At 70.9% G+C, this 200,377-nt stretch carries 172 protein-coding genes, 2 tRNA genes and 1 pseudogene (1 of these 175 running past the window's edge); 86 read left to right on the top strand and 89 right to left on the bottom strand.

The window, feature by feature from the left end; all coding sequences use genetic code 11:
- Positions 1-419 precede the first annotated feature (419 nt).
- Complete coding sequence (locus WME75_RS11035) at positions 420-2,807, bottom strand: glycoside hydrolase family 9 protein (RefSeq protein ID WP_437489594.1); 2,388 nt, start codon at positions 2,805-2,807, stop codon at positions 420-422.
- A gap of 318 nt (positions 2,808-3,125) precedes the next feature.
- Between WME75_RS11035 and WME75_RS11030 the strand changes: the two genes are divergently transcribed.
- On the top strand, positions 3,126-3,392 hold the full coding sequence (locus WME75_RS11030; protein ID WP_437489591.1) for a hypothetical protein: 267 nt from the start codon (positions 3,126-3,128) through the stop codon (positions 3,390-3,392).
- 336 nt (positions 3,393-3,728) lie between these two features.
- Here the strand turns inward: WME75_RS11030 and WME75_RS11025 are convergent, their stop codons facing one another.
- Positions 3,729-4,943, bottom strand: a complete 1,215-nt coding sequence (locus WME75_RS11025; protein ID WP_437489589.1) for a metallophosphoesterase — start codon at positions 4,941-4,943, stop codon at positions 3,729-3,731.
- A 550-nt stretch (positions 4,944-5,493) separates the two neighbouring features.
- On the opposite strand from WME75_RS11025, the gene WME75_RS11020 reads away from it, so the two are divergent.
- A complete protein-coding gene (locus WME75_RS11020; protein ID WP_437489586.1) occupies positions 5,494-6,780 on the top strand; it encodes a trypsin-like serine protease in 1,287 nt (428 codons plus the stop codon).
- 123 nt (positions 6,781-6,903) lie between these two features.
- Here WME75_RS11020 and WME75_RS11015 read toward each other — a convergent pair whose 3' ends face one another.
- On the bottom strand, positions 6,904-9,435 hold the full coding sequence (locus WME75_RS11015; protein ID WP_437489583.1) for a DUF3656 domain-containing U32 family peptidase: 2,532 nt from the start codon (positions 9,433-9,435) through the stop codon (positions 6,904-6,906).
- A 201-nt stretch (positions 9,436-9,636) separates the two neighbouring features.
- On the opposite strand from WME75_RS11015, the gene WME75_RS11010 reads away from it, so the two are divergent.
- A complete protein-coding gene (locus WME75_RS11010) occupies positions 9,637-12,048 on the top strand; it encodes an MXAN_6577-like cysteine-rich protein (RefSeq protein WP_437489581.1) in 2,412 nt (803 codons plus the stop codon).
- Positions 12,049-12,098: 50 nt separating this feature from the next.
- On the opposite strand, the gene WME75_RS11005 is transcribed toward WME75_RS11010, so the two are convergent.
- The 6 genes from WME75_RS11005 to WME75_RS10980 form a co-directional block, all read right to left on the bottom strand.
- Positions 12,099-13,778: a methyl-accepting chemotaxis protein gene (locus WME75_RS11005; RefSeq protein WP_437489578.1), complete on the bottom strand. Its 1,680-nt coding sequence runs from the start codon at positions 13,776-13,778 to the stop codon at positions 12,099-12,101.
- Positions 13,757-14,752: a CheR family methyltransferase gene (locus WME75_RS11000; protein WP_437489575.1), complete on the bottom strand. Its 996-nt coding sequence runs from the start codon at positions 14,750-14,752 to the stop codon at positions 13,757-13,759. The genes WME75_RS11005 and WME75_RS11000 overlap by 22 nt, the downstream gene beginning before the upstream one ends.
- Positions 14,749-15,303 carry a chemotaxis protein CheW gene (locus WME75_RS10995; RefSeq protein ID WP_437489572.1) on the bottom strand — a complete coding sequence of 185 codons (555 nt, stop codon included), beginning with the start codon at positions 15,301-15,303 and terminating at the stop codon, positions 14,749-14,751. Before WME75_RS10995 ends, WME75_RS11000 begins: the two co-directional genes overlap by 4 nt.
- A 55-nt stretch (positions 15,304-15,358) precedes the next feature.
- The gene (locus WME75_RS10990; RefSeq protein ID WP_437489569.1) at positions 15,359-17,047 is read right to left on the bottom strand and encodes a chemotaxis protein CheA; all 1,689 of its coding nucleotides are present in this window, start codon (positions 17,045-17,047) and stop codon (positions 15,359-15,361) included.
- A 5-nt stretch (positions 17,048-17,052) separates the two neighbouring features.
- Positions 17,053-17,448, bottom strand: coding sequence for a chemotaxis protein CheD (locus WME75_RS10985; protein WP_437489566.1), 396 nt, complete (start codon positions 17,446-17,448; stop codon positions 17,053-17,055).
- Between the two features lie 217 nt (positions 17,449-17,665).
- The gene (locus WME75_RS10980; RefSeq protein ID WP_437489563.1) at positions 17,666-17,980 is read right to left on the bottom strand and encodes a response regulator; all 315 of its coding nucleotides are present in this window, start codon (positions 17,978-17,980) and stop codon (positions 17,666-17,668) included.
- A gap of 250 nt (positions 17,981-18,230) precedes the next feature.
- On the opposite strand from WME75_RS10980, the gene WME75_RS10975 reads away from it, so the two are divergent.
- The gene (locus WME75_RS10975) at positions 18,231-21,629 is read left to right on the top strand and encodes a DNA methyltransferase (protein WP_437489560.1); all 3,399 of its coding nucleotides are present in this window, start codon (positions 18,231-18,233) and stop codon (positions 21,627-21,629) included.
- Positions 21,630-21,812: 183 nt separating this feature from the next.
- Here the strand turns inward: WME75_RS10975 and WME75_RS10970 are convergent, their stop codons facing one another.
- The 4 genes from WME75_RS10970 to WME75_RS10955 all read right to left on the bottom strand — a co-directional run bounded on the left by WME75_RS10970 (position 21,813) and on the right by WME75_RS10955 (position 27,280).
- A complete protein-coding gene (locus WME75_RS10970; RefSeq protein WP_437489557.1) occupies positions 21,813-23,861 on the bottom strand; it encodes an OmpA family protein in 2,049 nt (682 codons plus the stop codon).
- A gap of 113 nt (positions 23,862-23,974) precedes the next feature.
- On the bottom strand, positions 23,975-25,132 hold the full coding sequence (locus WME75_RS10965) for a hypothetical protein (RefSeq protein WP_437489554.1): 1,158 nt from the start codon (positions 25,130-25,132) through the stop codon (positions 23,975-23,977).
- Between the two features lie 25 nt (positions 25,133-25,157).
- Positions 25,158-26,321 carry a hypothetical protein gene (locus WME75_RS10960; protein WP_437489551.1) on the bottom strand — a complete coding sequence of 388 codons (1,164 nt, stop codon included), beginning with the start codon at positions 26,319-26,321 and terminating at the stop codon, positions 25,158-25,160.
- A 98-nt stretch (positions 26,322-26,419) separates the two neighbouring features.
- On the bottom strand, positions 26,420-27,280 hold the full coding sequence (locus tag WME75_RS10955) for a hypothetical protein (protein ID WP_437489549.1): 861 nt from the start codon (positions 27,278-27,280) through the stop codon (positions 26,420-26,422).
- Positions 27,281-27,562: 282 nt separating this feature from the next.
- On the opposite strand from WME75_RS10955, the gene WME75_RS10950 reads away from it, so the two are divergent.
- Positions 27,563-28,651 (top strand): hypothetical protein, encoded by a 1,089-nt coding sequence (locus tag WME75_RS10950; RefSeq protein ID WP_437489546.1) that lies wholly within the window; start codon positions 27,563-27,565, stop codon positions 28,649-28,651.
- Positions 28,652-28,676: 25 nt separating this feature from the next.
- On the opposite strand, the gene WME75_RS10945 is transcribed toward WME75_RS10950, so the two are convergent.
- The 4 genes from WME75_RS10945 to WME75_RS10930 all read right to left on the bottom strand — a co-directional run bounded on the left by WME75_RS10945 (position 28,677) and on the right by WME75_RS10930 (position 32,370).
- A complete protein-coding gene (locus WME75_RS10945) occupies positions 28,677-30,098 on the bottom strand; it encodes a right-handed parallel beta-helix repeat-containing protein (protein WP_437489543.1) in 1,422 nt (473 codons plus the stop codon).
- Between the two features lie 441 nt (positions 30,099-30,539).
- Positions 30,540-31,232, bottom strand: coding sequence for an SCO family protein (locus WME75_RS10940; protein WP_437489541.1), 693 nt, complete (start codon positions 31,230-31,232; stop codon positions 30,540-30,542).
- 240 nt (positions 31,233-31,472) lie between these two features.
- Positions 31,473-31,913, bottom strand: a complete 441-nt coding sequence (locus tag WME75_RS10935) for a DUF3574 domain-containing protein (protein WP_437489538.1) — start codon at positions 31,911-31,913, stop codon at positions 31,473-31,475.
- 85 nt (positions 31,914-31,998) lie between these two features.
- Positions 31,999-32,370 (bottom strand): DMT family transporter, encoded by a 372-nt coding sequence (locus WME75_RS10930; protein ID WP_437489535.1) that lies wholly within the window; start codon positions 32,368-32,370, stop codon positions 31,999-32,001.
- Between the two features lie 198 nt (positions 32,371-32,568).
- On the opposite strand from WME75_RS10930, the gene WME75_RS10925 reads away from it, so the two are divergent.
- The 4 genes from WME75_RS10925 (at position 32,569) to WME75_RS10910 (ending at position 36,410) form a co-directional block, all read left to right on the top strand.
- Positions 32,569-33,669 carry a type III polyketide synthase gene (locus WME75_RS10925; protein ID WP_437489533.1) on the top strand — a complete coding sequence of 367 codons (1,101 nt, stop codon included), beginning with the start codon at positions 32,569-32,571 and terminating at the stop codon, positions 33,667-33,669.
- Positions 33,663-34,256: an isoprenylcysteine carboxyl methyltransferase family protein gene (locus tag WME75_RS10920; RefSeq protein WP_437489530.1), complete on the top strand. Its 594-nt coding sequence runs from the start codon at positions 33,663-33,665 to the stop codon at positions 34,254-34,256. The genes WME75_RS10925 and WME75_RS10920 overlap by 7 nt, the downstream gene beginning before the upstream one ends.
- The gene (locus WME75_RS10915; RefSeq protein ID WP_437489527.1) at positions 34,253-35,404 is read left to right on the top strand and encodes an NAD(P)/FAD-dependent oxidoreductase; all 1,152 of its coding nucleotides are present in this window, start codon (positions 34,253-34,255) and stop codon (positions 35,402-35,404) included. Before WME75_RS10920 ends, WME75_RS10915 begins: the two co-directional genes overlap by 4 nt.
- 106 nt (positions 35,405-35,510) lie before the next feature.
- Positions 35,511-36,410 (top strand): OmpA/MotB family protein, encoded by a 900-nt coding sequence (locus tag WME75_RS10910; protein WP_437489524.1) that lies wholly within the window; start codon positions 35,511-35,513, stop codon positions 36,408-36,410.
- Positions 36,411-36,445: 35 nt separating this feature from the next.
- Here WME75_RS10910 and WME75_RS10905 read toward each other — a convergent pair whose 3' ends face one another.
- Positions 36,446-39,046, bottom strand: a complete 2,601-nt coding sequence (locus WME75_RS10905; RefSeq protein WP_437489521.1) for a VIT domain-containing protein — start codon at positions 39,044-39,046, stop codon at positions 36,446-36,448.
- Complete coding sequence (locus WME75_RS10900; RefSeq protein ID WP_437494787.1) at positions 39,043-39,522, bottom strand: helix-turn-helix domain-containing protein; 480 nt, start codon at positions 39,520-39,522, stop codon at positions 39,043-39,045. Before WME75_RS10900 ends, WME75_RS10905 begins: the two co-directional genes overlap by 4 nt.
- 224 nt (positions 39,523-39,746) lie before the next feature.
- Between WME75_RS10900 and WME75_RS10895 the strand changes: the two genes are divergently transcribed.
- From WME75_RS10895 to WME75_RS10875, 5 genes are all read left to right on the top strand, one after another.
- On the top strand, positions 39,747-41,243 hold the full coding sequence (locus WME75_RS10895; RefSeq protein ID WP_437489518.1) for a lysyl oxidase family protein: 1,497 nt from the start codon (positions 39,747-39,749) through the stop codon (positions 41,241-41,243).
- Positions 41,244-41,449: 206 nt separating this feature from the next.
- Positions 41,450-43,894 carry a TonB-dependent receptor domain-containing protein gene (locus WME75_RS10890; RefSeq protein ID WP_437489515.1) on the top strand — a complete coding sequence of 815 codons (2,445 nt, stop codon included), beginning with the start codon at positions 41,450-41,452 and terminating at the stop codon, positions 43,892-43,894.
- A 326-nt stretch (positions 43,895-44,220) separates the two neighbouring features.
- Positions 44,221-45,477: a hypothetical protein gene (locus tag WME75_RS10885; protein ID WP_437489512.1), complete on the top strand. Its 1,257-nt coding sequence runs from the start codon at positions 44,221-44,223 to the stop codon at positions 45,475-45,477.
- A 315-nt stretch (positions 45,478-45,792) separates the two neighbouring features.
- Positions 45,793-46,017 (top strand): hypothetical protein, encoded by a 225-nt coding sequence (locus tag WME75_RS10880; RefSeq protein WP_437489509.1) that lies wholly within the window; start codon positions 45,793-45,795, stop codon positions 46,015-46,017.
- On the top strand, positions 46,014-46,376 hold the full coding sequence (locus WME75_RS10875) for a hypothetical protein (RefSeq protein WP_437489506.1): 363 nt from the start codon (positions 46,014-46,016) through the stop codon (positions 46,374-46,376). Before WME75_RS10880 ends, WME75_RS10875 begins: the two co-directional genes overlap by 4 nt.
- Positions 46,377-46,994: 618 nt before the next feature.
- On the opposite strand, the gene WME75_RS10870 is transcribed toward WME75_RS10875, so the two are convergent.
- From WME75_RS10870 to WME75_RS10765, 22 genes are all read right to left on the bottom strand, one after another.
- Entirely contained in the window at positions 46,995-48,104 is a 1,110-nt protein-coding gene (locus WME75_RS10870) for a tyrosine-type recombinase/integrase (protein ID WP_437489503.1), read from the bottom strand.
- A 702-nt stretch (positions 48,105-48,806) separates the two neighbouring features.
- Positions 48,807-49,124 carry a hypothetical protein gene (locus WME75_RS10865; RefSeq protein WP_437489500.1) on the bottom strand — a complete coding sequence of 106 codons (318 nt, stop codon included), beginning with the start codon at positions 49,122-49,124 and terminating at the stop codon, positions 48,807-48,809.
- 1 nt (position 49,125) lies between these two features.
- Complete coding sequence (locus WME75_RS10860; protein ID WP_437489497.1) at positions 49,126-49,719, bottom strand: hypothetical protein; 594 nt, start codon at positions 49,717-49,719, stop codon at positions 49,126-49,128.
- Positions 49,716-51,074 carry a hypothetical protein gene (locus tag WME75_RS10855; RefSeq protein WP_437489494.1) on the bottom strand — a complete coding sequence of 453 codons (1,359 nt, stop codon included), beginning with the start codon at positions 51,072-51,074 and terminating at the stop codon, positions 49,716-49,718. The genes WME75_RS10860 and WME75_RS10855 overlap by 4 nt, the downstream gene beginning before the upstream one ends.
- A 58-nt stretch (positions 51,075-51,132) precedes the next feature.
- Positions 51,133-51,705: a hypothetical protein gene (locus WME75_RS10850; protein ID WP_437489491.1), complete on the bottom strand. Its 573-nt coding sequence runs from the start codon at positions 51,703-51,705 to the stop codon at positions 51,133-51,135.
- A 3-nt stretch (positions 51,706-51,708) separates the two neighbouring features.
- Positions 51,709-52,404 carry a hypothetical protein gene (locus tag WME75_RS10845; protein WP_437489489.1) on the bottom strand — a complete coding sequence of 232 codons (696 nt, stop codon included), beginning with the start codon at positions 52,402-52,404 and terminating at the stop codon, positions 51,709-51,711.
- A gap of 5 nt (positions 52,405-52,409) precedes the next feature.
- Positions 52,410-52,883: a hypothetical protein gene (locus tag WME75_RS10840; RefSeq protein WP_437489486.1), complete on the bottom strand. Its 474-nt coding sequence runs from the start codon at positions 52,881-52,883 to the stop codon at positions 52,410-52,412.
- Between the two features lie 8 nt (positions 52,884-52,891).
- The gene (locus WME75_RS10835) at positions 52,892-54,385 is read right to left on the bottom strand and encodes a baseplate J/gp47 family protein (protein ID WP_437489483.1); all 1,494 of its coding nucleotides are present in this window, start codon (positions 54,383-54,385) and stop codon (positions 52,892-52,894) included.
- The gene (locus tag WME75_RS10830) at positions 54,385-54,780 is read right to left on the bottom strand and encodes a hypothetical protein (protein WP_437489481.1); all 396 of its coding nucleotides are present in this window, start codon (positions 54,778-54,780) and stop codon (positions 54,385-54,387) included. Before WME75_RS10830 ends, WME75_RS10835 begins: the two co-directional genes overlap by 1 nt.
- Positions 54,781-55,172: 392 nt before the next feature.
- On the bottom strand, positions 55,173-55,952 hold the full coding sequence (locus tag WME75_RS10825; protein WP_437489479.1) for a hypothetical protein: 780 nt from the start codon (positions 55,950-55,952) through the stop codon (positions 55,173-55,175).
- Position 55,953: 1 nt separating this feature from the next.
- Entirely contained in the window at positions 55,954-57,363 is a 1,410-nt protein-coding gene (locus WME75_RS10820) for a hypothetical protein (RefSeq protein WP_437489477.1), read from the bottom strand.
- 3 nt (positions 57,364-57,366) lie between these two features.
- A complete protein-coding gene (locus WME75_RS10815) occupies positions 57,367-58,260 on the bottom strand; it encodes a DNA circularization N-terminal domain-containing protein (RefSeq protein ID WP_437489474.1) in 894 nt (297 codons plus the stop codon).
- Positions 58,260-60,143, bottom strand: a complete 1,884-nt coding sequence (locus WME75_RS10810) for a hypothetical protein (RefSeq protein ID WP_437489471.1) — start codon at positions 60,141-60,143, stop codon at positions 58,260-58,262. The genes WME75_RS10815 and WME75_RS10810 overlap by 1 nt, the downstream gene beginning before the upstream one ends.
- A gap of 23 nt (positions 60,144-60,166) precedes the next feature.
- Entirely contained in the window at positions 60,167-60,793 is a 627-nt protein-coding gene (locus tag WME75_RS10805; RefSeq protein ID WP_437489468.1) for a hypothetical protein, read from the bottom strand.
- A 174-nt stretch (positions 60,794-60,967) separates the two neighbouring features.
- On the bottom strand, positions 60,968-61,342 hold the full coding sequence (locus WME75_RS10800; RefSeq protein ID WP_437489466.1) for a hypothetical protein: 375 nt from the start codon (positions 61,340-61,342) through the stop codon (positions 60,968-60,970).
- Positions 61,343-61,398: 56 nt separating this feature from the next.
- Positions 61,399-62,916, bottom strand: a complete 1,518-nt coding sequence (locus tag WME75_RS10795; RefSeq protein ID WP_437489464.1) for a hypothetical protein — start codon at positions 62,914-62,916, stop codon at positions 61,399-61,401.
- A gap of 36 nt (positions 62,917-62,952) precedes the next feature.
- Complete coding sequence (locus tag WME75_RS10790) at positions 62,953-63,237, bottom strand: hypothetical protein (protein ID WP_437489461.1); 285 nt, start codon at positions 63,235-63,237, stop codon at positions 62,953-62,955.
- Complete coding sequence (locus tag WME75_RS10785) at positions 63,234-63,938, bottom strand: hypothetical protein (RefSeq protein ID WP_437489458.1); 705 nt, start codon at positions 63,936-63,938, stop codon at positions 63,234-63,236. Before WME75_RS10785 ends, WME75_RS10790 begins: the two co-directional genes overlap by 4 nt.
- A complete protein-coding gene (locus WME75_RS10780) occupies positions 63,935-64,315 on the bottom strand; it encodes an HK97 gp10 family phage protein (RefSeq protein ID WP_437489455.1) in 381 nt (126 codons plus the stop codon). Before WME75_RS10780 ends, WME75_RS10785 begins: the two co-directional genes overlap by 4 nt.
- Positions 64,308-64,793: a hypothetical protein gene (locus tag WME75_RS10775; RefSeq protein ID WP_437489452.1), complete on the bottom strand. Its 486-nt coding sequence runs from the start codon at positions 64,791-64,793 to the stop codon at positions 64,308-64,310. Before WME75_RS10775 ends, WME75_RS10780 begins: the two co-directional genes overlap by 8 nt.
- Before the next feature lie 3 nt (positions 64,794-64,796).
- The gene (locus WME75_RS10770) at positions 64,797-65,207 is read right to left on the bottom strand and encodes a hypothetical protein (RefSeq protein ID WP_437489450.1); all 411 of its coding nucleotides are present in this window, start codon (positions 65,205-65,207) and stop codon (positions 64,797-64,799) included.
- Positions 65,208-65,210: 3 nt separating this feature from the next.
- The gene (locus WME75_RS10765; RefSeq protein WP_437489448.1) at positions 65,211-65,756 is read right to left on the bottom strand and encodes a hypothetical protein; all 546 of its coding nucleotides are present in this window, start codon (positions 65,754-65,756) and stop codon (positions 65,211-65,213) included.
- A gap of 19 nt (positions 65,757-65,775) precedes the next feature.
- Here WME75_RS10765 and tnpA point away from each other — a divergent pair, with 19 nt between their 5' ends.
- The 3 genes from tnpA to tnpC are packed head-to-tail and all read left to right on the top strand — an operon-like array spanning position 65,776 to position 68,203.
- Positions 65,776-66,114, top strand: a complete 339-nt coding sequence (gene tnpA, locus WME75_RS10760) for an IS66 family insertion sequence element accessory protein TnpA (protein WP_437476348.1) — start codon at positions 65,776-65,778, stop codon at positions 66,112-66,114.
- Positions 66,108-66,530: an IS66 family insertion sequence element accessory protein TnpB gene (gene tnpB, locus WME75_RS10755; RefSeq protein WP_437476351.1), complete on the top strand. Its 423-nt coding sequence runs from the start codon at positions 66,108-66,110 to the stop codon at positions 66,528-66,530. The genes tnpA and tnpB overlap by 7 nt, the downstream gene beginning before the upstream one ends.
- Positions 66,527-68,203: an IS66 family transposase gene (gene tnpC / locus WME75_RS10750; RefSeq protein ID WP_437480407.1), complete on the top strand. Its 1,677-nt coding sequence runs from the start codon at positions 66,527-66,529 to the stop codon at positions 68,201-68,203. Before tnpB ends, tnpC begins: the two co-directional genes overlap by 4 nt.
- Before the next feature lie 245 nt (positions 68,204-68,448).
- Here the strand turns inward: tnpC and WME75_RS10745 are convergent, their stop codons facing one another.
- The 11 genes from WME75_RS10745 to WME75_RS10695 form a co-directional block, all read right to left on the bottom strand.
- Positions 68,449-69,489 carry a phage major capsid protein gene (locus WME75_RS10745; protein WP_437489445.1) on the bottom strand — a complete coding sequence of 347 codons (1,041 nt, stop codon included), beginning with the start codon at positions 69,487-69,489 and terminating at the stop codon, positions 68,449-68,451.
- A gap of 39 nt (positions 69,490-69,528) precedes the next feature.
- Positions 69,529-70,182: a hypothetical protein gene (locus WME75_RS10740; protein WP_437489442.1), complete on the bottom strand. Its 654-nt coding sequence runs from the start codon at positions 70,180-70,182 to the stop codon at positions 69,529-69,531.
- A gap of 46 nt (positions 70,183-70,228) precedes the next feature.
- Positions 70,229-71,725, bottom strand: a complete 1,497-nt coding sequence (locus WME75_RS10735; protein ID WP_437489439.1) for a DUF4055 domain-containing protein — start codon at positions 71,723-71,725, stop codon at positions 70,229-70,231.
- A 50-nt stretch (positions 71,726-71,775) separates the two neighbouring features.
- Positions 71,776-73,149: a terminase large subunit domain-containing protein gene (locus WME75_RS10730; RefSeq protein WP_437489436.1), complete on the bottom strand. Its 1,374-nt coding sequence runs from the start codon at positions 73,147-73,149 to the stop codon at positions 71,776-71,778.
- Entirely contained in the window at positions 73,146-73,475 is a 330-nt protein-coding gene (locus tag WME75_RS10725; RefSeq protein WP_437489433.1) for a hypothetical protein, read from the bottom strand. The genes WME75_RS10730 and WME75_RS10725 overlap by 4 nt, the downstream gene beginning before the upstream one ends.
- The gene (locus WME75_RS10720; protein ID WP_437489430.1) at positions 73,472-74,035 is read right to left on the bottom strand and encodes a hypothetical protein; all 564 of its coding nucleotides are present in this window, start codon (positions 74,033-74,035) and stop codon (positions 73,472-73,474) included. The genes WME75_RS10725 and WME75_RS10720 overlap by 4 nt, the downstream gene beginning before the upstream one ends.
- A gap of 66 nt (positions 74,036-74,101) precedes the next feature.
- A complete protein-coding gene (locus tag WME75_RS10715) occupies positions 74,102-74,362 on the bottom strand; it encodes a hypothetical protein (RefSeq protein WP_437489428.1) in 261 nt (86 codons plus the stop codon).
- Between the two features lie 9 nt (positions 74,363-74,371).
- Positions 74,372-75,115, bottom strand: a complete 744-nt coding sequence (locus tag WME75_RS10710; RefSeq protein ID WP_437489425.1) for a LamG-like jellyroll fold domain-containing protein — start codon at positions 75,113-75,115, stop codon at positions 74,372-74,374.
- A gap of 3 nt (positions 75,116-75,118) precedes the next feature.
- Entirely contained in the window at positions 75,119-75,604 is a 486-nt protein-coding gene (locus WME75_RS10705; protein WP_437489424.1) for a hypothetical protein, read from the bottom strand.
- Between the two features lie 78 nt (positions 75,605-75,682).
- A complete protein-coding gene (locus tag WME75_RS10700; protein WP_437489421.1) occupies positions 75,683-76,114 on the bottom strand; it encodes a hypothetical protein in 432 nt (143 codons plus the stop codon).
- A gap of 293 nt (positions 76,115-76,407) precedes the next feature.
- Entirely contained in the window at positions 76,408-77,343 is a 936-nt protein-coding gene (locus WME75_RS10695; protein ID WP_437489418.1) for a hypothetical protein, read from the bottom strand.
- Between the two features lie 429 nt (positions 77,344-77,772).
- On the opposite strand from WME75_RS10695, the gene WME75_RS10690 reads away from it, so the two are divergent.
- On the top strand, positions 77,773-78,879 hold the full coding sequence (locus WME75_RS10690; RefSeq protein WP_437489415.1) for a hypothetical protein: 1,107 nt from the start codon (positions 77,773-77,775) through the stop codon (positions 78,877-78,879).
- A gap of 253 nt (positions 78,880-79,132) precedes the next feature.
- On the opposite strand, the gene WME75_RS10685 is transcribed toward WME75_RS10690, so the two are convergent.
- Positions 79,133-79,735 carry a GIY-YIG nuclease family protein gene (locus tag WME75_RS10685; protein WP_437489412.1) on the bottom strand — a complete coding sequence of 201 codons (603 nt, stop codon included), beginning with the start codon at positions 79,733-79,735 and terminating at the stop codon, positions 79,133-79,135.
- A 632-nt stretch (positions 79,736-80,367) separates the two neighbouring features.
- Here WME75_RS10685 and WME75_RS10680 point away from each other — a divergent pair.
- The 5 genes from WME75_RS10680 (at position 80,368) to WME75_RS10660 (ending at position 85,228) form a co-directional block, all read left to right on the top strand.
- The gene (locus tag WME75_RS10680; RefSeq protein ID WP_437489410.1) at positions 80,368-80,547 is read left to right on the top strand and encodes a ribbon-helix-helix protein; all 180 of its coding nucleotides are present in this window, start codon (positions 80,368-80,370) and stop codon (positions 80,545-80,547) included.
- Between the two features lie 163 nt (positions 80,548-80,710).
- Positions 80,711-83,410 (top strand): hypothetical protein, encoded by a 2,700-nt coding sequence (locus WME75_RS10675; RefSeq protein WP_437489407.1) that lies wholly within the window; start codon positions 80,711-80,713, stop codon positions 83,408-83,410.
- An 82-nt stretch (positions 83,411-83,492) separates the two neighbouring features.
- Positions 83,493-83,744 carry a hypothetical protein gene (locus WME75_RS10670; protein ID WP_437489404.1) on the top strand — a complete coding sequence of 84 codons (252 nt, stop codon included), beginning with the start codon at positions 83,493-83,495 and terminating at the stop codon, positions 83,742-83,744.
- Complete coding sequence (locus WME75_RS10665; RefSeq protein WP_437489401.1) at positions 83,741-83,908, top strand: hypothetical protein; 168 nt, start codon at positions 83,741-83,743, stop codon at positions 83,906-83,908. Before WME75_RS10670 ends, WME75_RS10665 begins: the two co-directional genes overlap by 4 nt.
- Before the next feature lie 702 nt (positions 83,909-84,610).
- On the top strand, positions 84,611-85,228 hold the full coding sequence (locus tag WME75_RS10660; RefSeq protein ID WP_437489399.1) for an RNA polymerase sigma factor: 618 nt from the start codon (positions 84,611-84,613) through the stop codon (positions 85,226-85,228).
- Positions 85,229-85,246: 18 nt separating this feature from the next.
- Here WME75_RS10660 and WME75_RS10655 read toward each other — a convergent pair whose 3' ends face one another.
- Entirely contained in the window at positions 85,247-86,116 is an 870-nt protein-coding gene (locus WME75_RS10655) for a restriction endonuclease (RefSeq protein WP_437489396.1), read from the bottom strand.
- Between the two features lie 104 nt (positions 86,117-86,220).
- On the opposite strand from WME75_RS10655, the gene WME75_RS10650 reads away from it, so the two are divergent.
- Complete coding sequence (locus WME75_RS10650) at positions 86,221-86,460, top strand: hypothetical protein (RefSeq protein ID WP_437489395.1); 240 nt, start codon at positions 86,221-86,223, stop codon at positions 86,458-86,460.
- A gap of 72 nt (positions 86,461-86,532) precedes the next feature.
- On the opposite strand, the gene WME75_RS10645 is transcribed toward WME75_RS10650, so the two are convergent.
- The 3 genes from WME75_RS10645 to WME75_RS10635 all read right to left on the bottom strand — a co-directional run bounded on the left by WME75_RS10645 (position 86,533) and on the right by WME75_RS10635 (position 88,461).
- A tRNA-Arg gene (locus WME75_RS10645) sits at positions 86,533-86,605 on the bottom strand.
- Between the two features lie 170 nt (positions 86,606-86,775).
- On the bottom strand, positions 86,776-87,795 hold the full coding sequence (locus tag WME75_RS10640) for a hypothetical protein (RefSeq protein ID WP_437489392.1): 1,020 nt from the start codon (positions 87,793-87,795) through the stop codon (positions 86,776-86,778).
- Between the two features lie 231 nt (positions 87,796-88,026).
- On the bottom strand, positions 88,027-88,461 hold the full coding sequence (locus tag WME75_RS10635) for a VOC family protein (RefSeq protein ID WP_437489389.1): 435 nt from the start codon (positions 88,459-88,461) through the stop codon (positions 88,027-88,029).
- A gap of 164 nt (positions 88,462-88,625) precedes the next feature.
- On the opposite strand from WME75_RS10635, the gene WME75_RS10630 reads away from it, so the two are divergent.
- Positions 88,626-88,699, top strand: a tRNA-Pro gene (locus tag WME75_RS10630).
- Between the two features lie 158 nt (positions 88,700-88,857).
- Positions 88,858-89,427, top strand: a complete 570-nt coding sequence (locus WME75_RS10625) for a serine protease (protein WP_437489386.1) — start codon at positions 88,858-88,860, stop codon at positions 89,425-89,427.
- A 126-nt stretch (positions 89,428-89,553) separates the two neighbouring features.
- Here WME75_RS10625 and WME75_RS10620 read toward each other — a convergent pair whose 3' ends face one another.
- Positions 89,554-90,342, bottom strand: a complete 789-nt coding sequence (locus WME75_RS10620; RefSeq protein ID WP_437489383.1) for an MXAN_2562 family outer membrane beta-barrel protein — start codon at positions 90,340-90,342, stop codon at positions 89,554-89,556.
- On the bottom strand, positions 90,339-91,814 hold the full coding sequence (locus tag WME75_RS10615; protein ID WP_437489381.1) for a hypothetical protein: 1,476 nt from the start codon (positions 91,812-91,814) through the stop codon (positions 90,339-90,341). The genes WME75_RS10620 and WME75_RS10615 overlap by 4 nt, the downstream gene beginning before the upstream one ends.
- Positions 91,815-92,173: 359 nt before the next feature.
- On the opposite strand from WME75_RS10615, the gene WME75_RS10610 reads away from it, so the two are divergent.
- The 3 genes from WME75_RS10610 to WME75_RS10600 all read left to right on the top strand — a co-directional run bounded on the left by WME75_RS10610 (position 92,174) and on the right by WME75_RS10600 (position 98,254).
- Positions 92,174-95,749: a HEAT repeat domain-containing protein gene (locus WME75_RS10610; RefSeq protein ID WP_437489378.1), complete on the top strand. Its 3,576-nt coding sequence runs from the start codon at positions 92,174-92,176 to the stop codon at positions 95,747-95,749.
- A gap of 228 nt (positions 95,750-95,977) precedes the next feature.
- The gene (locus tag WME75_RS10605) at positions 95,978-97,576 is read left to right on the top strand and encodes a DUF6600 domain-containing protein (protein WP_437489375.1); all 1,599 of its coding nucleotides are present in this window, start codon (positions 95,978-95,980) and stop codon (positions 97,574-97,576) included.
- A 45-nt stretch (positions 97,577-97,621) separates the two neighbouring features.
- Entirely contained in the window at positions 97,622-98,254 is a 633-nt protein-coding gene (locus WME75_RS10600) for a hypothetical protein (protein ID WP_437489372.1), read from the top strand.
- 60 nt (positions 98,255-98,314) lie between these two features.
- On the opposite strand, the gene WME75_RS10595 is transcribed toward WME75_RS10600, so the two are convergent.
- Together WME75_RS10595 and WME75_RS10590 are read right to left on the bottom strand one after the other, a co-directional pair.
- The gene (locus WME75_RS10595; RefSeq protein ID WP_437489369.1) at positions 98,315-99,886 is read right to left on the bottom strand and encodes a M16 family metallopeptidase; all 1,572 of its coding nucleotides are present in this window, start codon (positions 99,884-99,886) and stop codon (positions 98,315-98,317) included.
- A complete protein-coding gene (locus WME75_RS10590; RefSeq protein ID WP_437489366.1) occupies positions 99,883-101,325 on the bottom strand; it encodes a M16 family metallopeptidase in 1,443 nt (480 codons plus the stop codon). The genes WME75_RS10595 and WME75_RS10590 overlap by 4 nt, the downstream gene beginning before the upstream one ends.
- Positions 101,326-102,000: 675 nt before the next feature.
- On the opposite strand from WME75_RS10590, the gene WME75_RS10585 reads away from it, so the two are divergent.
- A complete protein-coding gene (locus WME75_RS10585) occupies positions 102,001-102,951 on the top strand; it encodes a hypothetical protein (protein ID WP_437489363.1) in 951 nt (316 codons plus the stop codon).
- A 280-nt stretch (positions 102,952-103,231) separates the two neighbouring features.
- Here WME75_RS10585 and WME75_RS10580 read toward each other — a convergent pair whose 3' ends face one another.
- Both WME75_RS10580 and WME75_RS10575 read right to left on the bottom strand, forming a co-directional pair.
- A complete protein-coding gene (locus WME75_RS10580) occupies positions 103,232-103,678 on the bottom strand; it encodes a hypothetical protein (RefSeq protein ID WP_437489360.1) in 447 nt (148 codons plus the stop codon).
- Positions 103,679-103,756: 78 nt separating this feature from the next.
- On the bottom strand, positions 103,757-105,136 hold the full coding sequence (locus WME75_RS10575) for an MFS transporter (protein WP_437489358.1): 1,380 nt from the start codon (positions 105,134-105,136) through the stop codon (positions 103,757-103,759).
- Positions 105,137-105,493: 357 nt separating this feature from the next.
- On the opposite strand from WME75_RS10575, the gene WME75_RS10570 reads away from it, so the two are divergent.
- From WME75_RS10570 to WME75_RS10545, 6 genes are all read left to right on the top strand, one after another.
- Positions 105,494-106,765, top strand: a complete 1,272-nt coding sequence (locus tag WME75_RS10570) for a hypothetical protein (RefSeq protein WP_437489355.1) — start codon at positions 105,494-105,496, stop codon at positions 106,763-106,765.
- A gap of 133 nt (positions 106,766-106,898) precedes the next feature.
- Positions 106,899-108,140: a hypothetical protein gene (locus WME75_RS10565; RefSeq protein ID WP_437489352.1), complete on the top strand. Its 1,242-nt coding sequence runs from the start codon at positions 106,899-106,901 to the stop codon at positions 108,138-108,140.
- The gene (locus tag WME75_RS10560; RefSeq protein WP_437489349.1) at positions 108,141-109,181 is read left to right on the top strand and encodes a diacylglycerol/lipid kinase family protein; all 1,041 of its coding nucleotides are present in this window, start codon (positions 108,141-108,143) and stop codon (positions 109,179-109,181) included. It begins immediately after the preceding gene.
- Positions 109,182-109,259: 78 nt separating this feature from the next.
- A complete protein-coding gene (locus WME75_RS10555) occupies positions 109,260-110,882 on the top strand; it encodes a serine/threonine-protein kinase (protein WP_437489346.1) in 1,623 nt (540 codons plus the stop codon).
- 7 nt (positions 110,883-110,889) lie between these two features.
- Entirely contained in the window at positions 110,890-113,502 is a 2,613-nt protein-coding gene (locus WME75_RS10550) for a Kelch repeat-containing protein (protein ID WP_437489343.1), read from the top strand.
- Positions 113,499-114,485, top strand: coding sequence for a hypothetical protein (locus WME75_RS10545; protein WP_437489341.1), 987 nt, complete (start codon positions 113,499-113,501; stop codon positions 114,483-114,485). Before WME75_RS10550 ends, WME75_RS10545 begins: the two co-directional genes overlap by 4 nt.
- Before the next feature lie 22 nt (positions 114,486-114,507).
- Here the strand turns inward: WME75_RS10545 and WME75_RS10540 are convergent, their stop codons facing one another.
- From WME75_RS10540 to WME75_RS10505, 8 genes are all read right to left on the bottom strand, one after another.
- On the bottom strand, positions 114,508-114,960 hold the full coding sequence (locus WME75_RS10540; RefSeq protein WP_437489339.1) for a hypothetical protein: 453 nt from the start codon (positions 114,958-114,960) through the stop codon (positions 114,508-114,510).
- Between the two features lie 241 nt (positions 114,961-115,201).
- Positions 115,202-116,335 carry a hypothetical protein gene (locus WME75_RS10535; protein WP_437489336.1) on the bottom strand — a complete coding sequence of 378 codons (1,134 nt, stop codon included), beginning with the start codon at positions 116,333-116,335 and terminating at the stop codon, positions 115,202-115,204.
- A gap of 108 nt (positions 116,336-116,443) precedes the next feature.
- The gene (locus tag WME75_RS10530; protein WP_437489333.1) at positions 116,444-116,818 is read right to left on the bottom strand and encodes a response regulator; all 375 of its coding nucleotides are present in this window, start codon (positions 116,816-116,818) and stop codon (positions 116,444-116,446) included.
- Positions 116,819-116,904: 86 nt separating this feature from the next.
- On the bottom strand, positions 116,905-118,281 hold the full coding sequence (locus WME75_RS10525) for a HAMP domain-containing sensor histidine kinase (protein WP_437489330.1): 1,377 nt from the start codon (positions 118,279-118,281) through the stop codon (positions 116,905-116,907).
- Entirely contained in the window at positions 118,278-118,964 is a 687-nt protein-coding gene (locus WME75_RS10520; RefSeq protein WP_437489327.1) for a response regulator, read from the bottom strand. The genes WME75_RS10525 and WME75_RS10520 overlap by 4 nt, the downstream gene beginning before the upstream one ends.
- Before the next feature lie 58 nt (positions 118,965-119,022).
- A complete protein-coding gene (locus WME75_RS10515; protein WP_437489325.1) occupies positions 119,023-119,253 on the bottom strand; it encodes a hypothetical protein in 231 nt (76 codons plus the stop codon).
- Between the two features lie 11 nt (positions 119,254-119,264).
- Entirely contained in the window at positions 119,265-119,816 is a 552-nt protein-coding gene (locus WME75_RS10510; protein ID WP_437489322.1) for a Spy/CpxP family protein refolding chaperone, read from the bottom strand.
- A gap of 305 nt (positions 119,817-120,121) precedes the next feature.
- Positions 120,122-121,741, bottom strand: a complete 1,620-nt coding sequence (locus WME75_RS10505; protein WP_437489320.1) for a hypothetical protein — start codon at positions 121,739-121,741, stop codon at positions 120,122-120,124.
- Between the two features lie 313 nt (positions 121,742-122,054).
- On the opposite strand from WME75_RS10505, the gene WME75_RS10500 reads away from it, so the two are divergent.
- The 4 genes from WME75_RS10500 (at position 122,055) to WME75_RS10485 (ending at position 126,493) form a co-directional block, all read left to right on the top strand.
- Positions 122,055-122,654: a hypothetical protein gene (locus WME75_RS10500; RefSeq protein WP_437489318.1), complete on the top strand. Its 600-nt coding sequence runs from the start codon at positions 122,055-122,057 to the stop codon at positions 122,652-122,654.
- Positions 122,651-124,225: a GMC family oxidoreductase N-terminal domain-containing protein gene (locus tag WME75_RS10495; protein ID WP_437489316.1), complete on the top strand. Its 1,575-nt coding sequence runs from the start codon at positions 122,651-122,653 to the stop codon at positions 124,223-124,225. Before WME75_RS10500 ends, WME75_RS10495 begins: the two co-directional genes overlap by 4 nt.
- 64 nt (positions 124,226-124,289) lie before the next feature.
- The gene (gene ltaE / locus WME75_RS10490; protein WP_437489313.1) at positions 124,290-125,384 is read left to right on the top strand and encodes a low-specificity L-threonine aldolase; all 1,095 of its coding nucleotides are present in this window, start codon (positions 124,290-124,292) and stop codon (positions 125,382-125,384) included.
- Positions 125,381-126,493, top strand: coding sequence for a tetratricopeptide repeat protein (locus tag WME75_RS10485; protein ID WP_437489310.1), 1,113 nt, complete (start codon positions 125,381-125,383; stop codon positions 126,491-126,493). Before ltaE ends, WME75_RS10485 begins: the two co-directional genes overlap by 4 nt.
- Before the next feature lie 48 nt (positions 126,494-126,541).
- Here the strand turns inward: WME75_RS10485 and WME75_RS10480 are convergent, their stop codons facing one another.
- On the bottom strand, positions 126,542-127,081 hold the full coding sequence (locus WME75_RS10480; RefSeq protein WP_437489307.1) for a hypothetical protein: 540 nt from the start codon (positions 127,079-127,081) through the stop codon (positions 126,542-126,544).
- Between the two features lie 134 nt (positions 127,082-127,215).
- On the opposite strand from WME75_RS10480, the gene WME75_RS10475 reads away from it, so the two are divergent.
- The 8 genes from WME75_RS10475 (at position 127,216) to trxA (ending at position 137,887) form a co-directional block, all read left to right on the top strand.
- Positions 127,216-127,983 (top strand): hypothetical protein, encoded by a 768-nt coding sequence (locus WME75_RS10475; RefSeq protein ID WP_437489304.1) that lies wholly within the window; start codon positions 127,216-127,218, stop codon positions 127,981-127,983.
- A gap of 73 nt (positions 127,984-128,056) precedes the next feature.
- Positions 128,057-130,030, top strand: a complete 1,974-nt coding sequence (locus WME75_RS10470; RefSeq protein WP_437489301.1) for an FHA domain-containing protein — start codon at positions 128,057-128,059, stop codon at positions 130,028-130,030.
- Positions 130,027-131,868 carry a Stp1/IreP family PP2C-type Ser/Thr phosphatase gene (locus tag WME75_RS10465; RefSeq protein WP_437489298.1) on the top strand — a complete coding sequence of 614 codons (1,842 nt, stop codon included), beginning with the start codon at positions 130,027-130,029 and terminating at the stop codon, positions 131,866-131,868. The genes WME75_RS10470 and WME75_RS10465 overlap by 4 nt, the downstream gene beginning before the upstream one ends.
- A 16-nt stretch (positions 131,869-131,884) precedes the next feature.
- Positions 131,885-132,979 carry a S1 family peptidase gene (locus WME75_RS10460; RefSeq protein WP_437489295.1) on the top strand — a complete coding sequence of 365 codons (1,095 nt, stop codon included), beginning with the start codon at positions 131,885-131,887 and terminating at the stop codon, positions 132,977-132,979.
- Positions 132,979-134,523, top strand: a complete 1,545-nt coding sequence (locus tag WME75_RS10455; protein ID WP_437494785.1) for a trypsin-like peptidase domain-containing protein — start codon at positions 132,979-132,981, stop codon at positions 134,521-134,523. The genes WME75_RS10460 and WME75_RS10455 overlap by 1 nt, the downstream gene beginning before the upstream one ends.
- Positions 134,524-134,539: 16 nt before the next feature.
- A complete protein-coding gene (locus WME75_RS10450; RefSeq protein ID WP_437489292.1) occupies positions 134,540-136,069 on the top strand; it encodes an ABC transporter permease in 1,530 nt (509 codons plus the stop codon).
- The gene (locus tag WME75_RS10445) at positions 136,066-137,061 is read left to right on the top strand and encodes an ABC transporter permease (protein ID WP_437489290.1); all 996 of its coding nucleotides are present in this window, start codon (positions 136,066-136,068) and stop codon (positions 137,059-137,061) included. Before WME75_RS10450 ends, WME75_RS10445 begins: the two co-directional genes overlap by 4 nt.
- A 184-nt stretch (positions 137,062-137,245) precedes the next feature.
- Entirely contained in the window at positions 137,246-137,887 is a 642-nt protein-coding gene (gene trxA, locus WME75_RS10440; RefSeq protein WP_437489287.1) for a thioredoxin, read from the top strand.
- 159 nt (positions 137,888-138,046) lie between these two features.
- Here trxA and larC read toward each other — a convergent pair whose 3' ends face one another.
- Both larC and larB read right to left on the bottom strand, forming a co-directional pair.
- Positions 138,047-139,429 carry a nickel pincer cofactor biosynthesis protein LarC gene (larC, locus tag WME75_RS10435; RefSeq protein ID WP_437489284.1) on the bottom strand — a complete coding sequence of 461 codons (1,383 nt, stop codon included), beginning with the start codon at positions 139,427-139,429 and terminating at the stop codon, positions 138,047-138,049.
- A gap of 68 nt (positions 139,430-139,497) precedes the next feature.
- Positions 139,498-140,250, bottom strand: coding sequence for a nickel pincer cofactor biosynthesis protein LarB (gene larB / locus WME75_RS10430; protein WP_437489281.1), 753 nt, complete (start codon positions 140,248-140,250; stop codon positions 139,498-139,500).
- Positions 140,251-140,446: 196 nt separating this feature from the next.
- Here larB and WME75_RS10425 point away from each other — a divergent pair, with 196 nt between their 5' ends.
- Positions 140,447-141,199, top strand: coding sequence for a hypothetical protein (locus tag WME75_RS10425; protein WP_437489278.1), 753 nt, complete (start codon positions 140,447-140,449; stop codon positions 141,197-141,199).
- A gap of 135 nt (positions 141,200-141,334) precedes the next feature.
- Positions 141,335-142,699, top strand: a complete 1,365-nt coding sequence (locus WME75_RS10420; RefSeq protein ID WP_437489275.1) for a TldD/PmbA family protein — start codon at positions 141,335-141,337, stop codon at positions 142,697-142,699.
- Positions 142,700-142,953: 254 nt separating this feature from the next.
- Here WME75_RS10420 and WME75_RS10415 read toward each other — a convergent pair whose 3' ends face one another.
- Positions 142,954-143,583 carry a helix-turn-helix domain-containing protein gene (locus tag WME75_RS10415; RefSeq protein ID WP_437489272.1) on the bottom strand — a complete coding sequence of 210 codons (630 nt, stop codon included), beginning with the start codon at positions 143,581-143,583 and terminating at the stop codon, positions 142,954-142,956.
- 200 nt (positions 143,584-143,783) lie between these two features.
- Complete coding sequence (locus WME75_RS10410) at positions 143,784-145,379, bottom strand: lamin tail domain-containing protein (protein ID WP_437489270.1); 1,596 nt, start codon at positions 145,377-145,379, stop codon at positions 143,784-143,786.
- Between the two features lie 77 nt (positions 145,380-145,456).
- Between WME75_RS10410 and WME75_RS10405 the strand changes: the two genes are divergently transcribed.
- Entirely contained in the window at positions 145,457-145,801 is a 345-nt protein-coding gene (locus WME75_RS10405) for a helix-turn-helix domain-containing protein (RefSeq protein WP_437489267.1), read from the top strand.
- A 42-nt stretch (positions 145,802-145,843) separates the two neighbouring features.
- On the opposite strand, the gene scpB is transcribed toward WME75_RS10405, so the two are convergent.
- Both scpB and WME75_RS10395 read right to left on the bottom strand, forming a co-directional pair.
- Positions 145,844-147,616: an SMC-Scp complex subunit ScpB gene (scpB, locus tag WME75_RS10400; RefSeq protein ID WP_437489264.1), complete on the bottom strand. Its 1,773-nt coding sequence runs from the start codon at positions 147,614-147,616 to the stop codon at positions 145,844-145,846.
- Complete coding sequence (locus WME75_RS10395) at positions 147,603-149,084, bottom strand: segregation/condensation protein A (protein WP_437489261.1); 1,482 nt, start codon at positions 149,082-149,084, stop codon at positions 147,603-147,605. The genes scpB and WME75_RS10395 overlap by 14 nt, the downstream gene beginning before the upstream one ends.
- Positions 149,085-149,209: 125 nt before the next feature.
- Here WME75_RS10395 and WME75_RS10390 point away from each other — a divergent pair, with 125 nt between their 5' ends.
- The 4 genes from WME75_RS10390 (at position 149,210) to WME75_RS10375 (ending at position 154,066) form a co-directional block, all read left to right on the top strand.
- Complete coding sequence (locus WME75_RS10390) at positions 149,210-151,471, top strand: protein kinase domain-containing protein (RefSeq protein WP_437489258.1); 2,262 nt, start codon at positions 149,210-149,212, stop codon at positions 151,469-151,471.
- Positions 151,472-151,625: 154 nt separating this feature from the next.
- Positions 151,626-152,321, top strand: coding sequence for a hypothetical protein (locus WME75_RS10385; protein ID WP_437489256.1), 696 nt, complete (start codon positions 151,626-151,628; stop codon positions 152,319-152,321).
- A 122-nt stretch (positions 152,322-152,443) separates the two neighbouring features.
- A complete protein-coding gene (locus WME75_RS10380; RefSeq protein WP_437489253.1) occupies positions 152,444-153,292 on the top strand; it encodes a MaoC/PaaZ C-terminal domain-containing protein in 849 nt (282 codons plus the stop codon).
- Positions 153,293-153,343: 51 nt separating this feature from the next.
- Positions 153,344-154,066, top strand: coding sequence for a peptidylprolyl isomerase (locus WME75_RS10375; RefSeq protein ID WP_437489250.1), 723 nt, complete (start codon positions 153,344-153,346; stop codon positions 154,064-154,066).
- A 79-nt stretch (positions 154,067-154,145) separates the two neighbouring features.
- On the opposite strand, the gene WME75_RS10370 is transcribed toward WME75_RS10375, so the two are convergent.
- Positions 154,146-155,330, bottom strand: coding sequence for a DUF6599 family protein (locus tag WME75_RS10370; protein ID WP_437489247.1), 1,185 nt, complete (start codon positions 155,328-155,330; stop codon positions 154,146-154,148).
- Here WME75_RS10370 and WME75_RS10365 point away from each other — a divergent pair.
- The 9 genes from WME75_RS10365 (at position 155,303) to gcvPA (ending at position 165,959) form a co-directional block, all read left to right on the top strand.
- On the top strand, positions 155,303-156,136 hold the full coding sequence (locus tag WME75_RS10365) for a pilus assembly FimT family protein (protein WP_437489245.1): 834 nt from the start codon (positions 155,303-155,305) through the stop codon (positions 156,134-156,136). The two genes, WME75_RS10370 and WME75_RS10365, sit on opposite strands and share 28 nt — an antisense overlap.
- Positions 156,133-156,744, top strand: coding sequence for a type IV pilus modification PilV family protein (locus tag WME75_RS10360; RefSeq protein ID WP_437489243.1), 612 nt, complete (start codon positions 156,133-156,135; stop codon positions 156,742-156,744). Before WME75_RS10365 ends, WME75_RS10360 begins: the two co-directional genes overlap by 4 nt.
- Positions 156,741-158,081 carry a PilW family protein gene (locus WME75_RS10355; protein ID WP_437489240.1) on the top strand — a complete coding sequence of 447 codons (1,341 nt, stop codon included), beginning with the start codon at positions 156,741-156,743 and terminating at the stop codon, positions 158,079-158,081. The genes WME75_RS10360 and WME75_RS10355 overlap by 4 nt, the downstream gene beginning before the upstream one ends.
- A 50-nt stretch (positions 158,082-158,131) precedes the next feature.
- Positions 158,132-158,671, top strand: coding sequence for a hypothetical protein (locus WME75_RS10350; RefSeq protein WP_437489237.1), 540 nt, complete (start codon positions 158,132-158,134; stop codon positions 158,669-158,671).
- Positions 158,672-158,687: 16 nt separating this feature from the next.
- Complete coding sequence (locus WME75_RS10345; RefSeq protein WP_437489235.1) at positions 158,688-162,302, top strand: hypothetical protein; 3,615 nt, start codon at positions 158,688-158,690, stop codon at positions 162,300-162,302.
- Positions 162,299-162,844: a hypothetical protein gene (locus tag WME75_RS10340; RefSeq protein WP_437489232.1), complete on the top strand. Its 546-nt coding sequence runs from the start codon at positions 162,299-162,301 to the stop codon at positions 162,842-162,844. The genes WME75_RS10345 and WME75_RS10340 overlap by 4 nt, the downstream gene beginning before the upstream one ends.
- 104 nt (positions 162,845-162,948) lie before the next feature.
- Entirely contained in the window at positions 162,949-164,070 is a 1,122-nt protein-coding gene (gene gcvT, locus WME75_RS10335; RefSeq protein WP_437489229.1) for a glycine cleavage system aminomethyltransferase GcvT, read from the top strand.
- A 78-nt stretch (positions 164,071-164,148) separates the two neighbouring features.
- On the top strand, positions 164,149-164,550 hold the full coding sequence (gene gcvH, locus WME75_RS10330) for a glycine cleavage system protein GcvH (RefSeq protein ID WP_437489226.1): 402 nt from the start codon (positions 164,149-164,151) through the stop codon (positions 164,548-164,550).
- A gap of 44 nt (positions 164,551-164,594) precedes the next feature.
- Positions 164,595-165,959 (top strand): aminomethyl-transferring glycine dehydrogenase subunit GcvPA, encoded by a 1,365-nt coding sequence (gene gcvPA, locus WME75_RS10325; RefSeq protein WP_437489223.1) that lies wholly within the window; start codon positions 164,595-164,597, stop codon positions 165,957-165,959.
- A gap of 49 nt (positions 165,960-166,008) precedes the next feature.
- On the opposite strand, the gene WME75_RS10320 is transcribed toward gcvPA, so the two are convergent.
- On the bottom strand, positions 166,009-166,452 hold the full coding sequence (locus WME75_RS10320) for a helix-turn-helix domain-containing protein (RefSeq protein ID WP_437489221.1): 444 nt from the start codon (positions 166,450-166,452) through the stop codon (positions 166,009-166,011).
- A gap of 488 nt (positions 166,453-166,940) precedes the next feature.
- Here WME75_RS10320 and WME75_RS10315 point away from each other — a divergent pair, with 488 nt between their 5' ends.
- The gene (locus tag WME75_RS10315; RefSeq protein ID WP_437489218.1) at positions 166,941-167,159 is read left to right on the top strand and encodes a hypothetical protein; all 219 of its coding nucleotides are present in this window, start codon (positions 166,941-166,943) and stop codon (positions 167,157-167,159) included.
- 1,092 nt (positions 167,160-168,251) lie between these two features.
- Here the strand turns inward: WME75_RS10315 and WME75_RS10310 are convergent.
- From WME75_RS10310 to WME75_RS10300, 3 genes are all read right to left on the bottom strand, one after another.
- On the bottom strand, positions 168,252-168,818 hold the full coding sequence (locus tag WME75_RS10310; RefSeq protein ID WP_437489216.1) for a hypothetical protein: 567 nt from the start codon (positions 168,816-168,818) through the stop codon (positions 168,252-168,254).
- Between the two features lie 37 nt (positions 168,819-168,855).
- Positions 168,856-169,623, bottom strand: coding sequence for an esterase/lipase family protein (locus WME75_RS10305; protein ID WP_437489213.1), 768 nt, complete (start codon positions 169,621-169,623; stop codon positions 168,856-168,858).
- Positions 169,624-169,693: 70 nt separating this feature from the next.
- Positions 169,694-171,742 carry a hypothetical protein gene (locus WME75_RS10300; protein WP_437489210.1) on the bottom strand — a complete coding sequence of 683 codons (2,049 nt, stop codon included), beginning with the start codon at positions 171,740-171,742 and terminating at the stop codon, positions 169,694-169,696.
- Between the two features lie 61 nt (positions 171,743-171,803).
- On the opposite strand from WME75_RS10300, the gene WME75_RS10295 reads away from it, so the two are divergent.
- From WME75_RS10295 to WME75_RS10275, 5 genes are all read left to right on the top strand, one after another.
- Positions 171,804-172,331: a tetratricopeptide repeat protein gene (locus WME75_RS10295; protein WP_437489208.1), complete on the top strand. Its 528-nt coding sequence runs from the start codon at positions 171,804-171,806 to the stop codon at positions 172,329-172,331.
- A 44-nt stretch (positions 172,332-172,375) separates the two neighbouring features.
- The gene (gene sthA, locus WME75_RS10290) at positions 172,376-173,773 is read left to right on the top strand and encodes a Si-specific NAD(P)(+) transhydrogenase (RefSeq protein ID WP_437489205.1); all 1,398 of its coding nucleotides are present in this window, start codon (positions 172,376-172,378) and stop codon (positions 173,771-173,773) included.
- Between the two features lie 149 nt (positions 173,774-173,922).
- A complete protein-coding gene (locus tag WME75_RS10285) occupies positions 173,923-174,564 on the top strand; it encodes a Uma2 family endonuclease (RefSeq protein WP_437489202.1) in 642 nt (213 codons plus the stop codon).
- Between the two features lie 182 nt (positions 174,565-174,746).
- Entirely contained in the window at positions 174,747-174,977 is a 231-nt protein-coding gene (locus WME75_RS10280; RefSeq protein ID WP_437489200.1) for a hypothetical protein, read from the top strand.
- Complete coding sequence (locus WME75_RS10275) at positions 174,974-175,276, top strand: type II toxin-antitoxin system RelE/ParE family toxin (protein ID WP_437489197.1); 303 nt, start codon at positions 174,974-174,976, stop codon at positions 175,274-175,276. The genes WME75_RS10280 and WME75_RS10275 overlap by 4 nt, the downstream gene beginning before the upstream one ends.
- Before the next feature lie 33 nt (positions 175,277-175,309).
- On the opposite strand, the gene WME75_RS10270 is transcribed toward WME75_RS10275, so the two are convergent.
- Both WME75_RS10270 and WME75_RS10265 read right to left on the bottom strand, forming a co-directional pair.
- Positions 175,310-176,071, bottom strand: a complete 762-nt coding sequence (locus WME75_RS10270) for a hypothetical protein (protein WP_437489194.1) — start codon at positions 176,069-176,071, stop codon at positions 175,310-175,312.
- Positions 176,068-178,080, bottom strand: coding sequence for a hypothetical protein (locus WME75_RS10265; protein ID WP_437489192.1), 2,013 nt, complete (start codon positions 178,078-178,080; stop codon positions 176,068-176,070). The genes WME75_RS10270 and WME75_RS10265 overlap by 4 nt, the downstream gene beginning before the upstream one ends.
- A gap of 493 nt (positions 178,081-178,573) precedes the next feature.
- Here WME75_RS10265 and WME75_RS10260 point away from each other — a divergent pair, with 493 nt between their 5' ends.
- From WME75_RS10260 to WME75_RS10210, 11 genes and pseudogenes are all read left to right on the top strand, one after another.
- Complete coding sequence (locus WME75_RS10260) at positions 178,574-179,335, top strand: SDR family NAD(P)-dependent oxidoreductase (RefSeq protein WP_437489189.1); 762 nt, start codon at positions 178,574-178,576, stop codon at positions 179,333-179,335.
- Positions 179,332-179,793 (top strand): RidA family protein, encoded by a 462-nt coding sequence (locus WME75_RS10255; RefSeq protein ID WP_437489186.1) that lies wholly within the window; start codon positions 179,332-179,334, stop codon positions 179,791-179,793. The genes WME75_RS10260 and WME75_RS10255 overlap by 4 nt, the downstream gene beginning before the upstream one ends.
- Positions 179,790-180,365 (top strand): MarR family winged helix-turn-helix transcriptional regulator, encoded by a 576-nt coding sequence (locus tag WME75_RS10250; protein ID WP_437489184.1) that lies wholly within the window; start codon positions 179,790-179,792, stop codon positions 180,363-180,365. Before WME75_RS10255 ends, WME75_RS10250 begins: the two co-directional genes overlap by 4 nt.
- Before the next feature lie 34 nt (positions 180,366-180,399).
- Positions 180,400-181,311, top strand: a pseudogene (locus WME75_RS10245) (enoyl-CoA hydratase family protein); the annotation flags it as partial.
- Positions 181,308-182,591, top strand: a complete 1,284-nt coding sequence (locus WME75_RS10240) for an acyl-CoA dehydrogenase family protein (RefSeq protein ID WP_437489181.1) — start codon at positions 181,308-181,310, stop codon at positions 182,589-182,591. The pseudogene WME75_RS10245 and the gene WME75_RS10240, both read left to right, overlap by 4 nt.
- A 2-nt stretch (positions 182,592-182,593) precedes the next feature.
- Complete coding sequence (locus tag WME75_RS10235) at positions 182,594-184,078, top strand: NADH:flavin oxidoreductase (RefSeq protein WP_437489178.1); 1,485 nt, start codon at positions 182,594-182,596, stop codon at positions 184,076-184,078.
- A gap of 2 nt (positions 184,079-184,080) precedes the next feature.
- A complete protein-coding gene (locus WME75_RS10230) occupies positions 184,081-185,778 on the top strand; it encodes a benzoate-CoA ligase family protein (protein ID WP_437489175.1) in 1,698 nt (565 codons plus the stop codon).
- A gap of 3 nt (positions 185,779-185,781) precedes the next feature.
- A complete protein-coding gene (locus WME75_RS10225; protein WP_437489172.1) occupies positions 185,782-186,576 on the top strand; it encodes a creatininase family protein in 795 nt (264 codons plus the stop codon).
- Positions 186,577-187,217: 641 nt separating this feature from the next.
- The gene (locus WME75_RS10220; protein WP_437489169.1) at positions 187,218-189,029 is read left to right on the top strand and encodes an SUMF1/EgtB/PvdO family nonheme iron enzyme; all 1,812 of its coding nucleotides are present in this window, start codon (positions 187,218-187,220) and stop codon (positions 189,027-189,029) included.
- 187 nt (positions 189,030-189,216) lie between these two features.
- Positions 189,217-191,154: a L,D-transpeptidase family protein gene (locus WME75_RS10215; protein ID WP_437489166.1), complete on the top strand. Its 1,938-nt coding sequence runs from the start codon at positions 189,217-189,219 to the stop codon at positions 191,152-191,154.
- Positions 191,155-191,262: 108 nt separating this feature from the next.
- Positions 191,263-192,447: an acyl-CoA dehydrogenase family protein gene (locus WME75_RS10210; protein WP_437489163.1), complete on the top strand. Its 1,185-nt coding sequence runs from the start codon at positions 191,263-191,265 to the stop codon at positions 192,445-192,447.
- Between the two features lie 18 nt (positions 192,448-192,465).
- Here the strand turns inward: WME75_RS10210 and WME75_RS10205 are convergent, their stop codons facing one another.
- Complete coding sequence (locus WME75_RS10205; protein WP_437489160.1) at positions 192,466-193,083, bottom strand: SAM-dependent methyltransferase; 618 nt, start codon at positions 193,081-193,083, stop codon at positions 192,466-192,468.
- 77 nt (positions 193,084-193,160) lie between these two features.
- Entirely contained in the window at positions 193,161-193,862 is a 702-nt protein-coding gene (gene rplC / locus WME75_RS10200; RefSeq protein WP_437489157.1) for a 50S ribosomal protein L3, read from the bottom strand.
- 352 nt (positions 193,863-194,214) lie between these two features.
- On the opposite strand from rplC, the gene WME75_RS10195 reads away from it, so the two are divergent.
- Positions 194,215-194,721 carry a hypothetical protein gene (locus WME75_RS10195; RefSeq protein WP_437489155.1) on the top strand — a complete coding sequence of 169 codons (507 nt, stop codon included), beginning with the start codon at positions 194,215-194,217 and terminating at the stop codon, positions 194,719-194,721.
- Positions 194,722-194,758: 37 nt separating this feature from the next.
- Here WME75_RS10195 and WME75_RS10190 read toward each other — a convergent pair whose 3' ends face one another.
- Both WME75_RS10190 and WME75_RS10185 read right to left on the bottom strand, forming a co-directional pair.
- On the bottom strand, positions 194,759-195,154 hold the full coding sequence (locus WME75_RS10190) for a cupredoxin domain-containing protein (RefSeq protein ID WP_437489153.1): 396 nt from the start codon (positions 195,152-195,154) through the stop codon (positions 194,759-194,761).
- A 142-nt stretch (positions 195,155-195,296) separates the two neighbouring features.
- A complete protein-coding gene (locus WME75_RS10185; protein WP_437489150.1) occupies positions 195,297-196,043 on the bottom strand; it encodes a Bax inhibitor-1/YccA family protein in 747 nt (248 codons plus the stop codon).
- A 443-nt stretch (positions 196,044-196,486) separates the two neighbouring features.
- Here WME75_RS10185 and WME75_RS10180 point away from each other — a divergent pair, with 443 nt between their 5' ends.
- From WME75_RS10180 to WME75_RS10165, 4 genes are all read left to right on the top strand, one after another.
- Positions 196,487-197,608, top strand: a complete 1,122-nt coding sequence (locus WME75_RS10180; RefSeq protein WP_437489147.1) for a DUF4419 domain-containing protein — start codon at positions 196,487-196,489, stop codon at positions 197,606-197,608.
- Between the two features lie 170 nt (positions 197,609-197,778).
- Complete coding sequence (locus WME75_RS10175; protein WP_437489145.1) at positions 197,779-199,038, top strand: hypothetical protein; 1,260 nt, start codon at positions 197,779-197,781, stop codon at positions 199,036-199,038.
- A gap of 54 nt (positions 199,039-199,092) precedes the next feature.
- The gene (locus WME75_RS10170) at positions 199,093-200,187 is read left to right on the top strand and encodes a hypothetical protein (protein WP_437489142.1); all 1,095 of its coding nucleotides are present in this window, start codon (positions 199,093-199,095) and stop codon (positions 200,185-200,187) included.
- A 25-nt stretch (positions 200,188-200,212) separates the two neighbouring features.
- Positions 200,213-200,377 carry the start of a DUF2169 domain-containing protein gene (locus WME75_RS10165; protein WP_437489139.1) on the top strand. 2,265 nt of this gene lie beyond the right edge of the window, so only the first 165 of its 2,430 coding nucleotides appear in the window; its start codon is at positions 200,213-200,215; its stop codon lies beyond the right edge, outside the window.

Genomic DNA, 200,377 nt, shown 5'->3' with positions numbered 1-200,377 from the left:
GAACGGGAGCTGCAGTCCAGCTCGGTTCGACGGCCTCGGCGATTCGTCAGGACCTACCCTATACCCACGCCGCGAAACTGTCAACGCTCCCGCGCCACGCGCGGCTCCAGCTCGTTCCACCCGGCGGTTCCAGCCAGCTCGTTCCAGCCAGCTCGTTCCAGCCTGCGAGCCTGCCGGAGACCTGCGGGAGAGGAGAAACCGAGCGACCTGAAGAGATGCCGGCTTGTTCTGTTCACCGGCCTCTTCAGGTTCTCAGCGCCGCCGCACGGCAGCGCTGCTGCGCGCCAGCACCGACGGCTGTTTCTATTTGAGGCTTGACACAGGGATGTCAACCGTTGTGACGGCCCCGGCAGGGGCGGGCGCCCCCAGGGGCAGCCGACACGAGAGGGCGGCCGCGCTCGCTCGCTCGCTCGACCCGGCTACTGCCGTGCCTTCTCGTCGAGGAAGCCGGTCACCCACGCGAACGGCGCGTTCCAGTTGATCGTGATCTCGTTGACGCTCCAGGCCTCGATGTGGTCCACGAAGCACCGCTGCGCGACGCACCCCTTCAGGCCGGCGCTCTGGACATGGGGGTCCTGGAGCGAGGAGTTCGGGCCGCCGGACACGGCGCCGGGCGGCGCCTTCGGGTATTTGCTGTTCGCCTGATGGGCCCAGAACCGGTGGTGCGGGTTCTCGAGCGGCTTGTCGCCATAGCCCGTCACGTACGACTGCCCGAGCGGGTTGCGCCCGAGGAGGTAGTCCATGCCGAGCACCACCCCGTCGAGGTACTTCGGCTGCTTGGTGAAGTCGTGGGCGAGCGCCACCACGAGCATGTTGTTCAGCACGCCCGAGTTCGAGCCCCAGTCGTACTTGCCTGCAGGCGTCCGAGCGACGAGCGTCCGGTACCCTTCCTTGTCGGCGATGGCGAGGTACTGGTCGGCCGCCTTCGCGATGCGGCCGCGGATCTCCTTCTGCCACGCCGCGTCCACGTGGCCGGGCACGATCGCCATCGAGATCTGGCCGAGCCCGTCGGTGACCCGCCAGTTCATCGACGCCGCGCCCCCTTCGATCTCCGTCGGGAACCGCGCGTTGAGCGGCGAGGCCTGCAGGAACTGCTTGTACTCCGGCTTCCCCGTCGTGACGAAGAGCTCCGCCGCGGCCCAGTAGAACTCGTCCTTGGCGTCCGTGTCGTCGTAGGGCCCGCCGCCCTTGTCGCCGCCGGGCGGCGCGTAGAGGGCCGGGTTCTGCTTCGCCGCCGCCCAGGCGCGCTCGGCGGCCTTCAGGCACTTCGCCGAGAACGCCGCGTCCACCGTCTTCCAGATGCGCGCGCACTGCGCCCCCGTGGCCACGACGTTGAGCGTCGCCGCGGTGCTCGGCTTGTGGAGGAAGCGCGCGAGCTTGTCCTCGTGCGGCGCGAGGCCGAGGCCCGTCCACGACTCGTCGTGCATCTTGTGGTGGACCATGCCGGCGAGCGGCTTGCCTTCCGGCACCTGCATGCCCATCAGGAACTCGAGCTCCCAGCGCGCCTCGTCGAGGATGTCGGGCACGCCGTTCTTGCCCTCGGGGATGTTGAGCTTGCCGTCCGCGAAGTCGGCGCTCGAGGCGCCGAGGTGCTTCGTGCGCTCGTACCAGTTGAGCAGCGTCCACACCGAGATGCCGCCGTTGACCACGTACTTGCCGTGGTCGCCGGCGTCGTACCAGCCGCGGGACGCGTCGAGCGCATAGTCGCAGCCGCTGTCCTTCAGGCAGCGCGTGCTCTTGTCGTGGAGGTGCCCCGCCGGGCGCGCCAGCTCGGGCTTGCCGGCATAGGGCATCTTGATCTCGATGCCGCTCCGGTTGTGGTAGAAATACGCGAGCGCGTCGACCTTGAGCTTCTGGTAGATGCCGGCGCCGATGTCGAACGGGAAGCTCTTGTCCTCCCCCACCTTGAGCACGTAGCCCTGGCCCGGCGCCTTGACGATCGTGAAATCGACGAGGTGGACGTGATCGCCGGAGGCGCCGTCCTTCCCGAAGACCTTGGTCTGGCCGCGCACGACCGGCTTGCCGGCGCCGTCGAGCAGCTCCCACGCGAGCGGCGCGGTCGCCGCGTTGCTCACGCTCGCGACCTTGATCGCGCCCGGCAGATACCCGATCTGATTCACGGCGACCTTCGGCGCCGCCACGGCGGTCGCGGCCGCGCTGGCCTTGAACTCCGCGTCGTCCAGGCGAATGTCGTCGATGCAGACCTCGAACGGCTCCTTGGACGACGCCATCGCGCCGCCGATGTGGAACGCGAGCTCCGCCGTGGGGTCGTCGGCCTTCGCCATCGAGAACTTGCCGGAGAGGGTCCTGGGCTCGGTGCCGAGCTCCACGGTGTCCGACCAGTACTCCTCGTAAGGCGGGCCCGACATGCCGACCTTCGGGCGCGCCTTCGTGGGCGCGGACGCCCAGGCCTTGTACTGAATCGTGTAGCTGTGACCCTTCTGGATCACCATCTCCCGGTGGCGAAACTGGGCGTCCCAGTTGTTCGACCCCTTGTTCGTCACCGTCACGCAATAGGCGCCACTCTTCACCTCGGCGCTGCCCGCGCCCGGCGCGGTGAACGAGGTGGTCCAGGGCAGGCTCTTGTTGTCGTTGAAGTCGGAGGCCTTGAGCAGGTTGGTCTGCGCGGCCCCGGGGCTCCCCGCGGCGCCCGTGTCACCGCCGGCGGAGGGCGCGACCTCCGGTCCGGTGCCCTGCGAGATCGCGCATCCAGCGCTCGGTCCGAGCGCGCCGAGCGCGCCGAGCACGAGCGCGGACCCCCGCCCCGCTCGGCTGAGGATCCACGGCTTGAGAATGGGGTGGTTCATAAGTCCTCGATTCACGGCTGGGTGCAAGAAGCGCACAAAAAGCGGCAAATTCGCCCATCTTGTCAAGCCCAATCCTCGCCGGCGCGTTGAATCCCCCCGGGGGGCGCGCGCCGTCCTGCGAGCCCGCGGCCTCCGGAGGCCGCGGAGCCGGCGCGCGCGCCCCGGAGGCCGCGGAGCCGGTGCGCGCGCATCCGTGGTGCTCGGGCGTGGTGCTCGGGCCCCGGTCGATTCGCGCTGGTACCGCTGGCGCGGCCACACTAGGCTCCGCCGAGCATCGCGTCGCACCAGGATCGCGACCGAGCACTCCAAGGAGACGACATGGCAAAGCACAGCTTCTCAGTCCCCTTCAGCGGTACCTCTCAAGACATCGTCGCGAAGGCCAAGGCAGCGATCGAGAAGGCCGGCGGCAAGTTCAGCGGCAACGAGGGCAAGGGCGATTTCTCGGTGCCCACGCCTGCGGGGACGGTGAAGGGGACCTATTCCGTCGCCGCGCAGAGCTTCTCCGTCGACATCACGGACAAGCCGTTCATCGTCCCCGGCAGCACCATTGAATCCGAGGTGCGCAAGTTCCTCGGGAAGGCCTGAGCGGCCCTCGCGCACCCGGGTGTAGTGGTCGCATCTGCCCGGAGAGAGTTCACATGAAGGCGTGACTCCTCGCGGCTTGCAGGAGACGAGAATTCAACGCAAAGGCGCAACGGCGCAAAGACGCTAAAAGGAAAAGATATGGGGTGGGGAATTCCCACTCGCAGACCGCTGGACACGTGAGCGTCGCCGCGTCCACGACGACCTCGGCCATCTCGCTCTGGCGCACTCAATCCCTTTCTTTTTGCGTCTTTGCGCCTTTGCGTCTTTGCGTTAAATTCACCCCTCGCGATATCCGCTGCACAACCGCCGGCCGGCAGGGCGACAGCGCCCGACCCGTCATGCGCCGTCGCCGGCGAGGTGCACCTTGAGGACGCTCTCCTCTGCGGGCACGCCGAGCCGCAGGGGAAAGCCGTAGTGTCCTGTCCCGCGGTGCACGTAGAGCCGGTCGGGGCCGCGGGCCCACAGGCCGTGATCCGGCATGTTCACGAAGAGCCGGAGGATGGTCCAGGAGCCGCCGAGGCTGACGAGGCCGAGCTGCCCGCCGTGGGTGTGGCCCGAGAGCACGAGATCGCCCTCGCCCTCGCCGAGGAGGCGGAACGCGCCTGGATCGTGGAGCAGGATGAGCCGGAGCGCCCCCTTCACGCGCGGGTGCCGGGCGCAGACCGCCGCCATGCGCTCCGCGCGATCGCGGTAATGGAAGTCCATCCCGAGGACCTGGACCGGCCCTGCGGCGGTCTCGACGAGCGCCGCCTCGTCGACGAGCAGGCGCGCCCCCACCCGGGCGAGCGCGGTCGCGACGTGGCGGGGCGACTCGTGATCGTGGTTGCCGTGGCACGCGAACACACGGCCCTCGAGGGCGCGGAGCGGGGACAGGGCCTCCGCGAGGTGCTCCGCGGTGTCCTGCGACTCCATGGTCAGGTAATCGCCGGTGAGCACGATGAGATCGGGATCGCGCTCGACCGCGCGCTCACAGATGCCGCGGAGCCGCGCGACGGACATGAAGGGACCGATGTGAGGATCGGTGATCTGGACGATGCGAAGGGGGCGGCGCGCGCCGAGCGGCTCCTCGCGCGGGAGCGGGTGGCGGCGCAGCCCCTCGACCGGAGCGCGGTCGACGACGAGCTCGACCTCCTCGCGGCGGGCGGTGAGCGACTGGACGATGCCGATGCCGGCGAGGGCGAAGGGCACCCAGAGGCCGTACGGCGTCGCCCCGAGGCCACTCGCGATGGCCCACGGGAACGACAGGAGGATGGCCGCCACGAAGTAGGACGCGGGGATGCTGACGAGCAGCCGGTAGGCGAGCGGGCGCATCCGCGGGCGCGAGAGCAGGAGAAAGTGCAGGTACACCGCGCCCTGGAGGACCGCGAACGCCGGCGCGAGCGGGCCGGCGTGGCGGAAGAGGGCGCACGCGATCAGGGTATGGATGCCGAGCAGCACGCCGACGAACCGCGCGTAGAGCGGGCCGCGGCGGCGCCTCGCCGCCACGACGACGAGGAGCCAGGCCAGGACGGAGGCCACCCAGAACAGGACGACGGGGGAGAGGGACTTCAATCGGCGGCTCCAGGCGACCCAGGCGCGCAGAGCCACCGCGGTCTGCCTTGCCTGGTCGGATGCCAAGTCTCCCGCGTCCAGCGCGTCCGCGCCAGGCGCCCGGGGCCGCTCGAGGGGTCGAACGAGCCTGTGAGCTCGGCGGTCAACGCCGAGCCCAGGAGCACGCCGCCGCGGCCGTCCGACAGGCCGCGTGTGGCGCAGCGCTCCCCTCACCGCGGAGGTCCGGGAGCGCTAGCTCACGCATCATAAAGATGCAGCTCGATGCGAACAGCGGGATGGCCCCTTGTTCCACGCCTCGAACGCGGCCGTTCCAGATCGCCGCCTGGCGCCGCTCCGGGTAACGCACCATACTCCGTATGTGATTCTTGAGCGTTCGCGCGCGGGTTTCGTACGCGCGCCGCCGAGCCGGGCATGCCGTCATCACAGGCCCCATCCATCGGCTTGCTGACAATCGCTGGCTTGACCTCGATGGCGCTGGCAGCCGCCTGGCCGAGGCGGACTCCCGCGGCGCGAACGATCCTCCGAACATGAATGATGATGTGGAGACAGAATGAAGAAGAAAGAACTTGGTAACAAGCTTTGTCTCGTGGTCTGCGCGGGCGCCGCGCTCGGCCTCTCCTCGGCCTGCACTGGCGCCGATGCGTCGGACGAGCCGCTCGGGTCGCACTCGTCCGCGATCGTCGGCGGCGAGGTCGCCGAGGCGAGCCCCTGGGCCGTCCAGGTCTTCGACGTGCGCGGGAGCACCGGCGACTTCTACCAGTGCACCGGCACCCTCGTCGCGCCGCGCTGGGTGCTCACCGCGCAGCACTGCATCGCGGACGAGGGCGAGACGTCGGCGGTGCGCGTCGGCAGCAACACGTACGGCCAGGGCCAGCGCATCGCGGTCGACGCCGTCGAGGTGCCCTCGGCCGTCGCCGACATCGCGCTGCTCCACCTGACCGAGGACGCCGATGGACCGTTCGTCCAGCTGGCCGAGGCGACGTCGGACGCGGTCGGCAGCAGCGCGACGGCCTACGGCTGGGGGAGCGAGGGCACGCCGCTGGTGATGGCGCCGTCGCTCAAGAAGGCGACGCTCCACATCGATGGCTGGCGCAACGACGAGGAGCTCCTGGCGACGGGCGTGACGGGCGCGGGCTGGAGCGGCGACTCGGGCGGCCCGTGGTTCGTCGACGGGCGTCAGGTCGCCGTGTTCTCGGCCTCGAACGGACAGGACGGCACGAACCTGCACGCGACGGTCACCGGCGTCGACGTGGCGCGCCACCGCGCGTGGATCGACGCCACGATCGCTGGCGGCCCCACCGTCCATCCCGCCGGCGAGGTCGTGCTCCACGATCTCTCGAACTTCTCCGGCATCTCGCAGGGCTTCGGGCTCGGCCACCACAACCTCCCGAACTTGACGGTCATCGGCGACAACCGCGCGAGCGCCATCCGGGTCCCCGCCGGGCTCCGGGTCACGGCCTTCATCCACCACCACTTCGGGGGCGAGGTGCGCATCTTCACCTCGGACACGGACCTCGTGGCCGCGGGCTTCAACGACGCCATCTCGAGCATCGTCGTCTCGAACGCCTCGGACCCGCAGCTGGACGTCGTCACCTTCTACGAGCACGCCAACTACTCGGGCGCATCGTTGATGTACGGCGTCGGCTCCGGCTACTTTTACAGCACCCCATGGGACCAGACGGTCAGCTCCGTCCGCGTCCCCCCCGGCTTCCAGGTGACGCTCTACGACGGGCTCTGGGTGTACTCGCTCGAGTCGCGCGTCTTCACGACAGACGCGAACCTCGCCCCCCACAACTTCGACGACAAGGCCCGGAGCTTCCTCGTCGAGCGTTTGTAGGAGCGAGGGCGCGAAGCGCATCTCGCCCCTGTCCGCGGGCGTCACTCCGCCGTCGCCACCGGTCCGGGGAGGTGCGCCCGAGCAGGCGTGAGCCGGCCCGCGACCTCGCTCCCCCTCCCCCGCTCACGCCTGCAGCACCCGCAGCGACCCCCTCACCACTCCATAGCTCCCCTCGGCCCGCAGACCGCGCGTGACCTCCGCGGGCGCCGCCTCCCCGGCGAGCAGCCGGCGGTACGCCTCCACCACCCGCCGCGCCCCCTCGGCGTCCTCGCGCACGAGCTCGATCCGGAACCGACGCACGCCGCTCTTCGCGAGCTTCGGCACGAGGTGCGCCGCGCTCTGCGGGGCCGCGTGAAACACCGTGTTGCGACACCCCACGTCCGCCTCGAGCGGGTGATCCATCCCCGCCCGGTCCCGCAGCGACAGCGCGTGCTCGTCGCACGGACGACCGCAGGTGCGATGATCCTTCCCCTCCGAGAGGGTCGCCGCGATGACGCAGTGCTCCATGTGGAAGAGCGGCATCGGGTGGTGCACGACCACCTCGGCGAACGGCGCGAACGGCGAGTCGAGCAGCGCCACGAGCTGCGCGGCGTCGAGGTCGAACGACGGCGTGAACGCGGCGAGCCCCCGCGAGAGGACCTCGCGCGCGGCCAGCTTGTTCGTGACGTTGAGCGAGAAATCGCCGATCCGGGGCACGCCCGGCGAGGCGTCGAGCAGCGCGCCGAAGCTGCGGACCAGGATCGCCGCCGGCCCGAGCGAGAGGAGGTACCTGTCGATCTTCTCCTCGCCCGGCTTGCGGATCCGCGGCGGCGCGACCGCCACGGACGCCCCCGCCGCGATGAGCTCGCGCGCCGCGGCCCCGAGGCCGACCATCTCCAGGAAATCGAGGTAGACGCCGCTCGCGCCGGCGTCGAGCGCCGCGCGCGCCTGGCGCACGTTGCGGCACAGCACGAAGAGGCCGGGCGGCGGCGGCTCGATGGCCGGCGGGACGGCCCCGGCGACGAGCCCCTCGGCCGGCAGCGGAGCGCACGCATGGGGGCGGTGCGACGCCTCGAGGAGCGCCGCGACGAGCGCCCGGCGGGCGCGGTTCAGCGCCGACGGCGGCACGAGCGCCGGCCCGTCGAGCGACAGCCCGACGCCGCGCAGGACGAACGGCGTGTCGCCCAGCCGATCGAGCTGCTTGCGCAGCGTGGCCTCGTCGAGCGGCGACCTGTCGGCGCGGCCGAGCGCGGCGTCGACCTCGACGGCGGCCGACGCGCCGTCCTCGGTCGCCGCCGAGAGCCGCGGGCGCTCGCCGAGGCGGCCCTCCAGGCGGACGTCGATCGCCACGCGGCGCGGGGCGCGATCGAGCGCCTCGCGGACCGCGCGCGCGCCGGCGGGGTCGCTCGTGCGGAAGACCCGGCGCCCGCGCAGCCCGCGCGCGCCGCGCAGCACGTCGTCCGGCAGGGGCCGGTCCGGGCCGAGCCACACCTCGACGTCGCCGCCCGCCGGCGCGCGCTCGACCTCGCGGCCGTCGGCCCACAGGCCCCAGATGCGGCCGCCGATCTCGCCCTCGCCGGCGAAGCCGCCCTCCACGAGGATCCCCTCGCCGCGCGCGAACGGCCGGGCGGCGCGCACGACAACGACCTCGTGGCCGCGCCGGCGCCCGACGCCGCGCGCCTCGCCGACCTCGATGCCGCGGTGGTCGCAGGTGCGGCCGTCGACGAGGCGCTGGTGGTCGACGCCGCGCAGGAAGCCGGGCCCCGAGCCGCGCGAGAACGCCTGGAGCGCCGCCTCGCGGTCCATCGCCCCGGGGCCGGCCCCGGCGCCGAGCGCCGCGTCGATGGCGGCGCGGTAAAGCCGCGCGGTGGCGCCGACGTACTCGGGGCCCTTGAGGCGCCCCTCGATCTTCACCGAGGCGACGCCGAGCGCGACGAGGTCGGGGATGACGTCGGTGGCGTCGAGGTCCTCCGGCGAGAGGAGGTACGCCGCGTCGCCGAGGTCGCGGAGCGCGCCGTCGACGACGAGGCGGTAGGGCAGGCGGCAGGCCTGGGCGCAGGCGCCGCGGTTGGCGCTGCGGCCGCCGATCGCCTCGCTCGTGAGGCACTGCCCCGAGTAGGCGATGCAGAGCGCCCCGTGGACGAAGACCTCCAGCTCGACGTCGGTCGCCCGGCGGATGGCGGCGATGTCGTCGACCGAGAGCTCCCTGGCGAGGATGACCCGCGCGGCGCCGAGCGACCGCGCGAGCTCGACGCCGGCCGCGTCGGTGCAGGTCATCTGCGTGGAGGCGTGGATCGGGAGCCCGGGCGCGAGCGCCCGCGCGAGGCGCATCACCGCGAGGTCCTGGACGATGACCGCATCGACGCCGGCCGAGGCGCACGCCTCGATCGCGCCGCGGACCGCCGGGAGCTCGTCGTCGAACACGAGCGTGTTCAGGGTGACGTAGCCCTTCACGCCGTGGGCGTGGAGGAAGCGCATCGTCTCCGCGAGCTCCGCTGCGTCGAAGTTCGCGGCCCGGGCGCGGGCGTTGAAGGGCGAGGCCGCCGCCGCGCCGGCGCCGGCGGCGCCCCCCCGGAGGCCAAAGTAGACGGCATCGGCCCCGCCGCGCACGGCGGCTTCGAGGGCGGCGCGATCACCGGCCGGGGCGAGGACTTCAGGGCGCGCGGGCCGCATCATGCGGGCGGTTCTAGCAAGGGGTGGCGCCGTTGTCGCCCTGACACGAGCGGCGTCCTGGAAAGCGGGAAAGCGCCTCGTCCGGCGGGCTCGGCCGCGCCCGGGCGCCTTGACCTGGCTTCCCGAGGTGGGGCACGATCCGCTAGAGCACCGATCCGCCGCCCGCCCAGGCGCCCCGATGGCGCATGCCGCAGAGGGATGCCGATGAACAGAGACGGTCTTCGCTTCAGGTACGCGCTGTCGGCGGCCGTGCTCTGGCTCCCAGCCGCGGTCCTCGCGGCGACCTCCGCGTGCTCCAGCGACGTCAGCTCGGCGGAGGTCTGCGCTCCTCCCGATTCGGCCTGTGACGGGGTCTGCGTGGCGCTGCGCTCCGATCGCGCGAACTGCGGCGCGTGCGGCGTGGCGTGCCCGGCCGGGGAGGCGTGCATCGACGGCGCATGCGAGGAGGGGGGCAAGGGGGGAGGTGGCGGCGGCGGCGGCGGCACCGACGGCGTGGGCGGCGACCCGCTGGCGTGCGGCGACGACCGCCACGTGAAGCGCTGCGACGGCGCCTGCGTCGACACGCGCACCGACCCGAACCATTGCGGCAAGTGCGGTGAGCCGTGCGAGCCGGGCCGCGCGTGCGCCGGCGCCCTGTGCCAGCGGACGTGCCTGGAGGGCCTCACCGACTGCGCCGGCGCCTGCGTCGACCTCACCGCCGCTCCGCAGCATTGCGGCCGGTGCGACCGCGCCTGCGACCCCGGGCGGCCGTGCGAGGACGGCCGATGCGGGTGCAGCGCCGAGCCTTCCCAGGACATCGGCTCCGGCGTCCCTCAGCGGGTCGGCGGCACGACATCCGGCGCCGACGACGGCCGCTCGCTGAGCTGCGCGGGGTCGGGCGCGGCCGATCAGACGTTCCTGTTCACCGCGCCCCACGCGGGGACCTACCTGTTCGACACCTTCGAGGCCTCCCACGACACGGCGCTCGGGGCGCTGCGGGCGGACACCTGCGCCGAGCTGGCCTGCAACGACGATGCGGGGAGCCTCCAGTCGCAGATCGCCGTCGATCTCGCCGAGGGCGAGCCCGTCCTGGTGGTGGTGAGCGGCGCGGAGGGCGACTTCACGCTGCGCGTGACCGAGCCGGGGCCGATCGTGTGCGCGCCGACCGCCCTGGAGGCCGTCGTCCCGCAGACCGTGACGGGCTCGACCCTCGGGCTCGAGGACTCCGTGTACGCCGAGTGCGACATCGCCTCGAGCCAGGACGCCACGTACACCTTCACGGCCCCCGAGGACGGCCTCTACGTCTTCAGCGGGCGCGCCGCCTCCCGTGAGCTGATCGTCGAGGTCCTCGACGACGGCACCTGCACCGGCAGGTCGCTCGCGTGCGCATACGGCTCCAGCCAGACGAGCGCGGTCGCGGAGCTCGAGGCCGGGAAGACGGCGCTCGTCGCCGTGGCGAGCCCGAGCGGCCCACTGCCCGAGTTCACGCTGGAGATCTTCGAAGCCCCGACGTGCCCGGCGGTGAACCTCGGCTCGAGGGTCCCGCAGACGGTGACCGGGAACAACGAGGACCTCCCGAACGTGTTCTCGGCGTGCTTCTCGCCCACGAGCGGCGGCGAGGCCACCTACGGCTTCACCGCGCGGCACGACGGCGTGTACGTGTTCGATGCGACGGAATCGAGCTTCCCCGTCCTCCTGGAGGTGCGCCGCGAAGGGTGCCGGGGCGAGGTCATCACGTGCCTCGACGGCTCGTCCCAGCCTGCGCGCGCCGTGCTCCCGCTCGCGGCCGGCGAGACCGCGGTCATCGCGCTGGACAGCTACGGCGAGACGGGCGACTACGCGCTCGAGGTCACCGAGGCGGCGTGCCCCCTCATCGATCTCGGCTCGACGGCGCCGCAGACGGTCACAGGCACGACCGCGGGGCTCTCCGATGCCCTCGCGCCGGTCTGCGGCTACTTCGGGGCTCCCGAGGCGACCTACCTGTTCACCGCCCCGGCCTACGCCCTCTATACCTTCGACACCGAGGGCTCGACGTTCGACACGCTCCTGGACGTGCGGGACGGCGCATGCGCCGGCCCCTCGCTCAAGTGCAATGACGACGCCGACCCCGAGGGGGCCGTCACCCACTCGCGGTTGACCCTGCCCCTCTCCGCCGGTCAGGCCGTGATCGTCGCCGTGGACAGCTACGAAGCGAGCGGGGAGTACACGCTCCACGTCACCCAGCAGGAGGTGCCGCCGTGCCCGCTCTTCGATCTCGGCGATTCGGTCCCTCAGACGGTCACGGGCAACAATGAAGGCTCTCTCGATGTCCTGACGCCCGAGTGCGGCGGGGACCCCGGCGGCGAGGTGACCTATGCCTTCACCGCGCCCGCGGAGGGATATTACGACATCAACACCGTGGGCTCCACGATCGAGACGGTCCTGTCCGTGCGCCTGGGCGGGTGCAGGGGTCCCGAGATAGCCTGCGCCAGCGACGGGAGGAGCTCGCGCGCGCTCGTGCGGCTCGACGCCGGCCAGGCGGTCCTGATCAGCGTCGACACGAGCGGCGAGGAGGGCGACTACGCGCTCAACGTGAGCCAGTTCGACGGCTCCGGCACGTCGGACTCCGGCCATTACGAGCTCAACATCCATCTTTGACCCGCGCAGCGCCGCCGGGCGGCGCCGCGGATCCCCCTCTCCGACAGGAGCTAGAACGGGACGAAGTCCTGATCGCCCGCGGCGTGCGGCACGCGCCCGTTGCTCGATGCGCCGCCGCTCGGGGGGCCCTTCTGCGGCGGCCTCCACAGCGCCCTGCCGCCGCGGCGGTCCGGTAGACGCCCCGGCGCCGCGGGCCTGTGGCCCGGGTCGCCGTCGCTCTCCTGCGCGAGGCGGAACGACGCCATCACGTTCTGGAGCTGCTCTGCCTGCGCCGAGAGCTCTGCCGCCGTGCTGGCGAGCTCCTCGGAGATCGCCGCGTTGCGCTGCGTGGACTGCTCTATCATCTCCACCGCCCCGCTGATCTGGGCCACGCCGTTCGACTGCTCCTTGGATGCCACGGCGACGCCCTGCACCAGCTCCGCGGTCTCCCGGATCGACGGGACGAGCTCCGCGATGAGCTGTCCCGAGCGCTCCGCGACGACGATGCTCGACGCGGCGAACGAGCCGATCTCCTTCGCCGCATCCCGGCTTCGCTCGGCCAGCCGCCGCACCTCCGTGGCGACCACGGCGAACCCCTTGCCGTGCTCGCCCGCGCGAGCCGCCTCGATCGCGGCGTTCAAGGCGAGCAGGTTCGTCTGGTACGCGATCTCCTCGATGATCACGATCCGCTGGGTGATCGCCTTCATCGCCTCGACCGTCTCCCGGACCGCCTGACCGCTCTGCTCCGCGTCCCTCGTCCTCCGGTGCGCCGTCTCCTCGACCTGCTTGCAGTTGGCGGCGTTCTTCGCGATCGTGCCGCTCAGCTGCTGCAGGCTGGCCATCGTCTCCTCCACGGACGCCGCCTGCTCGCTGGTGCCCTGCGACAGGCTCTGCGCCGTCGCCGAGAGCTGCACCGAGACCGAGGAGACCGAGATCGCGCCGCTCCGGACCTCGCCGATGAGGCCCGCCAGGCGCTCCGACATGGCCTTCACGGCGCCGAGCATCTGGCCGAACTCGTCGGAGCTCTTCACCTTGACGTCGCCCGTGAAGTCGCCCTCGGCGATGCGCTGGTGGATCGACACCGCCTGGGTGAACGGCAAGAGGATCATCCTGCTGAAGACGACGGCGAGCACGGCGGCGACGACGATCGCGAGCAGACCTCCTATCTGCAGCGTCACGTACATCGTCTTGACGAGCGCGTTCGTCGCCGCCTGCCGCTGGCCGAGGAGGGCGATCTCCTCGTCGTCGATCTCCTTGAGCGCCGCGCGCATCCGGTCCATGAGGCTCTTCTCGCGCCCCTTCCTGACCTCCTCGACGGCGCGATCCGCCGGCGCCTTCACCTCGTCCGCGCTGCGGCGTTGCTGGATGATCGGCTCCAGCACGGAGGAGAGCCACTCGTCCTGGAGCTTGTCGATCTTCTCGAGGCGCGCCTGCTGGCGCGGGTTGTCCCTGGTGAGCTCCCGGGCACGACTCATGCTTTGCTCGAACCGATCGCGCCCGCTGCGGTACGGCTCCAGGAACGATTCCACCCCGGTGATGACGAAGCCACGCTCCCCTGTCTCGATGTCGAGCAGCGACTCCATGATCTCGCTCGTCGTGAGCATCACCTCGTACGTGTGCTGGTCCCATGAGCGGGCCTCGTCGAGCTCCGCGAACCTCTTGTAGGCCGTGCCCGCCAGTCCGAGGACGATGACGACCATGGCGGCGAAGCCGAGGTAGAGCTTCCGGCCTACTCCGATATGCGCAAGCATGATGCATGCTCCGGGCTAGATGTGTTGCGGCTTCCTTCGAGCCCCGCCGGGGGCTGGAGCCGATAAACGGATGGCGCGACGCACCGCACGCGGTGGTCCGTCCCGTGGAGGCCCTCGGCGTGTCCGAGGAACAGGTACCCTGAAGGCGCGAGGCTGGCGATGAGCCTCGCCACGATCGACGCCTTCGTCGCGGCGTCGAAGTAGATGAGGACGTTCCGGCAGAAGATCAGATCGAACAGGCCGAATCGCCTGGGTGCCGCGTCGAGCAGGTTGAAGCGCCGGAAGGTGATGAGCCTGCGCAGCTCCGGCCGGGCCTTCATCAGGCCCGCGCTCGCGCCCGTCCCGCGGAGCATGTAGGTGCGCAGGCGCTCCTCCGGGATCTCCGAGGCCCGCTCGATCGGCCACACCGCGCGTTGCGCCTGGTCGAGCGCGCGGACGGACAGGTCCGTCGCGAGGATGCAGATCCCCGGAGCGCCGGTCGACGCGACGCCGGTCCATGGCGGCGCCTGTCCCGCCGCGTCGCTGCGATCCCGGGAGGGCAGGCTGTCGAGCAACGACATCGCTATCGAGTAGGGCTCTTCCCCGGTCGAGCAGGCCGCGCTCCAGGCGCGCAGCGGGCGGCGGCCGCGCGCGAAGGACGCTCCGTGGCCCGCGCTCTCGTGCCACGCCGGGAGGATCTCGCGCTCGAGGAGCTCGAACTGATCGCGCTCCCGGAAGAAGTGGGTCTCGTTCGTGCAGATGCAGTCGAGCATGTGCACGAGCTCGCCCTCGCCGCCCGGCGCGGTCACGCGGCGGTAGTACTCGCCGAAGCTGCGGAGCCCGAGCGCGCGGAGCCGGGGCCCGAGGCGGCAGAGCAGGAGCGGCTTCTTCTGCGGGCCGAGCGCGATGCCCGAGACGCGCTTGACGAGCCTCTGGAACAGCGCGAACTCCTCGTCACTGAGGACGCGCGGGCCCAGCTCGGCGAGCGAGATCATGGCCTGTCCCCTTCGCCGGCCGGCGCACCGTGGCTGCCTGGGAGCGCCGGCGGGGCCCCGGGGGCCGAGGGGCCGGGCGTCGCCGGGGCCAAGAGCTCCGCCGGAGAGAGGATGCGGTCGATGTTGAGCAGCAGCACGAGCTTCTGGCCCACCTTCGCCATCCCGAGCAGCTGATCCACGCGCACCTGCGCGCCGAAGGCCGGCGCGCGCTCGATCTCGTCCTCGGAGAGCGTGAGCACATCGCCCACGCCGTCGATGAGCAGGCCGAGGCGGGTGTTCTCGCCGTCGAGCTCGGTCTCGACGATGAGGACGCACGTCCACCGGCTCACCCTCGTCGGCGGCAGCCCGAGCTTGACCGCGAGATCGATGACCGGCACGACGCGGCCCCGAAGGTTCATGACGCCGACGATGCACGCTGGCATCATCGGGACCCGCGATGTGACGCTGTGCTCGACGATCTCCCGCGCCCGGAGGATGTTCACCGCGTACTCGTCCCCCGCGATGATGAAGGAGACGTATTGCGTTACGGGGCTCGACGCGTCGGAGATCATGACGCCTCCATTGGGAGAGATGGTAAACAGGCGCCCTGCGCGCCGGGACGCCGGCTCATCCTGGGCTGCCTCCGGCGGCCGATGGCGCTGCCCTGCGCTCGTCGGGGGCATCGACCGGGCCGAGGTCCCCGAGGACGCCGCCGAGCAACGCGTCGACGTCGAGGATCATCGCCACGCTGCCGTCGCCGAGGATAGTCGAGCCGGAGATGCCCCGGACACGGCGAAACAGCTGGCCCAGCGGCTTGACCACCGTGCGCCCCTCGCCGTCGAGGAGGTCGACCACGAGGCCGGCCTCGGCGCCGTCGTGCGCGACGATGACGACGCGCTCATCCGGCGGGGGAGATCCGCCGAGCCCGAAGAGCGCCCGGAGGCGGACGCACGGCAGCGCGCGTCCGCGCCGGATCATGAGCCCCTGGGCGCCGCCGTGCGCGAGCGTGCCGCGAGGCAGATCGCAGCAGGCGAGCACCGCGCGGAGCGGGATCACGTACCGCTCGCCGCCGATCCCGACGGAGAGCCCCTCGATGGTGGCCAGGGTGAGCGGGAGCTGGATCGACAGCGACGTGCCGTGCTCTTCACGGCTCTCGATCCGGATCGTACCCTGGATCGACTCCACGCTGCGCCGCACGACATCCATGCCCATGCCGCGCCCCGCCAGGTGGGACGACTCCGCCGCCGTGGAGAACCCGGGCTCGAACACGAGGCCGAAGAGCTCATGATCGGGGAGCGTCTCGGGCGCCGGGTGCCTCCCCAGCGCGCAGACGCGGGCGGCGATGCGCTCGCGGCTCATCCCGGCGCCGTCGTCGGAGATCCGGAGCGCGATGCCGCCCCGCTCGTGCGCGGCGTGCAGGGTGATCATGCCGCAGGGGTCCTTGCCCGCGGCTCGCCGCGCCTCGGGCGGCTCGATGCCGTGACAGATCGCGTTGCGCAGGAGGTGCGTCAGGGCGTCCCGGAACCGCTCGACCACGGCCGTGTCCACCTCGACGTCGCCGTGCACGACGAAGAGGCGCGCCTGCCTGCCGTGCGCGTGGGCGAGATCGCGCACCGTGCGCTCGTAGTGCCGGAACCAGGGGCCGACCGGCACCATGCGCGCGGCGCGCACCGCCTCCTCCAGCTCCTTGCAGAGCCGATCTTGCTCCTCCATCTCGTCGCGCAGCGCAGCGCCGGCATCGCCGCGCACCGCGCGGAGCGTCCGAGCGATCCTGTTCCGGCCCAGGGTGAGCTCTCCGATGAGATCCGCCATGCGATCCAGCTTCTCGACGGCGACACGGATGCTCTTGAGGCTCGTCGCTCCCTCCGCGTCCTCCTCGGTCGCGCGGCGCGCGCTCGCCGCCCCCGCGTCCTCTTTCGCCTTCAGCCCTCCGCGCCGCGCTTCCTCCAGGCGCGCGACGACCTCTCTGTACGAGGTGCTGCGCTCGGCCTGCCCCCGCTCGACCTCGGCGACGAGCCGGCGGGCAGCGTCCACCGTCTCGAGCAGCAGCGAGACCACGGGCGTCGAGAGCGGGAGTTCGCCGCGGCAGAGCGCCTCGATGACGTCCTCGGCGGCGTGCCCGAGCTCGCTCAAGCCGCCGAGGCCTACCGAGCCGGCGCTCCCCTTGAGCGTATGGGTGGCGCGGAAGATGCGCTGGAGGACCTCGTGAGCGTCGCGGCCAGTCTCGAGTTGCAGCAAAGCGCGCTCGATCTCGTCGAGGATCTCGTGCGCCTCTGGCATGAACGTCTGGAGCAGCTCGTCGCGATCGCAGTCCATGCGGCTCACAGAGGCTGGATCGAGATGGCGCCGTCGCTCGTCCGGAAGACGATCTTGCGTCCCCGGTCGCCGCCCGTGTCCAGCTGGGCGATCCATATCCGCTCCGCGCGCAGGAACGCGAGCCCGGCATCCACGTTCTGGGCGCCGAGGTGGGTGCCGCGCTCCCGGAACGCGGAGATGAGGCAGGCGCCCCCGACGACGCGCGCTTGCATCGCCCGGCTGGAGGCCCCGAGCTCCACGAGGCGCTCGAGGAGGCGCTGGCATGCGAACTCGGCGAAGCGGGCCGAAGCCACCCTCTGGCCTGGACATTCCGGAAGCGCGTAATGGTTCATCCCGCCGACGCCGGTGGTAGCGTCCCAGAGGCAGATCGCCACACAGGACCCAACGATGGTGGTCACCATGGTCGGCTCATGCGAGGCGAACAGCTGGCCTGGCATGATGTGTTGGGCCTCCGCCGGCAGCGAGCGCCAGCTGGGCGGTCCAACCGACGCGGAGGGCGCCCTTGGGTCGGACGGACTGGTCCTCTCCTCTCCGCCGACATCGTCGGGCAGGGGTACGGATCCATCGTCGCCGCTGGAAGGGGCGAGACGTGTGCCCTCGGATGCCCTCGCCGCCGTGTCAGTCGCCAAGGCAGTTCCTGACCTTTTCCAGGAGCTCCATCGTGTCGATGGGCTTCGTGACGAAATCGGAGCAGCCGCACCGGAATCCCTCTTCCATGTGCGCGACATCGCTCCGGCTGGTGACGAGCAGGATCGGCGTGCTGCGCGTCGCATCATCCGCGCGCAGCTGCCGACAGGCGTCGAACCCGTTCATGTGCGGCATGACGACATCAAGGAGGATGAGATCCGGCCATCGCGCATGGCCACCATGACTCCCCCTCTTCCACCTACCTACAAACCTACCTACAGGGCGTCTCCCCCGGAGCAGGACCACCCCACCATGAGAGTCGGCGGGGCCTTCAATAGAAATTTGCAACAGGCATGCACCATCACGGCGCCAGGAATGAGCTTGGGAGATGCCCTATTGGGCTCCGCCCGACGGCCGTCAAGCGCCCGGGGAGCGCGCGCGAGGAAGACTGAAACAGCTCCATTCGAGTTCGGCCGGCGGTCCGGCCGCTCGTGACGTTCGTCAGGCAGAACCTGCAGCAGATCGCGCGACGCTCGCGTACACTCCGGGGCTCGGCATGGATCAGCCCGTCCCCGGGGACAGCAGGGCGCAGCAGGTAGACGTCGCGGGCGCGCTCGCGGATCGGGCCTTTGACGCGCTCGGCGTCCTGCTCCGCGGCTTCGAGGACGCGGCCGAGCGCGACGGGCCGGACGCGCTCGAGGACGCCCTCGCGCGCGGTCCGGAGCACCTCTACGGCGGGCTGCTCACCGCGCTCCTCCGGCTCGTGTTCCTGCTCCACGCGGAGGCCCGCGGGCTCCTGCCGGTCGAGCACCCGCACTACGCGGCGCACCTCGGCGTGCTCCCGCTGTTCGGGGAGCTCGAGGCGGAGCACGTCGCGCGCCCGGCCGCGATGCGGCGGCGCTTCGGGGCGTGGGCGCGGCTCGTCGCGCTGTTCCGCGCCGTGTTTCACGGGATCTCCCGCCCCGAGCTGACCCTGCCGGCGCGGCGAGGGCAGCTCTTCGACCCCGAGCGCTACCCGTTCCTGGAGCGCGCGGGGGGCGGTGGTCCCTGGCAAGCGCCGTCGGTGGACGACGCCACGGTGTGCGCGGTGCTCGAGCGGCTCCTCGTGCTCGACGGGCGGCCGCTGTCGTACCGGGCGCTCGACGTCGAGCAGCTCGGCGGCCTCTACGAGGCGCTCATGGGCTACCGGGTCGAGCGCGCCGCCGGTCCGACGGTGTGCCTCCGGCCCGAGCGGGTCTGGGTGAGCGCGGCCGAGGCGCTTGCGCAGCCGGCGGCGCGGCGGGCGGCGTGGCTCGCCGAGCGGGCGGGGCTCTCGCGACGCGAGGCGAAGAAGCTCGGCGAGGCGCTCCCCGGCGCGAGGACCGAGGCCGAGCTCCTCGAGGCGCTCGGTCCGCTGCGCGCGAGGGACACCGAGGTGCTCGGGGCGGGGCGGCTCTTCCTGCAGCCGGGCGCCGAGCGGCGGCGGACAAGCTCTCATTATACCCCGCGCAGCCTGTCCGCGCCCATCGTCGCGCGGACGCTCGATCCGCTGCTTCCGCTCCTTCCGCCGCTTCCGCTCGATCCGCCGCTTCCGCTCGATCCGCCGCTTCCGCTCGATCCGCCGCTTCCGCTCCTTCCGCTACTTCCCCTGCTCCGGCAGATGGGCGAGGAGCCGCCGTCGGCGCGGCTCCTCGGGCTCGCGATCTGTGATCCGGCGATGGGGTCCGGCGCGTTCCTCATGGAGGCGTGCCGGTACCTCGCCGACCTGGTGGTGGCCGCCTGGACCCGCGAGGCGGCGCGCGGCGACGCGGCCGCGGCGGAGCGGCTCGCCCGGTCGGGCGAGGACGTCGTGGGCGAGGCGCGGCGGCTCGTGGCGCGGCGCTGCCTGTACGGCGCCGACAAGAACCCCTTCGCCGTGAGCCTGGCGAGGCTGTCGCTCTGGCTCGTGACGCGCGCGCGGGACGAGCCGTTCACCTTCGTCGATCATGCCCTCCGGCACGGCGACTCGCTTGTGGGGCTCGACCTCGCCCAGCTGCGCGGCTTCCACTGGAAGCCCGCCGCGCCGCTGCCGGCGGGCTGCGAGGCGATCGACGCCGCCATCGAGCGGGCGCTCGCGCTGCGGCAGCAGCTCGCCGGGCTCGGGGACGGCGGCGCGGCGCGCGAGCGGGAGCGGCTCGCGCGCGCGGCGGAGGAGGCGATCGGCCGGGCGCGGCTCCTCGGCGACCTCGTGGTGGGGGCGTTCTTCGCGTACGCGAAGGACAGGGACCGGCTGAAGGAGCGCGACCGGCGGGCGCAGCTCGCGATCGCGTGGCTCCGCGGCGGGGGGCCGCCTCCGGAAGAGCTCCTGGCCATGCAGCGGGCGCTCCGGGAGGGCGCGCCGGGGGAGGGCGCGCCGAGCGGGGCGCCGCCGCTGCCGCCGCTCCACTGGGCGCTGGAGTTCCCGGAGGTGTTCCAGGAGCCGCGCCCGGACCGTCCGGACGGCGATCGCGCCCCGGGGCCGGCGCGGCTCGACGCGTTCGTGGGGAACCCGCCCTTCCTCGGGGGAAAGCGGATCTCGACGGATCACGGGGACACCTACGCCGCGTGGCTCGAGCAGCTGCACGGCGCCACGAAGAACACCGATCTTGCCGCCCACTTCTTCCGCCGCGCGGCCGCGCTGCTCGGGGATCGCGGCACGGTGGGGCTCATCGCCACGAACACGATAGCTCAGGGCGACACCCGGCGATCCGGCCTGAAGCCGCTCGTCGAGGCGGGGCGGGCGGTCATCTACCACGCGGTGCGGAGCGTCCCGTGGCCCGGGGATGCCGCCGTCCACGTCGCCGTCGTCCACCTCGCCGTGGGCATGTCGCCGGCCGACGGCGTCCCGCCGCCCCGGCTCGACGGGCTCCCTGTCCGCCACATCAACTCCCACCTGCGCGCGATGCCGGAGCGGCCCGACCCGAGGCCGCTGGAGTCCAGCCGGGATCTCTGCTTCATCGGCTGCTTCCTCCGCGGCGACGGCTTCGTCCTCACCGACGGCGAGGCGCGGGCGCTCTGCGCGGGCGACCCGGCGGCCGGCGAGGTGCTCCGCCCGTTCCTGGGCGGCGAGGAGGTCAACTCGTCGCCTTCGCACAGCCCGCACCGCCACGTCATCGATTTCGGCGAGCGCGGGCTGGAGGACGCGGGGCGCTGGCCCGCGCTCCTGTCGATCGTGCGGAGTCGGGTCAAGCCGGCGCGGGATCGCCTGAGGCTCACCGGGGTCGACGCGGGCCACCGGGCGCGATGGTGGCAGTTCGCCAACCCGCGTCCGGAGCTCCGGCGCACGATCGCGCCGCTCGGGCGTTGCCTCGTCGCGGCGCGGGTGACGAAGCACCTGTGCTTCGCCTTCCAGCCGGCGGGGCGGACGTTCTCGGACCAGCTGTGCGTGTTCGCCATCGACGATTACGCGCGCTTCGCGGTCCTCCAGTCGCGAGCGCACGAGTCGTGGGCGCGCCTGCTCTCCTCGACGATGGGAGAGGGCCTCCGGTACGCGCCGTCGGATTGCGTGGAGACGTTCCCCTTCCCTCCCCCGGAGCACCTCGCCGCGGGCGGGCGCGTCGAGGCCGCCGGCGAGCGCCTCTACACCGCGCGCGCAGCGCTGATGGTCGAGCTGGGAGAGGGCCTGACCGCGATGTACAATCTCCTCAAGGCCCCTGCCTGCGCGCGCCCGGGCGTCGCCGAGCTCCGCCGGCTCCACGAGGAGATGGACCGCGCGGTCCTCGCCGCGTACGGGTTCGGCGACATCGAGGTTCCGCCGTACACCACGCCGGTCACGCCCGGCGAGCGGAGCGCGGCGAGCGCCTTCGAGGACGAGGTGATCGACCGGCTCTTCGCGCTGAACGAAGCGCGGGCCGCCGAGGAGGAGCGGCGGCGCGGGGAGGCCGAGCAGCGCGGCCCGCGGCCCGGCGAGCCGCCGCGCGCGCCGGGGCCGGGGCGCCGGGGCCGGTCCGGCGGCTAGCACCAACCGCCCCGATCACGCGCACATCACCTATTGCGCAGGGCTCGCGAACCCGGTCGCGGTGAAGATCTCGCCGACCAGTGAACGTGCCGATGATGGGGTCGGCGTACGGTGCGCGCGCCGTGAGCGATTGCGAGCAGGTCCTCGGCCTTGCGTGGCCCGCCGGATTGAGATCGTCGACCGTCAGTCGTGGAAGGTCGCCACGAGCGCCCCGTTGATCATCAGATCCACCCGGCGGTCTTCGCGGTTCTTGACCTGATCCGGCCGCAGCTTGGCGATCGCCATCCATTCGCCGAAGCCCACCGCGCTGATGCGGCCAGGCGGTACCCGCAGGGTGGTGCCGAGGATGTCCTCGAGCGCGGTCTTCACGTTCTTCGCGCGCAGCTCGGACAGGGTCCGATTGCGCTCGATCGTGTCGCGCCGATCGGTGTGGCCGAGGATGAAGATCTGACTCTCCGGGTTCGCCAGGGCCGCGAGCTGATCCGCGCACGTGACCCGCAAGAGCTGGCGCGCGGCCGGCGTCAACAGTGAGCTGCCGAAGCAGAAGTGCGGCGCGGCTGTCAGATGCCCGGTGACGTTCTTGCTGGCGGCGAAGTAGGTCGCCAGGTCGATCAGCTTGTTCTTCTTGTGGCGCACGCTCCCCACCAAGAGCTCGGCGCCGAACTTGACCTTGGGCTTCTTCGACTTGCCGCGCCCCGGCCCGACCGACACGTCGAGGTCCTCGTCGATCGCGAGCGTGAGGCCGTTCCTGCTGCGCAGGTAGCCGCCCGAGCCGGTCGCGCCGCCCTTGACCCACTTGTTTCCCGCCGACACACCCACTTCACCGAGCCACAAGGTGCCCTCGAAGTCGTCGGGCATCCATTCCTGGTCGGTAGCCAGGACCAGCTCGAACAGCACGTCGCGATCGGGGAGCTTGGGCTTGAGCGTGCCGCCGACAAAGGTGACGTCATAGGCGCGCGGGCCCGGCCACTTCGGCGCGCTCAGCTTCTCGACCACCAGCGTGCCCTCCGCATACTGCAGCACCACGCCAAAGCTCGCGACCTCCAGCTTGAGCCGATACTGATGCTTGCCGGCCGAGCGCGAGAGGGTGAGCGGCACGTCGAGCAGCTTGGCCAGCCGGGTCTCCTGCCGCTCCTGCGCCAGCTTCGTCAGCCAGTCAAGGAAGCTGCGCTTCTCGCCCGCATGGTTCAGCTTCTCGTGCGCGAGCCACATCTTGGCCACGTGCTGCGCGAGCACGGCGTTGTTGTGGTGGCCCTGCGGAAGCACCTTGCGCGCCTTCTCCCCGTGCGCCTTGAGCGGTTGCGACGGCACGACGTCGGGCCGTAGCGCGGCATCGCCGTTCCACAAGAGGTGCTCGACGTAGTTGACCAGCCTTCCAGCCGCCGTCTGCTTCGCCTGCTGCTCGGCGTAGGTGATGCCCTTGGGTGTCTTCAGGTAGTCCGTCAAGAGGTCGCGCAGCACGTCGGCGCGCGCGCCCTCCTGGACGAAGTCGGCTGCCGGCGTCGTGAGCGGAAACCACTCGCGCTGCTGCAGCAGGACGCTCAAGTAGTTGTCGTCCGACGTGTAGAGCGACATCATCATGGTCGGTCGATTGTCGGCGGACAGCTGCAGGACCTCGTCGTGCTCGGAACCGCCGTCGACCAGCACGCGCTTCTTGTCGGCTCCGAGATAGCTGCCTCTGTGCCAGCGCATCGTGCGGTCCGGTTGCTGCTGCAGGTAGCCCCAGAGCTTGTCGGGCTTGTCCACCTGGAACAGCACCGCCGTGCCATCGGCCTGGACATCGCCGCGCAGCTCCCAGTACTCGGGCTTCTTCATGTAGCCGCGCGCGGTACGGATGGCGATGATGGTATTGCCAGCCTGGTTGATGGCCCAGAAGTAGCGGTGGCCCGAGGCGCGCTTCGACTCGTAACGGCCGGTGAAGAGGATCGGGGGGCGGTCGGGGCTCGCGGTCGCGAGATCGCGCACGTTCTTCTCGCAATCGACGCCGCCGGCCTGCGCGGGGTTGGGGAAGGGAACGCGCAAGAGGCTCAGCACGCGGCTGCGCAGCGTCTTGGGGTCGCGACCGCCGGCATCGCGCCCGATCTTGAGCAGGGTGTTGATGCGGCGCTCGCCGCCCCAGAGCGCCTTGAACAGAGCCCGCTCCCAGCTGGCCTGTCCCTGCTCCTGCTCGCGCTCTGATTCGCTGCCCAGGAGGAGCTCGAGCTCCCGTTCGAACCGGATGCGATCCTTCATGGCGCTACACCTGCTGATCGTTCACAGGGTTGGCAGACAGCAGCTCGTCCGTGCATGGTCGAAACGCCGCGCTCAGACCCCGGATGCGGAGCCCGGCGCGCCGCTGCCACGCATCAGGCGCGCTGGGCGATGACCGCCCCGGACTGGCCGAGGTCGACTCCGGTCATCGCCTTGTAGCCTGTGCGGTAGGTCTCGAACTTCGGCTCCACCTCGTCGAGCCACGTCTCGATTGCGCCCTCGGCGGGCACGGCCGGGGTGGCGTCCTCGAAGTCCATGCCCTGCACGTCGAGGAGGATGTCGCGCCCGGTGACCGCACAGTCGCGGTGCATCGTGAAGCGGTTCCTGTCGGACGGCTTGCCGCCGCTGATGAGCAGGTCGTACGCCGCGGGGATGAGCTCGTCCTCGCGGTTGTACGGATCGGGGACGCCGAGCTGCGTGCGCAGGCGCGCGATCAGGTCGAGGCCTGCGAGCGTCCAGACGATGCCGCTCAGGGTGTGCGTGTGGTTGCGGCCATACTTGAACGGATCGAAGGCCTTGCGCAGCAGCACCACCGTGTCGCGGATCGAGGTGAGCGTGGCCACCGACGGCTTGCCGGCGTTGGTCGTGTTCTGGATGGCCACGGCCAGGCGCTTCTCCTGGTAGTAGCCGAGCGCCAAGTAGACGAGCCGATGGAACTGCTCGTCGAAGGTGGCGTTGACGGGCGCGTCGTTGCTGAGCTTACCGCCGGCCTCGGACGTCCAGCCCAGGCAGCGCCGGTAGGAGGTGTCGCGCTCGCGCACCGTGGAGGAGAGCCCCGCCTTGAGCTCGCGCACCATCACCTCGAGGACCAGCCCGGTCAGCCCCGCCGGCCGCAGCGGGAACTTGCCGCGGCTCACGAAGTCGTCAAGCAGGGCGCCGACCATGCGGTGGATGCCCATGCGCTCGAAGTAGAAGAGCCACACCAGGTCGCCGGTGAAGACCTGCTGGAAGAGGAGATTGAAGGTGCCGCGGTTGCCGTGGACCTGGGGGCAGTCCGGGGGCACCGGCCAGGTGCGGATTGGCCCGCACGGCCCGGATGCGGACGCGGCCAGGCGGCTCTCGCGGCCGTAGCGGAAGTACTCGTGGAACCGCGCCAGGGCCGGCTTGGGCATGGCCGGGTCCAGCCAATAGGGCAAGAGCAGCGTCTGCGCCGCCGGATCGAGCAGGTCGATGGCCGGGTCACCATCGGGCATCTGCGCCGCGATGTACTGATTCTGGAAGAGCTCTTTCAGTTGAGCGACGGTGACGTCCATGGGGACCCTCTCTCATCGGTGCTGGTTAGTTCGAGCGGCGGGGAAGCTCTCGGAGCCAGGTGGTCATGGCGCGCGCCAGCGCGGCGTCGGGCACCAGCGAGCGCTCGCGCAGCAGGCTGAAGGCGGCGAGCTGCACGCACGGGCGCAACCGCAGGAACTCGGGCGAGCAGGTGCTGCGCCCCTGGAGCACGGAGGCCAGGCGCGCGGGGGAGACGGCCTCGAGGTCGAAGAGGCGCGGGATGCTGCCCACGCCGAGGTTGGGGAAGGACTGCACGAAGAGGACGCGCGTCACCACCGGGATGGCGTCGGCGCACGCCGAAAGCAGCGCGCGCGAGGCCGAGCGGCGGCGCTCGAGCGGATAGGCGATGCGCCAGTCGCGCTCCCACTCGTCCCACGGCCCGGCGCCGAAGGCGTGGCGGCACCAGTCGAAGCCGAGCAGCGCACGCACGAAGGGGACCGGGTGCGGCTCGCCGGGCTGGATGCGCGTCACCTGCGAGGGCGGCAGCGCCAGGATGTCTCGCATCGTGGCGGCGTGCGCCATGCCCGTCGCGCAGAAGGCCCAGAAGTCGGGGAAGATCTCCGATACCCAGCCAGCGAACTGCGACTGCACCTGACGCGGGGCGCCGGCGCGCGCCAGCGCATCGGCGACGGCGCGCGCGAGCGGCAAGCGCAGCTTGAGGCGCACCTGCACCTCGTGCCCGACCTCGTGGAGCACCGAGGTCAGAGTGTGCTTCTCCTGCAGGCGCGCGTACGGGATCTGGATGAGCGGCAGCGGGTTCACGCCGCCCGCGGGCGTGGGGACGCCCTCGCGGAGCACCGACGCGCCGAAGCCGCGGTCGCAGTTCACCACGGGTGCCTCGACGGCATCGAGCGCGGAGTGCCGGCCGGAGAGCGCGTCGAGCGCCAGCGCGTCGCAGCCCTTGAGCAGCGGCCCGAGCTCGGGCGACAGCCGCTGGGTGAGCACGTCCATCAGGGTGTCAAAGAAGCTGTAGGCGCGGGCCAGCTCGATCTCGGCGCTTCCCAGGCGTCGCGCCATGCGGCGGCGCACCTCGGGACGCGCGGCGTCGGCGAGGTCGTCGACGGCGACGACGCGCACCGGTCGCACGATGCGCTGCGCGGCGTTCGCCAGCTCGAGCTCGATGAGCGTCCACTGCCGCGCGGACAGGTCCGCCTCCGGCGCCAGCGGCACCAGCTTGCGAAGCCCACGCAGCGCGCGAGCTCGGGAGAGCAAGCCCTGGATACGACGGGCTGCGTCCCGCGGACCTCGGACGACCGGCATCCGGGCCTCTACCGCGCCTTGATGATCAATCGCTCGCCGCGCTGCAGGTAGACGACGCGCGTGCGGCCCGCGGGCCGGTCACCGCCCGCCTCACCGCGCGGGCGACGACCACCGAGCGGGGCCGCGCGGCCGCCGTGCTTGCGCCGGACGTTGGCGCGCTGCAGGGCAACTCCGTAGGCGCGGCCGGCGACGCGCGCCGCCTCGGCAGGCCGATCCGAGTCGGCGGTGAGCCCGGCGGCGAGCTCGTGGTAGGCGTCCTTGCCCATGCGAGCGAAATTCGACCACGCCTCGCGGTTCTCGGGACCCTCGGCGGCCTTGGCGGGATCGAAGCCGATGGCCTGCAGCGCCGGCATGATTGCCGCGAATGCGGGGTGCGACGAGAGCGCGCCCATGGCCGCGCCGGCGAGGCTGCCGAGCGCGCCCTTGAGGTTGCCGCGGGCCAGCGCGGTCACGCCCTTGATCACAGAGCCGATGGGCACCTTTTTCTTTGCGTAGTTGAGCCCCTTCTTCACCAGGCTCTTGCCGGCCTTGGAGACGAGCTTTCCGAGGCCGCCAAAGAAGTACTCCCGCTCCATTTCACCGATGATGCGGTCGACCTCCTGCTGCACATCGCTCTCGGACTCCATGTCACGGAGCGACAGCTCGTAGAAGCGCTCGCCGAAGCCGCGCACGTCGGGCTCGACGAGCTCCTGATCGACCTCGTCGTCGGCCTCGGAGTCGAGCTCCAGCTCGCTGTCGAGCTCGCCCTCGTCGCCCTCGTGCTCCTCGTCGCCCTCGAGCTCGCCCTCGAGGCCCTCCAGCTCCTCGTCGGCCTCGGACGCGTACGGATCCTCATTCTCCATCTCCAGCTCGAACTCGAGCTCGGACATGCCACCTCCACGCATCGCTGGCCTCCCGCGCGCGGGTTCTTGTCGAACGGCCCCCGCAGCGCGATGATGGAACAGCATGGAGCGTTCCGCGTCAAGGCGTCCTGAGCGGCGAGTAATCGCTTCGCGCGCGTCAGGGAGAGTGATAGCGTTGCGCGCGTGAGAGAGCGCAGCCGTTTCGAGATCGAGCTGGCCCACCTGGAGATCGAGCCCGAGCGCCAGCAAGGCGAGGGCGAGGGCTGCCCGCGCACCGTCACCATCGGGAATGGGCGCAGGAAGATGAAGATGGTCGTCGGCAAGGTCCGATTCACCAAGGAGGCGAAGACGGACCTGATGGCCGATCGGGGCATCATCGACGGCCCGGACGCCGGCGCCCTTGGGTGGTTGCCGGACGGCAGCGACTTCCTGCTCGGCTACAAGCTGGCGTACAAGGCGCCGCACGACCCATTCCGCTGGAGCAAGCTCAAGGAGCTCGTCGACAGCTGCGAGGACATTGTCATCGACAAGAAGAACGTGGCCACCGACACGTTCGAGGTGCTGAGCATCCAGGGCAAGACGCACAAGATGGTGAAGCTCACGCTGGGGCGCGCCGGTGCTGCGGGGCTGACCCTGGTGCCCGAGAGCGTAGAGCGCGCGATCTTTCCCAAGCTAGCGGACATGATCGTCAGCGCGGACGGCAAGTTCCGCATCTTCTACACGGTGCTGCTCGGCAAGGCGGACACGAGCGCCCTGGCGCACGAGCTCTTCGGTCACACATGGCTGGCCGTGAAGCGCGTGCCGTACAAGCATCGCAAAGCCTCCAGCAAAGCCGCGGTCGCCGCACAGGACACGCTGGACGCCAAGCACGGGATCCTCGATCCGTTCGGTGACCCGTTCGTGGGCACCGCGGATACCTTCATCACCAGCTTCGTCGATCCCGACTCGATGCGCTCCATGCCATCGAAGACGCAGAACGTCGGCAAGACGCAATACAAGGACGCGCTGGCCAAGCTGACGAAGCTCGCCGGCGGCAAGGATCTGAGCGCGACGAAAATCGACGGCACCTGGCAGGCGACGCCGGCCTTCTTCGACACGCTGGATTTCGTCAGCAACAACCACGAGCGCGCCAGCGCGACCGGTACGGTGATCACCCCGTCCAGCATCGAGGCCGACGTGACCGCGCTGTACAAGAAGCTCGCGCCCGTGAAGCAGTATGCCTTCTTGCAGGTGCTGAACGACGTCGCCTCCATCGGAACCAGGCGCTCGAATCTGGCCAGGGCGCTGCTCGGACAGCTCGCGCTACCGCGCGGAATGCAGCCGTTGCAGCCTCCGTCGGTTGCCCCGAGCAGCCCAGCCGGGTTCGGTAGCGCGCCGTCCGGTAGCTCGCCGCCCTGAGTCGGCTGTGGGCGTCGCTCCTGCCTCAGCGCTCGTCGGCGCCGATGTCGATGCGCGCGCCGCCCGTCCGCGGGGCGCCGTCGATGTCGGACGTCCCGCTCTGACCGCCCAGATCGATGCCTGCGTCCACGGCGGGTGAGCCGCTGGTCAGGTGAAGGTCGGACGGGGGCCCGACCAGCCGCGGGTCGACGAACCTCGCGCGCGGGTCGGTGAAGTCGCCTGCCGAGCTGCGGCTCGCGCCGAAGAAGATGTTGTTGTCGACGCGCACGTTCCTGTTGTTGCTGCCGCTGCTCACGTAGTCGTTCCCCGATCTGGCATACAGGATGTTGTTCTGGATGAGCACGCCGTCCGAGTTGTTCTGGAGGATGATCTCGCCGCCGGCGGCCTGGTAGAGGGTGTTGTTGAGCACCGAGATGTTCGCCGCGTTGCCCACGCTGGTCTCGTAGCCGCCGACCATGATGTTGCCCTGGTAGCTCCGCGACACGAAGTTGTTCCGCACCGTGATGTTGCTGGTGGTCCTCCCCCGGTGCTCGCTGGCGACCTCGATCCCGATGTCGCTGTTATCGACCTTGTTCCGTTCGATGACGATGTCTCTGCCGCCGTCGACGTAGATGCCGTCGGCGGCCCGCTCGCCGTCGTAAGCGGGGTTCCGGGCCGAGGTGATGTTGTAGACGATGTTGTCCACGCAGACGCCGTTCCGCGCCTGATCCGAGCCCGCCGGGCCGTGCCCCTCGAAGCCGATGAAGTCGATGCCGATGTTGTCGTTGTCGTGGATCGTGTTGCGCGAGACAACGAAGTTCGTGACGTTGCCGTTGAGGACCAGCGACTCGCTCGATCCGAGCTTGCAGTCCCGGATCTCGTTGCCGTCGATGAGGATGTCCGTCATCGGCGTCGAGGACGTGCCATAGAGGGCGATGCCGTGGGCGTCCTCGGAGCTCTCGATGTGGTGCACGACGTTGTCGCGGATCTCGAGGAAGCTCGAGCTGCCGCTCGCGCCGATCCCGATCGGCGTGTCGGCGCCCTTGAAGTTCTGCACCGTCATGCCGGCGACCCGGATGTAGCTCTTGCTCGAGATGTTGATTCCGACCCCCCTCTTGCCGCTCCCGTCGAGGATCGCGCCTGCCTCGCCCTTCAGGGTGATGCAACCGGCCGCGGCCGTGCCGCTCCTCCTGAAGGAGACGTTCTCGTTGTAGGTGCCCGCCTTCACGAGCACGGTGTCGCCTGCGGCCGCCGCATCGAGGCCGGCCTGGATCGTCCTGTGGTCGCCGCCCGAGCGAGCGACGGTGAGGGTCCTGCCGCTCGATCGCTCACCGCACGGCCCGGGCGCTGCGGCGAGCCCGCCCAGCAGCTCGTCTGCGCCGGACTCGTCCGCGCTGGGTTCCACGGCGCACGCGGGAGAGAGCCCGACGGCGAGCAGCAGGACGCCGGGCGGAGCGAGGCGATGCATCGTTTGCGATGTTCGGTTCTGGCGCGATCGGTTCATGAGTCGTTGTCCTCGATGTGTGGCTCGTCACGTTGAAGTCGCGTTCCCGGCGGGCCGGGAGCTTCGACGCGAGGACATTGCAAGCTGGCGGCCATGCTGCCGGTCGCGAGAGAACGCCGAGGCGGTGGCCGCAAAGGTCCTTCGACGCCTCGGCCCGATCACGAGATCTTGCGCAACGATCGTACAGCTGCGCATCGTGCGGACAGCAGCTCGGCCGGCGAGGCGCCGGATCGCGCAACAATCCAGCGACGCCGGACAGGACGCGACTTCCAGGCGACTTGCGACCTGTCAGCGTGGCGAGAGTGGGCTACTCCGACCCTGGAGTAGGCATCGCTGAGCCGGCACCGGAGGAGCAGGGCCCAGGGGCGCACTCGATCGACAAGGGACTGGGCCTGATCCCGCGCGTCAGAAATTCCGCCATGGATCATCCAGCCGCCGCCCGCCCGCGCTCTGCGCCGCCGGCCATCGCGAGAGGAAGGCCCGGACCTCCTCGGCCAGGCGCGCGGGCGGCGCGATGCCGTCGATGCGCGTCCAGCGCCCCTCCGCCGCGCGGCCGATGAGCGTGATCGGGGTGTGCTGCTCCTTGATGGGCGCGCGTCCGCCGAGCGCATCGAGCACCCGGCCCACGCGCTCGCCGCTGCCCGTCAGGAACACCCAGCCCGGCCGCCGGCCGAACTTCTCCGCATAGCCCTTCAGCCGCTCCGGCGTGTCCGTCGCGGGGTCCAGCGAGATGGAGACGAGCCGCACCTCCCGCTCCAGCGCGTCGCCGAGCTCGGCCTGGAGCCGGCCGAAGATGGCCGTCATCGGCGAGCAGATCGTGGTGCAGGTCGTGAAGACGAAGTTCACCACGAGCACGCGATCCTTCGCGAGCTCGCGGAGACGCACCGGCGCGCCGTCCTGATCCACGAGCTCCTCGTCCGGCACCGCGACGCCCAGCGCCCGGGCCGATCGCACCGCCGCCGCGCCGCCCTGCGCCGGGAGCGGCGGACCCGGATCACCGCCGGCAGCCGCCGGATCGCTCCCGCGGCCGCACGAGGCGGCGGCGAGCGCGCCGGCGAGGAGCAAGGCGTTCGGCACGGAGAGCGAGAGAGATCGCATATCGGCCTCACTGCGGGCATGGCCTCATCGGAGCCCGCGAGGGGGCGCTCGCGTCGAGCGCCTTGGGTTCGAGCGCCATCCTCGGACGAGCGAAGAGCGGGCGCCACGCGGCGCCGCCCTCGATCGTGGGTGATCGAGGGCTGGCCAGCGGACGAGGAGCTTTGTCGCGCGATCCCTTCAGGTCAAGAATCTTCGCCGACCGGCTCACGCCAGAGAGACGAGACAGCCATGTCCCGCCCGTCAGAAATCGACGCAGACGGGCTCGTCGATCCGCAGCACGGACTCCTGGTTGAAGCGTGCCTTGTACTCCTCGCGGATGGCCTCGATGCTGTCCGAGACAGCCTGGCTGCCGTCGTGGAGGAGCATGATCAGCCGGCTGTCCTCGCGGATCAGCTCATCTGTCGTCGCGAGGTACTGGCCGTCGACGTCGAACTGCGTCAGCCCGTCCCTGAAGCGCGGGGTCACGACCGTGTCGACGAACGCCTGCCACTCCTCCTGGGTGACGGGGGGCTCGTCGAACCGATCCAGACCGAAGAAGAGCTCGGTCCGGATCATCGGGTCCCCGCCGTCGCAGGTCATCCCGGGCGCCGGCTGCGCGCTGTCGTCTGCCGCGGCGCTGCCGCAGCCGGCGGTCGCGAGGAGCACGGCGAGGAGGGCGCGCGGGATCGATCGGTCGGGCATGGATGTTTCCTCCGAGGCGCGGGCGCACGGGCGCACGGCGATGTGCGACGTGCGACCGGCAAGCTATCACAGCCGCCGCGACGGATTAGCTCATGTTGTACGCGACCATCGCGATGCCCGCCGCGATCAGGACGATGCCGCCGATCTGCAGCGTCGTGAGGGTCTCGCGCAGGTAGTAGACGGAGAAGACCGAGATGATCAGGAAGCCACCCGAGGACATGATCGGATAGGCGATCGACAGGTTGATGCGCTTGAGCGCCAGGACGTAAAACAGGATGTTCGACGCGAAGAGCACGAGCCCGAGCACGAGGTGGTAGTTCGTCGCGAGCGCCAGCCCCTTCTCGACGAGCGTCAGCCCTTCCATCGGAGGGACGCGCCGCGAGGCGAGCTTCATGAGGATGTTCGCGGTCGCGTTGAAGACGAGGGCGATGATGAGGAAGAGGTAACCTTGAGCCATGTCTGCTGTGCGACGAGCGCCGGCGCCCCGGAGGGCTCGTCCTTCCCGGGAGACCTCTGGCGCAGCGGGCGGCATGGATCAACCGTGAAGCGCGCGCCTTCCTCGCGCCTCGCGCAACGCTCGGTGAAGCTTCGCCGGCGAGCCCAGGTGAAATCGCCGTGGCCGGCCGCCTGCCTCGGTGCGAGACTGCCGCGCGCCATGAGCTGCGAGGGGGGGGTGGAGATGTCGTTTGCGCCGACGATCGCCGCGGTGGGGACGGCGCTGCCGCCGCACTACGCGACGCAGGAGGAGACGTGCGCGGGGCTGCGCCGGCTCTGGGCCGGCAAGGGCGACGCGCTCGCGCTCGTCGAGCGGGTCCGGCGGTCGATCGAGGTGCGGGGGCGGCACCTCGCGCTGCCGCTCGAGGCCTACTACGCGGCCTCGACGTTCGCCGAGCAGAACCGCCGCTGGAACGCGTGCGCGCTGGAGCTCGGGGAGCGCGCCTGTCGCGCCGCGCTCGAGCGGGCGGGGCTCGGGCCCGAGGACATCGATCACATCGTCTTCGTCTCGGTCACCGGCATCTCGGCGCCGAGCCTGGACGCGCGGCTCGTCAACCGGCTCGGCTTCCGGCGCGACATCAAGCGCACGCCGATCTTCGGCCTCGGGTGCGTGGCCGGCGTGGCCGGCGTCGGGCGCGTCACCGACACGCTGCGCGCCTTCCCGGGGCACACGTCCCTGCTGCTGTCGGTCGAGCTCTGCTCGCTCACGCTGCAGCACGACGACACCTCGGCGGCGAACGTGATCGCCGCGCAGCTCTTCGCCGACGGCGCCGCCGCCGTCGTGGTGCGCGGCGCGCAGGCCGCCCGCGAGGCCGGCCGGCCGGCCGGGGCGGCGGTGCTCGACGCGCAGGCCGTCTTCTACCCCGAGACAGAGCGCATCATGGGGTGGGACGTCGTCGACACCGGCTTCCGGGTCGTCCTCTCCGCCGGCGTCCCGGCGCTCGTGCGCGAGCACGTGCGGCGCGACGTCGACGCGTTCCTCGCGCGGCACCGCCTGTCGCGGGGCGACATCCGCCACTGGATCGTCCACACGGGCGGGCCGAAGGTGCTCGAGGCCATCACCGAGACGCTCGAGCTGCCCGAGGACGCGCTCGCCCGCTCGTGGCGCTCGCTGCGCGAGCTCGGCAACGTGTCCTCCGCGTCGGTGCTGTTCGTGCTGCGCGACGTCCTCGACGAGGCGAGCGCCCGGCCCGGCGACTACGGCGTGATGATGGCGTTCGGCCCGGGCTTCTGCTCGGAGATCGCGCTGCTGCGATGGTGACCTCGGAGCTCCTCTACCTCGGCTTCCTGGGCGCCGTGTCGCTCGAGCGGCTGGCCGAGCTCTTCATCTCGCGCCGCAACGCGCGGCGCGCCTTCGCGAAGGGCGGCGTCGAGGTCGGGCAGGGGCACTTCCGGGTCATGGCGCTGATGCACACCGCCTTCCTCGCGGTGTGCGCGCTCGAGGTCGGCGCGCTCGACCGGCCGTTCCCTGGGCTCGTCGGCCTCGCGGCGCTCGCCGCCGCGCTGCTCGCGCAGGCGATGCGGTACTGGGTCATCGCCACGCTCGGGGAGCAGTGGAACGTGCGGATCATCGTCGTGCCCGGCGCGGCGCCGGTCTCCGGCGGGCCGTACCGTTATCTGCGCCACCCGAACTACGCGGCCGTGATCGTCGAGATGGTCGCGATCCCGATGATCCACGGCGCGTGGCTGACCGCGCTCGTCTTCAGCGCGCTCAACGCGGCCGTGCTCCACGTGCGCATCCGCGCCGAGGAGGAGGCGCTCGGGCCCTCGTACGCGGCGCGGATGGGCGGCCTGCCGCGGCTCGTTCCGGGCCGCCGCCCTGCACCGGAGCGCCCCTCGGCGCCGTGATCGCGCGGTGCGACATCGCGGTGGTCGGCGGGGGGCCGGCGGGCCTCGCCGTCGCGATCGGCTGCGCGCTGCGGGGCCATGACGTGCTCGTCCTGGAGCAGTCCACGTGGCCGATCGACAAGGCGTGCGGCGAGGGCGTGATGCCGGAGGGCTGCCGCGCGCTCGCGGAGCTCGGCGTCCTGTCCGAGCTCGATCCGGCCGAGCGAGCGCCCATCGAGGGCATCCGGTATCTGCGCGCGGACGGCCTGCGCGTCGAGGCGCCGCTGCCGGCGCCCGGGGGGCTCGGCGTGCGCCGCACGGCGCTGTCCGCGGCGCTCTCGGCGCGGGCGCGCGCTGCCGGCGCGCGGCTCGCTGCGGGCGAGACGCTGCTCGATGTCGAGCGGACGGCGGACGGCGCGCGGCTCACCACGCGGCGGCGCGTCGTGGAGGCGCGGTACGTCGTCGGCGCCGACGGGCTCGGCTCGCGCGTGCGCCGCGCGCTCGGCTGGGACGCGCCGCCCTCGGGGCCGCGCCGGCTCGGCCTGCGCCAGCACTTCCGGTGCGCGCCGTGGTCGTCGTTCGTCGAGGTGCACCTCGGCGACGGGGTCGAGGCGTACGTGACGCCCGCGGGCCCGCAGCGCGTCGGGGTGGCGTTCCTGTGGGACGGCGCTCGCCTCGAGGGTCGCGCGTCGACCGAGCGCCTCGTGCGCCGCTTCCCGGCGCTGGCCGAGCGGGTCGCGGGCGCGCCTGTCGACTCGACGGCGCGGGGCAGCGGCCCGCTCGAGCGGGCGTCTTCGCGGCTCCACGACGACCGCTTCGTGCTTGTCGGCGACGCGGCGGGCTACATCGACGCCATCACCGGCGAGGGGATCTCGCTCGCGCTCGTCGGCGCGGCGGCGCTGTCGACCGCCCTCGACGCGGCCCTGCGCGGCGGCGGCGCGGCCCCGCTCGCCGCCTATGCCCGCGTGTTCCGGCAGGCCTTCCTGCGTTACGCGGTGGCGACGCGCGCGGTGCTCTTCATCGCGCGGCGCCCGCGCCTCCGTGACGGCCTCCTGTCCGCGCTCGCGCTCGCGCCCGGGCTCTTCCGGCACGCGGTCGGCGCGGTCCTGCGCCCGCGCGCTCCGGCGGGGCCCGGCGGGCGCCTTGTGGGACCAGGACCGCTCGGATAGGCTCCCGCCGCTCAGCGCCCCGGCGCGTGGAGGATGGATCCGGATGATCCGGCGAGAAGGAGCCTGCCAAGTGCAATTGCCTGCTTTGGGTGTCGCAGAGGTGAGCGTGAAGGAAAGCGCCGGGGTCTCCCCTTCCCTCCCCGTCCGGACCGCTCGTGTTGCGCGCCGGCTTGCCGCGCTGCTCGCGCCCGCGCTCCTCGTCGGGTGCGGTTACACCGAGTTCGAGATGCAGGCCCAGCTGGACCGGTCCGAGCGCCTTCAGCGCGAGCTGCAGACCACCCAGCAGCGCGTTCGCCGGCTGGAAGACGACGCCGCGCGCGGGGGCGCTGCGGGGGTGTCGGCGGAAGATCCGCTGGGCGCGGAGGGCCTCGAGCTCGGCGCCGCGCCGGGCGCGCCGCGCGGAGAGCCGACCGGGGCTCGCCCGCCGTCCGAGCGCGACAGCGGTGTCCTGAGGGCGTTCCTCCCGGTCGCCGCCGGGGAGGTCACGGTCGCGCCGCGCGACGGCCGCGTGGTCATCTCGATCCCGACGCGGGTCCTGTTCAAGGGGAACCGCGACGCGTTCTCCCCGGCGGGAGAGAAGATCCTGCGGGACATCGCCGCGATCATCCGCAGCAACGAGCCGCTCAAGGGCCTCGACTACCAGGTCGTCGGCCACACGGCGAGCGGCACGCCGGGCGTGGCGTGGCGCAACGGCTGGGATGTGACGGTCGCGCAAGCGCGCGCCGTGCTGCTCTTCCTCGCGCAGCCCAAGGAGGCCGGCCTGCCGGTCGCGCGCTTGAGCCTGGCGAGCTTCGCCGACCTTCCGCCGGCCGACGCGGGCGGCGGTGCCCCCGCGCAGCCGCAGGATGCGCGCCTGGAGATCGTCGTGGAGGGGACGGCGCAGATCTCGGAGAGCCCGGCCGGAGAGGCTCGTCCGGCCGGAGAGGCCCGCCCCGCCGGAGAGGCCCGCCCCGCCGGAGAGGCCCGCCCCGCCGGCGTGAAGAGCGGGGAAGATACGTATCCCTGAAAGCGAGCCGCGGGCGGTCGTCCGCGGCGAGCCCGTCACGCGCCCCGCAGCGCCTCGACCCTTCTCCTGAGCGCCGCTGCGTCCCCGAGCTCGCCCAGCACCGCGCGCACCGCGTCCGGCGCGGCGGCCGCCACGGTGTCGTGGATCCGCGCCCGTAGCCGCCGGCCGCTCGCCACCAGGTAGGCGGCCGCGAGCGCCGCGGCCACTTCCCTGTCGGCGCCGCCGCGCTGGAGGAGCGAACCGGCCAGCCCGCAGAGCGCCTCGACCGCCTTGGCCACCTGGGCGCCGTAGATGGGGTGCGCCGAGTCGATGCCCTGCTCGTGGCACGCCGCGAGGCACAGCGCCGTGCTGGTGAGCCGGCCGAGATCGGTCGACTCGCCGCGCTCCCAGAGCCCGGACGCGAGCTGCTCCTCGAAGACGCGCCCCGGGCCGGCTCCCTGCGGCTCGGCCCCTCCGGAGGCGGCGCTCGGCGCCGGCGCCGGGGGCGCTCCCGGCCCGGACCCGTGCTGCGGTCCCCCGGGTCGACCCCCTGCGACGGCGCCCGCGGGGGCCGCGGCGCCCGCCGATCCGGCCGCGGCGCTCGGCTGGAAGAGCTGCTTGGCGCGCGACAGCAGGCCGCCGCGGGCGGCCGGCGCCGACTCGATGGCGTCGATCGGCCGGTCGTGGACCGCCATCGGAGCGGGCGCGACGGCCCTGGCCCTCATGACGGCAGGACCGCCCAACCTCGGACCGCCGCTGCTCCTCGGCATCGCGGCGAACGCGGCGGCCGGACCTGCCGGGCCGCGGCGGCTGGACATCCCCCACCCCGCCGGAGCGCTCACCGGCACCGGCCTCGCCTCGGGCTGCCCGTGGGCTCGCCGGTCGCCCGTCCGCCGCTCGATCACCACGAACGACGCGTGCTTCGAGGCGACCCGGTGCCGGACCGCGAGGTCCACGATGCGCTTGCGCATCGCCTCGGCGCGCTTGCCGGACAGCCCTCGCTCCGACGCCTCGAGCTCCCGCACCCGCGCGCCCGCCCACAGCGCCTCGAGCCCGGGCCGCGACGCCTCCGCCGCGAGCTCGACCGGCACCTCGAGGTGGAAGCGCTCTCCGCGCAGGCTCCCGCGCAGCGCCACGCGCCCCATCCCCGGCTGCCCGTAGCGGCCGTGGAGCACCCACGGCTCGCCGTCGACGAGCGCCGGGAGCTCGGCCGGCGCGAGCTCGCCGACGTCGACGCCCTCGAAGCGCGCCTCGAGCCCGGTGACCCGGATCGCCGTCGCCCGCGCGAACTGCGCCGTCACCTTCTCGTCGATGCGCTCGCCCGGGTGGATGAGCTCCGCGGCGCCCTGCGTCCGGCGCGCGAGGTCGTTCACGAGCAGATCGCTCACGTTCGTCCCGATCCCGAACGTGTAGACGCGCACCCCCTTGCCCAGCGCGGCGACCCGATCGACGATCTCGGCTTCATTGCCCACCTGACCGTCCGTCAACAGCACGACCACGCGGTCCCGATCCGTGTCGCCGAGCAGGCCCACGGCGGCGAGCAGCGGCTTCAGCATCTCCGTCCCGCCGGACGCGACGAGGCCCTCGACGAACGCGTCGGCGGCCTCGAGGGTCCGCTGCGTGAACGGGGCGAGCGACGGCTGCATGGCCCGGAAATCGTTGGAGAAAGCGATCACCCCGAACCGGTCTCCCTCGGCGAGGTGGCGGAGGCACAGGCGGAGCGCGCGCTTCGCCTGGTCGATCGACTCGCCCTCCATCGAGCCCGACACATCGACGACGAACACGACGTCGCGCCGGGCGGACGACCGCTGCGCGTCGAACAGGTCCGGCACCACGGTGAGGGCGAAGGTCCCCTCCCGGCCGGCGGCCCTGTCGCAGACCAGGCCCGCCTGCACACCCGGCGCGCCCGCGGCGATCAGCACGATGTCCCGATCGAGCGCGGCCTTGTCGCTCCGGAGCGACACGCGCTGTCGCCCCCCCTCCTCGCGGCGCACGGCGAGCGCGTGCGAGGGGCTCTCGATCGCGACGTCGCGCCCGAGATCGAAGACGATGTCCACGGTGATGCCGTAGTCGACCCGCGCGATCTCGGGGGAGATGCGGTCGGCGTCGGGCACCTCGTCCGTCGGCTCGTGGACGCCGTGCGCGGTCCGCTCGCCCCCGGTCGCGCCGGGGATGTAGCGGGGCGCGACGAGGGTCGGGATCATGAGCCGCAGCGCCCCCTCGTCGGCCTTCAGCGGCTGCACGAACGCGACCTCGACGACCGTCTCCTCTCCGGGCAGGAGGTTGCCGACGCTGGCCGTGAACACGTTGCGCCGCTCCTCGTCGAGCAGCGCCACGCCGTGGCCTGTGGCGATGGCCTCATCGTAGGCCTGGAACGCCTCTTCCCGCTCCTTGACCTCCCCCTCGAGCCTGCGGCCGGCGCACTCCATGGCGAAGCCCGCGATGCTCGCCTCGCTGGGCAGCGGGAAGGTGTAGATCGCCTCGATCGGCCGGCGCTCCTCGTTCCGGTAGCGTTGTCGCACCACGAGCCGCGCCACCCCGCCGAACACCTCCCCCGAGAGGGAGACGCCGAGCAGCGGGACCGGGTGGCCCTCCGAGGAGCGTAGACACGACATCGGCGTCGTCGCCGGGCGCGAGGGATCGGTGGACGGAATCATCGCGAGCCTTTCGGGGCAGGGGTTGCGTAACGAGACTCGATGTCGCGGGCGATGCGTCGCGAGGGCTCGGGCGCGTCGCTCCGCACGTGGAGCTCCACCCCGTCGGCGATCTCGACCCGCTCCCAGCGCCCGCCGCGCGGCGCTCCGGCGGCGGGGGGCTCTGCCGCGGCCGCCGCCGCCGGACCGGCGCAGCGAGCCGCCTGCGCGGCGGGCGGCCCCCCCGCGGCGAGCCGCTCGATCTCGTCCAGGCCGGCGCCAGCGAGGCGCGCCTGGATCTCCTCGAGCGGCAGGTGCGCCTGCTGGAGGACCTTGATGGCGCGGAGCCGGGCGAGGTGCTCTCGCCCGTAGGCGGTGTCCTTCCCGCGGAACTCGGGGGCCGGCAGGAGGCCGCGCTGCACGTAATACCGCACCGTGCGCGGCGCCACGGCCGCCTCGCCCGCGAGCTCGTCGAGCTTGTACGTCGTCACGGGGAGCATCCTGGATCGCGACACTAAAACTGTCAAGTAGACACTCGCCTCGATAGAGAGCCCGTCGAGAGAGCTGCTTTTCGTCGGACGGCGTCCTGCGCGTCGGTGGACAGCATCGGAAACCTGTGAGCATCTGACAATTCCGGGCGTACCCCGATCTCCCTGTGAAGGACCTGGTGCGTGACGGCATCAAGGGTCCTGGGGTGGAGTGAATGAGGAGGACCGCGGCTCACATGAAGCTCACGAAATTTGCGCTCTTTGGGATGATCGCTCTCGCCGGGTGCGTAGGGGAGGAGGAAGGAAAGGAGGAGCAGACCGGGCAGATCGAGCTGAACCTGATCGGCTCGGCGGCCTCTGGCAACGCGTACCGCCTGCGCGACGGGATCGTGATGGTCCAGGGCCCTCAGGACACGATCTTCTTCGATACCGAGGACGACCCGAACCGGTTTCGCCTGAGCGCGGCCGTCCCGCCCGGCGGTTATTACACGTTTCTGCAGGAGGGTTGGCGGCTCGAGCGCCTGAACCTGGACAGCTCGATCGAGCCGGTGGAGGCGCAGCTCCTCTCGCCGAACCCCGTCTGGTTCGACGTGTTCGCGAACCAGAACACGACCGTCGCGCTGCGCTTCCGGGTCGGGGCGGACGACGTGGTGCTCGACCAGGGCTCGTTCGACATCGTGATCGAGGTCGAGGAGGAGCAGGGGCCCGCCGAGTCGGTGCTGTGCACGGACGACAGCGAGTGCGGGGCGGGCGAGACGTGCTGCCTTGCGGGCTTCATGGGCACCTGCACGGGCCTCGGGCCGGGCGAGACGTGCCCGCTGCCCGACCTGACGGTCTCCGCGGACGAGGCGCAGCTCAGCCTGAGCATCGGCCACGAGGCCTTCCCGGCGGACAGCTGCGCGATCGTGGAGGGCTGCGTGGGCGGGGCGGGCGATCGTCGCCTGATGCGCTTCTCGACGGAGACGCCGAACGTCGGCGGGGCGGACCTGATCCTCGGCGATCCGACGCTCGTCGAGGGCTTCGAGTTCTCCTCGTGCCATGGCCACTATCATTTCGAGGGGTACGCCCGGTACGAGCTCCTCGACGGGACCGGCGCGGTCGTCGCGACCGGCCACAAGCAGGCGTTCTGCCTGCTCGACAGCTCGCCCGTGGGCATCCCGGGGTCGCCGACGACGCCGCGCTATCACTGCGGCTTCCAGGGCATCCAGCGCGGCTGGAGCGACATCTACGGCGCCGGCCTCGACTGCCAGTGGGTCGACATCACCGGCGTGGTCCCGGGGGACTATGACCTCCGCATCACGATCAACGCCGATCGCACGCTGCCGGAGAGCGATTACGGCAACAACACGATCGAGGTCCCCGTGACCATCCCGGAGGATGTCCCGGCGGTCCCCGGGGATCCGCTCGCGGCCTGCTCCTCTCCGGTGGGCGGCGAGGGGCGCGACTGCGGCTGGTCGATCGCGCCCGGCCACGAGGGCGTGGCGTGCGCCCCTGGCGCGCCGATCACCGTGGGCTGCGGCTGCCCTGCCGGCACCTGCGGGGGCGACCCGATGCTCCGGGTGTGCGACGGCGCGTCCGGGTGCGCCGCCCTCGAGGCCCTGGCCTCGGTGGATGACGCGTGCGGTTACTGCCCGCAGGCGTCGTTCGTGTGTCCGGAGAGCGGCGTCTACACGGTGCTCGTCGCGTCGTTCGACCCGTTCTCGTCCTTCACGTGCGACGTCTCCGCCCCGTAGGCAGCGACCTTCGCGCGGTCCATCGCCTTCCTCACGGTCTGCCCGCGCGCGTGCTACGAGAGCGGCGCGCGGGCGGCAGTGCGCTCGCGGAGCGGCGCGAGAGCCGCTCACAAGAAAGCCCGATGATCTCGCTTCCTTGGCCACCGAGCTCCACGGCGCAGCGCTCCGCTCGGGTCCTCGCTCGGTCGCCTCTTCACGGCGCGGCGATGCGCTTCCTCCGGAGATCCACGACCGCCGCAGCGCTGCTCGCAATCACGCTCGCGCCGTGCCCCGCCGCCGCCGCCCCCGACACGCCGCTGCCCCATGCCAAGCCGCCGGCGGAGCCGTCCGGCGATACGCCGCCCGCCGCGCCGTCCCACGACACGCCGCCCGCCGCGCCGTCCCACGACACGCCGCCCGCCGCGCCGTCCCGCGATACGCCGCCCGCCGCGCTGGTCCCGCCGACGCCGCTCACGGCGCTCGGCGCCGACTACCCGGACGGGGCGCACGGCGACGCGACAGTTCGCCTCGTTCTCACGGTCAACGCGGACGGGACCGTCCGCTCCGCGGTCGCCGAGGAGGGGCCGGAGCCGTTCGCATCGGCCGCCGTGGCCGCCGCGACGTCGTTCCGCTTTGCGCCGGCCACCCGGGACGGCGCGCCGGTCGCAGCCAGGATCCGCGTCGAGGTCCGCTTCACCGAAGCCGCGCCGCCCGCGCCGCCCGACGCCTCCGCGCCTGCACCTGCGCCCGCGCCTCCGGCAGCGGCCAGGGCGCCCGGGCTGCCGCCGGAGGCGCCGCGGTCGCTCGAGGTCACCGTGCGCGGCGAGCTGCCGGCGCCCGGCGTCTCCAGCTTGAGCCGCGGCGAGGTCAGGATCGTCCCCGGCGCGTTCGGCGACCCCTTCCGCGCCATCGAGATGCTCCCCGGGGTGACCCCGATCGTCTCGGGGCTCCCGTTCTTCTACGTCCGCGGCTCGCCGCCGGGCAACGTCGGTTACTTCCTCGATGGCGTCCGCGTCCCCTACCTCTATCACCTCGGGCTCGGGCCTTCCGTTGTCCATCCCGGGATCGTCGATCGCGTCGACCTCTATCCTGGCGGCTACCCCGCGCGTCACGGGCGGTACGCGGGCGGGATCGTCTCCGGCGAGACGACGCCGCCGCTCCCCTACTGGCGCGGTGAGGGCATGCTCCGGCTCGTCGACGTGGGCGGGCTCGTCGAGGGCCCCTTCGCCGGCGGCCGCGGGGTCGCGCTCGTGGGCGGCCGCTACTCCTACACGGCGTTGCTCCTCTCGCTCGCCGCCCCCGAGGTCGCGCTCGATTACTGGGATTACCAGGCCCGGCTGTCCTACGAGATCGTCCCGGAGGGCCGGGTGAGCCTCTTCGCGTTCGGCGCCCACGACTTCCTGGCGACTGACGAAGACGGCGAGAAGACGACCCTCTTCGACACGACATTTCACCGGATCGATCTCCGGTACGACCATGCGTATGGCCGGGGCAGCGCGCTGCGCGGCGCGCTGACGCTCGGCCACGACGAGACGGGGATCGGGGGAGACCTGCAAGCGCTGACGCGGAGCCTCGGCGCGCGCCTCACGCTCGCTCATCGGCTCCCCGACGAGACGACGATCCGCGCCGGCATCGACGCTGTGGTCGACGTCAACCAGCTCGATCTCGACACCGACGCCGGCGGCCCCCCGGGCGACGTCGCGCCGGACGACGATGTCCCCGTCGACGACTTCCTCTCGAGCCGTGTCGACCTCACGGTGGGCGGCTACATCGAATCCGACATCGCGGTCACCTCGCGCCTGCGCATCACTCCGGGGCTCCGGCTCGATCTCTACCATTCGGACGATACGGTCGCGCTCGCCGTCGATCCGCGGTTGTCGGCGCGGCTCTCCCTGGGGCGCGGCGTGACGTTCGTGCAGGCGCACGGCCTCGCGTCCCAGCTGCCGAGCTTCGTCGTCCCGATCCCCGGCGTCCGCCCGGGCCTCGACGGCGGCCTCCAGCGGAGCTTCCAGTCGAGCGCCGGCCTCGAGCTCGCGCTGCCGGAGGACATCACCGCGACGGTCTCGGTGTTCCACAACGCGTTCTTCAACATGACCGACGCGCTCGGCTCTCTGGGTCTGGATTCGGTCGAGGACGCCCTCACGCTCCGCGCGCTCGGCGCCGCGACCGGCGTGGAGCTGTCGGCCCACCGGAAGCTCACGCGGCGCGTCGGTGGATTCGCGTCGTACACGCTGTCCCGCTCCACGCGCAGCATCGGCCGCACCCGGCAGGTGAGCTCGTTCGATCGGGCCCACGTGGCGAACGTCGCGCTGACCTACGACCTCGGCCGCGGATACAGGGCAGGCGGGCGCTTCGTGTTCTACTCCGGGCTTCCGCAGAAGATCGGCGGCGCGACGCTTTCGCCGATCGGCGGCGTCCCTGGAGGATCCGGGCCCCTCGCCGGCGGAGAGACGCGGTGGGAGCGGCTGCCGTCGTTCTTCCGCCTCGATGTCCGCCTGGAGAAGCGCTGGCCGATCGGGAAGTCAGGCTGGCTGTCGCTCGTCCTCGACGTGCTCAACTCCACGCTGTCGAAGGAGACCATGCCGGGGATGTGCGATGCGTTCTCGTCGTGCGAGCCGACCGAGTTCGGGCCGGTCACGATCCCGAACTTCGGCCTGGAGGGCGGCTTCTGACGGACGCAGCGGGACGAGATGGGCGTGTCGGATCCGTGCCCGGCACGCCGGTGGCGGGGTAGATGTAGACAAGGACCCTGTCACGGAGCAGCTCACCCAGATTCCATTTCTTACCGTCGACCCCGCGCAGATGGTGGGGTCGAGGAGACGGGGGCGAAGGCCTCGCGGCGTCGCCGCCTGGCAGCGGTTGCGGCCGGCCTGGTCGCGGGCGCTGGCCGTTTTCGGGTCGAAGATCCGGGGCATGCACGGCGATCGGCGAGCCTGGCACGGCCGGGTGACGCGATTTGTGTTCGGGTCCGGGTCTGCTGAAGAGACAATTCCGCCGCATGCCGGCGACCTCCAGCCCCTCCTTCGAGCTCACGAGCTCCCGCGTTGCGCAGCGCCACCCTGGCGTGGGACGCGTCGTCGGGGCGCTCGCGCTGCTCTCGATCGCGGGCCCCATGCTCGTCAGCGAGCTCGCCGCCGTCCTCGGGCGGAAGCTCGCCTCACCGCTGTTCGGCCAGATGGCCCGCGACGTCGGGGCCTGGCGCGGAGCCGGCATGCTCGCCGGCATCTTCCTCGCGCTGCTGAGCGCTTCCATCACCGCGGCTCCCCTCACCCGGCGCGGCACGGTGCGCGTGGCGGCCTGCGCGACCGGCCTGCGCCTCACCCGCGGCGCCGCGGCGCGCTGGATCCCGCGCGCCGCGATCCGCTCCGGCCTTGTCGTGCCCGAGCCGCGCCCCCGGGTCGTGCTGGAGCTCCGCGGCGGGCGGCAGCTCGAGGTGCAGGTCGAGAGCGAGGAGGAGGGCGCGCGGCTGCTCGCGGCCCTCGGCCTCGGCCCGGCGGCGCGGCGCGTGGCGGTCTCGCTTGGCAGCGCCAGCCGCGAGCTTGCGGTCGGCTGTGCCTTCCTGCTGGTCTCCATGCTCTGCTGGCGCTGGCTGTTCTTGAGGGCCGACAGCCTCCGCATCTCGCCCCCCAACTACGCCTGGCTCGCGGCGAGATGGCTGGTGGTCTCTCTGCTGCCTGCCTGGCTCATCAGCCGAGCCGCTCGCCCCACGCGGGTCATTGTGGGCAGCGACGGCGTGATCGTCGAGCGCGACTTCTCGCGCGACTGGCTCCCTTACACCGAGCTCACCGCGATCCAGACGCGCGACGACCGCCTCTACTTGTTCCGCCAGGGTGACGATCTCCCGGTCGAGCTCCGGGCGGGGCGCGACCTGGCCGAGGCGCTCGCGCAGCGCATCCGCGAGGCGCACGAGCGCGCCGCGGGGGGCGCGGCCCCGCCAGGCGCCGAGGCGCTGGAGCGGCGCGGCCGCGATCCCGCGGCCTGGCGCGAGGATCTCCGCAAGATGCTCACCGCAGGCGACTACCGCGCGACCGGCCTGACGCCGGAGGACGTGCTCCACACCCTGGACGACGCCGGCGCCCCGCCGGAGCGCCGGATCGGCGCTGCCCTCCTCCTGCGGGTCACCGGATACCCCGAGGCGCAGAGCCTCATCCGCGTCGCCGCCGAGTCCACGGCTGATGACGAGCTCCGCGCCGCGCTCGAGCGCGCCGCCGAGGACGAGCTCGACGAGGCATCGCCCTCGCGGACCGTACGCTGAGCCCAGCGCCGGGCTACGCCGCCCTGTCGGAAGCCGTCGAGGTGCTCGACCTGCCGCCCCCTGCCGCACCGGTCGTGCTGACAGAGCGCGAGCACCTTCCGGAATGCGCCTTTTCCCGCGCAGCGCATCCGTCACCCACCCTGCGACCCCGTTACGGTCCGAGCTCTCGCTCTGGGGCCGGTCGACATTGTCCGTGAACTCTTCCTTCCAGCCAGCCCTCCATGGCCCCTGCCCCATGGCCCTTGGAGGCGCAGAGTGCGGCACGGCGTACGTCGCTCGCTCGCCTGCGCCCCGGGGACGCGGTAGGCTTGACGGGTGGCTGCCGCAGACCCGACGCGATTGGCGGAGAACCTGCGCCTGGCATTCGAGCTACACGACGCCGGCGTGGCACTGATGCGGCAGAATCTCCGGCGCCGGCTGCCCGAGGCGAGCGAGACAGAGATCGACGAGCGCCTTGCCGACTGGCTGAGGGAGCGTCCCGGCGCCGAGTTGGGCGATGCAGAGGGGCGGCCTGTCCCCTGGCCGCGACGCGCCCCGTGAGCACACTTCAGGACGCCCTCGGCCGCGTAGTCGCGGACCTGGAGGACCTCAACAGGCGACTCGCCCTCGTGAGAGGCCTTGCGGTGTCCGTACGGGCGGAACCGCGGTTCACGAGGGAGGTTGATCTCGCCGTGGTGGTCACCGACGACAACGACGCGGAGGTGCTCTCACGCGAGTTGCAGGCGCGGGGCTATCAGGTGCTCGCCGTGGTCGAGCAGACGGCACAGGGACGGCCTGGCGACGGTTCGACTCCAGACGCCGAGCCGGCCACCACGGGGCGTGGTGACCGACCTGCTGTTCGCCTCCTCGGGCAGGAAGTACTGACCGCCTGCATGGCAGCGCGCTGGATCAGCTGGTGAGGTCGCGCGCTATCACCGGCCAGAGTTGAAACTCAAACCGGAGCCTCTCGAGAGCCGCAGGCCAGAGTTGAAACTCAAACCGGAGCCTCTCGAGAGCCGCAGGCCAGAGTTGAAACTCAAACCGGAGCCTCTCGAGAGCCGCAGGCCAGAGTTGAAACTCAAACCGGAGCCTCTCGACACCCGCTCAATTGAATTATTCCAACACCACGGCAGCGACGTCCCGGTGCGGCCAGCCCCGTCCCCGAGCTGCGCCACTGTTCCCGCCAGCCGCGCAGGCACGGATCTCCAACCCCCGCGCGCATCCTCGCTCGCGGCCGGCTGGCGCGTCCGTTCGTGGTCCTTCCGGCAGTCCACGAAGCTCCGGCTACCGCGCGCTGACCGCCACCTCGCCGAGGCGGCGCTGCTCGCTGCGGTCCGCGACACGCACCAGGCGATCGAGGCCGCGGAGCCATCTGCCCGCAGCCTGCTCGGCCATCTGGTGCGGAGCCAAAATCCCTCGGGATTTCGAGCACCCCCGGCAAGAATTGAACTTGCGACCTTCGGTTTAGGAACTAGCTTTTCACGCTCTCGTAATCAGCTGAAATCCTTCGCTTTTCGACCCACCCGACGGCGACCACGCTACCCCGTTGCCCCAGCGTTGCCCAACCGGGCGATGGCTGCCCGGAGGTCCTCCTGGACCGCATGCGCGTACCGCTGGGTCGTCGCCAGCTCCTCGTGGCCGGCCAGCTCCTTCACGGCGAGCGTCGGGGCGCCGCTGGCGAGGAGCCGGGTCACGAAGAAGTGCCGGAGGTCATGGAACCTCCAGCCGTCTTCCAGGCCGGCCCGCTTCGCGGCTCGCTTGAACGCCTGAAGCAGGCCGTACTCCCCCCAGGGCTTCCCTTGCCCGGTCAGAGCAACCTCACCCCAAGGGCTGGCCTTCTGCTTCGAGGCCAGCTCGAGGATGGGACGAAGCGGAGCGGCGATCGGGATCCGCCGCTGGTGCCCGCTCTTCGGGGCGGCCTCCTCCCCCTTGCACCGGGCTCTCCTGACGACGATCTCGCCGGCCTTGAAGTCGGCGTCGGTCCACCTGAGGCCCCTCACCTCCCCTGCCCTCAGCCCCGCATAAGCCGCGAGGCTGAAGGCGAGCTTGGCCGAGGGCTTCGAGACCGCGAGGATCCGATCCACCTCCTCTTGTCGCAGGACCCGAAGGATGGTCCGGCCGACCTTGGGAAGCTTCGGCAGCTTGGGGAGCTCCTTCAGCTTCCCGAGGTCGTGGGCGGCCCCGAGGACCGACCGGAGGACGATGACCACGTTTCTCCGGGAGGACGCTCCGAGGCCCGCCTGAACGAGCTCAGCATCGAGCTTCTGGACCTCCTCGAAGATGATCTCGTCCAATCGGAACTTGCCGAACCTGGGGAGAAGCTTCGCCTCAAGGACGTCCTCGTAGGTGCTTCTGGAGCTGGGCTTCAGCTTGACGATCGCCTTCCCCTCTCTGAAGAGGGCCACCGCCTCGCCGAACGTGATGACCGACGCCGCTTCCGCCTGAGCTTCGGCCTTCGGCTCGTACGGGGATCCATACTGCGCCATGTTGCCGAGGAGCCGGCGCTCCTCCGCTCGGGCCGCGGTCATCGTCTGGACCTCGGCATCCTTGCGGAACCGAGCTCTCGTGCCGTCGGGCTTCTTGTACGAGATGTCAATGAACAGGCGGAGCTCTCCCCGCCGCTGCACTTTACGGATCATGACCGGCATCCCTTCCGGCCATCCCGCAGGGTTGGTGTCGACCCTACAACATCCACCCATCTATCGCCAAGCCGAACCCTCCAGAGCCGGCCCAGCTTCCGGGCACGCACGCCATCAAGATCGGCCTCGATGCCCCCGTCTGGAGCCCGGACGGCCCGGCGCTCGAACGCCTTCCTGAGCGCGGAGGGAGTCAGCCCGAGGAAATCGGCTGCCGCTTGGAGGGAGATCCAGCGGGTCGTTGTGTCTCTGTGAGTCACGTCGACGATTACACCGACTCGACCCGTCGCCCACGTGCCTCTCTATATCCCACATGCACGCACAGGTAGGACCCGTACACGCCCACATTGTCCGCTGATATCTACACGTGTGGCTGTGGGGGAGCCGGAGCCGCGCTTTCACGCGACATCGACAAGCTCCGTGAGGTGGAAACTGCGTGTGGAGCTCTCGACGCTAGCGGGGCATAGGTGACCTCCTCGTCCAACTCACGTCATCGCCCCTTTGGGGGCAGTGGGCGACGTAGTTCACGAACGGGACCGCGTACGCAGCCGCTCTCGTGCTCGTATGAGGTCCGCCTGAGCGTGAAGGATCTCTTCCTCCAGGGCGTCGAGATGGAGGCCGAGCCGGACGGTTCGGACGATGACTCGGATCAGGAGGCAGACGGAGATCGTGGCACACGCGAGTGTTACCGCAGTCGGCACGATCTCCACATCATCACCCACCCCGCTTGTTGCTCATCGGTGGTATGGTGTCATCGGCGGGAAGGCGACGACGCAGTTCTTCCTTGAGATCATCGAAGCGCCTCTCCTCGATCTTCGCGAGGATCTTGGTTTCGGACGCCGCCAAGCGTTCCTCGAACTTGTCGAGAGCCTGGGGGATCCGTTCGACCGCGGTGACGAGAGCTTTCGTTCGTTCGTCCAAAGTTGAAAGGATCTTGGGGACGACCGACTTCACGACCCACACGATCAAGCCCGTCAGCCCCGTGAGGCCGGTGCATAGAGCCCCGACGAGGACCTCTTCAAGAGGAGACATTTCACCCACCATAGACTTCCGCCTCGATGAGGCTCTGGACGTCGACCCAGCCGACGATCTTGCGGCCACCCACGAGCTCGGCCCCGGGGTCCTTCCCGTCGATCACGACGTCCCGGCCGCCTACCCACACCCTCTTCTTGGGCAGGATGGCTTGATGGCCATCGACCCGCTGGCCGCCGTCCATGGAGGCGATCATCACCCGGTGATTGGTCGCGACGCCGAGCACGACGTAGAAGTGCTCGACCTCGCTCTTGCTGCCGTCGCCCACGAGGACGGCATCCCCCGGCAGCGGGATGGCTCCCTGGCGGTACGGTCTCCACGCGCCCCGAGCTCGGGCCACCTCGACGAGCCGGGAGATGGCCGTCCCGACCTTGTAGGGCGCGCATAGGAGAGGGTGCTCCAGCCCGAGGCGACGCCAGAGGCCGGCCACGACGAGGCCGCAGCCGCTCATCCGGGCCATGTCCGAAGCCCTGTGGGGCTCCTCCTCGGAGGCGACGAGGTCGAGGTACTCTCGGCGGGCCTTCGGGCTCTTCGGGTCGGCAGAGAGGCCGGCCAGGGACCGGGCGATCTCGACGGCCCGGGCGCGGGAGGTCACTGCGGCCTCTCGGCCGGCTGCATCCGCTGCTCGGGCGTGACCTCCGGGTTGTGCTTCCTCCGGGAGGCGAACCCCATGTCGACGCCGAGCTGCTCGAGCGAGCGGAGCATGCAGGGCAGGCAGATTGTGAGCTCGTCACCCCAGGTCGCGTTCTCGAACTCCAAGGCGAAATCCGAGCCACACGTGGCACAGTGAGGTTCCGCAGGGGCGAGGGTCGTCACCGTGCCGCTCGACCCTCTCCATCGAAGGGAGCCAGTCTGCGCGTAGAGGCACCCACCACCGACGGGGTTCGAGGTCGGGATCGAGGTGACGTTCCCGATCCCGATGACCCCCTGCCCGTTCGCGACCGTTTGGCTGGGGGTCGCAGTCTCGATCAGGACAATATTGCCACGGGTAGCCCCGCTGCCTGCGGAGCCAGGTACGAGGAAGATATCCCCGGATTTGTTTCCACCACCCGAGGCCACCCCCGAGTGAAGATAAATAAAACCCGAACTGTTTCCCGCCGTGCCAGTCTCAAGGAATACAGCTCCGCTAGGGCCGACAAAATTATTGCCCGTGAACACCTGGACTGCGCCGGTCTCGAACGCGCTGTCCTTGTCGAACGACTGGATCGTAACGTTTCCGGATCCCTTACCCGATGACGGAGTAGAGGCGACGCCGCTCCTGATCGTTATTCCGCCGGGGCTCCCCGTCGTCGCGTTACTCCCCGAGACGAGGAGGTTTGTCCCCGCACTCGCCCCCGTGTCGGCCGGCTTGACCGTTGGCGTCGTGACCGACACAAAGGCGCATCCACCGGAACCATCCCTCATCGCCACCGTGTTCGCCGTGGCGCTGGACGTGGCGTTGTTCAGAAGGCTTTGGTAGGCCGGCTTCAGCTGAATGTCGTCCGCGTTGACGACGATCGATCCATCCGCATTTTGCCCCACATTGTACGCTCCGGCGGCGAAGCTCATGCCGGTCCCGGCCGAAGCTGGATTCACCACCACGCCGCGGATCAGCTGGTTGAACTTCGAGATCCAGCCGAACTGACTGGAGCCTTCCAAGCTTTCGTCGAAAGCCCCGACCCGGTATCCGGTCGCGGTCAGTACATAGACGCCGAACGTCGTCGCCAGGCTGGGATCCTGACGTCCGTTCGCGTCGAGTCCGTTGTTCACCTTCGACTGGAAGATGAGAGCGGAGCCCGCTGCTGGGGCGGTGAACGTGGCGGTCTTCGCCACATGGTCGATGGTCAGCCCGGTCGTGACCGTGACCGCGGAGAGGAGTTCATCCGTATTGATGCACGAGATGGCCCAGCTCTTGACCCCCGCGGCATCCGCGAGGGAGATGGTCACCGTCGAACCCGCGGTGACATCCACCCCGTTCAGGGTGCTCGAACCATTTACAAGGCAAGTCGGCAAAGCCATCGCGAACACCTCAAGCGTCTGTCGAGTAGTCCACGCCCGACGACGAAGCGACCAGTCTCCATACGCCGGAGACAAGCTGGACCTCTGCGAAGCAAGGCTGGAAGATCCGAGCCGTGACGTTGCTCGTGCCGGCCCCCTCGTCTACGTCGATCACGTGCTCGACGTACCCGTTAATGAAGGCAAGGTCGTTGCCCGACCCTTCACGCCTGAGCGTATAGTGAAACGGCGATGCTCCGAGCTTCAGATAGAAACGCATCCAATCGCCATTCGTCGGCAAAGGAGCCGATGTCTGCCTCAGGGTGATGATGCGCGTTGCGGCAGGATTGCCCGCCAGGATGAAGACATTCCCCTGCGAGACATCAACCGTCTGGGTCGCATCCGTCAAGAAGACGGGAGCTCGGCGCCGGGTAATGTTGCTAAACGCCATGACGCCGGTCACCGCGACATTCGAGGCAAGCGTGTCCGTCTGCCCCGCCCGCTTGTCGAGAGCGTTCGTGACGTTCGCGTCGAGCGCATTGATCTGACCGCTCGTGAGCTTCTCGTTGACGCCCCAATCCGGATTCTTGATTCTCGTAAGCGCCATAAGCTATGCCTCAGTCAAAGCTTGATTGTCGAGGTTCCGTTCCTCATCGAGGTAGAATCCCGCTCCGTGGGCACCATCGAGGAACCAGTCGAACGTTACCCAAGCGGGCTTCAAGTCATCGAGGAACAACGCGATCTGTGCGACGGCATCGTAGAATGTTGCATCATCGACACCGGCCGGTTGCACCGCCTTGATCGCCACGTGTGCGATGGTCGAGTACCAATCGCCATCAGCCAGGGTGACACCCCCAGGGACGGTGGCTCCTCCAGGGACGCGGCCTATCGCCTGCGATGAAGGCGTATGAACGAGGCCGGCGTAGATGTTTCCGAGCACGACGGTCAGGAGGTCGTTCACCACCTGCTGCGTTGGAGGTGCACCGTAAGCCTCCATCTTCGCCCGGACCTTCGCCCGTCGCGCCACATCGGTCTCATTGGGAAGAGGGCGAATGCCGAGGATCTTTTCCCACCGCGGAAGAAAGTCCGTCATCCGGAGCGGGTCCCACTGATTCGTCATCCTCCGGTTCAGGTGCCAGAGGTAGGAGAGCGCACGAGCTTCGGCGTTCCGCTCGGCCCAGACGAAGGAATCGACCTCCTTGGTGAGGGCGGACCCATCCGCTTCGAGAAGGGAGTTGAGGAGATGCTCCTCGATGTGCCCTTCTTCGGCGCCGAACTTGTCGGGGGACGGGTTGAAGTTCCCCATCTACTTCACCAGACGATCATGGTGATGACGGTCGAGGCATCCGGATCGGTCGCGGTGTTGTTCTGCGTGATCCGGATGCGCATCGAGTTGGCTGAGACGCGAACGACCGATGCGAAGAAGAGGCTCTCCCCCACGTTCCCGACCCCGAACCGGAGGTTCAGGCTTCGGGTGACACCGCGAGCATCCGCCACGGTCGTCGGCCAGGCCGCGAGGTAGTTGCCCGCTCCCGTCCTTGAGATGGTCGGCTTGTACTCCAGCGCGTTACCCCAGACCGCGTCATGGTCGGTGACCGTGGCCGTAGACCCATTTGTGGTGAACGAGACGAAGGCTCGCTCGATCATGCGGGTCATGGCCGCCGTGTCCGCTCGGGCTTCGTTCGACGCCTCGGCCGAGAGATCCGTCGTGGGATCCTCCACCGGCGAGTAGTCGACCAACTCTCCCCCGAGCGCAGCGAAGTCGTTCTTGTCTGGCAAGCTCATGGCGATGCTCAGACCGGGTAGAACCCGATCTGCCGTGGAACGAAGATGTAGGGACCGTCCGTGATGGCGGCCGGCAGAGGTGGCGTTACCGAGCTCTGATAGAGGTACTGAGCATCGAAGACTTCATCCCCTGCGTCCGAGAGGTTCCTCAGGAACGACTTCTTCAACTCGGCCGGCCAGCTCGAACTAGCCAGAGGGCGGCGGTAAGCACAGGGGAGCAGACTCGCGTTGTTGGTTTTCTCGTACGGCCCGAGCTTGCCGAACCCATCGAGCACAGCCGCCACGTACGCCGGCATGTTCTCCGCGGCCGGGAAAATGTAGTCTCCAACCGCCACGGAGACGCCGTTGGTCGAGACGAAGGGCGTCTCGATCGTGATGTCGTAGTTCGGGGCAGCCATGAAGGACGTCACCTTCGCGGTCCGCAGCGTCCAATCATCGCGGCTCAGCCAGCATACCTGGGACCCGACGATGGGCGGGATATCCGAGGCAACAACGAACCTCGTCGTGTTCGTCACCGCCAGGACAGCCGAGTAGCCAGGCGATGCTCGTACGGGGAACGGGTTCGCGTCGGTCCATCCCCCGCCCGGCCCCGCTGGGCTTGCCTTCGGGGAGGCTGGCAGGGCGAGGCCCATCGAGAGGTCGACCTCCTGGTTCTGCACCGTGGTGACGACCACCTCCACGAACTCGGGGAACGCGGCGAGCACGGCCGGGACGATCGTTCCGGAGAGCACCAGGGCGTCGACGTCCCGGTGCTTGTTCGTGCTCGTCGGCGCTCTGACGACGGCAACGTGGACCGTGCTCGGACCGTTGCACGCGGAGTAGGCGAACGCCTTCTGAACGGCCGTCGATGCCTGCTCGGCCGCCAAGGTGATGCTCGGCCAGTTCGTGCCGTTGGGAGGCGACTGGAGCCGCTCCAGGAGCCGCGCCCGAAGGCCCTCGTAGTCTTCGGCGTCGACGCCGCCGGTGAGCCCTCCCGTCCCGACGACCGCGATCGGCTGGACGAACGGCGGGGGCGCCGTCCACCGGAGGACCGTGCCGGCCGGCAGGTTCGTCGACGCCCCGGTGTCCACGCTCGCGATCGGGATCTCGTCGCCGTCGGAGTACGAGCCACCGACCTCGACCTTGTAGGTCAGGCCAGCCGGGTCCAGAAACTGCGCCCCCGTGGGGATGGCGATCGGTGTGCTGACCGTCGCGTCGAGAACCACAGGGCCGGAGGATGGGCCGGCAGGACGCAGGGCCAGCTTGTACAGGCGGGCGACCCGAACGAGATCATCGCCCTGTGCCGTGTCCGCCATCTGAGCGTTCGCCGCGAGCGGGACGTTGCTCGAGGCGACGTAGATCTGCTGGGCCAATGCCGTAGCCCGCAGGAAGATCTCCGTCCCCTCGGAGACGTTGGGGTTTGCAATCCCCCTCTTGATGAGGGAGTTGCGGTAGGTCCTCAGGAAGTCGTCCCGGATGTCTTCCAGCGACTTGATCCTCAGGGATTCGACCGTCGTTGCCATCAGACGAACGTCGTCTCGACCTTGCCCGTCGAGAGCGCCTTCCACTTCACAGCGACCTGAACACCTGACTGAGCGACCCTTGTCATGGTCACATCAAGGATGCTGATGAGGTTCCGTCCCGTCATGGACTTGAGGGCGGCTTCGACGGCGTTCCGGGTCCGGGTCGCGGCATTGTCCGTGATGACCCCCGTCGGAAGCTCGATGCCCATCGTCTGCACCGCTGAAGAACCAACGGCCGTCCGAACGGCGAGGTAGACCATCTGATTCAGCGAATCCCACCCGATCTTGTTTCCTGCATCGTCGAGCACGAAATCGCCCGAACGGGTATCTATCAGCGCGCAGTCGCCATAGGTACCGTCCGGCCTTCTCAGAAGCTTGGCCGTGGAAGAGTTCACCTGCGCAGGCGAACCGAACCCATACCTGGAGGATCCCAAGGCGCAGGCACCAATACCCAAGTTGCTGCTCATAGAGGACACACGGGTTGTGGGGGCGTGATCGTGGGCAGCAGAGGAAGGCTGACGCTCGGCAGTACGATCGGCGGCATCGAGAAGCTAAGCGAAGGCAAGGTGACCCCGATGTCGAAGCTCAAGCTCAACGAAAGGGTCGGCAACGGAGGCAGGCTGATGCTCGGTAATGTGATCGGCGGAACCGAAAAGTTGAGCAAAGGCAAAGTGACCCCGACGTCGAAGCTCAGTGACAGGCTGACCGTCGGGAGCGGCGGAACGCTTGGGATCGCTACGGCGATCGGTGGAAACGAGAACGTTGGGAAGTCACAGACGCCCAGGCATTACCTCGCCGACTTCACCGATGTGCTGATGGCAGTAGCGGCCAAGACCGGAGGAATGGCCGTAACCGACCCGGGAGCGAGGCCGTTCACGGCAGCGATGAGCTGCCCGAGCAGCGTCGTCAGGCTGGAGATGTACGCCTGAAGACCCGGACCGAGGACCACGCCATCGGAAGCAGAAGCCCCAAGGGAGATGGCTCCGGCATTCAAGGCCATGGCCGCACCGATGATGGCCACGTTCCCGGACGCGCCCACCTGGACATCAGCTGCGGAGGCCAGCTTGATGCCGTTCGCGTCGATTGTGACGGCCCCTCGCGCCCCCGCGGTAATGACGACCTTCCCCTCGCTCGAGAGCTGGAGCAGGATGGGCTCTCCGGACGCTTCGTTCCCCTGCTGTGTCAGGGCAGTGATCGTCGACGTGGTGCCGTCATCCTTAAGCAAGATCCGGCCGGTCCCCGTGTTGCTCGGACCACCAGCGTATACGCAGGCTTCCCCCTCTTTGAGGCTGCCATAGATCTTGGTACCGCGGGTGTCCCGAGAGGCGATGCAGAGATCGTTGCATCCCTGGTTCAGCGTGATCCCTTGGCACGCACGCTTCCCCGGCTCGGCCTTCGCAGGACGAGAGGCGAATCCTACGTGCTGCCACCACTCTGCATTGTCCGAGAGGACCTCCGAGTTCACCGCGTCGCCCGTCTGTGCGAGGATGACCCCTCGGCTATCGATGGTCGTCCCGAGAACATCGGCACCGTTCTCGAAGATGTCGGACAGAAGATCTACGGGCATATCAATTGATCTGGAAGGTCTTGGGCCGAATGAGCTTGATCGTGGTGGTAGTCCCGCCCGCACGCGACTTCTTGAACGTCTTCTCAACGCACCACATCGGCTCCATCACATCCTGGACCTCATCGAACACGTCGACCATCGTGTTCACCGCCCAAGGGAAGTTCCTGTAGGTGTGGCCAGCCACCTCGTACGTCGCGACCAGGGACTTCTGTTGCAGCTCGGCCATCTTCCTTTTGACGAACGACTCCAGCTGCTCCATGTCATAGCTCTCGTCATCCTTGATAAACATCGGGGCGGGACGATGTTTCCCGAGAAATTCAAGACCGATCACCTCTGCACGCGGAGGAATCACCTTGGCACCCTTGTATCGCGCCTTGATATCCTGCACGAGATCGATCGGCTTGAGGTTAAGGTCTGCGTCGTAGTCGTAGGCTACAAGCTCGTTGACCATGATGACCTTGTTCCTCGTCTTGTCCGCAGTCTGTCCACCCCCCGTGGCGAAGCCGACGATGAGACTTGGCTGGCCGATGACATCGCGCACGACGGAACCTGTGAGGACGTTGTTCTCGTCGGTTAACCCATTGCGATGTGTGATCCCGTGGATCGTGCTCGACGTGTCGAACGTCGGCACGTCCACGACAACGCCGCTACCATCTGCCGCTGCCCAGATCATCAACCCGAACCGGCGTAGGATCCGGTCAAGGAAGGCGAAGACACCTTCACCCATCTTCGGCTTGATCTGCTTGACGGTGATCCGTCTGAGGTCACGACGGCGCGCATCAATCACGACCGTACTGTCCTTCGTGTCGTACTGAAGCTCGATGGTTCCGTCCGCCCTGGCTACCCGCTTCGGGATCTTCACCTTGACCCTCTGACGCGTCCCGGAAGCGCCCTTAGGCAACCCTGTGATGACCGACACGTTGAGGTCGTCGGTAGTGTACACGGTATCGATCCCGAAGGGTGCGAGGACACCGAGGATGCAATCGAGGATCGTGGAGCCCGATGTGAACTTGTAGGCCGGGTCGATGCAGGCATCAACGACGGGACCGAGGATGTCGCGGCCCTCGACCGTGTAGAGGGTCCCGCCATTCGGCGTTACCTCCGACGTGATCTTCTCGATGTACCCCGTGCATTGAACGCGATCGTTGAGAGCGATCTCCACCCGTGCTCCGGTCTGCATCCCTGTGAGGAGCTCCTTCCCTGGGCCTGACGCGCCCGTGGGCTCGGGATCATCGAAGCTACTGTAGCTCCCCCCGGCTACCGATGGCGGCAGGGTAAATGACCACGCTGCTGTTGGGATCTGAAAGTTCTGGGTGAACCTGTAGCTCGTCCAATTCTTGATCTCGATCCCCTCGTCCGGCAGCCGTAGGACGATCTGGTCGAGCGCGCTCTGCCCGTCACGCAGTGGCATGGTTCACTTGATGTAGTAGCGAATCGCCGTGTGTCCGGAGACAACGGGCGACCCCGCCAGCAGAGGGTTGAGGCTCAGGATCTCGGGTACGGAGTTCCTGAACCGAAGAGCCACCGAGGCGACCGTCGTCGACTTCGGGACGACGTAGAAGCCCTTGTCCGTGCTCTTCGTTGCCAGCGACTGCTGCATCGAGTGCATGGCCGAGATGAAACGGTTCGACGTGTCCCGGAATCCCGCGTTCACCCGTCCGTAGGTATCCTCTAGCTTGCGCACCTGGGAGACGACGCGATCGATCTTCGCGACCGCCCTCGACCTCGCTAGGTCGATCTGGTCCCCGACGGCTTGAAGGCTGCGGACGAATTCGGTGAAGGACCCGAAACCGTCCAGGTTCGGCTTCTGATCCGGGGGGAGGATCCCGACGACGTTGTCCAGGTCGACAGCCGAAGAAGCAGCAATAGCGAAGTCGGAGCTCAGGCCGGCGAATGCCTTGTCCTCTTCCGCCGTCTCCATCCATGTCACCTGAACAGTGGGTCCGCCGCGAAAGTCGGGGTCGAGAACAACCTCCCAATCGACCGTGGAGCACAGCCGCTCGCCGTAGTCCGGATGAACCAAGGTGCCCGGCTGCCGATCCTCAAGGGCAGCGGTGAACTCTCTGCACGTCTTGGGGTACAGCTCGCTCCATGTCTCGTTCGGCCCCCGCGCGATCGTGTTGATGAAGGGGATCTTGAAGCTGAAGATCGCGCTGTTCCGCCCGGTATTCTCTACGAGCCACCCATCCCGGTCCATCCGCTTGTGGGCAACGACCCCGTGCCCGCCCTTCGTCGTCACGAGGACGGTGGGCACAGAGATTCCGCGCCACGAAGCTCCGAGCAGCTGAGAAAGAACGTCAGCGGCCATCAGCGCTTCGTGAAGGGATCGCTACGGTTGATCGCGTTGATCTGCGCATGGAAGTCGTCGAGCGATTTGTTCAGCCGGTCCAGCTTATCGGCCGTCTTGTCGGCGTTGACGTCCACCTTCTCGAGGTTGAGCCGAAGCGGACCGCCTACTGTCCCGAGATCAGGAGGCTGAGGAGGAGGCTCGCTTGGACTGGGCTCCGGCTTCGGGAGAGCCAATCGTTCCCCCATCTTCCGCTGCTCATCCTTCGTGAGCCCGAGCGGGTTCAGAACATCGTCGGTCTTGCGAAGCTGCGACGCAGCAACGAACTCGATCTGGCCGCTCTCCGGGTTGATCTGGTACTTGCCGCGCCGGCCTGGCTCCACAGCGTCGTCGTCCGTCGAGGCAAAGGGCTTCAGGATGGTGCGAATGATATCCGCCACCCAGAGCATGGCATTGGCGAGGGTCAGAGCAGCGTCCGCGATGTCCGGAGCAGCCTTGGCGAAGTCGTCGATGAAGCCTTGAACCGTCGGCATGATCTCAAGGAGCTTCTCCTTGATCTGATTCATCGCGGTTTCCCACTTCTCACCACTGGTCTGGAGGACGGCATTCCGCTTCTTCTCCTCCTCCATCATCGTGGTGTTCGCGGTGACGAAGCCCTTGATGAACTGCTCGACTGCCTGAGCTGCCTCTTCGCGCGAGTCCTTCTCGTTCTTGCCTGACGCCCGGGATTTGTCGAACGCCGCGTCAAACGTCTCCTTGTAGGATCCGATGAAGTTCCTCGAGATTACGTTCTTGTACCCGATATCCTTGAGGGCTCCGACGTTACCGGACGTCTTCCGGTAGATGTCCGCGATCAGCTTGGCGGGGTCGACGATCTTCTCGACCCCGCTCTCGTCCTTCATGATCGAATCTGGCGCGAACCCCTTCGCAAACTGCAAGCTCTCGGAGGTGAACCGAGCGAGACCGGTCGCAGCGTACGCTTCAGACCCCATCTTGGGTTTGGTCGTCTGTAGCAACGCTCCGGCCATGGCAATCCGGGTCCCGTAGTCTCCAGCGAAGCTCTGCGTCGGTGCGGTAAATCGACCACCAAGACCAGCGAGCTTCCCGAAGGTGATGCTGCTCCCCTCCCTCTCACCTTGCCCGATGAGCGTGAGCATGAGGTCTTCCAGCTCACCCTGCTTCATGCCGGGTTTCCAAAGGGTACCGAGCATGTTGGTCATGACGGGAAGCTCGAAGCCACGTCCCTTCGCGATCGTGGCTACCGAATTCATGATGCCCAAGCTGAGCTTGGGATCTCCGGTGAGGTCCTGGAAGTCTCCGGCAGCCTTCAGGATGGCCATCGGATCCATGTTGCTTCGGATCGAGGTGGCCCTGACGCTGTTCTCGATCTCCTTTGCCATGAGCTTCCCGCCCGAGTTGTTGGCCATCTGGACGGCAGCCGTCTCCAGCTCGAGTGATGGCTTGATGACGTCACTGAGGACGAAGCTGGCGAACTGCTTCAGGGCAGCCGCTGCGAGATCGACAGCCTTGCTCAGCGATGCAATGGCAAGCCCGGCAACCCCAGCGGCTTTCGCCATGCTGGCGAGCCCCTCTCCCTTCATGAAGGAGTCGAGGACCGTGGATCCTGTATTCGTACCTGTGATCGCCGACCGGGCAGACGGACCCGAGCGGCCGAAGGCTCGGTCCAGATCATCGTGGTCTCGTCTCCTCCTCGAATCCCGCCTGGAAGTTCGGTGAGCTTCGAGCTCGACCTTGTAGAGGTCGATGCGCCTCTTGGACTCCCGGAGCGCAGCGGCGGTCGCCTCCTGCTCCATCTCGACCCACGCCTGCCGGATGCCGCGGATCGCCGAATGGACCTCGGCAACCCCTTCGGCCCGGAGGATGATCGAAACGGGAGTCGACATCTACTTCGCCGCCTGTTGCTTCTTCAGGAAACGGTCTCTGGCTGCGTACCAGGCGAGGAGCTGGCCATCCGTGAGCTGTACAACTGAGAGGCCATATACAGCATGAGCTGACTCCGTGCTGCCAATGACAAGGAATCTAAAGGGAACGAGCTGCCTCCTACGGCCAGCCGCTCGATCCAGGCGTCCATCTCCTCTTGGCTCATCTTGCTGACGATGGGTCCAAGCTCGCTTTGGACCCTTGTGTAGTTGAACATCAGGACGCCGATCTCATCGGTCGTGAGCTTCTGGGCGACCGCCTCGATACTCGGGAAGAACGGTCGCGAGATGTCCTCCTTGCGCTTGCACGAGCGGAAGAGCACCTCACACGAGCAGCGGTTCTCGAAGAGCGTCGAGTAGCCGGCCGACACCTCTCCGTTCTGAGGGAGCGCTCCCTGATCTTTGAGCATCTTGCGAACGAAGCGCTCCGTCGAAGCCGTGGCGGCCATCGACTCCTCTTGCGTGAGCACCACCATGGCGATCTCGCCGATGGGCTTTCCGTCGGAGGTCTTCCTCGGGAAGGGCACGAGGCGGTACGGCCGAGGAACCGATGTGATCTGAAGCCACAGCTCGGCCGCGGAGATCTCGGATTCGGGGGGAGGCATCTGGCTCATATCTGGTTGACCTCAAGAACGAAAAAAGCGGGAGCGACCGTGAAGAGGGCGTCCAGACCACGCCATCCCCAGCAGTCGCTCCCGCAGGGTAGTCACTCGGAGTAGACGACCCCGAGTGCATTAGGTTGTGATGTACGCGGCCGAGGGGGTCTGGTCCCCGGCTACGTCAATGAGTCAGTCCCACTCGGGGAACTGGCCGACGAACGTGAAGTCCAGCTTGCTGGCCGTGTCGACCGCGTGGCTGAAGTTGTCGTCCGTGATGAAGCCCTTCGAGGTGGCGGTTCGGCCGGCAGCAAAGATGGTCACCTCGACCACCTCGAGGTCCTTCATGAACTGCCCGGGGTCGAGCTCGAAGTCAGCCGAGGGGACTGCGTTGCTCACCGAGATCTCACACATGGGCGAGCCCGGCGAGAGACCAGCGAACCCCTTCGCAACCGTCTTGACCTGCTGTGCACCGGTGCTCCGCTTGATGGAGACAGAGGCTTCTTCTGCCAGAAGAGCGCTGTTCACGTAGACCTGCGCCTTCGTGTAAAGGTCGAGGTTAGCCATATCTCAAGTCCTGTTGCTGTAAGGAAGTGCTCAAATTGGAACGAAGCCGCCGAAAATCAGGCCACCTGGTTCACCTGAAGGGCGACCTGATCCAGGATGTCGATCGGCTGGAGCGGGATCTGCGCCGAGAGCCTGGTGGTGGGAGACGCTTCCCGGATGGCGAGCGTCCCGTTGATGATCTCGCCCACACGCTGGAGCAGGTCGTTCTCCGCGTAGTCTCGCGTGAGTCGGTTGATCAGCGCCTTCAGAACTCGGGGCGTGATCACCGTCGAACCGGGGACGGGCTCGTTTTTCTTCGGGTCGTCGGCAATCTGCTTGCCGCGAAGCGAAGCAGCCGCCTTGGCGATCAGGTCGTCCGTGTAGCGGTCGCAGATCGTGACCTTGTGCGCGTCCCGGATGCGGTAGTCGACGTTCGACCCGTTCAGGAACCGCGTCGTGATGCGCTTCACGACGTAGGTTGCCCCGCTCGTCCGGACGCCGATCGGCGTGAGGCCGGAGTTCAACGCGCTGAGGATCTGAGCCCTGGTCGGGGCGGCCCCAGAGAGGGGCGCCTTCACCTTCCAGTTCGTCTGTGTCTTCGCGTCGTCGCCGTACGAGCTGAAGTTCAGCCGGGGGACGAGCGGGGCCTCCTCCAGGGCGTAGACCGCGGCCATATTGGCGGCCAGCTCGCAGGGAGGCACGTCACTCTGGGCAAGCCATACCAACTCGGCGCGGGCCCCGTTGAGGGCCGTGCTGATGGTGATGGCGTTGCTCAGCGTGTCCACCGAGCCGGCGAAGACCCGCTGCCGGATCCCGGTGACTGCGAGCGCCTGGGTGTTCACCTGGCTGAGGAGGGCGGTGAGCTGCGTCGAATCCTCCGCGGCCGAGACGATGTAGTAGAACCTCTTGGCCAGGATCGTAGCCAGGGCCGTGGCGTTGCTGTCGCCCACCGCCCCGCTCGAGGTGAGCGTCGAGGCCGTCGGGCTGACCGTGGTACCGACCCCGCCCGGCCGGATCTGCGCGAAGTAGCGGACGAAGTTGGACCGCAGGCCGGCCTGCTTGGCCGTGATGGTGAGGACGCCGGATGAATTGTCCGCGGTCACCGGCCAGTGGGTCTTCGCGTTGATGGCGTTCTTCGCGGCGACCGCGATCGTGGTCACCGAGTCGCCGGTCGCGATCCCGAACTCGCAGAACTCATCGCCGACGTAGATCCGGCCCGTGGCAGCTCCGGTTGCCGAGTTCGTGAACGTGATCGTGCCGGTGGCGGCTCCCGGGCTCGACCCCTCCGGGATGGCGATGGCGTAGACGGGGGTCGTCGTGTTGACGGCCGTGAACCTGCGCCACATCCTGTGAAGCTCGGAGCCGGTTCCGAAGAGGGCGATCACGTCCGACTCGGTGCTCATCGACACCGGGGTGTCGGGCCCGTAGATCACCGTGTTCGCAGTTGCGGAGCCCGCAGAGGTCTTCCCGCCCAGGAGGAGCGCCGGGTAGACGCCGGTTCCGAGGGAGGCTTCCCCCTGCGCGAAGTTGATCTCGGCGAACTCGCCGGGGATTGGGTCGCTGGAGGACAGGCCGACGAGGCTGATCGAAGTCATGTTGGGGTTCCCGTAAGAAAGTTGAGAGTCAGCCGATCACTCGGGCTTCGAGCGCAGCTTCTTCGCTTCAGTCGAAGCCTTGAAGAGGACGCCGCAGATCCGGGCCGTCTCTTCGTCAGCCGGCACAAGGCTCCCGGCCTGAACCTCTTGGACGTACTCGGCGCGGAAGGGCACGGTGACGGGCTCCTCGGAGGGAACCCATCCGCCGTTCTTTCCGACGGTCGGATCGTGCTTGCGTCCGACGAACCGGAGGATGCCGGCCTCCATGGCCTCGAAGTCCGGGACCATCGCGGCCCCGACAAGCAGAACTCTAAGCTTCATGTAACGTCCTCTTGGAACTCGATGAGGTCCTCAGACCCCTCGGCGTCTGCAACGCTGATCGTCCCGCCGATCTCGGTGAGGTTCTCCACGCCGGGCGCGTCCATCCTCCGCTCGAAGACGGTCAGATCCATCTCGACGGTCGGGAAGAAGAGCTCCGTGTTCAAACTCTGAAGTGAGCCGTAGCGAGCCTCGGAGATTTGTATCTCCTCGATGCCGGCGAGGTTGAACACAAGGGCGCCGCTCTGGTACGTCGGGTCGTATCCCTGCTCCGTGCGATCGAGGATGACCTTGGCCACCGCTCGAAGGAACGGGTAGAGCTGGAGGTACTGAGCCGGGCCAAGCGGCGGCAGGACCCACTGGAGCTTCCAGGTCTCCTCCAGGTGATACCAGTTGCTCGTCTTCTCGCTGGGTCGCTCCGAGACGACGAAGAGAGCCAGGAACGGCGGCGTGAGCTGCGCCTGGGTCAGGAACGGCAGCGGGTCATACGGGATGGCCAGCGTCGAGATCCTGCCCGAGAGATCTGGGAGCTCCGCCCTGGTGACCTCCGCGTCGAACCTCGCTCCCAAGTGGGTCGTGAGCACTGCCTGGTAGTAGGCGAGCACCGTGTGGAGCGCGGGGTCCGCATCCTGGAGCAAGCTGTTCGTCGTCGCGCTCGTGAGGGGCGACGTGAACTGACCGATACGGAAGCCAGCGTAGCTCACCGGAGCACCTGCCGAAGCTCCTGCTCAAGGATGGCCGGGCCCTCCGCCTCGAGGAACTTCGCCGCCGGAGCCATGAACGGCCGGGCCTTCGCCGGGCCGACGCTCTTCGCGAACACTTCCTCTCCGTTGACGAAGAAGTGGAGGACCTTGTTCCTCATCTTGAAGCCGGGGCGCCCGTTCTCAACGAACCCGGCGTAGTGCTTGTCCGTCGAGATTTCTCGCTCGAACTGGCCAGTCCGTTTCGCCTGTATAGACTTGGCGAGTTCGCCCTTGGTGGCGAGCCCAGCGAAGCCAGCCCCTCTCTCGGCCGCTTTATCGAGTCCAGCCTCAACGGCCCGATCGAGCTCCCCGATGAGTGCTTCGAACGGGTCAGACATGCTGACCGGCCGTCTTCCTCACGATGAGGTAGTAGGAGAAGTTCGCCTTCGGGATTTCCTGCCCGAACTTCTTGAACCAAGCTCCGGCGGGGTATCCGGGGCCGGTGATCTTGAACATCACTTCGGTGTTGCCGCCGGAGATCACCGGATCGAACACCGTAGGGTCCGTGCCTGCTGGTAGCCCCTGCGCGTTCGTGTACGGAGGCGTCAGAGGACCGATCTTGAGATCCTGATCCTGGTAGAGCCCACCGGACGCGATGATGTCACGCTGCGTGAGCTGCTCGACCTTGACGCGCGCTCCGTTGACCAAGAGCGGGGTGTCGACGGGCCCCTTCGTCGACCCCTGGGCTCCTGGAAGGGTTCCAGGGGTCCACGTGTTGATCCTCACCACGACGTCGTACCGACGCAGATCCCACACCGTATGGAGCATCCCCCGGTACTCGTCGAGGATGGGGAGGTAGACGTCGCGAATGCTCACAGATCAGCCGAGCCCCGTGAGTGAGGAGCGACCGTTCCGCATCATCCATCTGTCGTCCTGATACCCGAATGTACCAAAGATGTCCGTGTTGATCGGGACGCCGAAGATGCTGGAGAGCTCCGCCACATAGGAGCGCCCGATGCTTCGCATCCCCTGCGTCTGCTGGTTATCCGGGTAGAGTTCCACATCACCCTTATCGAGCGCCTTCAGCCCGGCCCCAGCGAGGGCCGTACCTTGGATCTGAGTGCGGACGGCCTCGATCTGCGTGAGGAGACCCTGAACGATCGTGGTCGCATCAGGGTCTCCCCCCACCACCATGATCGCCGATTCGAGCCGAGGATTCTGAAAACGCCAAAGCGACGGGTATCCCAAGTAGTGGCGGATCTTCGTCGCTTCGATCGAGGTGAATGCCATGGCTCAGGGCGAGACGAGCAAGATTGCCTGTGCAGTGAACGCAGCAGTGAAATGCGAGTTCAACCGGACCTTCACCTGGTTCCCGAGGGTCGCCAGCGTGGCCGCGTTGGTCGCATCCGAAGCAGCAACCGTGTTCGTCGAGTCCGCCACCGGGTGGAAGGTCGTCGAAGCGCGGTGCAGGTTGTAGTCCGCCTTGAGCTCGTTCATCCTCGCGTTGCACGAGGCGAGATCTGTCGGGTCGGGGGTCGTCAGGACGTTCGTTGCGTCCGCTGCAAGGTGAGCCCCCTGCCCCGTGGTGGCACTGCACGCGGAAGCGATGTGGGCCGCGTAGGCGACAGAGCAGGCAGTCGTGAAGGCGACCTGGTCTGCCGTCGAGGAGCCAGCCGTGAGATCCTCCAGCGAGACGCCCGTGGTGGCGTCGGCATGGAAGATCGCACCAGCGCGGAGCTTGAGCAGATCGAGCCGGAGGGCGTTCTGGACCGCGATGGCCGTAAGCGCCCGGCCAAGGGCATCGTGACCGTCCGCGTGGCGTCGGTTACCTGTTCCCATCGCGACGAAGGAGGAAGCGATGGCGACGAGAATGGAGTGGGCCGAGCGGGTGGGTCGATGGGAGCGGAGCGGGCTGAGTGCCGAGAAGTTCGCGCGCCGCGAGGGCTACAAGCCCAAGCAGCTGTACTGGTGGCGCTGGAAGCTGCGGGCTGATGGGCCCGCGCAGCCGGCGCCGTCGTCGCTGGCGGAAACGCCGCGCTTCCTGCCGGTACACGTGGTGACCGACGCATCGCCGGTCGCGTCGGAGCCGATCGAGATCGCGCTGCCCAACGGGCGGGTGGTCCGCGTTCGGCCGGGCTTCGACCCGGCCACGCTCGAGCGCGTGCTGGCGCTCGCTGCCGAGGAGGTGCCGTGCTGACGCTGCCGCCGTCGGTGCGCGTGTACGTCGCGGCCGAGCCTACCGACCTGCGCAAGAGCTTTGATGGCCTGTCGGTACTGGTCGCTCAGTGCTTCGGAGCCGATCCGCTCTGCGGCCATCTGTTCGTGTTCAGGAATCGGCGAGGCGACCAGGTGCGAGTCTTATTCTGGGACCGCACTGGCTACGTGATTGTGGCGAAGAAACTCGCCCGCGGCCGATTCCACCTTGCCCGCGACCTGCCCAAGGGAGCGACCCACATTGAGGTCGAGGCGGCCGAGCTGTCGCTGATGCTCGAAGGCATCGACCTGTCGCAGGCCGTACGGCGCAAGCGCTGGAGGCCCGGCGTGAGAAATTTCGACGCGTCGAAGCAACGCTTGATGGATGCGCGCGGGATAGATATCCAACGCGCCACGTGAGCAGTCCCCCTCCGTCCCAAGCACAGCTCCCCGCCGATCTGGCCGATGTGCGACGCAAGCTCGAGCAGCTCGCGGCCGACGGGCAGGTCGCGGCGCTCATCGAGCTGGTACTCGGGCTTCTGGTCCAGCTGCGCGACAAGAACACCGCGCTGTCGGCGAGGCTCGCGAGCGCGCTGCGTGAGCTGTACGGCCGCAAGAGCCAGAAGGTCTCTACCGAGCAGCTGATGCTGCTGTTCGCCGAGCTCGGCGCCCAGACGCCGCAGGGGGGCGGTGACTGCGCGCCCTCGTCAGACCCTGGCGCGGAGGCTCCTGAGCAGCCGGGGCAGGGGCTGGTGCCGCAACCTCCTGAGCCGCCGAAGCCGCCGCGAGGACGGCGTGGGCGCGCGCCGCTTCCCGCACACCTGCCGCGCGAGACGCGCGTTGTGCCCGTCGCCGAAGCCGAGCGGAAGTGCCCGCAGTGCGGCGCGGACAAAAAGTGCATCGGTCACCGTACGAGCGAAGTTCTCGAGTTCGTCCCTGCACAGTTCCGGGTCATCGAGGAGCAGAGGGAGAAGCTCGCCTGTCCGCGCTGTCCCGAGCAGGGGGTGACGACGGCGGACAGCGAGAAGGTGATGGATCGGGGTCGCCCGGGGCCGGGGCTGCTCGCGAGCATCATCGTCGAGAAGTTCGAGGACGCGATGCCGCTGTATCGGCAAGCGCAGCAGTATGCCCGCTTCGGCGTGTCGCTGTCGCCGTCGACGCTGGGTGAGTGGTCGGCGTTCGCACTCGATGTGCTCGCCTCGGTGGCCAAGAGGATCCAGGAGCGCGTGCTGGGCGCATGCTACCTGCGCGCCGATGACACCGGGATGCGCGTGCTGGATCAGGATCATCCAGCGGGGGTGAAGCGAGGGCACATCTGGGCCTTTGTCGGGGCTGGGCTCGTCGCCTTCCTGTACGCACCGGACTGGAGGGCGAAGCATCCGGCTGCCCAGCTGCAGGGCTTCACCGGCTACCTGCAGGGCGATGGTTATGCAGGGTACGGCGCGATGTTGCGCGGAGACGACGGTGGCGAGGTGATCGTGCCCGAGGAGCGCCGGCTCGGCTGTGGAATGCACATCCGCGCGAAGTTCGAGAAGGCGGCGAAGGGCGGCGACGAGCGAGCCGCTGTGGCGCTTGCGTACTTCAAGGCCATCTACCGCATCGAAGCTGCCTGCAAAGCTGAGGCGCTGTCCGCGGAGGCACGCCTGACGCGCCGGCAGGCGCTGTCGCTCCCCGTGCTCGAGGAGCTCTATAAGTGGATTCACGATCTGCACCTGCGGCTCGTGCCAAGTACGCCGCTATACGTCGCGACGCTGTACGCCATCAACCAGGAGGCAGCGTGGCGGCGCTGCTTCACGGATGGGCGCTTCGAGATCGACAACGGTGAAGTCGAACGGCGAATAAGATGTGTGGCGCTCGGAAGGAAGAACTACTTATTCGCGGGCTCGGACAAGGGAGCTGAACGCCTCGCCGTCGGCTACACCGTATTTGGCTCGTGCCGGATGCACGGAGTCAACCCGCTCGCCTGGGCGACGGAGGTGATCGGCAAGCTGCAGGCGGGCTGGCCGCGCGAACGGCTGGACGAGCTGCTGCCCGACGCGTGGGCGCGAGCGTCGCTCGCGGCTCCGGCCGCTGACGACACCGACACGTCCTGAACGACGCGAACCTCAATCTTTGCCGCTGGGGGTCCGGGGGGAGAGCACCTCGCCGGCCCTCTCGTGTCCGCCCGCGTCTGCCCGGACCAACGGTAGGCGCCGCCCCGCGCCCAGCATCGTCGACCCCGGTGAGAGCCGCAAGGGGCCGCGCCCATGGCGATGGCTGGGCGCTTACCGATGGCCTGCTCCGCCTCGAGCCTCGTGAGCCGCCGAATAGAGGTTGCCATATCGTGACCTCAGTTCGCTCAGGCGATGTTGCTGCGCTTGCCGAACGCGTTGGGGCGCTCTACGACGAGCTGGGGGTAGACCTTCAGGTATGCCTTCTGGGAGTCCCCCGTCTTCGCAAGAACTTCGAGCATCGTTCCGAGGGGGATGGTGTCGAAGCCATCGGAGAGTCCACCAATCATGGTGTCACCACCACCGAACGGGATGACCGAGTTGGCCGCGTCCAGGTACTCAATCCGCATGTAGCGGCTGTTGCAGTAGTAAATCGAGTTGGCCGGAGTGAACGAGTCTTCGATGAAGGTGCATCCATCGAACTTGAGGGCACCAACGCCGCCGTCGAGCGTAACGAGACCAGACGCCGTGTTCACCACGTCGACGTTCGTCTGAAATACGTATTGCTTCTGAGGATCGAAGAGGGCCGAGAGCTTATTGAGGGTCAGGCTCGACACCATGGCGAAGTCGGGCTTGTAGCCGCTAGCCGTCTTGATCGCCGACAGATCGCTACGAACGAGATCGAACGTAAGCGCCGTGGCAGAGACTGGAGCGAAGACGTTCGGGATCCAGAACGAGTTGGCGCCAACGGTGCGGTCGATGGTCGCGTACGTGTTGTTGGTCGTTCCGATCGCAGCATCGAGGCCGACCAGATCGTTGCCCCCCGCTCCCACATAGAGGTCGGTGTTGAGCAGCTTTGCCAGCTTCTCGGCACCGTTCTCCATCTGTCGCTTCCACAGCTGGACGTTGCCAGCAGGGGTACGAGACGAGGCAGCAGCAGCCATCGCGTCGCCGTTGACGTGGAAGGGGGCCCAGTAGCGGGCATGAGGGATGGTTGCGCTGGTCTGCGAGTCAGAGCCGAAGTTGGCCGGGTCTGCACCGGACGCAAACGACTCCGCGACTGCTCCGTCGCCCTCAGCGACCCATGCCGCGTTCTTGCCTTCCATTGGACGGAACGTCGGAGCGAGAAGCTTGAGGAAGACAGAAGTACGATTGATCTGCCGAACGATATCGCCAGCGTAGTTTTGCGCGATGACGATCAGGGCTTGGGTAAGCGGGACATCAGCCATTGTAAGGTCCTTGAAGAAAGAACGTTGTCAGAACGGGGTTCAGGCGAGGCCCAAGTCCCGAAGAGTCTTTGCAAGTGGATCTTCGCGTTCGCCGCGCTGAGACGCCGAAACGGGTCGAGCCGGAACCACTGGGGCCTTCCTCGCCACCCCCGGAGAGGGAGCCGGTCGAAACAGTGCGGACTCCGTGCTCTGGAGGTACTCGGCTACGCCCTGCCGGAGGTCGTAGTCCGTGTCTCCATGCTTGAATGAGACATGGCCGTGATTGTCGACCGTAACCCGCTTCTCGGCGTGGAAGAGAAGCTTTGCAACAACGTCGACAGCCTCAGGACGAACCTTGCCGGTCAGCTCAGAACGGAGTTCGCCGTACGCCTTCTCCTCGCGAGCTGCCTGGCGCTCTCGGGCCCGGGAGTCCTCGGACTTCCTGAGCTGAGCTCGGAGCTCCTCAAGTTGCCGGGTCACCTCGGGGTCTCCGCTGGGCTGTGCTGCCTTGGGCTCGGGCTTCGGCTGAAGCTGCTCCCTCAGCGACACAATGTGAGGTCCGAGAGCTTCTTCGAGAAACTTTGGCAGGGTTCGCTTGAGCTGCGATCCCACCGCAGCATTCACGTGGTTCAGGAGCCTCTGGTCGTCGATGGCGGATACATCTCCGCCCTTCGGATCGGTCGTGACCTGTCCGTCGGTCTGCACGTCAGCCATGTGAGTTCCTCCGCCCTGTTCCCCGGCCGTAGGGGAACAGTGGATGTCAGTTCAGATCGGAGCCTGAACCGTGGGGTTGCGAGGATTGCGCGTCCTCGCTCGCGTCGCCCGAGGAATCCTCGGTCGTTTCCGTGGTGGAGCGAGAAGCCGAGTTCTCGATCTCCTCACGGATAAGGTCCTTCACCTCTTGCGAGGCGTTCGGCAGCAGGAGGTCCGCCGCCTTCATCCCGAGCTCTCGGTAGAGCGTGGGGCTCGGAATGCCGAGGGTCTTGGCCGTCTGAATGTTCGCGAGCGTGACCGTCACGGCGTCGAGGTTGAATTTGTCCATGCCCTCGATGCTGAACGTCACATCGAAGTCCCCTCGGCCATCGGAGATGAGCTCGAAGGTCTCCTCGATCGCCTCCTTGACCTCGGTGGCGTACGCATGGAGGCAGATCTCGGTCGCCGCCATGTCCGCCTGCTTGCTCTCACCGGAGCGGGTCATGGCCGCCGCCGAGTTGTTCACGGACGCGGCCATCTGCTGGGCGATCCTGTAGATCTCGTCCTTCTGCGCAGCGATCTCGTTTTGGAGGATGTCGAAGGACGCAGTTGAGGGGGAGACCCACTCGAACGACTCTCCGACGTCGATCATCTGCAAGTACCCGGCGCCGGTGACCGGAGGAGACTCCTTGTCCTTCGCCTTGAACACGGCCATCGGGTAGCAGGTGCGTTTGATCGCCCACCCCATGGCCGCGCTGAGCCTGAAGTGCTCGATCTGAGCATCGGCCGCCCGGTTCATCAGCCAGAGGCCCTCGGGCAGCCTCATGCAGACGACGGGCACCCGGGTGAACCTGTGGGGGACGGCGCCCAGGCTGGGGATCTCGTCCTCCGGGCTCAGCTTGCGCTTCTTGGGGTCGTACTTGACCTGGAAGGTCTCGACGGTCTCGCGATCGAAGATCCGCCAGGTCTCGGTGACGACGGCCCGCTCCGTTCGGGGATCGTCCCGACGCATCTCGCGCTTGTGGGTGATGACCCACAGGAGCCCGTCGTCGTCGCACTCCCAGTCGAGTACGTCCTCGGGCTCGAGCGGGCAGAGCCGAACCCGGCCGAGCCCCCGGGCCTCCCAGTCCACCCGGGACTCCGCGGGGAGCCCGCCGTCGTCGGGCAGCTCGGCCAGCCACCACGAGCAGCCCTTCACGAGCGCCGTGACGAGCCTGGACCTCATGAAGCTCGTGAGGTCGGTCCCGACCTGGTCGACGTCCTCCCGCAGCTCCGCGTAGAACGGGTCGGGGGCTTGGGTCTCGCCGTCTCGGGTCGCCCTCACCAGGAAGGGCGAGGAGAAGAGCTGCGCGGCGAAGAAGTCGATGATCGGGCCGACGTAGCTGCGGTACGCCGCCTCTCGCTTCCGGAGCGCGTAAGCCTCAGCGGGCTCCAGCGGGTTCTGGAAGAGGAACGCCCCGATGGCCTTCCGGAAGGCCGAGCCGCCCCTGTAGAGGGCGTCATACCTGCGGAACACCTCCGGGTCGCAGCAGGGGTGCCGCTTGGAGATCGTGGAGAGCCGCACACGTCATTTCGTGTAGGACCGTGCGCGAAATCGCACGACCGGGCTGGGAATCACCAGAAGCCGGGGATCTCGAGCTTACCCCTCGCCACCTGGATCGCGGGAAACAGCTCTGTCACGGCGTGCACGTAGGCATCCATGCGGTCTGGGGAGCGCTTGTCCCGCGGCGTCCAAGTGCAGCACTGCATCTCGAATTCCTTGAAGGTCCCGACGAACTTGATCTTCCCGCCCTGGGTAAGAGCCGAAACGGGCAGGGCGCGCTCGCTCTTGGTTCCTTTTGCTGGAACGGGCTTGAATTTGGCGTTCAGCTTCATCTGCCGGAACATCGTGGGGATCAATTCTCCGCCATAATTTGATTCGTACAGGATCTCGTTCGCCCCGTGCTCCTGATAGACCCTATACATCTCCTTCGCCCACTCCTCAGGCGAAGCTCGGAGGCTAAAGTCTCCTAGCATGTACGCCGTCTGCCCATCCTCGGAGAGTCCCATGAGGATGATCCCACATTCCGCTGCGGTCTCCTTGCCGGATCCTGACGTATCGACGGCGACGATCTTGCGCTTGAATTTGAGGGGTCTCGATGACCGATTGCCGTCGAACCATTTCTGGCGGAAGAGCGCCCCGGGCTCGTTACCCAAGAGCTGACCATGCAGCTCCTGGCCAGCCATGTCACTATCGCCGTAGATGAACTCGATCGCCTCGATCGTTCCAGGGGGCAGGTTCTTGATGTTGTCCCTCGATGATCCCTGCGTAAGGACAGTCCTTGGATCGTCCAGAAGGTCGTGAAGGACCTTCTTGTTGCGCGGCGTCGTCGTGAAGATCGCCTGCGGGTTGCCGCCCTTTGGGGTCGTCCCCGACAGCGCCGGGTTCATCAGCAACCAGCAATCGTCGATGCTGTAGAACGAGGCGAACTCATCGACCCATCCCGTGTCCCACTCGAAGCCGCGGAAGCCGTCGGGCTTCTCGCTCGTGCGGACATCGGCCACAGGAGCGTCATCCGTGTAGGGCCAGAAGCGAAGCTCAAGGTTCGATTGGATGTACCTCGGTCGGCGTTCGGGCGGGAACACAGCCTGTAGACCGCCGACCTGGATCTTACGGACGTCCTGATAGTTCGCGCCCGCCAAGAGAATTCGGCGAGCGTTGCCCGTTTCGACTCGATGGCGGATCCACTCGGCCGCAGTCTTCGACTTGCCCCATCGGCGACCTGCTAACACCACCCAGTAGCGCCATTCATGGCAGGCAGGGATGGTCACGTCCACCGAATGCGGTGGGAGCTGACGCGGGCGGGCCCAGAAGTCCCAGCAATGCGGAAGCGCTGCGAGCTCCTCTGGGCTCAAGGACGCAAGGAAGCGTTGCCGCTCAAGAGCGGGCAACGAGGCGAGCTGGGACGCCCGGGACTCGCCCTCCGGGTTCCACAGCCGCGCCCTCATGCCACCTTCTTGGCCTCCGTCTGGAGGCGGAAGATGGTGTTCTCGAGCACCTCTGTCTTCTTCTTGAGGTTTTTGACCTCGGAGACGAGGGCCTCGATCCTGGAGCGCATCGAGTCGGCGTCCCGCTCCTCATGCGTGAAGAGCTCGGGGATGAGCCGGCGGAGATCCTCTTCGGTCGTGTAGTAGAACTTCCCAAGCCGGAAGAACTGGAACTCCGTTTGCCGTTCCGCGGCGTACACCCTGAGCCGCCGCTGGACGAAGCGGTGCTCGAGGTGATCCATGTTGAGGATCTGCGCTACCTGGTCGACGCTGAGGAGGCGGTTCATACGCTGACCGCCTCCTGCTCCCGAGCTCGTAGCTGATTGGCCCGGCGGCCGTACGCAGCGAGGGCGCCTTGGTAGAGGGAGGATGCCTCCTGCTGGAGCTGCCGGACGATGGGGTCCTTGCGCACGATCGCCGAAGCGACCCATGCCGGGCTGAAGCGCTTGATCCCCTGCGCCGTCCGCGTCAGGTGGAGGACGCCGGCCAGGCCGCCGAAGACCTCCCGGACCTCGGGCGGGTACCGCCGGGGCTCGTAGTACGCCTCCAGGACGGCCTTGGCCCGCGGCGGGAGGGCGCAGTAGATGACCATCACACGGCGGTTCTTCGAGGCCGCAGCCATGCGGCCGAGGGCCCTACGGGTGTCGAGGGCGTCGATCAGGGTGTCCTCGTTGAAGAGGTCCTCTTGTATGCCGTTGACGAGCTCGCCGTCCTCGATGCGGGTTCGCTTCGTGCCGTACTTGGAGGCCAGGATCAGGGAGTTGAAGTTCGATTTGAAGCCCATCTGGGACTCACAGTCCCAGAAGAGCCATTCGAGATCGTCGTGGTGTGTCGAGCGCTTCTTCACGGTGGGAGCCTCGCCGTGGTCTGGGGGGACGAAGCTGTGATTCGATCTACATTTGATGGTTGAGGATCAGCCCGGCGGGATCCACACGGGAGGCCACCAACTCTCGTCGATCTCCACCGGCACGTGATCGCCCAGTGCCGGCTCGAGCTCAGGAGCATAAGGGACGGCCCAGAGGTCCTGGGAATGGTGCTTGATCGGCTCAGCCCACGTCTGCGTGAGGACAACGATCTGACCGTTAACGACACCGGTAGCCGGGTACCCGAGGAGGGCATCGACCTGCGCAATGAAACTGATCGCCTCGGATTCATCATCAAAAACTACGAACACGGACACCTCCTAACGCGCCAAAAGGTAGGATACGAGCTGCGCCGTCTCCGCCGGCAAAAGGACGCGATTGAACACGACGAACTCCCCCAGGTGGCCGCCGAACCGCGTCGCGCCGCCGCTTGACCCACCGAGTACAAGCGCCCCGGGCGACGTGACGGGGCCCGTTGCCGTTGCAGCCGTACTAGGGGCTAGCGTCTGGCCGTCGATCTCGACGGTCGCGTTCGTAATGTCATTCAAGGCGACGCCGGGGACGGTAGTGACACATGCGTGGAGCTGACCGTCGGACTGCTTCGAGGAGCCTGTGAAGTACCGATAGTTCGAGGAACCTGCCATGAGTAGCGGGCGCGTCCCGTCGAAGCAGAGGCCGAGGAGCGGGTAGGTCGTCGTCTGCGTGTCGAAGAGGCGGTTCTGCGTAACCTTCGTTGCCGAGAACGCGAACCCGTACGTGCGGGTCGTGAGCGTCGACGGTGACGACGCGGTCATGAACGTCAGGCTCCCGTCGAAGAGGAGGCTTGGCTTACCGCCGAGTCCGGTCGCGGTCCACGTCGGCTGGGCTGACCCCGACGCCTGGACCGCGTCCCCGCCGCCGACGCCGAAGCTCCTCCAGAGGGCGACCTTCTCATCAGACAGGGTGACGCCGCGATCGGCTCGGAACCAGTGGACGAGGCCGGGGAGGAGCGCAGGAGTGAACCCCTCGCTCCGGTACCCCTCCAGGGGATCCGCAATCGATCGTGCGATGGATCTGCGGATCATAGGTCAGTACGCCGCCGTCAGAGCGATGGCGATCGTCCCTGGGGTTGCCGTCACGCCGTGTTCCGCGGCGATCATCCGGATCGTGGTCCAGCCGCCGCGTACGAGGACCATCAGCTCGCGGCTGACCGGGTTGGCGTCCTGGGGTACGGCTCCGAGGATCACCTGTGCGTACGCGCTCTGGAGGCCGAACGGCTGTGACGCTACGACCACGGGGTCGATGACGCTGATGTCGCCCTCCTCCGTGCCGTTCCCCACGAGGATCCGGAACTTCGGCTGCCCGTTCGCAACTCCCCTCGCGTATGTCGTGATAAAGCTGACGGCGGAGACCCCGTCGGGGATCGCGTACGCCGCCTGGTTGGTCCAGGCGCCGGCCGCAGGAAGGGCCGCCGAGGCCAGATGAACGACCCTCGCGATCCGAGCAGGCTTGGGAGATGCGCTCGGCTGCTGGACCGTGACTCGAAGGGACCGGTCCGCCGCGACGGCAGGCATCACCTGCTGCTTCCCCTGGCTGTCGACCAGGTTGCTCGTTCCTGTCGGGTAGTACATCGCACTCATAGGCCAAGGACCTCAATGAACCGCGGGGGCGGCGTTCTCTGAAGGAAGCGAAGGGGACTCGGCGTCGGTCTGGGACGCCGAATCGTTAAGCTTGTCGAGTTTGTCGAGGATCGAAGCCGTCAGGGCCGAGGCGTCTGGCCCCTTGGGGGTCGCAGGCTGCTCGACCTTCTCGATCGAATCGATGTCGAGGATCAGCGCCTTGGCCTGCTTCAGGGCCTCAAGGCGACTGAATTCCGGCCCTGCGTTGACCAGTCCCACGGTGAGTTCGAGCAGGGTTTCGAGGCGTTCCTTGGCCGATTTGCCGGAGAGATCGATCTGCTTGGTGGTGAGGGGGGCGCGCCTCGTCCGCTGGACGGGGACGTCATCTTCCTCGCCCGGATAGCTGCTGATCGGGACGACGGGGGCACCCGGCATGCAATGCTTCTTGTGGTTCCACACCAGCATGTGGTCGGAAATGCCGAACTTCCGAGCAGTACGCCGGAGGGAGAGCTCGTTCGTGCGGAGGATCCGCTCGATCTCCGCGCGAGCCTCATGTCTGCAAACTGCACAAGCCATCGTACGTCTGGAAGTATGACGTACGGAATCGAACAAACAAGCAATTACAGCTTGCCTGCGTCAAGATTTCACGCCAACGAGGGAGATGGAAGAAGAAAGGCCCCTCCCGAACCCATTCCGAGAGGGGGCTGGACCGCGAGTCTCGATCGCCGATTACGCTCTGGGACGGGGATACACCGGGGTCACTGCATCACGAAGTGAACGATCCCGTCGAGCACCGGGAGCTGCACGTTCGCCCCCTGGTCATCTCCCTTGTCCTCCGTGGACTTGAGCGCTTCCTCCAGGGCAGCACGCGGTACACGGATGCTCACGACACGGATCTGATGACGGCACCTCTTCCGGCCGTGCATCAGCTCGAGTTTGGTCCACTCGCCCGGATGGATCCTGCCGCAGACCCGCACAAGCCCAACTCCGCTTTCGAGCGGATCCATCTTGCGAAGCGCCGACCGCTTGGCCCGGACCTTCTCCTGTTCGATGGCATCGCGAACTTCTCCCACGGTGGCGTAAGCCGACAGCTCGGGGATGCGCTCCACCAGGTCAGGCGGGGTCGGAAGCTTGGCATCGAGGCCACCAAGCCGTTTGGCGTCGTGGAAGCTTTCGAGGACGGCCTGGAGCGCGGGGTCCCGCTCGGCCCGTTCGAACAGCGGGCTCGTCTCGACGGCCTCGGCGACAGCCCTGGGGGCGGTCATCCTCGCGATGACCTTCTCCGGATCTGCCTCGCGAACGAGCTCCAGGAGGCCCGTGACGTTCGCCGTCGCCTCAGGGTGCTCAAGGAGCGCCTGGCGATGGAACGACGACATCCGTGAGATCCGCAGGTACTTCTCGATCGTGGACGTTGAGAGCCCCGCGTCGCGGGCGCACGCCTTGATGAAACCCGGAATCCCTTCCGGGTTTCGGCGACCCACCCGGCCGGTGCGGTGTTCGGCGTCGTAGGCGACCTTGGCCGCTGCGACGAGATCGGCGATCTCCAGGTAGTTGCGGGTGAGGAGCTGGTTCAGCTCGTGGGTCCGTTGCCGGATACGCGCGCAGGCGTCCCGGTAGGAGGAGGAAGGGGATTGCGCTTCGCTATCGCTGTCTTGGACCGAGCGGCCCAGGCTCTGAGTCGTGGTGGTCGCCATGGCGGCCTCCTGGATGGAGTGATCTGCACCCACGAGCCACGTCGGCTCGTAGGGGCGGGGGCAACCAGGGGGCGAAGGCGGGCACGATCCTTCTGTACACCGACGGCTTCGGATTCGAGCCCGAGGATCCAAACGAAAGACCGTCGGCATGACGATTTCCTCTTGTGGTCAGAACTGCCACGAAATCGGCGGACCGAGTTGATCGGCTCGGGGTTCGACTTGTAGGAGGCGCGCCGATGGGATCGGTCGACATACCCCTCCTACAGGTCGAGAGACGCGCCGATCACGCGATTCCGGTCGATTTTCGAAAAGTTTGTAGCAGGACGTGGGACAGCGGCCCCATCAGTATGCAAGGCGCCGGGGTGGCGGGTCGCAGACGCAGATCTGGGCTGGAGATCCTGGACGTTTACCTTGTGGTAGTCTCCAGGGATGGGAACCGAAGCCTGGATCTACATCGATGAATCGCAGGCCCCTAATATGAAAGGAACGGCCATGGGGCGCCCGTTTCGAATCGGGGCACTTCTCGTGGAGGCGCCCATCGCTGATGATATCATCAGGGATGGTCTCGCTCGGCTCGACACGAGGCAGTATTCGCCTGATAGGGCGCTCGTCAGAGGCCATTTCCACGCTTCAGAGGATTCGGAGAACGCACATGCCGCCTTCGCGGATGCCATTAGCAACGCCAAGCTCAATGCGCTATTTGTGGACGAGCGATGGCACTTCGATCGCGACGATTCGCACGAGTTCGACGGAGCCCTCTTGCATTCGTTTCTGATTATGATTCAATCGCTACGCGTTCATCAAATGGAATACGACGCGATACACATGCTTGTAGCTCGACGCCAGGGTACCTTTGAGGAGCGGCACGCAAAACATTGGGAGCGCACATGGCGCAACGATACCCTAACTGCAATATGCAGCAGTCCAGAATTTGTCACTCGCTTCCCCCGCTTAACGATGGATGTCGTGAACGGTTCTGACCTGGGGGTTCAAGTGTGCGATTTTGTGCTGTGGGCCACGCAAAGAGCACGAATCGGAGAGTCTTCGCTTTCTGGAAACGCCGATTTCTACGAGCGAGTGGGGCTGAAAACCATCAAATCTGGTGGCATCGAGGGCGGCGCCAGTCAAGAGTCAATGTCGATTATCGGTCGCTTCAAAATGCGATACTTCCGCTCCGATATGAGCAGGGGTCCGGGTCGTTGGCCTCAAGATATCGGCACCGCGGAGCTGGGCATCATACTCAAAGAGATAGAAGAACAAGTCCGAAAGGCCGCGAGGCTAGCTCCCGGGAACTCGCGGATTGGGCACTTGGAGGCGGAGTTGCGTGCTGCCGTCGAAGTGCTGAATGATTGCGCCTCCCCGCCCTCGCTGCAACGCGTCGCCGAGGCATTTCTTCTCGCGTGCGACACACTCCCTCTATACGACCCAACGGACGCGGACGAATGCGTTCGAGTACGAGAACGCCGTATCCTCGCGGCTGCTACGATTTCGTCATCTCAGTATTTGGACCTTTGGATGCGGTATCGGAACTTTTGACCTGAATGTGCCTGCGCGTTCTCGCCTGCGAAGTGGCCACGCCCCGCCCATCAGGAAGGCGAACGCGGCGCAATGCGTCAGGTGTGTCATGGTTCTGATGGCCGCCGGGCTGGGCCGGAGAGCTCGGTCAGGGCGCCCGGGTGAGCGGTCTACAGGAAGGAGGACGCGGCCGTTCCCCGGTCGAGCTCCCGACGGGCAGGCGGCTCGCTAACGATCGAGGCGGAGACGAGGGGCGGGCATCCACCGGTGGTGGTTACGGCACCTTCTGCTTGAGCACGAGCGTGTTGTACAGTTGCTCAATCATCTCGGCCTGCGTAGCAGAAGCATGATCTGAGCGGATCTGAGTGAAGAGCCAAGTGTGATCGCCGAAGGATGGATTCTGACGATTGTCGAGTGGCTTGGCGAGGAGGATCAGCAGAGCTTCAACCTCGTCGAGCCACTTATCCATGGATCCACTGACAGGCGATCCTTGGGGCAACGGAACCTGCTCGATATCCTGCGGCTTGGTGGAGTCTATCTTTTCAGCGATATCCACTGGAGATACCCAGGAGAAGGCGTCCCACCGCCCCACCAAGTGATCCGTCCGGTAGTGAGCAAGTAATCTGTCGCCGATCCTGTTCGCCTGGCCGACGTAGACAGTGGTGTCCCCCTTGTAGAGAGCGTATACGCCAGGCACGTCCCAGAAGTTGAGCGTCTGACGCTTGCGCTGAAGCTCCGACAGCGCCCCTCTTCCCTGCTGCGCACTGAGTTTTCCAGCATAGTACCCGAGGAGTTCACATGTAGGGTTGCGCCCTGGAGACCCCCATCCGACCAGCTCCGAGCTCCACATCAGTCCCGCACTGTTGAACATTCCCATGTCCACCACCTATACGCACGCGTGCGCCCGCATCCAGCCCTCTCGGTCATGACGCAGTCGATTGCGCATCGCGTCATACATGCCTCGCCTCAAGCGAAGCTCGGAGCTGGGTGAGCTCGGCCGGTTCCTCCCCGGGCGGGGAGGAGGACACAGACGGAGGAGGCGCGCGCGGAGGGGCGGCGGAGGCCAGGTGCGTTGACGGTCGTGCTGACGGTCGCTTAGTGTACTTCGTACCATCGACAGCACAGAGATGCCGTGAAACATAGGCTTGCTGCCTGTGCTGTCTGTGCTGCCTGTTCGAACCGCCTCTTCCCCGCCCAGGGTTCTCCGGCTGGCCGTAGGCCACCCCCTCTTTCTTTTTCGATCGAGAGTAGGAAGCAACAGGCAGCACAGGCAGCACGGTCAGCAAGAGCCACTTTGAAGCCATTTTCGTGCTGTCGATGGTAAGAAGTACCATAAGGCAACAGGCAGCACAGGCAGCAGAACCGCCAGCACCTGGCTGACGCCGAACGGTCGGCGTGCTCCGAAGCGACCGGCGACTCGATGCCTCGCAAAAGAAATCGTATCTGGACGTACGAAGGATGTTGCAGGTGCAACATTCGTAGCTAGACTGGATACGAGGAGATGGGCAGATGCTGATGATCCGCTGCACCGACGATGTACATCGGCGATACCGCGCCCTGGCGGTATCGCATGGCCTGACGAACGACGGCCTGCTCACCCGCCTGCTCGATGCTGAGGAGGCTCGGATCGAGCAGGAGAACGCCAGGGCCAACGAACGGAGGGTGGAGACGCCCCCCGTCAGCACCTGACATTTCTTCCGCGCCGATCCGCCTCTCCGCCATCCCGGCGCATGGGAGGGGACCCCAGGACACGCGGCGACCCTGGCGTGTTGGCCCGACGTAGAGGGCCAAACAGACGAAGACCCACCCCCTGCTTGCGACGGCGCGGGGCGGGTCTTCGATGGGTCGAGAGATGTCCGAAAAGAATCGTAGCACCACGTCAACGACGGTCAACCAGGTTAACAAGCCGCTGATCGCGTGGGCGCCCGATCGTCACGGCCGGGCGGATGTTAGCAGGGTATGGGAGCGAACTCCGGGAGACCCGCTCCCTGAGTTCCTGGTGGAGGAGCTCTCCGTCGCGCTCACGACTGAGTACCCGAGCGACGCGCATCTCGTGACGTATATCGTGTCGGGGGCCGTGACTCCGGGCCGGCAGCCACGGATCAAGAAGACGGACACCAGCCTAGCTCAGCTCCGGGCGCGGGGGTGCGACGTCCAGCACTACGTCCTGGTCTCCGACGTCGATCTACCCCAGCACAAGGGTGGGCGCATCACGTCGGCAGATATCGAGGACGCCAAGGCCAAGCTCGCCAGCCTCTCTACGATCGGCTGGTTCACCTCCCGCGCAGGTCTGCGGATCCTCCAGCCGCTTACTCGGCCGATCTCCCCGGAGCACTACGAGCACGCTATCGGCCTGTGGCTCCCGCAGCTCCAGGGCGTCCTCGGAGACTCCTGGGTGGTCGACCCCAAGTGCAAGGACTGGACGAGGTACTTCCGACTGCCGTTCGTCATTCGCGATGGCGTGCAGACCCGGCCGACAACGCACATGGATCTCTCCCGCATGAAGCCGGTTGATCCGTGCGCTCCTCCTGCCCCTCGTCCGCCCCGTGCTGTCGAGGACCGTCCTCGCCCGACGCTCACGTCGGACCGTCCTCGCATCGTCGAGCGCGCTCGTCGCTACGTGAGCCAAATCGAGCATCCCCAGTGCGGGACTGGCTCCTGCGACGCCGCGGTATGGAACGTGTCCGTCCACCTGCGTGGCTTCGGGCTCGACGAGGACGACGCCCTGGAGCTCCTCACCGAGTGGGCCCTGGGGCTCGGGGCCAACTGCGAGCACCGTCGGCCGGAGCGCCTCCGCCGCAAGGTCGAGGACGCCTCCAGGGCGAGCACTGTCGAGGCAGGCTTCCATCTGGGGGACGACAGCCCCGCCCGCGTCGAGACCAGGGACGAGGGCCCCGGGTTCAGCGTCTCGGAGCTTGGCGAGGAAGAGGAGATCGCCGCCCTCCTCTCTGGCCCGTCGGGCACGAGGAGCAAGGCCGATGATGACAGCGGGGATGAGGACGACACCGGCGGCAAGAAGGGCGGGCTCACTTCCATCATCGGGCGGCTCCGTTTCTTCCGAATCCTGACCGGCCGCGTCTTCACGCTGATCTCGGGCGAGGCGGTCCCCATCGACTCTGAACGCTACATCGAGTGGATCTCCGCCGCAGCCCTTCGCACCCTCAAGAGCGTCGTCACCAGGGACAAGATCAAGAACGCGACCACGGCGGTTGTGGGCCCCCGCAATAGACTGCCCCTTGGGGACGCGCCGATCCGGTACGCGTACGACCCCAAGGATCTCACTATCTGGATCGATCTCGCCGACCCCCAAGGGCGCACGGTTCACGTGACCCCCAATGGGTCCAAGGTGTGCGCCAAGGGCGAGTGCCCGATCGCCTGGTACCGCCCCGATGGGACGGCTCCGATGCCCGTCCCCGTGATCCCCGCGTCCGACGAGGAGTGCCAGGCGCAGTGGGCGGAGTTCTGGGGTTACCAACAGAAAGAAGACGAGACAGAACGTGTGGCGTCCTTCGCCTGGCTGATGACCGCGGCTCGTCCGATGGTCCAACCTCAGACAGGAACGCTCACGCGGTACCCCGTCGGCGCGATGACCGGAGAGCAGGGCGCCGGGAAGACGTCCGCCATGGAGATCCTCCGGACGATCGTCGATCGGAGGGAGCCCGCCTCGGTGAAGCTGCCGCGCCAGGAAAAGATCGATGACATGACGATCCACGCGGAGCAGGTCGCGGTCCTGGCGTACGACAATGCCTCGCATCTGTCCGCGGAGCACAGCGACCACCTCTGCCGGATCGCCACCGGAGCGGGCGACGTCAAGCGCAGCCTCTACTGCGACCGGGATCTTGCGGTCTTCCGCGGGAGCCGCCCCGTGATCATCAACGGGATCACGGATATCGTCACGAGGGACGATCTGCTGGATCGTTCGGTCCTGATCCGCCAGACGAGGCCGAAGGTCCGGAAGCTCGACTCCGTGCTGGCACGGGAGTGGTCGCGCATCTACCCGAGGGTCCTCGGCGCGCTCGTCTACTGCATGGCGATCTCCCTCGCTGGTGCCGAGGAAACGATCGTGGACCCCGCGATCCGCATGCTCGAGGCCGCTCAGTGGGCCGCTGCATCTGAGCAGGCTGCCGGGTTCGCGGAGGGTGCCGTCTCCCGGTGCTACATGGCCACCCGCCAGCACGCGACCGACATGGCCGCTGAGGACACGTTCGTCGAGGCGCTCCTGGAGATCGTGCCGCGGGGGTCGTCCGTGACCGATACGGGCGCAGGGATCCTCAGGAGGATCCTCGAAACCTGGGAGAACGAGCACCCGAAGACGAAGGCGCCCGCCGAGTGGCCGAGGACTCCCCGAGGTCTTCGAGCCGCCCTCGACCGAAGGAAGAGCGCCATCGAGTCGCTCGGGCTCACCATCTCATACGCCACGGGACAGCGGACCGAAGCGTCCAATTCGGCGAAGACGATCACGCTGTCCCGCGCGAAGCCCGGCCTCTACTTGGCCGTCGACAACACTCGGACTCCGGTCGAGATTGCCAGCGAACTCTTCGAATCCGTCTGATCCCCAAGACCGAACACCCAACGAGAACGGGGGCGCCCCCGCTCTCAATAAACTACTTATAAAAGCGCTCATGGCGAAAGCGGTGAAACAGAATCGCCGCTCGACGAACGAGGAGACACCGACCATGGCGTACAGGACCGAGATCGACAGCGTTGGTTTCCACCTGGTCAACACCGAGACCGGGCAGAGGACGACGTACCCGAGCCGCGATCACCTTTTGCTCGCTGTCCTCACCATCAGCGTCCGTAGCTGGGATCGGATTCTCGAGGGGATCACGAGGATCCTGGAGTCCTACGATCGCCCGGCGAGGCAGACGACGGAGGTCGAGCCATGAGCTACGCGGGGTTCACGCTCGAGCGTCGCGGATCCACATGGATCGCCCGCCGCAAGACGCGGACGGCGATTTTCCAGCTCGCCCCGGCGAGATCCCGAAGGGAGATCGAGGCGGCCATCGATCGCCACAACGCGAGGCTCACGTGGGAGGAGTTCGTCGCATGACGTCGAGGATCGAGCAGGCCCGGGCCCGGGCGCTCCTCGAAGCCATCCGAGCCGAGGAGGAGGGTTCGGCCTTCCCCGCGCGCGTACGAGCCAGGCAGGAGGACATTCTGTCGTCGCGTGAGCGTGGCCAGTGGGTCCAGATCGACCCCGAGGCCCTTGCGCGGCTCGTGAAGCGGCTCGACGGACCGAGATCGACATGCCGTCATCTGTCGATCGCAGTCTCGACGCTTCGGCGATGGGCGGCTGAGGGTCGGATCCGGCGATGGGCGCTCCATCGGCTAGAGGAGCTGATCGCCACCGGGGCACGATCTCTTCGACGGAGAAATCGAGCCGCGGACCGGAACTACCGACGTGAGGAGGGGACGGATGGACCATGACGCGCTCATCCGAGAGATCGAGTCAACGATTGCCGTGTGCGGAGCCTCGGACACCGCCCGCGCTCTCGGATCGACCCCCCGAAAGCTGAGGGCGGTCTTGAAGGGCGGGGCCATCCCGCCGGAGCTCGTCGAGCGGGCCCGCGAGATCGGCCTGATCCCGGCGGACGATCCCGGACCCCGGGGTGGATCAACAGAGATCTAGCAAATCCATCCAACATCCACTTCTTGCATCCCACGCGGGAATCGCATCCACACGTAAGTGAGGCCCGCGGCGGCTCGAACCCGCCCGGGCCTTGTGGTCGTTCCCCTACACGCGAGGTCCGACATGCTCCTTTTACACCCTGCGCCCAGCGCGCAGGATCGGGATTCGTCTGTCCATCGATCTGCCCCTCCCTCTCACAGGAGAGGAACTCGCCGCTATCCCTCGACGTACCCGACCGTCGAGGAACTCGCGGCCCTCGGGCCGCAACTGCGCCACGTGCTCGCCCGGTACGGCGTCCCGCGGCAGGACATGGCCGACATCCTCCAGGAGGTTCTGCTCGGCGCCTGGACCTCGATCGGCAAGGGCCGCTACCGACCTCAGCCGGGTGCGGACCCGCAGACAGCCCTTGCGAGCTGGCTCTTCGGCGTCCTCTGGCGTCACGTCGCGCACTTCCACGAGCGCGCCTTCAGACGCCGGGAGATCGCCGTGGCCGACCCATGGATGGCGGTCCCCGAGCCGGTCCTCGAGCACGACCCGGGAGACCGCATCGACGCCTTCGATGCGATCCTCGCGATCTGCGGGCTGCCGCCTACGCTGCGTGAGGTGCTCGGCTTGGCCGCCGTCGGTGCCGGGCCGACCGAAATCGCCGGCATCCTCGGCCTGCCGGTCGGGACCGCGGCTTCCCGGCTGCGGAGAGGGCGGCAGCTCTTCGTGGAGATGTTGGCCCGGGGGAGGCGATGACCGCCTTGAGGCTGAGGCTCAAGGAGTATCTGTCCGCTTTCTCGTGGAGATGCGTGACTTTTTCGGGGGCCGTTTGAAGCCATCGGCGCCCTGTTGCAGCTCCCTAAATTCGAAGAAGACCTTCTCCTCGATCGTTTTATCGGGGAGGCACTTGAAGAACACCCAGTCCTCAGGACGGTCCAGTACCCCCTCGGATACCATCCCACCGACGCGCGTCGGCTTGCAATATATGGCTGCGACTGGCTTTAATTCGATTCCGTGGCTGTAGAAGAGTGGAGAGTCGGGGTTTAGCTCCACCAGTTGATCCTCATACTGCGGATTGTCGGCTAGCCACTTCTTGACAATACGATCAAAGAAGAATTCTCGTCCGTCTTGCGTGAGGAGCTTCACGCTGGCCGCGGAAAGGATCTTGTGTCTTTCGCCATTCGCAAGCCTGATCTCAGCATCCTCGCATAGGATGGGGGTGCTATGAACTGCGACCTGTAACCCTCGTACGTGCCCCTCCCAGTCCTTATCGGTGGCTTCTCTCAGAACGTATGTATCGATCCCGAGTCGCTTGGCCTGCTTGAGAGCACCACGCTGGAACCCATGGCTGGATACGACGATTCCCTTCTGCGCGCCGACGGTAGCGGCCGTCACATAAAAGGCACCGACAGTATCGATGTCGATGCTCTTCTGCCAGTGCTTGGCCTCTACAGCAATGAGAGCGGTCTTCGATGCATTCCCGACACGTACGATCACGTCGATCTGGCGACGAACCCCGCAGTCAGACATAAGTTTCCGGTCCCATTCGACCTGCGCGTCAGGACCGATCGCTTGCTGGACGGCGGCGACGAGCCGCTCGAAGGCTTTCCCCTTCGACTCTTGCTTGGGACGGGGCTCGGACATCCTGGCGAACGTAGCACCCATCCGGCCGTGCGGCCTGGACACTAGTCGCGTGTGCAGTAGACTTTTGTATGGACCTGGACGATTTGATTCGTAAGTTGAATCACATGGCTACTCCACAGGGCCAGGCGGAGCTCCTGGAGAAGCACTACGCGCACATCCGGTGCCCCGACCATGGCGGCTCGACGATGGCCGAGCCGGACCCCGCGGAGGAGGGGGTCTTCTTCCACTCGTACTGCTGCAAGAGGCTCCAGAAGCTCGTCCACGCCGAGGAGGCTCGTCGGGCTAACCGTGGCCCAGGTCGCCGATCCCGTTGCCTCACTGTTGCCACGCCGGGTGGGTCGTAGCGTCCCGTTCTGTCGCGTTCCGTCCGGTAGCCGAGGGGGGCTAACCCTGCGGAATGACCTAGTTTTACCTAGCACCCCCGGCAAGAATTGAACTTGCGACCTTCGGTTTAGGAAACCGCTGCTCTATCCACTGAGCTACGGGGGCAGGGGCAACAGCCGCTACGGGGGCCGGACCCTCGCACACCTCGCCTCACGCATCAAGCCCGATCCCCGGCCACGTCTCGTTCAGCCCGCTCTCCCGCCTCCACTCCTCCCGCTCCGCTCTCCCGCTCCGCCTCCCCACCTTCCCCCTCCGCCGCCCTCCCCGCTCCTCGATCACGTCCACGGCGCGCCCCAGAGCGCCGCCCCGATCGCCAGCGCGACCCCACCCCGCGCCAGCCCTGCCCGCAGCGCCCCCGCGGCGCGCTCTCGGCTCCCCCGCACCACCCGGGCGATCTGCGGCGCCCCCCGGTAGGCGTGGGTCGGCCGCACCACCTCGACCTGCACCTCGTCCCCGAGGCCGAGGTCGATCTTCTCCCCCCTCGCCTCCATCATCGCCGCCGCCTCGACCTCGTCCACCCCTCCGTCTCCCGCCTCCCCCGCCCCCGTCTGCCGCCGCGGCAGCGTCAGCACCTTCGCCAGGGCCACGGCGTCGACCACGAACAGCGCCGCCACCACGGCGATCCCCAGCGCCGCAACGAAGCGCCCCACCTCGGGCGCCGCCGGCCTCTCGAAGAGCACCGGCGTCATCAGCGCTCCCACCGCGATCACCGCCGCCGTCGCGGACCCCACGGCGCGCCGATCGGCCCGCGCCACGATCGAGCCTGCTCGCGCCCTCCCGACGCGGTTCGCTGCGAGCAGCACCACCGCGAGCGCCGGAACGAACGGCAGCGAGCACACCGCACCGAACGGCGCCCCGAGGATCATCCCTGCCGGCCCCAGCACGAGCCCGACGGTCATGCCATTCACGACGCCGGCCACCACGATGGCCCACAGCACGAGCAGGCTCGCCACGATCGGCCCCCGCCGGGTCCACCGTCCCGGGCCGTCCGCCCAACCCGGGCCGTCCGCCCAGCCCGGGCCATTCGCCCAACCCGGGCCGTCCGCCTCTGCCGCGCCGGCGCTCGATGCCACCGCGCCGCCGCTCCCCACGCCGCCGATCCGCCCCGTCAGGTAGTGGCCCAGCAGCCCCGCGACGACCAGCGTCACGCCCGCGAGCAGCCAATGGAACGAGCGGTCCGGCAGAAGGAACCTGTCAGCCGTGAGCCAGCCTCCCACAAGCCCGATCGCCCCGAAGGGGAGCGCGAGCGACACAGGAGCATCAGGCGACACGAAATCGGACGTTGAACGCGGCATCTTGAAACCTCCGGCTCGATCGTTCCCCTTCGACGCGCTTGCCCTCGAGCAGCTTCCAGCAGCCTGGCTCGCCGCCCGATCTTCCACCTTCCCATCACGGCGCTCCACGCGCACTGCACATACAGGCCCCGCCGCCCGCTCCGCATGCGCCCGCGCGCCCGCCGCCCGCTCCGCATGCGCCCACGGGCCCCGCGCGCCGGCCCTCCCTCTCCGCTCCGCACCGGCACGCCATCAGCCCGCTCCCACCTGCGGCACCTGCGGGTGCGGGTAGTGGCTGAGCGCCACAAGGTTCCCCTCGGGATCGCGCGCGTACATCGTGTAGGCGCTCTCCCGCTCGACGGCCACGCCCCCCGCAGCCAGCCGGTGGCGCCACGCCTCCCGCTCGGACGGGGCGATCCCCAGGGCGACGCAGTGCCAGCCCGGCGCCTCGTCCGAGCGCGTCGGCCCGGCGGCCGCGGCCCGCTCCACGGCCAGAAAAGCGCCGCCCCCGAGCCCGAGCCACACCGACCGCGGCGCTCCGGCCTCGTCCGTCCAGCGCCGCACCACCGGCAGCCCGAGGACGCCCGCGTAGAACGCCTCGGCCCGCTCCAGATCGCGCACGACCACGGCCAGGTGATGGACCGATAGCGACAACAGCGACGACAGCGACGGCAGCATCTCGCTCATGCGGCGCCCTCATTCCAGCGCCTTTCGCGCGGTGCCGCACCTGAAAAACCGCACGAAAACCGCGCGTCCCGCGCCTCGCCGGCCACGAGCGCCCGACCGCCGCAGCGAGCCGTCTTGCCCAGGCAGGACACCTCGTCTATGGTCCCGGTCGCGGACGCTCCGCCCGGGGAGTCGCACAGTCCGGTAGTGCACGAGCTTTGGGTGCTCGTTGTCGCGGGTTCAAATCCCGCCTCCCCGACCCTCTCCGACGATCTCCGTCCCCCTCGCGAGCCCGACGAGCCCCGGCCAGGCCGCTCCCCTGGTCTGCCGCTCGTCGCCCTCGCCGCGCCTGCAGCTTACTTGGCCCCCCCGGGTCCCCCGCGCATAGTCCCGCCGATGTCGACGCGCGGAAGGCTCATGCTCGGCGCATGTCTCTCCTTGTCCGTCCTCGCCGGGTGCGGCGGGCAGCAGGCGGCCGCTCCGGCGGCGGAACCGGCCCCGCGAACGACGGGCGCGGCCCCGGCCAAGCAGGCGGCGCCCGCCGGGCAGCTCGCCCGCGCCGACGTCGACCGGGTGCTGCTGCAGGGGCCGCCCTGGATCCTGCGGCGCGCTCCGGTCGAGGAGGTCGTCCGGGCCGGCGCGTTCATCGGCTGGAAGATCCTCGCGCTGCCCGCGGACTGGAGCAACGTCGAGCTCAAGCCCGGCGACGTCGTCACCCAGGTGAACGGCAAGGCGCTGGAGCGCCCGGACGACCTGTTCGCGGCCTACCGCGCCCTGGCCAGCGCGAGCGAGCTCAAGATCGCGTACGAGCGCGAGGGCACCGCGCGCGAGCTCGTCGTGCCCATCTTCGGGCCGCCTTCTCCGGAGACCGTCAAGACCTTCGAGAGCGACAGCCCCCCGCGCCGCCCGCCCACGAGTCGGCCGCGGGGAACGACGGTCATCGAGGAGGACGACGGCGCCGCTCCGCTCGAAGACGGCGCACCGTGAGCGAGCCACCATGAGCGGGCGCCCGGCGCCGCGCTCCCCCGCGCCGGCGCCGCGCTCCCCCGCGCCGGCGCCGCGTTCCCCCGCGCCGGCGCCGCGTTCCCCCGCGCCGGCGCCGGGATCGGCGTCTCACATGTCGAGAGCCAGCCCCAGGATCCACGTCGAGGTGCCGACGTGCATCTGCGGGCTCGAGCCGAGCCCGTCGAGGTTCGCGTACATCCACTCGCCGAAAAGGTAGGTGTGGTTGATGCCCGTCGTCACATCGAGCTGGGACGACGAGCGGCGGTCCATCCAGTTGAGCGCGAGCATCGCGCCGAGCGCGAGGTGCGTGCCCCAGCTGATGCCCTCGCCCCGGACGCCATCGACCTCCGCCGTGACAGGGCCCGACGACGTGTACCAGAGCCCCATGCCGAGGCCCGCCTTCGCGTAGGGCACGATCGGAACGCCCGTCCTGCGCATCAGCTCGTCGGCGCGGAGAACCGCGGACAGGTGCATCGGCATGATGGTGAACGACGTCTCCTCCGCCTCGGCCCTCGTGTCGGTCCCCACCTCGAACGCCTTCGCCGACGTCGACGTGTACCCCCAGCCGAACCCCGGGCCGATCACACCGACGTACGGGATCCGCAGCGGCAGCCAGTCGAGCTCCATCCCGAAATAGAACTGCGAGCCGTCGCCGAAGGTCCTCTCGAAGGGGCCCGCGCCGGAGAGCTCCTCGTCGACCTCCGGAGAGTACGGGGCGAAGCGGAGCTCGAACGCGAAGCTCTGCGGCGAGCCATAGCGCTCCTCCCGCTGGATCCTCGACCGATCCTGCTGCCGCCAGTCGCTCCGGGTCGACTGCGCGCCGGCCGCGGAGACGACGAGGAGCGCCGCGCTGCCGGCGAGGCACGCAGCCGCCAGATGACGGAGATGACAGTTCATTCGCTCTCCTGCGTGATGGAACGCGCGCGCCGCCGACGGCTCCTGCGCCACAAACCGAGCGCCGCGCCGGCCACGACCGCGCCGAGCGGCACCGAGACCCACTGGCCCGCCCCGACCGGCCCCTCGACGCTGCAGAAGCCCCCACCCGCTTGCCCGCCGGCCTCCCGGTACTTCTCGAAGAACCCGTCGACGTCGACCGGCGTCGCACAGGACAGCGCCGACAGCGGTCCGGCATTGCCGACGAGGTCATAGGCCGCGACGCCGACGACGTAGCGCTTGCCGTTCTCGAGATTCACCGCCTCGCCACGATTGGCCCTCCCCACCTTGCCGCACCGCTTCGAGACGTCCGGGATCTTCCCTGGCGCCAGCACCGTCGGCTGGCATCCGGAGCTGCCGTCTCCGGTCGCTCCGCCGCCGCCGTCGCCTCCGCCGGCCCCGGCCCCACCGCCGGTCGCCCCCGCGCCGCCGTCGCCTCCGCCGGCCCCGGCCCCGCCGCCGGGCGCTCCGCCGCCGTCGCCTCTGCCGGCCCCGGCCCCGCCGCCGGTCGCTCCGCCGCCGCCGTCGCCTCCGCCGGCCCCGGCCCCGCCGCCGGTCGCCCCCGCGCCGCCGTCGCCTCCGCCGGCCCCGCCTCCGCCGCCGGTCGCCCCCGCGCCGCCGTCGCCTCCGCCGCCGGTCGCCCCCGCGCCGCCGTCGCCTCCACCGGCCCCGCCGCCGGTCGCCCCCGCGCCGCCGTCGCCTCCACCGGCCCCGCCGCCGGTCGCCCCCGCGCCGCCGCCGGCCCCGCTCGCGTCGGCAGAGGACTGCCCCTCCCCGTCGCAGTAGAGGTAGTAACCCTCGACGTCCTCGTCCTCGTTCTGATCGAAATCGACGAGGAGGCGCCCCTCGCCGGGGTGCGCCACGACGTCCGCGGGTGGGTTCGGGCCCAGGAGGTCCATCTGGGTGGTCTCCCACTTGTCGGAATCCGGCTCGTCCTGGTCGTTGGTCTCGAGCCGCATGAAGTACATGACGACCTTCATCGCGCCGGTGCTGGCCCTGGTGACCTCGCAGCTCGGGGCGCCGAGGGCCTCCGCGATCGCCTTCGCCGGCACCGTGACACCCATCGTGTCACCCCTGATGGGCTCTCCGAAGACCTGCCGGCACCGCGTCTCCATTTCGCGGTTCGAGTAGAACCTGCAGTCCTGGGACTCGCTGACCCAGACCGAGAGCTCCTGGCCCCTCGAGAAGCCGCTCAGCGTGATCGTGAACTGCAGATCGTTGTCCGTCAGGCAGTCCTCGCGGCTGATCCACAGCGGGTTCTGCGCGTCCGGGCGCCTGTCCAGGGTGCGATCCACGTCGGTGCTGATGGTCACCGTCGCATCGGCCCGGCGCGCGCCTCCGGCGAGCGCCGCCGCCGCGAGCGCCGCCGCACACAGCCGGGGGAGGTGCCGCCGCCCTCGCGGCCGGGGCCGCACGAGATACCTTGTCGAGTCCATGGGCGCGTCCTTTCAGCACAGCTCGTACCACGCCGCAAATGCCCCGCACAGCCCCCGGAGCAGCCGCGAAGCCGGCGCCTCTGCCCCAGTCGGAGCCGCGTCCGAGGGCCGCCTCCGGCGCTCCCGGAAGCACCGGGGGCGCCCGCAGACGCCCGCACCGCAGGCGCCCGCGGAGCCCACGTCGGAGACGCGCGAAATGACGAGCTGGCCCTCCTCGCTGTCCGTTCCTGACAAGTTGGCAGCCGCACCGCGCCGCGCCGGGGCGAGCGGACCGGCGCGCCGCGCCGCGCCGCGCCGCCGGACGCGCAGCGTGGCATGCAGCACGCGCGCCTCGCGAGAGCTCGGCTAGTTTGAGGCACGTGGATCCGACCGACACCGCCCCCCCGGAGCCGAGCGCGAAAGAGCGCGCCGCCGCTCCGGAGATGACGCGCACCGGACAGCTCAGCGCGCGCCCGGACGGCGCCCCTGCGCCCGGATCCGCCCCGTCGGTGCGCCCGACCTCGAACCGGCCGAGCCGGCTGCAGCCGACCGGCGCCGCGCCGGACACAAGCACCGCCGTCCTCGGCGTCACCCTCACCCGCGTCGAGCTGCACCGGACCGCGCTGCTCTTCTGCCTGCTCTTCCTCGCCGCCCTCATCTTCGTGGTCGGCCGCTCGGCGCGCGACGCGCTCTTCCTCACCAGGTTCCCGGTCACCTGGATCGCGCCGATGTGGATCGTGTACGGCGCCGCCTCCGCGGTCGCCGCGCTCGCCTACGACCGCATCGCCCGCCGCCTGCCGCGCGCCCGCCTGTGCGTCGCCTTCGCCCTGTTCGGCGCGGCCACGTTCGCGCTGCTGCGCGTCTTCATCGGCCAGGAGGTGCGCGCCGCCTACCTCGTCTTCTACATCTGGTCCGAGATCATCGCGAACTTCACCGCCGTCCTCGTCTGGGCCGTCGCCCAGGACCTGCACGACCCGCGCAGCGCCAAGCGCCTCTTCGGCCTGATCGGCAGCGGGCGCGTCGTCGGCACCGTCGTCTGCGGCTTCGCGACCGGCGGCATCGTCACGTGGATCGGCACCGAGAACCTGATCTTCGTGCTCATCGCCGCGCTCCTCGGCATGGCCTCGCTCACCACGGTGCTCGCGCGGCGGCACCCCCTGGAGCGGCCCCCGTCCGTCGACGAGGAGCTCATCCAGGCCCACCTCCCCCGCATGGACGTGTGGCGATCGCGCTACGCCCTCACCGTCGCGCTCGTCACCCTCCTCCTCTTCACCGTCCTCACGATCGGCGACTACCAGTTCAAGGCGATCGCCCTCACCGCCTACCCCGACCGCGACGATCTCGCCCGTTACATGGGGTTCCTCTACGGCGGCATCGGCGTGCTCGGCCTCCTCGTGCAGCTCGGCGCGACGCCCATCGTCCTCCGGCGCCACGGCGTGCTCGGCGGGCTGCTCGCCCTGCCGGCCGCGTTCACCGCCAGCACCGTCGCGCTGATCGCGAGCCCCTCTCTCGCCTTCGGCTCCATCCTCAAGCTGAGCGACAACGCGCTCCAGCTCACGATCTACGACGCGACGATGCAGCTGCTCTTCTTCCCGTTCCCGCCGGCGCTCCGGGAGCGGGTGCGGACGCTCGTCTCCGTGATCGCCAAGCCCCTCGGCTACGGCGTCGGCGCGCTGATCGTGCTCGCCGTCGCGCCCACCGCCGCGCCGGGCCCCGCGCTCGTCGAGGAGGCCGCGCGCCTCGGCCTCTACTCCCTGCCGCTCTGCGTCGCCATCATCGCCCTCCTCCCGCTCGTGCGGCGCGGCTACTTCGACGCCATGCGCCGCACCTTGATGCGCCGCCAGATCGCGCCGGACAGCGTCGTCTACGGGCCCCAGACGCGCGCGGTCCTCAAGGAGGCGCTCTACAGCCGCGCCGTGACGCAGGTGCTGTTCGCCGTCGACCAGCTCCGGCAGCTCGACCCCACCGTCGTGCGCGAGGCCGTGCCCGCGCTCGCGCGCCACGGCTCGGCCAGGGTGCGCGCGCTCGCGGTGCGCCTCGGGGCCGAGCTCGCGCACGACGCGGGCGCCGAGATCGCGCGCGCGGCGATCCGCGACAGGAACACCGCGGTCCGCGTCGCCGCCGTCGACGCGCTTGCCGCGCAGCTGCGGGAGGACGCCCACGACGAGCTGCTCGCGCTCGCGCGGGAGAGCAACGCGCCCCGGCGCGCCTCCGCGGGCGCGCACGGCGACGAGGAGCTCCGGGCCGCCGCGATCGCCGCGCTCCTGCGCTACTGCGGCCTCGACGGCATGCTCGAGGGCGCGCCGCGGCTGCGCGCCCTGCTCGACAGCCCCGCCCCCCGCGACCGCCTCGCCGCCGCCCGCATCCTCGGCCTCGTCGGCCACGCGTCGCTCCAGCGCGCGCTCGCGCGGCTCATCGCCGACCCCGACCCCGCGGTGCGCCGCGCGGCCGTGCGGTCCTCGTCGAGCGTCGCCGATCCGCGCCTGCTCCCCCTGCTCGCCGACGCCCTCGCCGAGCGCGCCCTCGCGCCGGCCGCGGCCCGGGCCATCGAGGCGCTCGGCGACGACGCCATCCCCGAGCTCGCGGCGCGCCTCGGCGACGACGGCACCCCGCGCGCCGCGCGGCTCGCGATCCCGCGGGTGCTCGCGCGGCTCTCCAGCCACGACGCCCTCGACGCCCTGCTCGCCCAGATCGACCACCCGAACGAGGCCCTCCGCCAGAAGGTGCTCGCGTCGGCCTCACGCCTGCGCCTCACGCTGCGCGCGCCGCCGGTGCCCCTCCGGACCATCCGCGCCTGCATCGACGACGAGACGGTCGAGCACGTGCGCATGCGCGAGGCGTACATCGCGGTGCGCCCCCGCGTCGCGGGCCCGCTGCTCGATCAGCACCTGCTCCGCCGGCTGCGGAAGGGGCTCATCCGCGTGCTCCGGCTGTGCGAGCTCGCCTACCCGCGCGAGGTCGTCGCCCTGGTGCGCACCCACGTCTTCGGCCCCGATCCCGCGCTGCGGGCCAACGCCTTCGAGGTGCTGGAGTCGCTCCTCGACCGCCCGCTGCGCGAGCGCCTCGTCTCCCTCGTCGAGCGCCTGCTCGAGCTCTCGGTCGCGTTCCCCCGGAGGCCCATGCCGCCGGAGGCCGACACCGTCGCCTGGGTCCGCCGCGAGCTCGATCGCGGCGAGCCCTACAGCGCCGCGCTCGCGCTCGACGCCGTCGCCCGGAACGCCATCGCCGGCGCGGCCGGGGACGCGCTCGCCGCGACCCACGACCCCGACCCGCTCGTCCGCGAGGCCGCCGCCATCGCGATCGCCGTCACGTCGCCGCCCGGCGCCCGCGAGCGCCTTGTCGCGCTGCGGGCCGATGACGACCCCGCGGTGGCCCGTTACGCACGATACTGGGCGGTCACCGGCGGCACCGGTATCGAGCCCCAGGACGAGATGTACACAACCATCGAGAAGGTCCTTTTCCTCCAGCGTGTCCCGCTCTTCTCCCGCGTGGCCGGCGACGATCTCGTGGCGCTGGCGCGCGGCTCGCTCGTTGTCTCGCTGGTCCGGGGCGACGTCATCTTCCGCCAGGGCGAGCCGGGCGGCGCGCTCTACTCGATCATCTCGGGCGAGGTGAGCCTCACCCTGGACAGCCGCGAGATCGCGCGCCTCGGCGCGAACGACGTCTTCGGCGAGATGTCGCTGTTCGACAGCGAGCCGCGGGGCTCGACGGCCGTGGTCACCGAGGACGCGGAGCTGCTCCGGGTCTCCGCCGAGGATTTCCACGAGGCGGTGCGGGAGACGGCCGAGATCGCCGACGCCGTGATCCGGGTGCTGAACCGGCGCCTGCGCGAGGCCGACCGCAAGCTGGCCGACGCGCACGCGCGGCTGTCGCTCCTGCCGAAGGCGCTGCCCGCGCGAGAGCCTCCGCCCTCGGGCGAGGCGGCGCCGGCGCTCGACGACAGCGATCTCGAGTGAGGCAGCGGACGCGATGGCGCGCCGCGCGCGACCCCGGCGGCGCGCCGCGCCGCGCCGCGCCGCGCCGCGCCGCGCCGCGCCGCGTGGAACGAACGCCGGCGCCGAGCTCCGGAACGAGGCTTGCACGGCGCAGTGACTGTTCCGGCGCGCGAGGACGTCTGAAGAGGTCCGAGGACGCCCGAGGCCGGCCCGACCTCTGCCTGGCATCCCTTTCGAGAAGGACCCATCATGCACCCGATGCCTCTCCCCCCGTCCGCTTCCCCTACGCGCCCTGCGCCTGCGGCGTCGGGCATCTTCAGGGCCCGGCTCCGCCGGCTCGGAGGCGCGCTGCCGCTGCTGGCCACGCTGCTCGTCGCGTTGATCGCCGCGCCGCCCCGCGCCGCCGCCCAGGGCCTGCCGCAGGGCTACACGACCGACGAGCCCGCCGCCGCCGGTGAGACCGCGCCTTCACATCCCGTCGAGACCCAGCCGGTCCAGGCCGAGGTCGGCGTGAGCGCAGAGATCGCGGTGGACGCGTACGAGGACACCGACCCGAGCGTCCTTGTCGAATTCCAGGAGCCGCTCGCCCCGTACGGCACCTGGGTCGACGACCCGAGCTACGGCAGGATCTGGGTGCCTTCCGCGGTCGTGGTCGGCCCGGATTTCGCGCCCTACCAGACCGCGGGTCGCTGGGAGCTGACCGACGACGGCGAGTGGATGTGGGTCAGCGACTACGCGTGGGGTCACATCCCGTTCCACTACGGCCGCTGGGTCTGGATCTCCGCCCACGGCTGGTCGTGGATCCCGGGGCGCGTCTACGCCCCGGCGTGGGTGGTCTGGCGCGTCGGCGACTACGGCTACGTCGGCTGGGCGCCGATGCCGCCCACGTATTACTGGAGCAGCGGCGTCGCGCTGTCGCTGTGGACCGTGCCCCCGGCGGCGTACGTCTTCTGCCCGACGACGCACGTGTTCCACCACCACGTCCACCAGCACGTCGTCCGCGATCGCGAGATCGTCCGGCGCATCGCCGCGCACTCGCACACCTACAAGCCGGCGCGGCCGACCGTGAGCCGGACCGGGCGCGACGGCGTCCGCCCGGACGGCAGGCGAGGCGCGGGGCGCTCGGGCTCGCCCCACGGGATCCGCCCTGGCAGCTATCGCCCCGCGTCGCCCTCGCTCGCCGAGGCCGGCGTCCCCTCGTCGTCCGCGCCGAGGCACCGCGGCAAGGCGGATCCTCGCGCCCTCGCCTATGCACGCAAGAGCGCGGCGCCGAGCGCGCGCCCCGCGCCCCCGCCGTCGCGCCGCCCCCTCCTGGCGCCCTCTTCGCCGGTCGGCGACCGGCGCGCGGCGCCCTCGCTGCGCACCCCGAGGGCGCACGACGGCGGCGCTCCGGCCCCCGTCGCCAGGCCCGGTTTTCGGCCGCGCGGCTTCTCCGATGGAGGCGCCCTGCCCCGTGCCGGCGCGAGCGCGCCGCACCGCGCGTCGCCGGCGACCGTCGCGCCCCCGTCGCCTGCCCCCGCTCCGGCGCCGCGGGGGGTCCCAGCGCCGCGCGTCCGCACCACGCCGCGCTTGCACACCGCGCCGCCCGCGCCGCGCGTCCACACCGCGCCGCCCGCGCCGCGCGTCGACACCACGCCGTCCACGCCGTCCACGCCGCGCGCCGTCCCGCACCGGTCGGCGCCGGCGCAACGGCCGCAGGTGATTCCGGCGCCGCAGCAGAGCGCGCCGGCCGCCAAGCCGCGCGCCTTCCCGAGCGCGCCGTCGTCCCCGCGCCCCAGGATCCACATCCCGTCGGGCCCGGCCCCGGGCAGGGCGGCGCCGGCGCCGTCTCGCCCGCGGTCGCGGTAGCGCTTGGTCCACGTCTTGCGATGTCCACGGGCAGGAGCAGATCCGATGACGTTTTTCGCTGACTTCGTGAAGCATCGTTCACTGGGGCTGTGGTCGTTCCTTCTCGTCGCCACGCCCCTCGCGTCGGCCGGCTGCATCGTCGTCGACGAGGACGGCCGCCACGACGACCACCACCAGCAAGACGACTGGGACGACGAGGACGACGAGGACGACAACGCCCCGCCGCCGCCCACGGACGAGCCGAGGCTCGTCGCCCTCGACACGGACGCCGTCCTGAGCAGCGAGCCGGGCGAGGGCGTCGGCATCTTCGTCGAGTACGCGGCCGGCGGGACGTGGAAGCTCTGGACGACCTGCGACACAAACAGCTCCAAGGTCGTCTGCAGCTTCGACCTCTACGCCTCGGTGGACACGTCGTCCGAGCTGTTCGACATCGTGGGGACCGACCTCGAGAAGACGGACGCGACGCGCCTCGTCGACGAGGGCATCGCGTACCTCCACGCCGAGACCGGCTCGGACATCGACGCGATGACGTTCACCACGACCGAGGGCGCCATCGTCCGGCTGGAGGCCTACCTCGACGGCGTCCAGGAGCCTCGTTACGTCTACTGGTTCGGCGACGGCATCCTGCACGAGGGCGCGCCGAGCAACCCGCTCGACTTCGAGCCGACCTCGCCCTGAGGGCGCGGCGACGGCGGCCGCTCCTCCCGCTGCCCGCGCGGCGGGAGGAGCGCGCGCCGCTCAGGGCGCCTTCTTCGGCTGGATCGGCTGCCCCTCGACGTCCCACGCCTCCGGCTCGCCGAGGCCGATCGCCTGGAGCTGCGGCAGGATCTCCTGCCGTGGGCCCACGACCACGAGGGTCGCCTCCTTGGGATCCACCGCCCTCGCCAGCTCCGCGAGGCCGGCGAGCGTCGCCTTCTGCCGCGCCTCGCTCGCGGCGCCGTCGAACGTCTCGGGCAGCTGGAGCCGCGCCAGCGTCCCGAGGCGCTGGGCGGTGCGGTTCGCCGTCTCGTAGGCGGAGACGAGATCCGCGCGGTCGTGCGCCTGCACCTTCGCCAGCTCGTCCCGGGTCAGCCCGGAGTCTGCCATCTTGGCGAGCTCGGCGAGCATCTCCTTCAGGGCGGGTCCGGTCGCCTCGGTGACAACGGACGCCCGGGCCACGAAGACGCCCTGCTGCTTCGTCTCGCTGAACGCCGACGCGGCGCCGTAGGACCAGCCGTGGTCCTCGCGCAGGTTCTGGTTCAAGCGCGACGTGAACGAGCCGCCGAGCGCTGTGTTGATCAGCTGGAGCAGCGGCCGCCGCGGATCGCTCGCGGCGACCCCCTCCCGCACGACCCCGATCACCGACTGCGGCGCCCCCGGGCGGTCGACGAGCACGAGGCGCGGCGGCTTCCAGGCCGGCGCGGCCTGCGCGGCGCCGGCCGGCGCGGCCTTGGCGGCCGGCGCGGCGCCGGCCGGCGCGCCCTTGGCGGCCGGCGCTGCGCCCTTGGCGGACCACGTCCCGAGGTCGCGCGAGATCGCCTGCATCACCTCGTCCCGGGTGATGTCGCCGACCACCGTGATCACCGCGCGATCGGGGCGCCACGCCGTCTTGTAGAACGCCTTGACGGCCGGGAGCCCGATCGACCTGGCGTCCGCGAGCAGGCCCTCGACGGGGTGTCCGTACGGCGTGCCCGGCCCGTAGAGCGCGGCCGTCGAGACGAGCGCCGAGACCCGCGTCGGGTCGTCGCCGCGCTTCCTCAGGTCGTTCTGCCAGAGCTCGCTGACGCGCTTCCACTCCTTCGCCTCGAAGCGCGGGCGCGCGACGACGTCGGCGAGGAGCGTGAACGCCTTGCCGAAGTTCTTCTTCAGCACGGAGAGGGTCGCGAGGCTCCCGTCGGCGCGCGCCCCGACCGAGAGCGTCGCGCCGAGGTCGTTGATCGCGCTGGAGAGCTCGACCGCGCTGCGCTGCCCTGCGCCCTCGTCGAGCATGCTGGCCGTGATGTGGGCGAGGCCCGCCGCGCCCTTCGGATCGTCCGCCGATCCCGACGCGACGGCGACGGACACCGACACGATCGGCAGCGTGTGGCGCTCGAGCAGCCACACCTTCGCGCCGTTCGGCCCGTCGAGCACCACGGGCGCCGGCGGCGTGAACGGCTGCGGCCTGGGCAGCTCCGGCCTGGGCCCGATCGGGTCCGCGGGCTGGGCGGCCGTGGCCGGGGCGCTGGGTCGCGGCGCCTCCGCCCGGGCCGGGGACTGCGCCGGGGCCTTCGGCTCGCAGCCGGCCGCCGCGGCGAGCAGCGCGATCATCGCGCCTGCGTTCCTCGCTCTCATTTCGTCACCGCCTTCTTCGTCTCGTCGCTGCCCTTCGGCACGACCCGCAGGATCACCCGCGCGTCCGGGTCGAGCGTGCTCTTCGCGACCGCCTGCAGCGACGCCGCGGTCGCGTCGCGGTAGCGCTTCAGGTCCTGCTCCACGAACCCGGGCTGGCCCGTCCACGTCTCGTAGCGGTTGAGCATCGAGGCCCGGCCGGCGACCGACTCGAGCGCCGTCACGAAGGCGGTCTCGTACTGGTTCCTGGCGCGGTCGAGCTCCTCGCGGCTCAGCCTTTCGTCGCGCACCCGGGCGAGCTCGGCGTCGATGGCGGCCTCGAGCTTGTCGAGCGGCACGCCCGGCCGCGCGATCGCCTCGACGGTGAACGTCGAGCCGAGATCGCCGGAGCTCTGCAGGGCGCTCACCTCCTGGGCGAGCGCCTTGTCGTAGACGAGGGCCTTGTAGAGGCGGCTCGCCTTGCCCTGCTCGAGCGCCGTGGCGAGGAGGTCGAGCTCGGCGTCGCCCGGCGCGAAGCGCGCGGGGCTGTGCCAGGCCATGACCACCTTGGGGAGGTTCACGTTGTCCTCGATCGTCTGCCGCACGACGCCGCTCAGCTTCACGGGCGGCGGCGTGGGCGCCGCGGGGACCGGCTGCCCCGGGATGCCGCCGAAGTACCGCTCGATGGTGTCGCGCGCCTTCTGCGGATCGAAGTCGCCGGCCACGACAAGGGAGACGTTGTTCGGCACGTACCATCGCCGGAAGAACGCCGTCACGTCGTCGACCGTCGCGGCCTGGAGGTCCTCGTGCGAGCCGATCACCGGGTGGTGGTAGGGGTGTCCTTTCGGGTACATCAGCGAGGGCAGGAGGAGCCCGACCTTGCCGTAGGGCTCGTTCTCGCTGGTCTGGCGGCGCTCGTTCCTCACGACGTCGCGCTGCGCGTTGAGCTTGGGGGCGTCCATGCTGTCGGCGAGGGACGCGAACCTGTCGGCTTCGAGCCAGAGCAGGAGGGGCAGCGCGTGGGCCGGCGCCACCTCGTGGTACGCGGTCCGGTCCTCGCTGGTCCACGCGTTGTTCGAGCCGCCTTCGGCCTCCATCCACGCGTCGAACTGCTTCGTGGGGACGCGGCGCGTGCCCATGAACATGAGGTGCTCGAACAGGTGCGCGAAGCCGGTGCGCCCCGGCTCCTCGAAGCGCGAGCCGACCTTGACCATGAGGTTGAGGGCGACCATCGGCAGCGCGTGATCCTCGTGCAGGATCACGGTGAGGCCGTTCTTGAGGGCGTACTTGGTGAACGGGACGTCGAGCTTGGGCGGCGGCGAGGCGGCGGGCGGCGAGGGCGCAGCTTCGGGCGGCGCTGCCGGTGCGGGCTTCGGTCCGGAGAGAGAGAAGGCCGCAGCCACGGCTGCCAGGAGCGGCCCGGTGGAGCGCGGGAGCGGCGAGTGACGCGCGCGGGTCTGCATGGGCTCGAGGGTTGTGCCGGTCGCGGGTGGGACGCAAGCGGCCGGGAGCATCGACGGCGAGATGCAGCCCACGAGGGCGCCGTTGTCAAGTTGTCACGGAAAGCGGACGCACCGCGGAAGGGAAGCGCGGCCCGAACGGGGGGGACGGCCGGGCTCAAGCTCGAGCGGGCGACGGCCGGGCTCAGGCCGGGCGGGGGACGGCCGGGCTGGCGGGCGCTGCGGGCGTAGGCACCACCCCCGGCCGGTTCTCGACCGGAGATGATGGAGGCACGTGTCCAGATGGCCGGGCGGCGTGTCCAGATGATGGGGGCACGTGTCCAGATGGCCGGGCGGCGTGTCCAGATGCCAGGCGGCGTGTCCAGATGCCAGGCGGCGTGTCCAGATGGCCGGGCCGGGCGCAGCGGTGCCTGGCCGCGGCCCCTGGCCACCGGCGGGCGTTGACGATGGCGCGGGACGCACGTTCACGATGCGCGAAACACGCAGGCTCGCCGGAGGCGAGAACGCGAGGGAGGCGGGCCCCTCGTCGCATTTCCAAATCGTCCGCGCCTGCTGCCCGGAATCCATAACGAGAGCACCTCGGACGGCACAGGGCCGGTCGAGGGTCGAGGTGGAGCGCTGGGGCAGCCGGGCGCAGCGGCCTCTCTCGCCGCGTGCGCCCGGGTGGAGAGCGGTTGAATGGGTCAGTACGACATCGCCTTGCGGCACATCGCGCTGCGCTGCGGCGACGAGCTCGCTCACGGTCTGACGTTGGCATTCGAAGTAGACTCGGTCGCGTGGGTCGAGACGCAGCTGACCGCGCTGGAGCGCAGGATCGACCGGGTCCTCGAGCTCCGCGGCGGCGGTCAGCGGCGCCTCGTGCAGCTGGAGTTCATCGTCGCTCCGGAGAGCGACCTTGCGCTCCGCATGTTCGAGTACGCGGTCCTGCTCGTCCTCTCGCTCCGGGCCGCGGTCGACTCGGGCCGGGGCGCCGGCGCCATTCCCCCGGTGGAGAGCGTGGCCGTCCTCCTCAGCGGGCGCGCGGCGCCGTGGCCCCCCGAGGGCCAGTTCCGGACGAACTGGCCCGAGAGCGAGCGCTTCTGCGGCCAGCGCTTCCGCATCGAGGCCGTCTACCAGCGCAAGGTGGCCGAGCTGATGGCGCGACCGGGCGTGTTCTGGCTCGTCTTCACGCCCCTCGCCGTGGACGCCACGGAGGGCTCGATACGGCAGGTGGTCGAGGAGATCCTCCGCCGTGAGCCCCGCGACGAGCAGCGCGCGGAGCTGTATGCCGTGATGCAGGTGCTGGCGGAGCTGGCCCCATGGGGGCACACTTGGCACAAGGAGATCAGGATGCGAGTACAGGAGCTGGATCAGCAATCGATCCTGGCGAGCGAGACCCTGCGGGAGGTGTTCGAGCAGGGCATCGAGAAGGGCATTGAGAAGGGCATCGAAAGAGGCCGCAGGCGGGGCATCGAGGAGATGCTGCGGGGCGTGCTCGCGCGCAGGCTGCGTCGCGAGCTGAGCGCCGCGGAGCAAGCCGCCGTGGCGAACAGGGCCAGCACCCTGGACGATCCCCTGGCGGCTGCCGCCGTGTTCGAGCTGGACACCGAGGCGCTCCTGGCCTGGCTCCTGGGGCCAGACGCGGAGTGAGCGTGCGCTCAGGCGTCTTCGCCACCGCAAGCAGGTAGGCGCGCGCGGGAGCGCGGACGACCGGAGGGCGCCGGCTGGTCGGATAACACGTCAACCGCTTCGCCTGGCGTGTCAGGAAGCGTGGTGGCGACGGTCGGATGCGGGGTGGGGCGAGCAGGGCGCTCGCTGCGCTTGGGCGTGCCCCGGCGCGCACCTTGCACTGCCGCTGGCGGAACGCGCGCTCACGAGCGCCTCGAGCTAAGGCACCCCCACACGCACCGTCGCCTCGACCAGATCGAGGTCAGGCTCCACCGTCTCGCCGATGGAACGTCACCGGCGGCTGCCCGCGGACGGGCTCGATGTCCAGGAACGATGCGGCGCCGTCCCAGCTCGGGACGAGGCAGCTCCGGCCGCCTGTCAGGCAGCGAGGTGCGTTGTACTGTGCGAAGAAGTCCTCCTGGCTGGCGAAACCTCGCTCCTCCGTGACCAGCCTCGTCGACAAGATCGCGCGATCGCCGATCGTGAGTAGCCAGAGCTGCTCCTCCTGCAGGTCGCCGGGCCTGGCGGCGACGAGGAACCCCAGGGGCGAAGCGTGCTTGTCAAAGGCGAGCAGGCGGGTGATGTGGAGGGCCGGGTCGTTCCCGGCGAGCGGCACCGGCATCTCGCGCCTCGTGCGGCTGACATACACGGCGCCGTCTCGCAGAAAGAAGAACCACGGATCGCCACCAGGCGCCGGCAGGAACGCCATCGCCTGGAAGCACCCCGGGACGACCGGCCTGGCCCCGAGCGACTTGCCCGCGGGCGGCTTCGACGGCAGCGCGAGCAGCTAGTCCCGCGGCACCCAGCGCGACAGGACGACCCCCGGGATCGACGCCGCGAAGGCGATCGCGAAGAACGCCGTGAACCCCACGCCGGCGGCGAGGTAGCCGCTCACGCTGCCGGCGAAGGTCGCGGAGACCGACATGAGCGCCGAGCCGATCGCGAAGTGCGACGACTTGTACCCGTCCACGCAGCGCCGCATCAGGAACACGACGAGCACCGCCGTACCGACGCCGGCGGCGAGCTGCTCGAGCGTGACGAGCGCGATGATCCACGGGAGCGTCGGCCGCGACCACGAGAGCGCGACGTAGAGCAGGATCGCGAGGCTCTGCACGAGCGCGATGGGGAAGATGGTGCGCGCGAGCCCCCACCGCTTGATGAGCACACCGCCGAGGGTCGCGCCGGCGATCGAGGCGACCGTCCCGATCCCGCCCACGTTGCCGCGCGCCGCCGTGTCGAGGCCGAGGCTCTTCAGCAGCGGCGACGACATCGCGAACATGAGCGCGTCCCCCGCCCGGTAGCAGAGGATGAACGCCAGGCTCGACGCGATCCGGGGCTGCCGCAGGAACACCCGGAACGGCTCGACATACCGCCGCAGCCCGGCGGCACCGGGCGTCGCCGCTGCTCCGGACGCCGCCGCAGCTCCAGGCGCCGCCGCAGCTCCGGGCGCAGGCGCAGCCGCCGGGCGCGGCAACCCCACGGCGTGGGCGCCCGCGAGCAGCACGAGCCCGGCCGCCGCGACGGCGAACGACGCGCCGAAGGACGCCCAGCCCGCGAACGCGACAAGCAGCGCGCCCGCGAGCAGCGCGAGCCGGTACGCTCCGACCCGCAACCCGGAGAAGCCAGCCTGCGCGTCCTTGTCGAGCGCCTGCAGATAGAAGCCGTCGACCGCGATGTCGTGCGTCGCCGCGGCGACGGCGACCAGCCCGAACAGCGCGGCGACGAGCCAGAGCGCGCCGCTGTCCGCCGTCGCGGCGAGCCCGAGGAGGATCACCGCGAGCGCGATCTCGGCCCCCAGGAGCCAGCGCCGCGGGCTGCCGTGGAGGTCGACAAGCGGGCTCCAGAGGAACTTGAGGTTCCACGGGAGCCCGTAGAGCGACACGAGGCCGATGATCGGAAGGCTCGCCCCCGCCGCCGTGAAGAACTCCCCCGCCACCTTGTGCGCGATCGCGTAGGGCAGGCCCTCGGCGAAGTAGGTCGACGAGATCCACACGCCCCGGCTCGCTCCCCGCGCGGCCGGGGCTCCGGACGCCACCGCCACGCCGGGCTCCCCCGCCGCACCGGTCGCCCCCGCGGGGGCGCCGCGCCTCGCGGCCTCCGCTCCCTGCTCGGGCAGCGCGACGACAGCGGGCTCGACGGACTTGTGGGATGTGACGGCAGCCTCCACGCCTTCTCCGCGCGTTTTCCGCGCCTTCTCCGCGCCTTCTGCGCACCCTTACACGAGGCGCCCCCGGGCTGAGCAAGTTCCAGGGCGCTCGGGAACGCAGACCACCGCGCCGGGCCGCGCGGACGCCGACGCGAGGGGAAGCCGCGGACTCCATTGCGAGCGACGCTGTGGTATCGGTCCGGCATCTGGTTTAACGGTGATCAGCATGCGACGGGCCTGCGCTCCTTCGGTGTCCCCCTGCCGTGACGGCCGCGACGCCGATCGCGGCGCTCCGTGGCGGGCCGGCCGCGCGGTCGCCCCCGCGCGCGACGCCCTCGCGCCGACCTGCCCATCTCCGGTCTTTCCGAGGGAGCGAGCGTGAACGAGTACACCCGGCGCGAGGAGGTCCGCGCCACCTTCATCGCCTCGGCCATCCTCGTCCTGTGCATCGCCGTGGCGGTCCTCCGGCTCGTGACCGTGGACGGCAGGCTCGTCCTGGACCCGGGCGCGCGGCGGCAGGCAGAGGAATCCGAGGCCCGCCTCGCCCCCGCGCGCGCGTGCGCCCTCGCCGGCGAGAAGCTCATCGTCGAGATCGACCTGTTCAAGAAGGCCGCGAAATCCGCGCGCATGCCCGCCCCGGGCGAGGTGCCCCCGGCGCCGCCGCCGGTCACGAGGACGCGCGCGCAGCGCAACACCCCGCCGCCGCCCAAGCCCAAGGAGCCGGACAAGCAGGGCGCGTGGGCCTCCGCCCAGCCGCTCCACAGGCAGGTCAAGACGCTGGCGGGCTGCCGCGAGGCGACCGAGGCGCTCCTCGGGGCGCGGGTGAGCGCGATCCCCGCCTGGGACGCCATCGTCAAGGCGGCCGCTATCACGCCGCCGGCCGCCGAGGAGGCCGAGCAGTTCGAGGCGGCGAAGCAGCTGCTCTCGCTCCTCGCCGACATCCCCGCCGACAAGGTCGCGCAGGCCACGAAGGACGCCGAGGCCGCCTACAAGGCGGCCGCCGAGCGCGACCGGGAGCGCGCGACCACCGCGGTGGTCCGCGAGCCGCTCCCCCAGGGCGTCTTCTCCCGGCGCGTGGCGGTGAGCGTCGGCGTCGGGCTGACCGTCTGCGCCCTGCTCATCAGCTACCTGGGCGTGCGCGCCGCCTCGATGCGCCGCCTCGCGACGCTGCTGCCGCTGCGCGACGCCGTGCGCAGCGGGCGCCCGGGCATGCAGGCCGCCGAGATCCTGAAGACCGCGGCCGCGTACAACAGCGGCGAGCCCGGCATCGTGATCGGCGCGGCCATCGGCGGGCTCTCCGCCGCGCTCCTCGCCCCGAAGGACGCCGATCTCTTCGTCGCGGGCGTCATGGCCGGCCTCCTCATCGGCCTCGGCGCGCAGTGGGCCTTCCGCCTCGCCATCGGGGCGAGCCGCTGGCGCGCCCGCTCCACCGAGCTCGCCGAGGTCGAGAAGCCGGCCATCCCGATCGTGCTCGTCCTGAGCGGCGTGAAGCCCGGCCTCGAGCCGGAGTTCATCCAGTTCCTCCGCTCGCTGCCCCCCACCGACGCCGCCGCGGCGGTCGAGAAGCTCGCCTCGCAGGCCGAGGAGCGCATCCTCGCCGCCGCCGACGCGGGCGCCGCCTTCCTCCAGGGGAAGCCGCCGCCGGGGTGACGCCCCCTCGAGCAGGGCGCCCCGCCTGCCCCCTGCCCCGTCGCTGAACGCCCGCGCGCCGTCGCGGAGGACAGCGCCGGTGCACCGAGCGCTCGATCCGCACGCCGTTTCATGGAATGGAGGCCGTCCCGACATGAGACATCCTCTGCAGGCCCGCAGGCCCCCCGGGCGATGGGCGCTCCTCTCGCTGCTCGCCGCCACCTGGTGGCTCGCCGCGCCCCCTGCAGCGGCGCAGGACCCGGCCGCCGGGCAGCCCGGCGCGCCGCCGGAGCCCCCGCCCGCCGCGCAGGCCGCCCCGCAGGCCGCCCCGCAGGCCGCCGCCCCGCAGGCCGACAGCGCAACGCAGGCCGACAGCCCGGCGCCGACCGACAGCCCCCCGCCGGCCGACGGCGCGCCGCCGCTGCACGCCGACGGGGCGCCGGCGGCGGACGGAGCCGGCGCAGGCACCCCACCCTCCAGCGCGGGCGGCGCAGGCCAGCGCGTCGAGCGCAGCCCGGCGCGGCGCGACAGGCCGGGGGCGACGAGCAGCCTCTCCGCCCCCTCGAAGAAGCGCCGCGGCGACATCAACCCGTGCATGACGCCCGATCCGGGCTGGGGCGTCTACGACCGGTGGTCCCGCGCGCCCTCGATCGGGCAGATGATCATGCCGCACCGGGGCGGGGTCACGAAGCGCGGCGGCTTCGACGTCCTCATCCACTTCCACGGCCACGAGGCGCTCCGCAAGGAGTTCGTGAAGACGGCCGACGGCGCCGTCCTCGTCGGCATCGATCTGGGGATCGGCTCGGGCGCGTACTCGAGCACGTTCTCGGCGCCCTACGTCTTCGAGCACCTGCTCGACAGCATCGAGCGCGCGGTGGCGAAGAAGACCGGCAAGAAGAAGGTCTACATCCGGAAGCTCGGCCTCTCGGCGTGGAGCGCGGGCTACGGCGCCATCGAGCAGATCCTGCGCCAGAAGGCCGGCAAGCGGGTCGACGCGCTCGTGCTGCTCGACTCGCTGCACGCGGGGTACGCCGACGAGCAGCAGCGCAAGCTCAAGGTCGCGCAGCTCGAGCCGTTCATCGCGTTCGCCCGGCGCGCCGCGGCGGGCGAGGCGTTCATGTTCATGAGCCACTCCTCCATCCTGCCGCCCGGCTACGCGTCGACCGAGGAGACGGCGAGCTTCGTCGTGCAGCAGCTGCGGGGCAAGCCGAGGGGCTCCTCCCGCCGCGACGTGCTCGGCCTCGACATGACCCGGCGCTACGACCGCGGCGACTTCCACCTCCGCGGGTACACCGGCGACGACAAGCCCGACCACTGCGCCCACCTCGGCCTGATGGCGGACGTCATGCGGGTCCACCTCAACCCGCGGTGGAAGACGCCGCGAGGCCGGCGCTAGATGGGCGGCATCGGCGTCATCATCAACCCCCGCTCGCGCCAGAACCAGGGCGATCCCCGCGCGGCCGTCCGGCTCGCGCGCACGCTCGGCGACCACGGCGTGGTCCGCACCGCGCGCACCCGCGAGGACCTCGCCCGGATCGCGGAGGACTTCAGGAAGCTCTCCATCGACGTGCTCGGCATCTCGGGGGGCGACGGCACGAACCACGTCACCATCACCGGCTTCCTCGACGTCTACGAGGACGAGCCGCTGCCGCCGATCGCCTTCCTGCGCGGCGGGACGATGAACACCGTGGCCAACGCCGTCGGCGTCCCCCGCGGGCGCCCCGACGGCCTGCTCGCCGGGCTCATCGCCCGCTACACCGACCGCGGCCGGGACCCGTTGCGCTGGATCGAGCGCCACGTGATGCACATCGGCGCCCACTACGGCTTCATCTTCGGCACCGGCTGCGTCCACGGGTTCATCGCCGAGTACAACCGCAGCGAGGAGCGGAGCGCGCTCTGGGCCGCGAAGGTCCTCGCCCGCGCGAGCGCCGCCGTGCTCCTCAAGACCGACACCCAGGTCGCCGCGCGCTGGGAGGGCCGCGTCCACTTCGAGGACGGCACGGCCTTCCCGGACCGCGATTACCTCGCCGTCGCCGCCGGCACCGTCGACCAGATCGGCCTCGGGTTCCGCCCGTTCCACCGCTACGACGAGCGCCCCGAGAGCTTCCACATGCTGGGCATCCACACCTCCGCGCTCGGCTTCGTCAGGAAGCTGCGCGACATCTGGCGAGCACAGCCGATGGGCGAGGCGCACACGTTCGAGAAGATCGCCCGGCGCGCGGTGCTCGAGGCCCGCTCCGGTGTGGTCCGCTATGTGTGCGACGGCGACGTGCACGAGCACGTGGGCCCGCTCACGGTGCGCATCGGCCCGCGGGTAAAGATCCTCGTGGAGCATAAATCCGGCCATCGCCCTGTCTCAGCTCGTCGCACGTTGCACGACGTGTGGGCTCCCGGCGGGGGGGCGCGCGCCGGCGCTGACCGCGCTCCCCTGCGCTGACCGCGCGCTGCTCTGCGCGCGCGGTCAGCGCGAGACCATGGCTGTGGGAGGCCAGCAAAGTTAGAATACCCTCGCTCCATGTCGCCGCGCTCAACCTCCGCGCCCGCACCATCGACGGGCTCGACGCTGCGGGCTGAGGGCGCGAGCCGCTCCTCCCCTTCCTCTGCGGCCTTCCCGCGCGGCAGCGCTCCCGACTCGGAGGACCCGGAGTCGCTCGATCTGGCGCTCCTGTCGTCGCTCCGGCAAGCCAGCGCGCCGTCGCCCGGCGCGGGGCGGTCGACGCGGCGCACCTACCGCGAGGGCGACGTGATCGGCGGCAAGTACCGGCTGCGCTACGTCCTCGGCGAGGGCGGCATGGGGATGGTGTGGCTGGCCCACAACGACGTGCTGAACATCGACGTCGCGCTCAAGTTCATCCGGCGCGAGGTCACCTCGACCGAGGCGACGCTCCGCCTCCAGCAGGAGGCGCGCGCCGCGGCGCGGATCGATCACCCCTCGATCGTCCGGGTGCTCGACTTCGGGGAGTCCGATCACCTCGATCCGTACATCGTGATGGAGGTCCTCCGCGGCGAGCAGCTGGTCGAGGCGATCGAGCGCAGGAAGCGCTTCTCGCCCGCGGTCGCGCTCCGCATCCTGCTGCCGATCGCGAGCGCCCTCGCCGCGGCGCACGACCGCAGGATCGTCCACCGCGATCTCAAGCCAGAGAACATCTTCCTCGTGAAGAACGATCGCGGGGACGTCACCCCCAAGATCGTCGACTTCGGCATCGCCAAGGTGTGGAGCGAGACCGCGGGCGGCGACGTGACCAAGGCGGGTACGGTGCTCGGCAGCCCCGACTACATGTCGCCCGAGCAGGCGCGCGGCATCACCGACGTCGACGGGCAGACCGACATCTGGGCCTTCTCCGTGGTGCTCTACGAGACGATCACGGGCCAGAGGCCGTTCCTCGGCGGCAACTACCACGAGCTCGTGGCGGCGATCCTCGTCAAGGATCCGGCGCCGATCACCGAGCTCGGGGTCGGCGACGCGACGCTGTGGGGCATCATCGAGCGCGGGCTCGCGAAGGAGCGCCGGGAGCGATGGCGGACCATGCGCGACATGGGCGTGGCGCTCGCGCGGTGGGCGACCGAACACGGGGTCGAGGAGGACGTGGCCGGGACGTCGATCGCCGTCCACTGGCTGAGCGACGGCGGCCAGCGGCGCCTGTCCGAGCGGCCGCCCGCGCGCGCGTCGGCGAGCGGCGCGGACGTGGAGACGGCCGTGCGCGAGGAGAGCGCGCGCGCGGGCGGCGGCCGGCGGCGCGCCGCCGTCCTCGCGCTGGCGGCGGTCGCGGCGGTCGCGGCGCTCGTGACGATCGGCCTCGCGCTGTTCTCCCTGCGCACCGAGACCGCGCGGGACGCCGGCGCCGCGCCGCCCCCGGCGGCGCCGCCCGCCGCGCCGCGCGACCCGTCCGCGCCCGCCGCGACCGCGCCGCTGCCCGGACAGGGCGCCGGGAGCCAGGGCCACGCCGGGCCGGAGCGCTCGACCAAAGCGCCGCCCGCAACCGGCGAGCCGCGCCGCGGGCCCGCGGATAGCGGCGCCGCCGAGCGGGAGCCCGCGGCGGCTCCCCGGAACCCGGGCGCGCGACGGAGCGCGGTCCCGCGGACGAGCTCGAAGACCCCTGGCGCTGCCCTGCCGGTCCCGGCTCGGCCGAACTTCTGAAGCCGCGATGCCGCCGGAGGTGAGACCCGCGCGCGAGACGCGACATCGCGAGCCCACGCTCGGCGCGCGCTGGCCGCTGCTGCTCGCGCTGGCCGTGCTCACCGGCGCCTGCTCGCTGCTCGCGGAGAGCGCCCTCTCCGACAAGCCGTCCGAGGACGGCACCGAGACCCCGAACGGCGGCGCATGCGCGCCGGGCTGCGCGGCGGACGCCTGCTGCGGCGGCGCGTGCGTCGACCTGAGCCAGGACGGAGCGCACTGCGGCGCCTGCGGCAACGCCTGCGGCGCCGGGGAGTCGTGCTGCGGCGGGTCGTGCACCAGCGTGCTGAACGATCCGACGAACTGCGGCGCGTGCGGCGCGCCGTGCCTGCACACGCTGTGCGTGGGCGGCCACTGCTCGTCCGAGTGCGTCTTCGGCTTCGACAACTGCGACGGGAACATCGTCACCAACGGCTGCGAGGTCGACCTCACCAGCGATCCCGAGCGCTGCGGCGGTTGCTCCTTCCGCTGCCCTTCGGGCGCGATCTGCGACGAGGGGCAGTGCGCCTGCGCGCCGCCGCTCCTCGACTGCGACGAGCGCGACGACACGGGGTGCGAGACCGACGGCTCGTCGAACCCGGCGAACTGCGGCGGGTGCGGCGTCACCTGCGGGCCGAACATGGAGTGCCAGGCGGGCGTGTGCGGGTGCCAGCCGGGGTACGACGACTGCAACGGTTCGCCCGATGACGGCTGCGAGTCGACGCTCGGCACGAGCGAGCGCTGCAGGGCCTGCGGCGACACCTGCGCGGACGGCATGATCTGCGACCCGGGCGGCGGCTGCGCCTGCGCGAACGGGCTCCTCGACTGCGACGGCCTGCCCGGCTGCGAGTCGCCCGCGGCCGATCCGGCGACCTGCGGCGCCTGCGGCGCGCAGTGCGCGCCGGAGACGCCGTTCTGCGACGGCACGGCGTGCATGGCCACCTGCGCCGCGGGCCTCACCGCGTGCGGCTTCTCGTGCGTCGACATGCAGACGAGCCCCAGGCACTGCGGCGCGTGCGACGTGGCCGCGGGGCCGCACCAGCACTGCGATGCGGGCGCGCTGGCGTGCGACGCGGGCTTCGCCGACTGCGATCCGGCCGTCCCGGGCTGCGAGTCCGACCTCGCCAGGGATCCGCAGCACTGCGGCGCGTGCGGCACCGTCTGCAAGCCGGGCGCCGCGTGCGCCGCCGGCGCGTGCGCGTGCGGGGGGTTCACGCCGCACGACTGCGGCGCAGACTGCCGCGCCTGCTGTTCGGACGCGGACTGCTCCGATGGCGACGGCTGCACCGCGGACGTGTGCGCCGACGGCGGCACGGTGTGCCGGAGCACGGCCTGCGCCGAAGGGCAGCAGTGCTGCAGCCTCGTCGCGTGCCGCCAGTGCTGCACGAGCGCCGACTGCAGCGGCGACGAGATCTGCTCGGGCGGCGCCTGCATCCCGCCCTGCGGCAGCGGCCTCGCGGCGTGCGACGGGGCGTGCGTCAGCCTGGGCTCGGTCGAGCACTGCGGCGCGTGCGGAAACGCCTGCCTGAGCGGGCGCGAGTGCCGCGACGGCGCGTGCACGCCCGCGTGGGTCCTCATGACGAGGATCGGCGCGCCCGCGCCGCGGCAGCTGGCCGCGGCGACCTGGATCGGAAACGCGCTCTTCGTGTGGGGCGGCCGCACGGCGAGCGGGGACGTGGACGACGGGGCGCTCTACGATCCGGCGCGCGACGCGTGGTCGCCGGTGGGCGGCGAGGGCGCTCCCTCGGCCCGCGTGGTCGCCGGCGCGGCGTGGACGGGCTCCCGGGTGCTCGTGTGGGGCGGCGGCACGTTCGCGAGCACGTCGGGCCTGTCCACCGGCGGCGCGTACGACCCGGTGGCGCAGACCTGGCGCGCGATGAGCACCACGAACGCCCCCACGGCGCGGCGGTCGCCGTTCGCCGTGTGGACCGGCACGCGCCTCCTGATCTGGGGCGGCACCGCGGGCGGCGCCCCCGCCGCCGGCGGCGGGCTCTATGACCCCGTCGCCGACGCGTGGGCGCCGGTCTCCAGCGCCGGCGCGGCCCCCGCGCGCGACGGCGTCGCGTGGGCCTGGTCGGGCACGGAGCTCTACCTGTTCGGCGGGCGCGCCGGCGAGGCGACAACGAACGAGGGGTACGCCTACAACCCCACGACGGACGTGTGGCGAGCGCTGCCCACCGCGGGCGCGCCGGGCCCGCGGGCCGATGCGTTCGCGGTCTGGATGGGCAACCGGCTGCTCGTCTGGGGCGGCCAGGACAAGAACGACGACCTCCTCGACGACGGCGCGAGCTACGACGCGGCGGCGGGCACCTGGCTCGCCGTCGACAAGAAGGACGCTCCCTCGCGGCGCAGCCGCAGCGAGCGGCGCACCGGCTGGACCGGGTGGACCGGCGCGCGCGCGCTCATCGCAGGCGGGCGGAACGACACGGCATTCAGAAAGGACGGGAAGCTGTACGATCCCATGGCAGGGTGGGGCGCGAGCATGTCGCCCGCGGCCAAGCAGCACAGCTACGGCGTGGGGGTCTGGACGGGGACCGAGCTCATCCTGTGGTCCGGGCTCGACGGGTTCTCGCTCGTGGCCGACGGGGAGCGGTTCAGGCCGTGACGCCGCGGCGGACGCGAGCGCTCGCGGGCCCCCTCGCGCTGCTCGTCGCGGCGGCGGGGCTCCTCGCCGCGCCGGCGCCCGCCGCGGCGCAGAGCGCGGCCGACGTCGCGGTCGCGCGCGAGATCTTCATCGAGGGCTCCGAGTTCGCCGAGCAGGGCCGCTGGGAGGAGGCGCGGAAGCAGTACGAGCGCTCGCTCGCGATCAAGCGCGCGCCGATCACGCTCTACAGCCTCGGGGTGGCTCAGCAGCAGACCGGCCAGCTCGTCGAGGCGCTGGAGAGCTTCCGCGCGTTCCTTGTCGAGCCGTCCGCGCCGGCGACGAAGGCGTACGAGAAGCTCGCGCGCCAGGCGGTGCAGGAGCTCGAGCGCCAGATCGCAGCGCTCGATCTGAGGTTCTCCCCGGCCGACGTCGCCGGCCTCGCGGTGAAGATCGATGGGGTCGACGTGCCCGTGGCGGCGCTCGATCGGCCGCGGCCGCTCAACCCGGGGGACCACACGGTGATCGCGCGCGCGCCGGGCTACCGCGAGGCGCAGCGGACCGTCGCCGCGACGCCGGGGAGCCGTCTCGTCGTCGTGATGAGCCTGGAGCGCGACGCCACGCTGGACGCGTCCGCCGGGCCGCGAGCGCCCTCGGCGAGCGCGCGGCCGCGTGGCGCGGCGCTCCGCTCCACGCCCGACGCCGCGACGGTCCGCGTCGTGCCGATCGCGCTGCTCGCCGGCGGCCTGGCCACCGTCGCGGCCGGCGTGGCGATCGGCCTCCTCGGCGTCGCGAGCGCGTCGGACGCGCCGACGCGGGACGGGGACGCCGCCGACGCCGCGCGCGCCCAGGCGCTCGCGGGCGACATCGTCGCGGGCGCCGGCCTCATCGCGGCGGGCGCCGGCGTGCTCGTGCTGGTCCTCGATGGCGACCCCGCCGGCGCCCCGCGCAGGCAGGCCTCGCCGCGCGCGGCCCTCGGCCCGCTCCGCCTCACCGTGCGCTTCTGACCTGCCCGCGGAGGGCCGGTCGCTACGCCGTCGGCATCTCGCTGCGGTCGAGGCTCACCACCATGAACGCGCCGTAGTTCAGGATCGTGAGCGAGTCCTCGTCCACGATGAGCACTCGGACGCACTGGGGCGGGGATGGAGCGAGCAGGTCGGCGTAGGGGTCGAACGGCGCCTCGTCCACGGGCGGCAGCGCGGCGTGCAGGAACGCGTGGAGCCGCGCGCGATGGCCGACGATGACGCTCGCGCCCGGCGGCTCCGCGCAGCCGGGCGCGGCGCTGCGGAAGAACAGCCGGCGCGCCGCCGGAGACACGACGAGGATCGCCGCGTCGGTCACGTCGAGCCCGCTGCACGTGCACAGCTGCTCCACGCGATCGCTCGCGGCGTCCTCCACCGTGCGGAACAGCCGCAGCCGCCTCCGCTGTCCCTCGGTGAGGCCCGGCTCCTCGAGGTAGGCCTCGAGACTGCACCCGTGCATGTTCCGCCCGCACCCGTAGGTCATGCCGCCTGCGCCGTGGCGCCGCCTGCCCGCCCGCCTCTGCCAGCCGGGTCGGACAGCCGCCACGCCTCCCCGCATGGGCGCTCATGCACGGGATTAGCCAACGCCCCCGGGCACCGCCGCGCCGCTCCAGGGCAGGGCGCGGTCGCCAGGCTCTCCACGGTCCACGGGCGGCGACCGGGACGCACGCCGCCCTCGCCCCTGCGCGGCGGGCCGGCGGCTACTGCGCTGCCGCCGGCGTCGCGAACTTCGCCGTGAGCTCGACCTGGGCCACGCTGCGCTGGGCGGCCTGCTGGGCGCTGGCGCCGGGGGGCACGAGGAGCGCCTGGAGCCGCTGCGAGGCGTCGGCGGTGCCCGGCGCGTAGCTCGACGGCGACCAGGTGAACGTGCCCTTTCCGGAGGAGTCGACCCGGTCGATGGTCAGCGTGACCTCGCCGTTCGGGCCCGGCAGCTTGAGATCGGCCCCCTCCGCGTACTGGCGCGTATCCACGCTGAACGAGACGAGATCCCCCTCCACCTTCTCGATCTTGAAGACCCGGTACCGCAGCACCGGCAGCTGCGCGCCCGACACCACGACGCGGTCGGCGACCATCCAGTAGGCCCCCGCGCCGACGGGCTTGTCCGGCAGCGGCGGCGTGAGGAGCGCGATGGCCTCCCCGAGGGCGGCGAGCACCGGCTGGAGCCCGGGATCGGCGTCCTTGGCCAGCTCGGGCCTGTAATTGCTGGCCACGTTCGCCGGCGAGAGATCGTAGCGCAGCGAGCTGCCCTTCAGCTTCGCCAGCGCGTCGGCGAGCTCCTTCGGCGGCCCGCCGACGGACATCGACGCGAGCGTCGCCGACGTGACCTTCGCGGTCACCTTCGTCGGCGCCGCGCCTGCCGCGGGTGCGGCCGCGCCGTCCTTGGGCGGGTCCGCCGGCTTCTCCGCCTTGAGGCTCACGCCGAAATCGAGGTTCGGCATTCCCTGCGGCCCGCCCATGCGCAGCCCGAGCGTGATGGTGAGCTTTTGCTCGGATTTCGGGTCGATCTTCGGGGCGAGCCTGGCCCGCGGCTCGCTGCCGTCGTCGATGACCTCGAGCTTGTAGGGCACGTCCTTCGGGAGCGCGGCGAGCGCTGCTTGCGGCGAGAACACGCCGTTCTCCGGCGGGCCGTCCGCCGCGCTGCCCGGCGGCGACCGCTTCTCGGGGCCGCCCGGCGCCGCCGCCTCGGCGAGCGCTGCGCCGAGCTTGCCGCCGACGACCGGCAGCGCCGGGCCGGCGTCGAGCGCGCCCGCATCGACGGCGACCTGCGCCTTGCCCTTGTCCCCCTCGCAGCCCGCGAGCCCCGCCAGGGCGACCGCCGCAAGCATCGAAGCCATAACCCCGCGCCACCGAGTGTGCATGACCGCGGGTGTAGCCAAAACCCGCGCCGCGTTCCAGCACGCTCTTGCGCCGGCCGGGGAGCCGCCGTCGCGGCGGGGAGCCGCTCAGCGCCGCCGCGCGGCCTTGAGCCCGCCGATGTACTCCAGGAGCTCGAGAGGCCGGAACGGCTTCGCGTAGTACGCGGTCGCACCGAGCTCCTCGGCGCGGGCGCGCGACTCGCGGTCGTCGAGGGCGCTGATCACGATGATCGGCAGGCTGGCGGTGGCCGGGTCCGCGCGGAGGCGCGCGCAGACCTCGAAGCCGTCCATGCTCCCGGGGAGCATCAGATCGAGCAGGATCACGTCGAAGGGCTCGGTCAAGGCGCGCTCCATCGCCTCGCGGCCGGTGCCGACGCCGATGACCTCATGGCCGCTCGCGCCGACCAGCGCCTCGATCATGCGCCGGATCGCGTCCTGATCTTCACAGAGAAGGATACGCATGGTCGCGAGCTCACGGAGCGTCGCACCCGCGCCATCGCGCGGTCAAGCGGGAACGCCCCCGCCGGCCCGGTCCGCTCGCGATCGGGCTAGGCGCGGCGAGGGCGGTCGGCGAGCCGCGCGAGCCGCGCGGCGCTGGCGGGCGGACGCAGCGCGAGCTCGATGCCCACGCGCGCCCCGCCGCCCTCGCGGCTCTCGGCGAACGCGCGGCCCCCGTGCGCCTCGGCGATGCGCTTGCACAGCGCCAGGCCCAGGCCGAGCGAGCCGCGCTCGGCGCCGCTCTCGCTTCCCTGCACCCGCTCGCGCCGGAAGAACGGCTCGAAGATGCGCGTCTCCTCCCCGTCCGTGAACCCGGGGCCGCGGTCCTCGACCTCGAAGACCACACGGCTCGGACCGCCGGGACGGACCCGCAACCGCTCGGCCCCGCCCGCGTGCGCGCGCGCGTTCTCCAGCAGGTTGGCGAGCGCGCGCGCCAGCAGCGTCGCGTCCGCCGCGAACGCCGGCGTCCCCTCGGCGACCTCCAGCAGCGTCGGGTCCAGCCCCGCGCGCTCGAGCGCGCGGATCGCGGTCTCGGCCGGGCTGAGGCGCGACACGGTGAGGGCCGCGAAATCGATGCGCGAGCTCGCCAGGAGATCGCCGACGAGCGCGTCGATCTCCATGACCTCGCGATCGAGGTCGTCGAGCACGGACACGCTCGGCCCGCCGTTCCCGCGGGCCAGCTCGGTGAGCAGGCGGATCCGGGCGAGCGGCGTGCGGAGCTCGTGCGACACGGCGGCGAGGAGCTCTCGCTGGTCGGCGATCTGGCGCTCGATGCGGCCCGCCATGTCGTTGACCGCCTCGGCGACCACGCCGACCTCGCCCTGGCCGTGGCAGTCGAGCCGGACCCGGCTCGACAGCTTGCCGGCGCCGATCTCGTGGGCGACGTGGGCCAGATCGACGAGCGGGCGGGCGAGGCGGCGCGAGATGAGGCCCGAGGCCCCCCACAGGACGACGCCCACGGCGAGCAGCGGCAGGGCGAGGCGGAGCGGCGCGCCGGACCGGCCGCGCCCGGGGCAGAGGAGCACCGTGCCGAGCGGACCGCCCTCGCCGCGGACCGATGCGACAAGGGTGTGCACCCGGCAGGGCTGGCCGTACCGCGCGAGCCTCCGCCCCGTCGCGTCGCGGAGCTCGAGATCGGTGTCGAAATCCTCGGCGATCACGCGGGCGAGGGCGTCGCGGGCCACGGGATCGGCCCAGACCCGCTGGAACTGGTGGCTCACGAAGGACCGGGCGCGGGCGTGCTCGTGCCGCCAGCCGGAGTTGCCGACGCGATCGATGGCCCCGACCGTCGCGAACGCGGCGAACGCGGTGATGAGGATGGTCGCGCCGAACCACATGAAGATCCGGCGATGCAGCCGCGCGCTGAGGAAGCGGCCGATCGAGACCTTCCGCCCGTTCTCGTACAGCCAGGACCGGTAGCGGATCACGCGCGGTCCTTGGCGAGCACATAGCCGACCCCGCGCACGGTCTTGATGAGCTTCGGCGACCTGGGATCGTCGGCGAGCTTCTGGCGCAAGTGCGAGATGTGCACGTCGACGGTCCGCCCGCCGACGTTGACGTCGCCGCGGCCGGCCTCCTCGAGGAGCGCGTCGCGGGCGACGACGCGGCCGGCGCGCCGCGCGAGGGCCACGAGGATATCGAACTCGATGCCGGTGAGCTCCGTCGGCTTGCCCGCCACGCTGACCACGCGGCCGGGCACGTCGATGGCGATGTCGCCGGCCACGATCCGCTCGCCGGCGGCGTCGGGCGTGGCGCGCCGGAGCACGGCCCGGAGGCGCGCGAGCAGCTCGCGCGGGCTGAACGGCTTCGCGATGTAGTCGTCGGCGCCGATCTCGAGGCCGACCACGCGATCGGCCTCGTCGCCGCGGGCGGTGAGCATGAGGATCGGCATCGAGCTCTTCTGCCGGATGCGGCGCACGACCTCGATGCCGTCCATGCCGGGCATCATCACGTCGAGGAGGACGGCGTCGAAGGTGCCCGCGGCGAGCGCCGCGAGGCCTCGCGCGCCGTCGCTCGCGACGGTCACCGTGAACCCGTTCTGCTCGAGGTAGCTCGCGAGCAAGGCGTGGAGCCTCGTGTCGTCGTCGATGAGCAGCAGCCGCAGCGCCATGGAGGACCCCGGGGAGCAGGGGCGGCAGCGCGCGGCTGCCGCCTCCCTTGTGTATAGCTCAGCGGCCCGCGCCGGTGTCGGGCTCCGGCGCTCCGGGGCGCGCGGGCGCGGCGCTCCGCCACGAGGAGCGCTCGGCCCCCCGCGCGGCGTCCACGCACAGGGACGCGACGTGGCGCTGGAAGGCGTCGCGGCGGGCCTCTGCGCGGCAGCGCAGCGAGGAGAAGCCGGAGGCGTAACCGAAGACGGTGCCGAGGACGAGCAGCGTGATCGTGATCTGGCGTCGCATCATGGTCTCCTCCTTCACGCCCAGTCGCCGTGGGTCCTGTAGGGATCGGCGCGGTGGCCGCGCCCACCGGCCCTGCCGGACGACCACAGGTCGCGGAAGGCGGCCGGCCCGATCTCGATGAGATCCGCGAGCTGCTCGCGCTGGCGATCCTCGAGCACGGCGTGGACCTTGCCGAGCGCGCCGACCGCGGCCTTGCGCAGCGACTCGATGGCGGTGTCGTGCCGCGCGAAGAGCTCGCCGAGGCGCGTCTCGTCGAGGCTCGGGCTCCGCATCGCGGCCGCGACGTCCGCGCGCGTGCTGCGGAGCTCGCTGCGGTGCGCGTCCGCGGCGGCGCGGAGCTCGTCGACGGCCGAGACGATGACCTTCTCCTGCGACGGCGTGGTGCCGAGCCGGTCGAAGAGGAACGACAGGAAGAAGCGACGGCGGAAGCCGAAGCCGCCGAAGCCGCGCCGACCGAAGGAGCCCGGCCCCGCGCCCCAGTGCCCGCCGCAATCGTACCGGCCGCCGCGCCTCAGGGTCATGATCAGGCCGATCAGACAGGCCGTTCCAACGACGAATCCCAACATGATGAGTACCCTCCGTGAGCGTCTCCGCTGTCAATACGTGCACGGGGCATGTCCGCGCGGCCCCGGTTCGTCCGGACGCGAGCGCGGCCCCGGCCGCAGGTGACCGGAGCCGCAGACGCGCGGCCCCGAGCCACGACGAAGCTGCGCAGGGCGTGTGAAGGATGTGCAGGAAGGCGCGTGAAGAAAGATGAAGACAGCCGCTCGGCGCTGGGCGGCGCGGCGCGGCGCGCCGTGCTGCGGCCGCGCCGTGCTGCGGCGGAGCGGTGCGTCGTGTCGCGCGGGCGGCTTCGCGCCCTCGGACAGCTTTACTTCGCCGGCTCCACCTCGCCGATGTCGTCCAGGTCGTCCTTGGCCTTCTCGTCGCCCGAGACCGCCCACGGATTCGTGCGCTCGCTGTCGGGCGCAGCACCGTCGGCTCCGTCGCCGTCCTCCTCTTCTTCGAGGTCGTCGAGCGACTCGACCCCGGCCGGCGAGGAGCTCGGCCCGGGCGGCGTCGACGCGCGGGGCGCCGGGGGCGCAGGCGGCGTCGACGCACGGGGCGCGGGCGGCGCGGGCGGCGTCGACGGGCGCGCCGGGGGCGCGGGCGGCGTCGACGGGCGCGCCGACGAGGTGCCCGGGTCGCTGGGGAGCCTGCCGCGCGGCGGCTCGGCCACCTGCGACGAGACGAACGCCGCTGCGGGGCCCGCCGAAGCCGACGGCTTCGCCACGATCGCGCTCGGGGACGTGATGCTCCCTGCCGGCCTCGGGCCCGCGGGAGAGCCGATCGGCGGGCTGCTCACCGAGGGCGGGAGACCTCCCGACGGCGAGCTCGCCGCCCCGGAGGAGGCCCCGCCCGGAGCGGCGCCCACGGCGGGCTTGGCGGCCTGGCCCAGATCAGGCGCGACGCCGGACAAGACGGAGGCAGGCGCCACCGGCGCCGACGCGCCGCCGGACGAGGCGGGGGCCGGCGCCGCAAACGCTGGCAGGGGCGCACCGCCCGGCGAGACGGGCGCCGACGCCGCCGGTCTGGACACGGGCGCACCGCCGGACGACACCGACGCCGCCGGAGCGCCCGCCGCCGACGCTGCCGGCGCGGGCGCGCTGCCCGGCGCGCCGTTGCGGCCTGACGACAGCTCCGCCGGCGCCGCCCTCGGCGTGGCGGCGCGCAGCGTGTCGAAGCGCATCGCCTTCTGCGCGAGCTGCACCACGGGGAGGATCTCGCGCGGCGGGATGTTCGCTGCGATCACGTCCGGCCCGGCGATCGCGAGCTCGCCGTCGGCGTGGAACGGCACGCCCGGGCGCTCGCGCTCCTGGTTGAGCCGCGCGTTGTCGATGGCGACGCGGACCTCGAGCGGGATCCGGGTCTGCCAGAGCCGGCCGTCGATCGCCGTGCGCACGTCCCACGGCGTCAGGATCGGCGTCCTGCCGATGCCCTCGAACGGGCTCCGGTCCGCGAGCAGCGCCTTGAGCAGCCAGGCGACGATCTCCTGGTGCTGCGGCGTGTCCTGATCCCACGGCATCGACTCGCGGAAGAACTGCCAGTAGCCCCCGGCCGGGCCGTACACGGAGAGATCGCGCGGATCGAACGCGGCCTCGAACGCGCGCGGGGTGATGTCGCCCTCGTCGATGACGGAGTCGATGAGCGCGCCCTGGAAGTCCGGCGTCTTGCGGCGGGCAGCCCGCGGCGAGAGGCCGGTGAGGGAGGTCGTGATCTGCTGGCGAACGTCGCTCCGCTCGCGGAACCAGTCCATCCGCTCGACCGCGCCGAAGCGCTCGCGCAGCTTGACCGGCGTCCACCACGGCAGATCGAGCTCGCGCAGCCGCGCGATCAGCTCGGCCACGAGCTGCAGCGCCGGCTCGCTCGCGAGGTGTACGCGCGCCTCTCTCCTCAGCGTCTCGTCGTCCTTGCTCTCGGAATCCCGGTGCTGCAGCGATCGCTCCGCCATCGTTCCTCCGTGTTCCCCCGGCCGTTCAGCTGAATATCAGAACCGGATCCGCGACGGCCAGCCCGCGCGCGCGACGGCCGAGCGCGCTCCGGCCCGGCGCGACCCGGGCCTCGACGCGAGCGCGCGGCGCGCATCTCCCGCGGACCGCCAGGATGTCGTTCTGCAACGACGCGCGAACGCAGCGGCGAGCAGCGGCCGATCTTCAAGGGCGCCCCCTCTGCGTGGCCGAGGCCAGCGCCCGAGACCACCCGGCCGCGACGCGCGCCGCCTTGGATCTCGGCGCCGGGTCGATCCGGGCTAGGCTCTCGCGGCCATGCAGGAGGACGCGGGAGAGGGCGCGCGCGAACGCGCCGCGCGAGGGTTCGATCGGCTGGACCGCCCCGGGCGCGGGCTCTCGCCCTGGGCGCGCCGCGTCGCGTGGTCCGCCGCCGAGGCGATGCTCTGCGACGAGGACGAGCGCGGCGAGCTCGCCCCGCCGGGCGCCGAGGTGTGCGAGCGCGCGGTCGCGGCGCTGGATCTCTCCCTCGGGCAGGCCAGCCCCGAGACGCGGCGCGGCTTCGCGCTGCTGGCCGCGTGCCTCGAGCTGCTGCCGCTCTTCGTGATCGGCGCCTTCGGCCGGATGAGCCGGCTCTCGCTCGGCCGGCGGCTCGCCTACCTCGAGGCGCTGGAGTCGAGCCGCTCCGGGCTCCTCGCGATGCTGCTCGTCGCCTTCAAGGTGCCCATGTGCATCTCCGCCTTCGAGGAGGGCGCGGAGCTCGCGCTGACGGGCCTCGACCGCGAGAGCACCGCGGCGCGGCGCAGGTTGCCCGGGCTCCGCCCGGCCGCGGTCGCTCCGGCCGCGCCGCGCGGGGAGGCGGACGAGGGCCCGCGCGCGCAGCCCGCCGCCACGTCCGGCGCAGGCGGTGGCGCGTGACCGGCGCCATCGCGTCGAGCGAGCCGATCGTCCGCGGGCGCGACCTGCCGGCCGGGTTCGACGAGCCGTGCGACGTCGTCGTGGTCGGCTCCGGCGCCGGCGGCGCGGTCGTCGCGGCGCTGCTCGCCGAGGCGGGGCGCCGCGTCATCGTGCTGGAGGAGGGCCCCTACTACCGCCCCGACGACTACCAGCGCTGGAAGCCCAGCGAGTCGCTGCGGCGGCTGTTCCGCGAGGGCGGCATGGTCACGGCGTTCGGCGTGGGCCAGACGCCGATCATCTCGCTCACGCAGGGGCGCGCCGTCGGCGGCTCGTCGGTGGTGACCGGCGGGGTCTGCTTCCGCATCCCGGGCGGCGTCCACGCGCGGTGGGTGCGCGACCTCGGCCTCGACGAGCTGTCGGAGCGCGCGCTCGAGGCGGCGTACGAGAGCGTCGAGCAGCGGCTCGACGTCCGCGAGGTCCCCGAGGCGATGCGCTCCGCGTCGACGGCGCGGTTCGTCGAGGGGGCGAGGCGGCTCGGCATCCCGATGCGCCCGCTCCGCCGCAACACCGGCGACGCGTGCGAGGGGAACGGCCGGTGCAACTTCACCTGCCCCGCCGGGGCGAAGCGCTCGGTCGACGTCGCCTACCTGCCGTCAGCCACCGCGCACGGCGCGCGCGTCGTCGCCGACGCGCTGGTCGAGCGGATCGACGTGAAGCGCGGGCGCGCCGCCGGCGTCGAGGGGAGGCTGCTCGGCGGCGAGCCGGGGGCTCCGCCGCGCCGGTTCCGCGTGCGCGCGAAGGCCGTGGTCGCGGCGTGCGGCACGCTGCACACGCCGCTGCTCCTCCGCACGGCGGGCGCCTTCAAGGCGAGCGGCGCGCTCGGCAACGACGTGACGCTGCACCCCGCGGTGCGCGTTGTCGCGCGGTTCGACGACGCGCTGAACGGCTGGGACGGCGCGCTCCAGAGCGTCTACTCCGACCACTTCGACGCCGAGGGGATCAAGCTCGTCGGCGTCTACTCGGCGGTGAACGTGCTCGCAGCGGGCCTCCCCGGCGTCGGGCCCGCGCTGCGGCGGCGGGTCCGCGCGCTGCCGCGCTGCGCCGTCTTCGGCGCCATGATCCACGACGAGGGCGGCGGCCGCGTCCGCCCCGGCCCCGGCCGCGAGCCGCTCGTCTCGTACGCGATGGCGCCGCGGGATCTCGCGCGGCTGCGCCGCTCGATCACCCTCCTCAGCGAGATGGCGATCGCCGCCGGCGCGCGCGAGGTCTACACCGCGATGATCGGCGAGCCGCCGATCACGTCGATGGACGCCGCGCTCGCGGCCGAGCGCGCGTCCATCGACGCGCGCCGCATCGAGTGCATGGCGTTCCACCCGCTCGGGAGCGCGCGGGTGGCGAACGATCCCCGGCGCGGGATCGTTGACCAGGACGGCGAGTGCTTCGAGCTGCCGGGGCTCTTCGTGGCCGACGGCTCCATCCTCCCCACGAGCATCGGCGTGAACTCGCAGGTGCCGATCATGGCGATGGCGACGCGCATCGCGTGGCGGATGGCCGAGCGCTTCCCGCGGCTCGCGGCGGAGAGCCCCGCGTAGGGGCGCAGGGCGCGGTGCTAGCATGTCGGCGCGGGCCGACAGCCGAGGTTTCAGGAGGCAAGCGATGATCGATCTCCGCTCCGACACGGTGACCCGACCGACCGCGGCCATGCGCGCGGCCATGGCGGCGGCCGAGGTCGGCGACGACGTGTACCGGGAGGACCCTACCGTGCGCAGGCTCGAGGAGCGCGTCGCGGAGCTGACGGGCAAGGAGGCCGCGCTGTTCGTGCCGAGCGGGACGATGGGCAACCAGATCGCGCTGCTCTGCCACACGCAGCGCGGCGACGAGGTGATCGCGGGCGAGGGCGCGCACTGCGCGTTCTACGAGAGCGGCGCCGCCCCCGCCTGGAGCGGCGTGCAGTTCGTCTTCGCCGGGCGCGGCGGCCTGTTCAAGGCGGCGGACGTCGAGGACGCGATCAAGCCGCCGCAGTACTACCTGCCGCGCACGCGCGTCGTCGCGATCGAGAACACCCACAACCGCGCCGGCGGGCGGGTCTTCCCGCAAGATGACGTCGTCGCCATCGCGTCCGTCGCGCGCGCGCACGGGCTCGCGCTCCACCTCGACGGGGCGCGCCTCTGGAACGCGGCGGTCGCCTCCGGCCGGACGGTCGCCGAGCTCGCGCGGCCGTTCGACACGGTGAGCGTGTGCTTCTCGAAGGGGCTCGGCGCCCCGGTCGGCTCCGCGCTGTGCGGCGGCGCCGACGTGGCGCGCGCCGCGCTGCGCTTCCGGAAGATGCTCGGCGGCGGCATGCGGCAGGCCGGCGTGCTCGCCGCCGCCGCCCTGTACGCGCTCGCGCACCACCAGGGCCGCATCGCCGAGGACCACGAGGCCGCGCGCGCCATCGCGCGGGCGATGCGCGACGCGGCGCACCGCGCCGCCCGCTCGGCCGGAGCAGAGGCGCCGCCCGCGACGATCGACGAGCCCGAGACGAACATCCTCTACGTCGACGCGCCGGGGATCCCGGCCGAGCGGCTCGTCGACGCTGCGCGGCGGCGCGGCGTGCTCGTCGGGGCGACGGGCAGGTGCACCGTCCGCGCCGTGACCCACCTCGACGTCGCGCCCGAGCAGGTCGTGCCCGCGGCGAGCGCCCTCGCCGAGGCGCTCGCCGAGGTGCTGTCTTCGCCGCGCGATCGCGGCGCCGCGGGCGTGCGCGCATGAGCCGTCGCATCGCCGCGAACGCCTCCGCCGCGGCGCTCGCCCTCGCGATCGCCGCGCTGCTCGGCCCCGCGTGCGCGCCGGCGCGCGGCGACGCCTACCTCGCCGCGATGGGCGCCGGTGAGCGCGCCTACCACGCGGGGCGCTACCGCGAGGCGGCCCGCTCGTTCGACGGCGCCGCCTCGCGCGCGCTGCGCGTGAAGGACCGCGACGAGGCGCGGCTCATGCAAGCGCGCGCCTTCGAGCGCGCGGAGGCCTGGGGCGAGGCGCGCGCGTCGTACGAGCGGCTGCTCGCCGACTCGCCGCATGGGCCGCGCTCGGTGCGCGCGGAGTTCGAGCTCGCCGATCTCGCGATCGAGCACGGCGACACCGACGCGGGCTTCGCGAGGCTCCTCGCGGCGACGCGTCGACACCCGTCGCACGGGCTCGCGCGCAACGCGCTGAAGCGGCTCATCCAGCGCGAGGAGGAGCGCGCCGGCGCGGGCGGCGCGCTCGCGTGGCTGCGGCGACAAGGCCCGTCGTTCCGCGGGACAGCGCTCGACCAGGACGTCGCCTACCACGCGGGCTTGCTCCTCGAGCGCAGCGGCGATCGCGAGGGCGCGCTGCGCGCGTTCGTCGCGACCGCGCGCGCGCACCCGTACCCCGCCGGCAACCTGACGGACAACGCGCTGTTCCACGCGGCGGAGATCGCCGCCTCCCTCGGGCGCCCCGAGGAGGCCATCGGCTACCTGAGGGAGATGCTCGCGCCGCGCGAGTCCGCCGTGACGGGCAGCTACGACCGCGAGAAGTTCGACGACGCGCAGCTGGAGATCGCGCGCCTCTACCGCGACGCGCTCGGCGATCGCGCGGCCGCGCGCCGCGAGCTGCGCAAGCTCTACACGAACCACCCCGCGTCCATCCTGCGCGACGACGCGCTCTGGGCCGAGGCGAAGCTGTGGCGCGAGGAGGGCCGGACCAGGGAAGCGTGCGCCACCGCGGCGTTGATCACCCGGGAGCTCCCCGACTCGCGCTACGCGCGTTGCGCGCACGCGATTTGCCCGTCGCTCCCGGCGGCGCAGCGCCCGTGCGCGGACTACATCGTCCGCGAGCTCGACGGTGAAAAAGCCCCTTGACGCGGGGGCGCCGCCCGGCGCGTCGCCGTGGCGGCGGCCCGCCCGCGCTCAGTCGTCCTCGTCGTCCGCGGGCTCGAGCTCGGCGTCGTCGTCCTCCTCGTCGTCATCGTCGGCGAGGTCGTCGTCCTCGGCCTCGTCGACGTCATCGTCGTCCTCGCGCGGCTCGGACTTCAGATCGATGCCGATGTCGCCGAGCTGCGTCTCGAGGAGCTCGAAGAGCTCGTCCACGTCGTCGCCCCCCCACTCGTCGAGCACGTCGGTCAAGAACTCAAAAAAATCACCGCTGTCCAGACGACGCTCGATCTCTTCGACCTGCTCTTCCGAGAACGCTTCGAGGACGTCCTCGCGCAGCGCTTCGGTGTCGCCTTCCTCAACGGCATCCGCCGCAGAGAGGCGGATCTGCTTTACGGCACGCTTGTCGAGGTGAATCTCCATGAAGGTGGCTTCGTTTAGGCGACCCTCGCAGCCGCCGTCAAGCGGCGTATGGCGTTGAGCTCCAAGAGACCGCTCGCCTCCCCTTCCCGTCCCCTCTTTTCCTGGGGCGTGCCGCCGGCGCGCCGAGAGGCCCGGGGCCGGACGGCCGCCCACGGGCCCCGTCGCCCGCGCCGCGGAGGGGCGTTGCCGGCGGCAGATCTCTCGCGTATCTCAAGCAGCTCGTGCGTTTACGACCTCCGCCCGGCGCGCTCCCGGCTGCGACCCTCGCGGCAGGAGCCCTGCTGTCCTTGACAGCGCCGGCCGCTCCGCCGGATCGCGAGACCGAGAGCGACCTCCCCCGCGCCGCGCCGGACGTACCCGCCGGCGCCAGGACAGGCGAGGCCGCGGGCGAGAGGATCGACGCCGGCCTCGCCACGCCCACCGAGGGCGCCGCGCAGGGGAACGAGGCCACCCCCGCGCAGCCGCTGCCGCCTCCCGTCAAGCCGGGCGTCGAGCTCGCCGCCCGGCCGCCGCCGCTGCACGTCGAGTACGTGCAGTACGGCGTCGCCCTCGTGGCGGAGATCAGCCTCGACCCCGGCGCCGTCTGCCCGCGGTCGGGGCCCCTGTACTCGTGCATCCTGGGCAGCGGCGGCGGGCTCGCGATCCGCGGCGGGTACCGCTCGCCGGGCCCCTGGTACTTCGGCGGCGCGTACCAGTTCACCAAGATGGACTCGAGCAACCTCTACCGGCTTGGCATCTTCCAGCAGCTGCGCGCCGAGATGAGGTACCTGCCCGACATCGGCTACCGAGCGGCCCCGTATTTTTCCGCCGGCATCGGCGGCATCGTCTACGGCAACGAGTGGGGCGTCGAGACGGGCGGCGCGCTCATCTTCAGCGGCGTCGGCGTCGAGCTGGAGGTGTCGCGCCGCGCCGTCCTCGGCGTCAGCTGCGTCTACCGGCCGGTGCTGATCTCGGGCTGGAAGGACACGGCCAACTACGAGCGGGCCACCGCCATCGCGCAATTCGTGGGCTTCGAGCTCCTGCTCGAGGTGCGGACCGAGCTCGGTCGGCGCTGAGCGGCGCCCCTGCCGATCGAGAGAACGCACCGCCTACTTGACTCGACCGTCGCTCCGCGGTCCCCTCGGCAGCGTGATCTGCGATGTGTGCGGTCGCGACAACGCGGGCGATCTGACGTTCTGTCAGGATTGCGGCCGACGGCTCAAGGTGCGCGAGGCGCGCGTCGCCCCGCCGACGCCGCCGAGCGGCCTGCCGCAGGTGTCGCTCCCGGCCGTGTCGGCGCCCGCGCAGGGCGACGCGCCGCCGGCGAACGACGCCCGCGCGAGCGCCCGGGCGCCGGGCGCTCGCGGCGTCCCGGGGCGCCTTCGCCCGGAGGCGCCGGTGTTCTCGTTCAGCCCGATCGGCTCGGCGAGGACGGAGCCCGCGATGCCGGCGATGCACGGCCGCGCGGAGATCACCGCCCGTCCGGCGCGCGAGGGCGCCGCGACGCCGGCCGCGGGCGCGCTGGACAGCGCCATCCAGATGGCGCCGGCGCTGCAAGGGCCGAGGATCACGGACCGGGGCGACGCGCCGGTGCCGCCCGCGGCGTTCGCGACGCCCTCGATCACCGATGCGCTGCTGGGGCTCTCCTGCCCGAGCTGCGGCGTCGACAACCCGCCGGGCTACCGCTTCTGCGTGACGTGCGGCGCGCCGCTTCACCGGAAGGACGGCGCCGCGCTGGCGGGCGCACCGCAGCCGGCGAGCGTCGCGTCGAGGAGGGCGAGGGGCGGCGAGCCGGACGCCGCGCTCTCCCCTGCCGCGCCGTACGTGGCGCACCCGCCACTCGAGGAGACAGGGACGACGGCGCGGGGGGTCCAGGACGCCGCGCTCCGGCACGCGCCGCCGCCCGAGGCCGCGCCGCCGCCCGAGGCCGCGCCGCCGCCCGGGCCGCGCGACGAGCGCCCCGGCGGCGGGGACACGCAGCGGCAGGGCCCCGGCGCCTCGCCGCCGGGCCGAGCGGTGCCTCCTCCGCTGCCCCCCGTCGCCCTGCCGCCCCCGCGGCTGCCCCTTCCCGCGGCCAGCGGGAGCACCCCCGACAAGATCGTCGGCTCGCCGGTGCTCGACATCGCGTCGTCGCGCCAGACGCCGGCCCCGCCGATCGCGTGTGCGCGCTGCCACGGCCAGTGCCTTTCGGGCACGCGGTTCTGCAAGTACTGCGGGGCGCCGCTCGACGGCGATCGGCCGGTCTCCGACCGCCCGTCCCGGGCCGCCGCCGACCGCCCGCAGCCTGCGCCCGTCCCCGAGGTCGGGCGCGACCCGCCTCGGCCGCCGCAGGGCGACGCCGCCGGGCCGAGCCCGATCGAGACGGGCAGCACGCCGCCGCCCTCCCAGGCGCCGCTCGCTCCGCTGCGGGCGTCCTATTCGGTGCGCCCGCCGGCGTGGGTCCCGGCCGACACGCGGCCTACCCGGGCGCCCGAGGGCAAGCTCATCGTGATCGTCGAAGACGGGACCGAGGGAAAAAGTTTTTCCCTCACCGGCCCGCAGATCGACATCGGCCGCAGCGAGGGGGATATCGTCCTCGAGGACGACCTGTACGTCTCGCCGCGGCACGCCCGGCTCATTCCGCAGAGCGGGTCCTGGGTTCTCCGTGACCTCGGCAGCGTCAACCGCATCTACCTGCGCATCCGGAAGACGCACCCCCTTCGAGATGGCGACTTGCTCCTCCTGGGCCTCGAGGTGTTACAGTTTCAGACCGTGAACGACGGGGAGCGAGGCCTCGGCCATGCCATCCAGCATGGAACGTTGCTGTTTGGCTCGCCCGCCATCCACCGGCGGGCGAGACTTTGCCAGCGGACGGTGGAGGGCGTGACGCGGGACGTGTACCACCTCTACCGGGATGAGACGGTGATCGGACGGGAGACGGGAGACATCGTGTTCACGGCCGACCCGTTCCTCTCGCGACGCCACGCCGCCATCCGGAGGAACCCGGCCACGGGGGAGTACGCGCTCACCGACCTGGAGTCGTCGAACGGGACGTACGTCGCCATACGCGAGGACGTCAGCCTCCTGGATCGCGATTTCGTGCGCATCGGGCAGCACCTGTTCCGCGTGGATCTCTCCCGATGAGCGACCAGACCGTCCGCGAAACGCCGACCGAGGCGCTGGAAGTCGAGGGGCTTCCGAGCGCGGCGTCGGTAGGGACCGACTCGAGCAGCAACGCGGGCAAGGCCCTTGGTGACTCCCCGCACGGCGCCGCGTCGCTCGAGTCCGGCAAGGCGGGGTCTCTGGAAGCAGGCAAGCCCGTGAACTGGAAGCCACCCACGCCGCCCAAGATGCGCTCGGCCGTGAACGCCGCGCGCGAGCAGAAGGCTGGCATCGCCGTGAAACCCATGAAAGCGCCCAGCGCCCCGAGCCCCGACAAGGTCGGGAGGAAGCTCCCTCCACCGCCGCGGGTGCGGCTCACCGCCGGCGGGCTGCGCGACGACGACGCGGATGGAAGCGCGACGAGGTCGGACGACCTCGCGGACGCGGCCACCCCCGACGCGCCGCCGGCCGCCGTTCAGGCGCAGGCCGCCCGCGCGGCCCCGGCGATCGCCGCGTCGCGCAACGACGGCGCGCTCGACGAGACCCCCGCCGTGGAGGCCGCCGTCGGCGACGGCTCGACCGGGCGCCCCCTTGCGGGCGAGGCGGCGGCGAGCGGCGAGCCGGCCGAGGGCGCGCAGCGCCCCGACGACATGGACAGCGAGGCAGCAACGCCGGCCGAGCCGCATCGACCCGAGGTCGTGCTGCGGCTGTTCGGCCGGACCGACGTGGGTCAGGTCCGCGAGCACAACGAGGACAACTTCATCGTCGCGGATCTCACCAAGGCGAGCCGCGGCCTGATGGAGATGGACCGCTACCAGGTGGTCGGCGAGCGCGGCGCGCTGCTCGGCGTGTGCGACGGCATGGGAGGCGCCGCGGCCGGCGAGGTCGCGAGCCAGCTCGCGGTCGACATCATCTACCAGCGGATGAGCGCCGGCGGCCCCCCGCAGGATCACGACGAGCTCGCCGCGCGGCTCGTGCAGTCGATCGAGGCCGCGGGCCTCAGGATCTTCAGCGAGGCGAAGCTCGATCGGACCCGGCGGGGGATGGGGACCACCTCGACCATCGCCGCGCTCATGGACGATCACCTGTTCCTCGGCCAGGTCGGCGACAGCCGCGCGTACGTCCTGCGCGGCGATCGGCTCGTGCAGGTGACGCGCGATCAGTCGCTCGTGAACCAGCTCATCGAGGCCGGCCAGCTCACGGAGGAGGAGGCCGAGACCTTCGAGCACAACAACATCATCCTCCAGGCGCTCGGCACGGCGGACTCGGTGCAGGTCGACCTCACCTTCGTCGAGCTCAAGCGGGGCGACACGCTGATGCTCTGCTCCGACGGGCTCTCGGGCATGGTGCGGAACGAGGAGATCCGCGAGGTGCTGCGGACCGTCGACGATCCGATCGAGGCCTGCAAGGTGCTGACGGATCGGGCCAACCAGGCCGGCGGCCACGACAACATCACGGTGGTCGTCGCGAAGTTCGACGGCGACGGGCTCGCCGAGGCGGACCTCGTGGACATCGAGGAGCTCCGTTACCAGAAGTACTCGCTGCCCGATCACCTCCTGGCCCAGAACGCCGTCGCGTCCGAGCCGGCGCGCAAGGTGAAAGAGCTCGATGAGAAGAAGATCTCGCAGCGCCCCCCCTCACCGAAGTCGTGGCTGACCGGCGCAGACGGCGATCTGGGCGACGACGGCGACGACTACGACCCCGTCATCGCGGCGCTTCCCCCGGACGAAGCGCTGGAGGAGCGCAAGGCCCGCGCGCCCGTCCAGGGCGACGAGCCGATCATGATCCCGACCGACGGCGCGCCGCAGTGGCTCGTGATCTTGATGATCGTGAGCGCCGTCGCGTGCGTTACCATCGCCGGCTACTACCTGCTCCGTTAGGGCGCGCGCAGCGCACGTGCGCGCGCCCCCCACCGCGATGCTGCGCAGCAACGACAAGCGTGGCCGGCAGACTCCGGCCGCCCCCCAGGAAGGGTCCGCCCCGCGACGATCGGACGCGGACGGCCGCGTCGACGTGGAGACCGCGCAGCGCATCATCAAGGATGCCGTCGTGCAGGCGATGCAGCGCGAGGAGAAGGCGCTCGCGCTCGTGCGCGCCAAGGCGGGCGAGGCGCAGCGCCGGGTGGCGCGCCACAACGTGCTCCTCGGGCTCGGCGTCGCCGCGGCGCTCGTCGCCGTGGGGGTGGCGGGCGTGGTCGCGTACCGGTCGCGCCGGGCGGCCGACGCGCTCGCGCGCGAGGTCGGGCTCGGGGTCGCGCCCGCGGCGCGGCCGTCGGGCGCGATCCCGGAGCAGGTGCTCTCGGGCCGCGCGATCTTCGAGCAGAACCGGCTGGCGCTCTACGTGATGGGCTACAAGGTGGACAACCGCATCGGCGGTTGCTGCTCGGCCTTCGCCATCGCGCCCGATCTGCTCGCCACGAACGCGCACTGCGTCCGCGACTGCCGCGCGCGCGGCGGCACCTCGATCGCCACGCAGAACGACTCGATGGGGAAGACCCGCCTCCGCATCGTCGCGATGTCGGCCCACCCTGCGTACAAGCCCGGGCAGGCGGGGGCCGGCTCGCCGGACGTCGCCCTGCTCCGCATCGACGGCAGGGCGTCGCACACGGTGAAGCTCGCGAACGACGCCGAGCTGCGGGCCATCGGGCCGGGCGACGACGCTTACGTCCTCGGCTTCCCCGGTCGCCTGATGGACCCGCTGAGCCCCTCGGCGACGTTCCTGGAGGGCCGCATCGGGCGGGTGACCGGCATCGACGAGGAGGCGACGACGCCGGACCGCGCCGTCCTCATCCAGCACGATGCGGTCACGCGCGGGGGCAACAGCGGGAGCCCCATCTTCAACCAGTACGGGCACGTGATCGGCATCCACGCGGCGCACATCGACGACGAGAACGACGTGACGATCGACGGGCGCAAGACGACGGTGACGCAGAGCTCGCCGTTCCGGATCGGGATGCGCATCGATCTGCTGAAGGGGGTCCCCGCGCCGTGATGCTGCGCGTCGTGCACACGTTCGGGCGCAACGCCGGGTCCGTGGAGCTCCATGACAGGCGCGTCGTGCGCTTCGGTCGCGCGCCGGACAACGACGTCGTGTTCGACCCGAACCACGATCGCGACGCGAGCAGCCACCACGCCGAGGCGCGCCTCGAGGCTGCGGGCTGGGTGCTCTACGACCTCGACAGCCGCAACGGGACCTACGCTGGCGGGCAACGGATCAAGCGGCACCCGATCGCCTCGGGCGATGAGCTCACCTTCGGCACGAAGGGCCCGCGGGTGCGGCTCGAGCTCGTCGAGCGACACGCGCCGGGATCGCCGCATGCACACGCGCCGCCGCCCTACCCTGCGCCCGCCGCGTACCCCGCGCCTGCCGGCTATCCCGCGCCCGCCGGCTATCCCGCGCCCGCCGCGTACTCCGCGCCCACCGGCTATCCCGCGCCCGCTGCGGGCTATCCCGCGCCCGCCGCTGCTTACCCCGCGCCCACCGCGGCCCACTCCGGGAACGTCGCCGCCGCGCCGCCGGCCGGCGTCCGGCGGGTCGGCGAGCGGACGATCGCCATGATGATCTCCTCGGCCGTCTCGGCCGCCACGGGGCGCGCGAAGCCCCGCGGCACCGTCGAGATCAACGCCATGCTCCACAAGGAGGTGCGCGCCGCGACCGCCGGCCAGCGCCGCACGACGTACGTCCTCGCCCTCCTCCTCGTGGTCGCGCTCGCGAGCCTCGCCGGGCTCATCGTCTATAACCGCTCCTCCCACGACGAGATCAGCCAGCTCCGCGCCGAGCTCGCGCGCCTCCCGCCGGAGGACCCGCGGCGCAAGGAGATCGAGCGGCGCCTCGGCACGCTTCACCCCTCGAACGCGAACTTCGGGCGCAACCTCCACGACCGCGTCAGAAAGGGGATCTTCATGCTCGCCTCGGGGCGCGAGGGGTTCTGCACGGCGTTCGCGGTGCGGCCCTCCGTCCTCGTGACGAACGCGCACTGCATCTCCGCGGCCAAGCGCCGCGGCGGCGCGATCGTGGCGCTCGAGAACGAGGGCCGGGGCCAGGTAAGCTTCGCCGTGACCAGCATGCGGCCACACCCCCTGCACCGCGAGATCGCGGACCAGCTCACCCCGGACATCGGTATCGTGTCCATCGCCGGGCGCGCCGCCGCCGTCCTGGAGCTCGCCGCCCGGGAGGAGCTCGCCGCGGCCGGCGCGGGCGACGACGTGTACCTGATCGGCTTCCCCGAGCGCCTCACGGACGCCGCGAACCCCGTCGCCACCTTCCTGGCCGCCAACATCGGCCGGATCACCGGCGCGAACGGGCGGCCCGTGGCCGCGGCCGACGCCTGGCTGATCCAGCACGACGCCCGCAGCACGAGCGGCATGAGCGGGAGCCCCATCTTCAACGGCCAGGGCAAGGTCATCGGCATCAACGCCGGCGGGTACCTGGAGGGCAACGACGAGACGATCTCGGGCCAGAAGACGGAGGTGGTCAAGGCCTCCCCCTACAAGTTCGGGATGCGCATCGACCTGCTCGACGCCATCCTGCGCTGACCCCCGCGCGAGAGACATGCTCCGCCACGCGCTCCGCCGGCTCCTCTGGACGCTCCCCACCCTCGTGGGCGTCTCGCTGCTGACCTTCTTCGTGCTCTCCTTCGTCCCGGATCCCACGGACGATCCGCTCCTCGCCAGCTCGCTCTCCGGCGCGGAGCTCGCGCGGCTCCGCCGGGAGCGCTTCCTCGATCTCCCGCGCTTCATCAACCTGGAGCCGCGTGACGTGCGCCTGCGCGCCCTCGCGGCCGCGCAGGCCATCGCGGCCGGCGGCGACGGCGCGGCCGCCGCGGCCGAAGAGCTGCGGCGCCTCGGCGGCGCCGCGCTGCCGCACATCCTGCCGCTCGACGCGCTCGCGCCCGAGCCGCGCACCCGCGTCGCCCTCGCGCTCGCGCCGGTCGCGGCGCGGATGGGCTTGCCGCGCGCCGAAGAGGCCGCCGACCCGGCGCACGCCGTCGCCTTCTGGACGCGCTTCTGGGACGACCGGGGCATCGAGTTCCGGAGCGCGTCGGTCCGCAGCGCGGTGCGGCGCCTGGTCCGCTACGGCTCCGCGTCGCGCGCCTCCGAGCTGCTCGAGCTCGACACGTTCGCCCTGCAGCCGGTGATCGCCGCGCTCCAGCCGCCGCGCGACGCGGCGACGCTCGATCAGGCGCGCGCCCTCGTCGAGGTCGCGGCCCACATCGCGGAGATCGACGACCGCATCGCCCCGGGCGACGACCTCGCGGAGGCCCGCGCGTGCGTCACGCGGTGGAGGTCCTTCTGGAACGTGTACCGCAGCGACTTCGAGGTGTTCTCCGGCCCGGCGCGGCTCGCGGCGACGGTGCTCGAGACCCGGTACGGCAAGTGGGCGCTCGGCGCGGTCACCCACCGCCTCGGCGTCGCGGCGACCGGCGAGCCGGTGCTCGACGAGCTCGCGCGCCGCGCGCCGGTCACGCTCACGCTCGTGTTCGGGGCGATCGCCCTTGCCTACGCCGTGGCCGTCCCGCTCGGCGCGCTGAGCGCGGCCTCGCGCGGCCGGCGGAGCGACTCCGCCCTCGCGGCCGCCGTGCTCACCCTCGCCGTCCTCCCGACCGCCGTCGTGGCCGTGGCCGCCGCGCTGCTCTCGGGCGGCGCGCGGTCGCTGCTCCTGCCGACGTGCCTCATCGCGCTCTCGCTCATCGCCGCGCCGACGCGGCAGCAGCGCGCCGCGCTCGTCGCCGTCCTCACGCAGGACTTCATCCGGGCCGCGCGGGCGCGCGGCGCCGGCACCGCGCGCGCCATCACCGTCCACGGCCTGCGCAACGCCGTGCTCCCGGTCGTGACGCTCGCCGTGCTGGAGCCGCCGATGGCGCTCGGCGGCGCCTTCGTCGTGGAGCGCGTCTTCGAGCTCCACGGGCTCGGCGAGCTCACCCTGCTCGCCGTGCAGGCGCGCGACGTGAGCTGGCTCATGGCCATCTCCATCGGCGCTGCCGGCATCGCCGCGCTCGGCGTGATCGCGACCGATCTCGCCTACGTGCTCGTCGATCCGCGGCTCGGCCCGGCGGTGCTCTCGCGGAGGAGCGGGGCGTGACGCACGCCGCGGCGTTCCTCCGCCGGATGGTCGGCAGCAAGCGGGTCGCCGCGGGCACCGTCCTGCTCGGCGTGCTCGCGCTGCTCGCTATCTTCGCCGAGCTCCTCGCCGCCCCTGCGCCGATCGCCCGGTTCGGATCGGACGGCACCGAGATCCTGCCCGCGGTCACCGAGGCCGCGGAGCTCGAGTCGCTCACCGAGGCCGAGCTCCGGGTGCGCTTCGAGGTGGGCGTCGCGATCTGGCCGCCCATCCGTTACGGCCCGGAGCAGCGCACCGACGCCGGCCCGAACGCGTCGCCCTCGCTCGACCACCCGCTCGGCACGGACTTCGAGAGCCGCGATCTCGCCGCGCGGCTCATCTACGGCGCGCGCACCGCGCTCGGCCTGTCGCTCAGCGCGGTGCTCGTGGGCATGTTCCTCGGCGTCGTGCTCGGCGGGCTCGCCGGCACGCTGCGCGGCGCCTGGAACGACGGCCTCGTCCGCCTCGTCGAGACGGTCGACACCTTCCCGGCGATCCTCGTCGTGGCGATCGTGCGCGCCATCGAGCGCGAGCCCTCCGCGCTGTCGCTGGTGCTCGCGGTCGCCTTCGTCCGCTGGGCGGAGATCGCGCGCCTCGTGCGCGCCGAGGTGCTGCGGGCGTCGAGCGAGGAGTACGTGATGGCCGCGCGCGCGCTCGGCAGCACCCGGCTGCGCGTCTTCTACCGCCACATCCTCCCGAACGCGCTCGGCCCCACGATCGTGAGCTCGGTGCTCGGCGTGGCGTCCGTGGTCCTGCTCGAGGCGGCGATCTCGTTCCTCGGGATGGGCGCGCCCACCCGCGTGGCGTCGTGGGGGGAGACGCTGGGCCAGGCGGCGCGGCACCCGAGCGAGATCCGGCTGCTCGTCTTCCCCGGGCTGCTGCTCCTGGCGACGGTCGGCGGCTCCTACCTCATCGCCGACGCGCTGCGCGACGCCGTCGACGCGCGCACCGTGCGCGCGCGGATGCCGCGCTGAGGGCGCGGGCAGCTGGACGGAGCGCCCGCGGCCGCGGCGCCGCCGTCCGGGGGCGCCCTGCGCCGAGATGGCGCCGAGGTAGCGCCGAGATTTCGCCGAAATCGGCCTCATCTCTGCGATCTCGGCGGCGAGGGCCTCGCGCCACTCGATCTCGATGGGAAGGCCCGCTATGAATTCGCCCGCCATGGCTGTTCCCGAGATCAGCGAGCAGGAGTTCGAGCGCGAGGTGCTCCGCAGCGAGTTGCCCGTGCTCATCGATTTCACCGCCACCTGGTGCGGACCGTGCAAAACGGTCGCGCCGGAGGTCGACGCCATCGCGCGCGAGCTCGAAGGCAAGGCCAAGGTGGTCAAGGTCGACATCGACCGGTCGAAGCGCATCGCCACCACGCTGCGCATCCAGTCCGTCCCGACGTTCATGGTCTTCCACCGGGGCCGCCCGGTGGCCGCCGAGCAGGGCGTCCTCAACCGCAAGCAGCTCCGTGAGCTCCTCGATCCGTTCCTCCCGCGCGCCGAGGGCGCCATCCGGGCGGTCGAGCTGGCGCAGCTGATCCGCGAGGGTCAGGTGGTCGCCGTCGACACGCGCGAGGGCCCCGCGTACGGCCGCGCCCACATCCCCGGCGCCGTGCACATCCCGATGGACGAGATCGAGGGCCGGCTCGCCGAGCTCCACATGCTGGCCGGCGCGCCGGTTCTCTACTGTCGCTCCGGCGACAAGTCGAAGGATGTGGCCACGAAGCTCGCCCAGGAGGGCGTCCCCGTCGCGTTCCTCGAGGGCGGCTTCCTCTTGTGGGAAGCCGAGGCGTTGCCGATCGAGCGCCCGGACTGAGCGCTCCTGCGCGCGCCCAGCCCGGCGAGCGCGGCGCGTCACGGAGGCAAGCGCGCGGCGCTGCAGCGGGGCGTCACCGCTCGGCGGCCGGCGGCGTCTGCCGCCTGGCCGCGGCGTCTGCCGCCTGGCCGCGGCGTCGCCGCTCGGCGGCCGGCGGCGTCACCCCTTGGCGGCCGCGAGCGCCGCCGAGAGGACCTCGCGCACCGGCACGCCGTGCGTCCTCGCCGCCGCGGCGCAGTCGTCGAACTCCGGCTTGATCTGCGGCGGGCCGAACGGCCCCTCGCTGATCTTCACCCGGATGGCGCCGTACGCGGTCTTCACGGTCGTGATCCGCCGCGGCCGTTCCGTGCGGGCGACCGGGATCTTCCGGAGCCCGATGCTTGTCGTCTCGCGGAGCAGCGCCGTCGCGACCGCATCGGCCTGGGGGGCGGCGGCGAGCGCCGCGATCGTCAGCGCGGGCCGTCCTTTCTTCATCGTGATCGGCGCCGCCCACGCGTCGAGCGCGCCTGCCACGAACAGCGCCTCGATCGCGTGCCCTGCCACCTCGCCCGTGAGGTCGTCGACGTTCGCCTCGATGATCACGTGCGATGCGCTGCCGAGGCTCTCTTCCCCGCCAGAGCGCGTTCCCAGGACGACCCGCAGCAGATTGGGGCGGTCCGGCAGCTCTCGCTGGCCGGCGCCGAAGCCGATCCGGTCGGGCGCGAACGTCGGCCAGCGCTCGAACCGGGTCGCCAGCGCGGCGATGATGGCCGCACCGGTGGGCGTGACCAGCTCGGCGTCGAGCTCCACGCCGTAGGTCGGGACGCCGCGGAGGCAAGCGACCGCGGCAGGCGGAGGCAGCGGGAGGATCCCGTGTCGCGCCTTGACGAACCCGCGCCCCATGGGCAGCGGCGATCCGACGACCTCCGCCCCGATGTGCGCGATGGCCGCGGCGGCGCCCACGATGTCGACGATCGCATCGACGGCGCCGACCTCATGGAAGTGCACGTCTTCCAGGCGGATCCGGTGCACGGCGGCCTCCGCCTCACCGAGGCGCCGGAAGATCCGGCGCGCCAGCGCGGCGACGGGGGGATCGAGCGGCGCTGCGGCGAGCATGGCGTCGATGGAACCGTAGGTGCGCTCCGGCTGCGGCGTCTCGACGTGCACGTCGAACGAGGTCGCCACGATGCCGCTCCGGTGGGCATGCCCACGGTGCAGGTGGAATCCCTCGATGGGCAGCGCCGCGACGGCGCGCTCGATGACGAGGAGCGGCACCCCGAGATCGAGCAGCGCGGCGATGGTCATGTCGCCCGCGATCCCGCTGAACGCGTCAAAGAACAGGATCTTGCCGGCGCCCGCGCCTTCCTCGAGGAGCGGCGTGCGCGGGTGATCATGCCCGTGCTCGTGCGCAGGATCGTGCTCGTGCTCGTGCGCATGGCCGTGTCCGTGCGCGTGATCATGCTCGTGCGCAGGGTCGTGGGCGTGCGCGTGGTCGTGCGCAGCGTCGTGCGCGTGATCGTGCCCGTGCGCGTGGTCGTGCCCGTGATCGTGCCCGTGTCCCATATCTCGCCTGCTCCGTTCGCCGGGCGCCTGCGCTCCGCGGCGATCCCGCGGTCGCGCTCGTTCCGCGCTCACTCCTTCGGCAACATGCGATGCACCACCATCGCCGCGCCGAAGCCGCTGTCGATGTTGACCACGGCGACGCCGGAGGCGCACGACGTGAGCATGGAGAAGAGCGCGGTGAAGCCGCCCAGCGCCGCGCCGTAGCCGACCGAGGTCGGGACCGCGACGACCGGGGCGGCCACGAGCCCGCCGACCACGCTCGGCAGCGCGCCCTCCATGCCCGCGACCACGATCACGGCGGACGCCTTGCGCAGCTCCTCGAGGCGATGGAGGAAGCGATGCAGCCCCGCGACCCCGACGTCGTACAGCCGTTTCGCTTCGAGCCCCACGGCGCGCAGCGTCTCGATGGCCTCCTCGGCGACCGGGAGATCGCTCGTGCCCGCGGTCACGACCGCGACCGGCCCGGCGGCGCGCTTCGGCGTGGGCGCGACCTCGATGCTGCCGGTCCGCGCCAGGGGAACATAGCGAAACGCCGGCAAGAGCGACGCCACCGCCGCGCCCTTCGCGGCGTCGACCCGGGTCACCAGCACGTTCTGCCCGACCCCCGCGATCTCCTGGGCGATCAGAACGATCTGCTCCGGCGTCTTCCCTTCGCCGAAGATCACCTCGGGCACGCCCTGCCGGAGCGCGCGGTGGTGATCGACGGTCGCGACGCCCAGGTCCCGGAAAGGCAGGCCTCGGAGCGCCTCCAGCGCCTCCTCGACGGCGAGCTCGCCGGTTCGAACGCGCTCAAGCATTTCCCGGACGAGGCGCGGCTCCATGTGCGCAGCCGCTTAGCGCGGCGGCGCGGCCAGGGCAAACGTTCCGCCCCGTCCGCCCGTCCCCCCTGGCTGGCCGGGCGAGCGCCTGTACGCCTCCGGAAGCTCGGCGCGCGCGTGCTCCTCCGGATGCGGGCCTCACTAAAATCTTCCAGTCTCTTTGCGCAAGAGGGGGCGACAGGACTATTTTCCGCGCCGCGTGCCCGCCTTCGTCGCTCCCCTTGTCGGCTTTGCTCTCGGCGCGCTGCTCGCCTGGTTCAGCGCTGCAGCCCCTCACCGCCCAGGCGCGCTGCGCGCGGCGGAGGCTCGGCTCGCGCCCGGCCCGCGCGATCGGCCGCTCGCCCTCGTCTTCCTGTTCGCCGTCCTCGTCTTCGCCCCGGTCTGCGCCTACTTCCTCGTCTTCGCGCCCGACTGGAGCTTCGCGTACCTCGTCGACACCCGCCGGATCCCGTCCGCCGTCGACCTCGTGCTGCTCCTCCTCGACGTCGTCTCGGTGCCCGCCGGGTTCGCCGCCGCGCAGCGCTTCGCCGCGAGCGCCGGCGGCAGGCCGACCGCGCAACGATCGGTCCGTGCGCTGGCCATCTTCGCCGGCGCGCCGCTCGCGATCGCCCTGATCGCCGTTGTCGCCCTGTCCCGGCGCCTCGGGATCGACGGCACCTACCGGCAGGTCGAGGGCGACTTCGGCGTCCACCCGGTCGCCGGCGGTCCGCTCGGCTACGCGCTCCTCTGGATGCACACCATGCTCGCCGCCGGATTCGCGGTCACCGTGAGCGCCCTCCTCCGGCGCGAGCCGCCGGGCGGCGGGCAGAAGGCCGGGCCCGCCCTCGGCCCGAGCCCCCGCGCCGTCCGGAGCGAGCCGGCGCCCACGGTCGATCCGCCCCGGCCTGCCTCGACGCGCCCGCAGCGCCGGCTCGGCCTCGGCAAGGGCGGCCGCTCCAACCGGCCGGGCTGAGACGCATCCCGCGGGCGCGGCCGGCCGCGTCACCGCGTCGACGGAGCCACCGCGGTGAAGCGACCGGCCGCGTCACCGCGTTGACGGAGCCACCGCGCTCCACCACCCTGTCGCCCCATGTCCGAACGAGCCCGCATGGATCAGCAGATCGCAGAACTGACGGAGCTGGCCGAGCAGGTGGTGACCCGCGCCAGGAAAGGCGGCGCCGACGTCGCGGAGGCGATCGCCCGCTCCGGCTCCGAGCTCACCACCAAGGTGCGCCTCGGCGAGCCCGAGCTCGTCGAGGAGGCCGTCCACAAGGGCCTCGGCATGCGGATCATCAAGAAGCAGCGCGTCGCGCTGACCTCGACCTCCGACCTCACGCCCCGCGGCCTCGATCGGTTCGTCGCGGACGCGCTGGAGCTCGCCGACATCTCGCAGGAGGACGAGTTCGCCGGCCCCGCCGATCCGGAGCTCATCGCCAAGGGGAACTTCCCCGCGCTCGATCTCTATGATCCCTCGGGCGGAGACGTCACGGCCGCGCAGGCCATCGACATCGCGCGCCGGGGCGAGCAGGCCGCGCGCGACGCCGACCCCCGCATCACGAACAGCGAGGGCGCGACGTTCTCGCGGAGCGCGGGCGCCTACGCCCTCGTCCTGTCCGGCGGGTTCCGCGGCGGCATCGCCGGCTCGTACGCGCAGCTCGTCGTCTCTCCGATCGCCGACGACAGCGGCGACAAGAAGCGCCGCGGCTTCTACTTCACCGGCCGGCGCCACCTCGCGGACCTGGACGCCCCGGACGCCGTCGGCCGCGAGGCAGCCCGCCGGACGCTGCGCAAGCTCGGCGCCCGCAAGGTGGCGACCTGCGAGGCGCCCGTCGTCTTCGACCCGGACGTCGCCCGCTCGATGCTCGGGCTGCTCGGCAGCTGCATCATGGGCAGCTCGGTCTGGCGCAAGTCGAGCTACCTCGCCGGCCGCGAGGGGACGCGCGTCGCCAGCGATCTCATCACGGTCGTCGACGATCCCCTGATCCCGCGCGCGCCCGGCTCGCGTCCGTTCGACGGCGAGGGCCTCCTGGCCAGGCGCAACGTCGTGGTCGAGCAAGGCATCCTGAAGACCTATCTCTGCGACAGCTACAGCGCCCGGAAGCTCAAGCGCACCTCGACCGGCAGCGCCTCGCGTGGCGGCGGCGGCGGCGTGGGCCCCTCCACCTCGAACTTCATCCTGCAGCCCACCTCCACGCCGGCGGACGAGATCGTGCGCTCCACGCCGCGCGGGCTGTACGTCACCGAGATGATGGGCTTCGGCTTCAACGCCGTGACCGGCGACTTCTCCCGGGGCGCCTCCGGCTTCTGGATCGAAAATGGTGAAATATCTTACCCAGTTAGCGAGGTCACGATCTCGCTGAACCTCGACGAGCTCTTGCAGCGGATCGACGCCGTCGGAAGCGACCTGGATCTCCGGACGGCAACGTCCTCTCCGACCTTCCGGGTCTCGGCCATGACCATCGCCGGAAGCTGAGCCGCTTCCGTTCGAGGAGCCGCGCTCATCGATCTCTTCGTTTCCAGCTCATCCAGAAAGCGCAGGAGCGGACTCGACAGCAGGGTTGCGAGCGACCCCTCAACCGGCCCCGGGTTGTGCTGCGGGAGGGGGGATTCTGTCCTCAGCGGGTCGCTCTGCAGTGCTGCGTCCGTCCTTTGGCGGGTCACCTGTCCGCCGCCGCGGCCGTCCTCGCCGAGCCTCTCCTGCTGGCGTAGGACGGCCGGGGCCCTCGCTCAGCGCGAGGACCCGCCTGCGGCCAGGCTCCGCGGCGGCTCTTCCGAGGCCCCGCCGGCGGCCGCCTGGAGCGGCGCTCCAGGCTGCGCGGCCGCTTCGGGCATCAGGAACGCCTTCAGCTGCTGCGCGTCGTTGCGGCCGATCCTGCCCACGAACGAGGGCAGGTTGATCGGCTCGTCCGACAAGGCGACGAACGTCCCCTGGGAGTTCGCTCGGTGGAGCGCCTCGAAGAGAGAGGTGACGTCCACGTCGCTGGACACCGCCCGAACGTCGACGATGTACACGTCCGCGGGGTCCGCCCCCGCGAAGATCAGCGCGTCGTACGGGTGGCTCGCGTGCCGGATGGGCACGCCTTCCCCCAGGGATCGCGCCACGTGGGCCATCGTGTCCTTGGTCCCGATGGCCATCATCGACTTGGAGCTCGCCTTGGCGAGCTCCCGGGGCACCGAATAGCCCCAGGCACGGAGGAACTCAGCCACATCTGCCGCCTTGAAGCGCAAGTGTCTCCCTGGCGTACGAAAATGGGCAATCCTCCCTCGATCTACCCAGTTATGGATTGTCTTCAAGTCGACCTCGCACAAGGCTGCGAGGTCCGATGCCGTTAACAGCTTTTCACGAACACCAGCCATCGCCGAACTCCACGCGAAAGGCACCTGCCGCACAGCTCGCGTTCACAGCGCGGCAGCGTCTCCTCAGGTGGCGGCCCCCCCCACCCGTCTGTCTACTCGATTGAAACCTAGCTCTCATAGACGGGTCCGTCACCCGCTTTGCTCGAATTTTCTCGGCCCCTCGGAGAGATCGCCCTGTACGGAGGCAAACTCCCCATCCTTCAGGGGATCTCCTGGTTCATTATGTTCACGCGACCGGGTGTCGGCCAGCTGGTCATGAAAGAGCCAGCCGAACCGTCGGGAGCGCGGGGCCCGACGCGAGCCAGGCTCATCCCCGCTTTCGGCTCGGGCGTGGCGGGCGACCTGGACAAGACTGCACCTCCTCCATCCATCAATTTGAGCGGTTCTCCCGAGTTGGACAGCCCATGGCTACCAAGTCTTGGCACACGGAGCAGGAGCGTGTCGGGAGGAGCCGGAGGATCGAGCTCATCATCGGAGACGAATCCCTCGTTGACGACCAGCGCGTACGCGCCGGGCTCCAGCGAAATAGAGGGCAATTCGGTTACTCCGCCCACATCGGCAAGGACATACCCTGTAAGCTCAGCTGGGACCCCACCGTCATTGTAGAGCTCGACCCACTCCTGTCCCGGCTCCGGCCCGACGGGATTTGCCAGCACCTCGTTGATGATCACGTGGGGCATGGGCGCGAGCGTCATGGCTGAGAACGCCCGTCGCTCCACGCGCCCGGCGTTATCGACGGTGGCAATGGCGAGCTCCACGGGCGTGAGGGGCGGCAAGCGGGCGAGGACGAACGGCTCGCCCGGCGCCAGGGCGAGGACTTCGTCCAGCCCCTCGCCCGCGATCGCCCAGAGCAGCGGCACGTCCGGCGAACGGACGCGGATTCGATCATCGGCGATCTGAGCGCAACCCGGCCCCAGAGGCACTTCGTCCAGCGCGCACGCCGCCGCCACGGCGGGGAGGGGCTCCGATTCCAGCGCAAACGGACGGGGGTCGAGGCTCACGGCCGCCGGCTCGCCCGGGAATGCGACGGGCGGCCCCACGAGACGCAGCTCGTCTGCTTCGCCTGGCGCCGTGGGGAGCGGCTCCCCCTCGAAGCGCAGGCAGCGCGCGCCGATCTCGTCGACGGCGCCGCGGCGCAGCTCGCCCGCCGTCCCGCTCGGCTCGAGGGTCACCGCGGCGACCGTCTCCGGGAGGGGCGTATCGCCGCACCACACGCCGAGGCCAAGGCTCGCCCCGACGCCGGGCGGCGGCCAGAGCCGCGACAGCACCGGCGGTGAGCCTTCCGTGGCGATCTCGATGGTGTGCGAGAAGACGGGGCTGCCGCTCGCGACGGCGTAGGTCTCGCCGGGCGCGAGCGGGGCGAGCGGGGCGACGGTCAGCGAGAGCTCACCCGGGGGCGTCCCGTTCAGCCAGGCGATCGACGGGACGACGCGCTCCGAGAGCGCCTTTGACAGCTCGCCTTGCTCTATCTGCCGGAGGTGCGCCGCGCCGATCTTGCCGCGGAGGACCAGAGCACGCGCGGGATCGACTCCCTCGAGAGAGGCGCCCGGGAGGCGCACCCGCAGCCGCAGCACCGGAGGCGCTGCATGCAGCGGCGCTTCGGGCTCGATCTGGAGCTCGGTGGCTGCGTCTGCGGGGTCGGCGGTCTCGGGTTCCGCTTCCTCATGGAAGCGAGGGGGAGCCGCGAGCTCCGGCGCGCAGGACAGGGGCGAGGCCACAAGCGGCGCGAGCGCGAGGGGCAGGGCGCGGAGAGCGCGGGGAGTGCACGAGGGGCGCGTCGGGGGGTGCTGGGTCATGACGCGGAGTTCGGCGGGAGCTCGCCGCCGGTTGCTCGGCATCGCTTTTTTTTTCGAGGCCGCTACCCTCGCCTCGCATGGCCCCCGAGGACATCAAGAAGCTCCGGCAGGAGCTTGGCTGCACGGCCCGCGAGCTCGCCGGAGCGCTGGGCATCGAGCAGGAGACGGTGCTCGCCTGGGAGCACGGCGACCTCTTTCCAACGAAGCGCTTCGTCGGGAGGATGGAGGAGCTGCGGAGCAAAGGTCCGGAGGCGATCCCCCGCAAGAAGAGGAAGCAGGCGCCCGCCTCGCCGCTCCAGCTGCTCTCCGACCCCGAGCTCTGGCGGCTCTTCCGCAAGCTCCTCTCCCACCCCGAGCTGAGGAGCGCCGCGATAAAGCTGGCCGAAGCCTATCCGGACCCGACGGACGCTCCACCGTCGTGAGCGACGGGCCGATGCGCCTGAGGACCAGCAAGAGATGACGATTCAGTCGTCCTCGTCGTCCTCGTCGTCGTCGTCTTCGTCGTCGTCCTCTTCGTCCTCGTCGTCGTCCTCGGCGTCCTCGCCCTCTTCGTCCTTGTCTTCGGCGTCCTCGCCCTCTTCGTCCTTGTCTTCGGCGTCCTCGCCCTCTTCGTCCTTGTCTTCGGCGTCCTCGTCCTCGTCCTCGTCCTCGTCCTCGTCCTCGTCCTCGTCCTCGTCCTCGTCGTCGTCCTCGTCCTCGTCGTCGTCCTCGTCGTCGCCCTCTTCGTCGTCGCCCTCGTCGTCGTCGCCCTCGTCGTCGTCGCCCTCTTCGTCGCGCGACGCATCCTCCTCGACATCGTTGTCGTGCCGGACAGCGTCCTTCTCGCCAGCCCCGGCATCCGCCCCAGCGACCGAGCGCTCCTCACGCACGTCGTTTTCCATCGCTTCCATCGCGACATCTCCCTCCCGCGGCGCAGTAGGCGACACGCCGACGTCCTCCGGTAGCTCCTCCCCCGCGCTGGTGACGGTCGTCCGGATCGATCCCTCCGCGCCGGCGAAGCTCTCCTGTCCCGCTGTCGCCACCGCCACCTCCGGCGGCTCCTCCCCGAGCTCGCGCTCGTAGGTGCGGCGCGACTCGTCCGTCAGCTCGGTGAACTCGCGTAGCGTCGGCAGCTCGCCGAGCGCCTTGAGGCCGAAGAACTCGAGGAACTGCGCCGTCGTGCCGTACAGCATCGGGCGACCGGGCTCGTCCTTCTTGCCGAGGATCCTCACGAGCTCACGCTCCAGGAGCGACTTGAGCGCCGCACCGGAATCGACGCCGCGGATCTCATCGATCTCGGGCCGCGTGATCGGCTGCCGGTAAGCCACGATCGCGAGCGCCTCGGTCTGGGCGCGAGACATCTTGACCGGCTTCTGATCGGTCACCTCGCGAACGAAGGGCGCAAATGCAGGGCTCGTCCGGAAGACGTACCCTCCGGCGATCTCGTCCAGGCGGAACCCCCGCCCGTCGTACTCCGCGACGAGCTCGGCCAGCAGCTCGCGCACGACGCGGTGCTCTGCGTTCGCCGAGCGCGCGAGCTCGCGGGCCGGCACCGGTCGCTCCGCCACGAAGATGAGCGCCTCCAGCACTCCCTTCAGGTGCTTGCGCGCGACCGCAGAGAGACCGGGCGCAGGCGCCGAGGTCACGCTCCGGGCAGGAACATCGGTGCGGCGCGCCGGATGGCCGAGCTGGGCCCAGGCGCCGGCGCGGAGGCGAGCGGCCGGATCCTGTCGCACCCCCCTCGGCGCTCGCGGCTCCTTTTTCGCGCCCCTCGGCCGCTTCGTTCCGCCGAGCCACGCGTGCGCCGCCGCCCTCAGCCGTGCCGGCGTGCCCTGCGCGCCCGCTCTCCCCGGCGCGCCCTGCCCGGCCGTCTTCGGCGCCCGCGGCTCCTTTTTCGCGCCCCTCGGCCGCTTCGTTCCGCCGAGCCACGCGTGCGCCGCCGCCCTCAGCCGCGCCGGCGCGCCCTGCCCGGCCGTCTTCGGCGCCCGCGGCTCCTTTTTCGCGCCCCTCGGCCGCTTCGTTCCGCCGAGCCATGCGTGCGCCGCCGCCCTCAGCCCCGCCGGCGTGCCCTGCGCGCCGCCTCTCGCCGACGCGCCCTGGCCGGCCGTCTTCGGCGCCCGCGGCTCCCTTTTCGCGCCCCGCGACCGCTTCGTTCCGCCGAGCCACGCGTGCGCCGCCGCCCTCAGCTGCGCCGGCGCGCTCTGTCCTGTCGTCTTCGCCACACGCCGCCGCTTCGCCACGGCATCAGCCACCGTCACGGCCACTCCCTGCGTCCACCTCATCTACCTCGGTCGGCGGCGCTGCGGTGTCCTCCGAGGCCGGCAGGTCGCTCGGGTCCGCGAGCGCATCGCGCTCCGTCTGCTCCAGCGCGGGGCTGGCTTCTGCTTCCAGCGCGGGGCTGGCTTCTGCTTCCAGCGCGGGGCTGGCTTCTGCTTCCGTCGCAGGCTCGCCCCCTGCGATGTCGTGTGCACGACTCGCCTCCTCCGCCGGCCCGGCGAGCTCCGCCCCTGCCGGTTCGCCGCTCGACTCCTCGGCTGGCTCGGCCACCTCCGGCCACCCCGGTTCGCCGCTCGGTGCCTCCACAGCCTCCGCCGGCTCCGTTCCCGCCGGTTCCCCGCTCCTCGGCTCGATCGGCTCGACCCCCTCCGGCCATGCCGGCTCGCCGCCCTCCACCTCCGCGGGCTCCGCCACGCCGCCCTCGCCGGCAGCAGGCGGCGCTCCTGCCTCTTCCCCCCCGGCCGCCTCGATCCGCTCCACCGCCGGCGCCCCGTCCTCGATCTCGAAATCTACCGCAGGCGCGCCGTCTGCCGCCGAGAGCTGGATGTGGATCGGCGCCAGCGGGTCCGTCTGGTGGACCCGGATGAGCCTCAGCTTGCACATCTCGAGCACGGCCAGGAACGTGATGACCAGCTCGAAGCGCGGGATGACTCCCCCCTTCGACACGCTGTCGAGCAGCAGATCCTCGAAGCGCATCGACCGCCGCGCCGAGAGCTTCTCCGTGAGCTCCACCATGCGATCCGTGATGCTGATGCGATCGAAGACGACCTCGTGATCGATCTGGACGTTCGTCCGCTTCAGCACCCGCTCGAAGGCGTCCAGCAGGCTGAAGATCGGCGTCGACGTGAATGGAGCCGGGCCCTGGGGCACCTCGCTCTCGCTCATGCCACGCGTGAACACGTCGCGCCCCAGCGTGCCGCGCTCGCTCAGCTCGGACGCGGCGACCTTGTACTTCTGGTACTCCAGCAGCCGGCGGACGAGCTCCGCCCGCGGATCCTCCTCCTCGCCCGGCATCCCGTCGTCGTCCTGCCCCGCAGGCACGCTCGGCAGCAGCATCTTCGACTTGATGTGCACAAGCGTCGCCGCCATCACGAGATACTCGCTCGAAAGGTCGATCGACAGCGAGCCCATGACCTTCAGGTACTCGAGGTACTTTTCCGTGACGAAGCTCACGGGGATGTCGAGGATGTCGAGCTCGTGCTGCTGGATGAGGTGCAGCAGCAGGTCGAGCGGCCCCTCGAACGAGGGAAGCGTGACGACGTACTCGCCCTCCCGCGGCCCCGCGTCGGCCGCCGCCTCGCGGGCCTGCGAGGCGGCGTCGGCGGCCTGCGAGGCGGCGTCGCGGGCCGAGGCGGCTCCCTGGCGGGCGGCGGGCGCAGGGGTGGCGCCCGCGTTGCCGCGCCCTTTGCCGCTGCGCGCCCTGGCTGCGCCCGCCTTGGAACCGCTCACGCCGCGACCGTAATCGCAAGGCGCCGGTCGGTCCACGCCCGAGCGCCCCCGGGCGGCGCGACGCGCCAAAACGCGGCTCCGTGCGAGAATTTATGGCGGGAGCGGTGCTAGGATCAGCGCGGTCGATGAAGCCGTCCCCCGCGAAGAGCTGCCCCTCGTGCGGAGAACGCTACGACGCGGGCGTGCTCTATTGCCCGCTCGACGGCACCCCGCTCGCGAGCTCGCGCAAGAGCGCCTCGTTCAGCGCCGCCGAGCGCGACCCCTACGTGAGCCTCACGCTCGGCGGGCAGATCCAGATCCGCCACCTCATCGGCATCGGCTCGATGGGCCGCGTCTACCGCGCCTTCCAGGCAGGGATCGAGCGCGACGTGGCCGTGAAGGTCCTCCACCGCGAGCTCAGCAGCAACGCCGAGCTCGTGAGCCGCTTCCACTGCGAGGCCAAGATCGCGAGCCGGCTCGTCCACCCGAACGTCGTCCAGGTGCTCATGACCGGGAGCATCCCCGCCACGACCGACGCCCGGATCGGCGGCGAGCTCTACCTCGTCATGGAGCACCTCGACGGCCTCTCGCTGCTCTCCGCGCTCGCCGCCGCCGGGACCGCGGGCGAGAGCGAGGCGCTCCCGCTGCCGAGGGCGCTCCACATCCTCCTCCAGGTCTGCGACGCGGTCGGCGAGGCGCACGCGCAGGGCATCGTCCACCGGGATCTCAAGCCCGAGAACATCATGCTCGTCCGCCGCGGCGAGGACCCGGATTACGTGAAGGTGCTCGACTTCGGCATCGCCCGCCTCGACTGGGCCGACAAGGCGATGACCACCCAGGCCGGGCTCATCTTCGGCACCGCCAAGTACATCTCGCCCGAAGGCGCCGAGGGGCAGCGGGTCGGCCCGCCGGCGGACGTCTACTCCATCGCGACGATGCTCTACCAGTGCCTCGCCGGGCGCGCCCCGTTCGAGGGCGACTCCCCCGTCGCGCTGCTCGTCCAGCACACGCACGCCCCGCCGGCGGATCTGCGCAGCATCGCGCGCTCGAGCTACGTGCCCGCGCCCATCGCGCAGCTCGTGATGCAGAACCTCGCCAAGAAGCCCTCGGAGCGCGCCCCCGACGCGCGCGCCCTGGGCCGCGACCTCGCCCTCGCCGTGCGCGCGAGCGGCCTCGACCCCGACGAGATCGCCGCCCAGCCGGGGCTCCTGCGCGCCAGCGCGGTCATGAAGCTGGCCTCGAAGTCGCGCACCAAGTCGCTCGACCTCTCCCCCGCCCTCGCCGCCCAGATCGGAGGCATCCCCGCGCCCACGCTGGAGAGCGCCCACGTCGGCGACCTCGATCCGCTCCTCCCGGGGAGCGCGGCAGCGCTCTACGGAGACCCTCCGTCGCCTCGCCACGAGGAGGATCGGTCCTCCGTGAGCGACGCGGACCGCGCCTCGTCGCCCCGATCGAGCGGCGTCGCGCGCTCCTCCGTGAGCGACGCGGACCGCGCCTCGTCGCCCCGATCGAGCGGCGTCGCGCGCTCCTCCTTCGGCAGCGCGGCGGACTTCAGCAGCGCGGCGGACGAGCCCGCGCGGACGCCGGTCGGCCTCGGCATCGACCCCCTGCGCGACTCCGCGCCCGCCCCGTCGACCATGCAGGGCGTCGCGTCCGCGGCGCCGCCGCTCCCCCGCCGCGCGATGATCGCCCGCGCCACCGCCCTCCTCGCGTGCGCCGGCGCGGTGGGGTTCGTCGCGTTCCTCGGCGGGCGGCACCTCGGCGCCTTCGGGGGGCCGGCTGCGAGCGACTCCCTGGAAGGACACATCGAGCGCGCACGCGACTGCATGGGCAGGCACGCGTGGGACACCCCGCCCGGCGAGAACGTGAGGGACATCGTCTCGCAGGCGCTCGCGCGGTGGCCCAGGGACGCGCGGCTCGTCGAGCTCCGGCGCGAGTCGTCCGAGCGCATCGTCGCCGACGCCCTCGGGCGGAAGTACGCCGGGGACAGGGCCGGCGCCATCCGCCTGGCCAGGCTCGCGATCGAGCTGCACCCGGAGCTCACCACGGCCCAGCACCTCGTCGCCGAGCTCACGGACCGCCCGCCGGCCGCCGCCCCAGAGCCGCCCCCCCAGATCGCCCCGCAGAGCGCCGGGCGCCCGACCGCAGGCCCTGACCGCAGGCCGCCGCCGCGCCGGCCCCCGCCGGCCGAGGGCCGCGGCGCGCCCCCGGGCCAGCCGCCGGCGCCGGGTCCCCGGGGCGCGACGGCCTCGCCGCCGGCGCCGAAGGGCTCAGCCGCGCCCGCCACAACAGGCGCCGCCTCGCCGCCGGCCAGCGACACGCCCGCGCCGGTCTTGCCCCCCTCGCCGCCGCCGCTGCCCACCGACGCCACGTCGCCGCTCCCCTCGTCCACAGGTCCTTGGCTATAATTCAATGAAGGTGAATCCAGGCGGTTGGTACCCGAGATCGCGAGCGCCCACCCACGTCCGCGCTGGGGAGGGCGACCGAGCGGCACCGCCGCGCCGTGAGAGCGCCCGACCGAAGCGCGGCGCCGCGGGCGCAGCGTGCGGCGCCGCGCTCGCCGTGCTCCTGCTCGCGGCCCCGGGGCGCGCCGACGAGAGCAGGGCCGCCCGCCGCGCCGCCGCCGCGCGCGAGCGCGATCGCCCCTACACCATGGTGGAGGTGAGCGGCGGCGTGATGACGCTCCCGGGCGCCGACGTCTGCCCCGTCTCGCTGTTCCCCGACACGTGCGAGCAGGGCGAGACGAGCATCTCCTTCGGCATCCACAATCTCTTCCGCTGGGGCGACATCGGCTTCGGCGCGGGCATCTTCTGGGCGGCGACGCTGAGCACCGACGCCGCGCGCGGCGCGCGCAGCCTCGAGCGCGATCACTCGCGCCGCTACTTCATGCTCGATGGGGTGTTCCGCTACTACGCCCTCCGCACGCTCAAGTCGGAGTGGTGGGTCGGCGCGACGCTCGGCGGCGTCGTCGTCAACGACTCCTGGTCGGTCGAGGCCGATCGCAACCCCTACTCGGACACGGCCTACGTCGGCCCGAGGGCGGCGACGATCGGCACCGAAGGGGTCGCCGCGGGGCTCGCGATCGGCGGCGACTGGGCCTTCGCCGAGAACTGGAGCGTCGGGAGCCACCTCCGCTACTCGAGCTGGTTCCTCCCGGAGCAGCGCAAGGTCTCGCCGACCGGCGATCGCGCCTCGCTCTCCGAGCGCGTCGACATGTTCAACATCGGAGTCCTCATCGCGTACCGCGTGGCGCTCTGATCCCGCTGCCCGCCGCGATCCCCCGGCGGCCATGCCCGCGATCGCCCGGCGGCCGGCAGTTGACGCGACATCGCCAGGTCTGTACGCCTCCTCGGCCGTTCTCATCCAGCGAGGAGCCCCCGATGCCGCTGAATCTCTCGAAGGTCGGCCACACGACCCAGCCCAGCGCCTTCACCGTCAACTGGAAGACCCTGGCCACCTATGCGCTCGGCATCGGCGCCCGGCGCGAGGAGCTCGAGTACCTCTACGAGGGCGCGCCGGGAGGCATGAAGGTCTACCCCACGTTCGGCGTCATCCCCACGCAGAACGCCGTGTTCGAGGCGCTCGAGGTGGCCGGGGCCGAGCTGCCGCTCATCGTCCACGGCGGTCAGACGCTCCGCGTGCACCGGCCGCTCCCGACCAGCGGGACGCTGCTCACGACCGCCACCCTGACGGCCATCTACGATCTCAAGAAGTTCGCGCAGCTGATCGTCGCGACGAAGACGACGCTCGACGACGAGCCGCTCTTCGACACCGTGTGGTCGATCATCGCGCGCGGCGTCGGCGGCTTCGGCGGGCCGCGCCCGCCGCACAGCGAGTCGGAAGCCCCGGTGCCGAAGGACCGCGAGCCCGACTGGGTGGTCGAGCAGGCGACCGCGCCCGAACAGGCGCTGCTGTACCGGCTCTCGGGCGACGAGAACCCGCTCCACGCCGACCCGGAGGTCGCGGCCAAGGCGGGCTTCACGCAGGGCCCCATCCTGCACGGCCTCTGCACGTACGGCTTCGCGGCGCGCGCGATCATCCAGAAGGCGGCGGGCGGCGACGCGAGCCGGCTGCGGGCCTACGGCGCGCAGTTCCGCAAGCCGGTGTGGCCCGGCGACACCCTCATCACGCGGGGCTACGCGCTCGACGGCGGCAAGGTCGCGGTGGTCACCGCCGTCAAGGATCGCCCTGATCCCGTGCTCACGAGCGCGTGGGCGGAGATCGGCTGACGGCCGGCGCGGCCGCGTGCTAAGTGCCGAGGCCCGGATCAGGGAAGCGATATGAGCAAGAAGACCGAGAAGGACAGGGCCAAGGACGACGAGGACCTCGACGAGGACGAGTCGACCGACGAAAGCAACGACGACGGGGAGGAGGAAGAAACGAAGGCCACCGCGGTCCGCGGTCACGGCCACGCTCACGACGACGACGACGACGCGGAGGACGACGGCGTCGTCGCGGAAGATCCGTCCTGGTGGGCGCCGCACGCGGTGCTCAGCGCGCTCGTGCTGATCGGGCTCCTCGGCTTCTTCGGCATGTTCAACAAGACGCCGCTCTCTCGCCTCGCGGCCCCTGTCGCCCCGGAGCCGGACGATCACGCGCACGCGGTCGCCGCGTCTCCCTCGCCCGCGCCCGCGCAGGCGCAGCCCCGCCCGGCGCAGTCGGCGCAGGCGCCCCGGGAGATGTTCGGCGCGAAGCACCTGCTCGTGATGTACACGGGGAGCCGCCGTGCGCCCCCGACCGTCACGCGCACGAAGGACGAGGCGAAGGCCCGCGCGACCGAGGCCATGACGAAGGCCAAGGCCGACCCGAGCAAGTTCACGGACATCGTGAAGGAGTACTCGGACGAGCCGGGCGCCGACAGGCGCGGCGGCGACCTCGGCAAGTTCCCGAAGGGCGCGATGGTCCCGGAGTTCCAGGTGGGCCTCGAGAAGATCAAGGTCGGCCAGGTGAGCGAGCTCGTCGAGACGCCGTTCGGCTTCCACGTCATCCTCCGCACGCAGTGAGCGCGCGGCGCCCCGGCTCGCGGCGCCGAGAGCGCCGCAGGCCCCCGGGGCGCGCCGTTCTCCAACCGCGCCGCGGCGCTCAGCGCGCCGGCGCGGTGACGAACTTCTTCAGCCTCGCCGACTTCTCTTCCTTGGGCAGCGTCAGCTTGGCGTGCTCGTCGGCCGTCATGCCGCTGCGGAGCACGCGGGCCTCGTCGCCCACCCCGTAGACGGTCTTGTCGGCGCGGGCGAAGATCCACTCGGTGGCGGGGCCCTCGCCTTCCTTGTGCATGAGGCGCACCGAGCCGTCGCCGATGCCCTTCTCCCTGGCGGCGCCCGGCAGCTTCGCCAGCGTCGACAGCACGTCCTTGGCCTGATCGACGTCGTCGCGCACGATCGCGACCACCCGGTAGCGCTTGTCGACCTCCTTGTAGTAGCCGAACGCGCCGGGCCCCGCGCCGCCGATCCCGAGCACGTCCTTTGTCTCGTAGCGGATCCCGAGCGGGATCATGTTGTCCTTGGGGAGCGCCGCCGCCGCCGGCGGCAGCGACGGCTCGCCGGGCAGCTTCGAGCCCATCTCCTTCACGAGCCCGGGCAGGACCTTCTCGCTCGACGACTTGAGCGCCGCCTCGGCCAGCGCCTCGTCGTTGTACGTGATCTCGGCGAGGTACTGCCCGCGCCAGAGGTACGCGTTCCCGACCCCCATCGCGGCCGCGCCGCCGCCGTCGATCTGGCGCGGCGTCGCCTCGTCGGCGGGGTCACCGTCGCCCACGATGCGCTTCGTGAACATCCCGTAGGCGCCCTCGGTGGACCCGAACTTCGAGAGGTGCACATCGACGGTCGCCGTGCCCCCGGCGCCGCTCACGTACCGCGCCTCGACCACCCGCCGCACGCCGAATCCCTTGTAGATCTCGCACTCCCCGTCGAACATGTCGCAGATGCTGTCGAGCGGCAGGGGCGCCGATTCGCCGAACGTCTTCTCGGCGCCGTTCGGATCGAGGCAGAATCCGCCCGTCATGCGCGGGAAGAACGGCGCGCTCGCCGCGTCACCGATCGTCCCGCCTCCCCCGGCGCACGCCGCCGGCTTGGCGGCGGGCGGCGGAGGCGGCGGTGCGCCCATGGGCTCCTCCTTCTTGCTGCAGCCGGCAGACAGCGCCGCGGCGAGCGCGCCCGCGAGCAGCGCGCACCTCCCCGCGCGGAAGCGCCGGGGCCTGGCGCGGCACGCGACAGGCGCGCTGTGGGTGGACGGGACGCTCGATGAACACCTTTCCGGCGGGAATCGCATGGCCCGTTCGCCTTGCACCTTTTTTCATAGCGCCGCAATCGTTAGCGCCCGTCCCGGACCGCTTTGAGAGATTCGCCATGCAATTCAATGGTTTAGCGCGCACCGCGAAAGGCATGCGGCTTGCCTTTCCCGCACGTCTGGTGCGTCCTTTCTCCTATTCGCGACCTCCCCTTCGTGATCCCGATCGACCGCGGGCTTCGTCGCCCCGAGCGCGCGCGCGGCGCCGCCGCGATGCGCGTGGCTTCACCCTCCCGGAGCTGCTCGCGGTGGTCGTCCTCATCGGCATCCTGGCGGCCGCCGCGTCGCCGAGCTTCGTGAACGGCATGCGCGATCGCCGCGTGAACCGCACCGCGATGGAGATCAGCGGCATCTACCGGCTCGCCCGCTACCAGGCGATCGGGCGCGGGACGGCGGTGCTCGTGCGGTGGACGGCCTCCACCGGGGACTTCCAGGTGCGGCAGGCGCAGGTCCAGGGCACCGTCGCCGGCTCGCTGATCTCGCAGAGCTGCGGCAGCGTCGCCAACTGGATGGATCCGACGACGACCACCCCCGTCACGACGTTCGGCACCACGGGCATCGAGCTGGCCGCGGTGGAGCTCCGCGATCCCACCGCCCCCGCCGGCGCCGTGCAAGCGGAGGCCGACGTCTGCTTCACGCCGCGGGGGCGGACGTACGTCCGCTACAACTTCGGCGCGCAGTTCGTGCCGCTGCTCGGCGCGCTCCGGGTGAACGTGACCAACAGCGGGACCGGCCTCCTGCGCTCGGTCTTCGTCCCGCCGAACGGCGTCGCGAGGCTCGGCCTGTGAGCGCGGCGCACGCGAGGCGGGCGGCGAGCGGCGGCTACACGCTCATCGAGGTCATGGCGGCGCTCGGCGTGCTCGCGATCGGCGCCACCGGGGTGCTCGCGCTGCAGAAGGCGACGCTCATCAGCAACACGAACGCGCGCAACCTCGTGATCGCCAACAACATCGCCATGACCTGGGCGGAGCGGTTGCGGGTGGACGCGCTCCAGTGGAACGATCCCATGCGGGTCCCCGACCTTGACGGCGATACCGACTGGCTCCGGCTGACCAACGCCTCGCCGTTCCCGGCGAAGGTGACGCCCACGCCGGACATCGCGCTCGGGACGGCGCCGACCGCCGACGTGTTCGGGACCGACATCTTGGCGGGCGACACCACGTCGCAGCCCGCGTTCTGCACGCACGTCCGCCTCCGCCAGTTCAACGACTTCGCGACGAGTACGCGGATCTGGGAGAGCCTCATCCGCGCCGAGATCCGCGTCATCTGGGAGCGCAATGGAAACCCGATCGACTGCACGGTCCCCTCGATCGACGTCGATCAGGATCCGGGGCGCTTCGGCGCGGTCTACCTGACGACCGGCGTTCTCCGGAACACGAGCGAGGACCGACGATGACGACGAGCCGCCGCCTCTCCCCCGCGCGGGCGCGCGCTTCAGGACAGCGAGGCTTCACGCTCGTGGAGCTGATCGTGGCGATGGCCGCCGGCCTTGTCGTGTCGCTGGCGGCCTTCCTGCTCTCGAAGAACGCGACGCGCTTCTTCCAGAACGAGACGAGGGCCTCCGCGTCGCACCTCGCGGCGACGATCGGGCTGAACCGGCTCGCCGCGGACCTGCAGCGCGCCGCGTACCTCTCGACGCCCAACATCCGCGTCGATCCGGAGGTCTGCAGGGTCCCGGCCACGCCGCTCGGCCTGACGCGCCTCGCGGGCATCTCGATCCTTCGTCAAGGGTCGACGGTCCTCAACCCGACGGATCTCGGCCAGAGCGTGGCCAACGACATGTGGCCGGACTCCATCATCATCGGCGGCAGCTTGAGCAGCACCGAGCTCTTCGAGTTCAGGAATATCAGCGACGCCACGGGCAACCTGATCGTCGAGCTCAATCCGAACAGCGCCGCCGTGCAACGCACGCTCGCGCGAGCGAACGGCAGCGGGCAGGGTCTGCTCCAGATCTTTGCCCCCAACCGCATCCTGCGCGTCATGGTCCGAGGTCAGACCCAGTTCCAGTATGGAGTGATCGAGAGCGCCAACGTGCAGGGCAATCCGCCCACCCTCATCGCCATCACCCTCAAGTTGGATCCCGGCCTGCCGAGGCTGGAGGGGCTCGCTCGGTGCGGCGTGACCCCCGGCGGCAACACCGGCGACGGTGGATGGGTGAACGTCGTCAACCGCGTGCGCTACGAGATCCGGAGCCTCGTCGGCCAGGCGACGCCATACGCCCCTCTCGTGACGCCCATCGCGCCGGAGCAGACCGGCGACAACGGCCGCACCGAGCTCGTACGGGTCGAGCTCGACGATGAAGATGAGCCGATCCTGGAGACGCTCGAGCTCATCGCCGAGTACGCCGTCGATCTCAAGTTCGGGATCTCCACCGCGGTAGAGGGTGGTGTTCCGGGCGTGACAAATCCTGCCATCCAGCGGTTTCCGATCACCGCGACCGACAACGCGACCGTGTACGGCATCGCCGCCGAGAACAGCCAGTTAGGGGCCTTGCCGCAGCGCGTGCGGTCGGTCCAGGTCCGGCTCTCGACCCGCACCCGGGCGCCCGATCGCGACGTCGACCTCCCCGGGGGCCCCGACGGCCGCAGGCGCAGATTCCTGATCCCTGGCATCGTCGCCGGCGTCGAAAATCTGTCGAGCCCGGTGCCTGCTGGAGCCCCGCCGGTGTTCGCCCGGATGCGCACGCTCTACGCCGACATCGCGCTCCCGAACCAGGCCTACGTCCCATGGTAAGCGCAAGCATCGCCCGGTCCCGCAGGCGCTCCCGCGAGCGGGGCGCCGCCGTGTTCATCGTCGTGCTGGTCATCACGATGCTCACCGCCATCGGACTGTTCGCGGCCCACGCCGCCACGCTGTCGACCATCGCCAGCGGCCATGAGCGCCGGATGACGCAGACGCATTACCTCACCGAATATGCGATGCTGCTCGCGATCGCCGAGATCGAGCGACAGGGCGGCCTGGACGGGATGCCCAGCTCGGCCACCTGCTCGGTCATCACCGACGAATGCTGGTCGCTCCTGCCGCACACCTTCAACGCGGCGGAAGACCTCGTGGAGCCGCCCGCGCCCGATTCACCGGGGAGCCTCGGTCGCGCCGCCGTCCAGTGGATCGCCAAGGTGGAGATCACCGACAAGATCAAGCCCGCGATAGGAAATCGCGCCGGCAGCGACCAGGGTGGTCCGAACGCTGTGAACGCCGATTACTGCACGGTCACCATGAGCGCGCGGCTCATCGCCTGGCCCGGCGACCCGGCCCTGGCCCTGGCCGCCGAGGGCAGCCAGGAATCCATGTCCGTCGTTGCCGATGTCCTCTGCTCGAAGTGACGAACCGGAGCGCACGATGCGAAACCTGACGAAGGTCCTTGTCACGATGGGCTCCGCGGCGGCGGTCGGCCTCCTCGCCGCACGCGCGCGCGCGCAGGCCGTCGATGTCGAGCCACCGCTGCCGAACGTCCTCTTGCTCGTCGACACGTCGGGCTCGATGGAGAAGACGGTGGCGGGCGGAGAGCCGGACTGCAACCCGCTCACGCCCCCCGCCTCGGAGGACCTGAAGAGCCGCTGGACGAAGCTCGTCGAGTCGCTCACCGGCCCGATCCAGGACTTCTCGTGCTACGCGCAGCCCCGCACCCAGTCCGAGTTCATCGACGAGTTCAGCATCGACTCGGAGCCGCCGTACGACGCGAACTACTATATCCCCTTCCATCGCCTGCTCTCCAACGGCTGCACGCCTGGGCCCGGGTCGACCTACGGCAGCGTGGGATGGCACAGGTACGACGATGCGGCCCAGGCCTGCGCGTGGCCCGCGCAGGGGCCCGGCCTGCTGGACGTTTACCGGGACCGGATCCGGTTCTCGCTCATGACGTTCGACACGCTCCCCAACGCGGGCACCGGGCTCGCCGGCAGCGTGCCCAACGCCGCGACCGGCATGCGGGGGATGTGGAGCTACTTCCTCGGGTTCGAGAGCGGCGCAGGCTACCCGGCGCGGGGCAACCCGCCCGACTGCGCCGTCGAGGACGTGGAGGTCGGCGCCAGGAACCCGGCCGCGCCGCTCTGGGAGGGGCCGCTCATCCCCTTCCCGACCTATACCGCCGACATCACCGAGGTGCGCACGCGGAACGATCGCATCCAGAACGCGCTCATCGCCACGCGCCCGTACGGCGCCACGCCGCTCGCGGGGATGCTGTCCGACGCGCGCGACTACGTCCTCAACGAGACCTCGATCTGGGAAGGCCAGCCGCTCGGGCCGCGCGACGATCCGTACATCAGCGGCGGCTGCCGCAAGACCTCGGTCGTGCTCATCTCCGACGGCGAGCCGAACCTCGATCTGCGCCCGACCTGCGCTTCGGGCCCGGGCCCCGGCCCGGAAGGGACGGGCTGCCCCTACGAGGAGCCGCACGTCATCGCGCACGCGCTCAACACCCACGTGAACCAGAACCGGCGCGTGCCGACCTATACCGTCGGGTTCGGCCTCTCCACGGAGGCGGGCACCGACTGCTCGGCGATCTCCTCGTCCGATTTTCTGACCGGCGGGCTCTGCGACAGCGCGACCGGCGCGCTCAAGGCGTGCTGCACGCTCTCGCGCATCGCCATCGAGGGCGGGACCGATCGCGGCTACTTCCCGGACGACGCCAACGAGCTGTCCGCCGTGATGTCGCAGATCTTCGCGCGCATCGCCGCGAACTCGACGAGCCGCACCCTCCCCGTCTTCGCCACGGCGGCCAGGACCTCGGACAACGACAGCGACGCGGGGGTCGCCTACCAGTTCGGCGCCTCGTTCAGCCCGCCGCCGGACGGCTCGCTCTGGAGCGGCAACCTCGAGCGCAAGCGCTTCGTCTGCGAGTCGGTGCTCGGCGTGATGACGACGAAGCTGGAGGACTTCGACCCCAGCAAGGGCGACGACTTCGCGGCCAACGTCAGCTCGAACGATCGGCCGCGGAGGTTCTTCAGCGTGATCGGCGACCTCGACGCCGCGACGCAGGAAATCTGGTCGCAGCGGAGCATCCGCCCCGCGGCCGCGCCCGCCAACGAGGACGGGCTCAGCGACTACACGGGCACGGTGACCGACGGCGGCGCACCGGCGACCGCAGCGACGTTCGCGAGCGAGCTCCGCAACGCGCCGCGCGCGCTCAACCTCGATCCCAGCGCCGCCGTCCCCCCGCAGTGCTCGGGCGGGCTGCTGGAGAACACCGCCGATAGCTGCGCCGAGCGCCTCATCGAGTGGGAGATCGGCGAGCCGATGCCCGCGAACGTCGCCTCCCGCGATGGCAACGAGCTCGGCAGCATCTACCACTCCACCCCCGTCGTCGTGGGGCCGCCGCGCGACTACATCCCCGATGATTCGTACAGGCTCTTCGCGGAGCAGCCCGCCCAGGCGAACCGGCCGCTCGTGCTCTACACCGCCACGACCGACGGGCAGCTGCACGCCTTCCAGGTGACGGCGGCGACCGCGACCGACACGCTCAAGGTGGACCGGGTCCAGAACAACGAGCTCTGGTCCTTCCTGCCGCCCTACGTCCTGCCCCGGCTCCTCCAGACGTTCAACCAGCAATCGATCCTGCTCGACGGCGCGCCCGTCGTGAAGAACGTCGTCTTCGAGCGCACGCCGGCGCAGATCAGCGGCGCCAGCGCGACGTGGAACACGGTGCTGCTCGCCGGCGGCGGCCTCGGCGGCGGCTTCTACTACGCGCTCGACGTGACGAACCCCCACCAGCCGCGGTTCCTCTGGCAGCTCTCCACCGACCGCGCCGGCAACGCGCTGTTCGGCGAGACGACCCCGACGCCGGCCATCGGCATGGTCGAGATGGAATCCGACGGCGTGATCCGGGAGATCGCGGTCGCCATCCTGCCCGGCGGCTCCGCCCCGCTCGACACGAGCCAGCCCGCGTGCCCCCGGCAGAGCACGACGTACCCGCTCTTCTATCCGACCGGCGACCTGACGGTCCGCGACTCGGTCCGGTGCTGGGGCGGCGCGGGCAGCGGCAACCCCGTTGGCCCGGCGCGCTCGCTCACGATCGTCCGGCTCGACACCGGCGAGGTGATCCGCACGTTCCGGGGCCACACCGACGAGGCGCCGACCTTGAACTCGTCGCGGCTCCAGGTTGTCGACTTCGACTCGCCGATCACCGGCATCCCGGTGCCGTTCCCTGCGGGGGTCGGCGAGGTCGCCGAGCGCATCTACGTCGGGGACGCCGACGGGACGCTCTGGCGCGTCAGCCTGTCGAGCACGAACCCGCACGACTGGAACGTGTCCCTCGCCTGGGACGCGTACTCGATCGCGGGCGACACCGCGGCGAGCAGCCAGCCGATCGAGACGACGCCGGTCGTGACCACCGATCCGCTCGGCAACACGGTCATCCTGTTCTCCACCGGCGATCAGGAGGCGTTCACGGCGGGCGGCGGCATCGAGACGCGGGTCTGGTCGATCACCGAGAAGCCGCACAACACGACCCTGCGCTTCACCGAGAACTGGGTCGTGCCCTTCACGAACGGCAAGCGCGTGACCGGGCCCATCTCCCTCTTCAACGGCTGCGCGTACTTCGCGACGTTCACGCCCGCGGCGCCCGGGACCTACGCGTGCGCCGACGGGCGCGGCTCGATCTGGGGCGTCGACTACCTGCTCGACACCGAGGAGGAGGGAACCCCGAACCCCTGCCTCGTCGTCGATCCGCTCGCGCCCCTCGAACACGAAGAGCTTCAGGATCCGGGCACGGTCGTCTTCGGCGTCGCCGTGACCCAGAAGCCGACCTGCGTGGACACGGAGGAGTACAACGATCCGTACTTCGGCGTGCAGACGATCAGCACGCAGTCCAGCCCGCCCGAGTTCCAGCTCGTGTTCCACACCGGCGCCGCGGGCCAGCAGGACGCCCAGGGGGGCGAGACGCGCACGAGCACGAAGACGCTGCAGCCGCCGCGCAAGGTCGTTAAGATCGACTCGTGGGCGACCCTCGTCGAATGAAGCGCGGCGTCCTGTCGCGCGCCGCCGTGGCGCTCGCCGCGGCGTTCGCGTGCGCGTCGGCCGCGCTCGGCTGCCGCAGCGACGCGGGCGCGCCGGCGCCGCCGCCGCCGCCGCCGAGCGAGGCCGCGGCGCCGAGGCCGCCGGTCGATCAGGCGCTGCCGGGCGAGCTCGCCGAGGGCGTCGAGCAGGCGTTCGGCCTGCCCATCCCGCGGCGCATGAAGGTGCGCGCGCGCTTCTCCGACGCCGTCTTCGCGGTCGGGGAAATCCCGGCCGAGCGGGTGGCCAATTACGTGCGCACGCGCGTGCTCGCCGGCAACGTCGAGACCGGGCCGGCGAAGACGATCTTCTCGCGCGCGACGGTGAAGAGCGCGCCGCACCGGAGGATCCGCATCGAGGTCGTCTCGCGCGCGCACGTCTCGGAGCTCGTCGTCCGCGACGAGACCCGACCGCCTGCGGAGCGGGGGCTGTCCGTCGAGGAGCGCTGGCGTCGCAACGGGCTCACGCCGGACGGCAAGGTGCTCGATCCCACCCGCCTCGAGTGAGCGCGGCACCGGCGCGGCGTCGGCCGCGGCGGCCTCGGCATGGCGCGCCGCGGGGGGCCGCCGCGCCGGTCGACATCCCCGACCTTTCGAAGTAGATCGCGCCCGTGTCGACCAAGCCGCTCCCCACCGCTCCGCTCCGCAGGACCCCGCTCTACGACGAGCACATCAAGCTCGGCGGCCGCATGGTCCCGTTCGCCGGCTGGGAGATGCCGGTCCAGTACAAGGGCGTGACCGAGGAGCACCGGGCGGTGCGCACCGCCGCCGGGCTCTTCGACGTCTCGCACATGGGCGAGGTGATCCTGAGCGGCGAGCACGCCGGGCAGGTCGTCGACTACCTCGTCACGAACGACGTCAAGAAGCTGGAGGACGGCCAGGCGCTCTACACGTGCGTGTGCAACGAGGCCGGCACGATCCTCGACGATCTCATCGTTTACCGGATCGACGCGCGGCAGTGGCTCATCGTCTGCAACGCGTCGAACCGCGACAAGATCGCGGCCCACTTCCGGAGCGCGGCGCAGGGCCACTGCAGCTTCGAGGACGCGTCGGACCGCACGGCGATGATGGCGCTCCAGGGGCCGAAGGCGCTCGACATCGTCGCGCTCGCGGGCGGCGACGGCCCGGCGCTGCGCGAGCTGCCGCCGTTCCACTTCCGCGACGCGACGCTCGCCAACGTCCGCTGCACCGTGGCCCGCACCGGCTACACCGGCGAGGACGGCATCGAGATCTTCTGCTCCCCGTCCGACGCGCAGCGGCTCTGGCGCGCGCTTGTCGAGCTCGGCGGCCCGCTCGGCCTCGAGGCGACGGGCCTCGGCGCGCGCGACACGCTCCGCCTGGAGGCGCGCCTGTCGCTGTACGGCAACGACATCGACGAGACGACGAACCCGATCGAGGCGGCCCTCGGCTGGGTGGTGAAGCTCGACAAGGGCGACTTCGTCGGGCGCGCCGCGCTCCAGCGCATCAAGGAGGAGGGGCCCGCGCGCAAGCTGATCGGCTTCGAGATGGTGGGGCGCGGCATCGCGCGCCACGGCTATCCGCTGCTCGACGCCGGCGGCGCGAAGGTCGGCGTCTGCACGAGCGGTAGCCCGGGGCCGACCGTCGGCAAGAGCATCGGGCTCGGCTACCTGCCGGTGTCGATGGCCAAGGTCGGGACCGCGTTCCAGGTCGACTGCCGCGGGCGCACGGTCGAGGCGGTCGTGGTCAAGACTCCGTTCTACAAGCGGGCCTGACGCGCGGCTGCGCGGGCGCGTGGCCGCGCCGAGACGACCAGAGATCCAGGTTGGCAAGGCAAAGGGAGAAGAAGTCACATGGCGAGCGATGATGTGCGAACGGACCGGCGGTACTCGAAGGACCACGAGTGGACAAAGCAGGAGAACGACCACGTCGTCGTCGGGATCACCGCCTTCGCGGTCGATCAGCTCGGCGACATCACGCTGGTCAACCTCGACGTGAAGCCGGGCGACACGATCACCGCGGGCACGGCCTTCGGCACGATCGAGAGCGTCAAGACGCTGAGCGACCTGTTCGCGCCCGTGAGCGGCAAGGTCACGCGCGTGAACGGCGACCTCGAGAGCCGCCCCGAGCTCGTGAACGAGGACTGCTACGGCAAGGCGTGGATGATCGAGGTTGCGCCCTCGGACCCGGGCGAGCTCGGCGCGCTCATGGACCCCGCCGCCTACGCCGAGCTCCTGAAGACCGCGGCGCACTGAGCGCCGAGCCCCCTCCCGCATCACCCTTCCCGCTGCACAACACCATGCGTTACCTGCCCCACACGCCCGAGGAAATCACCGAGATGCTGCAGGCCGTCGGCCTGTCGTCGCTCGAGGAGCTCTACAGCGCGATCCCGAAGGAGGCGCGCCTGACGCGCCCGCTCTCGATGGATCCCGCCCTCGATGAGGCCTCGCTCATGAGGCACCTCGAGGAGCTCGCGCAGAAGAACCGCGCCGGGCGCATGCTCTCGTTCCTGGGCGCCGGCGCCTACGAGCACCACTTCCCGCCGGCCGCCGATCAGCTGCTGCTCCGCAGCGAGTTCTACACCGCCTACACGCCGTACCAGCCCGAGGTCTCGCAGGGCACGCTCCAGGTGATCTTCGAGTTCCAGACGATCGTGAGCGAGATCCTCGGGCTGCCGGTCGCCAACGCGTCGATGTACGACGGCGCGAGCGCGGTCGCGGAGGCCGTGCTGATGGCGCGCCGGCTCACGGGGCGCGAGCGCACGGTCCTGTCCGAGGGCGTGCACCCCGACTATGTCGGCACGGTCGAGACGTACGTGCACGGCATCGGGACCGGCAAGGCGTCGCTGGTCCGCGTCGGCGTCGGCCGCGACGGCGCGGCGGACGTCGACGCGCTGACGCGGGCGATCGACGACACGACCGCGTGCGTGGTGGTCGGCTATCCGAATTTCTTCGGCGCCGTGGGCGACATCCGGAGGGTGGCCGAGGCGTGCCACCAGAAGGGCGCGCTGCTTGTCACGGTCACGCTGGACCCGTACGCGCTCGCGCTGCTCGAGTCGCCGGGCGCGCTCGGCGCCGACATCGCGGTGGCGGAGGGCCAGCCCCTCGGGCTGCCGCCGCAGTACGGCGGCCCGAACGTCGGGCTGTTCGCGTGCAGGAACGACCGCAAGTACCTCCAGCAGGTGCCCGGCAGGCTGGTCGGCGAGACGGTCGACAAGCACGGGACCCGGGGGTACGTGCTGACGCTCGCCACGCGCGAGCAGCACATTCGCCGGGAGCGGGCGACGAGCAACATCTGCACGAACAGCGGTCTGTGCGCGACGGCGGTCACGATGCGGATGTGCATGCTCGGCAAGCGCGGCTTCGTCGAGGCGGCGCGGCAGTGCCTCGCGAAGGCGGAGCACCTCAAGCGGGAGATCGCGCGGCTCGACGGGTACGCGTTGCCGCTGCCGGCGCCGACGTTCCACGAGTTCGTCGTGAAGGTCCGCGGCGGCGACGCCGGCAAGCTCACGCGGGCGCTGGCCGAGCAGGGCGTCATCGCGGGGCTGGATCTCGGCCGGATCGACGCCCGGAGGCGGGACGAGCTCCTCGTCGCCGTGACCGAGCGGCACAGCCGGGTGGACCTCGACCGGCTCGTGCAGGCGCTCGCGGGGTTCCCGGGCTGATAGAGAGGCACACGGCGCGGCGGGGGGGAGCACCGGCCTGTTCGGTGTTCTAGAGCGGGTGCGGTCCGGGGGCCGCGCCGCCGAAGTGATTCACGATCTGCTGCGCCATCTGCCGCAGGATCGGCCCGCCCGCGCTGCTCACGAGGAGCTCCAGGCCGGGCACCAGCACGACGCGCTCCCAGCGCTCCGCCGCGTAGGTCGGCTCGGGCGGCGGCGGCCGGACCGCCGGGGGCGGCGGCACGAGCAGCGCTTCCATGTCGGCGGGGGACATCGTCGCGAGCTTCCGCTTGATCTCGGGCAGCTTGAGCCCCTGCTCGCGGAGCTTCTGGATCGACAGGATCTGGAGCCGATGCTCGCGCAAGTACCGCGTCCCCGGTCCGGCGAACGGCGGCGGCACGAAGAGGTCCCGCGTGTACCAGTAGCGAATGGTGCGTTCGCTCACCCCGGCTTCCTCGGCGATCTCCCCGATGGTGTACCCGTCGTTCCTCGGCATGGGCTGCCTCCTCGGACAGAGCATAGCCTGGAAAAACGGCAAGCTACCATGAATCTTGACAGGATCGAGGCCGGGTTTCGCCGGGAAGTGGACCAATTTGTGCGAATTTTCTCACATGGGGCGAAGGAAATTGTCACGATCGTGAAGTTAAATTCTCCATCCAGGATGTCCGAAGCCCACTGCGTGAATTTAAATTCTCCATCCAGGATGTCCGAAGCCCACTGCGTGAATTTAAACTCTCTATCCAGCCTGCTTGGAGCCGAATTTGTGAAATAAACTGATCCATTCATGCCTTCGAGGCCCGCCGAGTTGGCCTCCGGAGCGCAGGAGGTGGCTTTCCGGACCACCCGACAGGGCTTCTGGAGGGCGACGGTGGCCCTGCTCGGCGGGGCCGGAGCCGCATCATCGGGCCGATCCGCGGGGGATCGCCAGCCCCGCCGGGCTGCGGTCAATCGCAGGTCCGGGTGACCGGGTCGCAGAAACAAGTGATGCACTCGCTGTCCCGCGAGCACGCCTCGCCGCCCAGGGAAGTGCCCGTACACGAGGGCTCGGGCGGCGCCTCGGGGCAGAGGGCTTCGCCGAGGCCGGCGGCGCCCGAGCAGTCGCCGCACGCGAGGTTGAGGCAGTCCGCCGTCGTGATCGAGGTGAACGACGCCGCGTCGCAGTGCGCGGGGCTGATGCAGGTCTCGACCGAGTTCCCCTGGTAGAGACAGCCGACGAGGCAGGAGCAGTTCTAATCTGGGAGCAGGCTTGGTACGGCTCGCAGCAGAAGACCTTGGCGCACGCGATACAGCTATCGTCCGCCTCCGTCCGATCGCAGGACGTGACGCCCTGCGGTCTGTACCTGGGCGGCTTGAAGACCAAGGGAGCCCTCGTGTTGCCGGTGTTCTTGCACATCGTGCCGACGATGTTCTGGTCTTGTAATTTTAGCTGGAATATTGCATCCCTGTTCGCTTCGGCAATCGCGGACTGCATATCGACGGCGCACACGTGATTGACATAGGTCATATGACACGCGGTCGCCTGGATCGTACATTCCCATCTGGTCTGGCCACCGACGCACTGTGGGACCATGTCTCACGCTGGCAGGATCGAGATTGGAATGAGGACCAAGCTCAGGGCGGGCCTGCGTCTGCCAGATCCGACGGCTTCAATCCCAGCCCGTTCTGTTGACACACGCAGACTCCTTCCCGTATTTTTTCGTGCCAGACGCATAAGACCCCATTGGGCGGTGGACAGCCCATCGAGAAACACTCCTCGTGGTAGTAGCACCTGGTATTGTCACGAGTTCGATACAGGGACCATTCCCGATCGGCGTTACACCCGACCAGGGCCAGTGCAAAGGCAGCGAGGAGGGTGCGGCTTTGACGGTACATGGCCATCTCGTTCCGCAGGCCACACGACGCCGCGAGGAGGTCTGAAAGGAGCCTCTGTCCCAGAGAGAGGCGGGTGAAGAATACGGCGCGAACGGAAGGCGGCGCCGGCTCACCCCTCCACGCCGGCAGCGGTAGGCGGCGGCGAGCGCCCGTCCCCCGCGCCTCATCATCTCTCTTACGAACACCCCTCCGCGCGTGACGCCCGATCACGCGGACGGCAACGTGGACGAACGCCGAGAGAAGAACGGCGAGCGCGGAGACAACTCCCACGACGACCCCTGGCCGCACCCTAGCCAGGCGCGGATTCGCCGGTCAAACGGCTCCTGCCGTGCCCAATGCGCACCGCGCGCCCGGTCCTCGACTGCCCGCTTCCCGGCTCGATGGCTCTCCGTCGTCCTGCCCGGAGAGCCTCTCGCGCGCCCCTCAGCGCGAGGCGACGTCCCGGCCGCGCTCCTGCGCGGGGAACGGGTTCGGCCACACCGGCAGGAGCGCCTTTCGGTACACGGTGAGCCGCAGCAGGTCGATGCCCGCGATGGCGCCGAACGCCACGGCGTCGTCCGTCCCGTAGCTCCCCTGGAGCGAGAGGCTGATGCCGAGCGGCGCCCCGAGCGTGAGCGCGCCGGCCACGCCGGTGGAGCCCGCACCCCAGAAGCGGCGGTAGCCGCCCGCGTCGAGGGCAAAGCCGAGCTGGCCGGCCTGGAAGCCGCGCGTCGCGACGCGGGCGAGCAACGCGAGATCGATGCCGCTGTCGAGGAGGGGGGTCGCGCGCATCAGGCCGCCGACGATGACGGGCGCGTCGGGCGTGGTGCCGACGCCGACGTCGAGCGACAGCGCGCTGTCGAGGACGAGATCGCCGTCCCCCTGCTTCCAGCCGACCGCGCCGGCGCCGACGAAGGTCCACGCGGAGGCGTCCGCGCGCGAGGACGATGACCAGGCAAGCGGGGCGAGCAGAGCCCCGAGGGCGAGGAGACAGGCGATCGGCGAACGCACGCGAGCGAGCTACCACGAAGCGCCGAGCGGCGATAGGTCAGCGCGCGCCGCCCCGCCGCTCGACGATCCGCCGCGCGACGAGCGCCGCCACCTCGGGGTCGAAGAGGAGCGTGTTGTGCCCCCGCGCCTCCATCACCCGCACCTCGCCGCCCGGCAGCGCGTGCGCGATGGGCGAGCGGACAAGCGTGTCGGCGCCCGCGATGATCGACAGGTGCGGGACGCTCGACCGCGCCGTCCCGAGGAGGACACGCCGGAGGAGCGGGCTCGAGGCGTCGAGATCCCGCGCGCCCCCGAAGCCGAGCAGCCCGGCGCGCGGGATGCCGCCGAACGGGCTCGCCATGGAGATGGTCTGCACGATCCGAGGATCGACGACCTCCTGCGCGAAGAAGCGACACACGATGCCGCCCATGCTGTGGCCGACGAGGTGCAAGCGCGCCCCGGCCGGCAACGCCGAGACAAGGCCCGCGAGGCGCGCCGAGAGCTCCTCGACGCCAGGCCCCGGCGCGTACGACATCGTCGCCGTGTGGACCGACCCCGCCGGAGGCCCCGCGCGCGCCGGGCCCCGCCGGCCAGGCGCGCGCGACGTGGCAGCGTGGCGCTCGATCGCCGTTCGCAACGGCCGGAGGACGCCGGCAGACGCGAACAGCCCGTGCAGGATGATCACCACGTCGTCGCCGTCGGACGTGCCGGCGGGGATCACCGGCGCGAGGGTGTCGTACGGCAGGAGGACCGCCTGCCGCGCAAACGAGGCCACCTCCCGGCCAGCGCTCGCCGCAAAGGCCGACGCACGGAACCACCTCACCACAGGGTGGCTTTTACCATGGATCCGTCGCGCGACGCCCCCGCGCCCGCCCGACGCGCTGCGTCCCGGCCGATCACGGCCGCATCAGCCAGACATGGAAGCTGCGGAACGTCCCGAGGAGCGACCGGATCCGGATCCGATCGCCCGGCGCGACGTCGCGCAGCGGCACCCGGATCTCGGACCAGCGGTCCGCCGGGCGCTCGGCCACCTCGACGCGCACCTCGCCGCCGGCGGCGACCGCGACGCCGAGCGCGATCGGGCCGCCCCCGTCGGTGCGCAGCACGAGCACGGCGGGTCCCCGCGGGATCGCGGCGACCGAGCCGATCGCGAACGACTGCTCGCGCCCCTCGGGGATGAGCCTGCCCGCGTCGAACCGCGGCGCGCTGTCGGCGCCGTCGCCGCCGCCGCCGCCCGGCAGCAGCGCGCCGATGACCCAGCCGCCGCGCGGCGACGGGAAGGCGTAGCGATGCGCCCGCTCGTCGACGAGATCGGCGATGTCCACCTCGTCGACGACCCCGTCGCGGCGCTCCCCCGGCGGGGCGAGCGCCGACCAGTCCGCCTCGTAGATCACCTTCTCGTCGGCGGCGCACATCACGTTGTCCTCGATCTTCACCGCGTCGACGCGCCTGCCGAAGACGTCCGCGAGCCCGCCCCACCAGGACGGGTACAGGGCGAAGACGTCCGGCCGCTCGGCGGCGTCGAGCCGCTCGATGAGCTCGACGACGGCCGGCACCCCGTGCACCGAGGCCCGCGCGAACGGCATCCCCCGGTACCCGCCGAGGCCGAGCCCGTCGATGGCGGGGATCCCCGACAGGTACGGGATCGCGCCCGCGTCGCCGAGGAGCACCCGCCGCGGCCGCGGCGCGCGCGCGCCGAGCCGCCGCGCGACCTCGACGTGCTGCCCGGCGATGTTCGCCGAGGCGCGGGCGAAGTGGTCGATCTGCCGCGCGAACCCCCGGGAGGGCGCGGCGAGCGCCGCGAAGGCGAGCGCCGCCGCGACCCCCGCGGCGAGCCGGCCCCGCCGCGCGAGCGCCTCGACCCCGAGCGCCGCGGCGACGAGCAGCATCGCGAGCGACGGGGCGGCGTAGCGGAGGTTCTGGTAGCGCGCCGTCGCGTTGAGCGCGACGAGGAGCAGCGAGCCGTAAGCGCCGATCAAGAGCGGCACGGCGAGGCGCCGCGAGCGCCGGTCGAGCGCCGCGATCGCGCCGAGCAGCGGCAAGAAGAGCGCCCAGGAGGGGCCGCCGAGCGCGCTCTCCAGCGCCTGCACCCGGAGCGCGGCGAGGTTCTTGATCACCTCCACCGCCTTCTCGATCGGCGTGGGGTACGGGTTCGCCAGGATGAGCTTGCGCACGGCCCCGGCGGCGCCCCACTCCCCCGTGAACGCGCGGTTCGCGGCGGCGTGCGCGCCGAGGAGCAGCGCGGTGGGCAGCGACGCGCGCGCGAGCGACGCGACCGCGCCGAGCGAGCCCGCCGCGTGGGCGGCGGCGACGGCGAGCGGCGCCGCCAGCGCGACGGCCTCGGGCCGCGTCGCGACGAGCAACGCGGCGAGGAGCCCGACCCGGAGCTGCTCGGCCGGGCGCCGCGCCGGCGGGGCGAGCTCCACGCGCCGCACCGCGACGAGCGCCCGGCCGAGCACGGCGCCGAGCAGCGCGACCTCCATCCCGGAGAACCAGCTCCAGTCGAGCAGCGGCACGGCCACGACGAAGAGCGGCGCGACCCAGGCGACCCAGCGGGAAGAGGCGGCGCCGGGCCCGGCGCGCGGCTCGAGGAGCCGCCGGAGCGAGCGGCACAGGTCGAGCAGCGCGGCGCAGGCGAGGAGCGCGGCGAAGAGGCCGAGCCAGGGGCCGCGGAAGCCGAGCAGGTACCCGGGCGCGAGGGCGAGGGGGTACGTCAGGCTGGTCCCGCCCGAGGAGTAGCCGTTGCCGGGGATCCACGAGAGCGGGTGGCCCAGGGCCGCGGCGCGGGCGAAGCCGAAGTGGATGTAGACGTCGTCGAGCGGCGCCGGCCAGACGCCGCGCGTCCTGGCGAGCGCGGGCGCGTAGAACGCCGCGGCCGCGCCGAGGACCGGGATCGCGGCGCTCGCGTGCCACAGGAGCAGCCGGACCCGGGACGCGCGCCACACGGCCCGGCCGGGTACCACGAAGGGGCCGGGACGGCGCGACGATTCTGGTTAAACTGCGGCCATGGTGCTGAGAGCTGTGGTGGACGAATCGGTGGACGCCGCCCACTGGGAGGCGGTCGAGGAGGCGGCCGAGCTCCTGCAGACGGAGCAGATCCAGGAGGCGCTCGTCGCGCTGCGCGACGTGATCAAGGCCTCCCCGTCGAACCCGTACGCGTACAACCTGCTCGGGCAGGCGCTCTACGAGCTCGGCCAGGTCGAGCCGGCGCGCGACGCCTACCGCGCCGCCGTGCGGCTCGCGCCGAGCTTCCTCGGGGCGCGGGTGGCCCTGTCGCACGCGCTCCGGCGCCTCGGCGACGCCGACGGCGCGGTCGCGCAGGCGAAGGAGGCGCTCCGGCGGTTCCCGAAGGACGGCGACGCGATGCACGCGATGGGGCTCGCCTACGCGGCCCACGGGAACCGCGCGCTCGCCCGCAAGCACCTCCAGGGCTTCCTGGAAGCGGGCCCCGAGGTCGAGGCGGCGATGGAGGTGCGCCAGATCCTGGAGATGCTCGGCGTCGGGGGCGACGACGAGCCGCTCCAGTTCGAGTAGCCTCTCCCCTGCGCGCGCGGCGCGCCCCGGAGGCAAGGAACGCGATGGCGACCACCCCGCACTTCGATCTCATCATCCTCGGAACGGGGCCGGGCGGCGAAGGCGCCGCCATGACGGCCGCGAAGCACGGCAAATCGGTCGCGGCGATCGAGCGCTACACGCGGGTCGGCGGGGGCTGCACCCACTGGGGGACGATCCCGAGCAAGGCGCTGCGCCGCGCGATTTACCACATGAACCTGATCAACCAGAGCCCCATCTACAAGCGGATGGATGTGGTTCCGGAGTACCCGTTCGCCGAGCTCCTCGCGAACGCGAACCGCGTGATCGACGATCAGGTCGATCTGCGCGAGAGCTTCTACGACAGGAACCGCGTCCGGCTCATCCCGGGGCAGGCCCGGTTCGTCGATCCGCACGCGATCGAGGTGGAGAGCGACGGGGGCCAGCGCCGGCGCTTCACGGCCGACAGCTTCGTCATCGCGACCGGCTCGCGCCCGTACCGGCCGGACGACATCGACTTCAGCCACCCGCGCATCTTCGACAGCGACACGCTGCTGCGCATGGACCACACCCCCCGCAGCATCACGATCTTCGGGGCGGGGGTCATCGGCTGCGAGTACGCGTCGATGCTGCGCAACATGCAGATCGCCGTGAACCTGATCAACACGCGCGCCCACCTGCTGGAGTTCCTCGACGACGAGATCACCGACGCGCTCGGCTACCACTTCTGCGACACCGGGATCCGCGTGCTGAACGGCGAGGAGCACGAGAAGGTCGAGGCCACGAAGGAGGGCGTCGTGCTCTCGCTGAAGAGCGGGAAGAAGCTCCGGAGCGAGGCGTTCCTGTGGGCGAACGGGAGGTCGGGCAACACGGCCGATCTCGGCCTGGAGAGCCTCGGCATCACGGCGAACAAGCGCGGCCAGATCGAGGTCAACGACACCTTCCAGACGAGCCAGCCGCACGTCTACGCGGTCGGCGACGTCGTCGGCTTCCCGGCGCTCGCGAGCGCGAGCTACGACCAGGGCCGGTTCGCGGCCAGCCACCTCTGCGGCCAGGCCGACGAGAAGCTGGTCCGGGACATCCCCACGGGCATCTACACGACGCCGGAGATCTCGTCGCTCGGCAAGACCGAGCGGGAGCTCACGGCGGAGAAGGTGCCTTACGAGGTGGGGAAGTCGACGTTCAAGACGCTCGCCCGCGCGCAGATCACGGGCCAGCAGGTCGGGATGCTGAAGCTCGTCTTCCACCGCGAGACGCTCGCGCTGCTCGGGATCCACTGCTTCGGCGAGAACGCCGCGGAGATCATCCACATCGGACAGGCGATCATGTCGCAGCCGGCGCCGAACAACACGATCCGGTATTTCGTGAACACGACGTTCAACTACCCCACCATGGCCGAGGCCTACCGGGTGGCGGCGCTCGACGGGCTGGGACGCGTGTTCTGAGGGGAGCCCCCCCGGGATCGCCCCGAGGGGCGCTCGGCAAGAGCATGGCGCGCGTCGGGACCGTCCAGCGGGGCAGCGCCGCGCGGGCGCTCGAGCCGGGGTTGCCAGCGCGCGGCATGGCGGTGATACTCCCGGAGGAGCACGCTGTCATGGCCGCCGCTGCACCCCTCCTCGCCCCCCCTGCCGAACGCCCGCTCGCGGTCGCGGACGGCTCGGAAGACCAGCTCTTCGTCGTCCACGACGTCTCGTGGGAGGAGTACGAGGCCCTCCTGGCGGTCCTCGGCGACCGCGCGGGCGTGCGGGTGACGTACTGCGAGGGAGTGCTGGAGCTGATGAGCCCGGGCGGACCGCACGAGGGGCGAAAGACGATCCTGGCCCGCCTCGTCGAGGCCTACGCGGAGGAGGCGGAGCTGCCGCTCAGCGGGTACGGCAGCATGACCCTCCGCAAGCGGCTCGCGGCGCGGGGGGTGGAGCCGGATGAGTGTTACGTGCTCGGAACAGCGGAGGATGGGGAGATCCCGGAGCTCGCGATCGAGGTGATCGAGAAGAGCGGGACGATCGACAAGCTCTCCGTCTATGCGGGGCTCGGCGTGCCCGAGGTCTGGTTCCTGAAGAAGGGGAAGCTCTCCATTCACCTCCTCGGCGCGGAGGGTTACGCCGAGGCAGGGCAAAGCCGGTTCTTGCCGGGGCTCGACGTCGGGGAGCTGACGGAGCTCATGCTGCGCCAGGGGGACCAGACGACGGTGGTGCGCGCGTGGCGAGCGAGGCTCCGGGAGCGGGGCCCGAGGTGAGCTCGGTCCGCTGAGCGGCGGGGCGTCGTCTCGAACGCGGGATCGCGCTCTCGCGCACCGCCGAGGGGTCTCGAGACCGAGATCGGCGGTCGGTACGAGTGGCGCGCTGGACAGCACGGCCGCAGGAGCACGCGCCCCGCTGGGCTGGCCAGCGCGTTACGCCTCCACTAGGCTTGCTGCCTATGACTGCCGTGGTCGCCAGGGTACAGCACGGTCGCATCCAGCTCGACGAGTCGACGGATCTGCCCGACGGCACGGTGATCCAACTCTACATCGTCGATCAAGGCGACGAGCTCGACGACGAGGAGCGGCAAGCGCTGGATGACGCGATCGAGGACGCCGCCCGAAGCGTCGCGCGGGGCGAGACGATCGCGGCGGAGGATGTGCTGCGTATCCTCGACGCCGACGGATGAAGGTGGCGATTCACTTTTCGCCGCAGGCGCTCGCACAGCTTCAGGCTGCTCAGACGTGGTGGAAGAACAATCGGCCCAGCGCACCGCGGCTGCTCCGTGAGGAGCTCGCCGAAGCGCTCGCGCTGCTCCGGACGGCACCGATGGCCGGCGCGCCGTATCCCCATCGACAGCTGCGCGACGTGCGGCGCATCGTTCTCCAGAGGACCCGGTACTACCTGTATTACGTCATCCGCTCCGACGGCGTGACGGTCCTCGCTGTCTGGAGCGCCCTGCGAGGGCGCTCCCCCGGGCTCCGCTGAGCCTCGGAACCTCGGTCGCTCGGGGCCAGCTCCCTACGCCCCGCCCCTGCCCCGCGCCGCGCACGCGGCCGCGATCGCCTCCGCCCCGGCCTCCCGCGCCGCGATCTCGCACGCGCGCCACGCCGCGAGCCGCTCCGGCGCCCCCGCGCCGCGGGGCGCGGCCGCGATCCGCGCCTCGACCGAGCGCGCGAAGGCGTCCAGCGCCGCCTCGTCCCCGCGCTCCGACAGGAGCGCGCCCAGCGTGAGCGCCGCGTGCGCGATCTGCCGCTCCGCGCCCGGATACATCGCCTCCGCGAGCACCTCGACGAGCGCCGGGACGTCGCGGCGCGCCGCCGCCTCGCGCGCCCGCACCTCGGGCGCCGCGGGCTCGGCCCCCGCGACGCCGAGGCGCCGCTCCAGGTAGCCCACCGCCGAGCGGGCGACGCGCTGGAACGAGGCGAGCCCGTCGGTCGGCGCCTCCAGCACGCCGCCCCCGGCGCGCGCCCCCGCGGCGTCGAGGTCGAGCACGATCACGAGATCCTCGCGCTCGCCGATGACCAGGAGGTCGCGCGCCCAGTCGAGCGAGCGCTCCTCCGTGAGCCACGCCGTCGCCCGCGCGAGCTCGCCGCGCGGCAGGATCCGCGTGCCGTCCGGGAGCGCGAGGCCGTCCGTCGCCGCGTAGAGCGCCGCGACGTCCGGCGGCTCGGCCAGCCCGTGGGGCCACGCGCCCGCGTCCGCAGGCGCGGGCCGCGCCTCCACGCCGGGGTGCGCGAGCAGCGCGGCGACGCGCGACGCGAGGTCGCCGGCCGCGCTCACGGCGCCGGCACCCGCCCGCGGGGCGCGGCCGCGAGGTTCTGGAGGAAGCCGTGGGCCTGGGCGGCCGCCGCGGGCACGTCAAAGATCACGAAGTGACCGTCGCTCCCCTCGGCGACCGGCCACTGCGCGAGCACCCCCGAGGCGCGGCCGCCGGCGAGGTTCTCGGCGAGGCCGCCGGGCGGCACCTCGACCGGCGCGGGGCCGCCGAAGCCGTACTCGCGGATCAGACGCTGCGCGGGCGATTGCAGCGGCAAGCCCATCGCCAGCGCGTGCATCTCGATGCCGCGCGGCGGCGCGTACGTGTCGCCGCTGCCGTCCGGGTTGATGCCCTCGGTCATGTAGATGCTCTTCGGCGCAAAGCCGTCGCGGGGCGCGACGAACAGCCGCGCAGCGTAGTGGATCGGGTCGACGACGTCGATGATCGACTGCGCGAGCGAGATCGCGGGGTGGAACTCGTTCACCTCGGCCGTCTCCTCGTCCATGAGCCCGAGGAAGACCGACTTGACGAGCGCCGCGATGCTCGGCGGCGGGTTCGTCTTCTCGAGCAGGGTCACCGACATGACCGCCGAGGCGCCGGAGAGCACCCCGCCCCGCGCCGAGTCGTCCGCCGCGAGGTAGAGCGGGCCGTTCAGCCCGCCCTGGGAGTGCCCGAAGAACAGGATCTTCGACGGGTCGAACCGGATCTCCGCCCCCGCGCTGGAGACGCCGGCGGGCACGGTCATGCGCGACTCGGTGAAGAGGCGCGCCCGCTGCACCTCGTCGAGCGCCGACTGGCGCGCGTTCGTGCGCGCCGCGGCCACGTTCTGCACGTTGAAGAACAGGAACCCGGCCTGCCTCGCGTCCTGTGGCGCCTCCGGGCGCGCGCCGTGGAAGATCTGGTCGACGCCCATGACCGCGAGGCACCGCTGCGCGAGCGAAAGGCCGGTGTGGCTGCGGACGTAGGAGCGGTAGTCGCCGCCCGTGCCGTGGGCGTAGAGCACGATGGGGTAGCCGGCCTCCGGCATGGGGCAGCGGCCCGCGGCGGGGACCGTGATCGAGAAGCGCAGGTCGAAGTAGCCGGAGATCACCGGCTCGCCGGCCTTGCTCGCGAAGCCGCCGCCGTCCGCGTGGCTCGCGTACGGGGCCCGGCCGCCCTGGTAGCTCGGGGACGGCCCGTAGACGCCGGCGTACTCGTCCCACGACGGCGCGTGCTCCACGAGCCGCCAGAGCGCGGGCCGCGCCTCCGGCGGCGGGACGCTCGCGAGCAGGTGATCGCGCAGCGCGAAGAGCTCCGCGGTCGGGTCGGAGGTGGTGAAGACCGCGAGGTGGGCGATGCGCCCGCGGCCGACGCCGGCCGCCTCGATCTCGTCCACCGCCGGAGCGAGCGCGTCCCGCGCGGCCTCGACATCGGCGCTCGCCGGATCGATCCCGAGCGCCTGGCGCAGCTCCGGGCTCGCCTCGGCGGGGCCGCCGCCCTCGCCGCGCAGCGCGTCCGTGACGACGAGCGCATACCGGGTCCGCGGCCGCAGCGGGAAGCCCATCACGGGCATGAAGGCGAGGGTGTTCTCGGGCCAGTAGACGCCGGCCTCGCGCCGGAAATGGACCGAGATCTGCCGCCGCTCTCCGCGCGCCGGCGAGCCCGGATCGACGTCGATGAGCTGCACGGCGGCGACGGGGCTCATGGCGAACGCGGGCGTCGCGGGGAGCGAGGAGACGTCGATCGGCCCGGCGAAGCGCATGAACCCCGCCGCCGCCGGAGAGAAGCCGTCGAGGACCGAATCCATCTCGCGGACGTACTCGTCGAGAATCCTGAGCCGCCGCGGGTTGGGGTAGCCGTCGAGCCGCACCGCGCCGCCCTCGCGGCGCAGATCGCTCGGCCACGGCGCGTCGAAGAAGCGCTCTCCGCGGAGGTCGCGGTGCTGCGCCGGTGAGACCCAGATCGACGAGACGCCCGGGCGCGCGTCGCCGCAGCCGAGCGCTGCGACGAGCGACGATGCCGCGGCCACCACCGCCGCGAAGGAGGGACGCATGACGAGATACTGGCGCACGCACCCGTCGAGATCGACAGGCCGAGCGCGCGAACGAAGCGGTCAGACAGGCGCAGCCTGATGCGTTTTGCGAAGGCGCGTTGTCGCGGACGCGCTCGCCTCCTCGCGACGCGCTCGTCTATGTCGCGGACGCGAACGTGGCAGAGCGCACGGAGCGCCCGCTCCGTTCGCGTTTCAGGTCCTCCGCACAGCCACGTTCCGTCCGCTACGCGACAGGCAATCAGGGCAAGGCGCGCTATCAAAGAATGCGCGCTATCACGGTAGGCAGAGCAAGCAGAGTAAGCAGAGCAAGCAGAGCAAGCAGAGCAAGCAGAGCAGGCAGAGCAGGCAGAGCAGGCAGAGCAGGCAGGATGGACCGAGCAACAATGCGCGCGGGACGGCTCGCCGCGGCGCCCCGGCGAGCGGGCGCCGCAGCGAGCCGCGTCGAGGGTGACTTCGGCCTGTGCTTCATATATATATGATTTAGGTGCTCCACATGTCCCTGGAAGGCAAGGTCGCGCTCGTCACGGGTGGGGGTCGCGGCATCGGCCGCGCGATCGCCGAGCGGCTCGCGCAGGACGGCGCGCGCGTCGCCGTCGCAGGCCGCACGCAGGCCGAGATCGAGGAGACGGCGGCGGCCGTCGGCGGCGTCGCCGTCCGGCTCGACGTCGGGGATCGCGAGGGCGCGCTCGCGGCGCTCGCCGCGCTCGAAGGCCAGGTCGGGCGCGTCGACGTGCTCGTCAACAACGCGGGCGCAGCCGAGAGCGCGCCGTTCGACAGGACCACCGACGCGCTCTGGGACCGCATGCTCGCGGTCAACGTGACCGGCGCCTTCGTGCTGTGCCGCGCCCTGCTCCCGAAGATGATCGCGCGCGGGTTCGGGCGCGTCGTCAACATCGCCTCCACCGCGGGGCTCGCCGGGTGCGCCTACTCGACCGCGTACTGCGCGTCGAAGCACGCCATGATCGGGATGACCCGCGCCATCGCGCTGGAGATCGCCCGGACGCCGGTGACCATCAACTGCGTCTGCCCCGGGTGGGCGAACACGAGGATGGCAGACGAGGCGATCGCCCGCATCGCCGAGAAGACCGGGCGCGGCGAGGAAGCGGCGCGGCGGACGCTCGAGGCGATGTCGCCCCAGGGCCGGATGGTCGAGCCCGAGGAGGTCGCGCTCGTCGTGTCGATGCTCTGCAGCGACGAGGCGCGCAGCATCCACGGCCAGGCGATCCCGGTCGACGGCGGACAGGTGATGCGGTGAAGGGCGGCCTCGAGATCGTGCAGCCGGCCGGGTGGCCGGCGCCGCGAGGCTACGCCAACGGCGTCGTGACGCGCGGCACGACGCTGCACGTCGCGGGGCAGATCGGGTGGGACGCCGCGTCGGGGCAGATCCGGAGCGACGATCTGGCCGAGCAGTTCGCGCAGGCGCTCGACAACGTGCTCGCGGTCGTCGCCGCCGCCGGCGGCGAGCCGGGCGACGTCGCGCGGATGACCGTCTACGTGACCGACCTCGAGGCGTACAGGAGCTCGCGCGCCGCGATCGGCGCCGCGTGGCGAGCGCGGTTCGGCAAGCACTTCCCGGCGATGGCCCTCGTCGGCGTCGCGGGGCTCGTCGAGCCGCGCGCGCTCGTCGAGATCGAGGCCGTCGCGGCGCCCGGCGCGCGCGGCGTGGCCGCGGCGTCCGGCGCGCGCGGCGTGGACGACGAGGGCGGCCTGTGAGGCGCGGGGCGCCGGCGAGGCGACCGCTCGCCGCCCCCCCGCCCGAGAGCGCGCGCGGCGATCAGGCGGCCGTGCGCGCCTGGGTCCGCATCCTCGCGGTCCACAAGCGCGCGCTCGCGGCCATCCGCGAGGACCTGGAGCACGAGATGACCCTCCCGCGCTTCGACCTCCTCGCGAACCTCGTGCGCAGCGACGGGCAGACGCTCGCGTCGCTCTCCCGCAGCATGCTGGTCACGGCGGGCAACCTCACCGGGCTCGTCGACCGCGCGGCGCGCGACGGCATGGTCGAGCGGCGGGCCGACCCGAGCGACCGCCGCGCGTGGCGCGTGCACGTGACCGCCAAGGGGCAGCGCGCGTTCCGCGACGCCGAGCGGCGCCACGCCGCGCGCGTCGCCAAGGTGTTCTCCGGGCTGAGCCAGGCCGAGATCTCCACCCTGACGCGGCTGCTCGACAAGCTGCGCACCACGCTCCGCGCGCCGGACATGCCCGTCCCGTCCCGCCCCGGCAGCAGCCGCGCTCACGCGGAGCGCAGCGCGCGGAGCCCCCCGCGACGCACGCGAACCAAGCCCTGACCGCGCGGACCCGTCTCAGAGCAGCGCGACCGCGCAAGACCCGTCCCAGAGCAGCGCATCGAACAGAGAGCCCCCGATGACCCTCACTCCCCGCTCCTTCCAGCTCGAGGTCCGCCGCGGCGTCGCGGAGATCACGCTGAGCCGCCCCGACCGGCTGAACGCCCTCACCTTCGAGATCTACGGCGAGCTCACGGCCACGTTCCGCTCGCTCGAGCGCTCGGCCGCGCGCGCGGTCGTGCTCACCGGAGAGGGGCGCGGCTTCTGCTCGGGCGGCGACGTCGAGGGGATCATCGCCGAGCTGTTCGCGCGCGACGCGCGGGGGCTGCTCGAGTTCACCCGCGTCACCGGCGCGCTGATCCAGAGCATCTGCGAGCTCCGGCGCCCGGTCATCGCCGCGGTCAACGGGGTCGCCGTCGGCGCGGGCGCGGTGATCGCCGCCGCCTGCGACCTGCGCATCGCCGCGGCGAGCGCCCGCTTCGGGTTCATCTTCCCCAAGGTGGGCCTGTCCGGCGCCGACATGGGCGCCTCCTACCTCCTGCCGCGCATCGTCGGCCACGGGCGCGCCGCCGAGCTGCTCTTCTTCGGCGATCTCGTCGGCGCCGACGAGGCGCTCCGCATCGGCCTCGTGAACCGCGTGGTCCCCGACGGCGACGCGCTCCCGTCGGCGCGCGCGTGGGCCGAGCGCCTCGCGCGCGGGCCGGCGTTCGCGCACGCGATCACCAAGCAGATGCTGGAGAGCGAGCGCACGATGCCCCTCGCCGCCGCGATCGAGGCCGAGGCGCAGGCGCAGGCGCTCTGCATGTCGCACCCCGACTTCCGCGAGGCCTACGAGGCGAACAAGGCGAAGCGCCCGCCGCGCTTCGAGGGCGACGCCGCGGCAGCGTCCGAAGACGCGGACGCGGCCCCCACCCCGAGGTCCACCGGCCCGGCGACGCCCCGCACATGAACCGGCTCGCGCTCTCCTCGGCCGATCTGCCGGTCTTCTTCGAGGAGCGCCACGCGGCGCTCGCCGCGCGGCTCACCCCCGAGGCGCTCGCGCCGCTCGCGGGCGCGCGCGACCCCGCCGCCGTGGCGCGCTGCCTCGGCGAGCCGCTCGGGCTCTACGCGCACCTCGTCCCCGCGGCGCTCGGCGGCGCGCCCGGGGGCGCCGGCCTCCCCGCGGACCCGACGGCCATCGACGTGCGGTCGCTGGTCCTCATCCGCGAGGCGCTCGGCCAGGTCTCTCCGCTCGCCGACGCGATCTTCGCGGTGCAAGGGCTCGGCTCGTACCCGATCGTGCTGGCCGGCAGCGACGCGCAGCGCCGCGCGATCCTGCCCGACGTGCTGTCGGGGCGCCGCATCGGGGCCTTCGCGCTGACCGAGCCCGAGGCGGGCAGCGACGTCGCCTCGCTCCGGACGGAGGCCCGCCGCGAGGGCGACGGGTGGGTCCTCGACGGCGAGAAGGTGCTGATCTCGAACGTCCCGCTCGCGCACCACCTCGTCGTCTTCGCGCGCACGGGCGCTCCGCCGGGCGACAACGGCGGCGGCGGCGCGGCCGGCGGGCGCGCCGAGATCACGGCGTTCCTCGTCGACAGCGGCGCGCCCGGCGTCGCCTCGGAGCCGCTCCCGATGTCGGTCCCGCACCCGATCGGTCGGCTCCGCTTCGCGGGCTGCCGCGTGCCGGACAGCGCGCGCCTCGGCGAGGTGGGCGGCGGCTTCAAGCTCGCGATGCGGACGCTCGACGCCTTCCGGATCTCGGTCGGCGCGGCGGCGAACGGCATGGCGGCGCGCGCGCTCCGCGAGGCGATAGCGCACGTCACGCGCCGCAGGCAGTTCGGCGCGCCGCTGTCCGAGCAGCAGATGGTGCGCGCCTACCTCGCCGAGATGGCGACCGAGCTCGACGCGGCCCGCCTCCTCGTGGCCCGCGCGGCCCACAAGCGCGACGCGGGCGGCGCGGCCGCGCGCGTCTCGACCGAGGCGGCCATGGCGAAGATGTTCGCCACCGAGGCGGCGCAGCGGATCATCGACCGCGCGGTCCAGCTCCACGGGGGCCTCGGGGTCATCGAGGGGACCGAGGTGGAGCGGCTGTACCGCGAGATCCGGCCGCTGCGCATCTACGAGGGGACGACGGAGATCCAGAAGCTCATCATCGCGAAGGGGATCCTCGAGCGCGCCGCCGCGGAGCGCGCGGAGGACGACCGCGCGCGCGGCGAACGCGGCGAACGCGGCGGAGAAGAGGCGCGGTAGCGATGTGGAAGCCGCCGGAGAGGATCCGCCACGCCCCGCCCCGCGAGGAGCCCCCGACCGCGGGCGAGGCGGCGGGCGCGCGCCTCTTCTCGCCGCTCCGCCTCGCCTCGGGCCTCGAGCTCGCCGAGCGCTCGTGGGTGCCGGCGATGGTCCCCTGGCGGGCGACGGAGGAGGGGGTCGTCACGCAGGACGTGCTCGACTGGTACGGCCGCTTCGCCGACGGCCAGCCCGGCGCCCTCGTTGTCGAGGCGACCGGCATCCGCGACGTGCCGAGCGGGCCGCTGCTCCGCGCCGGCCACGATCGGTTCGTCCCGGGGCTCCGGGAGCTCGTCCGGACGGTCCGCGCCCGGAGCGCGGGCCGGACGCGCCTGTTCCTCCAGCTCATCGACTTCCTCCGCATCCGCAGGCGCCCGCTGAAGGAGCGGTTCCTGCGGCAGTTCCTGGAGATCACCGGCGCGCACCGGCGCGCCCTCGCCGCGGTGCTCGGGGAGCCGCCGCTCCTGGACGCCCCGGAGCTCGAGGTGCGCGCGCGGCTGCTCGCGCTCGACGACGCGCGGCTCGAGGCCGTGCTCGCGCCGCGCGAGCTCGAGGCGCTGCGCTTCGGCGAGCGCGAGCGCGTCACCGACGTCGCGCTCGCCCACATCCGCGACCTGCCGCGCTCGCTGCCCGGCCTCTTCGCCGCGGCCGCGGCGAGGGCGCGGGAGGCGGGCTTCGACGGGGTCGAGCTCCACTACGCCCACGCCTACACGATGGCCTCGTTTCTCTCTGCGCTGAACACCCGGGCGGACGGCTACGGCGGCGAGCGCGATCGCCGCGCGCGCCTCCCGCTCGAGGTCTACGCGGCCGTGCGCGACGCCGTGTCCTCCCGCTTCACGGTGGGCTGCCGCTTCGTCTGCGACGACGTCATCGCCGGCGGCAACCGGGTCGACGACGCGGCGTTCTTCGCGCTCGCCTTCGCGCGCGCCGGCATGGACTTCCTCTCGCTCTCGACCGGCGGCAAGTTCGAGGACGCGAAGCAGCCCAAGGTCGGCGAGGCCGCGTACCCCTACACCGGCCCGAGCGGGTACGAGTGCATGCCGACGGCGCTCTCGGACGCGGCCGGGCCGTTCGGGCGGCAGGTCCCGAAGCAGGCGCAGATCCGGCGGGCCGTGCGCGAGGCCGGCCTCGACACGCCCGTCGTTGTGGCGGGCGGGATCTGCACGTTCGCGCAGGCGGAGGCGATCCTCGCGCGCGGCGAGGCCGACCTCATCGGGGCCGCCCGGCAGACGCTGGCCGATCCGGACTGGTTCCTCAAGGCGCGCCTCGGCCGCGGCGGCGAGGTGCGCCGCTGCATCTACTCCAACTACTGCGAGGCGCTCGATCAGCGGCACCGGCCCGTGACGTGCCAGCTCTGGGATCGCGAGGGGCTCGACGAGCCGGGTGTCGCGACGACGGACGGGGGAAAGCGGCGGCTCACGGCGCCGCCGTGGAGGCGCGAGGAGGCGTGACCATGAACGCACCGACATTTCCTGAAGAGTTCAACCTCGCCGACTACTACCTGTTCGATCGGCTGCGCGAGGGGCTCGGCGACAAGGTCGCCCTGCTCTTCGGCGATCAGCGGCACACCTACGCCGACGTCGCCGGGCAGGTCCGCCGGCTCCGCGCGCACCTCGCGGTCGAGGACGTCGCGCCCGAGCAGCGGGTGCTCATCGTCCTGCACGACTCGCCGGCGTTCGTCTGGGCGTTCTTCGCGGCGCTGCACCACGGCGCCGTCGTGGCGCTGGGCAACCCCGAGGCGCCCGCCGCCGATCTCGCGTACCTCGTCGAGTACACGCGGGCCGCGGCGGTCGTCACGATCCCGCGCGTGGCCGAGTCGATCCAGGACGCGCTCGCGGCCGCGGACCTCCGGACGCTCGTGCTTGTACCGGAGGTCCTGACCGGCGGCGACCTCGAGGCCGACCTCCCCGCCTCGCCGGCCCTCGATCGGTTGAGGTGCATCTCGCTCCGCAACGCCCTCGCGCAAGGGCGCACCGCGCTCGTGCCGCGGAGCGCCCCGATCGGCCCCCGCCCCACGCGGCGCGACGACATCGCCCTCTGGCTGTTCACGTCCGGCTCGACCGGCAGGAGCAAGGCGGCGGTCCACACGCACCGCGATTTCGCCTTCAACACCGAGTGTTACGCCAAGGCGACCGTGGGCTACCGCAAGGAGGACATCACCGTCTCGGTGCCGCGCCTCTTCTTCGGCTACGCCACGGGCACCAACCTCATGTTCCCGTTCGCCGTCGGCGCGACCGCCGGCCTCTTCGTCGAGCGGCCGACGCCCGAGTCGCTCGCGCGGTACATCGAGCGCTACCGCCCCACCGTCGTCACGAACGTCCCGACGATGATGGGCAAGCTGCTCGAGCACGACGACGCCCGCGCGGCGCGCGGTGAGCCGCGCCTCGACCTCTCCAGCGTCCGCTTCCACCTCTCCGCGGGCGAGGCGCTGCCGTCCGCGCTCCTCGAGCGCTTCCGGGCGCGGTTCCACGCCGACGTTTACGACGGCATCGGCTCCGCCGAGATGTTCCATATCTACTGCACGAACCGCCCCGGCGACGTGCGCCCTGGGTCGCTCGGCCGCGTCGTGGAGGGGTACACGATCCAGATCCTCTCGTCGGACGCTGTCGGTCCGGGCGCGCCGGAGCTCGCGCCGGGCGAGACCGGCGTGATGTGGGTGAAGGGCGACTCGGTCGCGCTCGGCTACTTCCAGGATCGCGAGAAGAGCTGGAGCACCTTCCACGGCCACTGGTGCCGCACCGGGGATCTCTTCCGCATGGATGCCGAGGGCTACCTCTGGTTCAGCGGGCGCGCCGACGAGCTGCTCAAGGTGGGCGGCGTCTGGGTCGCGCCGGTCGAGGTGGAGGAGTGCCTGACCGAGCACCCCGCCGTCAGCCTCGCCGCGGTGATCGGCGCCGAGGAGGCGGGCCTCGTGAAGCCGAAGGCGTTCATCGTGGTCCGCGACGACGCGCGCGGCCGCGTCGCCACCGAGGCGGGGCGGGCCGAGCTCGCCGCGGAGCTCAAGGCGTTCGTGAAGGACCGGCTGAGCAAGCACAAGTACCCGCGATGGGTCGTCTTCGTCGATGACGTCCCCAGGAACGACCGCGGAAAGGTCGATCGCAAGGCCCTCCGGCAGCGCGAGGCCGCCGGCGAGAGCCCGGCGGGCCGGTAGCGCATGCAGGCCGCGCCGCGCCTCGCCGAGCTGACGACGGCGGAGCTCGCCGCGCTCCTGTCGGCCGGCGCCCCGTGCGTCGCGCTCGTGCCGGTCGGGTCGGTGGAGCCGCACGGCCCGCACCTGCCGCTCGCGACGGACACGATCATCGGCGAGGCCGCGGCCGAGCGCGCGGGCCGCCGGCTGTGGGAGCGGGGCGTCGCCGCGCTCCTCGCGCCGCCGGTCGGCTATGGCGTGACCGACTTCGCGGCGGGCTTCGCGGGAGCGATCTCGATCCCGGCGCCTGCGCTCACCGGCTTCCTGCGCGCGGTCGCGGAGGCCTACCTGTCGGCCGGCCTGGCGCACGTCTGCTTCATCAACAACCACCTCGAGCCGGAGCACGACCGCGCGGTGCGCGCCGCCGCGAGCGGCCTGCCCCCGGGCCGCGCGTCGGTGGCCTGCCCGCTCGCGCGCCGCTGGGCGAGGACGCTCTCCGCCGAGTTCCGGAGCGGCGCCTGCCACGCTGGCCGTTACGAGACATCGCTCGTCCTCGCCGCGGCCCCCGCGCTCGTCCGGGACGACATCGCCCGGGACCTGCCGGATCTCGAGTTGAGCCTGGCAGAAGGCATCAAGGCAGGGGTGAAGAGCTTCCGCGAGCTGGGTATGGACGCCGCCTACACCGGCGCTCCGCGCGAGGCCTCCGAGGACGAGGGCCGCGCGCTGCTCGATCTGCTCGCGACGATGATCGTCACGGAGGTCGAAGAGGGCCTGTCCACGGCCGCCGGCCACGATCCCGCGCCCGCACAAGGCAACCGGTAGATAGGGCGCGACAGATCAGGCAACAGACCGGCCGACAGGCAATCTTAGCCGTGAGCCGTGAGCAGCCTGAGCACGCAGGTAGGCCAACAGGCAGTCAGGTAGGTGGAGCCCGGCCTCTCTGCTCCTACGCCGCCCGCTTCCGGTCGCTCTGAAGCGGCAAAATCCGCGATCAACCCACGCATGCCACCCACGTGGCACCGGCGAGCTGAGCAGAAGCCGAGGCGGTGGAGGAGGTTGAGGAGAACGTGAGCGACATCGCCGAAGGCGCCTCCGCGGCGCTCGACAACCGCGAGGGGTTCGGGCGATACTGTTTAGTTTTGTCCCGACACCACGATTCGTCTCAACAGGTTTTTGGTAGCAAACATCGATTCACAATTGACGGCTTCAGATCAAAGACGTAAAAAGGTATCGTTTTCCTCGCGCGCTGTTCGACGCCAGAACGATCCGACGGCTGACCTGATGAAGGTGATGCTTCAGGGCGCGCAGGCAGACGATGGTTTTGGCAGGGGTGCATCTGGCGTTCCTGCACAACGGCATCACAGTTGACCTCGCTGGCGGGCATCGCCCGGCGATGCGGATCGGAGAGTATCATGAGGAATCGCATGATCGTGGGAGGGTCTCGGCATCTTCTCCTGGCATCTATGGCCGCCGCCTCGGGCGCGGCGCTCGCCGGATGCATCGGTGCGCACGACGCCGGCGAGGATCTGATCGGAGAGGCGCAGCAGGCGGCGACGGTCTGCGTGCATATCAAGCGCGGCGAGGGGACCAGCGTCGTCAAAGACATCTTCGTCAATGAGGCGACCGGCTATGCACACAACGGCACCGACATGTACGCCACCACCTACGCCGCCACGGGCACGACCCCTGAGCAGCACCAATACGGGGCGTTGCAGTTCGACCTCTCAGCGATCCCGGCCGGCGCGACCATCGTCTCGGCGGACGTCACCCTCTTCATCGGCTCCGGCGGGCCTGACCCCATCCGAGTACACCGCATCACGGCGCCCTGGGTGGAGATGGATAGCGCTTCGGCGTACGGCCCGCTGGCTGCGGCGATGAATCCCAGCGTCGAGGCCACTTTCACCCCGGGCACGGCTGGGAGCCAGACCATCGCCTACAGTGTATATCGCACGTTCAGCGTCACCGGGCTCGTGCAGAGCTGGGTGAACGGCACCCCGAACCACGGCATGCTGTTCGAGCAATCCGCGAACCGCACCCACATCAGGACGAGCGAGATGACGGTGCCGGAGAAGCGACCGGATCTCTACGTCTGCTACGACAACGGGACCGGCAGCGGCTCGACGACCACCACGAGCGCCAGCTCCACCACGAGCGCAACGACGAGCAGCAGCACGACGAGCGCCAGCTCCACCACGAGCGCAACGACGAGCGCCAGCTCCACCACGAGCGCAACGACGAGCAGCAGCACGACGAGCGCCATCTCCACCTCGGGCTCGGGCGGCGCCGGCGGCTCGGGGGGTGGCACCGGCGGCTCGGGTGGCGCTGGCGGCGGAGGCGGCGGCGTGCCTGGCCTGCCGATCAGCTGCGCCAGCAACACGCCGGGCGCCGGCGAGAACTGCGGCGTGAACGGGAGCGATGACTGCTGCTCGACGCTCCCGGTCCCCGGGGGCACGTTCAACCGGCTCAACAACGCGGGCTTGCCGGCCACGGTCAGCGACTTCTATCTCGACAAGTACACGATCACGGTGGGGCGCTTCCGGCAGTACCTGGAGCGGACCGGCGGCCCGACGCAGGCCAACCCGCCGGCCGTCGGAGCGGGCGCCCACCCGAAGATCCCGAACAGCGGCTGGGACCCGTCGTGGAACTCGCGGCTCGCGGCCGACACGAGCGGTCTCAAGTCGGCGCTCATCTGCGATCCGTACGGCTGGCCGTCCTGGAGCGACACCCCGGGATCCAAGGAGCACAAGCCGATCGTCTGCGCGACGTGGTACGAGCTGTTCGGGTTCTGCGCGTGGGACGGCGGCCGGATGCCGACCCAGGCCGAGATCAACTACGCCTCTGCCGGCGGCGACGAGCAGCGCATCTATCCCTGGGGCGGCGCGAACGTCGAGGACATCGAGATCGACGACGCCTCGTGGTGCTGCCAGGGCGACGGGAGCGTCGCTGGCTCCTGCAAGATGTCGTATCCCTCGCTCTACCCTTGCAGCCACACGGACCTCACCGACGTCGGCAAGTTCCCGAACGGCGCCGGGCGGTGGGGCCACCTGGACCTGGCCGGCAATGCGTACAAGGCCACCCGCGACGGTTCGGATATCTATCAGCTGCTCACGCCCTGCAACGACTGCTCGCGGCTCGACAACAACTCCGTCGCGCGCTTCATGCATGGCGGCAGCTTCCTGGCCGCCGGGTTCAAGCAGACGACGGACTACCAGGTCTCCTACGCGAGCAACTCGCGCCGCTACTACGTCACGGCCATGTGCGCGCGCGATCTGTGAGCTGAGGCCCTCCGGGCGCGGGTCCGCCGCGCCCTCACCCCCGCCATCGCCCGTATCCCCGCCGCCGGCCGTCCTGGAGCGCCAGGCGAGCGCCTCCGCCGATAGGCGCTCGCTCGCGGCCCCGCGCGCGCTCGTGGCTCCCCTCTTGAACTTGGCCCTCGCCCGCGCCTCCTGATACGCGCGCTCCATGCGCGTGAGAGGCTTTCTCCTGCTGCCGGCGATTGCGCTCTCGACGCTGAGCGCGAGCTGCCCGCGCCCTGCCTCCGAGCCGACAGCGGCCTCCCAGGCGCCTGCGCCGGCGTCCGCTGTCACCGCGCCGCTCGCCGTGGCGGTGCCCGCCGTCGCTGCCCCGGCGCCCTCCGCCGCCGCGGAGGACGCCGCGCTGACCGGCGCGGGCGCCGTGGTGACGCCGCCGCCCGCGGACGCCGCGGCGCCGGGCGGCGACCCGCTCGCCTTGCCGGCGCTGCCGCCGGAGCTCGTCGATGACGGCTCCGACAAGCTGCCCGAGCTGGATCCGCCCCCGGTCACCTCGCCGACGGTGGCCGAGGAGGTCCACGAGCTCGCGAGCATCGCCCGGGAGACGTGGATCTTCGCCGAGCCGCGCTGGACCGGCCGGCGCATCGGCTACCTGCGCGCCGGCGCCGTGGTCGCGCGCCGGCCGGACCCGTCCGGCAGAGAGTCGTGCGCCGGGGGCTGGTACCGCATCGAGCCGAACGGCTACGTCTGCATCGGCGCCAGCGCGACGCTCAACATTCACGACCTCGCGGTCGAGGCCTCGTCGCGCCGTCCGGTCCGCCGGTTCGCTTCGTCCGCCTTACCGGACGTCGGCGGCGAGGTCGCGCCGGCTGCGATGCAGGGCGGCGATACCGCGCCGGCCGCTCTCCAGACGGGCGACACCGCGCCAGGCGCCATGCAGGCGGGCGATACCGCGCCGGCCGCTATCCAGACGGCTGATACCGCGCCGGCCGCTATCCAGACGGCTGATACCGCGCCAGGCGCCATGCAGGCGGGCGATACCGCGCCGGAAGCGCGCGACATCACGGCCCTGCTCGGCGGGCTGCCCTACACGTACGTGATGTCGCGCTCCCCTACCCCGCCGCTCTATGCGCGCCTGCCGAGCGAGGATGAGCAGCGCGGCGCCGAGCCCGATCTCGCCGCGCACCTGCTCCGCGCCGCGACCGCCGCGCGCGCGCCGGACTTCGTCGCGCCGCCGCCCCTCGACGCGACCCCCTCGGTCCTGCTTTACGGCCGGCCGGCGCCCGGGCTCGCCGGCGACCGCCGTGCGCCCGACGCGCTCGTCCTGGGTCGCGCCCGGACGCGCTCCGGCTTCGCGCTGCTCTCGACCTTCGATCACGACGGGCGCCGCTTCGGCCTGACCACCGACCTCGCCGCCCTGCCGCTCGACCGCACCCGCGTCATCCGGCCGAGCGCCTTCTCCGGGCTCCTGCTCCCGGAGGACGTCCCCCTGCCCGTCGCCTTCTCCCGGCGCCGCCACGCCGTGCGCCTCGTCCCGGGCGAGCGCGGCGGCCTCACCCGCGCCCCGCTCCGCTTCCGCGAGGCGCTCCCGCTGTCCGGCGCCTCCCGGCGCGTCGGCGGCATCGATTACCTCGAGGCGCGGGACGGCTCGCTCGTCCGCGCCGACGATCTCGTGCGCGTCGACCCGCTCCCCAGGACGCCCGCGTGGGCGGTGCGCGGGCGCAAGTGGATCGACGTCTCCATCCACCAGCAGAGCCTCGTCGCGTACGAGGGCACCCGCCCTGTCTACGTGACCCTTGTCTCGACCGGGGCGGACGGCCTCGGCGACCCCGAGACGACGCGCTCGACGATCCAGGGCCTGTTCCGCATCCACACGAAGCACGTCACGGTCACGATGGATGGCGACGAGGAGGAGGAGGATCCGTTCGACTTCCGCGACGTGCCGTTCGTCCAGTACTTCACCGGGGGCTTCGCGTTCCACGCCGCCTACTGGCACGACGATTTCGGCACCGCGCGCAGCCATGGCTGCGTGAACCTCTCTCCGCTCGACGCCGCCTGGCTGTTCGAGTGGACGACCCCCGAGGTGCCGGCCGACTGGCACGGCGCGCTCTCGCTGCGGAAGGGCACGCTCGTCTCCATCCGCCCGTGAGCCGGCCCATCCGCCCGTGAGCCGGCCCGTCCGCCCGTGAGCCGCGGCGCCGGCGCTGGGCCCCTTCCGTCTTTCGCGCCGTTCGAAGGCACGCTACACGCTGGCCCCATGGCCACGCAGGAGCCCCTCTCGCTCGATCAGCTCATGGCGATCGATCCGCTGCTCTCCGACGAGGAGCGCATGATCCGCGACGCCGTCCGTCGCTTCGTGCGCGAGCGGTACCTGCCGCGCGCCGCGGGCCTGTTCGCCCGGGAGGAGTTCGCGACCGACCTCATCCCCGAGATCGCCGCGCTCGGCCTGCTCGGCGGCTCGCTGACCGGCTACGGCTGCGCCGGCATGAACTCGGTCGCTTACGGCCTCGCGCTGCAGGAGCTCGAGTACGGTGACAGCGGCCTGCGCAGCTTCGTCAGCGTCCAGGGCTCGCTGGCGATGTATCCGATCTGGAAATACGGCTCCGAGGAGCAGAAGCAGCGCTGGCTGCCGGGGATGGCCGCCGCCGAGCTGATCGGCTGCTTCGGCCTGACCGAGCCCGACAGCGGCTCGGATCCGAGCTCGATGAAGACGCGCGCCCGGAAGGACGGGAGCGCTTATGTGCTCACGGGCACGAAGATGTGGATCACGAGCGCGCCGATCGCGCACCTCTGCGTGGTGTGGGCCAAGGTGGATGACGGAGGGGCCGAGTCGATCCGCGGCTTCGTGGTGGAGCGAGGGATGAAGGGGCTGGAGACGCCGCTCATCCACGGCAAGATGAGCCTGCGCGCGAGCCCGACCGGCGAGATCGTCCTGAACGAGGTGCGCGTCCCGGAGGAGAACGTGCTGCCGGGGGTGGTCGGCCTGAAGGGCCCGCTCGGCTGCCTGACGCAGGCGCGCTTCGGGATCGCGTGGGGCGCGCTCGGCGCCGCGCGCGCCTGCTACGAGACCGCCGTCTCCTATGCGCGCGAGCGCGTCCAGTTCGGCCAGCCGATCGCGTCGCGGCAGCTCATCCAGGCGGAGCTCGTGGAGATGGCGACCGAGATCGCGAAGGGGCAGATCATGGCGCTGCACTTCGCGCGGCAGAAGGACGCCGGCGGGATCAGCCCGGTGCAGGTCTCGCTGTGCAAGCGGAACAACGTGGCCTGGGCGCTCAAGATCGCGAGGACCGCGCGGAGCGTGCTCGGCGCCAACGGGATCCTGCTCGATTACCCGGTCGTCCGGCACATGCTCAACCTGGAGAGCGTGTACACGTACGAGGGCACCGACGAGGTGCACTGCCTGATCCTCGGGAACGCGATCACGGGGCACAACGCGTTCTGAGGGGGTAGCCCCGCGCGTCTATCCCGTCTTCCCCGGCGCCTTCCGCCGCTGCCCCACAAGGAAGAGCTCCACGCTGTTCGACCGCGTCCCCTCGGGCCGGATGCTCCGGACCTCCTCGCACAGGTTCCGCAGCGCGTCCCGGGCCTTCACGAAGTCCTCGCTCATGAAGATCTTGCCGACGAACGCGCCGCCCGGCGCGAGCAGCGCCTCGGCCACGGCCACGGCGCGCATGAACAGCTCGTAGCTCCGGGCCTGGTCGGCGATCTTGCTGCCGCTCGTCGCGGGCGCCATGTCCGACAGCACCACGTCGTACGGCGCGAACTGCGCCAGCGCCTCGTTCGTCAGCGACAGCGCGTCCCCCTGCACCACCGTCGCCTGCGGGCCGAGCGCCGCGGTGATCGGCGAGAGATCGACCGCGAGCAGCTTGCCCGCCGCGCCGATCCGCTGCGCCGCGTACATCGACCACGAGCCGGGCGCCGCGCCCAGGTCGAGCACGCGCTGGCCGGGGCGGAGCAGCCGCACCCGGCGATCGATCTCCTCGAGCTTGAAGACGCTGCGCGCAGGGTAGCCCTGCGCCTTCGCCGCCTTCGTGAAGGCGTCGGGGCGCTGGTACGGGTTCCTGGACTTCGGCGGCACGGGAGGACCGGAGGGCTCCGCCGGCGGGACGCGCGCGCTCGCTCAGCGGCGCGCGCGCTCCACCGAGCGGCCGGGGCTCAGCCGGCCTTCTTCTTGCCGGTCGGCTGCACCGGCTTGGGGAGACCCTTGCCGCCGCGCTTCTTCACGGCGCCGCGGATCGTGACAAGCTGGTTCTTCGGGCCGGGGACGGGGCCCTCGATGAGGATGAGGTCGTCCTCGGGGAGGAGCTTCGCGATCTTGAGGTTGAGCGCGCTCACCGTCTCGTCGCCGTAGTGGCCGGGCATCTTCAGGCCGGGCAGCGTGCGGCCGGGGGTCATGTTCGTACCGATCGAGCCGCCGTGGCGGAAGTACTCGTGGGTACCGTGCGAGCTGACCGCGCCGGCGAAGCTCCACCGGCGAATGACGCCGCTGAAGCCGCGGCCGCGCGAGCGGCCCTGCGCGTCCACGCGCTGGCCGACCTCGAAGATCTCGTCGACCTTGAGCGTCTGCCCGAGCTCGTACTTCGCCGCGTGCTCGGGGCTGCAGCGCAGCTCGCGCACGATGCGCTTCGGCGTCTGCCCCGTCTTCTTGAAGGCGCCGGCGAGCGGCTTCGTCGTGTGCCGCTCCGCCCGCTCGCCGAGGCCGAGGATGAGGGCGCTGTAGCCGTCCTTCTCGAGCGTGCGCTTGCCGATGACGACGCAGCCCGCCTGCACGACCGTGCAACGCAGGACCTCGCCCGTCTCGCTGAAGATCTGCGTCATGCCGATCTTCTTGCCGATGATGCCGGGATGCTGATTCATGATGCGATTGCCTCTTCGCTCCGTCTGGGGTGGCTCGGACTGGCTCCGCGCGCGCAGCGCGCCGCGAGCGTGATCCCCTCGGCACGCCTCTGTACGAGCCGGTTCGGAGCGAAGAACCGGGGCGGTCGCCCGCCGGGTGCGTTGGGGGGCGCAGAGCTTACCCACGGCAAACCCAAAGGGAAGCGAAAGTTTGCGCTTCTGACGTGACCCAAATCACACACCTGCGTCGATTGTGAATTTTGTCACAACAGACGCCTCCCGGACATTGTCCGTCTCGGCGGACATTTCCTGACTCTCCGCGGCATCGCCGAACCGGGAAGCAGGCCTCAAATTTCGACGTCGGAGGTCATGGATGACAGACATCATCGCTCACGGTGAGCCGCGCGACGTCGAGCGCCTCATGGAACGTTACTGGTTTCTGCTGAGAGGCGGCGGGCCCGGCGCCGGCGAGGACGGCGCGGGCGTGGCCGGCACGCAGGTGGTCCGTGACGGCGAGTTCGTCGTGGTGAGCCTCGAGGCGACATGGCTCGGATGGCCCGAGGGGACGCTGCTCTTCAGGTTCAGGTCGGAGTCGGCGCCCTGCGTCGCGTGCGTGGAGCGCGCGGCCGCGTTCGCCCGCCACCGGACGAGCGGCATGCTCGCCGCGAGCGACGTGCGCGAGATGCTCCGCTTCGCCGTGGCCCGCTGCGCCGCCTCGGGCATCGACCTGGCCCACACCGGCGCGCCGGCGGCGCGCGAGGCCGGCTCCCCCGGCGAGCCGGGCCGCGCCGAGGCGCCTGCCTCCGGGACGCGCCGCGCCGCGCGGGACGCGGGCGGCGGCGCGAGGCGCTACGACGCCGAGCTCTGGCTCATCCTCTGACGGTTCGGCGCGGCGCCGCGCCCCGGACGAGGCCGCGTCACGAGCCGACCACGTGGATGGTCGCCTTGACCATCGCCATCCAGCACTGAAGCACCATCTTCCCTTCCTTCTCGGGGGTGACGGCCACCTCGACCTGCGTGTTCAGCGGCAGGTCCTTCTCGATCTTCAGATCCGGAATCGCGATCGCCTTCAGACACTCGCTCTTCGTCGTCCGGGTGAAGCGCAGCACCACCGGCTCCCCCTTCTTCAGCTCGATGGTCGACGGGGAGAAGCCGCTGTCGTTGACGGCGATGTCGACGCGCTTGACGTTCGCCGGCGCGGCGAGCTCGGCGGCCGCCACCACCTTCGTCTCCTCGACGGGCTTGCTGCAAGCGACGCCGGCGAGCGGCGACAGGGAGAGGGCAAGCGCGGCGAGGAGGAGCGGACGACCCATGGTCCGCGCGTTCTTACCCAGCCGAAAAGGGACGTCAAGCCGCCCTCCCCGGCGTCCGCCCGGGGCGCGCGCGCGCGGCCCGCGCCCCGGGCCCCGGGCACGCACGAAAAGGCGCAGGCGGGCGCGTCGCGGCGACGGCCGGTCAGACGTGGCGGCCCGAGAGGATCTGCAGAATCGACGAGAAGAGAGCGATGAAGTTGAGGTAGAGGTCGAGCGCGCCGCCGACAGGGTCCTCGTCGTCCGAGCGGAGCAGGCGCGACGTGTTGTAGAGGACGTATCCCCCGAACACGAGGACCGACACGCTGGAGATCGCCAGTCCGAGGAGCGTGCTCCCGAGCAGGACGTTGAGCAGCATGGCGCCGAGGACGACCATGGCGCCCATCACCAGCCCGCTGGCCAGGAACGACAGGTCCTCCTTCGAGAGGAAGACACCGAGCGTGAGGCTGCCGAACGTGAGGACCGTCAGGATGAAGGTGTCCCGCACCGGGGCCGACGACAGGGTGCCGCCGAGGCCCGCGGCGACCTGGGCCATGTAGAGCGCAGGCGCCGTGGTGACGCCGAGGAGAGCCGCCATCCCGAAGAGCGCGAGGACGTTGACGCCGGGGATGCGGCGCACGGCGCGGGCGCCGAACATCACGCCGAACACGACGCCCATCGAGAGGATCGGGTGATCCGCGAAGAGCTCGACCACCGGCGGCATCGCGCGTCCCTGGGCCACCTCGTCCGCGTCCGGCGCCCCGATGTACAGCGCACACATCGCGCCCAGGGAGGACACGACAAGGCTCGCCGTGAAGAGCCCATACACCTTCTTGAGGAAGTTGATCCGCAGCGCCGCTTTCGGGTTGGCCGGTGCCCCCGCCACGTACGACCCCGCCTGGCGTGAACTCATCTGCTGCGCTCCTCCTTCAACGTGATCGCCGCGGCTGCGCGATCATCTAGTCGTGCACCATTCGCCACGGACGTGCAACACCGCCGCAGCGAGGCCCCCAAAATGTCCGCCATCCACGAAAAATCACACACCCTCAGGCACCGCGCGCGCACCGCGCGCGACGCGAGCGGCGGCGGCGGGGCGTGAACGACGCGCCGCCGGCCCGAGGAGGACCTCGCACGAGGGGCGCCCCGGCGGGGCGTCGGGTCCGCGAGGCCACCGGCCATCGCGCGGCCTTCGCATCACGCGCCTCCGAGGACGCTTCGCCTTGGTTTCATGCGGCGCCGACGGCGTGGGCCGCTCGACCCGTCCGGTTGTCGCGCGCAGCACGCTCGTGTACGGAAGGTACAGAGGACTGCGCCAGATCACGACGGCGTCGCGCCGGGCCAGGAGGACGAGGGGTCATGAACGTTACGACGATCGCCGTCGCGGAGGTCGAGCCAGCGACGGCGCCCTTGCCGGGGTTCGACAGCGAAGCTGCCGTGCAAAGCCTGCTGGTCTCGCCGCTCGAGGCCACCTACCGGCACCGGCTGCCGCTCGTGGGACGCACGGACCTGCACCCGCTCGTCCAGGCGGCCTATACCGCCTTCACTCGGCGCTATCCCCTCGTGATCTCACCCGACGTGATCTGGTTCTGCCTGGCGCGCGGCTTCACGCTCCACCTCGCCGCGAACAACGAGCAACGGCGCCGCTTCCTCGCCGAAGATCACCCCTTCGAGCTCGTCATCGAGCGGCCGGACTTCACCCTCGGCGAGGTGAACCCGTGGCCCGCATTGTTTCCGGACTTTTCCAGGCAGGTTTCGGCGCGGGTCGGCCCGCTGCGGGATCTCGTGGCAGGCAATTTCTCCACCACGGGTCCTGTCGAGCGGGTGTCGTCGGAGCTCACGGTGGCGACCCCGCTCGCGCCGCACTTCGACTGGGAGCCGCCGTCTCCGGGCGATCTCGCGCGCCCGCAGCGCGGCATCCCGCGCGTGTACCTGCTCGGCACCTCCGATGACTGGCGCTGGGTGCGCCAGCGCGTGGCGATGCTCGGCGCCGTCGGGCAGGAGCGCTGGACGCGCACCCTCCTGCCCGTGCTCGACCAGATCGCCGCCTCGTCCGAGGGGCGCGCCGACAGGGCGTTCTGGCGCGCCTTCTTCAGGTACGAGCCCCCGGCGGACGAGATCACCGGGTGGATCCACGTGCTGTTTCCCTACCTGCGCGCCTGGCCCAACGACTACTTCGCCCCGAACCCCTATATCGAGGCCTGGCACGAGCGATGGCTGAAGGCGGAGGCCCGCAGCGACGCGCTCGGAGGGCTGGGCAACCCGCAGGGGCCCGGGCTCTCCGAGCTGCCGCCCGGCCTGACGAGCGCCCAGCTGCGCCTCGTCGACCGGGGCCGCCGCGCGCACCGCATGGAGTTCATCAGCGGCCTGATCGGCGTCACGCAGGACCCGCACTCGCTCGCGCTCCTCCCCGAGTTCGCGTGGGCCGTCGTGCACCAAGCAGCCGAGTCGATCGCCGAGCGCCCCGCCGCGGCCTCCTGAGCCGCCCGCGCATGCCGCCCGCGCGTGGCGCATGGCAACGGACCGCGCGCCGCGCGGAAGAACGCGGCGAGCGGTTCGGCATGGACGGCCGGCTCACCGTGACCTAGGATAGGGCGCTCGCGACGGGGCGACGCCATGCGCCGTTCATCACGCTCGACACGGAGGCTCCAGTGCCCGGAGGCAAGTTCGCTCTCCTCGAAGTACCGGATCTGAATGGCGGACAGCCGTCGTACCTGCGCCTCGGGGCGGCCGCGCCGCTCGGCGAGAGCGCGGGCGACGACCTCGCAGAGCGGATTCAGACCTTCACCGACGACACGCGAAAGCGCGACGGCTCGCCCGACTTCGTGCCCGAAGGCGAGCGCCAGGCCGAGACGGCGAAGCTGCACACGAAGGGCGGCTGGCGCGACCACTCGGACGGCAACCGGATCTCGACGACCGCGGGCGACAAGGTCGAGGTGATCGGGGGGAATTACCGCCTGCTCATCCTCGGCCACGGCGGCGGGAAGACCCAGGCCGGCTGGGACATCTCGGGAGGGCACCTCACCGAGGTGAGCGAGACCTTCGGCGGCGGCACCACCATCGAGTGGGTGCAGAACTACGGCGGGACGTGGAAGGTGGTCGAGACGACCATCAAGGGCGAGGTGCACACCACCTACCACGGCGATGTCTACGACACGTATTACGGCAAGATCAAGCAGAGCCAGACCGGCACGGACACGTTCCCCACGCTGCAGGTCACCGACGACTACCTCGACGACACGAACCCGCCCTCGCCCCAGGCGATCCCCACCGAGAACCCCGAGATCATCGACAAGACGTGGGCGAAGAGCATCTCGTCCTATACCGGCTCGGAGAAGCTGCCGGTGCCCACGATCACGAACGAGACCTGGGCGGAGGTGATGGTCTCGACGACGAACGCCACGTCGATGACCGACGAGACGACCGTCAAGGAAGCGTCGGTCTCCACCATGAAGGCCGAGTCGATCACGTCCTCCACCACGGTCGACGGGACCATGGAGGACACGACAAAGGCGAAGACGATCAGGAACAAGACAACGGCGGACAAGATCATCTCCGAGACCCGCGCCGACACCGAGGATGACATGTACGGGAACGCCGACTCGTACACGCAGGGCAACAGCAAGACGGTCGTCGACGGGATCGAGACGACGATCAACCTCGGCGTGGTGAACGAGGTCGTCCTCGGGGCGATGATCGAGACGACGCTCGGCGGCGAAGTGACGTTCACGGCCGGGGGCTCCCTCGACGTGACCGTCGGCGCCAAGGTGGAGCTCAGCATGACCGCGAGCGTCGACTTCTCGGTCGGTCCCAAGCTCGAGCTGGGGACCGCCGGGGTGGAGCTCCACAGCATCAAGACGGAGGTCTCGCTCATGAACAAGGTCCTCTCGCCGTTCAACCTCTTTTTCTGAGGGCGCGAGCGGCGAGCACGACGCTCCACGCGCCCACCGGATGACGGAGCTCCCATGGCCGGCGATGGCAAGTATGGTATCCTCCATGTCCCCGATTTCGGCGACGGCATGTCGTCGTATCTCCGCGTCGGCGCGACCCCGGACGACGACAACACCTGGCGGGACGAGACCGACGGCAACCGGATCACGACCACCCGGGGGGACAAGATCGAGGTCATCGGGGGCACCTACACGATGAAGGTCCTCGGCCGCCGGGCCTTCAAGGCCACCACGGAGGTGGAGGAGGGGCGGATCAAGGAGGGCGGCATCACCTTCCAGGGGCGGAGCGATATCGAGTTCGTGAAGGGCGCCCGCGGACAGAGGAAGATCCGCGAGACGACCGTGAAGGGCGAGGTGCACTCGACCTACCACGGCGACTCCTTCGAGTACCATTACGGCCCCAAGCTGGTGAGCCGCACCGGCCACGAGGACACGCCGACCCCGATCGAGGATTACCCGTCGGTGATGACGGAGAACCCCACGATGATCGCCAGGACGTGGGCGAAGAGCATCTCGTCCTATACCGGCTCGGCGAGGCTGCCCGTGCCCTCGATCAAGGAAGAGACCTGGGCCGAGACGATGGAGTCGAAGACCCACGTCAAGACGATGACCGACGAGACGACCGTCAAGGGACCGTCGAAAGAGGCCATGAAGGCCGGGTCGATCACGTCCTCCACCACGGTCGAACAGACCCTCTCGGATACCACCAGGGCCGGGACCATCAGGAACAAGACCACGGCGGACAAGATCATCTCGGAGACGCGCGCCGACACCGAGGACGAGAAGTACGGCGACGCCGACTCGTACACGCAGGGCAACAGCAAGACGGTCGTCGACGGGATCGAGACCACGATCAACCTCGGCGTGGTGAACGAGGTCGTCCTCGGGGCGATGATCGAGGCGACGCTCGGCGGGGAGGCCACGGTGTCGATCGGGGCCACGGTCGACGCGACGCTCGGGCGGAAGGCGTCCGTCAGCGTGACCGCGACCCTCGAGGCCAGCGTCGGCCCCAGGCTCTCGATGGGGCCGGCGAAGGAGAAGGTCTCCCTGGACCGGAGCAAGGCCGCGCCCGTCCGCACGAATATCTCGGCGATCCACCTCTTCGTGTGACGCCCGAGGAGCGGCGAGCCCACCGATGGCGAACAAGAACCTCACCCCCTTCCTCTTCGGCAGCAAGGTCACCTCGCGGAGGCCGCCCCAGCCGGAGATGACCCTGATCGTCCGGGCGAAATTCACGCTCAGGCCCGGAGCGCCGCTCTCCCTGCCCGAGGGCCACCCGGTGCTCGCGCAGGAGACGCTG

It is taken from the genome of Sorangium sp. So ce1014 (genome assembly GCF_051521505.1).
Classification (GTDB): domain Bacteria; phylum Myxococcota_A; class Polyangia; order Polyangiales; family Polyangiaceae; genus Sorangium.
The sequence above is the reverse complement of the archived record's forward strand: the minus strand, read 5'-3'. Positions and strand labels throughout refer to the sequence as shown.

Excerpts from the sequence above, each read along its gene's own strand:
- WME75_RS11035 (WP_437489594.1), bottom strand. The coding sequence starts at position 2,807 with ATGAACCACCCCATTCTCAAGCCGTGGATCCTCAGCCGAGCGGGGCGG.
- WME75_RS11030 (WP_437489591.1), top strand. The coding sequence starts at position 3,126 with ATGGCAAAGCACAGCTTCTCAGTCCCCTTCAGCGGTACCTCTCAAGAC.
- WME75_RS11020 (WP_437489586.1), top strand. The coding sequence starts at position 5,494 with ATGAAGAAGAAAGAACTTGGTAACAAGCTTTGTCTCGTGGTCTGCGCG.
- WME75_RS11015 (WP_437489583.1), bottom strand. The coding sequence starts at position 9,435 with ATGATGCGGCCCGCGCGCCCTGAAGTCCTCGCCCCGGCCGGTGATCGC.
- WME75_RS11010 (WP_437489581.1), top strand. The coding sequence starts at position 9,637 with ATGAACAGAGACGGTCTTCGCTTCAGGTACGCGCTGTCGGCGGCCGTG.
- WME75_RS11005 (WP_437489578.1), bottom strand. The coding sequence starts at position 13,778 with ATGCTTGCGCATATCGGAGTAGGCCGGAAGCTCTACCTCGGCTTCGCC.
- WME75_RS11000 (WP_437489575.1), bottom strand. The coding sequence starts at position 14,752 with ATGATCTCGCTCGCCGAGCTGGGCCCGCGCGTCCTCAGTGACGAGGAG.
- WME75_RS10995 (WP_437489572.1), bottom strand. The coding sequence starts at position 15,303 with ATGATCTCCGACGCGTCGAGCCCCGTAACGCAATACGTCTCCTTCATC.
- WME75_RS10990 (WP_437489569.1), bottom strand. The coding sequence starts at position 17,047 with ATGGACTGCGATCGCGACGAGCTGCTCCAGACGTTCATGCCAGAGGCG.
- WME75_RS10985 (WP_437489566.1), bottom strand. The coding sequence starts at position 17,448 with ATGGTGACCACCATCGTTGGGTCCTGTGTGGCGATCTGCCTCTGGGAC.
- WME75_RS10975 (WP_437489560.1), top strand. The coding sequence starts at position 18,231 with ATGGATCAGCCCGTCCCCGGGGACAGCAGGGCGCAGCAGGTAGACGTC.
- WME75_RS10970 (WP_437489557.1), bottom strand. The coding sequence starts at position 23,861 with ATGAAGGATCGCATCCGGTTCGAACGGGAGCTCGAGCTCCTCCTGGGC.
- WME75_RS10965 (WP_437489554.1), bottom strand. The coding sequence starts at position 25,132 with ATGGACGTCACCGTCGCTCAACTGAAAGAGCTCTTCCAGAATCAGTAC.
- WME75_RS10955 (WP_437489549.1), bottom strand. The coding sequence starts at position 27,280 with ATGTCCGAGCTCGAGTTCGAGCTGGAGATGGAGAATGAGGATCCGTAC.
- WME75_RS10950 (WP_437489546.1), top strand. The coding sequence starts at position 27,563 with ATGGTCGTCGGCAAGGTCCGATTCACCAAGGAGGCGAAGACGGACCTG.
- WME75_RS10945 (WP_437489543.1), bottom strand. The coding sequence starts at position 30,098 with ATGCATCGCCTCGCTCCGCCCGGCGTCCTGCTGCTCGCCGTCGGGCTC.
- WME75_RS10940 (WP_437489541.1), bottom strand. The coding sequence starts at position 31,232 with ATGCGATCTCTCTCGCTCTCCGTGCCGAACGCCTTGCTCCTCGCCGGC.
- WME75_RS10935 (WP_437489538.1), bottom strand. The coding sequence starts at position 31,913 with ATGCCCGACCGATCGATCCCGCGCGCCCTCCTCGCCGTGCTCCTCGCG.
- WME75_RS10930 (WP_437489535.1), bottom strand. The coding sequence starts at position 32,370 with ATGGCTCAAGGTTACCTCTTCCTCATCATCGCCCTCGTCTTCAACGCG.
- WME75_RS10925 (WP_437489533.1), top strand. The coding sequence starts at position 32,569 with ATGAGCTGCGAGGGGGGGGTGGAGATGTCGTTTGCGCCGACGATCGCC.
- WME75_RS10920 (WP_437489530.1), top strand. The coding sequence starts at position 33,663 with ATGGTGACCTCGGAGCTCCTCTACCTCGGCTTCCTGGGCGCCGTGTCG.
- WME75_RS10905 (WP_437489521.1), bottom strand. The coding sequence starts at position 39,046 with ATGATTCCGTCCACCGATCCCTCGCGCCCGGCGACGACGCCGATGTCG.
- WME75_RS10900 (WP_437494787.1), bottom strand. The coding sequence starts at position 39,522 with ATGCTCCCCGTGACGACGTACAAGCTCGACGAGCTCGCGGGCGAGGCG.
- WME75_RS10895 (WP_437489518.1), top strand. The coding sequence starts at position 39,747 with ATGAAGCTCACGAAATTTGCGCTCTTTGGGATGATCGCTCTCGCCGGG.
- WME75_RS10890 (WP_437489515.1), top strand. The coding sequence starts at position 41,450 with ATGCGCTTCCTCCGGAGATCCACGACCGCCGCAGCGCTGCTCGCAATC.
- WME75_RS10885 (WP_437489512.1), top strand. The coding sequence starts at position 44,221 with ATGCCGGCGACCTCCAGCCCCTCCTTCGAGCTCACGAGCTCCCGCGTT.
- WME75_RS10870 (WP_437489503.1), bottom strand. The coding sequence starts at position 48,104 with ATGCCGGTCATGATCCGTAAAGTGCAGCGGCGGGGAGAGCTCCGCCTG.
- WME75_RS10865 (WP_437489500.1), bottom strand. The coding sequence starts at position 49,124 with ATGTCTCCTCTTGAAGAGGTCCTCGTCGGGGCTCTATGCACCGGCCTC.
- WME75_RS10850 (WP_437489491.1), bottom strand. The coding sequence starts at position 51,705 with ATGGCGCTTACGAGAATCAAGAATCCGGATTGGGGCGTCAACGAGAAG.
- WME75_RS10845 (WP_437489489.1), bottom strand. The coding sequence starts at position 52,404 with ATGGGGAACTTCAACCCGTCCCCCGACAAGTTCGGCGCCGAAGAAGGG.
- WME75_RS10840 (WP_437489486.1), bottom strand. The coding sequence starts at position 52,883 with ATGAGCTTGCCAGACAAGAACGACTTCGCTGCGCTCGGGGGAGAGTTG.
- WME75_RS10835 (WP_437489483.1), bottom strand. The coding sequence starts at position 54,385 with ATGGCAACGACGGTCGAATCCCTGAGGATCAAGTCGCTGGAAGACATC.
- WME75_RS10825 (WP_437489479.1), bottom strand. The coding sequence starts at position 55,952 with ATGCCCGTAGATCTTCTGTCCGACATCTTCGAGAACGGTGCCGATGTT.
- WME75_RS10820 (WP_437489477.1), bottom strand. The coding sequence starts at position 57,363 with ATGCCACTGCGTGACGGGCAGAGCGCGCTCGACCAGATCGTCCTACGG.
- WME75_RS10815 (WP_437489474.1), bottom strand. The coding sequence starts at position 58,260 with ATGGCCGCTGACGTTCTTTCTCAGCTGCTCGGAGCTTCGTGGCGCGGA.
- WME75_RS10810 (WP_437489471.1), bottom strand. The coding sequence starts at position 60,143 with ATGTCGACTCCCGTTTCGATCATCCTCCGGGCCGAAGGGGTTGCCGAG.
- WME75_RS10805 (WP_437489468.1), bottom strand. The coding sequence starts at position 60,793 with ATGAGCCAGATGCCTCCCCCCGAATCCGAGATCTCCGCGGCCGAGCTG.
- WME75_RS10800 (WP_437489466.1), bottom strand. The coding sequence starts at position 61,342 with ATGGCTAACCTCGACCTTTACACGAAGGCGCAGGTCTACGTGAACAGC.
- WME75_RS10795 (WP_437489464.1), bottom strand. The coding sequence starts at position 62,916 with ATGACTTCGATCAGCCTCGTCGGCCTGTCCTCCAGCGACCCAATCCCC.
- WME75_RS10790 (WP_437489461.1), bottom strand. The coding sequence starts at position 63,237 with ATGAAGCTTAGAGTTCTGCTTGTCGGGGCCGCGATGGTCCCGGACTTC.
- WME75_RS10780 (WP_437489455.1), bottom strand. The coding sequence starts at position 64,315 with ATGTCTGACCCGTTCGAAGCACTCATCGGGGAGCTCGATCGGGCCGTT.
- WME75_RS10770 (WP_437489450.1), bottom strand. The coding sequence starts at position 65,207 with ATGGCATTCACCTCGATCGAAGCGACGAAGATCCGCCACTACTTGGGA.
- WME75_RS10765 (WP_437489448.1), bottom strand. The coding sequence starts at position 65,756 with ATGGGAACAGGTAACCGACGCCACGCGGACGGTCACGATGCCCTTGGC.
- tnpA (WP_437476348.1), top strand. The coding sequence starts at position 65,776 with ATGGCGACGAGAATGGAGTGGGCCGAGCGGGTGGGTCGATGGGAGCGG.
- WME75_RS10745 (WP_437489445.1), bottom strand. The coding sequence starts at position 69,489 with ATGGCTGATGTCCCGCTTACCCAAGCCCTGATCGTCATCGCGCAAAAC.
- WME75_RS10740 (WP_437489442.1), bottom strand. The coding sequence starts at position 70,182 with ATGGCTGACGTGCAGACCGACGGACAGGTCACGACCGATCCGAAGGGC.
- WME75_RS10730 (WP_437489436.1), bottom strand. The coding sequence starts at position 73,149 with ATGAGGGCGCGGCTGTGGAACCCGGAGGGCGAGTCCCGGGCGTCCCAG.
- WME75_RS10725 (WP_437489433.1), bottom strand. The coding sequence starts at position 73,475 with ATGAACCGCCTCCTCAGCGTCGACCAGGTAGCGCAGATCCTCAACATG.
- WME75_RS10710 (WP_437489425.1), bottom strand. The coding sequence starts at position 75,115 with ATGATCCGCAGATCCATCGCACGATCGATTGCGGATCCCCTGGAGGGG.
- WME75_RS10705 (WP_437489424.1), bottom strand. The coding sequence starts at position 75,604 with ATGCCTGCCGTCGCGGCGGACCGGTCCCTTCGAGTCACGGTCCAGCAG.
- WME75_RS10700 (WP_437489421.1), bottom strand. The coding sequence starts at position 76,114 with ATGCTGGTGTGGAACCACAAGAAGCATTGCATGCCGGGTGCCCCCGTC.
- WME75_RS10695 (WP_437489418.1), bottom strand. The coding sequence starts at position 77,343 with ATGGCGACCACCACGACTCAGAGCCTGGGCCGCTCGGTCCAAGACAGC.
- WME75_RS10690 (WP_437489415.1), top strand. The coding sequence starts at position 77,773 with ATGGGAACCGAAGCCTGGATCTACATCGATGAATCGCAGGCCCCTAAT.
- WME75_RS10685 (WP_437489412.1), bottom strand. The coding sequence starts at position 79,735 with ATGGGAATGTTCAACAGTGCGGGACTGATGTGGAGCTCGGAGCTGGTC.
- WME75_RS10680 (WP_437489410.1), top strand. The coding sequence starts at position 80,368 with ATGCTGATGATCCGCTGCACCGACGATGTACATCGGCGATACCGCGCC.
- WME75_RS10675 (WP_437489407.1), top strand. The coding sequence starts at position 80,711 with ATGTCCGAAAAGAATCGTAGCACCACGTCAACGACGGTCAACCAGGTT.
- WME75_RS10665 (WP_437489401.1), top strand. The coding sequence starts at position 83,741 with ATGAGCTACGCGGGGTTCACGCTCGAGCGTCGCGGATCCACATGGATC.
- WME75_RS10660 (WP_437489399.1), top strand. The coding sequence starts at position 84,611 with ATGCTCCTTTTACACCCTGCGCCCAGCGCGCAGGATCGGGATTCGTCT.
- WME75_RS10655 (WP_437489396.1), bottom strand. The coding sequence starts at position 86,116 with ATGTCCGAGCCCCGTCCCAAGCAAGAGTCGAAGGGGAAAGCCTTCGAG.
- WME75_RS10650 (WP_437489395.1), top strand. The coding sequence starts at position 86,221 with ATGGCTACTCCACAGGGCCAGGCGGAGCTCCTGGAGAAGCACTACGCG.
- WME75_RS10640 (WP_437489392.1), bottom strand. The coding sequence starts at position 87,795 with ATGCCGCGTTCAACGTCCGATTTCGTGTCGCCTGATGCTCCTGTGTCG.
- WME75_RS10635 (WP_437489389.1), bottom strand. The coding sequence starts at position 88,461 with ATGAGCGAGATGCTGCCGTCGCTGTCGTCGCTGTTGTCGCTATCGGTC.
- WME75_RS10625 (WP_437489386.1), top strand. The coding sequence starts at position 88,858 with ATGCTCGGCGCATGTCTCTCCTTGTCCGTCCTCGCCGGGTGCGGCGGG.
- WME75_RS10620 (WP_437489383.1), bottom strand. The coding sequence starts at position 90,342 with ATGAACTGTCATCTCCGTCATCTGGCGGCTGCGTGCCTCGCCGGCAGC.
- WME75_RS10615 (WP_437489381.1), bottom strand. The coding sequence starts at position 91,814 with ATGGACTCGACAAGGTATCTCGTGCGGCCCCGGCCGCGAGGGCGGCGG.
- WME75_RS10605 (WP_437489375.1), top strand. The coding sequence starts at position 95,978 with ATGCACCCGATGCCTCTCCCCCCGTCCGCTTCCCCTACGCGCCCTGCG.
- WME75_RS10600 (WP_437489372.1), top strand. The coding sequence starts at position 97,622 with ATGACGTTTTTCGCTGACTTCGTGAAGCATCGTTCACTGGGGCTGTGG.
- WME75_RS10595 (WP_437489369.1), bottom strand. The coding sequence starts at position 99,886 with ATGAGAGCGAGGAACGCAGGCGCGATGATCGCGCTGCTCGCCGCGGCG.
- WME75_RS10590 (WP_437489366.1), bottom strand. The coding sequence starts at position 101,325 with ATGCAGACCCGCGCGCGTCACTCGCCGCTCCCGCGCTCCACCGGGCCG.
- WME75_RS10585 (WP_437489363.1), top strand. The coding sequence starts at position 102,001 with ATGGGTCAGTACGACATCGCCTTGCGGCACATCGCGCTGCGCTGCGGC.
- WME75_RS10580 (WP_437489360.1), bottom strand. The coding sequence starts at position 103,678 with ATGGCGTTCCTGCCGGCGCCTGGTGGCGATCCGTGGTTCTTCTTTCTG.
- WME75_RS10565 (WP_437489352.1), top strand. The coding sequence starts at position 106,899 with ATGAGACATCCTCTGCAGGCCCGCAGGCCCCCCGGGCGATGGGCGCTC.
- WME75_RS10560 (WP_437489349.1), top strand. The coding sequence starts at position 108,141 with ATGGGCGGCATCGGCGTCATCATCAACCCCCGCTCGCGCCAGAACCAG.
- WME75_RS10555 (WP_437489346.1), top strand. The coding sequence starts at position 109,260 with ATGTCGCCGCGCTCAACCTCCGCGCCCGCACCATCGACGGGCTCGACG.
- WME75_RS10550 (WP_437489343.1), top strand. The coding sequence starts at position 110,890 with ATGCCGCCGGAGGTGAGACCCGCGCGCGAGACGCGACATCGCGAGCCC.
- WME75_RS10540 (WP_437489339.1), bottom strand. The coding sequence starts at position 114,960 with ATGCACGGGTGCAGTCTCGAGGCCTACCTCGAGGAGCCGGGCCTCACC.
- WME75_RS10535 (WP_437489336.1), bottom strand. The coding sequence starts at position 116,335 with ATGGCTTCGATGCTTGCGGCGGTCGCCCTGGCGGGGCTCGCGGGCTGC.
- WME75_RS10530 (WP_437489333.1), bottom strand. The coding sequence starts at position 116,818 with ATGCGTATCCTTCTCTGTGAAGATCAGGACGCGATCCGGCGCATGATC.
- WME75_RS10520 (WP_437489327.1), bottom strand. The coding sequence starts at position 118,964 with ATGGCGCTGCGGCTGCTGCTCATCGACGACGACACGAGGCTCCACGCC.
- WME75_RS10515 (WP_437489325.1), bottom strand. The coding sequence starts at position 119,253 with ATGATGCGACGCCAGATCACGATCACGCTGCTCGTCCTCGGCACCGTC.
- WME75_RS10510 (WP_437489322.1), bottom strand. The coding sequence starts at position 119,816 with ATGTTGGGATTCGTCGTTGGAACGGCCTGTCTGATCGGCCTGATCATG.
- WME75_RS10505 (WP_437489320.1), bottom strand. The coding sequence starts at position 121,741 with ATGGCGGAGCGATCGCTGCAGCACCGGGATTCCGAGAGCAAGGACGAC.
- WME75_RS10500 (WP_437489318.1), top strand. The coding sequence starts at position 122,055 with ATGCAGGAGGACGCGGGAGAGGGCGCGCGCGAACGCGCCGCGCGAGGG.
- ltaE (WP_437489313.1), top strand. The coding sequence starts at position 124,290 with ATGATCGATCTCCGCTCCGACACGGTGACCCGACCGACCGCGGCCATG.
- WME75_RS10485 (WP_437489310.1), top strand. The coding sequence starts at position 125,381 with ATGAGCCGTCGCATCGCCGCGAACGCCTCCGCCGCGGCGCTCGCCCTC.
- WME75_RS10465 (WP_437489298.1), top strand. The coding sequence starts at position 130,027 with ATGAGCGACCAGACCGTCCGCGAAACGCCGACCGAGGCGCTGGAAGTC.
- WME75_RS10455 (WP_437494785.1), top strand. The coding sequence starts at position 132,979 with ATGCTGCGCGTCGTGCACACGTTCGGGCGCAACGCCGGGTCCGTGGAG.
- WME75_RS10450 (WP_437489292.1), top strand. The coding sequence starts at position 134,540 with ATGCTCCGCCACGCGCTCCGCCGGCTCCTCTGGACGCTCCCCACCCTC.
- trxA (WP_437489287.1), top strand. The coding sequence starts at position 137,246 with ATGGCTGTTCCCGAGATCAGCGAGCAGGAGTTCGAGCGCGAGGTGCTC.
- larC (WP_437489284.1), bottom strand. The coding sequence starts at position 139,429 with ATGGGACACGGGCACGATCACGGGCACGACCACGCGCACGGGCACGAT.
- larB (WP_437489281.1), bottom strand. The coding sequence starts at position 140,250 with ATGGAGCCGCGCCTCGTCCGGGAAATGCTTGAGCGCGTTCGAACCGGC.
- WME75_RS10420 (WP_437489275.1), top strand. The coding sequence starts at position 141,335 with ATGGATCAGCAGATCGCAGAACTGACGGAGCTGGCCGAGCAGGTGGTG.
- WME75_RS10415 (WP_437489272.1), bottom strand. The coding sequence starts at position 143,583 with ATGGCTGGTGTTCGTGAAAAGCTGTTAACGGCATCGGACCTCGCAGCC.
- WME75_RS10410 (WP_437489270.1), bottom strand. The coding sequence starts at position 145,379 with ATGACCCAGCACCCCCCGACGCGCCCCTCGTGCACTCCCCGCGCTCTC.
- WME75_RS10405 (WP_437489267.1), top strand. The coding sequence starts at position 145,457 with ATGGCCCCCGAGGACATCAAGAAGCTCCGGCAGGAGCTTGGCTGCACG.
- WME75_RS10390 (WP_437489258.1), top strand. The coding sequence starts at position 149,210 with ATGAAGCCGTCCCCCGCGAAGAGCTGCCCCTCGTGCGGAGAACGCTAC.
- WME75_RS10380 (WP_437489253.1), top strand. The coding sequence starts at position 152,444 with ATGCCGCTGAATCTCTCGAAGGTCGGCCACACGACCCAGCCCAGCGCC.
- WME75_RS10375 (WP_437489250.1), top strand. The coding sequence starts at position 153,344 with ATGAGCAAGAAGACCGAGAAGGACAGGGCCAAGGACGACGAGGACCTC.
- WME75_RS10365 (WP_437489245.1), top strand. The coding sequence starts at position 155,303 with ATGAACACCTTTCCGGCGGGAATCGCATGGCCCGTTCGCCTTGCACCT.
- WME75_RS10370 (WP_437489247.1), bottom strand. The coding sequence starts at position 155,330 with ATGCGATTCCCGCCGGAAAGGTGTTCATCGAGCGTCCCGTCCACCCAC.
- WME75_RS10355 (WP_437489240.1), top strand. The coding sequence starts at position 156,741 with ATGACGACGAGCCGCCGCCTCTCCCCCGCGCGGGCGCGCGCTTCAGGA.
- WME75_RS10345 (WP_437489235.1), top strand. The coding sequence starts at position 158,688 with ATGCGAAACCTGACGAAGGTCCTTGTCACGATGGGCTCCGCGGCGGCG.
- WME75_RS10340 (WP_437489232.1), top strand. The coding sequence starts at position 162,299 with ATGAAGCGCGGCGTCCTGTCGCGCGCCGCCGTGGCGCTCGCCGCGGCG.
- gcvH (WP_437489226.1), top strand. The coding sequence starts at position 164,149 with ATGGCGAGCGATGATGTGCGAACGGACCGGCGGTACTCGAAGGACCAC.
- gcvPA (WP_437489223.1), top strand. The coding sequence starts at position 164,595 with ATGCGTTACCTGCCCCACACGCCCGAGGAAATCACCGAGATGCTGCAG.
- WME75_RS10320 (WP_437489221.1), bottom strand. The coding sequence starts at position 166,452 with ATGCCGAGGAACGACGGGTACACCATCGGGGAGATCGCCGAGGAAGCC.
- WME75_RS10315 (WP_437489218.1), top strand. The coding sequence starts at position 166,941 with ATGCACTCGCTGTCCCGCGAGCACGCCTCGCCGCCCAGGGAAGTGCCC.
- WME75_RS10295 (WP_437489208.1), top strand. The coding sequence starts at position 171,804 with ATGGTGCTGAGAGCTGTGGTGGACGAATCGGTGGACGCCGCCCACTGG.
- sthA (WP_437489205.1), top strand. The coding sequence starts at position 172,376 with ATGGCGACCACCCCGCACTTCGATCTCATCATCCTCGGAACGGGGCCG.
- WME75_RS10285 (WP_437489202.1), top strand. The coding sequence starts at position 173,923 with ATGGCCGCCGCTGCACCCCTCCTCGCCCCCCCTGCCGAACGCCCGCTC.
- WME75_RS10280 (WP_437489200.1), top strand. The coding sequence starts at position 174,747 with ATGACTGCCGTGGTCGCCAGGGTACAGCACGGTCGCATCCAGCTCGAC.
- WME75_RS10275 (WP_437489197.1), top strand. The coding sequence starts at position 174,974 with ATGAAGGTGGCGATTCACTTTTCGCCGCAGGCGCTCGCACAGCTTCAG.
- WME75_RS10265 (WP_437489192.1), bottom strand. The coding sequence starts at position 178,080 with ATGCGTCCCTCCTTCGCGGCGGTGGTGGCCGCGGCATCGTCGCTCGTC.
- WME75_RS10260 (WP_437489189.1), top strand. The coding sequence starts at position 178,574 with ATGTCCCTGGAAGGCAAGGTCGCGCTCGTCACGGGTGGGGGTCGCGGC.
- WME75_RS10240 (WP_437489181.1), top strand. The coding sequence starts at position 181,308 with ATGAACCGGCTCGCGCTCTCCTCGGCCGATCTGCCGGTCTTCTTCGAG.
- WME75_RS10235 (WP_437489178.1), top strand. The coding sequence starts at position 182,594 with ATGTGGAAGCCGCCGGAGAGGATCCGCCACGCCCCGCCCCGCGAGGAG.
- WME75_RS10230 (WP_437489175.1), top strand. The coding sequence starts at position 184,081 with ATGAACGCACCGACATTTCCTGAAGAGTTCAACCTCGCCGACTACTAC.
- WME75_RS10225 (WP_437489172.1), top strand. The coding sequence starts at position 185,782 with ATGCAGGCCGCGCCGCGCCTCGCCGAGCTGACGACGGCGGAGCTCGCC.
- WME75_RS10220 (WP_437489169.1), top strand. The coding sequence starts at position 187,218 with ATGGCCGCCGCCTCGGGCGCGGCGCTCGCCGGATGCATCGGTGCGCAC.
- WME75_RS10215 (WP_437489166.1), top strand. The coding sequence starts at position 189,217 with ATGCGCGTGAGAGGCTTTCTCCTGCTGCCGGCGATTGCGCTCTCGACG.
- WME75_RS10210 (WP_437489163.1), top strand. The coding sequence starts at position 191,263 with ATGGCCACGCAGGAGCCCCTCTCGCTCGATCAGCTCATGGCGATCGAT.
- rplC (WP_437489157.1), bottom strand. The coding sequence starts at position 193,862 with ATGAATCAGCATCCCGGCATCATCGGCAAGAAGATCGGCATGACGCAG.
- WME75_RS10195 (WP_437489155.1), top strand. The coding sequence starts at position 194,215 with ATGACAGACATCATCGCTCACGGTGAGCCGCGCGACGTCGAGCGCCTC.
- WME75_RS10190 (WP_437489153.1), bottom strand. The coding sequence starts at position 195,154 with ATGGGTCGTCCGCTCCTCCTCGCCGCGCTTGCCCTCTCCCTGTCGCCG.
- WME75_RS10185 (WP_437489150.1), bottom strand. The coding sequence starts at position 196,043 with ATGAGTTCACGCCAGGCGGGGTCGTACGTGGCGGGGGCACCGGCCAAC.
- WME75_RS10180 (WP_437489147.1), top strand. The coding sequence starts at position 196,487 with ATGAACGTTACGACGATCGCCGTCGCGGAGGTCGAGCCAGCGACGGCG.
- WME75_RS10170 (WP_437489142.1), top strand. The coding sequence starts at position 199,093 with ATGGCCGGCGATGGCAAGTATGGTATCCTCCATGTCCCCGATTTCGGC.